This is a genomic window from Pseudoduganella plicata, from assembly GCF_004421005.1.
GTDB classification, from domain to species: Bacteria; Pseudomonadota; Gammaproteobacteria; order Burkholderiales; family Burkholderiaceae_D; genus Rugamonas; species Rugamonas plicata.
On sequence record NZ_CP038026.1, the window covers coordinates 5346700 to 5577385 of the forward strand.

The following is a 230686-nucleotide window of genomic DNA, read 5'->3' on the forward strand; positions in this document are numbered from 1 at the left end:
CGACGGCGGCGGGGATCGCCAGCAGCAAGGTCAGGCGCAGGCCCCAGTCGAGCAGGGCCGAGTATTCCTGGCGGTCGTCGTCGAGGTTGGCTTTGGACAAGCTCGGCAGCAGGATCGTGCCCAGCGCCACGCCCAGCAGGGCGGTGGGAAACTCCATCAGGCGGTCGGCATAGGTCAGCCACGAGATGCTGCCCTGTTCCAGGCGCGACGCAATGCTGGTGTTGATCATCAGGCTGATCTGTGAGGCGGAGACGGCAAATACGGCCGGACCCATCTTCCTCAGCACGCGGCGCACGCCCGGGTCGGACATGCCCGCGAGCGGGTTGATCGACAGGCGCGGCAGCATGCCGATCTTGACCAGCGCGGGTATCTGCAGCCCGACCTGCAGCAGGCCGCCGACAAACACGGCAATGGCCTGGGCATACACGGGCTGTTTCAGGTGCGGCGCCAGGAACACGGCACCGGCGATCAGCGAAAGGTTCAGCAGGACGGGCGTGAATGCGGGGATCTTGAACTGGCGCCACGTATTCAGGATGCCGCCGGCCATCGCCACGAACGACATGCAGGCGATGTACGGGAACATCAGCCGCGTCATCCATACGGCCGCGTCAAAGGCGTCGCCTTGCTGCTTCAGGCCGCCGGCGATCAGCAGCACGAAGACGGGCGCGCCGACGATGCCGATGGCGCTGACGATCAGCGTCGCCCAGACGAGGCAATTGGCGACGTGGTCGGACAGCGTGCGGCTTGCCTCGTGCCCGTGCTGATTCTTGTATTCGGCCAGGATGGGCACGAAGGCCTGCGAAAACGCGCCTTCGGCAAACAGGCGGCGCAGCAGGTTGGGGATGCGGAAGGCCACGTTGAAGGCGTCGGTGTAGGCGCCGGCACCGAAAGCCCGTGCAAACAGGGTTTCGCGCAGCAGCCCCGTGACGCGCGACAGCATGGTCATGCTGGAGACGGCGGCGAGGGTTCGGAGTAGATTCATGGTGCGCGATTATAGCCGCGCTGCCGCCACGAAATGCTTAGGATGCTGTGAAACCGGCAACTTTCGCTTTTTTTGAATTGCCCTGTCATCAAAAGCTGGATATAATTTAAGGCTGTACAGAATTCAGTAACGCAGACAGAGCGAGAGCCGCAAGATACCGTTCAGGTGGATCGCGGGTTTCACGGTTGACCGACTCTGCGTTGGCCTGCATGGTCAGACAGCTGAACGCACCGGTTTGGCAAACGCTATTGTTTGCAAACGAACTTTGACAACGATTTAGGAAATTCCATGGCAAATACCGCACAAGCGCGCAAACGCGCTCGTCAAGCAGTCAAGCAAAACGCACACAACTCGGCACAGCGTTCGACGCTGCGCACCGCCATCAAGGCTGTCCGCAAGGCGATCCAGGCCGGCGACAAAGCCGCTGCGACCCAGATCTTCCAGTCGTCCGTGTCGACCATCGACTCGATCGCCGACAAAAAGATCATCCACAAGAACAAGGCCGCTCGCCACAAGAGCCGTCTGGCAGCTGCCCTGAAGGCACTGTCCGCCTAAGTTCGCGTGCGGCGGCAATAGCCGCCATATCGGTGCTGAGAAAAACCCGCCTGGCTTGCCATTGCGGGTTTTTCGCTTTGCCGGTGCCGGTGCCGGTGCCGGTGCCGGTGGTGCCGTTGCCGGGCAGGGTATTAGCCGACGGTGACCTCCGGCTTCTATTTCCCCGGCAGATTGCCGATCTTCATCCCCGCCTTGATGTGCCGCTGCCGGAACCAGCCCTGGTTCATCTCCAGCGCATAGCGCACGGGCACGCCTTTCGTCGAGCAGTGGCTGTCCAGCGTGTGCGGCTGCATGTCGGCGATATTGACGATCCTGCCGTCGCCATCGATAAATGCCACCGACAGCGGCAACGGCGTATTCTTCATCCACATGCACTGCGTTGCCGGCGCGTCGAACACGAACACCATGCCGGCGTTGGCCGGCAGCTTCTCGCGAAACATCAGCCCCTGGGCCCGCTGGGCATCCGTGCGCGCGACTTCCGCCTTGACCAGGTGCATGCCGGCCGTCAGCGTCGTGGTGGCAAACTGCACGTCCTGCGCCGCCGCTGCCGTCGCAAGGGTCAGGCCAGCCAGGGTCAGCAGTAATCTCATCGACATCCTCAACTGAACAGGAAGCGCCGATTAAGCCACGCGCCCCAGCCAGGGTCAAGCGTGCGCGCACAGCCACCTCGTGACAACATCGGGGTCAGGCACAAAAACTATCACCGGACACAACCGCCGCGCGCTCTCGCAAGATGACGAGCTCGTGACAACTTCCGTGCCTGACCCCGATGTTGTCACGAACTGGGCCGTCGGCTGGCCGTGGAAGGGCTGGTGTCGCTGGCGAAGCTGGGGCATAATGTCGGCGTCTTATGTCTTATAGAAGACTTCGGCAGCCTGGTCGACGCGCCCGGCGGGCCTGTCCCCGGTGACCTGTTCACCGCGGGGTGGGGCGGAGTAGAATGAGCTTCGGTGTTGGTTGCGCCACAAGCGCAAGCCGGCGGTTATTTATCGAGTCTGACAAGTCGCGGAAGCGTTTCGCGCAAACTGAGGAAAAAGTGCATGAGCAGTGAACCGACCATCATCTACACCCTGACCGACGAGGCGCCGCTGCTGGCGACCCACGCCTTCCTGCCCGTGGTCAGCACCTTCACCAGGCCGGCCGGCATCCGCATCGAGCAGAGCGACATCTCCGTTGCCGCCCGTATCCTGGCCACGTTCCCGGAAAACCTGACGCCGGAGCAGCGCGTGCCGGACGCCCTGGCCGAACTGGGCAAGAAAACCCTGGAAGCCGACGCCAATATCATCAAGCTGCCCAACATCAGCGCCTCCGTCAGCCAGCTGCAGAACGCCATCAAGGAATTGCAGGAAAAGGGCTACAACATCCCCGACTACCCGTCCGATCCGAAAACGGACGAAGAAAAAGCCATCAAGGCACGCTACGGCAAGTGCATCGGCTCGGCCGTGAACCCGGTCCTGCGCGAAGGTAACTCCGACCGCCGTGCGCCGCGCGCCGTGAAGGAATATGCGCGCAAGAACCCGCACTCGATGCAGCCATGGTCGCAGGCATCGCGCACCCACGTGTCGCACATGACGGGCGGCGACTTCTACCACGGCGAAAAGTCGATGACGCTCGATCGCGCGCGCGACGTCAAGATGGAACTGGTCACCAAGAGCGGCGAAACCATCGTGCTCAAGCCGAAGGTCGCACTGCAGGACGGCGAGATCATCGATTCGATGTTCATGAGCCGCAAGGCCCTGCTGGCCTTCTACGAAGCACAGATCGAAGACGCGCACCAGACCGGCATGCTGTTCTCGCTGCACGTCAAGGCGACGATGATGAAGGTGTCGCACCCGATCGTGTTCGGCCACTGCGTGCGCATGTTCTACAAGGAAGCGTTCGAGAAGCACGGCGCGCTGTTCGACAGCCTGGGTATCAACGTCAACAACGGCATGGCCGACCTGTACAACAAGATCGCCACCCTGCCGGCGTCGCAGCGAGAAGAAGTCATCCGTGACCTGCACGCCTGCCAGGAACACCGTCCCGAGCTGGCCATGGTCGACTCGGCCAAGGGCATCACCAACTTCCATTCGCCGAACGACGTCATCGTCGATGCGTCGATGCCGGCGATGATCCGCGCCGGCGGCAAGATGTACGGCGCCGACGGCCGCCTGAAGGAAGTGAAGGCCGTGATCCCGGAAAGCACGTTCGCCCGCATCTACCAGGAAATCATCAACTTCTGCAAATGGCATGGTGCCTTCGACCCACGCACGATGGGTACGGTACCGAACGTGGGCCTGATGGCTCAGCAGGCCGAAGAGTACGGCTCGCACGACAAGACGTTCGAAGTGCCGGCAGACGGCGTGGCCAACATCACCGACCTCGCGACCGGCGAAGTCCTGATGAGCCAGAACGTGGAGCAGGGCGACATCTGGCGCATGTGCCAGGTGAAGGACGCGCCGATCCGCGACTGGGTCAAGCTGGCCGTGACGCGCGCGCGCAACTCGGGCATGCCGGCCGTGTTCTGGCTGGACCCGTACCGTCCGCACGAGAACGAACTGATCAAGAAGGTCACGACCTACCTGAAGGACCACGACACCAACGGCCTGGACATCAAGATCATGTCGCAGGTACGCGCCATGCGCTTTACGCTGGAACGCGTCGCCCGCGGCCTGGACACCATCTCGGTCACCGGCAACATCCTGCGCGACTACCTGACCGACCTGTTCCCGATCATGGAACTGGGCACCAGCGCCAAGATGCTGTCGATTGTCCCGCTGATGGCCGGTGGCGGCATGTACGAAACCGGCGCCGGCGGTTCGGCACCGAAGCACGTGCAGCAGCTGGTCGAGGAAAATCACCTGCGCTGGGATTCGCTGGGCGAGTTCCTGGCGCTGGCCGTCAGCCTGGAAGACCTGGGCCTGAAGACGGGCAACGCCAAGGCCAAGGTGCTGGCCAAGACGCTGGACGCGGCAACGGGCCGTCTGCTGGACAACCGCAAGTCGCCATCGCCGAAAACGGGCGAGCTCGACAACCGCGGCAGCCAGTTCTACCTGTCGATGTACTGGGCGCAGGAACTGGCCGCGCAGACCGAGGATGCCGACCTGGCAGCCACGTTCGCACCGCTGGCGAAAACGCTGGCCGACAACGAGTCGAAGATCGTGGCCGAATTGCTGGAAGTGCAGGGCAAGCCGGTCGACATCGGCGGCTACTACAAGGCCGACGACGCGAAGGTGAAAGCCGTCATGCGCCCTAGCGCCACGTTCAACGCGGCGCTGGACACCATCGCTTGAAGTTGAGCGCGTAAAGAAAAACCCGCCGGACCGTGAGGTCGGCGGGTTTTTTACGTCCCCGGTGCGAAACCGGAAAAACCGGTGACAAAAACCGGTGACAGGCTCCGGTTTTCAGGAAAATCGGAGCCTGTCACCGGTTTTGCTTTGTGCTTACAGCGTCACTTCGACGAATTCCCCCGGCATCAAGGGATGCGTGGCCAGCGAGAACGGCCCGATACTGCTGCGCACCAGCCGCAACGTGGGCAGGCCGACGGCGGCCGTCATGCGCCGCACTTGCCGGTTCTTGCCTTCTTCCAGCGTGATGGCGATCCAGCTGGTCGGTTTGTCAGCCCGCGCGCGGATGGGCGGGTTGCGTGGCCACAGCCATTCCGGTTCGGCGATGCGCACGGCGCGGCACGGTTTGGTCACGAAGTCGCCCAGGTCGAGCGGCGCCTGCAACCGCGCCAGCGCCGCGGCGTCCACCACGCCATCCACTTGCACCAGGTAGGTCTTGGCTTCCTTGTGGTCGGGATGGGCGATCTTGTGCTGCAGTTTGCCGTCGTCGGTCAGCAGCATCAGCCCTTCGCTGTCGGCATCGAGCCGGCCGGCGGGATAGATGTTGGGGATGGCGAGATAATCGGCCAGCGATTCCCGGCCTTCCTGCGGCGAGAACTGGCACAGCACCTGGAACGGCTTGTTGAATAAAATCAGAGGCATGGAACGGAAAGGGGAAATTGAGACGGGCGAAGGCCGTGGCAGCTGACAAAATACTGGTGCATAATGCAAGACATACCTGCTCAGCTCTCATCGGCGCCGCACCCGTATTGTAGTGCACAACCGCCGCGGAGCCGGCAATGCACCGACCCATGGAGATCACGATGTACCAACATATCAAAGTACCCGCCGACGGCCAGAAGATCGCCGTCAATGCCGATTTTTCGCTGAACGTGCCCGACCAGCCGATCATCCCGTTCATCGAGGGCGACGGCACGGGCATCGACATCACGCCCGTCATGATCAAGGTGGTCGACGCGGCCGTGGCCAAGGCCTACGGCGGCCAGAAGAAGATCAGCTGGATGGAGATCTACGCGGGTGAAAAATCGACCAGCGTGTACGGTCCGGACGTGTGGCTGCCGGAAGAAACGCTGCAGGTACTGAAGGACTACGTCGTCTCCATCAAGGGCCCCCTGACGACGCCGGTGGGCGGCGGCATCCGCTCGCTCAACGTCGCGCTGCGCCAGGAGCTGGACCTGTACGTCTGCCTGCGTCCCGTGCGCTACTTCACCGGCGTGCCGTCGCCCGTGCGCGAGCCGGAGAAGACGGACATGGTGATCTTCCGCGAAAACTCGGAGGACATCTACGCCGGCATCGAATACCAGGAGGGTTCCGAAGGCGTCAGGAAGCTGATCAAGTTCCTGACCGAGGAAATGGGCGTCAAGAAGATCCGCTTCCCGGAAACCTCCGGCATCGGCATCAAGCCCGTCTCGCGCGAGGGCACGGAGCGCCTGGTGCGCAAGGCGATCCAGTACGCCATCGACAACGACAAGCCGTCCGTGACGATCGTCCACAAGGGCAATATCATGAAGTACACGGAAGGCGGCTTCCGCGACTGGGCCTACGCGCTGGCGCAGAAGGAATTCGGCGCGGAGCTGATCGACGGCGGCCCATGGTGCAAGCTGAAAAACCCGAAGACGGGCCGCGACATCATGATCAAGGATTCGATTGCCGACGCCTTCCTGCAGCAGATCCTGCTGCGCCCGGCGGAGTACAGCGTGATCGCCACGCTGAACCTGAACGGCGACTACATTTCGGACGCACTGGCGGCGCAGGTCGGCGGCATCGGCATCGCGCCGGGCGCCAACATGTCCGACTCCGTGGCGATGTTCGAGGCGACCCACGGCACCGCGCCGAAGTACGCCGGCAAGGACTACGTCAACCCGGGGTCGCTGATCCTGTCGGCCGAGATGATGCTGCGCCACATGGGCTGGACCGAAGCGGCGGACCTGATCATCGCGGCGATGGGCAAGGCCATCGTGTCGAAGAAGGTGACGTACGACTTCGCCCGCCTGATGGAAGGCGCGACGCAGGTCTCGTGCTCGGGCTTCGGCGACGTGATGATCGAACAGATGTAAGCCGGGCGGCGATCCGGTCCCGCAGCCCTGCCTCATCCTCGAGCAGGGCTTTTTCTTGTCTGGCAAAGTCAGGCATATAAAAAGGAGCTGCCTTGAAAACCATCGGACTGATCGGCGGAATGAGCTGGGAATCGACGGTGCCTTACTACCGTCAGATCAACGAGACCGTGCGCGAGCTGCTGGGCGGACTGCATTCGGCGAGAGTGGTGCTCGTCAGCGTGGACTTTCATGAGGTGGAGGCGCTGCAGCGTTCGGGCGACTGGGAAGCGTCCGGCCGCATGATGGCCGAGGCGGCGCAGCAGGTCGCCGCGGCCGGAGCGGACTTCATCGTGCTGTGCACGAACACGATGCACAAGGTGGCCGGCGCAATCGAGGCGGCCGTGGACATCCCGCTGCTGCACATCGCCGACCCCACGGCCACGGCGATCCGCGCCGCGGGCTGCCGCAAGGTCGGCCTGCTGGGCACGCGCTTCACGATGGAGCAGACGTTCTACCGTGACCGCCTGCGCGAGCACGGACTGGAGGTGCTGATACCGGAGGAAGCCGACCGCGCCATCGTCCATCGCATCATCTACGAGGAACTGTGCCTGGGCCGCATCGAGCCGGCCTCGCGTACGGAATACCGCCGCATCATGGATGGGCTTGTGGCGCAGGGTGCTGAGGCCATCATCCTGGGCTGCACGGAAATCACGCTGCTCGTGAACGGCTACGACGCCACGGTACCGCTGTTCGACACGACAGCCATCCACGCCCGCCACGCCGCCGTGCAGGCGCTGGCGTAAGCCGCCTCAGGCGGCGGCCAGCAATCGCTCCATGAATGCCCGTTTCGGCGCGCTGCGGCCGCTCGACCAGAAGTCGTCGGTCGCATGCTGCACGGCGCCGTCGCGCAGGATGCGCGCGCGCCACGGCCGGCGCAGCAGCACGCAATGGACGTACGTGGCGAACGACTCGGCAAAGTCGTCGTAGGCATTCGTGCTGGCGTACAGCGTGGGAAAACTGGACTGCTGCAGCGATTCATAGACCGGCAGCATGTCCACGCCGTCGAGCTGCGGCTCGCCGTAGTAGCGCACGCGGTCGCGGCCCGCGAAATCCTCTTCGCGGCGCGGCAGGATGCGATTGTCGCCATCGATGTCCCAGGCCAGCGGCAGGAAGTCGTAGTCGTTGGCCACGCGCACGCCGTCCGGCATGCGCCACCAGTCCGGCAGGAAGCCGCTCCCCGCGCTGAGCACGTGGCCGAACTCGTGCAGCAGCAGGAACTGGATGGCGCCGGCACGGGTATCGTCGGCCGGTTCGGCGATACGCACTTCCAGGGTCAAAGAACCGGTCGGCAGGAACGGACTGCTTTCCTTCCACGTCGCCCACGCGTTGGCGCACCGCGTCAGCAACGCATCGATATCCAGGGCCACCACGGCGCCCAGCGTGTTGCCATGCCGGTCCGCGACGACGTCGGTAATGGCCGACGATCCCAGGCCATGGGCCAGGTGCACGCCGAGCAGCGCGTCCGGCAGCAGCGCGGCCACGGCGGCGGGCATGCCGGCCACGGCCAGGCGAATGTCGTCCAGCAGGTCGGTCGGCGCGCGGGCGGCCGTCGTCACCGCGGGGTTGCCGGTGGCGGCGTTGACCATCGCCACATAGCCGACGAGTTCGTCGACAAGCACGGCTGGGGCGGTGCCGATGCGTTCCAGAACGGGTGTGGCAAGCATGTCGCGCCAAAGGCCAGGGTATTGCGTCACTATCACGATTGCTCCGCCAACGGGGTGTCGAAGTCCGCGCCGTCGCGGCGCAGCGGCGGGCGGGTCATGCACCCGTTACGGCTTGCCGTAGAAAAACTTTATGCTCATCAATACGAAGCCGCGGTAAAGCGCTTGACATCCGCCGCCAACGAATTTAACTTAGACGTTAAATAACGAAGGAGTTAAGTATGGCCCCAGACCCGCTCAGCCAGACCTTCGCGGCGCTGGCGGACCCGACCCGGCGCGCGATCCTTGCCCGCCTGGCCCAGGGGGAGGCGTCAGTGAACGAGCTGGCGGCTCCCTTCGACATCAGCCTTCCCGCCATCTCCCGTCACCTCAAGGTGCTGGAAGCGGCCGGGCTGATTTCCCGGGGGCGCGCTGCCCAGTGGCGCCCTTGCCGGCTCGAAGCAGCCCCGCTGCAGGGACTCGATGGCTGGCTGGACAGCTACCGCCGCCTGTGGGAAGGCAGCTTCGACAAGATGGACGCTTATCTGAAACTGATTCAGCAAGGAGACGGCAATGGAAGCAACGGCAACAGCAAGGCAGACGACCCGACCTGAAGCACTGCGCGACGACGAACTGCTGATCGTCCGCACGTTCGACGCGCCGCGCGCCCTCGTGTTCCACATCTGGCGTCAGCCGGAACACGTCAGGCAATGGCTGGCACCGATGGATTTTCAGTGTGTCAGCCTGGCGTGGGATTTCCGCCCCGGCGGCGCCTGGCGCGCCTGCATCAAGTCGCCCGACAGCGAGCACTGGATGGGCGGCCGGTTCATCGAGATCGAGGCGGAACGGCACATCGTCTTCACGTTCAGGTGGGATCCGGACGGCAGCCCCGACACGGACAGCCCGGAAAACCGTATCACGGTCACGTTCGAGGAGGAGGACGGCCGTACCGTGCAGCGTTTCCATCAGGCGCCGTTCACCACGGTGGCACGGCGCGACAGTCACACCAAGGGCTGGACCAGCGTGGTCGAACGGACCGGCGTCTATGTGGAACGGCTGGCACGGGAGGCATCATGACGACCGTGACGGCGTTGAACAACGTCCCCGGCTTCGCACGCGGGCTGGTGCGCGACCTGCGCGTACGCTGGGCGCTGGAGGAGGCGGGGCAGTCATATGAGCAGCGGCTGTTGGCGCACGGCGAACTGGCCGGCGCGGGCCATCGTGCCCTGCAGCCGTTCTGCCAGGTGCCGACGTACGAAGAGGATGGCCTGGCGCTGTTCGAGTCGGGCGCCATCGTGCTGCACATCGGCGCGGCCAGCCCGGCGCTGTTGCCGGACGACCCTGCCGAACGGGCGCGCGCCACGACATGGGTCTTCGCGGCATTGAATACCGTGGAGCCGCCGATTGCGCAGCTGGCGGAACTGGACTTCTTCCATGCGGGTGAGGCATGGGTCGCCGAGGCCCGCCCCGGCGTCATGGCGGCCGTACGGCGCCGGCTCGACCAGCTGGCGGCGTGTCTGGGGCAGGACGATTATCTGGAAGGACGCTTCACCGCGGGCGACCTGTTGATGGCCACAGTGCTGCGCAACCTGCGCCAGACGGATCTCATCGAAGAGAGGCCGGTGCTGCACGCCTATCTGCGCCGCTGCGAGGGGCGCCCGGCCTTCGCGCGCGCGCTGGCTGCACAGATGGGGGGCTTCGACGACGCGCATTGAGCCGACCGGCAGGCACAAAAAACCCGCCTGGCGGGTTTTTTTCGCGTCCGACGGACGAAAAAAAACCCCGCGCTGCGGGGTTCTCTCACGTCCGGGGGAGCAGATCAGCTCGACTGGATGTTGGAAGCTTGCTTGCCTTTAGGGCCTTGCGTGACTTCGAACTGGACTTTCTGACCTTCTTTCAGGGTCTTGAAGCCGTTCATGTTGATTGCGGAGAAGTGTGCGAACAAATCCTCGCCGCCATCATCAGGAGTGATGAAGCCAAAACCTTTGGAGTCATTGAACCACTTAACGGTACCTGTTGCCATAAAAAGAACTTTCAAATATTAACGAATCACACGAGCCATAAAAGCAAGAAGCTTCCTGCCCCCTCCTCGACAACTCACTTCTTACCAACATGTACATTTCTGCACGAGTCGATATGGCATTGTTGGCGGAACAATTTTTAATGTCAAGCGCTTTGTACCCGCAGTAGTAAGTTTTTTGCAACATGAAATATGGGCCGGAAGGCGCGCTCGTCTCTTGATTTCACGAAAGGCAGCGCCATCTGCGCCAAGTCGGGAAAGCGCGTAAGATTGAGAACAAACGGAAAGGCACGCCTAAACGGGCGTTGCATCGGTCACGAAAGCATTAGAATATAAGCGTATGGCAACCAAGCATGACACTGAGACCGTCCTGGAGCGACAAACGCTGAAGCCGCCACCGATGTACCAGGTGGCGTTGTTGAACGACGACTACACACCGATGGAGTTCGTGGTCGCCATCATCCAGGAATATTTCAACAAGGATCGTGAAACGGCGACACAAATTATGCTGAGTGTGCATCGCTACGGCAAAGGCGTCTGTGGCGTGTTCTCAAAAGATATCGCATCGACAAAAGTGGAGTTCGTTTTAACGCATGCGCGCAAGGCAGGCCACCCCCTGCAGTGCGTGATGGAGGAAGTATGATCGCGCAGGAATTGGAAGTAAGTTTGCACATGGCGTTTGTCGAAGCTCGGCAGGCACGGCATGAATTCATCACGGTTGAGCATTTGCTGCTGGCGCTGCTGGACAATCCTTCGGCGGCGGAAGTGTTGCGTGCCTGCGCGGTCAACATTGAAGACTTGCGCAAGACACTCACCAACTTCATCGGCGACAACACTCCGACGGTCCCGGGCACGGGCGAAGTGGACACGCAGCCCACGCTGGGCTTCCAGCGTGTGATCCAGCGCGCCATCATGCACGTGCAGTCGGCATCGAACGGCAAGAAGGAAGTGACGGGCGCGAACGTGCTGGTCGCCATCTTCGGCGAGAAGGACTCGCACGCCGTCTATTATCTGCACCAGCAGGGCGTGACGCGCCTGGACGTGGTGAACTTCATCTCGCACGGCGTTCGCAAGGACCAGTCGGGCGACACGGCAAAGGCGTCGGAAGGCGTCGAGGAAGGCACGCAGGCCGAAGGCCAGGCGAAGGAAAGCCCGCTCGACCAGTTCACGCAGAACCTGAACAAGTCGGCCGCGGAAGGCAAGATCGATCCGCTGATCGGCCGCGAGGACGAAGTGGATCGCGTCATCCAGATCCTGTGCCGCCGCCGCAAGAACAACCCGCTGCTGGTGGGCGAAGCCGGCGTTGGCAAGACCGCCATCGCCGAAGGCCTGGCCTACCGCATCACGCAGGGCGACGTGCCCGAAGTGCTGTCGAATGCGGTCGTGTATTCGCTGGACATGGGCGCGCTGCTGGCGGGCACCAAGTACCGCGGCGACTTCGAACAGCGCCTGAAGGCCGTCCTGAAGCAGCTGAAGGACAATCCGAACGGCATCCTGTTCATCGATGAGATCCACACCATTATCGGTGCCGGGTCCGCATCGGGCGGCACGCTGGACGCGTCGAACCTGCTCAAGCCGGCGCTGTCGAACGGCCAGCTCAAGTGCATCGGCGCGACCACGTTCACGGAATTCCGCGGCGTGTTCGAGAAGGACCATGCGCTGTCCCGCCGGTTCCAGAAGGTGGACGTCAACGAGCCGACCGTCGAGCAGACGGTGCAGATCCTGCGCGGCCTGAAGTCGCGCTTCGAAGAGCACCACGGCGTGAAATATTCGTCGACGGCGCTGACGACCGCTGCCGAGCTGGCGGCCCGCTTCATCAACGACCGCCACCTGCCGGACAAGGCCATCGACGTCATCGACGAAGCGGGTGCGGCGCAACGCATCCTGCCGAAGTCGAAGCAGAAGAAGACCATCGGCAAGACGGAGATCGAAGAGATCATCTCGAAGATCGCCCGCATCCCGCCGCAGACCGTCAACCAGGACGACCGCAGCAAGCTGCAGACGATCGACCGCGACCTGCGCAACGTCGTGTTCGGCCAGGATCCGGCCATCGATGCGCTGGCCTCGGCCATCAAGATGTCGCGTGCCGGCCTCGGCAAGCAGGACAAGCCGATTGGCTCGTTCCTGTTCTCCGGTCCGACGGGCGTGGGCAAGACGGAAGTGGCGAAGCAGCTGGCCTTCATCCTCGGCATCGAACTGATCCGGTTCGACATGTCCGAGTACATGGAGCGTCATGCCGTGTCGCGCCTGATCGGTGCGCCGCCCGGATATGTCGGTTTCGACCAGGGCGGCCTGCTGACGGAAGCGATCACGAAAAAGCCGCACGCCGTGCTGCTGCTGGACGAGATCGAGAAGGCCCATCCGGACATCTTCAACATCCTGCTGCAGGTGATGGACCATGGCACCTTGACGGATAACAACGGTCGCAAGGCCGACTTCCGCAACGTGATCATCATCATGACGACCAATGCGGGTGCGGAAGCGCTGCAGAAGGCGCCGATCGGTTTCACGAACACGAAGGAAACCGGCGACGAAATGGCCGACCTGAAGCGCATGTTCACGCCGGAGTTCCGCAACCGGATCGACGCGATCATCAGCTTCCGCGCGCTGGACGAGGAAATCATCCTGCGCGTGGTGGACAAGTTCCTGATGCAGCTGGAAGAGCAGCTGCACGAGAAGAAGGTGGAAGCGATCTTCACGGAGAACCTGCGCCGGTTCCTGTCGAAGAAAGGCTTCGATCCGCTGATGGGGGCAAGGCCGATGTCGCGCCTGATCCAGGACATGATCCGCAAGGCGCTGGCCGACGAACTGCTGTTCGGCCGCCTCGTCGCCGGCGGCAAGGTCACCGTGGACCTGGACGAGAAGGACCAGATCAAGCTGGACTTCCCGGAACCGGACGCGGCACCGCTGCCACCGCCGGAGACCGTCGAAGTGGAGTGATCCACTGTGCGACCATGAAGAACCCGCTCTCGAGCGGGTTTTTTTTCGCCGTTGCGGACGGACTGTCGAGTCCTGAAGCAGACCATCCGGACAAGCCCGCAGAGAACCTCACAGGGCGCGCTACCGCCGCAACAGCAGCAACAGTATCCCCAGCAGCGCCCCGATGCAGATCGGCACCAGCGCACCGGTCGCGCGGCGCGGCGGACCGGCCTGCGCCTGCTGCGGCAGGCGCGCCAGCAGCTCGATGTCGTCCGGATGGACGTAGGTCTCCCCCACGGTGCGATAGGTCTGGAGCTCGTCATCGCGCACGCGCGCCCCAAGTTCGCGCGCCAGATCGAGCATCAGTGCCAGCAGCGTCGGTCCCGGGTTGCTGGCCCACAGCTCCCCGGCCTGCAGGAACATGACTTCCGTATCGTCCGGCGTGGTCGGATCGACGAGGCGGGCATCGGCGCGAGCGTCCGGCGCCAGCACGTACGGGCTGCCGATGCGTTGCAGGGCGCGGACGATCTCGTCCGGCTCGATGGGCTGCGGCATGCCGCCATCCGCGCGCAGGAGGGTGACGTGTCTGCCCATGCGTCAGCGGGTTGCCGGCGGTTCGGCGCGCAGCCTCATCGCCGGCGACGGCCCAGCAGCACGCCGAAACCGCCGGCCAGCAGCGACCAGGTGGCCGGCTCCGGCACCGGCGGCAGGGGGGCGCCGTCGAGCGCAATGGCGTCGAACGCGAGGCCCGAGTCGGCCGACGCGTCGTACCAGTTCATCACGCCGAATTCCAGATAATAACTGCCGCTCGTGGCAATGGCATAGCTGGCGCCGATCCAGTCCGTCACGCCGCACGGCCACATAGCAGGTGCCGGAATCCGCGCCCAGCGGGCTCCAGAAGGGCGGCGGCCCGGACACGGTGGACGATGACGGTGTCAGCCAGGCGGCAGGAGGCGGCATGCCGAATCCCGGGACGGCCCCCCCGCCCGGCGAGGTGCGGGCCGTAACGAGCAGGGCGGCCTGGTTGCCGTCCGCATGTATCAGGCGCACCCATGCGTAATCGGTGAAGTCGCCCGCGTCCGTTGTCACGTAGTTGAACTGGAACGTCAGCGCCTGGCCGGCCGCCGCCGTGAACAGGTGGGAGCGCAGCAGGCTGCCGCCACCGGAGTCGGCCGGCGAGTTCACCCCGGGCAGCAGGACGCCGGGCGCGCCGCCATAGGTGGAAATCCAGCCGTAGTGCGTGCCGCCGTTCGGGGCCAGTTGCACGTCGCCGTCGGCCTCCGACACGCCGCATGCGCCGGTGCATTGCCACGACGCGGGGAGACCATTGTCGAAAATCTGTGCCGAGGCACCCTGGGCCAGCAGAGCCAGCATGCCGCCCGCCAGCAGGCGGCTGACTGAATGAAAGTTCATGGCGTTCCTTCAAAGAGTTTGAGCAGGAACAGGACACATGCATATTTCATGCCTCATGTTTTACGCCAGTCGTCGCCCGGAGCCGCCCGATCCCGCGATGAACGTTGTAAAAATTTCCGACAGTGGGGGGGCGTCCACACCAATACTATTTTCCCGCCGAGAACTGTGCCAGAATCATGTTCCACCGTCCCATCACTGCCCGCCGATGCCCTCGCTCCGTCGTATCTCCCGTCTCCTGTTGTCCGCCGGACTGCTGGCTGTCGCCGTCCACGCTGCGGCCGCGCAACCCTACCTGAGGTACCCCGCCATCCGCGGCGATGCCGTCGTCTTCACGGCCGAAGGCGACCTGTGGCGCGTGCCCGCCGCCGGCGGTGCCGCCCAGCGCCTGACGACGCATGCTGCCGCTGAAACCCATGCCGCCATTTCGCCGGACGGCCGCTGGGTGGCTTTCGCCGCCAGTTACGAAGGGGCGCAGGAAGCTTACGTGATGCCGCTTGCGGGCGGCCTGCCGCGCCGGCTGACGTTCGAGAACGGCAGCGTCACGGTGCTGGGCTGGACGGCTCAGGGCGAAGTGCTGGTCAGCACACAGAATTCCGTCGGGCCGGGGGCGCACCGCATCGTGGCCGCCGTCATGCCGGGCACGCTGGCGCGCCGTGTGTTCCCGGTCGCCGATGCCAATGACGCGGTGCTGGACGATACGGGCAAGACGCTGTACTTCACCCGTTACGGCCTCGTGCTGACCAACGACAACGTGCGCCGCTACCGCGGCGGCGCGCATGCGCAGCTGTGGCGCTTCGAGCTGGACGGCAAGGCGGAAGCGCGTCCCGTGTTCCCGGGCGACGCCGCCAACAACAAGCGCCCCATGTGGTGGCAGGGCCGGTTGTATTTCGTCAGCGACCGCGGCGGTACGGACAACCTTTGGACGGCCGCGCCCGACGGCAGCGACGTGCGCCAGCTCACCACGTACAAGGACTGGGACGTGCGCAACGCTACGCTGGGCGACGGCCGCGTCGCCTACCAGCTGGGCGCGGACCTGCACGTGTACGACCTGGCAAAACGCAGCGCGCAGCAGCTCAACATCAGCCTCGTCTCCGACTTCGACCAGCAGCGCACCCGCCTGATCCGCTCGCCGCTGGAGACGCTGACGAACGTGCAGCTTTCGGGCAAGGAAGAACGCATCGTGCTGACGGCGCGTGGAAGGGTCAGCATCGCCGGCACGGGCAGCCAGCGCCGCGTCGAGATCGCCGTGCCGGAAGGCGCCCGCGCCCGCGACGCCATTTTTTCCGCCGACGAGAAGTGGGTGTACGCGATCGTCGACACCACGGGCGAGAACGAGATCTGGCGCTTCGCCAGCGATGGCTCGGGCCACGGCGAGCAGCTCACCAAGGACGGCAACAACCACCGCTGGGCACTGTATCCGTCACCGGACGGGCGCTGGCTGGGCCACACGGACAAGAAGGGCCGCTTCTGGCTGCTCGACCTGAAGACGCGCGAGAACACGCTGATCGACGACGCCGGCAAGGCCGGCATCGACCAGCACGACAACGTGGTCTGGTCGCCGGACAGCCGCAACATCGCGTTCGTGCGCAGCGCCAGCAGCGAGCAGCGCGACCAGATCGGCATGGTCAATGTCGCGACAAAGGAGCTGCTGTTCGTCACGTCGGACCGCTACACGTCGGGCGATCCCGCTTTTTCGCCGGATGGGCGCTGGCTGTACTTCCTGTCGGCGCGCCACTTCAAGCTGAGCAACGGCTCGCCGTGGGGCGACCGCAATATGGGTCCGGTATTCGACAAGCGCACGGGCATCTTCGCGCTGGCGCTGCAGCCCGGGAACCGCTTCCCGTTCAAGCCGGACGACGAATTGAGCAAGGCGGCCGTCAAGCCGCCCGAAAGCCCGGAGGAGACGGCGGCGGAGAAGGCGGTCGAGAAGGCGGTGGACAAGCTGGCGGCCGACAAGGCCAAGGATGGCAGGCAGGCCAAGGAAACCAAACCCGTGCCGCCGCCAAAGCCGGCGTTGCCGGGTGTCGTCTACGCCGGGCTGGCGCAGCGGCTGTTCGAAGTGCCGCTCGCGCCCGGCAACTACCGCAAGCTGGCGGTGGACGACAAGCGCCTGTACTTCATCGATGCCGATGGCGCAGACAACCGCCCGGCACTGCGTACGCTGGCCATCGCCCGCACGGAGCCCAAGCCCGAGACGTTCGCCGCCAACGTGCGCGACTTCGACCTGTCGGCCGACCGCAAGCACCTGTACTACAGGACGGGCAACGGCAATCCGGGCGACATGCTGATCGTGGAAGCGGGCGCCAAGGCGCCGGCCGATACCAGCAAGGCCAGAGTGAAGGTGGACGACTGGAGCATCGTGTCGAACCCGCGCCAGGAATGGAAGCAGATGTTCAACGATGCCTGGCGCATGCACCGCGACTTCCTGTACGACGTCAAGATGCGCGGCGTGAGCTGGGTCGGCGTGCGCGACAAATACCTGCCGCTGGTCGAGCGCGTGACGGACCGCGCGGAACTGAACGACATCCTCGGCATGATGGTGGCCGAAGTGGGCGCGCTGCACTCGCAGGTGGCGCCGGGCGACATCCGCAAGAGCGCGCCGGAAGGCACGCCCGCCGGCCTGGGTGGCGTGCTGGCGCGGACCAGTACCGGGTATCGCGTCGACCGCGTCTACCGCAGCGAGAGCGAGCTGCCGGGCGAACGCTCGCCGCTGGCGCAGGCCGACGTGGACGTGCGCGAGGGCGACGTGATCACGGCCGTCAACGGCAAGTCGGTCCTGGAAGCGCGCGACATCTCCGACCTGCTGCTGAACCAGGCCGACCGCCAGGTGCTGCTGAACGTGCAGCCGGCGAAAGGCGCCGCACGCGCCGTCATTGCGCTGCCCGTGACGATGGCACGGCAGGCCGCGCTGCAGTACAGCGACTGGGAGCAGGGCCGGGCCGAACGCGTCGCGCAGGCATCGGACGGCCGCGTCGGCTACCTGCACCTGCGCGCGATGGGCAGCGACGACATCGCCGCCTTTGCCCGCGACTTCTACGCCAACGTCAACCGCGACGGCCTGATCATCGACGTGCGGCGCAACCGCGGCGGCAATATCGACAGCTGGATCATCGAGAAGCTGCTGCGCAAGGCGTGGGCATTCTGGACGACGCCGGTCGGCCAGACGTCGCCGAACATGCAGAACACGTTCCGCGGCCACCTGGTCGTGCTGGTCGACGAGCTGACGTACTCGGATGGGGAGACATTCGCCGCCGGCGTCAAGGCGCTGGGACTGGGTCCGCTGGTGGGCAAGCGTACGGCGGGCGCCGGCGTCTGGCTGAGCGACCGTAACCGCCTGGCCGACAACGGCATGGTGCGGGTGGCGGAGATGGGCCAGTTCGACACCGACAAGGGCGTCTGGCTGATCGAGGGCGTGGGCGTCGTGCCGGACGTGGAAGTGGACAACCTGCCCAACGCCACGTTCAAGGGCGAAGACCGCCAGCTGGAAACGGCGCTGGAGATGCTGAAGAAGAAAATCGCCGAGTCGCCGGTGCGCCGGTATCAGGCGCAGCCCATCCCGGCGCTGAATTATTGACAGACCGGCGGCAAATGGCAGGCCCGGTCATGCACCGGCGTCACGCGCCGGTTTCCTCCTTGCGCAGCCGGCGCCACAGCGTCGTGCGGCTGATGCCCAGGTAGGCTGCCGCCGCGTCGCGCTGGCCGTCAAAACGGCGCAGTACGGCGGCGACGCTCTCCCGGTCCGGCGCGGTGGCTGCGGATGCAACGTCCGCCTGCGCCAGCTCCGGTGCCACCTCCAGCACGAACGCGGCTGTCAGCGCCTGCAGCGGCTCGGCGGCCAGGAACAGCGCCAGACGCTCGGCCAGGTTGCGCAGCTCGCGCACGTTGCCCGGCCACGGGTAGCGTCGCAGCAGTGCGCCGCAGGCTGCCAGTTCCGCGGAGAGGTTGGGCGACGACCGGGCGCCCAGCGCCGCCAGCGCATTGCGCAGCGACCATTCGGCCAGCGGCACGACGTCGTCCGGGCGCTGGCGCAGCGGCGGCAGGGCCAGGCGCAGCACGGCCAGTCGGTAAAACAGGTCGGCGCGGAAGCGGCCTTCGCGCACGCGCGTTTCCAGGTCGCAGTGCGTGGCGCTGACGATGCGCACGTCCACCGGCACCGGCCGGGTGCCGCCCACGCGCATCACTTCGCGCTCCTCCAGCACGCGCAGCAGCCGCGTTTGCAGCGCCAGCGGCATCTCGCCGATCTCGTCGAGGAACAGCGTACCGTGGTTGGCCGCTTCGAACAGGCCCGCGTGGCCGCCACGGCGCGCACCCGTGAACGCGCCTTCCTCATGCCCGAACAGTTCCGATTCCAGCAGCGATTCGGCAATCGCCCCGCAATTGACGGCGACGAACGGCGCCCTGGCCCGGCTGCCGCGCGGGCTTTCCCGATGAATGGCCTGCGCCACCAGTTCCTTGCCGCTGCCCGTCTCGCCCTGGATCAGCACCGTCGCCGGCGAGCGGGCATACAGCACGACGGCCTGGCGCACCTTCTCCATCGCGGCGGACTGGCCGCGCAGGTCGGCCACGCCATGGCGGGCGCGCCGCGTGTCCGTGGTGGCGGGCCCGCGCCCGCGGTGGCGCTGCGCCTCCAGCTGGCCCAGGCGCGCGATCTCCAGCGCATCGTCGAACGCCTGCCGGATCGACGCGGCCGAATAAACGAACACGCCCGTCAACCCCGCCTGCTCGGCCAGGTCCGTTACCAGCCCCGCGCCGACGACGGCGCGCACGCCCGCCGCTTTCAGATCGGCGATGCGGGCACGCGCATCCTGCTCGGTGGCGTAAGTCTGCTGCAGAACGTCGATGCCGAACGTGTCGGCGAACTGCGCCAGGTCCGCCACCGGCGAGCCGTAGGTGACGACGGCAATCGCACCGCCGCCGGCGGCCCGGCGGGCCCGCGCCAGCGCACCCATCATGTCGTAGCCGGATGCCTTGGCCACGACGACAGGCACGGACAGGCGGCTCTTCAGGTATGCCGCGTTCGAGCCGGCCGAAATGACGGCGTCGCAGCGCTCCGTCACCAGGCGCTCGCGGATGTGGCGCACAGCGTCGTCGAACCCGAGGTTGATCGGCTCGATGGTCGCCAGCGCGTCGTATTCCAGCGTGATGTCGCGGAACAGCTCAGCCAGACGCGAGACGGAGACCGTCCAGATGACGGGCTTGTCCGGATCGGGCAGGAGAGAGGGATGGGCCATGTTTCACATTATATTGCAGTGCTGTTTCAATGTTTCACAATGAAACGTCTACAGAGTGAACGAAACGTTGCAAGTGCTTGATTTCGCACGCTTGGCGCCGGTGGCACGCCCCTTGCAATAGAAAAAGCATCATTTGCCGTAGCCACCATTGAAAGGTCATCATGAGTCAACTCTCCGCCGGCGCTGCGTTTCGTCAGGCCGTCCGTGAAGAAGCGCCGCTGCAAGTCGTGGGCGCCATCAATGCCAACCACGCCCTGCTGGCCCAGCGTGCGGGCTTTCGCGCCATCTACCTGTCCGGCGGCGGTGTCGCGGCCGGGTCGCTCGGCCTGCCCGATCTCGGCATCTCGGGTCTCGAGGACGTGCTGATCGACGTGCGCCGCATCACCGACGTCTGCGATCTGCCGCTGCTGGTCGATGTCGACACGGGCTTCGGCGCCTCCGCCTTCAACGTGGCGCGTACCGTCAAGTCGCTGATCAAGGCCGGCGCCGGCGCCATGCACATCGAGGACCAGGTGGGCGCCAAGCGCTGCGGCCACCGGCCCGGCAAGGAGATCGTCAGCAAGGCAGAGATGGTCGACCGCATCAAGGCCGCCGTCGACGCCCGCACGGACGAGAACTTCGTCATCATGGCGCGCACGGACGCGCTGGCGGTGGAAGGGATGGACGCCGCGCTGGAGCGCGCCATCGCCTGCGTCGAAGCCGGGGCCGACATGATCTTCCCGGAAGCGATGACGGAGCTGTCGATGTACAAGCGCTTCGTGGACGCCGTCAAGGTGCCGGTGCTGGCCAACATCACGGAATTCGGCTCGACGCCGCTGTTCACCGTGGAAGAACTGAAGACGGCGGACGTGGGCCTCGTGCTGTACCCGCTGTCCGCCTTCCGCGCGATGAACAAGGCGGCCGAAAACGTCTACGGCGCAATCCGTCGCGACGGCTCCCAGAAGGCCGTGCTGGACACCATGCAGACGCGCGAGGAACTGTACGACCGCATCAACTACCACGCCTTTGAACAGAAGCTCGACGCGCTGTTCCAGGCCGCAAAAAAATAAGGAGACCATCGAGATGACCGAAGCCACCACCTTCAAGCCCAAGAAATCCGTCGCCCTGTCCGGCGTCGCCGCGGGGAACACCGCGCTGTGCAGCGTCGGCAAGACGGGCAACGACCTGCACTATCGCGGCTACGACATCCTGGACGTGGCCGACAGCTGCGAGTTCGAGGAAATCGCCTACCTGCTGGTGCACGGCAAGCTGCCCAACAGCGGCGAACTGCGCGGCTACAAGGCCAAACTGCGTTCGCTGCGCGGCCTGCCGCAGGCCGTGAAAACGGCGCTGGAAGCGCTGCCGGCCGGCGCCCACCCGATGGACGTGATGCGCACGGGCGTCTCCACGCTGGGCTGCACGCTGCCGGAAAAGGACGACCACAATATCGCCGGCGCGCGCGACATCGCCGACCGCCTGATGGCGTCGTTCGGCTCGATGCTGCTGTACTGGTACCACTACAGCCATAACGGCAAGCGCATCGAGGTCGAGACGGACGACGACAGTATCGGCGGCCACTTCCTGCACCTGCTGCACGGCCACCCGCCCCGCGATAGCTGGGTCAAGGCGATGCACACGTCGCTGATCCTGTACGCGGAACACGAGTTCAACGCGTCCACCTTCACGGCCCGCGTCATCGCCGGCACGGGCTCGGACATGCACTCGGCCATCACGGGCGCCATCGGCGCGCTGCGCGGACCGAAGCACGGCGGCGCCAACGAGGTGGCGCTGGAAATCCAGAAGCGCTACGAAAACGCCGACGAGGCGGAAAGCGACATCCGCGCCCGCGTGGCGAACAAGGAAGTCGTCATCGGCTTCGGCCACCCCGTCTACACGATCTCCGACCCGCGCAACAAGGTGATCAAGGAAGTGGCGCGCAAGCTGTCCCAGGAAGGCGGCTCGATGAAGATGTTCGATATCGCCGAGCGCCTGGAAACGGTCATGTGGGACATCAAGAAGATGTTCCCGAACCTGGACTGGTTCTCCGCCGTGTCGTACCACATGATGGGCGTGCCGACGGCCATGTTCACGCCGCTGTTCGTCATCTCGCGCACGTCCGGCTGGGCCGCGCACGTCATCGAACAGCGCATCGACAACAAGATCATCCGCCCAAGCGCGAACTATGTCGGTCCCGAGGATCTGCAGTTCGTGCCGCTTGCGGACCGGAAGTAAGAGGCATTGGCATGACTATCGCAATGAACAGCGCGTACCGCACGCCGCTGGCCGGTACCAGTCTCGATTACTTCGATGCGCGCGCCGCCGTCGAGGCGATCGAAGCGGGCGCTTACGACAAGCTGCCCTACACGTCGCGCGTGCTGGCGGAGAACCTGTGCCGCCGCTGCGACGCGACCCAGCTGACGGCTTCGCTGCAGCAGATCGTCGGCCGCAAGCGCGACCTGGATTTCCCGTGGTTCCCGGCCCGCGTCGTCTGCCATGACATCCTGGGCCAGACCGCTCTCGTCGACCTGGCCGGCCTGCGCGACGCCATCGCGGAGCAGGGTGGCGATCCGGCCCTCGTCAATCCGGTGGTGCCGACGCAGCTGGTCGTCGACCATTCGCTGGCCGTCGAATGCGGCGGGTTCGATCCGCAGGCGTTCGAGAAGAACCGCGCCATCGAGGACCGCCGCAACGAGGACCGCTTCCACTTCATCGACTGGACCAAGAAGGCGTTCCGCAACGTGGACGTGATCCCGCCGGGGAACGGCATCCTGCACCAGATCAACCTGGAGCGGATGTCGCCGGTGATCCAGGTGGAGAATGGCGTGGCCTACCCGGACACGCTGGTCGGCACCGACTCCCATACGCCGATGGTCGATGCGCTGGGCGTCATCGCCGTCGGCGTGGGCGGGCTGGAGGCGGAAACGGTGATGCTGGGCCGCGCCTCCTGGATGCGCCTGCCCGACATCGTCGGCGTGCAGCTGACGGGCCGTCCGCAGCCGGGCATCACGGCCACCGACATCGTGCTGGCGCTGACGGAATTCCTGCGCAAGCAGAAGGTGGTATCGGCCTACCTGGAGTTCTTCGGCGAAGGCGCCACGGCGCTGACGCTGGGCGACCGCGCCACGATCTCGAACATGGCGCCGGAATTCGGCGCCACGGCGGCGATGTTCTACATCGACGAACAGACGACGAAGTACCTGCGCCTGACGGGCCGCGACGAGGAACTGGTCGCGCTGGTCGAGCTGTACGCGAAGAAGACGGGCCTGTGGGCCGACGCCCTCAAGGATGCCGAGTACGAACGCACCCTGAGCTTCGATCTGTCGAGTGTCGTGCGCAATATCGCGGGGCCTTCGAATCCGCACAAGCGCGTGCCGACGTCGGAGCTGGCCGCGCGCGGCATTTCCGGCATCGTCGAGAACGAGCCGGGGCGCATGCCGGACGGCGCCGTCATCATTGCCGCGATCACCAGCTGCACCAACACGAACAACCCGCGCAACATGATCGCGGCGGGCCTGCTGGCCCGTAACGCCAATCGCCACGGGCTGCTGCGGAAACCCTGGGTGAAAAGCTCGCTGGCGCCCGGCTCGAAGGCCGTGACGCTGTACCTGGAAGAAGCCGGGCTGCTGCCGGAACTGGAAGCGCTGGGCTTTGGTGTCGTCGCGTATGCCTGCACGTCGTGCAACGGCATGTCCGGCGCGCTCGATCCCGCCATCCAGCAGGAGATCGTCGAGCGCAACCTGTACGCGACGGCCGTCCTGTCGGGCAACCGCAATTTCGACGGCCGCATCCACCCGTATGCGCAGCAGGCGTTCCTCGCTTCGCCGCCGCTGGTGGTGGCGTATGCGATCGCCGGCACGATCCGTTTCGATATCGAGAAGGACGTGCTGGGCACGACGGCCGACGGCCAGCCGATCCGCCTGGAAGACCTGTGGCCGGGCGACGAGGAGATCGACGCCATCGTCGCGTCCAGCGTCAAGCCGGATCACTTCCGCAAGGTGTACATCCCGATGTTCGCGCGCACCGAGGATGCCGGGGAGGCCGTCAGCCCGCTGTACGACTGGCGAGCGCAAAGCACGTATATCCGCCGCCCGCCGTACTGGGAGGGCGCGCTGGCCGGCGAACGCACGTTGCGCGGCATGCGCCCGCTTGCTCTGCTGGGCGACAACATCACGACGGATCACCTGTCGCCGTCGAACGCCATCATGCTGGACTCCGCGGCCGGCGAGTACCTGGCGAAGATGGGCCTGCCGGAGGAAGACTTCAACTCGTACGCGACCCACCGGGGCGATCACCTGACGGCGCAGCGGGCCACGTTCGCCAACCCGACCTTGAAGAACGAGATGGTCGTCGTCGATGGCCAGCTCAAGGCCGGCTCGCTGGCGCGCATCGAACCCGAGGGCAGGGTGGTGCGCATGTGGGAAGCGATCGAGACGTATATGGAACGCAAGCAGCCGCTGATCATCATCGCCGGCGCCGACTATGGCCAGGGCTCGTCGCGCGACTGGGCTGCGAAAGGCGTACGGCTGGCCGGTGTCGAAGCCATCGTCGCTGAGGGTTTTGAACGGATTCACCGCACCAATCTGGTGGGCATGGGCGTGCTGCCGCTGGAGTTCGTGGGCGGCATCAACCGCGTCACTTTGGGACTGGACGGCACGGAGACGTATGACGTCGTGGGCGAACGGCAGCCGCGTGCGACGCTGACATTGACGATCCATCGCGCCAGCGGCGAAAGCCTGACGGTGCCGGTGCTGTGCCGGCTCGACACGGCCGAAGAACTGGCGATCTACGAGGCGGGCGGCGTGCTGCAGCGCTTCGCGCAGGACTTCCTGGCCGCGACCGTCGTCACCACCAGCGAGGCGGCATGATGGCGCATCCTGCTCAAGTGAAGATCCCGGCCACGTACATGCGCGGCGGCACCAGCAAGGGCGTCTTCTTCCGGCTGCAGGATCTGCCGGAAGCGGCGCAGGTGCCGGGCGCCGCGCGCGACGCGCTGCTGCTGCGCGTGATCGGCAGCCCGGACCCGTACGGCAAGCAGATCGACGGCATGGGCGGCGCCACGTCCAGCACCAGCAAGGCCGTCATCATTGCGCCATCCGCGCGGCCCGGACATGACGTCGACTACCTGTTCGGCCAGGTCTCGATCGACAAGCCGTTCGTCGACTGGAGCGGCAACTGCGGCAACCTGTCCGCAGCTGTCGGTTCGTTCGCCATCGCCAGCGGCCTGGTGGAGGCGAGCCGCGTGCCGCGCGACGGCATCTGCGTCGTGCGCATCTGGCAGGCCAATATCGGCAAGACCATCGTCGCGCACGTGCCGATGACGGACGGCGCCGTGCAGGAAACGGGCGCCTTCGAACTCGACGGCGTGACGTTCCCGGCCGCCGAGGTGCAGCTGGAGTTCATGGATCCCGCCGCCGAAGAGGGCGACGGCGGCGCCATGTTCCCGACCGGGAGCCTGGTGGACGAACTGGACGTGCCCGGCGTCGGCACCCTGCGCGCGACGATGATCAATGCGGGCATCCCCACCATTTTTGTCGAAGCCGGGGCGCTCGGCTACACCGGCACGGAGCTCCAGGAGGCGATCAACGGCGATGCCCAGGCGCTGGCGCGCTTCGAGACGATCCGCCTCCACGGGGCCGTGCGCATGGGCCTTGCCGGCTCCGTCGACGAGGCGGCGAAGCGGCAGCACACGCCGAAGGTGGCGTTCGTGGCGCCGGCGCGCGACTACACGTCGTCCAGCGGCAAGGCCGTGGCGGCGGGCGACATCGACCTGCTGGTGCGGGCCCTGTCGATGGGCAAGCTGCACCACGCGATGATGGGCACAGCGGCCGTGGCCATCGGCACGGCAGCGGCGGTGCCCGGCACGCTGGTGAACGCGGCGGCGGGCGGCGGCTCGCGCACGGCAGTGCGGTTTGGCCATCCGTCCGGCACCTTGCGGGTGGGCGCCGAAGCGACGCTGGTGGACGGCCAGTGGCAGGTCACCAAAGCCATGATGAGCCGCAGCGCGCGTGTGCTGATGGAAGGGTGGGTGCGCGTGCCGGGCGACACGTTCTGACCGGGCTTTCCCGGTTTCCGATCATGCAGCGGGACGGTATGGCCGTCCCGTTGTTGTATCCGGACCCCGGACGGCCCCTCGCTTGCGGCGGAAGGTGGCTATTGCAGGGCGGGTCGTTTATGATCCCAGAACTTCGTTGCCGCATGGCATCATGTAACTTCGATAACTCATGACCACTGCCCTGTCCCACCACGATGCCGTCGCCACGGCCCTGCAGCTGCTCGGCATCCCGGCGTATGCCTGCAACGGCGACGGCACGGTGGTTGCGGCGAACGACGAGCTGGCACTGCTGCTGGGCCGCGACCTGCGCGGCCAGGGACCGGCGACGCTGTTCGCCCGGCACGTGCTGGCCGGCAGCGTGGTGACAATGACAGCGGCACTGGCCGGCACGGCGCGGGCAACGTGGGAAAGCTGCGTCACCGCAAGCGATGGCCGCGACGTTGCGGTACAGGTGACGGTCAAGCCGTATCCGCCGGGCTGCGGACAGCGCGGCGGCACGGTCGTGCTGCACGATATCGGCGCCGTCGAGCACGACCGGCGCGCGCTGCGCAAGGCGCTGCTGGAGCAGCAGGCCATTCTGGAGAACGCGGCGGTCGGCATCATCTACAGCCGGCACGATGAAATCCGCGAGTGCAATCTGCGCGCGGCCGAACTGTTCGGCTACGACCGCGCCGACCTGCAGGGCGCGCCCAGCGTGATCCTCTACCCGGACCCGGACGAATTCCGCCGGCGCCGCGCGCGCTGGCTGCCCGTGCTGCGCGAAGGCCGCTCGGTGACGCTGGACGTGCAGATGCGGCGGCGTGACGGCAGCCTGTTCTGGACGCGCTGCTACGGCCGCCTGATCGATCCGGTGCAGGCTGCCGAAGGCATGGTGTGGATCGTTGAGGATATCAGCGACCAGCGCGCCGCCAGCGAGGCCACGCGCCAGCTGCTGCTGGAGCAGAAGGCGATCCTCGACAACGCCTCCGTCGGCATCCTGTTTACCAAACAGCAGCACATGGTGAGCTGCAATCCGCGCATGGCCGAGATGTTCGGCTACGCGGCGGACGAAATGGTGGGGCTGCCTGCGAGCGCCGTGTTCCCGTCGCCGGAAATGTACGACCGGTTCGGCCGCGAGGCAGGACCGGCGTTGCTGGCGGGGCAGCCGTTCGAGCAGAAGGAGTTTCCGTTCCTGCGCAAGGACGGCACCCTGTTCTGGTGCCGCGTGCGCGCCAAGGCCGTGGACCATGGGCAGAACAACGCCGGCACGATCTGGATCCTGGAGGACGTGACGCAGTCGCGCGAGCTGCAGATGGACGTGGAGGCGCTGATGACGAATGCGTCGATCAGCATCCTGTTCACCCGCAACGGCGTCATCACGCGCTGCAACCGCGGCTTCATGGAAATGTTCCGCTATCAGGGCCAGGAGTGCGTGGGCCTGCCAGCGGCCCGGCTGCATCCGACGGCCGAAGGGTACGAGGCGCTCGGCGCGCTGGCGATACCGCTGCTGCGGCAGGCCAGGCCGATCCAGACCGAGGTCGAAATGCGTCGCAGCGACGACACGACGTTCTGGGCGCAGGTGATCGGCTATGTCGTCAACCCGGCCGACGCCACGCAAGGCACGATCTGGATCGTCGAGGACCGCACCGAACAGAAGGCGGCCGAGGAGTCGCTGCGCAATGCGCTGCTGGAAAACCAGGCCATCCTGGACAGCGCCGTGCTGGGCATCGCCGTCGTCGAGGGTGGATGCAACCTGCGCTGCAACCGCAAGATGGAAGAGCTGTTCGGGTACGACGGCAGTGAACTGAGCGGGGTAGCGGTCCGCCAGCTGTATCCGGACACCGAAGCGTGGCAGGCCGCACGGCGCGAGACGGCGGCGGACTTTCAGGCCGGGCGGGTCAGCTCGGCCGAGCACCAGCTGGTGCGGCGCGACGGCAGCCGCTTCTGGGCGCGCCTGTCCGGCCGGCCGTTCGACTGGGCGCAGCCCCAGGCCCGTTCCGTCTGGATGATCGACGACGTGACGGCGCGCCGCGAAACCGCCGAGGCGGTGCGGCGCGCACGCGACGAGCTGGAAGTGCGCGTGCTGGAACGCACGGCCGAACTGGCCGGCGCCAATGCCAGGCTGCAGGCGGAAATCGTCGAGCGGCGCCAGGCTGAAGCACGGGTGCACCATATGGCCTATCACGACAGCCTGACGGGACTGCCCAACCGCGCGCTGCTGTCGGACCGGCTGGACCGCGCGTTGCTGGCGGCCAAGCGCACGGGCCGCAGCCTGGCGGTGATCTTCCTGGACCTGGACCGCTTCAAGACCATCAACGATACGCTGGGCCACCTTGCCGGCGACGAGTTGCTCAAGCAGGTCGCCGCGCGGCTGTGCGGCGCCGTGCGCGCCAGCGACACGGTGGCGCGCCTGGGCGGCGACGAATTCGTCGTGCTGCTGCCTGGCCTGCGCGCGCACGACGAGGCGGCGCAGGTGGCCGACAAGATCATCGACGCGCTGGCGCTGCCGTTCCCGCTGGAAGGGCGCGTGCTGCACGTGACGCCGTCGATGGGCATCTGCGTCTACCCGGACGATGGCATGGACGTGGAGACGCTGATGCGCCATGCCGATGCGGCGATGTACCACGCGAAAGCGGCAGGCCGCAACAACTACCAGTTCTTCACGCAGAACATGGGCCAAACGGGCGAGCACCTCGAGCTGGAAAGCGCCTTGCGCAGCGCGCTGGCACTGCGCCAGTTCGAACTGCACTTCCAGCCCATCGTCCACCTGGCCACGCGCCGTGTGCAGTCGCTGGAAGTGCTGCTGCGCTGGCGTCGTCCCGTCACGGGGCTCGTGATGCCGGATCAGTTCATTCCCCTCATCGAGGAGAACGGCCTGATCGTGCCGATCGGCGAGTGGGCGATCCGGCGCGCGTGCGAGCAGAACATGGAGTGGCAGCGCCAGGGACTGCGTCCCGTGCCGCTGGCCGTCAACCTGTCGGCGCGGCAGTTCATGCACAAGGGGCTGGTACCGTCGATCCGCCGCATCCTCGACGAGACGGGCATCGACCCGGCGCTGCTGGAGTTCGAGATCACGGAAACGGCGCTGATGCAGCATGGCGAACAGACGCTGGAGATTCTCGGCCAGATCAACGCGATGGGCATACGCCTGTCGATCGACGACTTCGGCACCGGTTATTCCAGCCTGGCTTACCTGAAGCGCTTCCCCGTCAGGAAGATCAAGATCGACCGCGCCTTCGTCAAGGACCTCGAGCACAGCGCCGAGGACCGCGCCATCGTGTCGGCCATCGTCGCGCTGTCGGACAGCCTGCAGTTGTCCGTCGTGGCCGAGGGGATCGAGACGGAAGGGCACTGCTACCTGCTGCAACGGCAGGGCTGCCAGTTCGGCCAGGGCTATCTGTTCTCGCGGCCGCTGCCCGCGGCGGATGCCGCCGGCATGCTCGATCGTGAAATTCAGTCGAGCGTGGCGATGACGGGCGTGTGATCCGAAGGCTGCGGCCACTTGCGCGGCGCCCGGTCGATCGTGCATGCCGTGCAGCGCGCCACCAGCGGCCCTGAGAGCAGGATATGGTCGATGCGCAGTCCCTGGTTCTTCTGGAAGCGCAGCATGCGGTAGTCCCACCAGCTGTACGCTTTTTCAGGCTGCTCGAACAGGCGGAACGAATCGGTCAGTCCCACGTCGAGCAGCGCCTGGAAGGCCTCGCGCTCGCGCGGCGACACGTGCACTTCGCCCACCCAGGCCGCCGGATCGTGCACGTCGCGGTCTTCGGGCGCCACGTTGTAGTCGCCCAGCACGGCCAGCGCGGGATTGCGCGCCAGCTCTTCGGCCAGCCACTCGCGCAGCGCCGCCATCCAGGATAGTTTGTAGACGTACTTGTCGGAATCGACCGCCTGGCCGTTCGGCACGTAAGCGCACACGACCCGGATGCCATCGATGGTCGCGGCCAGGATGCGCTGCTGCTCGTCCGGATACTTCGGATTGTTGCGGACGATGTCCGTCATCGGCAGGCGCGACAGGATAGCGACGCCGTTGTATGTCTTCTGGCCGGAGAATGCCACCTGCCAGCCGGCCGCCTCGATGGCGGCGGCAGGGAACTTATCGTCCGTCATCTTCGTTTCCTGGATACAGACCACGTCCACGGGATTTTCCTCCAGCCAGCGCAGCAGATGCGGCAGGCGGACGTTGAGCGAGTTGACATTCCAGGTAACGAGTTTCATGGCGATATCTTAGAGTCGGTGAGGGCACGCATATTACAGGATCTGACAGGTGTCGCGAGTTGCCGAGAACGAATACAATGTGCGACAATGAATTGCACAAAAACATTGATTTTAAAACACGTGCAATCACTCTCAGACGCAATCTCTGTTGCAAAATGCGACATCCCCGAAAATAATTGCCGATAATGTCTCGGAGTTATCAAAATAGTACCAAGATTCGATTAACGTTCGACCGAAAGCGCCATATACTAACGCTGTTCGGCATCGAACGATTTCCGGCCGCCTCTATTCAAACAACTGTCGAGCAAAAATAATGCCGCAAAGATATGTTGTCTTGCGTAAATAAGTGGTACGATAAGGAAATAGTCGGATTAACGTGCAAAGCATTTGTAAAGGAAGAAAATGCGATCTGCATTCGAAGCATGGGCACAGCGGGACGGGCACATTGTGCGCCGCCGCGAAGATAAACCAGAAGAGTATCTGGTGTATGAAACGCAGCGCCGCTGGCTGATCTGGCAGGCGGCGCTGGAACACGGCAAGACTCCGGCCGCCCGCAAGGCAGCCGCGAAGGAGGCCGGTGAGAAAGCCGCCAGCGCCCGCAACGGCGTGCAGCGCGCACCCGCGATGGGCGCCGATGAGGCGGCGGTGCGTACCCAGGTGTTGAACGAAGTCATCGACGCGTTCTCCGGCCTGAACGGAACCACGGCCATGGAAGACATCATGAACGTGATCCAAGGACTGAAGCAGAAGCAGAAGTCCGACAGCGGCGACTGATCCGCCGCATGCTTTTCCGGCCCGAGCCCACTGCCGGCATTGCCTCGCGCATAGGCAGGTGGGTGGTGCTCGCCCGATCCGTAGTACCCGGTGCAGGACCCCGGCGCTTGGCGCGCAGCCCACGGCTGCCCGCGACAGTTGCCGCGACGGTTGCTGCCGAGGCAGGCGGGTTGCGGGCAGGCCGGTCGTGGTTTCGCAGCTGCGGTCGCGCTGACGGCCGCCGCCTGGCCCGCCTTGCGACCGCTGTGTTCGGCACGGTGGCGCTGGCAGGCTGCGCCACGATGACGGAAACGTCGGAACAATACGTGATGGTGATGACCGTGCTCGACCACCAGCAGGTGGCCGGGATCGGCTGCGTGCTGTCGAACGACGCGGGCCGCTGGTTCGTCACCTCGCCCGGCAGGGTCCAGATCCGCAAGAGCACGCAGCCCTTGACGGTCGACTGCCGCAAGGACGATATCTGGGCCTATGACCAGATCGGGCCGAAACAGAACGCATCCCGCTGGGGCAATATCCTGCTCACGGCCGGCGCGGGACAGCTGATCGACCGGCAGACGGGGGCGGGGTTCGATTACCCGCAGACGTTGACGGTGGTCCTGCGGCGGGGACAGCAGCCTGGGCAGCGCAACACGCCCGAGGCGCCAACCACTCCGCCAGCGCCTACCGGTGGCGGGGTCATTTACTGACACGCCATAGAAGGGGCGCATGGAATTCTTTTTTTGGGGACTGGCCGCTGTCGCGCTGGTCATGGCCCCGTTGTGGCTGTCGTTACGTGCGAGCATGCGAGTGGCCCGTCTGGCTCACCAGAACGCGCAATTGCAGCGTGCAATCAATGAGCTGCGCGAGCAGATCACCGAGCTGGCCAGGCGGCCTGCGGTACCGCCCGGCGCGGAGGCGCCCGCTGCCAGACCCGAGCCCGCCGTCGCCAAGCCGTCGTATGCGCCATCGGCTGCAGCCTCTGCTGCCGCCGTTCCGACTGCTGCTGCCTCTCCTGTCATAACGCCAACCGCGCCTGTGGAGCCATTGCGCGAGCGTCTGGCCGCCGCGGCGAAGCCTGCGGTTACCGCTGCCGTCAAGGTCGAGCCGCCGCCCGCACCGCCGCAAGTCACGCCTCCGGCATCTGCCGAAGGGTCCGAAGGCGCTGCCGCGCCGGCGAAACCTGTCGGCGCCGACAAGGTGGTCCCGCCAGAGCCGTGGGAACTCGCTGCCGCCCGCACGCCGTCCGCACCGTACCCGCCGCGCAAGCCCATCGCGGCACCTGCCTGGGTCGATGCCGCCCGGCGCTGGCTGTTCACGGGCAACCTCGTCGCCAAGCTGGGTCTCGTCATCTTGCTGATCGGTGTGAGCTTCCTGCTCAAGTATGTCGCCACCCGCATTGTCGTGCCGATCGAACTGCGCATCGCCGCGGTGGCGCTGGCCGACGTCTTCCTGCTGCGCTGGGGCTGGCGCATCCGTACCACGCGGCGCTCCATCGGCCTGCCGGTGCAGGGCGCCGCCATCGGCATCCTGGAGCTGCTCACCTTCGGCAGCTTCCACCTGTACGACCTGATTCCGGGCGGCGCGGCTTTTGCAATACTGTTCGCGCTGACGGTGTTTACGTGCCTGCTGGCCGTCATGCAGAATGCCGTCTGGCTGGCGCTGTTCGGCATCCTGACGGGGTTCGCGGCGCCGATCGCGACGTCGACAGGCGGCGGCAGCCATATCGGCCTGTTCTCGTACTACGCGCTGCTCAACGCCGGCATCTTCGCCATCGCCATGAAGCGCACCTGGCGCTCGCTCAACCTGGCCGGTTTCGTCCTCACCTTCGGCATCGGCTTCCTCTGGGCCGTGCGCTCGTACACGCCAGCCGATTACCTGTCCGTGCAGCTGTTCCTGCTGCTGTTCGTGCTGTTCTATACCGGTATCTCGCTGGCGTTCGCCTCGCAGGCCGGCAAGCAGCCGTATGTCGACGCAACCCTGGTGCTGGGCACTCCCGTCGTTGGCGCCGGGCTGCAGTTCGCGCTGGTGCGCGACATCCCCTTCGGTATCGCCTTCGCGGCGCTGGGGGCAGGCCTGTACTACACGGCGCTGGCCGTGTATCTGTGGCGCCGCCGCGGCGAACATTTCCGCCAGCTCGTCACTTCATTCCTGACCATGGGCGTCCTGTTCGGCACCATCGCGATACCGATGGCGCTGGACGGCCGCGCCACGTCCGCAGCGTGGGCGGCCGAAGGCGCGGCGATCGTCTGGGCCGGGCTGCAGATGAAGCGTCGCTCGACGTGGATGTTCGGACTGGCGTTGCAGGCCGGCGCATGGCTTGCGTTCCTCGTCAGTACATTGCGCCTGACGCCGGAACAGGCAGTGGGCGCGTGGGTGTGGCTGGGATTCCTGATCCTCGCGGCCAGCGCCGGCGCAATGGCCTGGCAATTCCAGCGCCACCACGACAACCCGACGGCGCAGGCCAGCCAGCAGATTGGCGCGGGACTGTGGTGGCTGACGGCGGCGACGCTGCTGGTGGGCGCCTGGTCCGAAATCGGCCTGCGCAGCGACGGCACGCTGCGCTGCGCGCTGCTGGCCTTCTCCGCGCTGCTGGTCTGCGCCGCCGTCGTGAGGGTCGGTCCGCGTCTGCGGCTCGCGGGCACGCGCGGCGTGGGCGTCCTGATTCAGCTGCTGGCCGCCTTTGCCGTGCTGGCGCAACTGCTCGAGATCTGGCGCTTGCAGCCCGATATCGGCGGCTGGGCCGACCAGCCCATCGTCGCCATCCTGTTGATCGCCTTCAGTGCGCTGTTCAGTTCCTGGCGCCTGCGCGGTGACGACGTTGCCGGGCGCCGATGGTCCACCTTGATGCTGGGCTGGGGCGCGGTATGGTGGTTCGGCGGCGTGCTCACCATTGCTGCCGCTGCGCTGGCCGACATCTCCGGCGTTGGCGCCTACGCATGGCTGCCATGGCGCTGGCCGGCGTATGCCTGCTGTGTCGCCGGCTCGTCGCTGCTGGCGCATTGGGCCGCGCAGCGCCTGGCATGGCCGCAGCTGCGCTGGCTGTCGGCCGCATGCTGGCTGTGGCTGGGCATGACGATGGCCGATGCGCTGGTGGTGCTGTATGGCGGTGGCACGCTCGGTCCGGTGGCATGGGGCGTCCTCGCCATCCTGCTGGCCGTGGGCGAGTTCCTGCTGTCGGGCTGGCGCCGCAATGGCTGGAAGCTGCACGGCGCGGCGCTGCAGGGCGTGCACCTGCTGCGCACTGCCGGACCGTGGCTGGCGATCTGGCCGGCCGGCTATGGGCTGGTGGTACGCTGGCTGGCCGGTCCCGAACAATACCGCGACCTGCTGGCCGCCGCAGGCTGGGAGGCTGCCGGCCTGTGGGGCCTGTGCCTGCCATTGTGGCTGCAGATGGGCGCGATCGCCTGGCTGCTGCGTGCCGTGGGGACCGGACGCTGGCCCGTCGCGCCGCTTGGCGCGTGGTATGGCCGCGTGGTGCTGCCGGTGGGGACGGCCTGGTGCCTGCTCAACGTCTTCCTGTGGAACCTGACGCAGGACGGGACGATGGCGCCATTGCCGTACGTGCCCGTGCTCAACCCTGTCGACCTGTCGACCGCCTTCGTTGCGGCGCTGGTGGCGGCGCAGGTGCGCGCCGCCGGACTGGCGGGGCAGTGGCAAGTACGCATGCGCTGGATTGGCGGCGCGGCCGCTTTCGGCTGGCTGAACCTGATGCTGCTGCGCACCGCGTCGCACGTGCTGGCGCTGCCATACGAGGCGCAGGCGTTGTTCGCCTCGCGCATCGTCGAGGCGATGCTGTCGCTGGTCTGGGCCACGTCCGCGCTCATCCTGATGCGCTTTGCCGTGCGCCGGGTGCATCGCCCTTCCTGGCTGGCTGGCGCGGCCATCCTGGCACTGGTGGTTGCCAAGCTGTTCCTGGTGGACCTGGACGGCAGCGGCAGCATGGAGCGCATTGTCTCGTTCCTCGGCGTCGGCCTGCTGATGCTGGCCATCGGTTACCTGGCGCCGTTCCCGACGGAGAAGCCGGCACCCGACACTACGCAAGACGGAGAAGCAGCATGATGAAATACCTCGTTCCGGCAGGGCTGGCGCTGGCGGCCGGTGCGCCGCTGTGGGCGCACGCCGACAGCGCGGCCGATTACGCCTACCGCCAGGCGCTGTCCACCAGCGGCCGCGAGGCCGTGGTGCAGTACCGGCTGCCGGCCAGCGTCTACCTGCATTCCCGTTCCGCACAGCTGGACGACCTGCGCGTGTTCGACAGCCGCGGCACCGTGCTGCCGTTCGCGCTGCGCGCACCGGCCGAAGAGTCGCAGGCCAGCCGGCAGACGGTGCCGGTGCGCGTGTTCCCGGTGTTCGGCGAACCGGCCGCGGGCGGCGCCACCGCCATCGACATCCGCCGCACGGCCGACGGCGCGCTCGTCTCGGTCGGCACACACGCAGCGCCACGCCAGGATGCTGCGCTGTCGGCACTGGTGCTGGACATGCGCGCGGACCCGGCGGCGCAGGGCACGTTCGACATGCTGCGCTTCACGCTGCCCGCCGGCACGCCGCGCTACGACGCGCTGGTCAGCGTGGAAACGAGCGACGACCTGAAGACATGGCGCGAAATAGCGCAGAGCCACGTCAGCTGGATGGTCAGCGGCGACGGCGCGGCACTGGCCGCCGACCGCGTCGAATTCGAACCGCGCGCATTCCGCTATGCCCGTATCCGCTGGCTGGAAGGCCGGCCGCTCCAGTTCGCCGGCGTCACAGCCGAAGCGGTGCGCTATACAGGACAGGTCGCGCCGCTGGAAACGCTCGTGCTGCCGGCGCGCCCGGGCAGGAATCCCGGCGAGTGGATGTACCTATCGTCCGTCGCGATTCCCGTCCAGCGTATCGGTCTGCAGATCGGCGAGCGCAACGTCAGCCTGCCTGTGGAGCTGGGGCGTTATACGGAGCTGCCGGCAGTGAAAGGCCGCCGGGGCACGACGTGGCAATTCAGCCCGTCGCTGCAGGCGACCTTCTACCGCATCGAACAGGGCGGACGCGAGCGCCGCTCGGGCGACCTGTCCATCGAGCCGACGCATCAGCCGCACTGGGTGATCCGCCCGCTGGCGCCCACGGACAGCAAGCCGGAACTGAGGCTGGGCTGGGCCCCGGCCACGCTGGTCTTCCTGGCCAATGGCCACGGCCCCTACACGCTGGCTTACGGCCGCGACAAGGCGCAGGCGGCCAGCCGCGATATCGCCCAGGTCGCGCCCGGCCTGTCGCCCGCGGAAGTGAGCAAGGCCGAGCTGGTGACGGCCGGGCCGGAGCAGGCCACGCCGGCAGCCGCGGGCGCACAAGCAAGCAGCGCGGAGGAGGCGGCCGCATCGTCGCGCTACCGCAAGGCCGCGCTGTGGGCGGCACTGCTGGCCGGGCTGGGCGTGCTGGGGGCGATGGCCTGGCAGCTGTACAGGCAGATGAAAACGTCGTCGCAATAGAAAGCGGTCGCAAAAAAAGCCGTCCGGCGCAAACCGGACGGCTTTTTTGTTTGTGACCGGCCGACGCTTACGTGCGGTTGATCAGGAAGCTGGTCAGCATCGGCACCGGACGGCCGGTGGCGCCCTTGTTGCCGCCCGATCTCCAGGCCGTGCCGGCGATGTCCACGTGGACCCATGGATACTTGCGGGTGAAGTTTTCCAGGAACGCGGCCGCCGTGCACGACGCGCCGCCCGGGGTGCCGATGTTGGCCAGGTCGGCAAAGTTCGATTTCAGCTGCTCGTTGTACTGCTCGCCGATCGGCAGGCGCCATACGGTGTCGCCCGACTGCTTGCCGGCGCTCGTGATCTCGTCGGCCAGCGCGTTGTGCTGGTCGTCGTCACGCGTGAAGATGCCACTGTTGTGGTGGCCCAGGGCGACGACGCAGGCGCCCGTCAGCGTGGCGACGTCGACGACGACGGCCGGGTTGAAGCGCTCGGCGTAGGTCAGCGCGTCGCACAGGATCAGGCGGCCCTCGGCATCCGTGTTCAGGATTTCGATGGTCAGGCCGTTCATCGACGTGACGATGTCGCCCGGCTTGGTGGCGCGGCCGGACGGCATGTTCTCGCAGGCGGCCACGATGCCGATGACGTTCAGCTTCAGGCCCAGTTCGCCGATGGCGCGGAAGGTGCCCAGCACGGAGCCGGCGCCGCACATGTCGTACTTCATTTCGTCCATGCCGGGGCCCGGCTTGATCGAGATGCCGCCCGTGTCGAACGTGATGCCCTTGCCGACCAGGACGACCGGCGCATCCTTCGGCTTGCCGCCCATGTGCTTGATGACGATGAACTTCGGCGGCTGCTCGCTGCCGTTCGTGACGGACAGGAAGCTGCCCATCTTCAGCGCTTCGAGCTGCTTGCGCTCCAGCACCTCGACGTTGAACTTGTAATCCTTGCCCAGCTTCTTCGCCGTTTCGGCCAGGTAGGTCGGCGTGCAGATGTTCGGCGACAGGTTGCCCAGATCCTTCGTCAGCTGCATGCCGTTGGCAATCGCGATGGCCTGTGCCAGGGCGAGCTTCGTGCCTGCGTTGTTCGGCACGGCCAGGGCCAGCTTGCGCACGCCCGTCGGCACCGGGTCCTTCTTCGACTTCTGCGCGTCGCTGCGGTAGACGCTGTCACGGGCGACCTGCACCACCGTGCGGATGGCCCAGTTGACGTCGCGCTCTTTCACTTCCGTCATCGGTAGTGCGATAATGGCATCCGTCGCGCCGAGGGTGGCGAATACCTTGACCGCAGCCTGCACGGCGCCCGTGAAGCTTTTTTCCGTTACGCCTTCAACGCTGCCCAGGCCCACCAGCAGGACACGCTCCGCCGCGACGCCGGTTACGCCGCGCAGCATCAGCGTCGAACCGGGCTTGCCCGAGATGTCGCCGGTCTTCAGCGCGGCCGTGATTTCGCCGCTGGCGTCCAGGGACTGGGCCGCTTGCGAGAGCTTCTTGTTTTCGAAAACAGCCACTGCGACACAGCCGGTCTTGGCCGACGTGATGGTGTTCTTTGTGTCGAATGCTTTTATGCTAAAGTCCATTTGGTTCTCCGTAGGTATGCCTTGGGGGCTGGCGTGGAGCGCGTCTCTTGAACGCGGCCCGCGCGGTATTCGTTGTAACTTCTGTTGTAACTTCTGCTGCAACTTCAATTCACTGCTAACCGAATTATAAACTTCGAATGATTTTTCAACGTGCCCTCAGGCGCGAGCTGGCCAGCTCCGCAGGGGCTACCTTCACGGTGCTGTTTACCATCATCGTCACGTGGACCCTGATTTCCATCCTGGGCAAGGCCGCGGGCGGCAAGGTGGCATCCTCCGACGTGCTCGCGCTGATCGGTTTCGCGGCCCTGAATTATCTGCCAACCGTGCTGATACTCACCAGTTTTATTTCCGTGCTGATGGCCGTCACGCGCAGCTACCGCGACTCCGAAATGGTGGTGTGGTTCGCCTCCGGCCAGAGCCTGACGAAATGGATCTGGCCCGTGCTCAGTTTCGGCTTGCCCATCATCGTGCTGACGGGCGTGCTGGCGTTCTACGCCACGCCGTGGTCGAAGCAGATGAGCGCCGAATACGTGGAGCGCTTCGCCAAGCGCGAGGACCTGCAGAAGGTCTCGCCCGGCCAGTTCAAGGAGTCGTCGTCGACCAACCGCATCTTCTTCGTCGAGGGTAACGCGGGCCAGACGGCCTCCGTGCAGAACGTGTTCGTCAACCAGGTCGACGAGCGCGGCACGTCCGTCGTGGTGGCCAAGGAAGGCGTCATCGAGACGGCGCCGAACGGCTACCGCTACCTGGTGCTGAAGAACGGGCGCCGCTACCAGGGCACGCCCGGCCAGGCGGACTTCCAGACCATGGAATTCGACAGCTACAGCATGCGCGTGGCGCAACAGGTGCAGGACCTCGATCCGAAGCGGGAGGTGAACGCCATCCCCACGCTGGAGCTGATGGCGCTGCCCACCAACAGCGCGCGCGGCGAGCTGCTGTGGCGCATCTCGCTGCCCATCACGTGCCTGATCCTGATGCTGCTGGCGATCCCGATGGGCTTCGTCAATCCGCGCGCGGGCAGTTCGACGAACCTGATCATCGCGTTGCTGATCTTCTTCACCTATAACAACACCGTCAAGATGCTGGAAGCGAGTGTCCGCAAGGGCAAGTTCAGCTTCGACATGGCCTGGTGGCCGCTGCACCTGCTTGCGGCCATCACGGTGCTGGCCATGTTCGCATGGCGCCTGCACGTGAACCACCGCTGGCATCCGCGCGCGCTGCTGGCCGGCCTGCGCCGCAAGGGGGGCGCACGATGAGTGTCCTGCAGCGTTATTTTGCCGTCTCGATCTTCCAGGCTGTGGCCTTCGTGCTGCTGGCGTTCCTGGGTCTCCTGGGGTTCATGGACCTGACGAGCGAGCTGCCCGGCGTGGGCAAGAACGGTTATGAGATCACGGATGCGTTCCTGTACGTGATCGTCATGGTGCCGCAGCACGTGTACGAGGTCATGCCCGTGGCAGCGCTGATCGGCACGATCTACACGATGGCGCAGTTCGCGTCCACGTCCGAGTTCACCATCATGCGTGCGGCCGGCATGTCCACCCGCACGGCGGGCTGGATGCTGTTCAAGATCGGCATCGTGCTGGTCATCGTCACCTTCGTCTTCGGCGAACTGATCGCGCCGCGCACGGCGCTGATCGCGGAGCGCCTGCATCTGACGGGGCGCGGCACGACGGTGTCGGCCGAGTTCCGCTCGGGGTTGTGGACCAAGGACATCGTCAAGAGCGAGGGACTGCGCGGCACGGTGCTGGGCTCGCGCTTCTTCAATGTGCGCGAAGTGCGGCCGGATGGCACGCTGGTCGGCGTCAAGCTCTATGAATTCGACAACAGCTTCCGCCTGCGCACGCTGACGGTGGCGAAGACGGGCACGTACCAGGGCGAGAACATCTGGCGGCTATACGACGTCATGGAAAACCACTTCAGCAATCCGGCGCTGCTCAAAGGCGAGGCGACCGCCCAGAACAACTTCGCGCAGGAGACGGGTGTCGTCGCCACGCAGCGCTACCCGACCAAGGACCTGGTTTCCGAGATCACGCCGAAGATCCTGTCGGTGTCCGCGTCGGACCCGGAGCGGATGTCGGCCAACGAGCTGGCCGTCTACACGCGCCACCTGCAGGAGAACCGCCAGCAGACGGAACGCTTCAAGATCGCGTTCTGGAAGAAGCTGGTCGACCCGCTGGCGATTTTCGTGCTGATGGCGCTGGCGCTGCCGTTCGCCTACCTGCATACGCGCAGCGGCGGCGTCAGCCTGAAGATCTTCATCGGCATCATGATCGGCGTGGGATTCCTGCTGATTAATACGCTGTTCTCGCATCTGGGTTTGCTGTCGTCGCTGCCCGCGTTCGTGACCGCCATCATGCCAAGCGTGATCTTCCTGCTGCTTGCGTTGGGGACGCTGTACTGGGTCGAACGACATTAGGGACCATATGAGCACAAGAGCACTGATTCTGTTTGCCCACGGCGCCCGCGCCGCCAGCTGGGCCGCGCCGTTCGAGCGGCTGCGCGACCTGGTGGCCGCGCGCACGCCGGACGTCGACGTGTCGCTGGCCTTCCTGGAGCTGATGGAGCCGCGGCTGCCGGAACGGGCTGCCGCGCTGGTGGCGCAAGGCGTGACGCAGCTGACGATCGTGCCCGTGTTCCTGGGGCAGGGCGGCCACGTCCTGCGCGACCTGCCGCTGATGGTCGACGAGTTGCGCGCCGCCCATCCGGGGCTGTCGATCCATGTGGCCGAGGCAGCGGGCGAAAATCCCGCGGTGCTGCAGGCGATCGGCGACTATTGCGTCGGGGCCCTGACGGGCGCCGCGTGATGGCGCCGCATTTGCGGCCCGATCTGCCTCCCTTCGCTGCCGCGCAGACCGTCGTCCTGAAAGGCGATATCGCCGCCAATGTGGCACGCCACGTCGTGCTGGCCGCCATCGCAGCCCGGCATGGCGCCCGCATGATCGTGTTCCCCGAACTTTCCCTGACCGGCTATGAACCCGAGCTGGCGCGCGAGCTGGCGCTGGCGCCGGACGATGTCCGGCTCGATCCACTGCGCGACGCCGCCCGCTGCGAAGGGATCTTCATCGTCGCCGGCGCGCCGTTGCGTCATGGCGATGGGTTGCCCCTGATTGCCGCGCTGACCTTCCTGCCGGACGGCGGCACGCAGGTCTACACCAAGCAGCACCTGCATGGCGGCGAGGAAGCGGCATTCGCGTGCGGGCGGGGCGGCGCTGCGCTGACGGTCGAAGGAGCGCACGTGGCGCTGGCGGTTTGTGCCGAGATCGGCCACGCCAGCCATGCGGCGGCGGCCGCGCAGGCTGGCGCGCAGCTGTATGCGGCCAGCGTGCTGGTATCGGAAGCCGGTTACACCGCCGATGCGGCGCTGTTGCAGGCGCATGCGGCAACGCATGCGCTGCCGGTGCTGGTGGCCAACTACGGTGGTCCGAGCGGCGGCTGGCAGTGTGCGGGACGCAGCGCCTTGTGGGACGAGGCCGGAACGCTCGTCGCGGCCGCGCCGGGTGGTGGTGAATGCCTGCTGCTGGCGCGGCGGAGCCGCGGCGAATGGGACGCGACGGTACTGGGGACTGACGCCGCCATCGGAACCTCCCGGACCTGACAGGGGGAGGCCGTTCCCGACGTGCAGCGTCGGGCTGCGACCGCCGGCGCAAGTCCGCAGGCGCAGTCCCCAGAAATTACTGCCCGGCCTGCTCCCCACGCGCATGCGCCACCATCGCGGCAATCGTTGCACCCGGTGTATCGAACTCGCGCTGCACGGCGTCGCGCAGTGCGGGCGATTGCAGCTCGTCCAGCGCCGCCGTCATGACCTGCTGGGCGGCGTCTTCCTCGTCCTGGCGTGCCAGCACCAGAGCGACCATCCGTACTTCCTTCGCATAGTTCAGCACCGTCGCCAGCAGCGCCGGCGCGGAAGACGTGCTGCCGCTTTTTGCCAGTTGTTCCGTATAGGCGTTCAGGTGTGCCGCCAGCGTCTGCACGCGGGCCAGCGGCTCCGGCAGGTAGCGCCGCGCCAGGGCGAAATCCTCGGCCGCGACAAGCGCCGGCAGCGCCAGGTCGGCGCACTGCTGCGCCAGCGCCGGCATCTGGATATCCATCTGCACGAACAGTTCATGCGTGGCGCGTTCCTCGCCCAGCGCACCGTTGATGGCGCCGATGTCGCGGAACAGTTCGCGCGACTCCGCGCCGTTCAGCAGCCGCGCCGTGTCACGGTCGCGCAGGCCCTGCAGCGCACGCCGTGCCAGCGGGAACTGCTCGGCCAGGTAGATCCAGTCGCGCAGTGCGAACGACAGCCGCACGCCCGCCATGCCGGGCTCCACCGCCAGTGCGTTCTCGTGGAACCACAGGTGGTCGCGCAGCGCGTCTTCGTACCTGTTTTCCAGCCTTGCCTTGCGGGCCCGTTCCAGTATGTCGTGTGCTTGTCCCATGATCCCTCGATTGATGCGTCGTGCAAAGGGCGTATTCTACAAGCCGCTCCGCCACCGGACCAGCCTCGTCGAATTCAAATTGTAGCGTTGAGGCAAGCTGGCGCCCCTCCCGCGCGGGTCGCCCTAGACTGTTGTCTTATGAATAAAGACCTGGAACCCGGGACGGCGGGCGTGGCCGACCCGGCGACACCTGCTGTGATCGCCGACTCCGCGGCCGGCATTGCCGTGCCCGTCACGCGCGAAGAGGCGCAAGTAACGACCCGTGTCGTCGATACGGGCCGCGGCGTACGCGTGAGCAAAACTGTCACGGAGCAGCCCGAGGAGATCCGGGAAGTGCTGTGGCACGAAACGGTGGACGTCCAGCGTGTCCCCGTCGACCGGGTGGTGGCGGAAGCGCCGCCATCCCGTTACGAGGGCGACGTTCTTGTCGTTCCGGTACTTGAAGAAATCCTGGTGGTGGAAAAGCGCTACCGGATCCGGGAAGAGCTCCATATCACCAGAGTACGCAAGCAGCACGAGCACAGGGAGACCGTCCCGTTGCGGGTCGAAGACGTACGCGTTGAAGCGTTCGACGACGGCGCCGCGGGCGGTCGTCATCCATCACACGAAGAGGAGCAACGATCATGAGCCATACCTTAGCAGCCGTATTCGACAACCGTGCGGACGCGGATAACGCGCGGAACGCACTGATCAGCGCCGGCATCGATGCGGACTCGGTGCAGGTCGCCGCGCAGGCATCGTCCACGATGAGCACCTCCGCCGCCACGGGCACCAGCGCAAGCACATCCCACGACGGATCCATCGGCGACAGCATCAAACACTTCTTCAGCAACCTGTTCGGCGACGACGACGAACGCGTCGTCTACGGCGAGGCCATCAACCGCGGCAATGTCGTGCTGACGGTGCAGACCGCCACGCAGGACGAGGTGGAACGCGCCGCCGATATCGTGGAAGGCTTCGGTCCGACCGATATCGACGAGTACAAGACGCAGTGGCAGGCCAGCGGCTGGACGGGTGCGGAATCGATGCGCGGCACGAGCCAGATGGGCGCTTCCCAGGGCGCCAGCCTGCAGAGCGACACCCTGCAGAGCTCCGGCCTGCAGAACGACCGCCTGCAAAGCGATGGCGGTGCGCTGCTGCAAGGCGGCTCGCAACAGGGCCTGTCGGACACGGGCTCGATGCAACGCGCCGAGGCCGAGTCCCAGGTGATCCCGGTAATGCAGGAAGAGCTGAAAGTGGGCAAGCGCATGGTCCAGCGGGGCGGCGTGCGCATCTACCAGCGCCTGGTCGAAACGCCGGTGCAGGAAAGCGTCAGCCTGCGCGAGGAGCACGTCAACGTGGAACGCCGTCCGGTGGATCGCCAGATCGATCCATCGCAGGTGGGCGCTTTCCAGGAGACGTCTTTCGAGCTGCGCGAAAACGCCGAGGAAGCCGTCGTGCAGAAGACCGCCCGCGTCGTGGAGGAAGTCGTCGTCGGCAAGGAAGTGTCGCAGCGCACCGACCAGATCGCCGACACGCTGCGCAGCACGGAGGTGGACGTGCAACAGCTGGGTGGCATGGGCGACAACGGCGTGGATGACGACTACTATCGCGGCCACTGGAGCACGAACTTCGCCAGCATGGGCGGCACGTTCGACGAGTACGCACCGGCCTATCGCTACGGCGCCTCGATGCGCGGCTCGGACTCCTACCGCGGCCGTTCGTGGGAGGATTCGGAAACGACGTTGCGCAGCAACTGGGAGAGCCATAACCCCACGTCCGCATGGGACAAGTTCAAGGACGCCGTGCGTCACGGCTGGGAACGCATGACCTCCTGAGCGTAAGGGAGGCGGTCGGACGGGTGCCCTCAGGGCGCCTGTCCCGGGGGTTCAACCCCGTTCAGATCCGCTTCTTCTGCCTGATCCAGAACGGCAGCAGCCACCACGTCACCACGACGATCGTCCCCATCACGCCGGCGGCAATCAGCCCGACGTTGTGACCGAACACCTCCGAAATCACCAGGTTGGTCCCCAGCACCAGTGCGATGCCGAGCGCGAACGCGCCCGCGACGATCTGCCGCGTGGCAAAGCACTTGAAACGCTCGCGGTTCTTCAACGGCCGCATGATGCGGTGCTGTACGGCCGGGGCGCTCAGCAGGATCAGGCTGGACAGGGCAAAGAAGAAGGTGGCCAGGAATACGTATTTTTCCGACTGGACGATCTGGCGGAAGCCGCCATTGAACGGCAGCACAATGAGAAAGGCGGACAGCATCTGCGCGCCGGGCAGCAGGATGCGCATCTCGCTGAGCATATCGGAAAAGTCGCCGTCGTCCGGCATGTCGGGACGATCGGTGACCTCCTGCTGTGATTCAGGATCGGCTTTCATGGGCGCTCTTTCGTATCTTCCGACGGGGTTCAAGCCCCTGCCGCTATTGGTATAGCCCGATTATACGAGGAGCGCTGCCGGGCAGCATGTGCGGATGAGCACAGCTGGCCGGTGCAGGCTTTACAGTGGCTGGTTGGGCCGGACCGCCATCGCTTCGCCCAGCATCACGAGGACGGGCCCATGGCGGGCGTCCAGACCGTGCGCCAGCGTGGCCAGCGTGATCCGGCTGATGTGCTGGTCGGGGCGGCTGACGTTTTCGATGACGACCACGGGCGTCTCGGGCCGGCGGCCCGCGTCGAGGAGGCGCTGCGCGGTGGCGATGGCTTCGCGCCCGCCCATGTACTGCACCAGCGTGTCGGTGGAGGGAATTGCCGGCTCGTCCGGGTGGGCCGGCGCCGTGCTGGAGGTGAAGAAGGCCACGCTGCGGGCGACGCCGCGCTTGGTCAGGGGCTGCCGGGTGGCGGCTGCCGCGGCGACGGCCGTCGTAATGCCGGGCACGATTTCGACGTCGATGCCGTGTGCTTCCAGCGCCGACAGTTCCTCGTCGGCGCGGCCGAACAGCATCGGGTCGCCGCCTTTCAACCGAACTACGCGCCCGTACTGCCGCGCGCATTCGATCAGCTGGGCATTGATGGCATTCTGGTCGGCCGAGCGCTGGCCGGCCCGCTTGCCGACGGAGATCAGGACAGCCTGGTGGCACAGGTCCAGCATTTCTTCCGTCACGAGAGCGTCGTAGAGCACCACGTCCGCTTCGCCCAGGATGCGGGCGCCGCGCAGGGTGATCAGGTCGCGGGCGCCGGGACCGGCACCCACAAGATAGACTTTTCCGACTGCTGCCATCGACTCTCCGGGCTGGGTTATGCGTCGGCCAGCCGGATCATCCCCGCGGCCACCGTCTGGTGCGTGACTTCATCGATCAGGATGAAGGCGCCGGTGGCGCGGATGTCGGTATAGGCATCCGCTGCCAGCGGCTGCTGCACGGTCAGCGCGATCCGCGCCACGTCGTTCAGCTTCAACGCATCCGCATCGTGCCGTTGCTGCGTATTGATGTCAAGGATCGAGTCGATTTTGGCGATCTTTGCCGCCGTCTGCTTCGTACCGTGCTTGATCCAGTATTTGCGGCGCAGGTCCAGCGGTTCCTCGGACAGCCAGCAGACATCGGCCGTGACCTGTTTCAGCAGCGTGGCCGGCTGGGCGGCGGACGACAGGACATCGCCGCGCGAAACGTCCACGTATTCGTTCAGCACGATGGTGACCGACTGGCCGGCGCTGGCCGTCGCCAGGCTGCCGTCGAACGTGACGATGTCCTTGACGGTGGCCTTGTGGCCCGAAGGCTGCACGACCAGTTCGTCGCCGACGGACACGCTGCCCGATTCGATGCGGCCCATGTAGCCGCGGAAGTCGTTGGCTTCGTGGCCGTTGTGACGGGCCACCAGCTGCACCGGGAAGCGCAGCGGCGCGCTGTGCGCCTCGTCGTAGACGGACAGCGATTCGAGCAGCTCGATCAGGGTCGGGCCTTCGTACCAGTCCAGGTTCGTGCCGCGCTCGACGACGTTGTCGCCGGACAGGGCCGACAGCGGAATGGCGGTGATGTCCTTCAGCCCCAGCGTCTGCGCGAATGCCTGATAGGCCTTGACGATGCGTTCGTACACGGTGCGGTCGTAGTTCACCAGGTCCATCTTGTTGACGGCAACCACGACGTGCTCGATCTGCAGCAGGTGCGCGATGGTCGAGTGCCGCTTGGTCTGGATCAGCAAGTCCACGCTGCCGTCGTCGTGCAGCTTCACCTTCGACACGTCGATCAGGATGATGACCGCATCGGCCGTCGAAGCCCCCGTCACCATGTTGCGGGTGTACTGCTCGTGGCCCGGCGTGTCGGCGATGATGAACTTGCGCTTCGGCGTGGCGAAGTAGCGGTAGGCCACGTCGATGGTGATGCCCTGTTCGCGTTCCGCTTCCAGGCCGTCCGTCAGCAGCGACAGGTCGATCGTGTCGCCCACGGTGCGTTTGTGCTTGGCGCGCGAGACAGCCGCCAGCTGGTCGGCGAAGATGCCCTTGCTGTCGAACAGCAGGCGGCCGATCAGGGTGCTCTTGCCGTCGTCGACGGAGCCTGCGGTGATGAAGCGCAGCAGGGAGCGCTGCGACAGGTTTTCGTTCATGGCGTTCATCAGAAGTATCCCGCTTTCTTGCGTTTTTCCATCGAGGCTTCGGAGGTCTGGTCGTCCATCCGCGTGGCGCCCCGTTCAGTGATCTGCGTGACGGCCGTCTCTGCGATGATCGCCGCCACGTCCGCCGCGTCGGACGACACGGGGCACGTGCACGAGATGTCGCCAACGGTGCGGAAGCGCACCACCTGCGTCTCCACCGCTTCGCCTTCGCGCGGCGGCGTCAGGTCCGTCAGGGGCACCAGCAGGCCGTTGCGCGCAATGACTTGGCGTTCGTGCGCGAAGTAAATCGACGGCAGCGCCAGTTGTTCGCGGGCGATGTACTGCCACACGTCCAGCTCCGTCCAGTTCGAGATCGGGAACACGCGCATGTTCTCGCCCGGGTGGACGCGGGTGTTATACAGGTCCCACAGTTCGGGGCGCTGCGCCTTCGGATCCCACTGGCCGAATTCGTCGCGGAACGAGAAGATGCGCTCCTTGGCGCGGGCCTTTTCCTCGTCGCGGCGGGCGCCGCCGATGCAGGCGTCGAAGCCGTGTTCGGCGATCGTCTCCAGCAGCGTCACGGCCTGGGCGGCATTGCGCGAATCCGTTTGCGGATTACGCAGGCGCACGGTGCCTTTCCTGATCGACTCTTCGACCAAACCGACGATCAGGCGCTCACCCAGTTCAGCCACGCGGCGGTCGCGGAACTCGATGACTTCGGCGAAGTTGTGGCCCGTATCGATGTGCACCAGCGGAAACGGGAATTTGCCGGGGCGGAAAGCCTTCTCGGCCAGGCGCAGCAGGACGACCGAGTCCTTCCCGCCCGAGAACAGCAGGGCAGGGTTGCTGCATTCGGCCGCGACTTCGCGCAGGATGTGGATGGCTTCCGATTCCAGTGCGTCCAGGTGGCGCGCGTTGAGTTCGCCCAGGATGCCGTCGGCGGTAATGTCAGGTGCGTTCATAGTGTCTTTCTTCGATGTGATCCGCTTATCCGGCACGCTAAGCGGCCACGGATTTGATGCGTATGAGTTTGCCGTCAACGACGTGCAGCCCGCATTCCTTCGACTCGGGATTCTCCCACCACCAGCGGCCGGCGCGCACGTCCTCGCCAGGCTCGATCGCGCGGGTGCAGGGCTCGCAGCCGATCGACGGGAAGCCTTGCGCATGCAGCGCGTTGACCGGCACGTCGTGGATGCGCAGGTAATCCCACACATCCTGTTCCGACCAGTCGGCCAGCGGATTGAACTTGTCCATCAGGTGGGCCGGGTCGTCCTCGTGCACCGCGAGGCTGGAACGGGTGGCCGCTTGCGCGCGGCGCTGGCCCGTGATCCAGGCCTTGTTGCCAGCCAGGGCGCGCCCCAGCGGTTCGACCTTGCGGATGCGGCAGCATTCGCGGCGCATCTCCACGCTGTCGTAGAAGGCGTTCAGGCCATGCTGCGTTACGTAGCCATCCACCGCTTCCTGCTGCGGGCGGAACAGCGCGATGTCGTAGCCATAGCGTTCCTTGACCTTGTCCAGCATGGCCAGCGTTTCCTTGTGCAGCCGGCCCGTCTCCAGCGAGAAGATGCCGATACCCAGGCGGTTCTTCAGGATCAGGTCCGTCAGTACCATGTCCTCGGCCGCCAGGCTGGAGGCAAAGACGGCCGGCGAGTATTCGGCCGCGATGCGTTCGAGCGTTTGCAGCGTGTCGGCGACCAGCGTATCCAGGTTGCTCATGGCGTTGTCCTCAGATGCCCGCGCCAACGTCTTTGTGTTCGGCGGGCGTGTTACGGGCGGCACGGCGGAACAGCGGACGGTGCTCGTCGACGGATGCCTGGTACGTTTCCGAAAACACGGTCAGGCCTTTCAGCGCATCCTCGATGCTGCGGTCCGGGCGCGTGGCATAGGCATCGAAGCCGCAGCGCTTCATCTGGAACAGCTGGTCGCGCAGCACGTCGCCGATGGCGCGCAGTTCGCCCGTGTAGCCGAGGCGCATGCGCAGGTTGTAGGCCAGCGAGTAGCCGCGGCCATCCGTGAACTTCGGGAAGTCGATGGCGATGACGCCAAACCTGTCCAGCTCGCCCTTCAGTTCTTCGGGGCGCTCGTCCGGCGCGAGCCAGACGCCGATGTCGGCACGGGCCGCCAGCGTACCTTTTTGCGCCTGCCAGGTTTTCAGGGGCACGATGACCTTGCCAGGCGGGACGTCGACCGTCGCGGCGTCGACGCCTTCGGCGAGGCGCAGCAGGGTCCAGTCGTCGGCCACGATCTCGCGGCCCTTGATGATGCGTTGATCAGGCATATTCGTCTTCTCCTACCAGGCGGCCGGCAGTGGCGATCGGCGTGGCATAAACATGTTCCTTGAATGGGGCGATGCCGAGGCGCTGCGCCGTGTCGATGAAGCGTTCGTGTTCCAGGCGTTCGCGCACATACACCTGCAGCAGGCGGCCGATCACTTCCGGCATCTGCTGCGCCGAGAACGACGGGCCGATGATCTTGCCGATGGCGGAGTGGTTGCCCTGCGCGCCGCCGATCGACACCTGATACCATTCGCTGCCGTCCTTGTCGACGCCCAGGATCCCGATATGGCCCACGTGGTGGTGGCCGCAGGCGTTGATGCAGCCGCTCATGTTCAGTTCGATCTCCCCGATATCGTGCAGGAAGTCGAGGTGGTCGAAGCGCTCCGCGATGGCGGCGGCGATCGGAATCGATTTTGCGTTGGCCAGCGAGCAGAAGTCGCCGCCCGGGCAGCAGATCATGTCGGTCAGCAGGCCGATGTTCGGCGTGGCCAGGCCGTGTGCCTTGGCTTCCTGCCACAGCTTGAACAGCTGGCGCTGTTCCACGTCCGCCAGCACGATGTTCTGTTCGTGCGTGACGCGCAGTTCGCCGAAGCTGTAGCGGTCGGCCAGGTCGGCCATGAAGTCCATCTGTTCGGCCGTGGCGTCGCCCGGCGGCACGCCGGTTTTCTTCAGCGACAGCACGACGGCCGCGTAGCCGGGCACCTTGTGCGGCTTGACATTGCGCTTCAGCCAGTTGGCGAAGGCCTTGTTGTCGGCGTGTTCCGCCAGCGGATCGATGGCCGGCAGCGTCGCATACGAATGCGGCTGGAAGTAGGCGATGATGCGCTCCATCTCTTCCAGGGTCAGCGTCTCGGCATTGCCTTTCAGGTCGGCCCATTCCTCTTCGACCTGGCGCGCGAATTCCTCGATGCCGATGGCTTTCACGAGGATCTTGATGCGCGCCTTGTACTTGTTGTCGCGGCGGCCGTACTGGTTATACACGCGCATGATCGCTTCCGTGTACGTCAGCAGATGTTCGCGCGGCAGGAACTCGCGGATCACGCTGCCCAGGATCGGCGTGCGGCCCATGCCGCCGCCGACCATGACCTTGAAGCCGATCTCGCCGGCCTCGTTGCGCACCGCCGTCAGGCCGATGTCGTGCACGGCGATCGCTGCGCGGTCCTCCAGGGCGCCGTTGATCGCGACCTTGAACTTGCGGGGCAGGGCGATGAACTCCGGGTGGAAGGTCGACCACTGACGCAGCACTTCGGCATATGGACGGGGATCGACGATTTCGTCGGCCGCCACGCCGGCGAATTCGTCGGCGGTGACGTTACGGATGCAGTTGCCCGACGTCTGGATCGCATGCATCTCGACAGAGGCCAGTTCGGCGAGGATGTCCGGCGTCTGTTCCAGCTCGATCCAGTTGAACTGGATGTTCTGGCGCGTCGTGAAGTGGCCGTAGCCACGGTCGTACCTGCGCGCGATGTGCGCGAACATGCGCATCTGTTTCGAGGCCAGCAGGCCATAGGGCACGGCGATGCGCAGCATGTAGGCATGGCGCTGCATGTACAGGCCGTTCTGCAGGCGTAGCGGCAGGAATTCCTCTTCCGTCAGCTCACCACCGAGGCGGCGCTGTACCTGGTCGCGGTACTGCGCGATGCGTTCGCGCACGATGAGATGGTCATATTGGTCGTATTGGTACATGTCGATCCTGTTGATGGCTCGCAGGGCATGAAAGCTTCCCCAAAGTACGCCCATGGTAATAAACTCACGCTTTATTCCAAACGACTTAGTCTTTATTTGCTTATATGCGTATGGAGCATAAGCTTGCGCGTAAAATAACGGCTTACCAGCCGGGACGCCAATGAACCTTCACCAACTCCGCTTCGTACGGGAAGCCGTACGCCAGAACTACAACCTGACCGATGCCGCCAAGGCGCTGTTCACGTCGCAACCGGGCGTGTCCAAGGCGATCATCGAGCTGGAGGAAGAGCTGGGTGTGGATATCTTTACCCGCCATGGCAAGCGCATCCGTGGCCTGACGGAGCCGGGCCGCCTTGTGCTGGAGTCCGTCGAGCTGATCATGCAGGAGATCGACAGCCTGAAACGCATCGGCAAGGAATACGCCGCCCAGGACAGCGGCAGCTTCACGATCGCCACCACGCACACCCAGGCCCGCTATACGCTGCCGAAGGTCGTCCAGGCGTTCATGGTGAAGTTCCCGAAGGTTCGGTTGTCTTTATTGCAAGGCAATCCGCGCCAGATCGCGGAAATGGTGCAGCGCGACCAGGCCGACCTGGCGATCGCCACGGAATCGATCGCCGGCGTCGACAACCTCGTCACGCTGCCGTGCTACCAGTGGGAGCACGTCGTGGTCGTCACGCCGGATCATCCGCTGCTCAAGTCGAAGTCGGTAACGCTGGAAGAGATCGCCGCGTTCCCCGTCATCACCTATGACAGCGCCTTTGCCGGGCGCAGCAAGATCGACCATGCATTCTCTCTGCGCGGCCTGAAGCCGGATGTGCTGCTGGAAGCCATCGACGCGGACGTCATCAAGACGTACGTGGAGCTGGGCATGGGCATCGGCATCATTGCCGGCATGGCGTTCGACGCGGAGCGCGACCGCAATCTGCGGGCAATCTCCGTGGGCCACCTGTTCGGCATGAATGTGTCGCGCGTGGCCGTCAAGCAGGGCGCATATCTGCGCTCCTATATATATACCTTTATCGAATTATTGGCCCCGACACTGAACCGCAAGCTGATCGAGCAGGCGATGCGGGGCGAACACGAGAACTACGAGCTGTAATGATCAACCAAGACCTGAATACTTACTACACCAACACCGCGGCCGAACTGGAAAACGCCTACAACGAGCCGGAGCGCCAGGACGACCTGGAAGCGATTGCCGAGCGCGTTGCCGACCTGCTGGACGGCCACACCGTGCTGGAGCTGGCGTGCGGCACGGGGTACTGGACGCGGCGCATCGCCGCATCGGCCGACTCGGTGCACGCCATCGACATCAACGAGACGCTGCTGGCGCTGGCCCGCGAGGAAACCCCGGACAACGCGACGTACGCTCAGGGCGATGCGTTCGACCTGCCGGCAGCCGTCGGCCAGTACACGGCCGTGTTTGCCGCTGGCTGGTGGTCGCACGTGCGCCGCGAGCAGGCGGAAAAATACCTGGCGCACCTGCGCGCGCAGCTGGGCAAGGACGTGCTGCTGGTCCTGGTGGACAACTGCTATGTGGAAGGCAGCACCACGGTGACGGCGCGCACGGACCTGGAAGGGAACACGTTCCAGCTGCGCCAGGTGGGCAGCGAGCGCTTCGAAGTCATGGAGAATTTCCCGACTGACAGCTACCTGCGCAAGAAATTCGCCGGCGCCGTGCGCGAGATCCGCGTGCGTCGCAACGACCACTATTGGCTGCTGACCGGACGCCTGAAGTAAGCATATCGAAGCACTACGGTTCGTTGTGTCGCAGCAACAAATTGTCGATGTCATATTGTTGAAGCATTTGGAAGGCAACATACGCCGCGGTAGATCCACGGCGTCCGGCACGCGGATTTGACGTGTTGTCGGTGCCTCAACCTGAAACTTCAATAAGAGAACATCAAGTGAAAAAACTTACTCTGGCCGCAATTCTCGCCGGCAGCTTCGCAGCAGTTACCGCCCACGCTCAATCGAATGTCACGATCTACGGTATCGTCGATGCCGGTATCGTCCGCGAAACGGGCGGCGCTGGTGGCGACGTGACGAAGGTGACCAGTGGCATCGGCAGCCAGTCGCGCATCGGTTTCCGCGGTGTCGAGGACCTTGGCGGCGACCTGTCGGCCATCTTCACGCTGGAGTCGGGCTACAAGATCGATGACGGCACCCTGGACAGCACCAACACGCTGTTCAACCGCCAGGCGTTCGTCGGCCTGAAAAGCAAGACGCTGGGTACGCTGACGGTCGGCCGCCAGTACAACCCGCTGTACAACGCCATGAGCCAGGTGGCCGACCCGTTCGGCGCCGGCTACGCCGGCAGCATCAAGAACCTGTTCCCGGCCGGCGGCGTCAACACCCGCGTCAGCAACGCCATCGTCTACCAGACGCCGAGCTTCTCCGGCTTCACCGTGGACGGCCTGTACGCGCTGGGCGAGCAGGCGGGCGACAACACGGCCGGCCGCCTGTTCTCCGTGGGCCTGGCCTACACGGGCAACGGCCTGAACGTGCGCCTGGTGCACAGCAACCGCAACAACGACACGGCCGCTACCGGCACCGCCGCCGCCGTGAACCGTGACGACGGCAAGAACACGCTGCTGGCCGCCAACTACGACTTCAAGGTCGTCAAACTGTTCGCCGCCTACGAGTGGGACAAGGGTCCGAACAGCGCCCCGATCCCGGTCGCCAACGCCTACGGCCTGAAAGTGGCGCCGACCGCCTCGACGGACAGCAACGACGCGCTGATCGGCCTGACGGCACCGCTGGGCAACGGCACGGTCATGGCTTCGTACATGAACAAGAACGACAAGACCCGCTTCAACCAGGATGCGCACCAGTGGGCAGTCGGCTACTCGTACGCACTGTCGAAGCGCACCAGCGCTTACACGGCCTACGCCAAGATCAAGAACAAGAACGGTGCCGGCTACACGGTGGGCAACAACAACGAGGTGGGCAGCGGCGACGCGGCCTTCAACCTGGGCCTGCGTCACACGTTCTAAGCAACGCTCTCCGAAAGAGACCAAGCCGCCGGCGCCGAGCCGGCGGCTTTTTTGTTTTCAATGCGGCAGATATATCTTCAGGACGGCAGGCAGCAGTTGCGCGACGAAGACGGCGCTGACGACCCACATGATGATCGATGCTTTCGTCTCAGCGATATCCGCCCTGGTGGCGTGCGTGGCCTTGATCACGGCCAGGTCGGCCTTGATCGTGGCGACATCCTCCTCGAGCTTTTCCACGCGCTTCTGCATGACTTCATCATAGGGCGGCCCTCCGCCTCCCGCAAGTCTTCTTTGTCGGCGTTCGGCGGGGTTCGGCAACGGATCGACACTCATGGTTCACTCCGGCAAGGGGAGGTGGATGGCAATGCGCGTGCCCCGCGCATTGCCCGTGATGGTAATGTCGCCGCGGATGGCCCAGACGCGCTCGCGCATTCCCAGCAGCCCGAACGACTGCGGTTTCTCCATGTCCGACCGGGCAATGCCGCGGCCATCGTCCTCGATCGTCACGTGCAGCAGGCCACTGCCGCGGCGCAGCGCGATGCGCACCTTGCGCGCGTTGGCGTGCCGGGCGATATTGGTGAGCGATTCCTGCACGATGCGGAAGATGGCCGTGCTGTAGCGGTCGTTCAGTACCAGTTCGCATTCGCGCGCGTCGAGCACGCAGGCGACGCCGTGGTGCTGTTCGAAATCGTGGCGCAGCGACTGCAGCGCGAAGTACAGCCCGCCTTCGTCCAGCGCGCGCGGGCGCAGGTTGCCGGCGATGCGGCGCAGCGAGGTGATGGCCGACATCAGCCGTTCGTCCATTCCCGTTAGCAGCTCACGCGTGGCTTCGTTCGCCACGGGCTGTTGCCGCAGCAGGGTCATGTCGACGCGCAGCGTGGCCAGCAGCTGGCCCAGGTCGTCATGCAGCTCGCGCGCGATATGGGTGCGTTCTTCCTCTCGGATGTTTTCCAGCGCATAGTCGGTGGCACGGCGGCCCGCCAGGCGGGCCCGTGCGTCCGCTTCGCGCTCTTCGGCTGGCGTGCGCCGGCACGGCGTCAGGCGCACGGCCAGCCGGAGCGCCAGCAGCACAGCCGCTCCCAGCAGAAGTGACGATGGTCGCATGGGGTCTCCCTCGGCCGCCTTGGAACGGCCACATCCGACGACCCTAATACAGGCGCACGGCCACGGGCTTGATATGGCTCAGCAGGCGAAGTGCCGCGGCCTTACATCGACGTGCTTACATTTGCTTGAACAGGTGCAGGAAGCTGCGGCTGACTTCCAGCTTGTCGGAACGGCCCTTCACCATGACGAGGTGGCGGCCGCGAATGTCGCGCGTGACCCCTTCGATCGCATTGACGTTCACGAGCGTGGCGCGGTGGATCTGCCAGAACAGCGACGGATCGAGTTCTTCGGCCAGGTCGCGCACGGGCTTGCGGATCAGTGCCTCGAATTTTTCCGTCTGCACGCAGGTGTACTTCTCGTCGGAACGGAAGAACAGGATTTCCTCGACGGGGATCATGCGCAGGTCCTGGCCGATACTGGCCTGGATCCACTGCAGGTACTTCGGCTTGGGCGTGGCGATCTTCTCGGCCAGCTGCGACAGCATGGCCGTCACGCTGGCATTGACGTCGCCCGTTGGCCGCGCCAGCCGGTCGCGCAGGCGCTCGGCCGTGATCTTCAGCCGCTCCTGTTCGGGCGGTTTCAGCACGTAGTCCACGGCGCCCCGTTCAAAAGCCTCGACCGCATAGGCATCGTACGCGGTGACGAACACGACGTGGCTCTTGTTGCCGATCAGCGCAGCCGCTTCCATGCCGGTCTTGCCTGGCATGCGGATGTCCAGGAACGTGAAGTCGGGCTTGAGCTCGTCGACGAGGGTGACGGCTTCATCGCCATTCTTGGCCTCGCCAACGATGTCCAGCTCGGGCCACACCTGGCCCAGGCGCATGCGCAGCTGGTCGCGCATCAAACGTTCGTCGTCGGCTAGTATCGCTGTCGGCATGGTCGTCGCTTCGAAAGGGCAATGGATGCCAATTATTCAATGAATTGCGCCCCGGTGCAATCTCTTCATTTGGGCGCCTGTGGCGACAGCTGATAAGGCACTTCAATCGTTGCGATGACGCCGCTGGGCTGGTTCGGTTCGATGTGCAGATGCCCCTGCTCGCCATGCAGCAGCTTCAGCCGTTCGCGGATGGTCATCAGACCGAGGCCTGTGCCGTCGCTGGGCTTGGCACCAAAGCCGAGGCCGTTGTCGGCAACGATGACGCGCAGCTTGCTGTGCGCGACCTCGGCGCGCACCGTCAGCGTGCCGCCTTCCGGCTTGCCTTCGAGGCCGTGCTTGATGGCGTTCTCCACCATCGACTGCAGCATCATCGGCGGGAAGGCCGCGCTGCGCAGGCCGTCGGGAATGTTGAAGTCGATCGTCAGACGTTCCTCCATCCGCATCTTCAGCAGGGCGAGATAGGCGACGACCATGTCCGCCTCGCGGCCCAGGTTGGTGATCAGCGTGTTGTCGCGCATCTGGGGCAGTACCGCGCGCAGGTATTTGATCAGGCTGCGCTGCATGGCCGAGGCACGCGGCGGGTCCGTCTCGATCAGGTGTTCGACCGAGGCAAGCGTGTTGAACAGGAAGTGCGGCTCGACCTGCGCCTGCATCATCTGCATCTTCGCTTCGGACAGCTGGCGCTGCATGGATTCGCGCTCGGCTGCCGCGTTGGCGTACTGTGTCTGTGCCTCGGCCTTCTTCTTGCCGCCCATCAGCGCCTTCATGCCGAACAGTGTCAGCACGAGCAGCGAGACGAAACTCTTGAACCATGTCGACGCCTGCTCGTGATAGCGGGATACCTTTTCCTCGGCGGCGTTGTCGACCGCTTTCTCCAGCGCGTTCGACAGCTCTTCGCCGATTTGCGGCGGCAGCTCGATGTGGACCTCTTCGCCGGGCAGCGTGGTCACGGGGGATGCGGCTTTGGCCGGTTTGGCCGGGGCGGCCGGCGCGGCCGGTGCCGCGGGTACGGCTTCCGGCGCATCGGGCGCGGACGGGGCCGCCGGGGCGTCCGGAACGTCCCCCGGCTCGGGTATTTCCGGTGTCTCCGGTGTTTCCGGGGTTTCGTGCGTCTCGTCGGGCGCCGGCGTCGTCTCCTTGCGCAGCTTGCCGCCGCGCGGATTGAAACGGATGCCGCTGTCGTCGATGACGATATTCGGTTCGTCGGAACTGGCCCTGGCGCGCTTATGCGAGCGCATTTCCAGATCCTCATCCATATTTGGCGAGAAGAGTTCCTCCTGCAGGATGGAGGCGGCAATCAGCGACAGCGCGGCAAACAGAAAGAACTTCCACCAGGAAAGCTGCGTCACCCAGGTGGCTGTACGGTCGAACGCCCTGTGGAGCCACGCCAGTACGGTTTTGAACGTCTCTTGTGTTTGTGGCGTCGGGAACATCTCTGGCTTTCGATCTTAGTTAGTCAGCAAGTGTAGATAACCTTACGTAAAAATGTCCACCGCGGCGAGGGGCATGCGACAGGGCGGCAAAAGACGGGAGTGGGCGGGCAATTGTGGCGATGGCCCGTTGTCGCAAAAAAGCACTTGCGGGTAGGGGAGAGTCTTGCTATAGTCCTGTCCCTGCTGTTGCGCTGCTTACAAAGAGAGAACAGTAGAGTTGGCTCCGCAGTCTGGGGCTGAGAAAAAAGAGTTTGACGAGCTGCACGAAACACCGCATAATCTCATCTCTCTGCTGCTGACAAACACAACGATTTGTCGGGTTCCGAAAGGATCGCAGCAAGCGCCTCCGGGCAGAATTCTTTAACAATCAACAGTCGATAAGTGTGGGCGTTTGATGTGAGTGTGCCCGGGACTTCGGTCCCGATACTCAAAATATAGCATCAAGCGCTCGCAAGTAATTTAACGTGACCTCGCAAGAGGAACGGCAGATTCTTGAGAGTGAATTTCTCCTAGCGGGAGGAATTCAAGACTACGTCCATTTATGGATGTTAAACAGAGATTAAACTGAAGAGTTTGATCCTGGCTCAGATTGAACGCTGGCGGCATGCTTTACACATGCAAGTCGAACGGTAACAGGGAGCTTGCTCCGCTGACGAGTGGCGAACGGGTGAGTAATATATCGGAACGTACCCAAGAGTGGGGGATAACGTAGCGAAAGTTACGCTAATACCGCATACGATCTAAGGATGAAAGCAGGGGACCGCAAGGCCTTGTGCTCCTGGAGCGGCCGATATCTGATTAGCTAGTTGGTAGGGTAAAGGCCTACCAAGGCATCGATCAGTAGCTGGTCTGAGAGGACGACCAGCCACACTGGAACTGAGACACGGTCCAGACTCCTACGGGAGGCAGCAGTGGGGAATTTTGGACAATGGGCGCAAGCCTGATCCAGCAATGCCGCGTGAGTGAAGAAGGCCTTCGGGTTGTAAAGCTCTTTTGTCAGGGAAGAAACGGGTGCGGCTAATATCTGCATCTAATGACGGTACCTGAAGAATAAGCACCGGCTAACTACGTGCCAGCAGCCGCGGTAATACGTAGGGTGCAAGCGTTAATCGGAATTACTGGGCGTAAAGCGTGCGCAGGCGGTTTTGTAAGTCTGTTGTGAAATCCCCGGGCTTAACCTGGGAATGGCAATGGAGACTGCAAGGCTAGAGTTTGGCAGAGGGGGGTAGAATTCCACGTGTAGCAGTGAAATGCGTAGAGATGTGGAGGAACACCGATGGCGAAGGCAGCCCCCTGGGTCAAGACTGACGCTCATGCACGAAAGCGTGGGGAGCAAACAGGATTAGATACCCTGGTAGTCCACGCCCTAAACGATGTCTACTAGTTGTCGGGTCTTAATTGACTTGGTAACGCAGCTAACGCGTGAAGTAGACCGCCTGGGGAGTACGGTCGCAAGATTAAAACTCAAAGGAATTGACGGGGACCCGCACAAGCGGTGGATGATGTGGATTAATTCGATGCAACGCGAAAAACCTTACCTACCCTTGACATGTACGGAAGCCACGAGAGATCGAGGTGTGCTCGAAAGAGAACCGTAACACAGGTGCTGCATGGCTGTCGTCAGCTCGTGTCGTGAGATGTTGGGTTAAGTCCCGCAACGAGCGCAACCCTTGTCATTAGTTGCTACGAAAGAGCACTCTAATGAGACTGCCGGTGACAAACCGGAGGAAGGTGGGGATGACGTCAAGTCCTCATGGCCCTTATGGGTAGGGCTTCACACGTCATACAATGGTACATACAGAGGGCCGCCAACCCGCGAGGGGGAGCTAATCCCAGAAAGTGTATCGTAGTCCGGATTGTAGTCTGCAACTCGACTGCATGAAGTTGGAATCGCTAGTAATCGCGGATCAGCATGTCGCGGTGAATACGTTCCCGGGTCTTGTACACACCGCCCGTCACACCATGGGAGCGGGTTTTACCAGAAGTAGGTAGCTTAACCGCAAGGAGGGCGCTTACCACGGTAGGATTCGTGACTGGGGTGAAGTCGTAACAAGGTAGCCGTATCGGAAGGTGCGGCTGGATCACCTCCTTTCTAGAGTTGGCACGGATCAGCAATGATCGTGCATCAAACGCTCACACTTATCGACTGTTGGATGAAGAAGAAACAGTAGCACCGCTGTGGTAACAATGCGGGTCTGTAGCTCAGCTGGTTAGAGCACCGTGTTGATAACGCGGGGGTCGTTGGTTCGAGCCCAACCAGACCCACCACGTATCGCGCAAGAAAATCCCTGGGGATTAGCTCAGCTGGGAGAGCACCTGCTTTGCAAGCAGGGGGTCGTCGGTTCGATCCCGTCATCCTCCACCAAAAGCTTAAACGTAAGCGTGACTTGTTCGCTTTTACGTTTAGTCTTTTAGAGACTACTGCTGTTTCGTTCTTTAACAATCTGGAAGAAGTAAAGTTTTATTGAATGCATGAGACATCATGCGTTCAGGGTAGTAATAAAGCTCATCAAAAACACAGTAGTAAATGCTTGAACCGATAGCCGTCAAGGTTATAGGGACAAGTGAATAAGTGCACATGGTGGATGCCTTGGCGATTACAGGCGATGAAGGACGTAGTAGTCTGCGATAAGCTACGGGGAGCTGACAAACGAGCTTTGATCCGTAGATTTCCGAATGGGGAAACCCACCCTTTTAGGGTATCACTCACTGAATACATAGGTGTGTGAGGCGAACGCGGCGAACTGAAACATCTAAGTAGCTGCAGGAAAATAAATCAACCGAGATTCCCAAAGTAGTGGCGAGCGAAATGGGAAGAGCCTGCATGATTTAGCATGACGCATAATGGAACGAATTGGAAACTTCGGCCATAGAGGGTGATAGCCCCTTACATGAAATGCGATGTGTGGAACTAAGTATGCGACAAGTAGGGCGGGACACGAGAAATCCTGTCTGAAGATGGGGGGACCATCCTCCAAGGCTAAATACTCGTAATCGACCGATAGTGAACCAGTACCGTGAGGGAAAGGCGAAAAGAACCCCGGGAGGGGAGTGAAATAGATCCTGAAACCGTGTGCATACAAACAGTCGGAGCGGACTTGTTCCGTGACGGCGTACCTTTTGTATAATGGGTCAGCGACTTACATTCAGTAGCGAGGTTAACCGAATAGGGGAGCCGCAGAGAAATCGAGTCCGAACAGGGCGCTAGTTGCTGGGTGTAGACCCGAAACCAAGTGATCTACCCATGGCCAGGTTGAAGGTGCGGTAACACGCACTGGAGGACCGAACCCACTAATGTTGAAAAATTAGGGGATGAGCTGTGGGTAGGGGTGAAAGGCTAAACAAACTTGGAAATAGCTGGTTCTCTCCGAAAACTATTTAGGTAGTGCCTCAAGTATCACCATCGGGGGTAGAGCACTGTTATGGCTAGGGGGTCATCGCGACTTACCAAACCATTGCAAACTCCGAATACCGATGAGTGCGAGCTTGGGAGACAGACATCGGGTGCTAACGTCCGGTGTCAAGAGGGAAACAACCCAGACCGCCAGCTAAGGTCCCAAAGATTGGCTAAGTGGAAAACGAAGTGGGAAGGCTAAAACAGTCAGGATGTTGGCTTAGAAGCAGCCATCATTTAAAGAAAGCGTAATAGCTCACTGATCGAGTCGTCCTGCGCGGAAGATGTAACGGGGCTAAGCCAGTCACCGAAGCTGCGGATATCCGTAAGGATATGGTAGGAGAGCGTTCTGTAAGCCTGCGAAGGTGTCTTGTAAAGGATGCTGGAGGTATCAGAAGTGCGAATGCTGACATGAGTAGCGATAATGCGGGTGAAAAGCCCGCACGCCGTAAGCCCAAGGTTTCCTGTTCAACGTTCATCGGAGCAGGGTGAGTCGGCCCCTAAGGCGAGGCAGAGATGCGTAGCTGATGGGAAGCAGGTTAATATTCCTGCACCGTCGTATGATGCGATGGGGGGACGGATCGCGGAAGGTTGTCTGACTGTTGGAATAGTCAGTTTCTGGTTCATAGGAGGTACTTAGGCAAATCCGGGTACGTAATCCAAGGGACTGGGACGAGGAACTTAGGTTCTGAAGCAATCGGAAGTGGTTCCAAGAAAAGCCTCTAAGCTTCAGTCATACGAGACCGTACCGCAAACCGACACAGGTGGGCGAGATGAGTATTCTAAGGCGCTTGAGAGAACTCGGGAGAAGGAACTCGGCAAATTGGTACCGTAACTTCGGGAAAAGGTACGCCCCGGTAGCTTGGTCACTTTACTGTGATAGGGCGAAAGGGTTGCAATAAACTGGTGGCTGCGACTGTTTAATAAAAACACAGCACTCTGCAAACACGAAAGTGGACGTATAGGGTGTGACGCCTGCCCGGTGCTGGAAGATTAAATGATGGGGTGCAAGCTCTTGATTGAAGTCCCAGTAAACGGCGGCCGTAACTATAACGGTCCTAAGGTAGCGAAATTCCTTGTCGGGTAAGTTCCGACCTGCACGAATGGCGTAACGATGGCCACACTGTCTCCTCCCGAGACTCAGCGAAGTTGAAGTGTTTGTGATGATGCAATCTACCCGCGGCTAGACGGAAAGACCCCATGAACCTTTACTGTAGCTTTGCATTGGACTTTGAACCAATCTGTGTAGGATAGGTGGGAGGCTTTGAAGCGGGGACGCCAGTTCTCGTGGAGCCAACCTTGAAATACCACCCTGGTTTGTTTGAGGTTCTAACCTTGGTCCGTGATCCGGATCGGGGACAGTGCATGGTAGGCAGTTTGACTGGGGCGGTCTCCTCCTAAAGTGTAACGGAGGAGTTCGAAGGTACGCTAGGTACGGTCGGACATCGTGCTAATAGTGCAATGGCATAAGCGTGCTTAACTGCGAGACCGACAAGTCGAGCAGGTACGAAAGTAGGACATAGTGATCCGGTGGTTCTGTATGGAAGGGCCATCGCTCAACGGATAAAAGGTACTCTGGGGATAACAGGCTGATTCCTCCCAAGAGTTCATATCGACGGGGGAGTTTGGCACCTCGATGTCGGCTCATCACATCCTGGGGCTGTAGCCGGTCCCAAGGGTATGGCTGTTCGCCATTTAAAGTGGTACGTGAGCTGGGTTTAAAACGTCGTGAGACAGTTTGGTCCCTATCTGCCGTGGGCGTTGGAAATTTGAAGGGGGCTGCTCCTAGTACGAGAGGACCGGAGTGGACGAACCTCTGGTGTACCGGTTGTCACGCCAGTGGCATTGCCGGGTAGCTAAGTTCGGAAGAGATAACCGCTGAAAGCATCTAAGCGGGAAACTTGCCTTAAGATGAGATTTCCCAGAGCCTTGAGCTCTTTGAAGGGTCGTTCGAGACCAGGACGTTGATAGGTCAGGTGTGGAAGTGCAGTAATGCATTAAGCTAACTGATACTAATTGCCCGTACGGCTTGTCCCTATAACCTTGACGGTTGTGGCAAGCATTTACCCTGTGTGAGCTTTAACGAGTATTACCCCAACTTTACTTCTTCCAGATTCAAGAACACAGCTGCTCTGTCGAGAGCTGTGTTCTGTACAAGTCATGCCTGATGACCATAGCAAGTCGGTCCCACCCCTTCCCATCCCGAACAGGACCGTGAAACGACTTTGCGCCGATGATAGTGCTGCAACCAGTGTGAAAGTAGGTTATCGTCAGGCTGTTATATAGAGAAACCCCCGTCCAGTGATCTGGCGGGGGTTTTTCGCATTGGGGGGAATATTCCCATCACGCCGCCGACTTGGCGCACCGTCCCGAACCGTCGCTCCGCCGGGCACTGCCCGACGTCGCACTTTGCGCCGATTGCTCCGCCCGCCACTGGCGGACGTCGCTGCTGCAACCAGTGTGAAAGTAGGTTATCGTCAGGCTGTTATACCGGGAAAAGCCCACCAGTGATCTGGTGGGCTTTTTTCATTTCCGCTCCATATTCCCATCACGCCGCCGACTTGGCGCACCGTTGGAGCCATGCCCACGGTACGCTGGCGTTGACGCCATAACCCAACGCCATCAGCAACATACCTGACAGACATCGTTGTCCGCGCGTTGACTACGCGACGATACAGCCCTTCCGGCACAACTGTTCCACTTTTGAACAGCCAAGTAAGCCAGAACACCTTGTTCGCCATGGCACGTGCTTTGCTGCTGACGGTACAACCGAACTCAGCCCGCACCCATGCCAGCCTCCCGCTCTCCGTTTGCCGCGAAGCGTGCCATCCCGCGCAGCGCATTCCCGTTGTCGCCCCGCCAGGCAATTGCTGCAGCCCTGCTGGCGGCGCCATGGAACGCCTGGGCCGAGCCCGCCGCCGCAGGCATACCCAGTGTCGAAATTGTCGGACTGGCGCCCACCTACGGCCTCGGCATCGACCGTCAGTTGCTGCCATACCCCGTGCAAGTGGCCAGCGACGAGGCGCTGCGCAAGGCAGGTGGCGAGAATCTTGCGGAGTTCATGGCGCGCAATCTGACCGGCGTCAACGTCAACGAAGTATCCGGCAGCCCGTTCCAGCACGACATTACTTTCCGCGGTTTCCGTGCTTCGCCAGTGGTCGGCAGCGCTCAAGGCATTTCCGTCTACCTGGACGGCGTGCGCGTCAACGAGGCGTTTGGGGACGTCGTCCACTGGGACATGCTGCCCGAGGCGGCCATCGGCAGCCTGCTGCTTGTTTCCGGCGCCAGTCCGCTGTACGGGCTGAACACGCTTGGTGGTGCATTGGCACTGACGACGAAATCCGGCCTGACCCATCCCGGCGGCGAAGCGGAGTTTTCGCTGACGGATCAGGGCCGCCGTCGCGCCGACCTGGCGTACGGCTTCAACAATGCAGACGGCTGGCATGCCTTTGCAGGCGCGACCTGGTTCGACGATCACGGCTGGCGCGACCATTCCGAGGGCCACCTGGCAAACCTGCTGATCAAGCTTGGCCGCACTCGCGGCAGCACGGACTGGAGCGCCACGCTGCTGACAGGCCGCAGCCGTCTGCTCGGCAATGGCCTGCTGCCCGACGCACTCTATGGAGACAACCGCCGCGCCGTGTACACGTTCCCCGACACCACGCGCAACCGCCTGGCGCAGGGTTCGTTCAACGTCACCCACCGCTTCAGCGCCGACAGTGAACTGACGGCCGTCGTCTACGTCCGCAACAGCCGACGCGACACCGTCAACGGCGACGTCAGCGAGGACTACGACGAGTACACGGAAGACTGCGAGGACGGCTTCGACGACGCCGGCAATCCGCTCGATCCGGACGGATGTGGCGTTACGCGCGACGAGGGTGCGGCGCTGCACCCCGGCGTGCTGAACACAACGAGCACCCGCCAGCGCGGCAACGGCGTCAGCGCCGCATACAGCACCCGCCGCGGCGCCACCCGGATCGACGCTGGCGGCACGTTCGACCGCAGCACGTCGCGCTATGCCCAGTTCGAGCAGCAGGCGTTCATCACTCCATCGCGCGAAGTCATCGGCGACCCGGACGAAGAGCGCGAACCGTCGGCTTCGGTGACGGGCAGCGCGCGCGCCGTCGGCCTGTACGTGGCGGCCAACTGGACAGCGAAGGCGGGTACGCAGCTCACCGCCAGCGCCCGGTGGAACCGGGCCCGTGTCGACAACACGCTGACCAACGAGCGAGGCGAGCAGCCCGCCGAGAGTTTTACTTATACCCGCCTGAACCCGTCCCTGGGTTTCGTCCACCAGCTGACACCGGGCACGGCGGTGTTTGCCAACGTCGGGCAAGGCAACCGCGTGCCGACCGTCATCGAGCTGGGCTGCGCGGACCCGGAAAACCCGTGCCGCCTGCCTGTGGGCCTGCAGGCCGATCCTTACCTGAAGCAGGTGATCGCGCGCACGGTCGAGGCGGGCATGCGCAGCAAATGGCAGCGTGGCGGCTACTCCGTGTCGCTGCACCGCACTGTCAACCGGGACGACATCCTGTTCCTCAGCGCACCATCCCGTCAGGGCTACTTCGCCAACTTCGAGCGGACCCGGCACCAGGGCCTCGACCTGTCGCTGGCGCACGGCATCGGCAACGTCGACATGCGCTTCGCCTACAGCTACCTGCAGGCCACGTACGACGCCGATGGCGAGCTGTTCACCGGCGCGCGCCATGTCGCCATCCGGCGCGGCATGCGGCTCGCGGGCCTGCCACGCCACAGCGGCAAGCTCGCGCTGGACTGGAATGCCAACGCGCAGTGGACGCTGGGCGCTGAGGTCCACGGCGTAAGCAGCCTGGTCACACAGGGCAACGAGGACGGCCTGATCGAAGACGCCGAGCCCGACGGGCGGGCACAAAGGGCCGACTGGCGCGTGCGCGGCCATGTGCTGCTTGGCATGCGCGCCACCTACCGGCCGTCGCCGGGGTGGGAGCTGTTCGCCCGCATCGCCAATGTGCTCGACCGCCGCTACGAGACGTATGGCGCCGTAGCACCTGACCTGTTCCCGCACGGCCGACTGGTCAAGCCGCACGAGGACCCCCTTGACGCCGGCCACACCCGTTTCGTTGCGCCCGGTGCACCGCGCACGGTGATCGCGGGCATCCGCCGCACGTTCTGAAGCCGGCGGGCACGCCGCTTGCAACATCAAGGCTGCGAGCGCCTCGCGCGGCAGCCGGCAGCGACACCTGTCCCGGGATCGGAGCAGGGTGTCACGCTTCCGGAGCGCGCCGGGCGCCGCTCCCACCACACTTCTGAAAGAGGACGACATGGATCTCGCGGATATCGGCAAGCTGGGCGTCGCCAATCCCTTCAGGCAGCGCTACGACAATTACATCGGCGGTACTTTCGTGGCGCCGGTCAAGGGCGAATACTTCGCCAACGTCACGCCCATCACGGGCCAGCCGTTCTGCGAGGTCGCCCGTTCCACGGCGGAGGACGTGGAACGGGCACTCGATGCGGCGCACGCGGCCAGGGAAGCCTGGGGCCGCACGACGCAGGCGGAGCGGGCCAATATCCTGAACCGAATCGCCGACCGCATGGAGCAAAACCTGGCGACCCTTGCGACGGCCGAGACGATCGACAACGGCAAGCCCATCCGCGAATCGACGGCGGCCGACATCCCGCTGGCGATCGATCACTTCCGCTATTTCGCCGGCTGCATCCGCGCCCAGGAAGGTTCCGTGGCGCAGATCGACCACGACACCTACGCGTACCACCTGCACGAACCGCTGGGCGTTGTCGGCCAGATCATCCCGTGGAATTTCCCCATCCTGATGGCCACATGGAAGCTGGCGCCCGCGCTGGCCGCCGGCAACTGCGTCGTGCTCAAACCGGCCGAGCAGACACCGGCATCGATCATGGTGCTGGCCGAACTGATCGGCGACCTGCTGCCGCCGGGCGTCCTGAATATCGTCAACGGCTACGGGCTGGAAGCGGGCAAGCCACTCGCCTCCAGCAAGCGCATCGCCAAGATCGCCTTCACGGGCGAGACGGGCACGGGGCGCCTGATCATGCAGTACGCTGCGCAGAACCTGATTCCCGTCTCGCTGGAACTGGGCGGCAAGTCGCCCAACATCTTCTTTGCCGACGTGATGGATGCGGACGACGAATTCCTCGATAAATGCCTGGAAGGCTTCGCCATGTTCGCGCTGAACCAGGGGGAAGTCTGCACGTGCCCGTCGCGCGTGCTGGTGCAGGAATCGATCTACGAGCGCTTCATCGACAAGGCGCTGGCCCGCGTCGCGTCGATCAAACAGGGCAACCCGCTCGACCCGGCCACGATGCTGGGCGCCCAGGCCTCGCAGGAGCAGCTGGACAAGATCCTCTCGTACCTGGACATCGGCCGGCAGGAGGGCGCCGAGGTGCTGGCCGGCGGGGCGCGCCAGCCGATGCCGGGCGACCTGCAGGGCGGCTTCTTCGTGCAGCCCACCGTCTTCAAGGGCGACAACCGCATGCGCATCTTCCAGGAGGAGATCTTCGGTCCCGTCGTCTCCGTCACCACGTTCAAGGACGAAGCCGGCGCGCTGGCCATCGCCAACGACACCCTGTACGGCCTGGGCGCCGGGCTGTGGACGCGCGACGGTGCCCGCGCCTTCCGCGTCGGCCGTGCCATCCAGGCGGGACGCGTCTGGACCAACTGCTATCACCTGTATCCGGCCCACGCGGCGTTCGGCGGCTACAAGCAGTCCGGCATCGGCCGCGAGAACCACAAGATGATGCTGGAGCACTACCAGCAGACGAAGAACCTGCTGGTCAGCTACAGCCCGAAAGCGCTGGGCTTCTTCTGACACAACGCGACTGGAGAAACCATGAAAACCAAAGCAGCCATCGCCTGGAAAGCGGGCGAGCCACTGACCGTTGCCGAAGTCGACCTGGAAGGCCCGCGCGCGGGCGAGGTGCTGGTCGAGATCAAGGCCACGGGCATCTGCCATACCGACTACTACACGCTGTCCGGCGCCGACCCGGAAGGCATCTTCCCCGCCATCCTCGGGCACGAAGGGGCCGGCATCGTGCTGGAGACAGGGCCTGGCGTCACGTCGGTGCGGCGCGACGACCATGTCATCCCGCTGTACACGCCCGAATGCCGGCAATGCAAGTTCTGCCTGTCGCGCAAGACCAACCTGTGCCAGGCAATCCGCTCGACCCAGGGCCGCGGCCTGATGCCGGACGGGACGTCGCGTTTCTCGCTGGAAGGGCAGCCGCTGTTCCACTACATGGGCACGTCGACGTTCTCCAACTACATCGTCGTGCCGGAAATCGCGCTGGCGAAGATCCGCCCGGATGCCCCGTTCGACAAGGCCTGCTACATCGGCTGCGGCGTGACGACCGGCGTGGGCGCCGTCGTCTTCTCGGCCGGGGTGGAGGCGGGCGCCAACGTCGTCGTGTTCGGCCTGGGCGGGATCGGCCTGAACGTCATCCAGGGGGCGAAGATGGTCGGTGCGGACAAGATCGTCGGCATCGACATCAACGGCGCGCGCGAGGAGATGGCACGCCGCTTTGGCATGACGCACTTCATCAACCCGAACGACGTGGAGAACGTCGTCGACGCGATCGTGGGGCTGACCGACGGCGGCGCCGACTACAGCTTCGAATGCGTCGGCAACACGACCCTGATGCGCCAGGCGCTGGAGTGCTGCCACAAGGGCTGGGGCCAGTCATTCATCATCGGCGTGGCCGCGGCGGGGCAGGAGATCAGCACCCGGCCGTTCCAGCTTGTCACGGGCCGGCAATGGCGCGGCTCCGCGTTCGGCGGCGCGCGCGGGCGTACGGACGTGCCGAAGATCGTCGACTGGTACATGGACGGCAAGATCAATATCGACGACCTGATCACGCATACCCTGCCTCTCGAACGCATCAACGAAGGCTTCGATCTGATGAAGAGCGGGGAATCGATCCGCTCCGTCGTGCTGTATTGATCCACCACCACCCAGGGAGACAACCATGAGTACCGTGCATATTCACCCGGCCGTCGACGACGGCATACCCCCCGGCGACCCCGGCTTCCAGGGCGGGACGCTGACGTGCAGGTGCGCCAGCAATCCCGTGACTGTCCAGATCACCGGGCAGGTATCGTACAACCACGTTTGCGGCTGCACCAAGTGCTGGAAACCGGCCGGTTCGCTGTTCTCGCAGGTGGCCGTTGTCGGCAGCGATCACGTCAAGGTGGCCGCCAACGGCGACAAGCTGCAGGTGGTCGATCCCGCCACCACCATCGGCCGCCACGCCTGCAGGGAGTGCGGCGTGCACATGTATGGCCGCATCGAGAACAGGGAGCATCCGTTCTACGGCTTAGACTTCGTTCATACGGAGCTGTCGCGCGAGCCGGGCTGGGCGCCGCCGGAATTCGCCGCGTTCGTCTCGTCGATCATCGAATCGGGGGCGCGGCCGGAAAACATGGGCGCCGTGCGCGCGCGCCTGAACGAGCTGGGCCTGCCGCCCTACGACGCGCTGTCGCCGCCGCTGATGGATGCGATCTCGACCCACGTGGCGAAGTCGCGCGGCCTGCTGCAGGATGCTTGAGGTGCCGATGTCGCCGTTCAGATGTCTGCTGTTGTGCGCGCTCTGCCTGCCCCTGACAGCCAGCGCGCACGATTACCCCACCAGCGGCCGGGTCGAGTACGTGCTGGAGTGCATGCAGAAGCACGACGGCAAGTACGAGTACCTGTACAAGTGCGCCTGCGTCATCGACCGGATCGCTGCGGCGCTGACGTATGACGAGTACGTCGAAATGTCAACGGCGCTGCGCAACCGGACGATGGCGGGCGAGCGGGGCGCGCTGTTCCGCGATCCGCCCAGCGTCAGGCAGGCGGCCGGCAAGTACAAGGCGATCGAGGCAGACGCGAGCAAGGCGTGCCACGTTGCGCCGCGCTGACGGTTGTGCCGCATGAGGGACAGCGCGTGCCGCCACTGTCACGTAACAGGAACAGAAAGCGCGGCGGGCGGCGGCCGTGAGCAGGCCGTACCGCACTGGCACGCTCCGTGCTGACTCACTGGAGCATCCCGCCGGGCCAGCGAGGTCCGCGTATAAAAACCATAGGAGACCCGAAACATGTCACTCACCTTGAGATTGATGCGCTGCTGGCCATGCCTGCTGCTGGCCGCGGCGCCGGCGCTGGCGGCCGATTCCGACGTCGAGAAGCTGACGAAGGACCCGAAGAACTGGGCGATGCAGTCCGGCGACCTGGCCAATCACCGCTACAGCGAACTGAAGCAGATCACCAACAAGAACGCCAGGAACCTGCAGGTGGCGTGGACCTTCTCGACCGGCGTGCTGCGCGGGCACGAAGGCGGCCCGCTCGTTATCGGCGACACGCTGTACATCCACAGCCCGTTCCCCAACAAGGTGTTCGCGCTGTCGCTGGAAGACCAGAGCATCCGCTGGAAGTACGAGCCGAAGCAGGATCCCACGGTCATCCCCGTGATGTGCTGCGACACGGTCAACCGGGGCGTCGCCTATGCCAACGGCAAGATCTTCCTGCAGCAGGCGGACACGACCCTCGTCGCGCTGGACGCGAAAACGGGTGCCGAACTGTGGAAGGTCAAGGTAGGCGACCCGAAGCTGGGCGAAACGACGACCAACACGCCGCACGTGTTCAAGGACAAGGTCCTGACGGGCATCAGCGGCGGCGAGTTCGGCGTGCGCGGCCGCATCACGGCGCATGACATGAACACGGGCAAGGTGCTGTGGAAGGCCTACAGCACGGGGCCGGACAACGAACTGATGGTGGACCCGCAGACGACCATGACATGGACCAACGGCAAGATGGCGCCGATCGGTGCGGACTCGTCGCTCAAGACCTGGAAGGGCGACCAGTGGAAGCTGGGCGGCGGCACCACCTGGGGCTGGTACAGCTACGATCCGGCCACCAACCTCGTCTATTACGGCACCGGCAACCCCAGCACGTGGAACCCGCGCCAGCGTCCCGGCGACAACAAGTGGTCGATGACGATCTTCGCGCGCGACCTCGATACGGGCAAGGCGAAGTGGGTCTACCAGATGACGCCGCACGACGAGTGGGACTATGACGGCGTCAACGAAATGATCCTGGCCGACATCAAGGTCAAGGGGACGCCACGCAAGGCGCTGGTGCACTTCGACCGCAACGGTTTCGGTTACACCCTCGACCGCGTGACCGGCGAGCTGCTGGTGGCCGAGAAATTCGATCCGAAGGTCAACTGGGCCACGCACGTCGACATGAAGACGGGCCGGCCGCAAGTGGTGGACAAGTACAGCACCGACAAGAACGGACCGGACTTCAATTCGAAAGGCATCTGCCCGTCCGCGTTGGGCACGAAGGACCAGCAGCCAGCCAGCTACAACCGCAAGACGGGGCTGTTCTACGTGCCGACCAATCACGTCTGCATGGACTACGAGCCGTTCCAGGTGGAGTACACGGCCGGCCAGCCGTACGTGGGTTCCACGTTGTCGATGTACGCCGCGCCGGACAGCCATGGCGGCCTGGGCAACTTCATTGCCTGGGACGCGGGCACCGGCAAGATCGTCTGGTCCAAACCGGAGAAATTCTCCGTCTGGAGCGGGGCTCTGTCCACGGCCGGCGACGTCGTGTTCTACGGCACCCTGGAAGGCTACCTGAAGGCGGTGGACCTGAACGGCAAGGAGCTGTGGAAGTTCAAGACGCCTTCGGGGATCGTCGGCAACGTCCACACGTGGGAATACAAGGGCAAGCAGTATATCGGCGTGCTGTCGGGCATCGGCGGCTGGGCCGGCATCGGCCTCGCGGCCGGGCTGACGAAGGGCACGGAAGGCCTCGGCGCCGTGGGCGGCTACAAGGACCTGGCCAAGTACACCGAGCTGGGCGGCGTGCTGACGGTGTTCGCGCTGCCCGACCGCTGATTCGTCAACCCGGAAGCGGCCATGGCCGCTTCCAACTTCCCGGACCCGAACCATGAACCGATACATCAAATTGCTGTGCATCGCGGTGTGCTGTCTTGCCGGGCTGCCGGCGCTGGCCGATACGCCGCCGTACCAGGTCGCCGATGGCAACAAGGTCGATCCGCATACGCTGACGGGCTGGCGCACGTGGCGCGCCATGGCATGCGAGCGCTGCCACGGTGCGGCGCAGGAAGGCATGGTGGGCCCGTCGCTGGTGGAAAGCCTGAAGGTGCTCACCAAAGACCAGTTCAAGAACGTCGTACTGCATGGCCGCATCGACAAGGGCATGCCCAATTTCGATGGCAGCAAGATGGTGACGGAAAACATCGACTTCCTGTACGCCTACCTGAAAGGACGCTCGGACGGGGCAATCGAGCCCGGCCGGCTGCAGGAGATCGGCAAGGAGGGCGGTCAATGAAGCTGCGCCCTCTGCTGGTCGGCGCGGTGTGCCTGCTGGCGTCCGGGGCGGCGGCGGCGGACGGGCCGGGGCAGGACGGCGTGCTGCGCGTCTGCCAGGACCCGAACAACCTGCCGCTGTCGAGCCACGCGCTGGCAGGGTTCGAGAACCGCATCGCCGCGCTGCTGGCCGATGAACTGCACTGGAAGCTCGAACACACGTGGTACCCGCAGCGCATGGGCTTTATCCGCAATACGCTGCGCGCGAAGGTCGAACACACGGAGCGCTACAAGTGCGACCTCGTCACGGGTGTGCCGAAAGGATTCGACATGGCGGCCACCACGCGGCCCTACTACCGTTCCACCTACGCGATGGCTTATGTGAAGGGCAAGGGCCTGGACGGCGTGCAGGGACTGGACGGCCTGCTGGCCCTTGACGCGGGGTCGCGGCGCAAACTGCGCTTCGGCGCGTTCGCCGGTTCGCCCGTTACCGACTGGCTGCTGCGGCACGGGTTGATGGAACAGGTCGAGTGGTACCGGAGCCAGACGGGCGACGCGGAGCAGTACCCCGGCGAGATGATCGAAAAGGACCTGGCCAGCGGCAAGATCGACGTGGCGTTCGCCTGGGGGCCGATCGCCGGCTACTTTGCCCGAAATGCGCAGGGCGCGCCCATCGTGGCCGTGCCGCTCGCCTCGACGCCGGGATTGAAGTTCGATTTCGAGATCGCGATGGCCGTGCGCCACGGCGACGAGGCGTTCCGCCGGCGCATCGACGCACTGCTCGAAGCGAACGGCGCGAAGATCGACGCCATCCTGCGCCGGTACGGCGTGCCGCTGCTGCCACTGCAACCATGACGGGCCTTGTGGAAGTCAGGCTGCGCGCCGCCGGCGCCATCGCCGCACTGGCGGCGGCGGGCGCGTGCGCCCAGCCGGTCTCGCCGGCCGAGGTGCTGCTGTTCGAGACGGACCATTTGGCGGAACTGCGTGCGCCTGCCACGCTGGTGTACGACTTTCGCGGCCACGGTGACGCGCCATTCACGGACACCGTCCGGCTCGATCTGGCACAGCGGGGCGGCGGCACGCGCGCGACCGTGCGCTTCCTGTCCGGCGAGCGCCGGTACGAACTGCCGCAGCTGGACGACGCTCGCGGCAATCCCGTGCTGCTGGGGTTCCTCGAACGCGACATCGCGCAGATGGGGCGGCTGACAGGCGGCTCGGCGACGTACTTCCGCAAGCGCATCCGCATGGCGCTGGCGGCCGGGGCACAGGTCGTTGCCCAGCCCATCGCATGGCACGGAAAGCAGGTGCCGGCGCGGCTGGTACGCATCCAGCCGTACCGGGACGACCCGCTGCATGCACGGTTGGAAAGATACGCCGGCAAGACCTACCGCTTCGTCCTCAGCGACAGCGTGCCAGGCGGGGTCTACCAGCTGGGCACGGCGCTGGCCGATGGCGCTCCGGACGACGAGACGCTGACGCTTGTCGATGCGCTGGCGCAGCCACGGTGAACGCAGCCGTCAAACCAATGAGAGCGGAGGCCGGCCATGGCGTCGTTGAAGGTATTTGCATTCGATTACGCCACGGCCGGCGGCCCGCTTCCCCGTCCGTTGCCGCATGCGCTGGCGTGCCAGCACGCCGTACTGCTCGATGCGCTGCTGGCCGATCTGGCCGCGCTGCCGCAGGTCACGCTGTCCACGATGGCCGATGACGGTGCCAGCGCTTCGGCCCGGATGCCCTTCCGCCAGCGCTTTGCCGCCGGCGTGCAGGCGGCCGACGCCGTATGGCCACTGGCGACGGAATCTGCCCGCCTGCTGGAAGGCCTGTCGCGCGAGATCCTGGACGGCAAGCGCATCCTGCTGGGCAGCGCCCCCGGTGCCGTGCGGGTGGCGGCCAGCAAGCTGAAGGTCGCGCGTGCGCTGGCCGATGGCGGCGTGCCCGTCGTGCCCACGTTCCGGCCCCACGGCGCGTTGCCGGACCTGATTGGTGCCTGGGTCGTCAAGCCGGACGACGGCGCCGGCTGCCTCGACACGCGCCTGTTCGGCGACCGTGCCGCGGCCCTGGCGTGGATACGGGCCAGCGGCGCGCAGGGCTGCGTGCTGCAGCCTTTCGTGCCGGGCCGCCTGGGCAGCCTGTCGCTGGTGTGCTGCGACGGCACGGCGCGTGTGCTGGCGTGCAACCTGGAACGCGTGGCGATGCGCGACAACCATTTTCATTTCCTGGGAAGTACCGTCAACGGGCTCGATGACCATGACGGCGAGCTGGCGCGGCTGGGCCAGGCCGTGGCGGCGGCGCTGCCCACGCTGTGGGGGTACGTCGGGGTGGACTTCATCCTGGCCGACGGCGGGCCGGTGGTGCTGGACGTCAATCCGCGCCTGACGGTCGCCTATGCCGGCCTGCACGCGTCGATCGGCTGCAATCCGGCCGGGCTCGTCATCGATCTGCTGCGCGGGCCTGCCGCGATGCCGGCGGCGCCGGGACAACGGCGGGTCGTGAGCGTCGACGTCGCCAGCGCCGATATCGGCAACTTCGGGCTGGAAGCTTAGCGGATCGCCACGCCCCACGGCAGCTTGCCGACAGGGATGTCGAGCAGCCGCTTGCGGCTGGCCGTGTCGATGACGGAAACGCTGTGCGAACGGCCGTTGGCGACGTAGAGTTTGCGGCCGTCCGGCGTCAGCGCCATGTTCCACGGCCGCTGGCCGACGGGGATGGTGGCGACGACCTCGTTGCTGGCCGTGTCGATGACCGACACGCTGGCGTCGCCCCCGTTGGACACGTAGACCTGGCTGCCGTCCGGATGCACGGCCACGCCGTTGGCGCGCAGCCCCGCGCGGATGCGGGCCACGATGGCGAATTTGCGGGTATCGATGACGAACACCTCGTTGGCGTTCTCGGCGGCGACGTAGGCGCGGCTGCTGTCCGGCAGGAAACCGATGCCGCGCGGCCGGGCGCCCACGCTGACCTGGGCCAGCTGTTTGCGGCTGGCGAAATCGATGATGTCGACCGCGTCGCCTTCTTCCGCGCTGACGAACAGCAGGCGCCCATCCGGGCTGAACACGGCATGCTCGGGATTCTTCCCGCGCACGGGAATGGCGAACGCCAGCGTGTTGCTGGCCGTATCCGTGACGGCGATCTCGTTGTGACCCTCGATGGCCGCGACGACCCAGCGCCCGTCCGGCGACATCGACACCCCTTCCGGCGAATCGCCCAGCGCGACGACGGCGCCCGGCTTGCGCGCGTCCAGGTCGACCAGCTGCAGCCGGTTGTTGGGCTGGTCGCTGACGTACAGCCAGCGCTTGCCGACCGCCAGCCCGCGCGGCTTGGTGCCGCCGGGCAGGTCGGCCACCACCTTGTCGGTGGCCGTGTCGATGACGGAAATCGTGCCGGAGCCTTCGTTCGGCACATAGGCAAGCGGGGCGGCCAGCGCGCAGCAGGGCAGTGCGGCCAGCAGGAACAGTTTCGCCGGATGGATCATGTCAGTGGACGGTCGATTTGTCGGGATGGTCGATATTGAGGCGTTGCAGCTTGCGGTACAGCGTGTTGCGGCTGATATTGAGCTGGCGCGCGACACCGCTCATATTCCACTGCAGCCGCTGCAGTTCGCGCAGCAGCGCGTCGCGCTCCGCGCTTTCCAGCGGGTTGAGCGGCGTGCCCGGTCCTTCCGCCGCGTCGGTGAGCGGGCCGGTAACCGTGCGGCCGGCGCGGTATTGCGGCGGCAGGTCGCGCAGTGTCAGGCGGTCCGCTTCGCGCAGCGCCACCATCGTGCGCAGCAAATGGCGCAGCTCGCGTACGTTGCCGGGCCAGCGCTGGTGTTCAAGCGCTGCCAGCAAGGGCTCGTCCAGCACGACGGGGGCGCCTTCGTCACTTTCCTGGGCGGCGAGGTGGCGGATCAGCGCGCGGCGGTCGGCGCGTTCGCGCAGCGGCGGCATTGTCAGGGTGACACCCTGCAGGCGGTAATACAGGTCCTCGCGGAACTGGCCGGCCTCGATTTTCTGCAGCAGGTCGCAGTGGGTGGCGCTGATGAGCCGGATGTCCAGCCGGACGGGCGTCTCGCCGCCCAGCGGCACCACCTCGCGCTCCTCCAGTACCCGCAGCAGCCGGGCCTGCAGCGACACGGGCATGTCGCCGATCTCGTCGAGGAACAGGGTGCCGCCATTGGCCTGCAGCAGCTTGCCCCGTTGCCCGTCCTTGCTGGCGCCCGTGAAGGCGCCGGAGCGGTAGCCGAACAGTTCGCTTTCAATCAGCGTCTCGGGAATCGACGCGCAATTGATGGCCACAAACGGCCGGGCCGCGCGGCTGCCGCCGGCGTGAACAGCGCGCGCGAACATTTCCTTGCCCGTGCCCGTCTCACCCAGCAGCACGAACGACACATTGCGTTCCATGACGCGGCGGGCGGTCGTGACATTGGCTGCCATTGCCGGGTCGCCGAAGTGCAGCGCGGCGAGCGCGTCCGGCGCATCCGGCAGCACGCTTTCCGCGCAGCGCACCGGCCGCCTTGGCGCCGCCGCGGCGACGGGCTGGAAGACGACGGCAAAGAAGCGCGCACTGCTGCGCACCTCGAAAATGGGCACCGGGTGGTAGGCCCGCCGGACAGTGCTGTCCACCAGGCCGGGGAAGGTGATGTTGAACAGCTGGGAAATATCGCGCCCGACGATCTCGGCCGGCGTCGTATAGCCGAGCTGAAGCAGGGCGCCGCGGGTGGCGGCCAGCACCGTGCCGGCCGCCGTCAGTGCAATGGCCCCTTCGTTCAGGGTGCCGACGAACTCCGGACGGTTGTGGAAGCGCAGGATGAAGTCGTGCCTGAAGCGGTGCAGGAAGACGCGGTTCTCGATCATCTGCACGGACATGCTGACGAGGGCCAGCGTGTGCTGCTGGGCCAGCCGCGATTCGCCGGAGGCGTCCAGCACGCCGACCAGCTCGCCCTCATGGTCGAAGATGGGGGCGGCCGCGCAGCTGAGGCCGATATTGCGGGACAGGAAGTGCTCGTCCTGGTGCACGGAGATGGGCCGGCGTTCCACCAGGCAGGTGCCCATGCCGTTGGTGCCCTGCACGCGCTCGCTCCAGATGGCGCCTTGCATCAGGCCGCTTCGGGACGCTGCATGGGTGAAGGCGGGGTCGCCGAAGTAATTGAGCAGCACGCCTTCGCGGTCCGTCAGCATGATGGCATAGCCGGACCCGGCCAGCTGCTGGTACAGGTTCGCCATTTCGACCTTGGCCACTTCCTGCACCTCGGCCAGCCGTTCCTGTCGCTCGCGCAGCTCGACGGGAGCAACCACTTGCGGTTCGACGCAGGCGCCCGGATCGAGCTGGTATTCGTTGAGGCAGCGGATCCACGAGCGCGTAATCCGGCTGCCCGTGGCGGGGTGGCCGGCGCCGGCCCGGTCAAGGACGACCGAACGGACGCGGCGGACGTGCTCCACGGCGCAATTCGACATGCTGTCTCCTCTGTCCGCAACTGGCGCACCGCTTCGTCGAAGCCTGCGGGCACCGCCGCTTTCTGGACTGTTGTATGGGTATGAGAATACACCTTTCGGCGCGCCATGGTGCGGCCGGGTAGCGTTTTTTTGGTGCGGCGGCCGCTGTCCGGCCGCCGCTACAACGTGGGCCTGCTCCTACGGGGCCGCGGCCTCGGCGCCGATACGCCGGCGCCCTCGGGACGCGCAACATGGTCGGCAGCGGCCGCTGCTGCAGGCCATAAAAAACGGAGGAAGACACCATGGATACGCAACAAAAAGGCAGGGAGGCCAAGCGCTCGGGCAACAGCACGGAACCCACCGTCGCGGGCGCCAGCATGCAGTCGAAGGCGCCCGGCGCGCAGCAGGCCGGCAGCGCCAATGTACAGTCGGCTACGGCCGAGGAAGGGGGCGGTACGTTGCGCGACCGCGGCAATCTGCAGGCGGGCTCGGGCGGCGACGACGGCGGCAGTGCGCGTGGGGGCGCCGGAGCGCAGAAGTCCGGCTTCAGCGCCCGCCAGCAGGGCGAACGCAACGCGGTCCGGGCCGAGCAAGAGCGCAAGGGGGGGCGCAGCAGTCCGGCTACGGGGGCCTGGAGCAGAAGCGACGGGCCGGTTCGGCGGAGTCTCCGGCCGGACCGCAGTTCTCGCGTCAGGCGGGCGGGGCGGTCAACGTCCAGCAGACCGACCGGGCCCGTTCCGATCCGGGCAGCAAGCAGCCGCGCTACGACGACAGCATCGAAGGCAAGCAGGCGCGCTACGACTCCGCCCGTAATCGCGGCGGCGACTGATCCGCTGTAGGCTGATCCGATACCTGGTGCAGGCACCCGCGGGGCCTCCGGGCCCGGCGGGGTGCCGGTCCTCGCATACCGCACGGCACCTCCGGCATTTGCCTGTTGGCCGCCAGCCGTCCAGCCCCCGCTGTACAATGCCACTTCGACAAGAAGGGAGCGGCATGAACGAACAGCTGGCCAGGGACGTGGTACTGGTGAAAGCCATCGAAACCACAGACCAGAAACGCGAAATCCTTACCGACGACGACCGGCGCTACGCGAACCGCACGGCGCGCGAGCTGGCGCAGTGGCAGGCTTCGGAAACGAAGTCGGCGGCCACTTCCGAACACTTCCTGCAGCAGCGTGCCGAACAGGTCATCAAGAAGCTGTGCCAGCGCCACACGGCGTTTGCCGCGTTCGCCCGGCGCCGCACCGGACTGCACGGTGTCGCGTGGCTGTTGCCATTGCTGGCACTGGCGCTGGGCGCGGGCCTGGACCGCATTACCGATCCGCACCGCGTCGACCTGCTGTCGGCCCCATTGCTTGCGATCGTGGCCTGGAACCTGCTGGTCTATCTCGTCATGCTGATCTGGCTGTGCCTCCCGAAGGCGGGCATGACGCGGCTGCGGGCCGCCTGGGTGCGGCGCCTGTCCGTTGGCCCGGCCGCCTTGCCGCGCAAGATGCCGCATGCGCTGTCGGCCGCGCTGTACGCGTTCATGGCCGAGTGGTCGCAATTGAGCGCGCGGCTGAACGCGGCGCGGCTGGCGCGCACCATCCACCTGTCGGCAGCGCTGTTTGCCGCGGGCGCGCTGGCGTCGCTGTACGCGCGCGGCGTGATGTCGCAGTACGGCGCGGGTTGGGAAAGCACGTTCCTCGATGCCACGCAGGTGCACCAGCTGCTGGCGATCCTGTTCTGGCCCGCGCAGGCCGTGTTCCCCCTGCAGGGATTTACTCTCGCCGAGGTCCAGGCACTGCACTTCGCGGCGGGGCAGGGGTCCACGACTGCTGCGGCCGGCGCCCGCTGGGTGCATCTGTATGCCGCGACGCTGCTGCTGATCGTCGTGCTGCCCCGCCTGGGACTGGCGCTGCTGGCGGCGATGCAGGCTGGCTGGCTGGCGCGGCGTTTCCCGCTCGACCTGGCACAACCGTATTTCCGCCAGCTGACGGATGCCGCCGGTGGCGAGCCGGGACTGCTGCGCGTACTGCCGTACAGCTTCACCCTGGACGAGGCCCGCAGCAAGGGGCTGGAAGCCGTCGCCGTCAGCCTGCTGGGCGAACGGGCGCGCGTGCGGCTGGCGCCATCGGTCGGTTATGGCGAGGATGCCGTGGCACTGGCCGATGACAAACCGGACGCCACGTTGACCGCGGTCCTGTTCAGCCTGGCTGCCACGCCGGAGAAGGAAAACCATGGCGCCTTCCTCGCGTCCGCCGTACGCGCTGCCAAGGCCCCCATCGCCGTGCTGATCGACGACTCGGCATTCCGGGCGCGCACCACGGAACCGCAGCGCGTGCGCGAGCGGGTGGAGCTGTGGCGCGAGTTCTGCATCTTCCATGGTGTCGAGCCCACCGTCGTCGACCTGCTCGCACCGGCACCGGCACAGGAGGGCGTATGAAGGATACGGCGACCATCGAGCTGGCCCTGATTTCCCATACCAACAACGGCAAGACGACCCTGGCGCGCACCTTGCTGGGCGCCGACGTGGGCGAAGTGCGCGACGCCGCGCATGTCACGGCGCTGGCCGAATCGCATCCGCTGCTGGACACGCCGCAGGGCGACCGTCTGCTGCTGTGGGATACCCCTGGCTTCGGCGACTCGGTGCGGCTGATGAAGCGCTTGTCGATGGCGGGCAATCCCATCGGCTGGTTCCTGCGCGAGGTGTTCGACCGCTACCGCGACCGGCCGTTCTGGCTCAGCCAGCAGGCGCTGCGGGCAGCGCGCGATGCGGCCGATGTCGTGCTGTACCTCGTCAATTCGGCGGAGCGGCCCGAGGATGCGGGGTATCTGCCGTCCGAGATGAAGATCCTGGCGTGGCTGGACAAGCCCGTCCTCGTGCTGCTCAACCAGATGGGACCGCCGCGGCCGGCCCACGAGGAGCAGGCCGAGCAGCAACGCTGGCGCGCGCATCTGCGCCAGTTCCCCAATGTGCGCGACGTGCTGCCGATGGATGCCTTTGCCCGCTGCTGGGTGCACGAGGCCGTTTTCTACGACAGCATCGCGCCGTTGCTGCCGGCCGACCGGCAAGACGCCTACGCCCGCTTGCGCGCCCAGTGGGACGCCAACAACCGGAAGCGCTTCCATCAGGCGATGACGGTCACTGCGCAACAGCTGCTGGACGCAACCCGCGACCGCCAATTGGTCGAGACGGTGGACAAGGGCGCCCTGGCGGCGGCATTGAAGCTGGTCGGCGTCGGCAAGGGCGACGAGCGCAAGCGCCAGGAACGGGCGATGAACACGCTGGTGGCACGGCTGAACCTGTCGATCAGCCAGACCACCGTCAGCCTGCTGGCGCTGCACGGGCTGGACGCCAGCGAGGCGCCGAAGATCAATGCGCGCGTCAGCAACCATTTCACGGTCAGGGCGCCTGTCGAGAAGGCGCAGGCGGCGCTGCTGGGGGCGATCGTGTCCGGTGCCGCGACGGGCCTGTCGGCCGACCTGGCCGCCGGCGGCCTGACACTGGGCACGGGCGCACTGCTGGGCGGCGTCATCGGCGCCCTGACGTTTGCCGGCGCCGCCTGGGGCTTCAACGCGGGCACGGACCGCCAGCACCCGGCCATCAGCCTGTCGGACGAATTCCTGCGCACGATGCTCGTGTCGAGCGTGCTGCGCTACCTGGCCGTGGCCCACTTCGGCCGCGGGCGCGGCAACTTCGTCGAAAGCGAGGCACCGCCGTTCTGGCAGCAGGAAGTGGAGCAGGCCGTGGCACTGCACGAGGACGAAGTCAGGCAGCTGTGGCCGGAACTGCGCGAACCGGACGAAGCAGACCTCGGCATCGCAAGCCGCCTGCTGACGAAGATCACATCGCACGTGCTGGGCCGCCTCTACCCGAGCGCCACCCTGCCAACGGCCGAGCCCGTGACAACACCGGGGTCAGGCACGAAAACTGTCACGGACTGAGCAGTTGCACCCCTGCGTGTGGTAACGGCCGGGGTCGTGACAACAGTTGTGCCTGACCCCGATGTTTGTCAGGGGGCAGCGGTGTTTAGCGCAGCTGAATTGGCTTGCGGTACGGCGCCATTGGCGGTTTCGGGAACTGGACGCCGGCGTAGGCTTTGCGGAAGCATTCGGCCTTGGCGTTGGAGACGTCGGTGACGGAGTCGGTGACCTTGCCGTCCGCGTCCAGCGTCAGCACGATGGTGACGGGGTATTTCGACTTGTCGTGGCAGTTGCCGCGCTCGTCGAGTTTTTTGTCGTTGTTGAACTTGATCGACACGTCTTCGTACTTCGTTGCCTTGTCGTTCGGGAACTGGGCGTTAAACTTTGCCATCTCGCCCGTGAATGCCGGGTTGGCCGGCGGCGGCGCTTCATTCTGTTGCGACGAACCCTGCTGGGGCGCCGTCTGGCAGCCGGCGAGGATGGCGAGTGCGGCGATGGCGCCCAGTTTGAACATGTTGGTACGCATTGAGATTCTCCTTATTGTTGTCGAGATGAAGTTTTCTCAGTGTACATAAATTGTCAAAACGACAGCGCACGCGATGTGCTGGCAAGAAACGGGCTGGAAAAAACGCCGGGGCCAGGCACCTCTGAAAGGTGGCTGGCCCCGGCAGCGTTCCGGCCCCATGCGTCCGGTCTTGATTTCCTCAAGCAGCCTCGGCTTCTTCCTTCGCCGGCAGCGCGATGCGGTTGTCCGTACTGAACTGATAGTCGCGGAAGACATGTTCGGCCGTCAGGATCTGGTAGTCGCCGTTGGCCAGCTTGTGCGTCGTGTCCTTCAGGCGGTACGTGTAGTGGCCGCACGTCCAGCAGTTGAAGTTGCGCATGTGCGTGCACAGGCACGTCTTGTCCATCACCTTGACGCCCTTGTCGCTGCCGCCGTTGGCGGTCACTTCGCGGTTGTACGAATTGATGTAGGCGCAGTTGCCGGTGGCGTCCAGCAGATAGCCGTACGACTCGCACCCCGGGCGCGTATTGGTGCCGATGGCGGGAGTGCTCTTCAGCATGCGCATCGGGTAGCCCGTCGGCGAGATGCCGTTGACGACGATGTCGTCTTCCGTTGCCTTGACGTATTCCTGCTTGACCTTGTCCGGCAGGCCGCATTCCTTGGTGATCGTGAAGCGGGTGGCCACCTGCACGCCGGCCGCGCCCATCTCCAGGAACGACACGGCATCGCTGCCGGTAAACACGCCGCCCGCCGCGATGACGGGAATGTCCAGGTTTTCCCCTTTCAGGTAGGCCAGCACTTCGCCCGTGATCGTGTGCAGGTCGTAGTTCTGCCAGTCGTCCATGCCGAAGCCCAGGTGGCCGCCGGCCAGCGGACCCTCGACGATGACGTAGTCCGGCAGCCGGTCCAGCTTCTGGTTCTTGCGCAGGAAGATCTGCAGCGCCCGCACGGACGAGACGATGATGCCCAGCTTGGCCTCGCGAAAGCGCGGATGGTCCGCCATCAGGCCGAACGAATTGAAGTGCAGGCCGGCCGACAGCGTGATGCCGTCGATGCCCGCATCCAGCGCCGCGTTCAGGCGCACGCGCAAGGTTTCGCGCGGGCCGTTCATCGTCAGCTTTTCCATGCAGTTCACGAAGATCAGGCCGGGGCCCTTTTTCGCTTCCATCGTGCGGCCGATGTGCAGGCGTTGCGCCTCGGCCAGGCGGCCCAGGTCGAACTGCACCACGGCCTTGTCCATATTGTTGATGTTGAACTTGTAAAGCTTCGTCTTGTCCTTGACGAAGGTGGTGTCGAAGCGGCGGTCGGACACGTCTTCCACCATCGCGTCCGAGATATGGCCGATGCCGCCCAGCCGCGCCGCTTCCAGCGCCAATTCGGACGTGGAAATGTCCACGCCCATGCCGCCGATCATGATCGGCACGTATTCCTTGTCGCCGAACCGCAGGCGGAAATCATCAACTCGTTTCATTGCTATCCTTAGACTACCCGTGCCCCGAAAGGGCGACCGAATCAAGCCATCTCACTCTGACGCAAAAGAACCTTGGCGCAACCTTAGCGGATCAAAGCTTCACCAACGTTACACCGACACCGAAAAACATCAATCGCGGAAGTTGTTGAACTCCAGCGGCGTGTCCGTCACGTCCTTGCGCAGCAGCGCCATCGCGGCCTGCAGGTCGTCGCGCTTGGCGCCCGTCACCCGGACGGACTCGCCCTGGATGCTGGCCTGCACCTTCATCTTGCTTTCCTTGATCATCTTGGTGATCTTCTTGGCCGTTTCCGTTTCCAGGCCGTTCTTGACCTTGATGACCTGCTTGACCTTGTCGCCGCCGATCTTCTCGATCTTGCCTTCGTCCAGGAAGCGCACGTCGACCTTGCGCTTGGCCAGCTTGTTCGTCAGCACGTCTTTTACCTGGCTCAGCTGGAACTCGGAATCGGCAAACGCCGTCAGTTCGTGCTCCTTCTGTTCCACGCGTGCATCGCTGCCCTTGAAGTCGAAACGGGTGGTGATTTCCTTGTTGGACTGGTCGACGGCGTTGCGCACTTCGATCATGTCTGCTTCGGAAACTACGTCAAACGATGGCATATTCTTTTTCCTCTCTGCTTTTTCCGTGATTGCCCGGGCAACCGTCGCCCGCGCAAAGATGCGACATTTTAACGGACAACGGGCCAAACGCTCGGTCGTTTTTGTCGCTTACCCTCTATAATCGAGCAAATTTCTCTTCCAGCCATGCACTCCGATCCAGCCCTTCAGCACGACATTTCCTTACGTCCCTTCAACACCTTCGGCATCGACGCCCGCGCCCGGCTGTATCTGCGCGTGGCGTCGGATGCCGAGCTGCAAGCTGCTTTGGCTGACCCGGAGTTGGCCCGCCGCCCTCGTCTGGTGCTGGGCGGCGGCAGCAATGTGCTGCTGACGGGCGACTTTCCCGGCCTCGTGCTGCACATTGCCAGCACGGGCAAGGAGGTACTGCCGGGCGACACGACCCACGTGCACGTGCGCGCGGCGGCAGGCGAGAACTGGCACGCCTTCGTCCAGTGGACCTTGGCGCAGGGCCTGGGCGGCCTGGAAAACCTGGCGCTGATTCCCGGCACGGTGGGCGCTGCTCCTATCCAGAACATCGGTGCCTACGGCCTGGAGACGAAAGACGTGTTCCACAGCCTGACGGCCTTCGATCCCGGTACGGGCACGACGATGACGATGGACCGCGCGGCGTGCCGCTTCGGTTATCGCGACAGCATCTTCAAGCAGGAAGCGGGACGGCACCTGATCATCACCAGCGTGACGTTCGCACTGCCGCGCGTCTGGCAGCCCAATCTGCGCTACGCCGAGCTCGCCAACGCCGTGGCGGAGCAGGGGTTCGACGCGCCGACGGCACGCCAGATCGCCGATACCGTCATCGCCGTGCGCCGGCGCAAGCTGCCCGATCCGGAGGTGATCGGCAACGCGGGCAGCTTCTTCAAGAATCCGGTCGTCAGCGCCGGGCAGTGCGCCAGCCTGCTGGAACGTTTTCCCACGCTGGTACATCACCGCCAGCCGGATGGCTCGGAAAAGCTGGCGGCGGGTTGGCTGATCGACCAGTGCGGCTGGAAAGGGAGGAGCCTGGGTGCGGCCGGCGTCTACCCAAGGCAGGCGCTGGTGTTGGTCAACAACGGCGGCGCGACAGGAGCGGACGTGCAGCGGCTGGCGCGCGCCATCCAGGACGACGTCGAGGCGCGCTATGGCGTACGGCTGGAGCCCGAGCCCGTGTTCGTCTGACCGGCTGAGTCGTCCGCGCTGACGGCCCGGTTGCGCCCGCCACTTTTGGCGGCATACAGCGCGCGGTCGGCGCTGGCGAGCATGTCGCCCTCGGCCATGTCGGGCGCCGGCACGAACGTGGCGATGCCGATCGACATCGTAACGACCTTGTGCGTCGACTGCGGGTTCTCGATGCGCAGGTCCTCGAGCTGGCGCAGGCAGTCCTCCGCCACCTTGCGGGCGCCGGCCGCGTCCGTGTCCGGCAGCACGATGGCGAACTCCTCGCCGCCGTAGCGGGCGGCCAGGTCGGTGGTGCGCTTCAGGCACGATGTCAGCACTGCCGCTGCCTTCTTCAGGCACAGGTCGCCCGCCATATGGCCGAAGGTATCGTTGTACATCTTGAAGCAGTCGACATCGCACATCAGCAGCGACAGCGGGCGGCGCTGGCGCTGGCCGCGCTGCCATTCGCGCTGGATGGTCTCGTCGAACAGGCGCCGGTTGGCGATGCCCGTCAGGCTGTCCAGTGCGGCCAGCTTATGCAGCTCGATATTCGCGTCCGCCAGGTTTTTCTGGCTCTCGCGCAGGAAGCGGAATGCCTCATCGCGCTGCAGCCGGCTGATGTACGCACCCGAATGGTAGCGCACGCGCGCCAGCAGTTCCAGCCGGTCGGGCAGCTTGACGAGGTAGTCGTTCGCGCCAACGGCAAAGCCCAGGGCCTTGAGCTTCGGTTCCTCCTTGGCCGACAGCACGATGATGGGCACGTGCCGCAGCTTGTCCATGCCGCGGTAGGTGCGGATCAGGTCGAAGCCGTCGACGTTGGGCATCACCAGATCCTGCAGGATGACGGTCGGATGCAGCCGCAACGCGCAGTCGAGTGCCTGGCTGGGGGCGGTAACGAAATGAAATTCGATGTCGGGTTCGTCGGCCAGCATGCGCCGTACCGCTTCGACAACCAGTAACTGGTCGTCCACCAGCAATACGCGCACCTTGAAGGTGGTCAGGGGCAGTTCCAGGTCCGCAGCGGCGGAGATTTCCTGCGACATCGGCGCTCTCTAGTCTGACCGCTCGGCTGCATGGCAGGGCCGGGGCGGTCCGTTGATCGGTATTGCTCATCGGCCTCCCAGCGCACTGCGCAGGAACGGGCCGATCTTCGGTAATGGCAGCGTCAGCTGCGCCGCGTCGAGTTCGGCGGCCGCGCGCGGCATGCCGTACACAGCGCTGGTGGCCTGGTCCTGCGCCACCGTCGTCTTGCCCGCCTGTCGCAATGCCAGCAGTCCTTCGCCGCCGTCGCGGCCCATGCCCGTCAGCAGGATGCCGATGGCGTCCTGCCGCCAGTGCTGGGCGACGCAGCGGAAGAATACATCCACCGAGGGGCGGTAGGCATACTCCCTCGGCACCGCATCGTACCCCAACTGCAATTTTTCATCCAGCTTCAGATGGTCGTTGCTCTTTGCAACCATCACTGTGCCACCCAGCAGCTTGTCGCCATGCTCGATGGCGCGCACCGGCATCACCAGCTGGTCGGCCAGCCATTTGACGAAGTGGTCGGCGAAATTCTCGTCGATGTGCTGCACGACGACGACGGCGCAGTCCGGCGGGGCACGCCAGCCAGCCAGGATCGTGGCCACGGCGACCGGACCGCCGGTGGAGGCGCCGATGGCGACAAGCGATTGCACGCCCGGACCTTTGTGCTCGGGCGCGGCCGCGGTGGCGCGCGGCAGCATGGCCTGGCTGCCGCCACTGTGGCGGATCAGCTTTTCCATCGTGCGCAGCTTGGCCAGCAGCTGGCCGCCGCCCTCCGCCTGGCCGGCCAGCATCGGCGTGGCCGTCACGTCCAGCGCACCCGCGCCCAGCGCGCGGAACACCTGGTTCACGCTGTCCTGCGGCCGGCCGGTGACGATCAGGATGGCGCATGGCGACTCGTCCATGATGCGCCGGGTTGCTTCCACGCCGTCCAGTTCCGGCATGTTCAGGTCCATCAGCACGAGATCCGGCCGGTTTTCGGCACACATGCGCACCGCTTCCAGGCCCGTGCGGGCAATCCACAGCACCTGGTGGTGAGGCGTGGCCGCGATGACGCGGCGCAGCGCCTCGGCCGCCATCGGCACGTCGTTGGCGATGCCGATCCTCATCGCCCCCCCTTCGCGACCGGCGTGGCGTACCCGGTCATCGGTGTGGGTCTCCGATCAGGTCGCGTACGGCGTCGAGCAGCGTCTCGTCATGGAAACTGCCCTTGGTCAGGTAGTAATCGGCGCCCGCGGCAAGGCCGCGCGCCCGGTCTTCAGGGCGGTCCTTGTACGACACGATCATGACCGGCAGCTTGTGCAAGTGGATGTCCTTCTTGATCAGATTAACCAGTTCGATGCCGTCCATGCGCGGCATGTCCACGTCCGTGATGACGAGGTCATAGTCCCCCGAGCGCACGACGTTCCAGCCGTCCATGCCGTCCACGGCGATGTCCACTTCGAAGCCGCGCCCGGCCAGCAGCTTGCGCTCCATTTCGCGCACCGTCAGCGAGTCGTCGACGACGAGGATGCGTTTCATTCTACGCTGCGTGGCCGGATCGGCGCGCGCGAGTTGATGCAGGCCGCCTTCGGCCAGCAGCTTCTCGATGGACAGCAGCAGGTCCGGCACGTCCAGCAGCAGTACGGGCTTGCCGTCGTTCAGCAGCGCCGCGGCGGAGATGTCGCGCAGCTTGCCGAAGACCGGTTCGATGCTCTGCACGGCCAGGCTTTGTTCGCCGCGGATGACGTCGACCACCAGGCCATAGCGGCGCGCGCCGCTGCCGATCACGATCACCGGCAGCAGTTCGTGGTGCTCCATGTCGCCCAGCTCCAGCACCTGCGCCGACGATACCAGGCCCAGATGCTCGCCATCGAGGTCGAAGAACTGCTTGTTTTCCAGCGTATGGATGGCCGACTGCGGCACCTGCGCTACCCGCTCCACCTTGACGATGGGGATGGCGTACGCCTCGCCGCGCACGTCCACCACGAGCGCGCGCACGATCGATTGCGTCAGCGGCAGCGTGATGAAGGTGTGGAAGCCCAGCCCGGGCCGCGACTCGATGCGCACCGTGCCGTTCTGCTGGCGGATCGTGTCCTGCACGATATCCAGTCCCACGCCGCGCCCGGAGATCTCCGTGATGTCTTCCTTCAGGCTGAACGCGGGCAGGAACAGGAATTCCATCAGTTCCGGGATCGACATCGCGTCGGCCATCGCCCCCGTCGCCATGCGGCGTGCCACAACGGCCGCGCGGATGCGCTCCGGATCGACGCCGCGGCCATCGTCGACGATGTCGATATTGAGCATGCCGCCGCGGTGGCGGGCTTCCATCACGATGGTGCCGCAGACGTCCTTGCCGGCCGCGGCGCGCTCGTACGGCATTTCCAGCCCGTGATCGACGGCGTTGCGCAGCATGTGATTCAGCGGATTTTCGATGCGCGCGAGGATATCCCGATCGACCAGCGTGTCTTCGCCGCGGATCTCCAGCCGCACATCCTTGCCCAGGGCACGGGCCAGGTCGCGCACCATGCGCGGGAAGTGCTGCACGCCATCGCGGAACGGGCGCATGCGGATCGCCAGCACTTCGTCCACCAGTTGCTGCGAGACGTTCAGCAGGCGCCGCTCGTAGTTCTCCATGTCGGCGATCTGCGCCAGCGTGGTCTGTTTCAGCGGCTGGCTGCGCTGCAGCACCAGCGCCGCCTTCTCCTGCAGGGCCGCGTCGCCGTTCTGGGCGATGGCGTCGCGCAGGTCGTCCAGGGCCGTCAGCAGTTCCGACTGGCTGCGCTTGAAGCGTTGCATCGTATCGATCAATGGCCGCATCTGGTGCGCGCCGATGCGGCTTTCGCTGGCCAGCGACAGCAGCCGGTCGCCCAGCGGCGCGGCCTTGGCATGGGCCGGCCGCGCTGGCGCCATTGCCGCATCCGGTGGCGGCACGTCCCGCAAGGCCGCTTCAGGGAAGGGCGCTTCAGGCAGGGCCGCTTCCGGCAGGGCCGCTTCTGGTCCGGGCGCCGCTGGCGGCATTGACGACATTGCCGGTGCCGGCGCCGGTTCCAGCGGTTCGGGCAGAAACGCGATACCGGCGATCGCGTTCATCGTGCCGGTGATCGCGCCCTGGCTGGCGGCCAGCCAGGCCGGCACGTCGCTTTCTTTCAGGTGGGAGCACTGCACGATCAGGTCGACGCCGGCCAGCAGCACGTCGACCCGGTTGGGCGTGAGACGCAGCTTGCCGTGCTGGGCTGCGATAAAAGCGTCCTCCATGCCGTGCGCCAGCTGCACGATCACGTCCAGTCCCACGATGGCGGCAGCGCCCTTGATGGAATGGGCCGCGCGCATCATCGGCTCGATGGCACTGCCGCGGTTGTTGGCTTCGTTGCCGCGTTCCAGTGCCAGCAATCCGTCCGTCAGCGCCTGCGTCTGGCTCTCCGCTTCCATGCGGAACAGCTCCAGCATGGAAAAACCGCTCAGGTCTTCCGGCTCGCTCATCGCAACGTCCTTGCCAGTTGATGACCGACCAGCCCCACGTCCAGGCAGCCGATGCGCAGGTCGCCTTCCGGCAGCACGCCGGTCAGGAAGCGCAGCAGCCCTTTGTTGATCGTGGCGGCCGGCGCCTGCACGCGGCCGGACGCATAGCGCACGATGCCATGCAGGTCCGCCACCGGCAGCGCGTACGCCTGCTCTTCCCACTGCACCAGCAGCAGGCGTGCGAATGTGTGTCGATCTTCGCGGCTCGTGCCGCCGTCCTCGGCGATGCCCAGCACTTCCTGCAGCGCCACGCATGGGTACAGGCGACCGCCGATGTTGACGATGCCGCGCAGGCCGCGCGCGTTCCGGTGTGGCACCTTGTGCGGGACGGTGTGCGGCGCGATGCGCACGAACATGGCCGTCGGCAGCGCCAGCCATTCGCGGCCGATGCGGAACACGACGGCCGACGCGTCGAGCCTTTCCTTTTCCACCTGCGGCGCGCGGAAGTGCTCGGCCCAGCCGTGCAGGTACACATCGTCCACGGCACGCGCCAGGTGCTGCCGGGCCGCCCCGGCATACTCGCCGCAGTTGCGGCAATGGGCATGCTGCGGCAGCAGGTCGCAGCTGCGGTCGCCGGCGACGCCGATGCGGCTCCAGCAGCCGGCGCCGTGTTCGCCGGCAGGCGAAAGCGGGGTTGCGCCGGAATTGTCGATAGGGGTCATGGGTTGGCCTTGCTGGTGTTCTGGCGCCGCCACACGCGGCCCGCCCGGGCCTTCAGCGCGGCCGCGCCGGCGGCGTCGCCGCGCTGGCCAGCCAGCAGGGCGAGGTGGCACAGCGCGTCATAATGGTCGGGGCGCAGGTAGATGCAGCGGCGCAGGTGCTGCTGCGCTTCGTCAGGCTGGTCGCTTTCGCACAACAGCCCGAGCAGAAACCAGGCGTCCGCATTGTCCGGCTGCTGCGCCAGCACGGCACGGCATGCGGCCAGTGCTTCGGCGAGGCGGCCCTGGTCGGCCAGCTGGCGTGCCAGTGGCAGGTCGGCGGCTGGCGCCAGGGCCGTCATCGGCGCTTCAGCCGAGGTTGCAAGGGCGGCAGGCACCGGCCGGGCGCGAACGGGACGCGGCGGCGCAGGCGCGGGCGCGTGCGCCGGCGGTGGCGCGGCCCGGCGTACGGGTGGAGGCGAAGCCGCGCCTTCGGACCGGGGCAGCGGCAGGTTGGCCCACGGCGGTGTCCCGGCATCGGTCCGCGCCGCAGTCTTGCGCAGCGCGAAGGCCTGACGATAGGGCAGGGGCGTAAAGCCATTGCGCGTGAACGATGGGACCTCGGCGTATCCCGCCAGCAGCACGCCGTCGTCCGTCAGCAGCGCGGCCAGCCGGGCGATGGCGGCCGCAGTCGTTTCATCGTCGAAGTAAATCAGCAGGTTGCGGCAGAAGATCACGTCGTAGCTGCGCTGCGGTGCGATGTCGCTGCTCAAGAGATTACCCTGGCGGAAGCGCACGCGCCGGCGCAGGCCGGGGTCGATCGCGTACAGGTCGCCGCCAGCCGGCGTGAAGTGACGGTCGCGAAACGACAGGTCCTTGCCGCGAAAGGCGTTGCGTCCGAATACGCCCGACTCGGCGCGGGCAATGCAGGCCCATGACAGGTCGACGGCATCGATGGCGAACGCACTCGGAGGCACGCCGGCGTCGCACAGCGCCATCGCCAGCGAATACGGCTCCTCGCCGGCGGCGCAGGGAATCGACAGCATCCGCACGAGGCGCGCGCCACCTGCCAGGCGCACGCGGGCGAATTCCACTGCGACGGCGAAGGCCTGCGCATCGCGGAACAGCCAGGATTCCGGTACGACCACCAGTTCGGTCAGCGCGGACAGTTCGGCCGGGGTCAGGTGCTCCACGTAGGCGTCGCGGTTCATGCCGGTGGCCGCCATGCGCTGGCGCACGGCGCGATCGACCGTGGTGCGCGACAGGTTCAGGCCCGTAGCCTGGCGCAGGATCGCCAGCGCGTTCACGTCGCACCATCGGGAGGGAAAAGCGCCGCGCGCAGGTCGGCCGGCAGCAGGTGTTCCGGCTGTACCAGCTGGACGAAGCCCTGGGCGTCGCGCGCCATCGGACCGAGGAATGGCGCGGCGCGTACGCCGCTGGCATGGAGCGACGCCTCGCTCACGTCCTGCACGCCGATGACGCGCTCGGCCAGCAGGCCCAGGGCATGCACGGCGCCGTCCGGACCCGGATAATCGACCAGCAGGATGCGCGTGTCCACCTGGCGCGCTGCCGCCGGCGCGCCGCTGCTGCGGGCCAGGTCGATAACGGGCACGCTGGCGCCGTGCAGGTTCATCAGGCCCGCCACGGCGTCCGGCGCCAGCGGCACGCCGGTCAACGCCATCAGGGGCAGTACCTGCCGGATCGTCGCCAGCGGCAGGCCATAGCGGTCGGCGCCGATGTGGAACACGAGCAGCTTCATGACGGGCTTCCAGGCGCGGCCGTCTAGACGTTCACCGCGAACGTGGCGACGGAGGTCTGCAGGTCGCTCGCTGCGTACTGCAGCTGGTGCACGGCCTCGCTGGTGGCTTTCAGCGATTCGACCGTCTGCTGGGTGGCGTCGTTCAGCTGCATCATGGTTTCCGTGATCTGCTGGGCCCCCACGGCCTGCGACTGCATCCCCTGCAGCACCAGGTCGAACTGCGGCGCCAGCTTTTGCACCTGGTCCATGACGCTCGAGAGCTGGTCCGTCACGCCGCGCACTTCGCCGACACTGCGGCGGATCTCCTCGGAGAATTTGTCCATGCCCATCACGCTGGCCGAAACGGCCGACTGCATCTCCTTGAGCATCTGCTCGATGTCCCACGTGGAAACGGAAGTCTGGTCGGCCAGCCGGCGGATCTCGGTGGCGACGACGGAGAAGCCCCGGCCCGCCTCGCCGGCCTTTTCCGCCTCGATGGCCGCGTTCAGCGACAGGATGTTGGTCTGGTCCGCCACCTTCGTGATCGTCGTCAGCACGCTGTTGATATTCGACGCCTTTTCCGACAGCGCGGCCAGCTTGGCGTTGATGGAATCCGTGGCGGAGACCATGTTCTGCATCGTCTGGTCCATGCGGCGCAGGTTGTTCTGCGCTTCGGCCGTGGCGGACGTCGTGTAATCCGCCACCTCGGTGGCGCTTTCCATCGTTTTCAGCAGCTGGCTGGTGTTGGAGGCGATCTCCTTGGTTGTGCTGAGCACCTCGACGCTGGTCTGCGCCTGCTCGACGCCCGTCGCTTCCTGCTCCTTGGCCGATGCGGCGATCTCGGTGGCCGACGTCGTCACCTGGATGCCGGCCTTCTGCACGTTGTTGAGCAGCAGGCGCAGGTTGTCGAACATGCGCGCCAGGCCCTGGCCCAGCTGGCCGATCGCGTCGTTGCCGGTGATCGTCACCTTGCCCGTCAGGTCGCCGGATGCGGCCTTCGACACCACCTCCAGCAGCGCGTCCACCTTGGCGCGCAGTTCGTTCGTGCTGGCGCGCTCGCGTTCCTGGTTGTCCTGCACGGCCTGCGCCATGCGGTTGAATTGCTCGGAGACGTCGCCCAGTTCGTCGCGCGAGACGATGTCCGCGCGGGCACTCTGGTCGCCGGCGGCGATGCGGCCGACGACGGTCGTCAGGTTCGTCAGCGGCGTCATGATAGCGCGCGTCAGGACGAAGACGATGATCATCGACAGTGCGATGCAGACGGCGCCACCGGCTGCCAGCAGCGTGGTCATGTTGCGCTGCTGGGTGGCTGCTGCCTCGGAGCGCCGCGCCAGCAGCGCGTTCTCGTCGGCACGCGCTTCGTCGAGCACCTTGTTCAGGGCCACGATGAGCGGGCTGCCCTGGGCCAGTTGCGGCATCTGGCCGATCGCATCGGCGGCGCCCGGCGTCTTGCCCAGTTCCTGGCGCCGTGTGACCTGCGGCTCCAGCGTCGTGCGGATCCAGTGCTGGACTATGCCGTCGAGCTTCTGGATACGCTCAGCCTGGGTCGGATTGTCGGCGACCATTTTCTTCAGCGCGCTGATGCTCGCCGGCAGTGCCCCGAGCTGGTCGCGTACTCTTGCCAGGCGCGCCGGGTCGCCGGTCAGGTAGTACCCGCGCGTCTCCGATTGCAGTCCCATCAGGTCCAGGCCGACGCGGTCGATTGCATGCAGTGCCTGCATTGTGTGGCGGTCCCAGTTGTTCGCCTCGGACAGGCGCGCAAAATTGTTGTAGGCCAGGATCAGCAGCAGCAGGATGATCGCCAGGATGGCGGCGAAACCCGCGTACAGCTTGTTTTTGATGCTCAGGTCTTTGATCATTTTGTCTTCCGCATCAGGACGAGTTTGTGTCGGTTGCAATGTAACATTTTTTGCGGTGTCGACGACGCCTGGGACGCGCCTGCGCCCGCGGGCAGGGGATTGCAAATTTTACAATTCCCGATAAAAAAAGGCTGCCGAGCGGCAGCCTTGCGCTGGGAGCGGCGCGATTACGCGCCGCGCTTCAGCCGGGCGTTGGCGGCGATGCGCATGCGCAGCGCGTTCAGCTTGATGAAGCCGGCCGCGTCGGCCTGGTTGTAGGCGCCGCCGTCTTCGTCGAACGTGGCGATGGTCTGGTCGAACAGCGAATCGGTCTTCGAATCGCGCGCGACGACAATCACATTGCCCTTGTACAGCTTGACGCGCACCCAGCCGTTCACGGTGGCCTGCGTGTGGTCGATCAGCGTCTGCAGCGCCAGGCGCTCCGGTGCCCACCAGTAGCCGTTATAGATCAGCGAAGCGTAGCGCGGCATCAGGTCGTCCTTCAGGTGTGCCACTTCGCGGTCCAGCGTGATCGATTCGATGGCGCGGTGGGCCTTGAGCATGATCGTGCCGCCCGGCGTTTCATAGCAGCCGCGCGACTTCATGCCGACGTAGCGGTTTTCCACCAGGTCCAGGCGGCCGATGCCGTGCTTGCCGCCCAGGCGGTTCAGCTCCGTCAGCACTTCGGCCGCGCTCATGCGCTTGCCGTTCAGCGCGACGATGTCGCCCCGCTCGTACTCGATGTCCAGGTACTCGGCCTCGTCGGGTGCCGCCTCCGGCGACACGGTCCAGCGCCACATCGATTCTTCCGCTTCCGCGCTGGGGTTTTCCAGGTGGCGGCCTTCGAACGAGATGTGCAGCAGGTTGGCGTCCATCGAGTATGGCGCGCCGCCGTTCTTGTGCTTCATGTCGACGGCGATGCCGGCGTCTTCCGCGTACTTCAGCAGCTTCTCGCGCGACAGCAGGTCCCATTCGCGCCACGGAGCGATAACCTTCACGCCCGGTTTCAGCGCATAGGCGCCCAGCTCGAAACGCACCTGGTCGTTGCCCTTGCCGGTGGCGCCGTGCGAGATCGCATCGGCGTTCGTTTCGTTGGCGATCTCGATCAGGCGCTTGGCGATCAGCGGACGGGCGATCGAGGTGCCCAGCAGGTATTCGCCTTCGTAGACGGTATTGGCGCGGAACATCGGGAACACGAAGTCGCGCACGAATTCCTCGCGCACGTCGTCGATGTAGATGTTCTCCGGCTTGATGCCGAACTTGAGCGCCTTGGCGCGCGCCGGTTCCAGCTCCTCGCCCTGGCCCAGGTCGGCCGTGAACGTGACGATCTCGCAGTGATAGTTATCCTGCAGCCATTTCAGGATGACGGAGGTATCCAGGCCGCCCGAGTAGGCCAGCACCACTTTTTTAATGTCGCTCATTTGCTATTCCAATCTACGCTTAAATTTGTACGGACAGGTGTGCGGGACCCGCATCGTTTCCGCGCCGGCGCATTCTGATGGAGTGCGACGGCCGCGGAAAGCCGGCGCCGCACCCGATCGGCGCAGCGCCGGCGTGGCACGGCATCAGCCGTCGATGCGGCCCAGCAGCAGGTATTCGATCAGGGCCTTCTGGATGTGCAGGCGGTTTTCCGCCTCGTCCCAGACGACCGATTGCGGCCCGTCGATGACGTCGGCCGCCACTTCCTCGCCGCGGTGGGCGGGCAGGCAATGCATGAACAGCGCATCGGGCGCGGCGCGCGCCATCTTGGCGCTGTCGACGATCCAGCCGTCGAATGCCTTCAGCCGCGCCGCATTCTCTTCCTCGTAGCCCATGCTGGTCCAGACGTCCGTGTTCACCAGGTGTGCGCCTGCGCAGGCGTCCGACGGGTTGTCGAACTGCGTGTAGCGGTTGGTGGAGACGAGCGACATGTCCATGTCGTAGCCCTTGGGCGTGGACACATTGACGTGGAAGCCGAACACCTCGGCCGCCTGCAGCCACGAGTACAGCATGTTGTTGGCGTCGCCGATCCAGGCCACCGTCCTGCCGGCGATGGGACCGCGGTGCTCGTAGTACGTGAAGATGTCCGCGAAGACCTGGCACGGGTGGTGTTCGTTCGTCAGGCCGTTGATGACGGGTACGCGCGAGTGGGCGGCAAAGCGTTCGATGATGTCCTGGCCGAAGGTTCGCACCATGATGATGTCGCACATGCGCGACATTACCTGGCCCGCGTCCTCGACCGGCTCGCCGCGGCCCAGCTGCGAGTCGCGCGTGTTCAGGTAGATGGCGGCGCCGCCCAGCTGGTGCATGCCGGCTTCGAACGACAGGCGCGTGCGGGTCGAGTTCTTCTCGAACACCATGACCAGCGTGCGGTCAATCAAAGGGTGATAGATCTCGTAATTCTTGAACTTGCGCTTGATGACGTGCGCGCGCTCGATCACGTATTCGTATTCCTCCAGCGTGAAATCGGAAAACTGGAGGTAGTGCTTGATCTTGTTTTGGGTAGACATAGTCACAACTTATTACCAGGGATGGGTGCCGGGGGCGCCCCGGGGGCCCAGCTTAGCGAATCAATTATATGATGTTTTCAATAGATGGTGGCCGGGCTGGCGGGGTCCTGGCTGGGCGCGACGAGGGGTAGCTCCAGCGTGAATGTCGTCCCCGCCGGGCTGCTGGTCACGCCGATCTGGCCACCCAGCAGCGACGTGACGATGTTGTAGCTGATCGATAACCCCAGTCCGCTGCCGCCCTGGCCCAGCTTTGTCGTGAAGAACGGATCGAAGATGCGCGACAGGTGTTCCTGGGCGATGCCGCCGCCGTCGTCGGCAAAGACGACCGTCACCCGCCCGTCCACGGGCGGGCGCGCGGTCAGCTTGATATGGCCGTTGGCGCGGCCGTCGAACGCATGCAGCAGCGCGTTGTTGATCAGGTTCGTGACGACCTGGCCGAACGGGCCGGGGTAGCTGTCCATGACGATCCCGTCCGGCACCTCGCAGGCGATGCGGTGGCCCGATGCGCGGATGCGGTTCATCATCGTCGCCACGATTTCGTGCGTGACCTGCTGCAGGTTGAACATGCGGCGCTGCTCCGTGGTGCGGTCCACGGCCACCTGCTTGAAGCTGGCCACCAGGTCGGCCGCGCTGCGCAGGCCGCGCATCACCAGTTCGGATGCCTTGCGCGCATCGTTGATAAACGCTGTCAGCTCGGAGCGCCGCAGGCCGGGTCCGTTCATGGTCTTCTCCAGTTCCTCCGTCTTCTGCTCCAGCGTGCTGGCGATCAAGAGGCTGTTGCCGATCGGCGTATTCAGTTCATGCGCGACACCGGCCATCAGCGCGCCCAGCGCCGCCAGCTTTTCCTGCGATACCAGCTGCGACTGCGCCTCCTGCAGCTGGCGGTAAGCCTGCGCGTTGTCCAGCGCGATGGCGCCGTACGCGCACAGCGTGCGGAAGATCAGCCGTTCGCGCTCGCCGTAGGAGTGCGCCTGTGGCGACTGTACGCTCATGACCCCCAGCACCCGCTCGCCCAGCAGCAGCGGCACGTACAGCGCGCTGGCTGTCGAATCGGGCAGGGGGCCGCGCACCGGCAGGACAGTCGCGTCCTCGATGTAGACCTCGCCGCGTTCGCGCACGCAGCGCGCGCACCACGCGGTCGTGTCGTCCAGGTCGATGCGCCTGTGTACCATCGGCGCGCCGCCTTCGCGTACGAAGGCCGGCACCAGGGCGCGCCCGCCGTCGAGCAGGTAGACGGCGAACACGTGCGGCGCCAGCAGCGCCTGCACGTAGCGGTCCAGCACTTCGTAGACGGCGCCGGCGTCCAGATGGATCGTGATTTCCTGGCCGATGGCGGACAGGTGCTCCAGCGTCGCGCTGGTTTGCTGCAGCAGTTCGGCGCGGCGCGCCTCCGACATTGCCAGCTCGCGATGGTGCATCCCTTCCGCGCGCGCCTGCTCCGTTTGCTGGTGCACCTGCATGGCGATGGCCCGGCCCGTCGCTTCCTGGCTGTGGGTCTTTTCATGCGCCACGCTGGCTGCGCGCGCCATCTCGTAGGCGTTGCGGTAGTCCTCCAGCCGCGCATACTCGGCCGCCAGCGCGTCGAACAGGTCGCCCGGCACTGTATAACCCTGGATCGTCGATGCCGTGTGCAGCGCGCGATGCAGGTAATGCAGCGTCGCGTTCGCCTCCGTCATGCCATCCGGCGTCGGCAGCGCGTGGCGGTCGCCGGCGCGGCTGTGGATCAGGGCCAGCACGCGCAGCCCGGCGATATGGTTGTATGCGTTGTGGTGGCCGTGGGCCAGCTCCACGGCCTGCTGCGCCAGCACGAGGGCCTCGGCGGGCCGGTCCAGGAAGCACAGCGCATGGGCCTGGCCTCGCCGCGCCACCATGCGGAAGTCGGCCTGTTCCAGCACGTCGGCGCGCACGGCCAGGCGCTCGAATGCATCCAGCGCGGCCGCATAGTCGCGCCGCGCCAGGCACAGGTCGCCCTTGTACTGCAGCGCGATGGCATACAGGCGGCTGGCGGCGTAGGGCTGCAGGATTTCCAGCGCTTCGTGCAGCAGCTCGTCGGCTCCGTCCAGCCGGCCCAGGCGGCGCACCGTGTCGGCCGTGTGCAGCAGCGCCGCGCCGATGCTGCGCGGCCAGCCCGTGGGCCGCGCCAGGTCGAGCGCGCGCTGCATCCACTCCAGCGCGGAATGATGATCGTTCAGGTTGGAGAACTTTTCGCCGATATTGGTGGCCGCGATGATGGCCGCACGGATCTGGCCCGTCTCCAGCGCCGCTTCGTAGGTGCGCAGGTAGAAGCCCGCGGCCCCGCCGAAATCGCTGCTCTGGCTGGCTGCCATGCCGAGGAAGTCGTTGATCCAGCAGTCGAGGGCGGGGGGCGCGTCGTCGGCCAGGTCGAAGCGGTCGCCCCACCGTTCGCGCGCGCTGCCGATATCGCGCAGCACGGCCCAGCGAGCGCTGGCCGCATCGGCGATGGCTTCCCGTTCGCTGTCGCCGCCATCGCGCGCGGCCTGGGCGCAGCGGGCCAGTTCGGCGTCGCGGTACAGGTGGTCGCCGTTGTCCACGGCGATCCAGGCGCGCAGCCAGTGCGTGTCCGCGCAGCCGGCATGGTCGCCCAGCCCGCGCAGCAGGCACAGCGCCTCGTCGGCCAGACGTTGTGCCGTTTCCAGCTCGCCCATCAGCCAGGCCACTTCGGCGCGCAGCAGGCGCAGGCGCCCGAGGGCGGGACGCAGGAAGTCTTCGGCCGCGACCGGCGGCAGCAGCGCTTCCGCCTCGTCGGCCAGCGCCACGGCGCGCAGGCTGTCGCGCTGGCGCAGGTGCCAGGCCAGCGGCAGCAGCACCGGCAGCCGAGCGGGACCCCGCAGCGGCAGCAGGGCCAGCTCCCAGTGTGCTACGTCGGTCTCAAGCGCGAACATCTGCATGGCAGGCCCCGGAACGGTGGTCAGGCTAGTAAAGGGTTTGCGCGGATTCGTGCAGCAGCTGGCCGTACAGCTCATGCCGCAGCGGCGCGATCTTGCCGGCGGCGAGGGCGTCCAGGATGGCGCATTGCGGTTCGACGAGATGGCGGCAATTGTAGTATTTGCAGCCGCCCAGGTAAGGCTGGAAATCGCGGAAGGCCCGTTCCAGCATGCCTTCGGACAGGTGGTACAGGCCGAACTCCTGGAAGCCGGGAGAATCGATGACGCTGGCGCCGCCGTCCAGATGATACAGGCGCGTAAACGTCGTCGTGTGCTTGCCGGTATCGAGCTTGGCGGAGATCTCGCGGGTGGCGATGTCCGCATCCGGCACCAGCAGGTTGATCAGCGTCGACTTGCCCATGCCGGACTGGCCGATCAGGATCGTCGACTGTCCCTGCAGCAGCGGCGCCAGCGTGGCGATCGCATGCTCCGGGGCGGCGGCGGCCGAGACTTCGTGCACCGGATAGTCCATCGCCTCGTACACTTTCAGGCGCGTGCGCGCCGCTTCCAGGCCGTCCTGCACGTCCACCTTGTTCAGGATCAGCCGCACGGTGATGCCGGCCGCCTCCGCTGCCACGGTGGCGCGCGATACGAGGTCGTCAGAGAAGCTGGGTTCGGTGGCCACGACGATGAACAGCTGCGTGACGTTCGCCGCCAGCAGCTTCGACTTGTACTGGTCCGAGCGGTACAGCAGTGTCCTGCGCTCCTGGATTTTATCGATCACCGCCTGGTCGGGCGAGGTGGCCGTCACGTCGACGATGTCGCCCACGGCCACATTGGTCTTCTTGCCGCGCGTGACGCACTGCACGTGGCTGCCCTCGACGTCGGCCAGGTAATGGCGGCCGTGTGCGGCGATGACGATGCCGCTCTTCTGTGTTGCCTTCATTGGACCGCCATGTTCAGGTGCCGGATGCGGATCGAGGCCGGCGGGTGGGAATCGTAGAACGCCGAGTGCAGCGGATCGGGCGTCAGGGTCGAGGCATTGTCCTCGTACAGCTTGACGAGCGCGGCGACGAGATGCGCCTTGTCCGCATGGCGCGCGGCAAAGGCATCGGCCTCGAACTCATGCTTGCGCGAGCCGAGCGAGGCCAGCGGCGAGAACAGGAACGTGAACACGGGCAGCACCAGCATGAACAGGATCAGCGCCAGCGCGTCGTTGCTCTGGCCGGGGACGATCAGCGGGGACACGCCCAGGCCCGTGTAGAACCAGACCTGGTTCTTCAGCCAGCCGAGCAAAGCGAGGAACGCCAGCGACAGGGCGAACATCATCGCGATGCGCTTGACGATGTGTTTGAGCTTGAAGTGGCCCAGCTCGTGCGCCAGCACCGCTTCGATTTCCTGCGGCGCCAGGCGCGCCAGCAGCGTATCGAAGAACACGATGCGCTTGTTGGCGCCGAAGCCGGAGAAGTAGGCGTTGCCGTGGGCGCTGCGCTTCGAGCCGTCCATGACGAACAGGCCTTTCGACGCAAAGCCCACCCGCCCCATCAGGCCCTCGATGCGCGCCTTCAGCGACTCGTCCTGGAGCGGCGTGAACTTGTTGAACAGCGGCGCGATCACGGTGGGGTAGAGCACCATCACCAGCAGCTGGAAGCCGCTCCACACCAGCCATGTGTAGAGCCACCACAGCGCGCCTGCGCTCTCCATCAGCTTGAGCACGACCCACAGCAGCGGCAGGCCCAGTGCGGCGCCCAGCAGCACGCCCTTGACCATGTCGGCAAAGAACAGGCCCGGCGACATCTTGTTGAAGCCGAAGCGCGCCTCCAGGCGGAACTGGCGGTAGTAATCGAACGGCACGTCGATGGCGCCGGAGATCAGCGCGAAGGCGACGATCAGGCCGAGCTGATACGCCATGCCGCCACCGGTAGCGCCGAACACCTGTGTCGAGAGCCACTGCAGGCCGCCCAGCAGCGTGAAGCCCACCAGCACGGCCGCGTTGACGAACATCGTGACGATGCCGAACTTGGTGCGGGCCACGGTGTAGTCGGCCGCCTTGCGGTGTGCTTCCAGCGAGATCTTTTCGCTGAACTCCGCCGGCACGGCGTCGCATTGGGCCAGCACGTGGCGGATCTGGCGCGACGCGAGCCAGAAGCGCACCGCCAGCATGGCGACAAGGAAGCCGGCAAACAAAATCGAAAACGCGTGTGAATACATTCTATGCCTGTGAGAAAATGGCGCTCTGTTTAGGCCAAGAGATAATTATGTCACAAGAGAACGAAACTACCGCGCCGCAGCAAGCCGCTCAGCGTCCGAATGAAATGAACCTGGTCTGGGTCGATATGGAAATGACGGGCCTGGAGCCCGACACCGACCGCATCATCGAGGTGGCCATCGTCGTCACCGACATGCACCTGAACGTGCTGGCCGAAGGTCCCGTGATGGTCATCCACCAGTCCGATGCGACCCTCGATGCGATGGATTCCTGGAACAAGGGGACGCACGGGCGCTCGGGCCTGATCGACAAGGTCAAGGCATCCACGGTGACGGAAGAGCAGGCCGAGGCGGAACTGATCGCCTTCATGAAGCAGTGGGTCCCCGCCGGCAAGTCGCCGATGTGCGGCAACACGATCGGCCAGGACCGCCGTTTCATGGTGCGCTACATGCCGAAGCTGGAAGCGTTCTTCCACTACCGTAATGTCGACGTGTCGACGCTGAAGGAACTGTGCCGCCGCTGGAATCCGGCCGTCGTTTCCGGGTTCAAGAAGGCGCAGAAGCATACGGCATTGGCCGACATCCTCGAATCGATCGAAGAGCTGAAGTATTACCGCGAGCACTTCATCAAGCTGTAAGCGCGCGACGACGGCAAGCAGCGGGTATGCGGACTTTGCGGCTGCGCATGCCGTCGCAGGTGTTGACAGTCGGGTTCGATCGGGATTGCCTCGGAGCAGGTGAGCCAATCGAATCAATGACTTGGCCGCATGGCACGGGTGTTGCAGAGTTGGCTGCGCAGTACAACCTGTTCTTCACCCAACCCGGAGGCTTGCAATGAAACTCTTCAGCAAATTGGCCGCCGCCGCGGTGTGCGCGCTTGCCGCGTCCACCGCCAGCGCGGACTTCCTCGACAGCCACATCTCGTTCCACAACGACGTCATCTACCACAGCTTTATCCTCGAGCAATCGGGGGGCCTGACGGCGTGGACCGATTCGTACGGACTCGATCCCGCCGACCCTGCCAACTTCGATCCGATCGTGTCGCTGTGGCGCGAAGGCGTGCTGGTGGCGTCCAATGATGACAACGACTCCATCCGTCCGGGCGAGCAGGGCATCTACGACGCCGGCTTCATCGCCTACGGCCTGACACCGGGCTCGTACCTGTTTACCATCAGCGCCTATGACAACTTCGCGCTGGGCACCACGCTGGGCGCGGGCTTCCTGCGCGACGGCGAGACGCCAATTGTGCTGGCCAACTGGTGCGAGCCGGCCGGCGTCTGCAATCCGGGCGAATTTGTCCGGCTGAACTGGGCGGTGACGCCCGTGCCTGAACCCACCACGTGGGCGATGCTGGCGGCCGGGCTGGCGCTGGCCGGCGCGGCGGCACGGCGCCGACGCGGCTGAACTCAGCCTGCTGGCCCTGCCGGACACGTGCCGAGGGGCCGGCAGTGGGAAGCGGTCCCCGGACAGTCGCCAAATCTTACAGCGGTGTCGGCCTGGCTGATAGTGCCGTAGGAATTCTCCCAACTTTTCAAGTACTTGGACCAGCTGCCTGGACGTGGCACGGTTGTTGCAAAAGTGACTGCGCAGTCATTCACCACCTCAACAACGGGAGCGCTTATGAAACACCTCTGCAAGTCCGCCATTGCCATCCTGTGCGCCAGCGCCGCGTGCCTGGCGCATGCGGATTCCTTCGAGGCCCAGATCGCCTATCACAACGATGTCGTCTACCACACGATCACACTGATGCAATCGGCCAACCTGCTGGCCTGGACAGATTCCTACCAGGACGGCACGAACTTCGATCCCATCGTCGCCATCTGGCGCGATGACGTGCGCCTGGCGGAAAACGACGACGCACCCTGGGTCGGCCCAGGGCAGACCAAATACGATTCCGGCTTCGGCCTGTTCGGGCTGGAAGCGGGCACGTACGTGTTCACCATCACGGCGTTCGATAACTTCTCCAACGGCGGATTATTGAGCGCCGGCTTCGCGTTCGACAGCCAGGACCCCATCCCGCTGAGCGAGTGGTGCGAGCCGTCGAACCACTGCGGGATGGGACCCGCGGTCAGGCTGAACTGGACGGTGACACCGGTGCCGGAACCGACGACGTACTCGATGCTGGCGGCCGGGCTGGTGCTGGCCGGCGTGGCGGCGCGGCGCCGGCGCGGCTGAGGTGGGGAGGCGCCTGCCCCGGGCACAGGCAGGCGCCTTTTCAGGCGATTGGTGTTTCCGAGCGCGGCTTACTGTTCCGCGCCGCAGCACTTCTTGAATTTCTTGCCGCTGCCGCAAGGGCAGTCGTCGTTGCGGCCGACCTTCGGCTCGTCGCGCTTGACGGTGCCGACGGGCGCCTTGCTGCGCGGTACCCAGAACTTGTGGATTGCCGGCAGGTTGGCCTCGATCTCCAGCGCCAGCTTGTGCGCCTTGACCGGGTCTTCCACTTCCGGCAGCTCTTCTTCCTTGATCTCGTCGGCGCCCAGCAGGTAGATCGGGCGCATCAGGTCGCCAATCTCCGAATCGAAGATCTCGTCCCACGAGCCAGGGCGCAGTTCCATCCCTTCCCAGAAGCCCCAGCACCACGCTTCCGCGTCGATCAGCGTCTGGCCCTCGTGTTCGTGCTCGACGAACAGCGGCTCGAATTCCTTCGGCGCCACTTCGAACGTCACCAGCACTTCGTTCATGAAGCGCATGATCAGGTTGACGATGCGCTCTTCTTCCTTGCCGTTCTTGAATTTCGGCGCCTGCTTGCCATCTTCGCCCCACACGCGCGGCAGCCATTCGGACGGCATGACGGTTTCCGGCCCGATGGCGATGGCCGTCAGGTAGCCGTGCAGGTGGTCCATCGTCATCGAGTCTTCCGGGCTGCGGTCGCCCAGCAGGAATTGATCCAGTTCGTCGAAATCTTTTTCGGAGAGGGGCTGGTCGAGTTGCATGATGTGCTCTGTTCTGTTCAAAGTAATCCGACAGTATACGCCCTGCGCCTTACAATGGCGACATGACGCAGCCAGACGACACTACCCTACATCCATTCGCCGCCCTGGACCCGGACCGGGTGCTGGACGCACTTGCCAGCGTGGGCCTGCACGGCGACGGCCGCCTGCTGGCGCTGAACAGCTACGAAAACCGCGTGTATCAGGTGGGCATCGAGGACGGCAAGCCCGTGGTCGCGAAATTCTATCGTCCGGGGCGGTGGAGCGATGCCGCCATCCTGGAAGAACACGCATTCATGGCGGAACTGCAGGACAAGGAAATTCCCGTGGTGCCGGCGCAGATCCTGGACGGCCGCACGCTGCACGAGTTCGAGGGCTATCGCTTCGCCGTGTTCGAACGCCATGGCGGCCGGGCGCCGGAACTGGATCGTCGCGACGTGCTGGAGTGGACCGGCCGCTTCATCGGCCGCATCCATGCCGTCGGCACCGCGCGGCCCTTTGCCGAACGCCCTGCGCTGGACGTACAGACGTTCGGCGTCGAATCGCGCGACTACCTGCTGGCACAGGGCTTCATTCCCCCGGAACTGGTGGACGCGTATCGCACTATCGCCGACCAGGCACTCGACGGCGTGCGTCGCTGCCATGACCGGGCCGGCGACGTGACGCTGTTGCGCCTGCACGGCGACTGCCACGGCGGCAACGTGCTGTGGACCGACGCGGGCCCGCACTTTGTCGACTTCGACGATGCACGCATGGGACCGGCGGTGCAGGACCTGTGGATGATGCTGTCGGGCGAGCGGGGCGACATGGTGCGCCAGCTGTCCGACATCCTGGCCGGCTACGAGGACTTCTGCGAGTTCGATGCGCGCCAGTTGCATCTGGTGGAAGCGCTGCGCACGCTGCGGCTGATGCATTACGCCGCCTGGCTGGCGCGGCGCTGGGACGATCCCGCGTTCCCGGCCGCCTTCCCGTGGTTTAACACCCAACGTTATTGGCAGGACCGCATCCTCGAATTGCGCGAACAGGTGGCGCTGATGGACGAGCCCCCGCTGTGGGCCGCCTGATGCCGGGCTGACAATGCCGCGGCGCCGCCCAATCCGTGAATTGGGCGGGAAAACCCGTTCTGCTCGCCCGCTTGGCGTCTGCGGACGAGCCTGATAATGGGAACTCGGAAATCCATTCACGAGAACCCCATGCACGCACAACTGGCACCATCGCTCCAAGCTGACTACTCCGCTGCTCTGCCGGAAGACGAGGCATTCGAGGTCGTCGCGGCCATGGACGACGACGGCAAGCCGAACCGTGCCGCCATGGAAATGCGTGCCATCCAGCAGGCCATCGCCCGCGTGGAAGCGGAGGCGAAGGCCGCGTGCGCCGCCGAGAACCGCGCTCACGCCGAAGCGCGTGCCCGTTCGCTGGCGGAAGACCGGGCCGCGATGGACACGGCCGCGGCTGCCGTCGCACTGCAGAACGCACAAGCTGCCGAGGACTCGATTGCCGCCAACCGCGAGCGCCTGGAAAGCCTGCGCGCCGCGGCCCAGGCCAGCGTGGCACGGCTGGAAGCGGTAAAACAGGAAACGGCGGAACTGCGCGCCCGCGTGGAAGCGGACAACCAGATCCGCCAAGCCGCCGAGGCACGCGCCCGCGCCGAAGAGGAAAGCCGCCGCCGCGCCGCCGAGCAAATGGAAGCGGAAGCGCAACTGGCCGAGCAGGCGTCGCGCGCCGCCGACGAGCTGAAAAAGCACACCGAAGCGGCGCGCATGCAGGCGGCCGAGCGGGTCGCCGCCGTGCAGGCCGCGAAGGAAGAGGTCGTCGGCATCGCCAGCGCCGATGCGCGCATGGCAACGCTGGCGCGCGAGCGCGAGCGTCAGGCCTACGGCGCGCGCCGGACGGCGCAGCAGCTTGTCGAAGTGGAGGCCGAAGCGCTGGAAGCGACGCGCCAGCGCGAGCGCGCCGACCAGGTCGCGCTGGAATCGGCCTTCAACCGCGCCGCCGCCGAAGTGCGCGCCGCCGAGGAAGCCCGTGCGCTGGCTCACCTGGAGCAGGAACGTGAAGCGATTGCGCTGGCGAAGGCCGAGTCCGACCGCAGCGCGGCCATGTCGCTGCACATGCGCCTGCAGACCGAAAAAGAGATCCGCGATGCCGCCCAGCACCGCGAGCGCCTGGAAACGATGGCCGCCAACAACGCGCAGGCCCGCCGCGATGCCGATGCCCGCATCATGGCCGCAACGGAAGCACGGCTCGATGCCGACCGCGAACTGTACGTCGTCGCCCAGGGCCGCCTGCAGGCCGAGCAGCAGGCCGAGCTGGAAACCCGCGCCCGCGTCGAAGCGGAAGCCGTGGCGACGGAACAGGCCCGCCTGCGCCGTGCCGCCGAGCAGGCCGCCGCCGAGGCCGCCCGCCTGGATGCGGAAGAACACCAGCGCGCCACCGTCATCGCCGGCGAACAGGCAGCGCAGCAGCGCGCCGCCGCAGAAGCGGTGCAGGCCCGCAACGATGCCGAAATGCGCGAATTGACCCTGTTGACGGAACACGCCGCCGAGCAGGAAGCCGCCAACGCCGTCGCGCAGGAAAAAGCCGGCCAGGCGGCTCGCCTGCTGGCCGCGGAACAGGCCCGCGCCGCTGCCGAACGCTCCGCCGTGGAAGCGCTGAAGACGCGCCTGGCGGAAGAGGAGCGTGCCGCTGCCGCTGCCGAAGCGCGCGCCGCCGCCGAGCGCGAACAGGCCGCAGCGTTTGCCCGCAATGCCGCCGCCGAGGCACTGCGCCAGAACGCCGCGCAGGAAGAAGCGGCCGCCCTGCGCGCGCTGGCCGAACAGAACGAAGTGGAAGCGCAGCAGAAAAGCCTGGCCGCCCAGGCCGCCACGGCCCAGGCGCGCCTGGCGGTCGAACTGTCGGAAGTGCACAAGGAACGCGCCCGCGTCGAGCAGGAAAAGGCCGCCGCAGCGGCGGCCCTGCTGCAGGCCGAGCGCGAGTACGTACAGAAAGAACAGCATGCCAAGGCGGTGCTGGAAACCCGCCTGGCGCAGGAGCAGGCCGCAGCGGCGGCCGAAGAGCGCGCCGCCCGCGCCATCGAGAACCGCCTGGCGGCGCAGGCCGCCGCCGTGCGTGCCGTGGAAGAACGTGCTGCGGCCGAAGAACAGGAAGCCGAAGCGGCACGCCTGCAGGCGCAAGCGGAACAGGAAGCCGCCCGTGCCGCGCAGGACAAGGCCGCCCGGCAAGAGGCGCTGATGGCCACCGCGCAAGCCCATGCGGCGCTGCAGCGCAAGGCCGCCGACGCCGCCCATCTGCTGCTGGTGGCCAAGCGCAAGCAGCTGGACGCCGCGGCTTGAGAGTCGCAGGGGTCTGTCCCCGCGACGTGATGGCTTGAGCGCTTGCAGGGGTCTGTCCCCGCCAAGTGATGGCCTGAGCGCTCGCCAGCGGCGGGCTCAGGGGACCGACGCCGGTTTTTGCAGTACGTCTCGGGCGAATCCGGGACTGTCCCGGAAAGCGCCGACTAACCGGAGCCTGTCACCGGTTTTTACTGCAGCACGACCTTCTCGACGTAATACTCCGACTCCCCAAAGCACTGCGTCGGCACACCCTTGTGCTGGGCGTACGACAGCGTCACGCGCTTGCCCATGGCGGACGACAGCTGCGCCGCGATGGCGTCGTCGCGCACGCTGAACTCGAACTTCTCGGGAATCGCGCCCGGCATCGACGTCAGGAGTATTTCGCCTTCCCACGTCTTGCAGATCCAGCCCCGCTTCGAGAACTTCTGCAGGAAGCCGGCCCGTTCGCCTTCGGAATACGAAAAGTTGAGCGAAACCATCGCCCAGGCCCACAGGATGAGGACGGCCGCCACGATCAGGCCGATGAGGATAAGAACGATGCGCGAGGAGCGTGTCATGGTATGCCCGAGTTAAAAAGCGTGATCTTACTTCATCATTATTGCGCCGTGCGCATCTCTTTGCGGTACTTCAGCGACGACCACAGCGAGACAACGATAAACCCCACCCCGGACAGCCCCGTGAACCACTCCGGGATGTGGTATTTCACGCTGGCGAACATGATGACGGCCAGGATGCCGATGGCCCAGTGGGCCCCGTGCTCCAGGTAGACGAACTCGTCCAGCGTGCCCTTGTGCACCAGGTACACCGTTACCGAACGCACGTACATGGCGCCGATGGCCAGGCCCAGCATGATGATGACGACGTCGCTGGTGATGGCGAACGCGCCGATCACGCCGTCAAAGCTGAACGACGCGTCCAGCACTTCCAGGTAGAGGAAGCCGCCGATGCTGCCGCGCTGCACGATCTTGCCCAGGTCGGCGTCGTGCTCCTCCTCTTCCAGCAGGCTCGACAGCCAGCCGACGGCAAGGTAGATGGCGATGCCCACCATGCCCGCGTACAGCACGGGAAACTGCTTTTCGGCCGGCACCAGTTCCACGGCAACGAACACGGCCACCAGTGCCAGCAGCACGGCCAGCCCTTCGGTGCCGATGCGGCCGGCCTTTTCCTCGATCCAGCCGATCCAGTGCATGTCCTTTTCTTCGTCGAAGAGGAAGTTCAGGAACACCAGCAGCAGGAAGGCGCCGCCGAACGCGGCCACTTCGGCATGCACGTCCATCAGGTGGCGCGAATATTCCTGCGGCGTCGTGGTGGCCATCGTCCACACCTGGAACATGTCCAGGCCCGTCGCCACGGCCACGATGGCCAGCGGGAAGACCAGCCGCATGCCGAACACGGCCACCAGGATGCCGACCGTCAGGAACAGCTTCTGCCAGAACGGGTTCCAGTTCTTCAGCACGGACGCGTTGACGACGGCGTTGTCGAACGACAGCGAGACTTCCATGATGCCCAGCACGCCCGTGATCCACAGCGCCGTCAGCGCGCCGGCCACGCCGCCCTGGGTATAGCCCCACCAGCCCGCCAGTACCATCAATGCGACGGTGACGATGATCGAGATTCTGAAGTGCTTCATCCGATGCTTCCCCTTATATATATGTAATCGTCAGGCAGGCGATTCTACTTGACCTGCTTTTGCGGGGGAGCCGGCTTCTGCGATAATGGAGAATTGCTCATCTGGACACACCATGGACATCGCGCATCTGGACCTCGCCTACCTCGTCACGCCATTGATCACCTGGATCACCGTCGGCCCGATCAAATTCCTGATCAACAGCATCAAGGCGCGGCAATGGGCGTTCAACCTCGTCGGCAACGGCGGCTTCCCTTCCAACCACAGCGCCGTCGTGTCGAGCATGGCGACATTGATCGCACTGCGCGAAGGCATCGGCCATCCGGCGTTCGGCGTGGCCGTCACGCTGTGCTTCATCGTCATCATCGACGCCAACAGCCTGCGCCAGCACGTGGGCCGGCAGGCGGCTGCCATCAACCGGCTGGCAGGCGACAAGAGCCTGCGCGAACGGATGGGGCACACCGTTGTCGAGATCATCGGCGGGCTGTGCACCGGCGTCATCATCGGCCACGTCGTTCACGCCATCTTCTCCCGCTGAGTACCCGGGCAGGGCTCGTTCTTCGCCGGCGAGGCAGGGAACGCGCCCGCTGCCTGCCGTCCCTTCTTCCCTCCCATCCGTTTCATCCGCGTTTTTCCGCACTCCAGCCACAAAATCGGGCGTTTCGGCGCACCGCGAATTGACCTGCGCCCGGCGCTCGGGGATACTCTTCGGCTGTTATCCTGATAACAAAAATGCCGGGCTGCCACGCATGGCCGAGCAGCCCGCTCCCATAATAAATAAGCAGTACGTCCGTAAGCAGTACGTCTGAAGCGGTCCAAAACTTCCGGAGATAGTCCATGTTGCGAAATACCCTGTTAGCCATCGCCATCGCCACGGCGCTCGTCGCCTGCGGCAAGCCGGATGGGGCAAGTCCGGCCGGCGCGTCCGACGCCAGCGCCTCCACCAAGGGCAAGGGCGACGACAAGAAGCTCCCGCGACTGCTGATCGCTCCGGAAGACCTGCTGACGGTGCAGAGCAACGCACTGGCGTCCGGTCCCGTCATCACGGGCTCGATCCAGCCCGAACGCAAGGCCGACCTGCGCGCCGAAGTGGGCGCCGTCGTGCTGCAGGTGCTGAAGGAAAACGGCGAGGTCGTGCGCAAGGGCGATCTGCTGGTGCGCCTCGACGAGACGTCGATCCGCGACAGCCTGACTTCCGCCGAGGAAGCCGTGCGCTCCGCCCGCCAGGTACTGGACCAGGCCGAACGCATGCTGGAGCGCAACAAGACGCTGCGCACGTCCGGCATGACGTCGATGCAGGCGCTGGAGGATGCGGAAGTGCGGCGCAACACGGCGCAAAGCGAAGTGGTGGCCGCCAAAGCCCGCCTGGCCCAGGCCCGCCAGCAGCTCGAGCGCACCAACGTGCGGGCGCCGTTCGACGGCATCGTTTCCGAACGCAAGGTGTCGAATGGCGACACGGCGCAAGTGGGCAAGGAGCTGATCAAGGTGATCGATCCGACGTCGATGCGTTTCGAAGGCCTGGTTTCGGCCGACAAGATTGGTGTGGTCAAGGTGGGCCAGCCGGTGCTGTTCCGCGTCAACGGTTATCCCGGCCAGAACTTCCAGGGGCGCATCAAGCGCGTCGATCCGGCCGCGAACCCCGTCACGCGCCAGGTCGAGGTTCTGGTCGAGTTTGCCGACAAGCTGCAGCCGCGCGTGGCGGGCCTGTATGCGGAAGGGCGCGTCGAGGCGGAAACGTCGAACGCGCTGATGATCCCGCAGACGGCAATGGTGAACGCCGGCGACACCAATTATGCGTGGAAGATCAAGGACAACAAGCTGGCCAAGGTCAACCTGGGCATCGGCACGCGCGACGAGCGCAGCGGCCTGTGGCAGGTCACCAGCGGCCTCTCGGCGGGCGACCTGGTGCTGCGCGCACCCGGCCCGACGGTCCACGACGGCCAGCCCGTACAGCTGACGGCGCCGAAGAACGTGGCGTCGGCCGCCCAGCCGTCCGCGGCCGCCAAGGGGAACTGATATGTTCCTTTCCGATTTCAGCGTCAAGAAACCCATCGCCACGATCGTGCTGATCGTGGCGATGATGTGCCTTGGCCTCATGGCCCTGAAAAAGCTGCGCGTCAACCAGAACCCGGACGTCGAGGTGCCGTTCATTGTCGTCTCGATCCCGTATCCGGGTGCATCGCCGGAAACCGTCGAGCGCGAGGTCATCAACCGCATCGAAAAGTCGCTGCAGAGCATTACCGGCGTGACCGAGACCAACAGCACGGCGTCCGAAGGCTCCGCGTCGATCTTCCTGAAGTTCACGTTCAACAAGGACCTGATCGAAGCGTCCGACGAGATCCGCAACGCGATCGCGTCGGTGCGCTACAAGCTGCCCGTCGAGATGCGCGAGCCCGTGCTGCAGCGCATCGACACGGCGGCGCAGCCCGTCATGCAGCTGTCGCTGTCGTCCAGGGCGCAAAGCCACGCGGCCATCTCGCGGCTGGCCGAGGACGTGCTGGCCGACCGCTTCCGCGGCATCGACGGCGTGGCGGCCGTCAATGTCGATGGCGCGCTGCGGCGCGAGCTGTCGGTACTGCTGAAGGCCGAGAAGCTGCGCGAGTACAACGTCTCCGTCAGCGACGTGACGAACGCGCTGCGCATGCAGAACACCAATGCCCCGGTGGGCAAGCTGCGCGGCAATATGGACGAGAAGAGCATCCGCCTCGTCGGCCGCATCGAGCGTCCCGAGGACTTCCAGCAGGTCGTCGTCAAGCGCAACGGCGACGAACTGGTGCGCCTGGCACAGGTAGCCACGATCGAGGACGGCTTTGCCGAGATCAACGGCCTGTCGATGCGCTCGAACCAGCCGAACGTGGGCATTTCGATCATCCGCTCGCGCGACGCCTCGACGGTGGCGCTGTCGAAAAAAGTGCACGAGGAAGTCAAGGAAATCCGCAAGACGCTGCCGGCCGGCACGGAACTGGAAATCACGGAGGATGGCGGCGAGGACGCCCAGAGCAGCCTGAACAACGTCATCGAGGCGCTGGTGCTGGGCGGCGGGCTGACGATCTTCGTGGTCTACGTGTTCCTGAACTCGTGGCGTTCCACGCTGATCACGGCGCTGTCGCTGCCCACGTCGGTCATTGCCGCGTTCATCGGCGTCTGGTTGTGCGGTTTCACCTTGAACTTCATGACGCTGCTGGGCCTGTCGCTGGCCATCGGCGTGCTGATCGACGACGCCATCGTCGTGCGGGAAAACATCGTCCGGCACATGCAGATGGGGGCGGATCGCCGCACGGCCGCGCTGAACGGCACGGCCGAGATCGGCATGGCGGTGGCCGCCACGACGTTCTCCATCATGGCCGTGTTCATCCCCGTCGCATTCATGCCGGGCATCACAGGCGAATGGTTCCGGCCGTTCGCGCTGACGGTGACGTGTTCCGTGGCCGTGTCGCTGTTCATCTCGTTCACCCTGGACCCGATGCTGTCGGCCTTCTGGGGCGACCCGCCGGGCCACCACGACGCGCCGCGCAAGGGCGTCGAGAAATACCTGCAGCGATTCAACACATGGTTCGACCACCAGGCTGACCGCTACGGCAACGTGATTGCCTGGGCGCTGCACCACCGCCGCTGGATGGCCGTCATCGCCATCGCCAGCTTTGTCGGCGCCATCGCGCTGCAGGCCAAGTTCGGTGGTGCCAGCTTCGTGCCGTCGTCGGACTTCGGCACCATCGCCATCGACATCCGCACGCCGTCGTCGAGCAGCCTGGAGTATTCGCGGCTGAAGGTACAGAAGGCGGCCGAGATGGCGCACCAGCTGCCGGAGATCAAGGACACGAACGCTCACGTCAATCTGACGGGTGGCCGTGTCTACGTCGACATCGGCAAGAAGCATGAACGCGAGCGGGGCGCGCTGGAAGTGGCGCAGGACCTGCGCGGCAAGCTGGCCCAGCTGGTCGGCGCCGAGTACACGGTGCTGGACGACCTGGCCAACGGCGACCGCAAGCCCGTGCAGATCGAGTTCACGGGCCAGGACACGCGCAAGCTGATGGACCTGACCAACCGCTTCATGGAAGAATTGAAAAAGGTGCCGGGCGCCGTCGACGTCAGCCTGTCCGAGCAGGATCCGAAGGACGAGCTGCAGATCGAACTGAACCGTGGTCTCGCCAACTCGATGGGCATCGCCGCCGGCGACGCCGCCGCCGCGCTGCGCGTCGCATTTGCCGGTATCGAGGTGGGCGACTGGGTCGACCCGACGGGCGAGTCGCGCGACGTCGCCGTGCGCCTGGCGCCGGAAGACCGCACCAGTGCGGAAAACATCGAGCGCCTGCCGATCGCCGTCACCGGCACGAACCAGATGGTGCCGCTGGACCAGATCGCCACGATCACGATGGGCAAGGGCCCTGCCAAGATCCGCCACAAGGACGGCAACCGGGTGATTTCCGTCAGCGCCAACGTGCAGGGCCGTTCGCCCGGCGAAGTGACGGCGGACGCGATGAAGCTGGCCAGGGAAATGGACTTCCCGCCGGGCTACGGGCTGGCGCTGGGCGGCTCGGGCAAGGACATGCAGGAAGTGTTCACGGAGATGGGCATCGCGCTGGTCGCCGGTATCGGCCTGATGTACCTGATCCTCGTGATGCAGTTCGGCTCGTTCACGGCGCCGGGGGCGGTGATGCTGTCGTTGCCGCTGTCGCTGATCGGCGTCGTCGTTGCGCTGCTGCTGACCAACAGCACGATCAACCTGATGAGCCTGATCGGCGTCATCATGCTGATGGGCCTGGTAGCGAAGAACGCGATCCTGCTGCTGGACGCGGCCCGCAAACGGGAAGCCGAGGGCTTCGGCCGCGAGGATGCACTGATGTATGCCGGCCGCATGCGCCTGCGTCCCATCCTGATGACGACGTTCGCGCTGATCGCGGGCATGCTGCCGGTCGCCATCGGCCACGGCGAAGGCGGCGAGTTCTACCGCCCGCTGGCGATTGCCATCATCGGCGGCACGATCACGTCGACGTTGCTGACGTTGCTGATGGTGCCGACGTTCTACGACAGCATCGAAATCACGCGCGACCGCATGTTCGCCAAGTTCGGCCGCCGCAGCGCGCGCTGGAACGTGGGCGTGGCCACCTTGCTGACGGCGGTGGAAGTGATCCTGGCGCTGACGCTGGTGCGGCTGGTCTACCGGCTGCTGAAAGCGGGCGTGCTGAAGCTGACGGGGCGCGGCAAACCGCCGGCGCCGCCGCTGGCGAAGGCGGCTTGAGAACTTGCTTCCTAGCATCTGGTGCCAAATATAGTTCAGTAAAGGCCGCCGTTGGCGGCCTTTTTCATGCCGAAGGAGCGCTATAGGTAGCGAATTGACAGCGTTGTTGACATGTGACATGTTGCTATGCACAAATAGCACACTCGTATCAAAACTTCCGGAGCTGTAGTATGCTTCGCCCCTCGTGGCCCATCGTTGCCGGGGCTGCGTAATGGAATGACAACCAAGACAAACTACGACAGTAAATAACTATAGATAGTGAGACCCAAGTGACCCCAAAATACCTGACCCTGATCATTGCTGCGGCGCTGTCCGCCGTGTCCGTTTCCGCGACCGCTTCCGGCTACCGCTTCGGTTCCCAGAGCGTGTCGTCGCAAGGTACTGCCGAAGCGAACGGCGCCGAAGCTGGCGACGCTTCGACGATCTTCGCCAACCCGGCCGGCATGGCCCGGCTGGAGGGCCGCCAGATCATGGGCGGCGTGACCGCCGTCGTGCCGCACTCGACGTTCAATGATGAAGGTTCGACCCGCTTCACCCGTACCAGCACCGGCGGCCTGAAGTCGCAGGACGACTACGTGCCGGGCGCCGTGGCCGCGCCATCGCTGTACTACACCCAGAAGGTCAACGATCAGTGGACTGCCGGCTTCGGCATGTTCGTTCCTTACGGCACGAACCTGAGCTATGACTGGAACTGGGCCGGCCGCTACGCGCTGACCAACATCAAGCTGACCTCGGTCAACCTGAACCCGTCGATCGCCTTCAAGCCGAACGAGCACCACGCCTTCGGTTTCGGCCTGAACGGCGAGTTCATGAAAGCTTCGCTGGGCCAGGGCGTTGACGTGCCAGGTTCGGTCGCCGCATCGCAGGCCGCCGGCACCGGCGCCGCGCTGCTGCGCCAGATCGTCGCCGCCGGCGGCAACCCTGCCGTGCTGGCGAACGTGCGCGACGGCCATGCAACCGTGGAAGGCAAGGATTGGGGCTTCGGCTTCAACCTGGGCTATATGTACATGCCAACGGAGAACACCCGCTTCGGTATCGCCTACCGTTCGTCGATCAAGCATGAGCTGAAGGGCAGCGCGGGCTGGGACTTCTCCGGCGTGACGACCGATGCGAAAGTCAACGCGATCCTGCAGGCCGCTTCGCATCACGTCAATTCGGCCGCGCTGGTCGAACTGCGTACGCCGGAGACGCTGTCGTTGAACGGCTTCCACCAGTTCAACGATCGTTGGGCCGGCATGTTCGACGTCACCTGGACGAAGAACTCCCGCATGCAGAACATCGACATCCAGTTCCCTGGTACGGAGTCGGGCGACGAGGTGATCCGCCAGCAGTGGAAGAATACCGTGCGCGTGGCGCTGGGCGCGAACTACAAGGTCAATGACAACGTCACGCTGCGCGGCGGTATCGCGCACGACGACGCGCCGATCCGCAGCGACGAGCTGCGCCACGCCGCGCTGCCGGACGCCGACCGCGTCCAGCTGTCCTTCGGTGCGAACTGGAAAGTCACGCCGAACTCGTCGATCGACCTGGCCTACAGCTACCTGGACTTCAGCGACGCCCGCGCCAACTACACGAACCAGTGCCGTCCAGGTCTGCTGACCTGCACGGGCAATGGCGAAACCACCCGCGGCACGTGGTCGACCCACATGAGCCTGGTTGGGCTGTCGTACAACTACAAGTTTTAACTGACGTATCGGGTCGGATCCATCGGATCCGGCCCCGGCCGTCGGCAGGACCGACGACATGAAAAAAGCCGGCGCCCCGTAAGGAGCGCCGGCTTTTTGTATTGCAGGCAGCAATGACCGGCGCTGGCGCCGGTCACCGTGCCTTCCGTGCCTTAACGGCCCGTGGTACCGCCCGCCGGCGTCGAAGCGCCGTCGGCCGTGCCCGCGGTGCCCGTGCCGGACGCGGTGCCAGTGCCCGACGTGGTGCCGGCAGCGCCGCTCGTTGCGCCGGTGCCGGTTGCACCCATATCGCCCGTTGCGCCCGTCGTGCCGCCGGCCGTGCCGGCTGCGCCGCCCGTGGCGCCCGCGTCGGTGGCACCCGTGCCGCCGGTGGTGCCGGCAGCGCCGGTACCGGACGTGCCCGCTGCGCCCGTCGCGCCCGTGTCAGGGGTAGTGCCCGTTGCGCCGGACGTGCCGTCGCTGGTGACTGCAGGCGAGCCCGTGTCGGTCGGAGCCTGGTCGGCATTGCGGTCCTTGCAGGCGCCCAGCAGTGCGGCGGACAGAGCTGCGGTGACGATCATCGCGGTGGTTTTGCTCAAGGTTTTCATGTCGACTCCTTTTTCCAAGTGGTGGGATGGACGATGCTTCTATCGCCGGCACCGCGGAATGCGATGCCGATCGACTCTTCATAGCCGCCCCGGCTGCACGGCCCGGAGCCGTGACAAAGGGAACGGCTAACAATGCTGGCGGCGGCGCCTTGACGACACCTGCCTCCACTCATCTTTCTACTGCGCGGCACATCGCTTCCACTGCCGCTGTGGCAAACAACCCGATACTATGTACTGCGCGAGGACTTATCCGTTCGCTTCCGCACATCCAGCGGATTTTTTCGAGAGGAGCCCCCTTTGCAGCGCACGCTAGCCTGGGGCGAGGGTGCGAAGCAGCCCCGGCACTTCTGCCGAGATCTCGCGCGCCAGGTAGCCCAGCACGCCGTACTTGATCGACAGCTGTTCGCCTGCGGACGCGTGCAGTGCCACGCCCCAGGCCGCCGCCTGCGCGAGCGTGGCGCCGCGCGCGGCCAGCCCGGCGATGATGCCGGCCAGCGCGTCGCCGGAGCCGGAAATGGCCAGGCCGATATTGCCGCCTTCGTGCCGCCAGCGTTGCCCGTCGGGGGCCGCGATAACGGTGGTGGCCCCCTTCAGTGCGACGACGGCGTTCCAGCGGCGGGCCGCCTCTGTCGCGGCGGCCAGCGGATCGGCCGCCAGTGCTTCCTTGTCCTCGCCGGTCAGGTGCGACAGTTCGCCCGCATGGGGCGTCAGCAGCACCGGCTCGGCAAAGCGGAAGTGCGCCATGTCCTTCGGCTCTTCCAGCAGGTGCGGTTCGCCGGCCATGCGCACGGCGCCCATTGCCGCCGCGTCCAGGATCAGGGCCGTGCCGGCAAAGCGGGGCAGCAGCGCATGCACCAGTTCGGCCGTCGCGCCTTCGTCCTGCATGCCCGGCCCGACCAGCATCGCGCCGATCTTGCCGGCCAGCTCGCCCAGCTTGCGCGCGGCCTCGAGCGTGAAGCCGCCGTTGGCCGTTTCGGCCAGGCCGATGACCCTCGCTTCAGGGATGGCCATGGCGACCAGCGGGGCAACGCTGGCGGCCGTGGCGATCGTCAGCTTGCCGGCGCCGGCGCGCAGCGCGGCCGTCGCGGCCAGCATCACGGCACCCGGCATTTCGCGGGCGCCGCCGACGATCAGTACATGACCGCGCACTTCCTTGTCGCCATCGAACGACGGTTGGGGCAGGGGCCAGTCGCGCAGCGTGCGCGCCGTGATATCGGTCGTGCCGGCTGCTTCGGTCGCATTGCTCATAGGGTTCCTCAGGCTTTGGGGGCCGCCGGCTGGTCCTTGCCGGCGGTGACGGGTACGCCCGTCTCGGTCAGTGGCGCAACGAAGTTCGCCATCTGCAGCACGAGCTTGCCGTTCTTGCCCGCGTTCGGGTCGAAGGCATAAGCGGTCACGCCGCAGTTGGGTACGTCGCCGGCGCGGTCGATGTCGAGGATGCCGCGCTCGTCCAGCCGTTCCAGCAGGTAACGCAGGCAGTTGACGATGACCTGGTGGCCGACGATCAGCACCCGCTCGCCACGGTATTCGCGGGTAATGGTGTCGAGCACGCTGCGCAGGCGCAGGATCACGTCGCACCAGCTTTCGCCGCCCGGCGGGCGGAAATAGAACTTGCCGACGTGGCGGCGCTGTTCGTGCAATTCGGGGTATTTATCGGCAATGCCGAGCGGCGTCAGGCGGTCGACGATGCCGAACTCCTTTTCGCGCAGGCGCTCGTCGGCGACGACCGTCAGCAGGTCGTCGCGGCCGAGCTTGTCCACGACGGCCATGGCCGTCTCGCGGGCACGCAGGTAGGGCGAGTGCAGTACGACATTCGGGCGCGCCTCCGGTGGCATCGCGCAGAACCAGTCGGCCAAGGCCTCGGCCTGGCGTTCGCCCAGGGCGGACAGTGGCACGTCCACGTCGCGCTCGGCAATATCGATGAGAAACTGGGACGCGGCTTCGGCCGCTTCACGCGCCACGTTGCCGGCACTCTGGCCGTGACGCACGACCCAGATCTGTTGGGGCCATTTCTGTTCCATCGCTGTCCGTCTCTGTGATTCGGTGCTCGAATACTAGACGATTCGGCAAAACCGTGGCGCCCGGGCGGAACCGTGTCCGCTTATGCCAGAGCCTCAGGCGGCTTTTTCTTCCGCATCGGCATCCGGCTCGGCGTCGCCATTGAACACGGCAACGTCCGTCTCGCCCAGCACGCGGCTGGTGACGGTACCGGCCGTGATGGAGCCGGACACGTTCAGTGCCGTGCGGCCCATGTCGATCAGCGGCTCGATGGAGATCAGGAGGCCGGCCAGCGCGACGGGCAGGTTCATCGACGACAGCACGATCAGCGCGGCAAACGTGGCGCCGCCGCCCACGCCGGCCACGCCGACGGACCCGATCATGATGATCGCCAGCAGCGGGGCCAGGAAGCTGGCCGTGAACGGGTCGATGCCGACGGTGGGCGCGATCATCACGGCCAGCATGGCGGGATAGATGCCGGCGCAGCCGTTCTGGCCGATGGTGGCGCCGAACGACGCGGCGAAATTGGCGATGCCCTCGGGCGTGCCGAGGCGCTGCGTCTGCGTCTGCACGTTCATCGGAATGGCGCCGGCGCTGCTGCGCGACGTGAAGGCGAACGTCAGCACCGGCAGGATCTTGCGGGCAAAGCGCAACGGGTTCAGACCCGTGCCGGCCACAATGGCCAGGTGCACGCCGAACATCAGCAGCAGCGCGCTGTACGACGCGACCACGAAGCTGAGCAGGTTGACGATGTCGGCATAGCTGGAAGTGGCCACCACCTCGGCCATCAGCGCGAACACGCCGTACGGCGTCAGGCGCAGTACCAGCGTGACGATGCGCATCACGATGGCGTGGGCCACCTTGACGAAATGGTCGAACGAGGTGAACAGCTCGGGCTTCTTGTCGGCAATGCCGTGGGCGGCAATCCCGATGAAGACCGAGAAGATGACGACGGCAATCGTCGACGTCTTGCGCGCGCCCGTCATGTCCTGGAACGGGTTGGCGGGCAGGAACGACAGGATCATGTTCGGCAGCGACAGCGCCTGCGCGTCGGCAAGCTTGCCCTGCAGGTAGACGCCGCGCGCCACCTCGGCCTCGGTGGCCGTCAGTCCCACAGCCGTCAGTCCGAACAGCTTGGCCATCAGGATGCCGATGGCGGCCGCCACGAGCGTCGTCAGCATCAGTGTGCCGATCGTCAGCGCGCTGATCTTGCCCAGCGAACTGGCGTTGCGCAGCTTCAGGATGGCGCCGACGATCGATACCATGATCAGCGGCATGACGATCATCTGCAGCAGCTTGACGTAGCCGCTGCCGACGATGTCCAGGTAGTCGCCGGTCGTCCTGACGACATCGCTGCCGGCGCCATACATGGCTTGCAGTGCGGCGCCCAGCACGACACCGAGGCCCAGCGCCGTGAAGACGCGCACCGTGAAGGTGGCGTGCTGGCGCTGCTGGCGGTAGAGGAAGCCCAGCAGGACGAGGGCGGCGGCAAGGTTCAGGACGACGGAAAGGGTGGCGGTCATGGCTGGAGGGAAGTTGTTTGCCCGACAGATTTTATCGGAATTGCCAGGACTGTACCGGAAGCCGTGCGACTTGCTGAGCAGAACTCTGCGAATATTCACGCATATCGATATGCGCCGGCGTCCCGTCGGCCCGTAGTCAGTCTATTAAACCGAAGGATTGCATGAAAGCGTTGCTCAAGTTGTTTGGTGTTGGCTACATCGCCATTTCGCTGCTGTTCTGGGTCTGCGGCATCGCCCTGCTGGGCATGGCCGGCATGGAGATCTGGGGAGCGCTGACGCCGGCCGTCAAGGAGGGGGAGCAGCCACGTTTCGTGGCCATCCTCGAGTGCATCGGTCTCCTCACGATCGCCGTGGCCGCGTTCGAGCTGGGCCAGACCGTGCTGGAGGAAGAAGTGCAGCGCGAGGCCAGCATCAGCACGCCCACGCGGGTGCGCCGCTTCCTGTCGCGTTTTCTCATCGTCGTTATCGTCTCGCTGTCGATCGAGTGCCTCGTCTCGGCATTCCAGTCGTTGCATGGTCATCCGGAGTTGCTGCCGCATGCCGGCGTGATCGGTGCCTGCGCGGCAGTCTTGCTGCTGGCATGGGGTGGGTTCGTACGCCTGAATATCGAGGCCGAGCGCCTTGAGCCGCTGGCCATGGAAAACGCCCAGGCTGAAGATGAGAAGATTGCCACATAGATTTCCCTGTGGCAATATCGGCTTCACATATCCGGCGCCAGGTCACGATGTTCCGTGATGCGCTGTAGCGTCAAGGCAACACTTGCGCCGCCCGTCTCCCATAGCTGCACGCTGAAATCGCCCAACTTTCAGCGTGCAACTGCTATTTCCTCATGGTAAATTGTTGTACGGAAATAGATTTGGGGCAAGACATGACGGTCAAGATCAAGGGTGCATATGTGTTCGGCGGCATGCTGGACGACGAACAAGTGGGCACCGAAGGCGGCGATATCTTTCTCGGCGGCTTCGGTGTGAACGGCGACGACGGCAACGATCGCGTTCTGGCTGGCGGCGGCGACGATGTGATTTTCGGCTCCGACGGCGCCGACACGCTGGACGGCGGCACCGGCATCGACCTGGTCGATTATTCCGGCGCGCCGGGGGCGGTCACCGCCAACCTGGCGACCGGCCGGGCAACCGATGGCGCAACGGTCGAGGCACTGGTCGACACGCTGATCGGCATCGAAAACCTGAGCGGTTCCCTATACGGCGACTTGCTGACGGGCGACGCCGGCTTCAACATCATCGCCGGCAACGGCGGCAACGACACCATCGACGGCGGTGCCGGTTTCGATACGGCGACCTATATGGGCGCGGCCGGGTCCGTCACCGTCAACCTGGCGCCGGGCACGGCTTCCGGGGCGGACGGTGCCGATACCCTGCGCAATATCGAAGGCGTGCAGGGCTCCGCGTTCGGCGACGTGCTGACGGGCGACGCCAACGCCAACCTGCTGGACGGCCAGGCCGGTAACGACACGCTGCGCGGCGGCGCCGGCAATGACACGCTGTCCGGTGGCAGCGGCGACGACACGGCCGTATTCAGCGGCAAGCTGTCCGACTACACGATCGCCACGGCTGCCGACGGCCGCGTGACCGTCACGGACCTGCGCGCCGGCCAGGACGGCACCGACCTGCTGCACGGCATCAGCCATCTGCAGTTCTCCGACCAGATCCTGAACCTGACGCTGGTGGACCGGGCGGTCGCCTCGACGGGCACCGCTACCCCCGGCGCCACGGTTGCCAGCCTGCTGGACGGCTCTTACGTCGTGACCTATACGGCAACGGACGGCGGCGGCGATGGCATCTGGTTCCGCAAATTCAGCGCGGCCGGCGTCGCTGCCGACAGCGCGGCGACCGTCATCAATACGGCCACGGCCGGCGACCAGCGTGCCCCCGCAGTGACGGGCCTGTACGATGGCGGCTGGGCTGCGGTCTACCAGAGCCAGGGTGCATCCGGATGGGACATCGTGCTGCAGCGCTTCAACGCCGATGGCAGCCGAAACGGCACCGAGCAGGTCCTTGGCAGCACGAGCGACCAGATCCAGCCGACGCTCGCGTCGACGCCGGACCAGGGCTTCGTGGTGGCCTGGCAGACCAGATCTGCCGATGGCACGTTCGATGTCCAGGCACAGAAATTCGATTTCGACGGTGCGCCAATGGGTGCGCCGTTCGTCGTCAACACGGGCACGGCGGGCGACCAGACGGGCGTGGCCGTGGCCGAACAGGACAACGGCTACCTGCTGGCATGGCAGTCCGACAACGGCACCAGCCACGGTGTCGTCGTCAGGCAGTTCCGTTGGGATGGCGAAGCGGCGGGCGGCGAAGTGCGGCTGGCCACGACGGGCAGCGTCGCCGGCGTCGCGGCCGGTACGCTGTACGGCCAGGGCGGCGAAAAAGTGGCCGGCAACGTGGTGAGCTGGATCCAGGGCGACGGCAACGCGGCAACCGCCGACGATGCGGTGATGGTGCAGCGCTTCGGCGCGGACGGCGCAGCCGTCGGCGGCCCGATTACCGTGGCGGCAGCCGCTAACGGACAGAACCAGAAGGTGACGGGCCTTGCCGACGGCAGTTTCCTTGTCACGTGGGATAACCTGGGCAGCGACGGCACGTCCGCCATCATGGCCCGCCATTACACGGTTTCCGGGACGCCTGCCGGTGCCGCGTTCCAGGTCAGCCAGAGCGCAGTGCAGGGCCGCGCCACCCTGGCCGGCGTGGCCGAGACAGCCGGCGGCCATGTCACGGTCGACTGGACCGTGAAGGCGACGGACGGGACGAACAAGGTGTACCAGCAGGTGATCGGCTATGACGGCGGCGCGGAATACGCAGCGCCCGCCAGTTCGGGCCAGGCGCCCGCGGTGCCGACGTTTGCCATCGCACCGGCCACGTCGGGCACCTCGCCGACCGGCGGCAAGGGCGGCACGGGCAGCGACGGCATGGACGTGGTCGTCAGCGGCAAGGCCGATGCCGGCGCGCTGATCACGCTGTACGAGGATGGGGTGGCCGTGGACACGGTGGCGGCCGACGGCAACGGCCTGTGGTCCACCAATGTGGCAGGCGTCGATGCGGGCAAGCATGCATTCACGGCAACGGCAATGGACGCGCTGGGCCAGACCAGCGCGGCCAGCCAGGCGGTGTATTTCACCGTGGCCGAGGCGGCACCGGCTCCAGCGCCTTCGCCGGCACCTGCACCTGCGCCGGCACCTGCGCCGGCACCTGCACCCGCACCCGCACCCACACCGGCCGGCCCCAGCAGTGGCGGTGTCGACACGCGGCCGGAAAAGCCTGCCGTAGCGGGCACGAAGGGCAACGACCACGTCAAGCTGTCGACCAAGGAGGCGACATCGTTCGACGGCGGCGACGGCCAGGATACGGCAGTCGTCGAGACCAGCCGCGCCGCATTCACGCTGAAGAAAGTCGGCGACAAGTGGGAAGCGAAGGACGTCGCCAGCGGTACCGTGAACGAGCTGGAGAACGTGGAACGGGTGGCGTTCGACGACGTGACCGTGGCGCTCGATACGGATGGCGTGCCGGGGCAGGCGTTCCGGCTGTACCAGGCCGCCTTCGACCGCAAGCCGGACCATGGCGGCCTGGGCTTCTGGATCGGCGCCATGGACAAGGGCGCCAGCATGTTTACCGTCGCGCACGAGTTCATCAAGTCGCCGGAGTTCGCCACGCTGGTCGGCAGCGAAGAACCGACGGACGAGGCGTTCGTGGGGGCGCTGTATAAAAACGTACTGCACCGCGATCCGGACGGCGAAGGCTACAAGTGGTGGGTGGAAAAGCTGCACGGCGGCGCGGCCCGCGAGGATGTGCTGATCGGTTTCTCCGAATCGGCCGAGAACGTGGAGACCGTTAGCGGCTCGATCGAGGATGGTATCGAATACACGCCGTACCCGGCGAGCGAGCCGGCCGCCATGACCGTGGCCGGCGGGGCCCCGGCGTCCATGGGTTCCGGCAACGGCGGCGGGGCCGCGCGGCCCGAAAAGCATCCCGCAGCGGGTACGAAGGGGAACGACCACGTCAAGCTGTCGGCCAAGGAGCCGACATTGTTGGACGGCGGCGACGGCCAGGATACGGCAGTCGTCGAAACCAGCCGCGCCGCCTGGGCGCTGAAGAAAGTCGGCGACAAGTGGGAGGCCAGGGACGTTGCCAGCGGCACCGTCAGCGAACTGGAGAACGTGGAACGGATCGAGTTTGACGATGTGACGGTGGCGCTCGATACGGATGGCCCGCCGGGGCAGGCGTTTCGTCTGTACAAGGCCGCATTCGATCGCAAGCCGGACCATGGCGGCCTGGGCTTCTGGATTGGCGCCATGGACAAGGGCGCCAGCATGTTTACCGTCGCACACGAGTTCATCAAGTCGCCGGAATTCGCCACGCTGGTCGGGAGCGACGCGCCGACGGACGAGGCGTTCGTGGGGGCGCTGTACAAGAACGTGCTGCACCGCGATCCGGACGGCGAAGGCTACAAATGGTGGGTGGAAAAGCTGCACGGCGGCGCAGCGCGCGAGGACGTGCTGATCGGTTTCTCCGAATCGGCCGAGAACGTGGAAACGGTCAGCGGCTCTATTGAGGAGGGTATCGAATACACGCCGTACCCGGCCAGCGAGCCAGTGGCACCGACCGAGCCAGTGGCGCCGAGCGAGCCAGTGACGCCGAGCGAGCCAGTGACGCCGAGCGAACCGGTGGACGCGACCGTGGCCGGCGGGGCCCCGGCATCAATGGGTTCCGACAACGGCGGCGGCGCCGCGCGGCCCGAAAAGCACCTCGTGGCGGGCACGAAGGGGAACGACCACGTCAAGCTGTCGGCCAAGGAGCCGACATCGGTGGACGGCGGCGACGGCCAGGATACGGCAGTCGTCGAGACCAGCCGCGCCGCATTCACGCTGAAGAAAGTCGGCGACAAGTGGGAGGCCAGGGACGTCGCCAGCGGTACCGTGAACGAGCTGGAGAACGTGGAACGGGTGGCGTTCGACGATGTGACCGTGGCGCTCGATACGGATGGCCCGCCGGGGCAGGCGTTTCGACTGTACAAGGCCGCATTCGACCGCACACCGGACCATGGCGGCCTGGGCTTCTGGATCGGCGCCATGGACAAGGGCGCCAGCATGTTTACCGTCGCGCACGAGTTCATCGAGTCGCCGGAGTTCGCCACGCTGGTGGGCAGCGAGGCGCCGTCGGACGAGGTGTTCGTGGGGGCGCTGTACAAGAACGTGCTGCACCGGGATGCGGACGGCGAAGGCTACAAATGGTGGGTCGAAAAGCTGCACGGCGGCGCGGCCCGCGAGGATGTGCTGATCGGCTTCGCCGAATCGGCCGAGAACCAGGCGACCGTCGTCGGTTCGATCGAAAGCGGTATCGAGTACATCCCGTACGCCTGATCGTACCCAGCGCAGGAAAAAGCCGGACCGCAGCTGCGGCCCGGCTTTTTTTTCGTCGGACGAATCCGGGACGGTTCCGGATTGCTCCGAGGTCGGTCAGCGTGCTGCCAGGGTGAACGCCCGGACGCAGCGCAGCGGGCGGCCGGCGAGCAGGCCGTTGAAGAGTCCCAGCAGCAGGCTGGCCGACATGGCGAACGTGGCGCTGTGCTGCAGCGCCGGCTGCATGGCGCTGGCGGCGGCCAGCGCGTAGCGGGTTGAAAAGACGGCCAGCATCATGGCCAGCGGCAGCCAGCTGCCGCGCTGCGTGACGGTGCCGGCGGTGTGATCCAGGCCAGTGACGCTGCCGGCCGCCACATGCCACGCCACCATGGCGCCGGCGGCGGCCCCCGCTCCCCAGGCGGCAAACGGCACGCCCGCCAGGCCGAAGCGGCGGTCGATTTCCTGCAGTGCCAGTGCCGTCATCACCAGCGGAACGATCGCGACGGCGCGCAGGGTCATGGTGCGCTCACGGCTGGCCGCAACGCCCCGATGGACCAGGAAAGCCAGGATGGCCCAGACGTAGAGTGGCGTGTGGCTGATGATCTGTTGCAGCATGAGGAGGTTCCTTTCGTGGGGTGGATAACGCCATCTTTGCCGCCACGCCCGCCGGTCGCCAGCGCGGTGCGACGAAACGGTCCGGTGGCGGCGCGAAACGGGTGGCGGCGGCGCGGACGCGGCGCGCCACCCTCTTCACAATGGATGAGCCGCGCCTCGGGCTTCGGACAGCAGACCAGCAAAAAGTCGGCAATTCCCCTATAGTGGCGGGATTGAAGAAGCATCATTAAAGGATCGATATGCCTACCCTGAACATCAACGGAACCGACACCGCGCTGGACGTGCCGGACGATATGCCCCTGCTGTGGGCGCTGCGCGACGTGGCCGGCCTGACCGGCACCAAATTCGGCTGCGGCGTGGCGCTGTGCGGTGCCTGCACCGTGCACCTGGACGGCCAGGCCACCCGCGCCTGCGTCACGCCCGTCTCGGCGGCGGCGGGCAAGAAGATCGTCACCATCGAGGCCGTCGGCCAGGATCCCGTGGGCGCCAAGGTGCAGGCGGCGTGGAAGCAGATCGACGTCGTCCAGTGCGGCTACTGTCAATCCGGCCAGGTGATGGCCGCGACGGCGCTGCTGCACGCAACGCCGAAGCCGACCGATGCCGACATCGACAACGCCATGTCCGGCAATATCTGCCGATGCGGTACCTACGGGCGCATCCGCGCCGCCATCAAGATCGCGGCTGCGAAATAAGGGGAACGGCATGGGAACCATGAAGGATCTGGAAATCGCCTCGGGCGCACGGCGCCGTTTCCTGCGCGTGGGCGCCGCACTGGGCGGCGGGCTGCTGGTGGGCTTCGTACTGCCGGGCTGCGAGCGCAAGGAGTCGGACCGCAAGGAGGCGCCGCCGGAGAAGGCCGTTGGCCAGGCGGCCACCGCCGCCTCCGAAGCGCCCGGACTGGCGCCAAACGCATTCATCCGCATCGACCGCAAGGGCGTCGTCACGCTGATCATGCACAAGGTCGAAATGGGGCAGGGCACGTACACGTCGATGCCGATGCTGATCGCCGAGGAGCTGGGTGTCGACCTGGCCAAGGTCAAGCTGGAACACGCCCCGGCCGACAACAACCTGTACAGCGATCCGCTGCTGGGCGGCCAGGTCACGGGCGGGTCCACGTCCGTGCGCGGTGCCTGGAAGCCGCTGCGCGAAGCCGGCGCGGCAGCGCGCATGGTGCTGGTTCAGGCGGCGGCGCAGCAGTGGAACGTGGCGGCCGACCAGCTGGCGGTCGCCAACGGCGTCGTCACGCATGGTGCCACCAACCGCTCGCTGCATTACGGCGAGCTGGTGGACGCGGCGGCAAAACTGCCGGCGCCGAAGACGGTGGCGCTGAAGGACCCGTCCACCTATAAACTGATCGGCAAGAAGCACGCCCGCCTCGACTCGGCGGGCAAGGTGGACGGCACGGCGCAATTCGGCATCGATGCGAAGCTGCCGAACATGCTGATCGCCACGGTGGCGGCATCGCCCGTCGTCGGTGGCAAGCTCAGGGCCTATGACGACAAGGCTGCCCTGGCCGTCAAGGGTGTGCGCGAGGTACTGAAGCTCGACAACGCCATCGCCATCGTGGCCGACCATATGTGGGCCGCGAAACAGGGGCTGGCGGCGGCTGCGCCGAAGTGGGACGACGGCGAGCACGGCAACCTGTCGACGGCATCCATCGTCACCGAAATGATGAACGCCTCGCGCCAGAAAGGCGCCGTCGCGGCGGACAAGGGCGACGCGCTGAAGGCGCTGGGCCAGGCCGGCGGGCGCAAGCTCGAAGCCGTGTACGAGATGCCGTTCCTCGCGCATGCGACGATGGAGCCGATGAACTGCCTGGTCGACCTGCGCGCGGACGGCTGCGACCTGTACTGCGGCACCCAGGTGCCTAGCCTGGCGCAGGGCGCCGCGGCCAAGCTGACCGGCCTGCCGCTGGAGAAGGTCAGGGTGCACAACTTCTACCTGGGCGGTGGCTTCGGGCGCCGTCTCGAGGTCGATTACGTGACGCAGGCCGTGGCGCTGGCGCGCACGCTGGCCAGGCCGGTACCCGTCAAATTCGTCTGGACGCGCGAGGAGGACATCCAGCACGACATGTACCGCCCGTACTACATGGACCGGCTGGCGGCAAAGCTGGACGACAAGGGCATGCCGCTGGCATGGTTCCACCGTGTCACGGGGTCTTCCGTGATGGCGCGCTTCGCGCCGCCGGCCGTGAAGAACGGTGTCGATCCGGATGCGGTGGAAGGGGCGGCCGACCTGCAGTATTCGATCCCGGGCCTGCACGTGGAATACATGCGCCACGAGCCGCCGCTGCCAACAGCTTTCTGGCGTGGCGTCGGGCCGACGCACAATGTGTTCGTCGTCGAAAGCTTCATGGACGAACTGGCGCATGCGGCGAAGCAGGACCCGGTCGCATATCGCCGCGCGCTGCTGGACAAGTCGCCGCGCCTGCTGGCCGTGCTGAACCTGGCCGCCGAAAAGGCCGGCTGGACGACGCCGATGAAACCGGTGGCCGGCCGCAAGGTGGGCAAGGGCGTGTCGGCGCAGTTCGCCTTCGGCAGCTACATGGCGCAGATCGCGGAAGTGTCGGTCGGCCCGGACGGCGACGTGCGCGTGCACCGCGTCGTCTGCGCGCTCGACTGCGGCCAGGCCATCAATCCCGATGGCATCGTGGCGCAGATGGAAGGCGGCATCGTGTTCGGCCTGACGGCCGCGCTGTGGGGCGAGATCACGCTCGACAAGGGCCGCGTGGTGCAATCGAACTTCGGCGACTACCGGATGATGCGGATGAACGAGACGCCGACGATCGAGGTCCACATCGTCAACAGCCACGACGAGCCGGGCGGCATCGGCGAGCCCGGTACGTCAGGCGCGGCACCGGCATTGGCCAATGCGATCTTCGCCGCCACGGGGCAGCGGCTGCGCAAGCTGCCAGTTTCCGCCACGCTGAAGAAAGCATAGTCCGGGAACCGCTGGGGACCGTTACCTGCGCGAGGTGCCGGTCCCCGACGTGGCGGTCGAGGCAGCGACCGGCGGCAGGTTGCCGGCATTTCAGGTGTTGGCGATCAGCGCGAGCAGCGCATCCGGCCGCACCGGCTTGACAAGATATTCGTCGAATCCCGCCGCCAGCGCGCGCGCCCGGTCCTCGGCCTGGCCATAGCCGGACAGCGCGACGGCAAACAGCGGCGCGCCCGTTTCGTCCGCGCGCAGGCGCCGGATCACCTCCAGGCCGTCCAGTCCCGGCAGGCCGATATCGCAGATCAGCACGTCGAACCCTCCGCCTTGCGCCAGCGCCAGGCCGGACGGGCCGTCGTAGGCCGCCGTGACGTCGTGGCTGTCCAGCATCAGGAAGCTGCGCAGCGTGTCGCAGACGTCCACGTTGTCCTCGATCAGCAGCACCCTGCGGGTGCCGTGCGCCGGCTCCTGGGCGGCAGGCTCGGGCGCCTGTGCCGCGGCGGCCGCGCTGGCCGGCAGTTCAAGCGTGAAGCGGCTGCCCAGGCCCACGCCATCGCTGTGCGCGTGCACGGTGCCGCCATGCATCTGCACCAGATTGCGCACGACGTTCAGGCCTACGCCCAGCCCCCTTCGGAACGGGCCAGCGAACGGGGACCCTGTGTGAACAGGTCGAAGATGTGCGGCAGCACGTCCGGGCCGATGCCCGTGCCGTTGTCGCTGATGGTCAGCCGCATGCCGCCGGCGCAGCGCTCCGTGCGCAGCGCGATCGTGCCGCCGTCCTGCGTGTACTTGGACGCGTTGCCGAGCAGGTTCGACAGCACCTGCGTCAGGCGCACCTTGTCGCCGTCGAGCAGCATGGCGGGATCGTGGACGGCCACTTCCAGATGCTGGCGTCGCTCGGCGATGCGCGGCTGCACCGTCTCCAGCGCCCGCTCGATCACTTCGGACAAGGCCAGCGGCGCGATTGCCAGCGTGATCTTGCCGCTGCTGATGCGCGCGGCGTCCAGCAGGTCGTCCAGCAGACGGGCCATGTGCTCGACCTGACGGCTGATGACACCGTGCAGGGTCGCCAGTTCCGGCGCCGCCTTGGGCATGCGATCCAGCATCGCGGCCGCCATGCTGATCGGCGCCAGCGGATTGCGCAGCTCGTGCGCCAGCATCGCCAGGAATTCGTTCTGGCGCCGGTTGGCCGCCTCGGCCTCGTCCTGCAGGCTTTGGGCATTGACGGTCGCCATGACGAGGTGCGCATTGGCCTCGCGCAGCCGGGCGTTCTCGGAGCGGGCCTGGAGCAGGGCGGCACGCAGCTGCGCTTCGCGCAGCGACGCGTCTCCGGTCTCGACGATTTCCCGCTCCGCCATGGCCGCCTAGCTTTCGTCGGCCTGCGCGGACGGATGGCCCGACAGCATGCCGTCGAAATGCACCCGTGTCTGGTCGATCTCCAGGCCCGCGTTGGTGATCCGGAACGTGCGCAGCGCATGACTGTGCGACACGCCGCGCATCTTGACGACGGCGATCACCTTGCGCAGCTCGCCTTCCATTTCCACGTAACGCATGGCGATGATGCCGTCGGTCAGGAACGACACCTCCGCTTCGGAAAAACGCAGCTCCGTGAAGCGGTCTTCCATGCCCAGCGTGACCAGCACCGTCACGCCAAGTTTCGCCAGGTGCGACAGGATGCGGAACACGGACAGCCGGAACTCGCGCCGGAATTCCGGCGCCAGGTACAGCAGCACTTCCGACAGCGAATCGAGCACCACGCGCCTGGCACCCGTGGCGGCGATGGCGTCAAGCAGGTCTTCCAGCAGTTCGTCGACGGACAGATCGAGCGAACGGCTTTCGACCACGGTCACGTGGCCGGCCTGGACCATCTCGGCCAGCTCGGCGTTGCGCAGGCGCGACGTGCCCTTCTCGAAATAGGCGGCGACGCCTTTTTCGCCCTGGCGCACGCCCTCGGCCAGGAACTGCGTTCCCAGGATCGTCTTGCCGGAGCCGGACGGGCCGGCCACCAGCACGGAATGGCCTTCCGGGATGCCGCCATGCAGCAGGATGTCCAGCGACGGCACGCCCGACGGGATGCGCCGCTTGTCGCGGTCGACCTTGACGCCCTCGTGGCGGTCGTCGGCCAGCGGCGGCAGCTGGCGCGGGAAGATGCGCACGCCATCGTTACCCATGCGGAAGGTGTGGTGGCCGGCCATATGCGCCTGGCCCCGCATCTTGACGATACGGATCTTGCGCACGATGGAATTGTCCTGCTGCGACTGCGACAGCGCAAAGACGCCGTCGGCCACCGTCATGATGGGATTGGCCTCGGCGTCGACGTTGACGTATTCGCCGATCAGGAAGCTGGTGGCCTGCCAGCTCGTCATGCGCGTGCCCAGTTCTTGGATGAAGTGCTGCAGGTCAGCCACGCCTTCGCTGCCGGAGCGGGCCGTCTGCGCCACGGAGCGGAACGAATCGACAAACACGAGGCTGGGGGTAAATGCTTCCACTTCCAGCATGATGCGCTCGAGCACGCGGGAGAAGTCGCCTGCGCGCAGGTCATCGGACAGGTTGACGTAGCGGACGGCGCTGCCAACCTTGTCGAGGTCGAAGAACTCGTACTGCTGCTGGTAGCGCAGCATCTTCATCGGCGGTTCGCCCAGCACGGTAAAGAACAGCGCGCGCCGTTCCGTACTGGCCAGCGTGAACATGATCTGGTGTGCCAGGGTCGTCTTGCCGCTGCCGGGAGCACCGGCGATCAGGTTGAAGGAATATTCGCCCAGACCGCCCCCGAGGAGGGTGTCCAGCCCCGGCACGCCCGTTTCCAGCATTCCCAAGCTTACTTTGTCGGTCATTTACTTCTGCTCCCCTGCATTCTTTTGTATCAGCCCGCCACCCCAGGCAGCGTCCAGTAGCCGTGTTGTCAGTGCTTCGCCGATGAGTTCGGAAAGCAGGCTGGTCAATGTCAGCAACAACGCTTCATTGACCTCGGCGGCGACTGCCGGTTCGGCCTGGCGCAAGTCCTCGTCCAGGATCTGAAACAGTTTTTCGAGCGACGTGGACGACGGACCCGTGCTCAGCCAGCCGTATTGCGCCGCCTGCAGGCGGGCCGTGCGGCCGTACAAGGCACCGAAGCCGTTGTCGCCAATGAGGGGGCTCAGGTGGGTCGCCAGTGCACGCCACGGCCGCAGATTGTGCTCGGCGATCCCGGTCGCTGTCGAGCCGGCGGGCTGCGCCAGCATCGTGTGGATCAGTTGCCGGCGCTTTTGGTCTTTATTATCCATGCATGCTGATCGGTGTAGTTTTGGTTGTTACCGCGGCTATCACGCCGCTATCGGCGCTGGATTATATTGCGCCGCCGCTCTCGTGGAAGGCACAGCTCGCTCCAGCCCCGATCCCATCCGTCATCGTGGCATTGTTGAGGCAACATGGCAATCGAAACAGTGTTGCTGTGCTGTCGGCCGTGCTCGACGAAGGCAGACCAGTGACACGCAATCGGCATGCGATCTCCGGCCGACGGCCACGTGGGCACCCGCACGCACGGCCTGCAAGAAAAGGCAGAGCATGCTATCCTGCCCGGCTTCGTTTTTACCGGCCCCGTCACACGGCCTTCCGTCATGCATTCCCCAACCCAGTCCGACCCCTCCCTCCCCACCATCGTCGCGCCGCGCGGCGCCGGCCTTGCCGAGCTGGCGCTGGCCGTCGGCGGCCTTGCCATCGGCACCGGCGAGTTCGCCTCGATGAGCATCCTGCCGCTGGTCGCGAACGACCTCGGCACCACCCTGCCGGCGATGGGCCACATGATCAGCGCCTACGCACTGGGTGTCGTCATCGGCGCGCCCCTGATCACGATCTTCCTGGCCCGCATGCCGCGCCGCCTGATGCTGATCTGCCTGATGGCGATGTTCGCCGTCGGCAATTTCCTGGGGGCGCTGGCCCCTACGCCAGGTCTGCTGATTGCCGCCCGGTTCGTTGCCGGGATTCCGCACGGCGCCTATTTCGGCGTGGCCGCCCTGGTGGCCGCCGCGCTGGTAACGCCGGACAAGCGGGCGCAAGCCGTCTCACGCGTCATGCTGGGGCTGACGGTGGCCAATATTGTCGGCGTGCCGCTGGCCACATGGCTGGGACAGGTGCTGGGCTGGCGTTCGGCGTTCGTCATCGTCGGCGTGCTGGGCCTGCTGACGGCCGCACTGGTGGCCTTTCTGCTGCCGCCGATCCCGGCCGGCAACGCCAGCCCGCGCGGCGAGCTGGGCGTGTTCCGCCGCCTGCAGGTGTGGCTGACGCTGGCGATGGTGGCGATCGGCTTCGGCGGCCTGTTCGCACTGTATACCTATGTCACGCCGACGCTGCAGCAGATTACGCACGCGTCGCCGCTGGCGATCTCCGTACTGCTGGGCCTGATGGGTGTCGGCATGACGGTGGGGAACCTGGCCGGCGGCTGGCTGGCCGACCGTTCCAACACGGCCACGATCTGCGGCGTGCTGATCTGGAACGCGCTGGCGCTGGCGTGCTTCAGCTGGACCAGCTCGAACCTGTGGCTGGCGGGCCTGAACCTGTTCCTGATCGGCACCGGCATCGCCGTCGTGCCGGCCGTGCAGACGCGCTTGATGGACGTGGCCGGCGACGCCCAGACGGTGGCTGCCGCGCTGAATCACTCGGCGTTCAATATTGCCAACGCCCTGGGCGCATGGGTAGGCGGCATGGCGATCGCGGGCGGCCTGGGACTGACGTCGACCGGTCCGGTCGGCGCCGTGCTGGCGCTGGGCGGTATCGTCGTGCTGGGCATCTCGCTGGCGGTCGACCGGCGCGCCGCCGCTGCGCCACGGCTGGCCAGCGCCTGCAAATAATATGACGGCCACGGACGTGATGCCGTTAAGTTAATCCGGATTTCAGGCGGGCCTTCTCAGCCGCTACCACACTCCCAGACACCGCAACGCAACGCCATTTCGGTTACGGACGGAGCTTCCGTCCAGGCCGGGTGTCCAACCTTTCGGATCGGCGCCTGTGGACAGTGCGACGGCGCACGGCAGGGCACGTAATACCCGGATAGCGTGCTACCCGCCCCGAAAACCAACGTGGCGTTACCATCCATGCCGGCATACGGCGGCAGGGCACGCGCGTCGGACGGGAGATAGGTATGGAGCGAGCGCGAGGCATCGCGTCATGCAGCACGCCGATAAGCCGGCTGCTTTGCCACCCGTACAACGGACCGGCCCGCCGACACGCTATACTCGGGCCGTTTTTTTGACGCCCCGAAGCCATGACGATTGCCAGCAACGACGACGATGACGACCTGAGCCAGGAGCTCGGACTGGAAGCGCGAGGCATTGCCCTCGTCAAGATGGAGGGCCGCGTGTTCCTGCGCTTCGACGGCGAGATCGAGGAAGCGGGTCTTGTGGTGCCATACGGCCTGGTCCCGGCGCAGGGTGTACTGGCCAAGCCGTCGAAGTGGCGCAAGCTGGAGCGCGATGCCCGCGCTGCGCTGATCGGCGAGCGCGCCAACGAACGCGCGCGGCGCGAGCTGGACGAGGCCGTCCGCGCCTTCGTGCGCGAAATGGCGGACGAGTGCGAGGAATTCGGTCTGAAGGCAATGGATTTCCTGCATACGCTGGCCGATCTGCAGACTTCGGAGCCGTACGGCATCGTGTTCGACCGCATCCGCCAGCGGCTGGGCCATGCGGTCGAACGCCAGCGCGAGGAGCGTCACGCGGAACGTACCCGGCAGAGCATCAACCTGGCCGAATATCCGGCATCGTTCGAGGTGGCGCGGCGGCTGCCGCGGCGCTTCATTGCATTGCTGGGACCGACCAATTCCGGCAAGACGCACAAGGCGATGGAAGCGCTGGCCAAGGCAGGCAGCGGCGTCTACCTGGCGCCGCTGCGCCTGCTGGCGCTGGAAAACTACGAACGATTGCTGGAGGTGACGCAGCACGGCAAGCCGCTGGCCGTCAGCCTCGTCACGGGCGAGGAGCGCCGCCTGGCCGAGGGTGCCACGCACGTAGCCAGCACGGTGGAAATGCTGGACACGCGCACGCCGGTGGACGTGGCCGTTATCGACGAGATCCAGATGCTGGCCGACCGCGACCGCGGCGCCGCGTGGACGGCGGCCGTGTGCGGCGCGCCGGCCCGCACCGTCTACCTGGTGGGCGCGCCGGAAGCGCGCCGCGCCATCGAGGCGCTGGCCGAGCGCCTGGAATGCCCGCTGGAGGTGCACGTGCTGAAACGCAAGGGACCGCTGGCCATGGAGCCGGCGCCCGTGCGCAAGGTCAAGAACCTGCGCCCCGGGGACGCGCTCATCGCGTTCTCGCGGCGCGACGTGCTGATGTGGCGCGACATGGTGGCCGAGATGGGCCACTCCGTGTCGACCGTCTACGGCAACCTGTCGCCGGAAGTACGGCGTGCACAGGCGCAGCGCTTCCGCGACGGCAGCGCCGAGATCGTCGTCGGCACGGACGCCATCGCGATGGGGCTGAACATGCCGATCCAGCGCATCGTCATGACGAGCTCGGTCAAGTTCAACGGCTACGAGGAAGAGGAAATCCCGGCCGCGCTGGCGCGCCAGATCGCCGGGCGCGCCGGCCGCTACGGCATCCATGAGGAAGGGCTCGTCGCCGGTTACGATGCCGAAACCCACGAGGTGATGCGCTCGCTGCTGAAGGAAAAGCCCACGCCACTGAACACGAGCGGCTTTTCCGTCGCGCCGACGCTGGAGCATCTGCACCGGATCGCGGCCGTGACGGGCGAGACGTCGCTGGCGAAGCTCCTGAAACGCTTCATCCACAATATCGACGTGCCCGACGGGTTTTTCTATCCGCGCATCACGGAAGACCAGAAGGACCGCGCCGAGTGGCTCGATACGCTGCCGCTGACGGTGGCCGAGAAGTTCACGATGTCGCTCGTGCCTGTGGCCACCAAGGTGATGTCGCTGCAGACGGCGTGGGAGCACTGGGCCGTGTCGCTGTCGAAAAAGAAGATCACGCGGCTCAAGGCGGACGATCACACGCTGCACTACATGACGCTGCAGGAAGTGGAAGACACGTGCCGCATGTATTCGGCATACGCCTGGCTGGGCTACCGGCTGCCGGAATACTTCCCGGACGTGGAGCTGGCGCAGGAGCTGTCGCGCGAGGCGTCGACGCGGGTCGATTCGATGCTGCAGGACCAGAACGCGGCGGCACGGCGGCGCCCGGCGCGGCACCGGCGCTGACCCAGCGGGGCGCCCGGCCGCCATCCCGGCGGTATTCTGTGATAACGTTTTCAAAAAAAGCGATATCCGGGGACGCCTTGACCCATTCTTCCCGCCTCGACCTGGTGGACGCGCTGCGCGGGTTCGCCATCGCGTCGATCATGCTGCTGCACAATATCGAACATATCACGGGCGCTTCCGCCTGCCTGCTGATCGGGATTGCGCTGGCACTGCTGCGGGGAGGCCCGAGTGCCTGGTGGCTGCGGCATTGCCGGCCGGGGCCACTGGAAGCGCTATGGCACCGGGCCACGTGGATCGGCGCGCCGAATCAAGCCTCGTCAAACCATAGCACGCGCCCGTGACCGGCCTCGTTCAGACGGGCGACCAGGGCGTCGACCCCCGTCTGCGGCAACGTGAACGATGCCCGCACCGCGTCGCCATGCGCCACGTCGCTCAGGATGGCACCGGCCGCCTCCAGTTCGCGCCGCAGCAGGCCCTCCAGTGCATACGGCACGGCGCAGTGCAGCGTGCGCGACTTGACGATGGCAATGCGTTCGGCACCCAGCAGCGCCCGGGCCACGCTGTCGGTATAGGCTCGCACGAGGCCGCCGGCGCCCAGCTTGACGCCGCCGAAGTAGCGGACCACGGTCGCCAGCACGCCTTCCAGGTCCTGGTGGCGCAGCACGTCCAGCATCGGCCGGCCTGCGGTGCCGCTGGGCTCGCCATCGTCGACAGCCGCCGACTGTCCGCCAGCCAGCAGGGCCCAGCAGACGTGCGCAGCGCCCTGGTGCTGCGCCTTCAATCCCGCCACGACGGCCTGGGCGGCAGCGCGGTCCGTCATCGGCTGCACGCAGCAAATGAAGCGGCTTTTCTTGATCGACAGTTCGAAGGTCGCGGGCGTGGCTATGGTGTACGGCATCGGGGCGGCGTGGTGGCGGCATAAGCAGCCTTGAAAACGGCGAAAGGGCGATTGTACCGCCCGCCGCCGCGTCAGAAGGTCGTCTGCTCGTCCTGCTCCGCCGCGGAGACCGGCCGGCGCGGTTCGCCGGAGCGGCGTCGCGTGGGGTCGTACAGCACGCGCATGATCGTGGCCGTGCTCACCGAATGCATGCGCAGGAACTCTTCCGCGTAGTGGCGGTCATGGCGTTTCAGCAGGACGAGCGCTTCGTCGATGATGGTGGCCAGTTCCAGGTTGCTGCGCGGGCATGGCTCCGTCACGCGGGCCGCCGGATTGCGTGCCGAAAGGGTGGGGATCGATCGTCGCAGCCGGTCCTCGCGCAGTGCCGGATGCGCTGCATCGGCCGCTCGGCGGGGACCGTCCCTGGACAACACGCGCAGCGCCACGTGGCGTGGCACTTCGCGCATCCGCATATGCCGCCACGCCTTGACGCAGCCCCACAGGATGTCGATATCCAGTGCGGCGGCGACGGCAAGCGCGGTCTGCTGGTCATGGCGCTGATCGTCGGTCATCCGGGTCTCGCAAGAGTCGTTGATGAATCCCGCTGAAGTCTGCTGCTGAAGTTCGCTGCTGCTCGTGACTCACTGCGCTGTCATGTGGTGTGACCTTAGCACGTTACAAGGGCGGCCGGCATAGAATTTGGCAATCAAAGCACGCGTGCGGACAGCCGGGATCGCGTGGATAAAAAAACGGCCCCGCAAGCGGAGCCGTCCGTGAGCGTGCCGCCGTCAGAGCGCGCGCCGCCGCAGTGCTGCCAGACCAAGCAGGCCCGCGCCCATCATCAGGTAAGTGGCCGGCTCAGGCACTGCCTGCAGCGGCGTCGAGTCGATCCGCACGTCGATTGCGGCGTCGCGCGAGTCGACGAACAGCGCGTCGCCGAACGTCAGCGGCGTGCTGCCGACGCCGATCACGTCGAAGCGGATATGCGCCAGCGTGCCGCTGCCGCTGACACCGGCAGCCGGTCCCAGCAGGAGGTTATACACGTACGACACGGCACCCGTCGCGTTGTCGATATTCCCGAGGCCCGGCGACGTATTGCCGCCGCCGGCAAGGAAGTCGCCTTCCGTGACCGCCGTTGCGCGCAGCACCGTCGGGTCGAACGCCAGCGAGAACTGGTAGCCGTACAGGTCGTCGACATCGTCGATCAGAATGGAGAGGTCGACGGTCGAACCCACGACGGCGGGATTGGGGGAGGCGCTGACGGACAGCACGGCCGCGGCCGATGCTGCGGCCGACATGCCGGCCGATGCGGCGCCCAATACCAGTGCGATCAACAGGCGTTTATTCCAGGCTTGCCAACTCTTCACAATTTTCTCCTAGCAGATGGTGGTGATCCGCCGGCCCGTGCCGGCGAACGTGCAGCGGCAATCAGTTGCAGGCGGTACCCGCGGGCAGGCCCTGCGACACGGTGGTGAGGTCGCGCAGGTCGATCACGCCGTCCCCGTTGACGTCGGCGCGCGCCTCGTAACCCGGCTGGCCGGTGCGTTTGCCGATGGCGGCCTTGACGATAGCCAGGTCGGCGCAGGCGACCGTGCCATCGCCGTTCACGTCGCCCGCCAGTGTGATGCGCAGGTTGGCGTTGGACACGTCGAAGAAGACGTTGCCGATCGCTTCCACCTTGATACGCCCCGTGGCCGTGGCGACGGCGGGCAGCGTGACCGCCTTGCTGCCCGTGTTCGGCGTGCTGGCCGCCAGCACGTGCGGGTACGTCTTGCCGCCATCGGTCGACAGCGTGATGCGTACGCTGGCCGTATTCACCGGCGCCGCGTTCGTGTTCGCCACGCTCCACGTCACCGTCTGGGTCGAGCCGCCTGCCACCGTCGCCGCGCCGTTGTGCGAGGTGACGCGGAACGGGCCGGCGTTCGGCGCCAGCGTCAGCTTCGTATTGGCGCTGGCAACGCCGCCCTGGCCGTCGCGCGCCGTCAGGCGGAAGTTCAGCGACGCCGGGTTGGCGTTCTCGCCCGGAACGCCGCGGTAGGCCGCCGTCGGCAGGAGCTCGGAGTAGCAGTCGATGTCCGCGGCAGTCGGCGTGGCGGCCGGTGTCGGGCATGCGCCGGTCTCGGCATTGGTATTGTTGGCCAGGATCTGCGCGATGTCGGGGAACACGCGCGTCGGGTCGGCTGTCGTGTGGTTCTCGCCAGGCGAGTTGTACTGGATCGTGCCGGTGCTGGTGACGACCGCCCGTTCGCCGAACTGGCGGAACAGCGGACCGCTGACCCTGGCGTTACCGAGCAGATCCACACCGTCGTCGCCGCCGCGGTCGTTCTGTTCCCACATGTAGGTGAGGGCATCGCCATCGCCGTCGGTGGCGCTGCCCGTCAGCGCGAACGGCGTGCGCACGGGAATCGTGTAGCCCTGGGGCGCCGTGACGACGGGCGCCACGTTGCCGGTGGCAGTGATCTTGCCGCGGCGGTTCGTCGGCCCGCCGGCCACGATCTCGCCCACGAAGCCGCTGCAGCCGGCCGAACAGTTGACCACTTCCAGCGGCGTCACATTGGTGCCGGCCATCTGGCCGCCGAACGTCGCGGTGAAGCCGGCGTTGGTCACCGACGCGATCGTCACGACGCCGCCTGCCGGCCAGCCTTCGATGGCCTGGAGAGCCGTCTTGATGCGGGCGCCGGTCAGGCCGTTGCCGCGCACGATGGGTGCCGTCAGTTTGCCGTTCCAGCGCAGCTGGAATTGCTGGCTGGCGTTGGCAAACCCGCGCAGCACGACCTGCTGCACTTCGTTCAGGTCCTCTTCCGGCCCGGACGTGTAGGCGACGATCTCGTCGAAGCTGCGTTGCGACCAGTAGGGGTCGCTGTGCGGCTGCAGGTTGTCCGGGCCGCAGATGCCCGCATAGGCCATGATCGACGAGCCGCTGCCGGGCTCGACCGACGTTTCGGGATTGCGGTTGCCGCCCGTGCAGCTGCCGTTGGCACCGTCGAAGGTGTGGTTGCCCGAAAACTGGTGGCCCATTTCGTGCGCCACGTAATCGACTGCGAAATAGTCGCCCACCGGCGTCGGCACACCCGTGCAGCCCTGCGCCTTGTAATTGCCGCCGACGACGCCCAGGCTGGCGACGCCGCCGCCGTTCAGGCCCAGCGCAATGTGGCCGATGTCGAAATTGCTGGCGCCGGCCAGCAGGCCCGTGACGATGCGGTTGCGGCCCAGCAGGCCGCCGCCGCAGCCGCTGGCCTGGCTAGGGGTGTAGCAGGCCGCTTCGCCGCACGGGCCGTTGGTGCCCGTCATCTGCGCCGTCGTATTGAGGTTCAGCGCGTCCGTGCCGTCGATCAGCACGAGGCGGATCGACGTTTCGTCTTCATAGATCTGCGTGACGCGATTGATCAGCGTGACCTTGGCTGCGGTGACGTTGGCCGAGCCGAAATAATTGGCATACGACGGGTCCGTCACCAGCGCCAGACGGTAGGTGCGCAGCTGCGTGCCCGTGCTGACATTGGCCGCGTCGTCCGCCACCACATGGTAGGCGACGTTGCCCGTGCGCGTGCCGTCGCTGGCGCTCACTTCATAGGCGCCCGTCGCGCCTTTCTGGTCGGCGCGCAGCGTGGCCTTGACGACGCCATCGGCGTCGGCCGTGGCGACGACCGTTTGCAGCGGCGCAGTCTCGCCCTCGGCGCGCACGGTCACGTTGACGGTGGCGCCCGGCGCGAAGCCGGCGCCGCGCACCTCCAGTGTGTCGCCGGCGCGATAGAAGCTGCGAGACAGGCTCAGCCGCGCCTCGGCTCCGCCGTTGCCCATATCCCGCTCGAACAGCGGACCGTGCTGGTTGGGCAGGTCGGCACGGTGGTAGCTGGCGTACAGGCTGTCGTCGAGGTGATAGTACGGGTCGACGTACCAGTTGCCGGACGTGGAGCGCACCGAGGCGTGCAGGCCCAGCGGCGTGATGTCCATGCGCAGCGTCGCGCCCGGATCGTCCAGGCCACGGCCTTTGTAGGTCTTGATGTCGGGGTGTTTCGCGGCGAGCCCCGCTTCCATGATGGGCGACTCGACGATTACGAAGCGCTGGTAGCCGCCGTCCGGATGCGGCAGCGAAATGGTCTGCTGGCCGACGACGGCGCCGTCGGCGCGCTCCATCGGCGTGCCGGCGGTAAGCGACTTCATGCCGCCCTTGTCGAGAATGGATGCATGAAATTTACGAGGCTTGACGGACAGCTGCCGGCCGCCACCGGTCGTCACGCCATCCGGCGGTACCGCCACGCTTTGCCAATACGGCGCTGCAGCCTGCGTGGCGACCGGTGCCCCGGCCTGGGCGGCCTGGGCGGGTGCGAGTGCGGCTGTCCAGCCGAGGGCGATACACAGGGCCAGCGTGGTACGTGCGCCGGGACCGCGCGCGCGGCGCGGGCAGTTCAGCCCATCCTGGCCGGATGGGGTTGAAAACTTCAATTTCATGCGGTGTCCTTTCGCGTTTCGGTTCGCTACACTGGGATGGTGGTGCGCCTGCTTTCCTCGTCGCTGTCTGCGCAGCTTGCACATTCGTCATGCAAATATTGCAATGATGCACAGACAAGTATTCCCGAATAGTTCAGTCATCACAATGTCATTCGGCGCGATGTTGTAAAGAGCACGAAGATAGCCGCATGGGTACTTTGACGGGTACACCGGCGTGGTGTATGCGGACAGGCCGCTGGGGAATTAAGTGCCGGCAAATAATATTGCTCGCCTATAGCGGTGCGGTTGCGAAGGATGCGGGGTGTTACGATGGCGGTCGTTTTTATACCGGAGAGAATCATGACCGTATTTGCCATGCCCGTATTCGATGCCACCGTCATTTACGAAGGCAAGGAGCTGTTCAAGGGGAAGGGCGCCGCTGGCCTCTGGGCCGAGAAGCTGGCCGCCGAAATCGGCGGCCCTGTGACCGTCGAGAAGATCGGTACGGGCTGGGCCTTGTGCGGCCGCAGCGACGATGTGGACTGCAAGTGGGGCATCCACGGCCAGCGCCTGAAACGGCTGGACTAGCATTTCCCGGCGTGCACGTCGCTGCCGTGGCTGCAGGGCTTCGGCGATGCGAGCCCGTTCCTGACGCTGCAGGCGAAGGGGGGCGCGTGAACGCCGGATGCTCATGGCATGCTGAGTCGTGTGGCGTGGGGACTGTCCCCTCGGGGCGCCAGCCTGTTCAGACGCCCGCTGTCGGTATTTCAATAAATTGTGTTTATACTATCGAAATTCAGACCTCGGCTGACAGCGCTGCACCTCCCCAACACTGCCCGCAATGACAATGCCCGACGCCTCCAGCAACTGGACCGATTTGACGCAAGCGCTGCGCAGCATGCAGCGCAACTACGAACGGGTCGGCGCCCAGACCCGGCTTGACATCGAGCGCCGCGTGCAGCGCTGGTCCAACCGTGCCGGCGACGCGCTGATGGACGTCGCCCAGGCGGGCGCGAACGCCAGCGGCGTGCCGTCGATGATGGCTGTGGGCATGGCACTGGAAGGCTCGGAGGCGCAGTTCCGCAAGCTGCTCAAGACGCAGCTCGAAGGCATCGACGTCTCGATGGTGGTCGACCTGCTGTTCGGCATTGCGAAAGAGATCGCCCTGTACCTGGGCGGTGGCGCGGTGCTGGGCGCTGCCGCGGGGGGGCGTCATCGGGGCGTTTGCCGGCGGCGTCGGTGCGATTCCCGGCGCGGCCATCGGCGCGCAGGCCGGCGCGGCAGTCGGTGGCGAAATCCTCGCCTGGATGGGCCTGGGCATGCTGGTCATGGACGTCAGCAAGACCGTTCCCGACATGTGCCGGGAATTCGGCCACGGTTTTGCCACGGCCTGGTCGGCCGGGCTGTTGCCGGGGAACGCGCACGGGGCGCGCAAGGCGCTGATGGAGGACGCGACCCAGTCATTCGCGCACGGCGAATTCCTGCTCGTCAAGGCGGTGCTGACGGCGCTGGTGCTGTACCTGTCGCGCGGCCAGGCGAAAACGCTGATCCAGAATCTGTCGAAAAGCAAGCTGGGCCCGAGGTTCGGCGAATGGGTGCGACAGAACGAAGGCGCGCTGCGCCGTCACCCGAACCTGCAGCCGAAGACGGCCAGCGCGCAAGGCGCCGTCGAAGGCGGCGCCGCCAAGCCCGCCGCCCGGCCGGCACCCGACAAAACGCCGGAACCGTCCCGTCCGGCCACGCAAGGCGAAGCCAGGCGCCCAGCGCCCTGCGAGCTGGTGGGCCACCCCGTCAATCCGAACACGGGCAGCAAGATCCTCATGGGCGAGCTCGACCTGGACTTCGCGCTGCCGGCGCCGCTGCCGCTTGTCTGGCAACGTACCTACAGCTCGGCCCTGCGGCAGACGGGCTGGCTGGGCCAAGGCTGGGCCTTGCCCATCAGCGACACGCTGCGGATCGGCGCGGACGAAGTCGTCATCGAGGATGCGTTCGAGCGCGCCGTCACGTTCTCGCTGCCGCGCGTTAGCGAAGCCATCTATTCGCCGTCCGAGCAGATCGCGCTGGAGCGCACGGGCGACACCACGTTCGAGCTGATCGACAACAACGGCTTGCGCACGCAGTTTGCCGTGCTGCACGGCGGCGACACGGCGCGCCTGGTTGGCTGGCGCGATCGCAACAACAACCATATCCGCATCGACTACGACGCCCGGCAATTGCCGGTCCGCATCGAGGACAGTGCCGGCCACAGTCTGGCGCTGGAATTCGGCAACGTGCACGGCGGCGTTCGTCTGCTGGGCGTGGCGCTGCTGTCGGAAGGCGCTGCCGAAACGCTGGTGCGCTACGAATACGACGCCATCGGCGACCTGCGCCGCGTGCGCAACCGCGTTGGTGACGTTGTGCGTCAGTTTGCCTACAGCCACCACATCATGGTGGAACACGGCCAGCCCGACGGTCTCATTTCGCGCTATGAATACGACGTCGAAAGTCCCGATGGCAAGGTGCTGCGCAACTGGACGAACCTCGGCCAGGTGTGGACGTTCGAGTATCTGCCGAAGGAGACGGTCGTCACCGACGGGCTCGGCCGGATACAACGTTACCGCTTCGATGCCAAGGGCCGCCTGATCGAACACATCGACGCCAGCGGTGGCGTCACCACGCACCAGCTCGACGCCAACGGCAACCTGCTGGCGCTGACGGACCCGGCCGGCCGCCAGGTGCGCTACCGCTACGACGAGCGCAGCCGCATCATTCGCATCGAGCGGGGCGGCAATGGGACGGGCATCGTCTACGACGCCCGCTTCGACAAGCCGGCCTTTATCACGGACGCGCTCGGCGCGAGGACAACCCTGCGCTACGACGCGCTGGGCAATCTCACCAGCGTGACGAACCCGCTGGGCCAGCGCACCGCGTACCAGTACGACGACCGCGGCCTGCCGGTCCAGGTGACGGACGCGCGCGGCGGTGTCAAGAAGCTCGACTACAACCGCGCCGGCCAGCTGATCGCCTACACGGACTGCTCGGGCAGCACGAGCACCTTCAGCTACGACCCGCAAGGCCGCCTCGTCCGCGCCGTCGATGCCAACGGCAACGCCAGCACGTACGCCTACGACGCACTCGGCCGTCTGGCATCGGTCACGCACGCGGACGGCGCCACCGAACGCTACGAATACGACAGCCTCGGCCGCCTGATCGCCCACGTCGACCCGGCCGGTCACCGCACCGCCTACGAACTCGACCGCGACGGCAAGCCTTTACGGCGCATCGACGCGCGCGGCGGTGTACTGGAATACCGCTACGACGAAGCCCGCCGCATCGCCGAGCTGATCAACGAAAACGGCGACGCCCACCGCTTTGTCTACGACGCGCTGGATCGCCTGGCCGAAGAGACGACGTTCGATGCGCGCCTGACGCGCTACACCTACGACGGCAGCGGCCTGCTCGCCGGCAAGGAAGAGCTAGGCTGCGCCCCGCGCGACGAGACGACGCCGATTGCGACGACGTACGTGCGCGACCCGCTGGGCCAGCTGACGGAGAAGGTGATCTCGCGTGTGACAGGCATCGCGCAAGCCCAGCAACTGCGGCTGCGCTTCGCTTACGACGCGCTGGGCCGGCTGACGCAGGCCATCAACGCCGACGCCACCGTCAGCCTGGGCTATGACGCGCTGGGGCAGCTGATCACGGAGGCGACGGAAGCGTCCGGCACGACATCGCTGCTGCGCCACGCTTACGACGAGCTGGGCAACCGGGTGCAGACGACGTTGCCGGATGGCCGCGTGCTCAACTCGCTCTTCTACGGCTCGGGCCACCTGCACCAGATCAACCTGGACGGAGACCTTGTCACCGACATCGAACGTGACATGACGCACCGGATGATCTCGCGCACGCAGGGCGCACTGGTCAGCCAGTTCCAGTACGACCAAGTCGGCCGGCTGCTGTCGCAAACGGCGGGCCAAGGCGCCGAGACCATCATCGCGCGCAAGTACGAATACGACGCGATCGGCAACCTGATCTCCATCGACGACCGTCGCAACGGTGTCACGCACTACAGCTACGACCCGATCGGCCGCATCCTGTCGGCAGTGCAACCCGACCTGACCGAACGCTTCGCCTTCGACCCGGCGCACAACCTGCTCGACACCACAGTCGGCTCAGGCGGACGTGTGGAAGGCAACCGCGTCCGCGTCTACGAGGACAAGCGCTACGACTACGATGCGCATGGCAACGTCAGCGAAAAGCTGGTCGGCAAGCATACCCGGATGCGCTTCGAGTGGAATCCCGCGCATCAGCTGGTGAAAAGCATCGTTGCGCGCAATTCTTCCGACACTGCGCAGACGACCCGCTATGTCTACGATCCGTTTGGCCGTCGTATCGCCAAGCGCGATGCGTTCGGCACTACTCGCTTCGTCTGGGACGGCAACCGACTGCTGTGTGAGCAGCGCGCAAGTCATTGCCGGACCTACGTTTACGGCGAAGACGCATTTGTGCCGCTGGCACGAATCGATTCCGTCAACAGTAGCGATGGCACTTCGCTGGCGGAAGTTCGGCATCTGCACACGGACCACCTCGGCACGCCGCGCGAGCTGACGGACTCGGATGGACGGGTGGTTTGGGCTGCGCAGTATCGGGCTTGGGGTAACGTACTTCGGGTCGTGGATGAAGAAGTGGCAACGACGCCCGCGGCAGGGGATGCACAGCTTCTCGACGATGCGCAGCCGATTCGCTTCCAGGGACAATACTTCGACAACGAAACCGGATTGCATTACAACCGATTCCGCTATTACGATCCGGATATTGGGCGCTTTATTTCCATAGATCCGCTTGGTTTAGCAGGCGCGGCGAATACGTTCGGCTACGCAATCAATCCGGTGCAATGGGTTGATCCCTTAGGGCTAAGTCCTTGCAGGCCCTCTCTTGGGCTATCCTATGATAAGAGCACGCGAACGTGGACAACCCCAGCAGGACTTGCTTACGGCGTAGGATCTGTTCATGGAAACCGCATTCGACATATATTGGATCACGCCGCACCGAATCTAAGCAAAACTAACCATAGCGTTTTTAACGTAGACCGTCGGGAAGTCTTAGGCCTGGTTGATGAAGCTTGGCGTACAAGGACGAACCCTCTGCCGAATGATCCGGGCGCTTATGTGATACCTATGGGCAGGGCAATAGGTACCGCCGGTGAGTCAAGCATAAAAATTATCGTGCGCCCGGGAACGAATAAAGTAATTACTGCTTACCCTATTTTTTAGAGAGTACCCAATGCTTTGTCCTCGATGCAATCAAGGTGACGTAATACACGCGAGAGTTAAAAAAACCGGCCAACATCTATTTGTTTGCGAGGAATGCGAGGCCACATGGTTTTCGCGCGAAGCCATTGGTTTGCATGGATTTATCGATTTTGGAAGCTACATGGAAACGATTGGATCGGCACCTTTATGGAGCGAAATAACCATCGAGGACTCATAAAGCGTCTAACATCTGACCGAGCTGCGCGAACGAAAAAAAATTCATGAAAACGATAGGGAATTTGGCCCGTGAAGGCGATCTTATTGTTGCAGATACTGAGGTACTCTGATTTTTTCGGACACTCTTGTTTGGTAAAGTTCACCAACAAGAGCCTTTATGAAGACATTGAAGAAGACGTACGCCCTGTAGTGGTCTAATGTCCCCGGACACCTCGATAGGTGGATAATTCACCTTCGAAGCAGTTTACATGACTAGGCAGCGCCGCAATTTCGATCCAAGCTTCAAGCTCGAGGTCGTTCGAATGATCACAGAACACGGCCTGAGCATCTCGCATGTCAGCCAGACGATGGACATCGGCGTGAGTTCGATCCGTCGGTGGATGGAGCAATACGATGCCGAGCAAAATGGCCAGCCAGGTATTGGCAAGCCGTTGACGGCTGAGCAGCAAGGTATTCGTCAGCTGGAGCAGGAAAACCGTCAGCTTCGTAGTGATGTGGACGTTTTAAAAAAGGCATCGGCCTTCTTTGCCCGCGAGCTCAAGTGAGCTATCGGCTCGTCGGCGAGCTGCAAACGAAGGCCGTACCTGTCGCACAAACCTGCCGTCTATTGGGCGTGAGCCGTGCCGGATTTTATGAAGCCAAGCGCCGTGCTGCCAAGCCTGCTTTTTGCAAAGCGAGCGTGCATCTGCGCGCCGCATTCATGAGCAGTGGCCAAAGTTACGGCAGCCGTCGCCTAGTCACTGCACTGGCAAATAGCGGCCTCCACGTCGGGCGTTACAAGGTGCGCCGCCTGATGCAACAGGCCAGCTTGAAGCCAGTCTGGAAGCGCAAATTCGTCTACACGACCGACAGCAAGCATGCCTTGCCGGTTGCGCCGAACGTGCTTGCCCGTCAGTTCAGCCCGGCGGCGCCAAACCTAGCTTATGCCTCGGATATCACGTACATCCGCACCGGCGCTGGCTGGCTGTACCTGGCTGTCGTGCTCGACCTTTTCTCGCGCAGAGTCGTGGGTTGGGCGATGGCGCCGAGCATGCCAGCCACCCTGGTCTGCAATGCCTTGCGTATGGCGATCCAGGCGCGCCGGCCAACTGCAGGACTGATTGTCCATTCCGACCGCGGCAGCCAGTATGCGAGCGAACAGTACCAGGCCCTGCTCGCCGAACATGGCTTCGTCTGCAGCATGAGCCGCAAAGGCAATTGTGGGATAACGCCGTTGCCGAACGCTTCTTCCTGAACCTCAAGATGGAGCGTGTCTGGCAGCGAAATTACGCGAACCACGAGGAAGCCAAACTTGACGTGGCCGATTACATCGCCAGCTTCTACAACTGCCAGCGCTTGCATTCTGTATTGGGCAATCTGCCGCCCAGCGTCTATGAACGCACAATGGCAGAGAAAGCACCTATCGTCGTGTCCGAAATTACTTGACCACTACAGAAAGCAGGCCTGGGCGAAACGGTGGCGAGGTGTTCTATCCGCCCGGAACCAATCCTGCCGCAGGCGAACACATCCGTATAATGCCTCCTGGCTCCTCGCCGGTCCCAGGGTACGAGAATGGGTATTGGCGATGGGTTAACGGCAATAAACAGCCCATGAATTCAGCTACCGGCAAGCCCGGAAGGGGCCAAGGGGACACGCATGTCCCGCTACCCCCGGACTCGCTACCCCCTCCTCGTCGTTAACGAGGCCTTGCTGGATTGTCAAATATAAAATACGGTCTTCAATGTACACCTTGCCCGACAACTTTAACTATGAACTGCTCTCAGGATGCTACCTTGAGATGATAAGTTTTGGAGCTAGCATCACAAAACTTGATTTTGCGCGACCCCAATTGAGTCCTGGTGAACCGACGTATAGGGTAGCGTTCGGCATTGAAGGGCCTCTGCGGTACCGCATTCACAATAAAATTGGCTCGAGAGAGTTTTCCGATGCGTCATCATGTTCACCGCTTATCGAATTACTCTTGCATGACGTCACTGAGGTTGCGAAGACCGGAGCAGCTTCGCTCGCGATTAAATTCGGAGATATTGGCATGGTGGAGGTCGATGGAGAGTTCGACTCAGAATTTGAATCGTACTCGATCTACCTTGCTTCCGGCGAGGTCGTCGTCGTTTGATTCCTATACTGGCGCAGCTTGGCGCGTTTTCTCAGGGCTAAGATCGCCGCCATGAATTAATCAGCGTTTCTAGGGGCGGAGCGGTTTTGTGCATGTCGCAAACTATTTTCTTTGCGCTGCGACCAGAGAGCGACCGGAAACAAAAAAGCCCACGAACCGAAATTCGCGGGCTTTTCTGGGAATTCTTGGTAGGCCGTGCGGGATTCGAACCTGCGACCAACGGATTAAAAGTCCGCTGCTCTACCAGCTGAGCTAACGACCCAAGGTAAAACTGTTCACTACTTGCAAGTGGTAGGCCGTGCGGGATTCGAACCTGCGACCAACGGATTAAAAGTCCGCTGCTCTACCAGCTGAGCTAACGACCCCTTGCAGTACAACCATCATCACAACAACTGCGACAACATCTTTCGAGTGGTAGGCCGTGCGGGATTCGAACCTGCGACCAACGGATTAAAAGTCCGCTGCTCTACCAGCTGAGCTAACGACCCTCCGAAAGAAGCGGGATTATAGGATGCCCCGGCGGCTGTGTCAAATGCTGCTGAGCAAAAAATCCTTGGCTGGGCCCGCGGGTGCGAACGCAGGCCAAGCAGGCCGCCTGCTTTTGCAGGTTGGTCGGGATGCAGGCTAAAGGTCGGGGTCAGTCCCCATGGGACAGACCCCAGGCACTCGCCGGTCGACGCGCCAGCCAGGGGACCGGGTCGGATCTCGTGCGAAAGCAGACCCGGGTCGTCACTTCGCGCCCAGCCGCTCCTTGGCCGTGCGCGCAGCGGTCGTGTTCGGATAATTCTTGATCAGCTCCTGCAGCGTCTTCTTGGCGTTGTTGACGGCCTTCAGCTCGGTCTGGCAGCTGGCGATGTTCAGCATGGCGTCCGGTGCCTTCGGGCTGTCCGGGTAGCTCTTCACGACGGTCTGCTGGGCGGTGATGGCGTTCTTGCAGTCGCGCTGCGCGTAGTAGGCGTTGCCGAGCCAGTATTGGGCGTTCGGCGCGTACGCGGAGCCCGGGTAGCGGCGCACGAAGTTCTGCAGCGACGTGGCGGCGGCTTCGTAATTGCCTTCCTTGAACTGCTGCATGGCGGCATCGTAGGCGTTCTGTTCGGACTGGTCGACGGAGGCCGTCTTGCCGTCGATTTCCACTTCGCGCGGCTCCAGCTTGCGCAGGCGCGCGTCCAGGTCGGCATAGAAATCCTTCTGGCGCTTCGTCGAGATGGTGATCTCGTTTTCCAGCACTTCCAGCTGGCCGCGCAGACGGGCAATTTCCTGCATCGTCTGTTCGTGCTGGTTCAGCATGTCCAGCGTGACGCTCTTGTCCGCCTTGCCGTCCATGCGGGCGTTGACGTCCTTGGTCAGCGCTTCGACCTTGGCACGCAGATCCAGGATGGCGCGGCGCGCTTCGTCGTCGTCGAAGACGCCGGCCGTTGCGTGCAGGGACAGGCCGGCAAATGCCAGTGCGAGGGCCGTCTTGGCGAATTTCATCATGTTTCTTTACGCTTTCAAATAAAAAACGGGACAGCACGCAGTATATCGCGTGCTGTCCCGCCTGGATGTGCAGCAGGAATTACTTGTAGACGATGTCGGCACGGCGGTTTTGCGCCCATGCTTCTTCGTTGTGGCCTTCGGCCTTTGGCTTTTCCTTGCCCAGCGAAACAGCTTCGATCTGGCCTTCCGGTACGCCCAGGGCCGTCATGGCTTTACGGACGGCTTCGGCGCGCTTCTGGCCCAGTGCCAGGTTGTATTCCGCGCCGCCGCGTTCGTCGGTGTTACCCTGGATCAGGATCTGACGGTTCGAGTTCTTCGTCAGGTACGACGAGTGGTTTTCCACGACTGGCTTGCCGTCTTCACGCACAACGTAGCTGTCGAAATCGAAGTACACGCTGCGATTGGCCAGCACGCCTTTCGGATCGTCCAGCGGGTCGATCGACTTGGTTTCCACCGGTGCCACGGCGCGGGTCTGGTCCTGCTGGGCTGGCGTTTCCGCCGGCTTGCTTTCCACTACCGGTGCCGGTTCGGTCACTTTGACGGGCGACGAGCAAGCAGCGAGCAGGGCTGCGCTGGTGATGATGAAGGCGAGACTTTTTACGTTACGCATGTTATTTCTCCTGGTCGTTGTGAAAGGTTTTTTTTTTGCTGCTTTACTTCATGAAAGGACCCCAGGTGGGCTCCTTGATTGCTCCCGCCTGGATCGTCAGGCGTTGCTTGACCCGGCCGTCCACGGACACCACCGCCAGTGCCTTGCGCCCGCCCGATTCGGTCGAGTACAGGATGTACTTGCCGTTCGGCGCGAAGCTCGGTGCCTGATCATTGGTGTTGTCAGACAGACGTTGCTCCTGACCGCTGGCAAGGTCCATCACATAGAGCTGGAAGCTGCCAGAGCGGCGGGAAATATACGCCAGCGATTTTCCATCGGAGGAAATGCGCGGGCTGATGTTGTACGAGCCGGTGAACGTCACGCGCTGGGCATCGCCGCCGTTGACACTCATGCGGTAGATCTGCGGTCCGCCGCTGCGGTCGCTCGTGAAGTAGATCGACTTGCCGTCCGCGGAAAACTGCGGTTCGGTGTCGATGCCGGTACTGTTCGACACCCGGCGCAGGCCGCCCCCGCTGGCGTTGGCGATATAGATCTGCGTATTGCCCGTCTTGGACAGCGCGACAGCGATCTTGCTGCCATCCGGCGACCAGGCGGGCGCGGAGTTGCTGCCTTTTTCATTGGCGATCACGGTACGGGCGCGCGTGATCAGGTTCTGCACGTAGATCACGGGCTTCTTTTGCTCGAACGACACGTAGGCCACCTTGGTGCCATCGGGCGACCACGATGGCGAAATGATCGGCTCGTTCGACGACAGCGCCAGCTGCACGTTCTCGCCGTCCGCATCGGCCACTTCCAGGCGGTACGAACGGCCCTGCTGCGTGACGTAGGCGATGCGGGTGGCGAAGATGCCGCGCACGCCCGTCAGCTTTTCATAGACGTCGTCGGCGATCTTGTGGGCCGACAGGCGGGTGAACTGCGCCGGCGCCTGCTGGTCCAGCTGCGACAGCTTGCTGTTCTGCACCGTCGACATCAGGCGGTAGCGCACGGCGAACGTGCCGTCCGCCGCTTTCTGCACGGTGCCGACCACGACGGCGTCCGCGCCTTTCGATTTCCAGGCCGACAGGTCGACATTGTTGACGTCGCTGATCGTGCCCGCATCGATGACCTTGAAGGCGCCGCTGCGTTCCAGGTCGGTCTTGATGACTTTCGAGATCTGCGTGGGGGAGATGGACTCGTCGGCAAACGTCGCCACGGCAACGGGAATCTGGTTGCTGCCGACGCCGGAAATTTCCACGCGCAGTTGCGCCTGGGCGGACAGGGCCGCCAGCATGCCGGCGGTCAGGAAAACGGTATTGAGTTTGTTCATAGTTCGCATCAAGGCAGATCCTTCAATTTAAATGCGGCGGTGATGTCCCGTTCCACCGTACCGTCTTGCTTTTTCGGAAGAGGCGACGATTTGGCAATCGCGTTCTCCACGGCGGTATCGTAGGCGGGTATCCCGCTGCTCTTGATCTTTCGGACCGAAATAATTTCCCCAGTTGGCAATTGCGTGATCTGGAACTCCGCACTCGGGTTGCCCGGAACGTCCTGGCTGCCCGCGTAGCTGATATTGCTCTTGATCTTCGCAGCGATCTTGGCCTTGTAGCCGCTGTCGGAACGCGGCGCCGTCGACTTCTCGGCCGTGCCCGTGCCGCCCGCAGCCGAACCCATGATGCGGCGCATTTCTTCCGCGCGCTGCTTCTCGAGCTTGGCGGCCGATTCGGCGGCGGCCTTTTTCTTCGCCAGTTCCTTTTTCTTCTCGTCGTCTTTTTTCTTCTCGGCCGCTTCTTTGTCCTCGGCCAGCTTCTGCTTTTCTTCTTCTTCGCGCTTTTTCTTCTCGGCGAGCTTCCTGTCCTCGAGCTTTTTCTGCTCGAGTTTTTCCTTGCGCTCTTCCTCCAGCTTGCGCTGCTTCGCTTCCTGTTCCGCAGCCAGCTTTTCTTCCAGCTTCTTCTTCTCGCGTTCCTTCCTCAAGGCGATCTCCGGATCCACCTTCGGCGGGGCGACCTTTTCCGGCGGCGCCACGGGCGTCGGTGGCGGCGGCGGTGGCGGCGTGCGTACCGGTTCCGGTTCCGGCTCTGGTTCCGGCTCCGGCTCCGGGGCTTTCGGCGCGGCCTGCTGCGTCGTCAGGTCCCATACTTCCGCTTCCACGGCCACCGGCTCCGAATTCTGCCAGTTGATGCCGCCCCACAGGAACACGAACAGCAGCACGTGCATGCCGATGGCCAGCGCGAACGAGCGCCAGCCGCTGTCGGGCCTGGGCACCCGGTAGGGGCCGCGGGGTGGTTCCGCCGGTGTTGCAGTGTTCGTCATGCCGTTACTTGGTCGCCAGTCCGACGCGCGCGATGCCCATCTTCTTCGCTTCCGAAATCAGCTGGATCACGTCGTCGTACTTGCTTTCCTTATCGCCCGCGATCAGGACAGGGTAATCCGGATTGTCGTCATGCAGCGCGCGCAGCTTTCGAACCAGCGCGTCGCGGTTCGGCGCCGTTTCCGGCGCATCCGCATTCTTGCCCGCCACGCCGATCGACAGCGCACCGTTGGGCTTGATCGTCACCTGGATATACGCGTCGGGCGGGCGCACGGATTTCTCCGCGTGCGGCAGGTCGATCGAGCTGGGGTTGTTCGAGCTGGGCATGACCATGAAGATGATCAGGAGGCACAGCATCACGTCGATATACGGCACGACGTTGATTTCGGACTTGAGCTTGCGTCCGCGCCCGCCCCGCATGCCGCCGCTGTTGAAGGAGGAAGCCATCGTGTCCTCGCCTTCTTAGCGCGACTGCCGCTGCAGGATGTTGGAGAACTCCTCGACGAAGCTCTCGAAGCGGATCGCCAGACGGTCGACGTCGTGCGAAAAACGGTTGTAGGCGACGACGGCGGGGATGGCAGCGAACAGGCCGATGGCGGTGGCGATCAGCGCTTCGGCAATGCCGGGGGCGACGGCCGACAGCGTTGCCTGCTGCACGTTGGCCAGGCCGCGGAACGCGTTCATGATGCCCCAGACGGTACCAAGCAGACCGATGTAAGGTGACACGGAACCGACGGAAGCCAGGAACGCCAGGTGGGATTCCAGCGCATCCATCTCGCGCTGGAACGCGGCGCGCATCGCGCGGCGGGCGCCATCGAGGATCGCGCCCATGTCCAGCGTCTCGCGGGCGGCGCTCGCAGCCTGTTTGCCCTTGATGAATTCGCCCATGCCCGCTTCGAAGATGCGCGCCAGCGCGCCGTTGCTGGCGCGGTTGCTGCTGGCGTTCTGGTACAGCGCGTGCAGGTTGCCGCCGGCCCAGAAGGTTTTTTCAAAATCGATCGTCAGGCGCCGGGCGGCGCGCACGTCGAACATTTTCTTGAAGATGTAGGTCCAGCTGACGAGGGACACGCCAAGCAGCAGCGCCATGATCAGCTGCACGATCAGGTGTGCGTTGGAGATGAGGGCGATGAAGGAAAGGTCCTGGGTGGCGTTCATTGTTTCTCGGTCTGGTTGTTCGGTCTGTTTATATGTGTCGTCGAAGGCGCCGGCTTACGCGGCGTCGGGCTGCATGGAGCGCATGCGCGCCAGCACGGCATCGGGCAGCCCGCGCGGGCGCAATGCCGAGCTGACGCAGCCGACCCGCACATGTGCCGTGTTCAGCAGCGTACCGCCGCACCACGCTTCCTGGCGGAATACCACGGAGGCGCGGCCCAGCTTTTCGATTGTCAACGTTAAGTTTAGTACATCGTCCAGCTTTGCCGGCGCATGATAGTCCGCGCTCACGCTCTTGACGACGAACATGGCGTCGTGTTCTTCCAGCAAGACCTGCTGACCGACACCAATCGCACGCAGCCATTCCGTACGGGCGCGCTCGAAGAATTTCAGGTAATTCGCGTAGTAGACGATGCCGCCCGCGTCCGTATCCTCGTAGTAGACACGGACCTCCCAGGTAAACTGTGCAGACATGGATGAATTGTTAGTGTTATTGGGCAACATCATACGTCATTTCTGTTGAAAACGTTGCCGGAAGTTTGCTCGATTGAAATGCGGTCGTTTTTACAAGGCGGCCATTAAAGCAAATCCTGGCGGCGCCTCCGACCGATGTAACAATCCTTTACGTTTGACCTCAGCCGCGCTTGATGGCGAACGGCGAAAAGCCCTGGCACGTCGGCATCAGCTCGATCACGTTGACGTTGACGTGCGGCGGCAGCGTGGCGATCCAGTAGGCCGTGGCGGCGATGTCCTCGGCCGTCAACGGCGTCGTGCCTTCGTAGACCTTTGCTGCGGCCGCATCGTCGCCCTTGAAGCGCACGTTCGAGAATTCCGTGCCGCCGCACAGGCCCGGCGCGATATTGGTCGCGCGCACCCCGGTGCCGACGAGGTCGGCCCGCAGGTTCAGCGTGAACTGGTCGACGAATGCCTTGGTGGCGCCGTAGACGTTGCCGCCCGGGTAAGGGTAGGCGCCGGCGACGGAGCCAAGATTGATGACGAGGCCGCTGTTGCGCTCGACCATGCCGGGCAGCACGGCACGCGTCATCGTCACGAGACCGCTGCAGTTGGTGGCGATCATCGTTTCCCAATCTTCCAGGGACGCTTCGTGCGCCGGCTTGACGCCCAGTGCCAGGCCGGCGTTATTGATCAGCACGTCAATATCGCGCCAGCCCGCGGGCAGGGCGTCCAGCGCGGCGTGGATGGCGGCCTTGTTCGTCACGTCCAGCGGCACCGTGCGCACGTTCGGGCCCAGCTCGGAAGCAAGCGCGTCGAGGCGGTCCTCCCGGCGGCCGGCGATCAGCACCTTGTGGCCGTTGGTGGCGAACGTACGCGCCATCGCGGCGCCGAAGCCGGCGGTGGCGCCGGTGATAAAGACGATCATGCTTTGCATCCTGTCTGTTAGCGGTCGTGAACCTGACGATTGTAGCCGAAACGGCAGTATTGTCACCAATTCTCACGCGTTGCCCGACTGCTATCGCCTGCCGTGGTGTTGTATGCGTGAAAATGTTGTCGGAAGTCCGATTCTTGCTCTCGCGGACCAGTTCACATACAATCGCCACTCCATTTATGTCTCACGTAACTGGCGAAAAGCGGACACCGCCATCGGGCAGCCCGCGAAAGGTGGATCTCCACCGGGGAACGTGAGATTCCAACACAGCCGTTCGCCTGGGCAGCCACGATGGAATCGCGCGGATGAGTGCGCGCCCGGGCTGCCTACGACATTCCGGCGACCTCATTCGATCCTATCTGCCAGTCCTAATCGGAGTAATTCATGTTCGCAAAAGATCACACCCTCGCCGCCATCGACCCGGAACTGTTCGGCGCCATCCAGAATGAGAACCGTCGCCAGCACGATCACATCGAGCTGATCGCTTCGGAAAACTACACGTCGCCCGCCGTCATGGAGGCACAGGGCTCCCAGCTGACCAACAAATATGCGGAAGGCTATCCGGGCAAGCGCTACTACGGCGGCTGCGAATACGTCGACGTCGTCGAACAGCTGGCCATCGACCGCGTCAAGCAGCTGTTTGGCGCCGAAGCGGCAAACGTGCAGCCGAACTCGGGTTCCCAGGCCAACCAGGGCGTGTTCTTTGCCGTGCTCAAACCGGGCGACACGATCATGGGCATGTCGCTGGCCGAAGGCGGCCATCTGACGCACGGCATGGCGCTGAACATGTCCGGCAAATGGTTCAACGTGGTGTCGTACGGCCTGACGGCTGAGGAAGACATCGACTACGACGCCATGGAGAAGCTGGCCCACGAACACAAGCCGAAGCTGATCGTGGCCGGCGCCTCGGCGTTCTCGAAGAAGATCGACTGGGCGCGTTTCGCCAAGGTTGCCAAGGACATCGGCGCCTACTTCATGGTCGACATGGCCCACTATGCCGGCCTGATCGCCGCCGGCCTGTACCCGAATCCCGTGCCGCACGCCGACTTCGTCACGTCCACCACGCACAAGTCGCTGCGCGGTCCGCGCGGCGGCATCATCCTGATGAAGGCCGAGCACGAGAAGATCATCAACTCGGCGATCTTCCCCGGCATCCAGGGCGGCCCGCTGATGCACGTGATTGCCGGCAAGGCCGTCGCGTTCAAGGAAGCGCAAGGCGCCGAGTTCAAGGCTTACCAGGCACAAGTCATCAAGAATGCCGACGTGCTGGCCAAGACCCTCATCAAGCGCGGCCTGCGCATCGTTTCCGGCGGCACCGAGTCGCACGTGTTCCTCGTCGACCTGCGCGCCAAGAACCTGACTGGCAAGGAAGCCGAAGCCATCCTGGGCAGCGCGCACATCACGACCAACAAGAACGGCATTCCGAACGATCCGCAGAAGCCGTTCGTGACGTCCGGCATCCGCCTGGGCAGCCCGGCCATGACGACGCGCGGCTTCAAGGAGCTTGAGTCCGAAGAAGTGGGCAACCTGATCGCCGACGTACTGGACAACCCGCACGACGCCGCGACGATCGAAAGAGTCAAGGCCGCCGTCAAGGTCCTGGCCGACAAGTTCCCCGTCTACGCGGCCTGATAACGGCGACAGCTTTACGCCTGAAACAGTCGTTGTTACACTCTGAGCGCCGGACCCGAAGTCCGGCGCTTTTTTATCCCTGAATGCCTCCCCATGAAATGTCCGTTCTGCCAGCACGATGATATCCACGTCCTCGATACCCGCGTATCGGAGGAGGGGGACGCCATCAAGCGCCGGCGGCGTTGCGGCAAGTGCGACAAGCGCTTCACGACGTACGAACGGATCGAACTTTCGATGCCGTTCGTGGTCAAGAAAAATGGCAGCCGGACCGAGTTCTCGGAAGCGAAGTTGCGCGACAGCCTGATGCTGGCCCTGCGCAAGCGTGCCGTCGCGGCCGCGTCCGTCGACACGGCCGTGCAGTCGATTTCGGAAAAGCTGCTGACCAGCGGCAAGCGCGAAGTGGACTCGAACCATATCGGCGAGCTCGTCATGCAGGAACTGAAGCGCCTCGACAAGGTGGCGTATATCCGTTTTGCGTCCGTCTACAAGAATTTCGAGGACCTGGCCGAGTTCCAGGACGCCATCGAAGAGGCAGGGCAGGAGCGCAAGCCGAAGGGGGAGTGACGGGCTCCCGGCTGCGGCGTTCATCCGCGGCCGCGAAATAGGGAGACCAGCGCCCGGCACAGGGCGAGCGCCGTGTGGTCGCGCCCGGGGTACTGTTTGCGGCGGTCTGCACCACTCAGGCACCTTGTCCCCTTGCGGCGGGCGCACCCCGCGCTGCGACGCCCGTTCGGTTATGCCTGAATTTCTCCTGCTCAGCCCGCAATTTTGCAACCCGGCAGCACAACTTCTTGCCAGAAATTCTTCAGTTCCCCCCATATCCTTGAGGTAGCGCAACCGACGACCGGCCCGACCGCCTAACTTGTAAGGGCGAAGTCGAGGAGATCCCATGCGTGCTGCCGCGGGCTTTACGTTGATCGAAGTGCTTGTTGCCGTGCTGGTGCTGGCCGTTGGCCTGATCGGCGGGACGGCCATGCAGCTGCATGCGATGCGCACCCGGCACGAATCGGCCCTGCTGTCGGCGTCCGTGCAGGCCGCCACCGCTATGGCCGACCGGATCCGCGCCAATGCCGGCCAGGTTGGCAGCGTCTATCTGGCGATCGATTACGACGCCCACCGCGAACCCACGCCGCCCGCCCCGGCCAGCCTGTGCATGGCGGCCCCATGCGACAGCGCGGCGCTGGCCGAGCTCGACGCGTATGAACTGAAGCGCCTGGTGCGCACCACCTTGCCGGCGGGGCGCGTGCGCGTGTGCCGCGATGCGGGCATCTGGCAGGCGGGCCGGCTGCGCTGGCCGTGCTCGGGCGGGGCCACGGCGCCGGTGGTCGTCAAGATCGGCTGGCGCGGCAAGAATCCCGACGGCACGCCGCAGGCGGACGCGGAAGACGGCTTCGTGCCAGGCGTGGCGGTGGCCGTGGCGGGGGTTGCGCCATGACCGGCCGCCAGCACCGCTGCGCCGGCGCCGGCCTCGTCGAGATGCTGGTCGCGCTGACGATCGGCATGCTCGTCACGCTGGCATCGGCGGCGATGCTCGTCACGGCGAATGGCGACTACCTGCACCACGGCGCCACGGTAAGGCTGAACGACGGCGGCCGTTACGCCCTCGAACTGATCGGGCAGGCGCTGCGCCAGGCGGGCTATGCGGACGCGGCCGCACCCGGTGGCGCCGCGCCGGCGGCGGAGGAGGGCGCCGGCATCGAGGGTCTCGACGCACGCAGCGTCACCCGTACCGGGCCGGGCATCGCGGACGCGCGGGCATCGTCCGTCAACGGCAGCGACGTGCTGGCGGTGCGTTTCGGCGGCGCCGGCGCGGGTTCCGGGGACGGTTCCATCGTCGATTGCGCCGGCTTCGCCGTCGGCGCGTCGGCGCAGGGCTGGAGCATCTTCTTTGTCGCGCGGGGCGACGATGGCGAAGCGGAGCTGCGTTGCAAGTACCGCACCGACAGCGGCGGGTGGAGCGCCGATGCCGTGGTGCGCGGCGTCGACAGCCTGCAGGTGCTGTATGGCGTAGATACCGATACGCCGGTGGACGGTGTCGCCAACCGCTACCTGAACGCCACGGCCGTGCGTGCGCTGGACGATGCGCTGGCCGTGGCGGGTGCCTCGGCGGCCGAGCGCGAACGGGAGCGGCGGCGTCGGTCTTACTGGCATCGGGTCGTCGCCGTCCGGCTGGCGCTGCTGCTGCACGGCGAAAGCGGCACGCGCAGCGGCGGCGCGCCGATGGCGTTCGATCTGTTCGGGGCCGCCTATACGGCGGCGGCAAGGGGCGGCGATGCCGGTACGCGGATCGACGAGGCGGCGCTGCCGGCGTCGCTGAGGGCACGGTCACGCCGGCTGTTCGAGGCGGCCGTGTTGCTGCGCAACCGCGCGGGGTCGTGATGGACGTACCGCGTCGTTGGACCGGGCCGCGCTGGCGGCGCTGGGGCCGGCAACGAGGCGTGACCCTCGTCGTCGGCCTGCTGATGCTGGCCGCCGTGTTGCTGCTGGCGGCGTCCGCCACCGATATGGCGTTGATGGGTGAAAAATCGGCGCGCGCCGAGCGGGACCGGCATATCGCGCTGCAATCTGCGGAGGATGCGTTGATGGATGCGGAACTCGATATCGAAGGCGTGGCCGCGGTGCCGGCGGAACGCCGCGCCCTGTTTGGCGCGGCGGACGCTTTCAGCCCTGGCCCGGGCGCCGCCTGTGGCGTGGGACTGGCGCTGGGACTTTGCGCACGCAGCGCACCGGGCGAGCCGCCGCCGTGGCAGGCCGTCGATCCGGGCGGCGGGACAGGCGTGCCGCTGGGGACATTTACCGGTGTCGAGGCGGAGACGGGCGAGGGATTCCTGCCGTTGCGGCGGCCGCGCTATATCGTCGAGCGGCTGCCGTATCGGCCGCCCGGTGCGGAGGTGGGTGCGGACGATGGCTACCTGTACCGCGTCACCGCCATCGGTTTCGGCAGCCGCGAAGGCACGCAGGTCGTGCTGCAGGCAACCTACCGCCGGCACGATGACTGAGGCGACGATGGACGCATCGCACCAGCGGCGTCGCCGGCGGCGTCGACTCTGCGGCCTGGTACTGGCGGTCCAGTGCATGGGTGGTTGCGTCGCGGACGCGGCCGCGCAAGCGTCCGACGAGCAGGTTGCCGTCGGCTGCGCCGCCCGCTATCGCACGGTGCGCGGACCCGCAGTGACCGTGCCGGCAGCGCGCCTGGCTCCTGTCGGCGCGGAAGAGGCCACTGTGTTTCGCGCCGCTTATGTGCTGGCGCGCGGCAGCGGCACGCTGACACGAACGCCGCTGGTGCGCAACGCGGCCGGCGCGCTGCGTCAGATGCCGCCGCTGTGGGATGCGGGTATGCTGTTGGCCGACAGGCCGGCCGCGGCACGCAATATCTACACGTTCGATGGCGATCCTGCTGCGCGCCGGGCCACGATACCGTTCCTGTGGGATGCCCTGTCGCCGGGGCGCCAGGCGGAACTCGACCGGCCGCCCGTGCCGGTGGATGGCGAGGATGGTCCGGACGGCCTTGGCTCCGCGCGGCTGGAGTACCTGCGCGGCGACCGCACGCTGGAGGGCCACGGCTTGCGCGTGCGCAGCGGCGTACTGGGTGACGCCGTGCACAGCACGCCGGTGTTCGTCGGCGCCGGCGCGAACGCGCCCGCGCGCGGCAGTGCCGACCCCGCCTATGCGGCATTCCACCAGCGCACGTTACGCCGCGCGCCGGCCGTCTACCTCGGCGCCAACGACGGCATGCTGCATGCGTTCGACGCGCGCAGCGGCGCGGAACTGTTCGCCTATGTGCCCGACATGCTGTTCGGCGCCTTGAAGGAATTGACGTCGCCGGCGTACACCCACCGCGCTTACGTGGACGGGCCGCTGGCCGTTGGCGAAGCGAACCTCGGCGGCGCCTGGCGCACGGTGCTGGTGGGATCGCCTGGCGCGGGCGCCCGTGGCCTGTTTGCCCTTGACGTGACGGATCCGTCCTACTTCGAGGGCGGACTTGGCGTACTGTGGGAATTCACGCCGCGCGACGATGCCGCCATCGGCAACGTCATGACGCCGGCCCAGGTGGCGCGCCTGCAAGTACGCTCGCGCAACGGTGTGCGCCAGTACCGCCATTTCGCGGCGACCGGTAACGGCGAGGGCGCCGGACGCGCCGCCCTGTTGCTGCTGGCGCTGGACAAGCCGCCCGGGCAGCGCTGGCGCCTCGACACCAGCTACTACCGCCTCGACATACCACCGGGCGAAGCGGGGCTGCCCGCCGGCCTGTCCGCGCCGGCCCTGGTGACGGACGATGACGAGACGCTGCGTCACGTCTACGCGGGCGACCTGCAAGGTAATCTGTGGCGCTTCGACTTCACGCGCACGCCGCCGTGGCGCGCCAGCCCGGGACTGCGGCCCGTGTTTGTTGCCCGCGACACGAACGGTGTGCGCCAGCCCATCGCCCAGCAACCGAAAGTGGTGCATGCCGCCGGTGGCGGCTATCTGGTGCTGTTCGGTACCGGGATGCTGCGCTCGCGCGCCGACCGCGACCCGGCAGGGTTCACGCCGCAGTCGTTCTACGCCATTCATGACGATCCCGCCCACCCGGCCACGGCGGCCACACGCGCCGACCTGCTGCAGCGCCGGCTCGATGCCACGGACGGCGGCATGGGGGTCACGGTCAGCGGGACGCAGCAGGCCATCGGCGGCGGAACGCGGCCGAAAGGGTGGTACATCGATTTCGGCGTCGGCACGGGCGCCGGCGAACGCAATATTGCCGGCGCGACGATCGTTGACGGCAAGGTGGCGTTCAGTACCGTCGTGCCCGGCCGTACCGCCTGCACGGAAAGCTACGGCCGGACGTACCTGCTCGATGCCTTGTCCGGCCTGGCGCCCGACAGCGCCGGGGTCGCGGTCAGCGGCGCCACGACGGGCGCGGTGGTGATGGATTTCGTCGACGGTCCGCCGGCGGCGCTGCCGGCCGCGCGCGTGCGCGGTCACGGCGGAAGGGGCAACGGCACGCGGATCGAGGTGACGCGATCGGCCGAGGTCGTCGCGCTCGGCACGTCTGGCGGCGTACCGCGCGTTACTTCGACCCAGGCGACGCTGCCGGCCGGGCGCCTGAGCTGGCGCGAGGTCGTCAACTGGCGCCAGTTGCATCGTGCCGCGGCCCGGCGCGGCGATGCGGATCCGTCCGGCGGCGCTCCGGCAGCGACAGGGAGGGAAAGCCAATGAAGAGCCGAATCGGCCGGCGCGCGGCGGCCGGGTTCACCTTGACGGAACTGCTGGTCACGGTCGGCATCGCCGGCATCCTGGCGGCCTTCGCGTATCCGGGCTTCCAGGATCACCTGGTGCGCACGCGGCGCACGGAAGCGCAGGCGGCGTTGCAGCGGCTGATGCAGCAGGAGGAGCGCTATTTCACGCTGCACAACAGGTACTTCGCCTTTGCGTCCGATGCCGCCGGCGCCGGCGCACCGGCATTTCGCTGGTGGTCCGGCACCAGCCCGGCGCGCAGCGGTTATGAGATCGAAGCCAGGGCCTGCGACGACCAGCCCATCGAACAGTGCGTGCAACTGGTGGCCACGCCGGGCACGCCGCGCGTCGACGTTACTTTCAGGGATCCCCAATGCGAACGACTCATACTGACCAGTACCGGCGAGCGCCGCGCCACTGGCCGCGGCCAGCGCTGCTGGCGCTGAACACCGCCTTTACACTGGTCGAGGCGCTCGTCGCGCTGGCGGTGGCCGGCGTGCTGCTGGGCGCCGCCGTGCCCGACCTGCGCGGGTTCGCGCAGCGTCAGCAGTTGCGCGCTGCCGCCGCCGACCTGCTGGCCGCACTGCACCTGGCGCGTGCCCAGGCGCTGGGGCGGGGCGATATCGTCGTGGTGGCCCCGATCGATCCGGCTGGCGTCGCGTGGCAGCACGGCTGGGCCGTGTTTGCCGACCGCGATGGGGACGGCCGCCCCGGTACCGGCGACGAGGTGCTGTTCCGGCATGGACCCGTGGCCGATGGCATGCGCATCTGGTCGCGGCTGTCGGCCGCTGCACCGCCCTGGTATGTCGCCTATAATAGTGCCGGCCGTTCGTGCCGGGCGGGAAACGGCAATGCCGCCAATTTCGGCACGCTGTCGCTGCGCGCCGGCGACCAGGCACGCAACATCAAGATCAACATGCTGGGCCGTGCGCGCCTGTGCGACCCGCTGAGGGAGTCCGGCTGTGCCGCCGCGAGCGAATGACGGGCGGCGGCATGGAGACAAACCGAACCACGGAGCTGGGCGAACAAGCGAGCGATGAACATACACAATGACCTGGACGGCATGCGCCTGGCCTTGCAATGGGCGGAAAAAGGCCTGTACACGACGTCGCCCAATCCGCACATCGGCTGCGTCATCGTCAGGGACGGTGTCGTCATCGGCGCCGGCGTCACGCAGCCCGCAGGGCAGGACCACGCCGAGATCCAGGCGCTGAAGGATGCCGCGCAGCGCGGCCACGACGTGCGCGGCGCCACCGCATACGTCACGCTGGAACCTTGCGCGCATTACGGCCGCACGCCGCCATGTTGCGACGCGCTGGTGCGCGCGGGGCTGGGCCGCGTCGTCTGCGCGATGGAGGACCCGAACCCGCTGGTGGCGGGGCAGGGCTTGGCGCGGCTGGCGGCAGCGGGCATCGAGGTGTCGTCGGGCCTGCTGGCCGACGAAGCGTATGAGCTGAACATCGGTTTCTTCTCGCGCATGCGCCGCCAGCTGCCGTGGGTGCGCCTGAAAACGGCCGCCAGCCTGGACGGCATGACGGCGCTGCACAACGGCAGCAGCCAGTGGATCACGGGGGCCGAGGCGCGCGCCGACGGGCACGCATGGCGCGCGCGCGCCTGCGCCATCCTGACCGGCATCGGCACCGTCAAGGCAGACGATCCGCAACTGAACGTGCGCGCGGTGCAGACACTGCGCCAGCCGCGTCGCATCGTCATCGACAGCCGGCTGGAAATCGATCCGGGCGCGAAGGTGCTGGCTGGCGGCGGTACGCTTGTCGTCGCGGCTGTCAGCGACCATGAACGCGAGGCGGTGCTGCGCGACCGTGGCGCGGAAATCATCACGCTGGCCAATGCGCACGGCAAGGTGGATCTGCCGGAACTGATGCGCGAGCTGGGCCGGCGCCAGATCAACGAGCTGCACGTGGAGGCGGGCACGAAGCTGAATGGCTCGCTGGTGCGCGAAGGCTGCGTGGACGAGCTGCTGGTCTATCTGGCACCAACCCTGCTGGGCGATGCGCAAGGTATGTTCGCGCTGCCGGCCCTGACGGACCTTGCGCAAAAACGCGCGCTGCGCTTCCACGAAGTTTGCAACGTCGGCGGCGACCTGCGCATCCTGGCCCGCTTCATGGATCGGCCATGAACCTGGAGCGGCCGCGCGCGGATCGGCCTGCCAACTGACACGTACAACCGGCGGTCACGCATCGCCATGATTTGGATTGAAGGGACTCAAGCATGTTTACTGGAATCGTCGCCGCTGTCGGCAAAATCAAGACCATCACCCCCCTGCCGGGTGGTCATGACGCGGGCGTGCGCCTCGATATCGATGCGGGCCCGCTGCCGCTGGCGGACGTGGCGCTGGGCGACTCGATCGCCATCAACGGCGCCTGCATGACGGTGGTTGAAAAGACCGGCGGCACGTTCACCGTCGACGTCTCGCGCGAAAGCCTGAACTGCACCGTGGGCCTGGACACGCCGGCGGAAGTGAACCTGGAAAAGGCGCTGACCCTCAATGAGCGCCTGGGCGGCCACCTGGTCTCCGGCCACGTGGATGGCCTGGGCGTCGTACGCAAGTTCGAGCCCGTCGGCGAGTCGTATGAACTGGTGGTCGAAGCGCCGCGCGAGCTGGGCAAGTACCTGGCGTTCAAGGGTTCCATCGTCGTCAACGGCGTCTCGCTGACCGTCAACCGCGTCGAGGACGTGCCCGAGGGCTGCCGCTTCTCGATCAACCTGATCCCGCACACGATCCAGGTCACAACCCTGAAACACCTGGCGGTGGGCGGCAAGGTCAACCTGGAAGTGGATCTGATCGCCCGGTATGTCGAACGCATGCTCTCGGCCTCCGGCAGCGCGGGCGCCACGAAGATCGCTTGATGCCCCCGCCCTCGGGAAGTACCGGCTGCGGCGGTACTTCCCCGGCATGTCGAACGCCGGCCTCGCGCTGGCGTTCCTGCATCTGGTGCGGCCGGCGACCTACCGCGCCGCCGGCCAGGGAGCGCAGAACATAGTCATGGCTACGCTGAACTGGTGTTTGCGCAACACTTTGAAAAAAGACCGGGTGAACATAAGGCAAGTAACGACTTTCCCCGAAGGGAAGGATGCTAGAGTTTCCGTATGGAAATTACCGATTTTCAAATTGCATCTCACCCCGACCACCGCCTACGATCATGAAACTCAGCTTTCGCGCCAAACTCTATCTGCCGCTGATCCTCAGCTGGCTATGCCTGTCCGGCATGACCCTTTTCCATATTTATGAGAGCAAGGCGCTGCGCTTCGAAGAGCGTCAGCATGCGCTGAAATTCGCCACCGACGTCGGCATGTCCACCGTGAAGGAATATGCGGCGCTGGCCGCGTCCGGCGCGATGCCGCTGGAGCAGGCGCAAAAGCAGGCACTGCAGCGACTCAAGGCCATGCGCTATGGCAAGGACGGCTACTACACCGTGGTCGACTCGCGTCCGACGATGCTGATGCACCCGATCAAAGCCGAATTGAGCGGCAAGGACATGAGCGACTTCCACGATGTCAAGGGCACCTACCTGTACCGTGACGCGGCACGTATTGCACAGGGCAGCGGAGAAGGATGGATCGAATACGTCTGGCCGAAGCCAGGCAATGCCGACCAGAAGCAGGTCTTTGCCAAGGGGGCCTATGTGCTGACCTACAAGCCGTGGGACTGGACCTTCATTACGGGGCTGTACCTGGACGACCTGCAGGACGCCTTTGTTGCCGACCTGCGGCGCGCCGCGCTCGTGCTGGCAGCCATCGGTGCCGCGCTGAGCCTGATCGTTGTGGCCGTGATCCGCAGCGTGGCCCGTTCCATGGACCAGGCCGTCAGGGCCGCGGACGCGGTGGCGCAGGGCGACCTGACGCACCCTATCCACGTCGAGGGCGATGACGAGATCGCACGACTGCTGGGAGCGCTGGCGGCCATGCAGCGCAGCCTGGCCGACCTGGTCAGGGAAGTGCGCCAGGGCACGCATACGATCACGGCGGCGTCGTCGCAGATCGCCGCAGGCAACCAGGATCTGTCGTCGCGCACGGAGCAGCAGGCCGGTTCGATCGAGGAAACGGCGGCATCGCTGGAAGAGCTGGCGTCCAATGTGCGCCAGAACGGCGAGCATGCCGGCAAGGCCAACACGCTGGCGCGCTCCGCCTCGGAGGTGGCCACGCACGGCGGCGCCGTCGTGGCGCAGGTGGTGGAAACAATGGCGACCATTAACAATTCGGCGCGCAAGATCGTCGACATCATCGGCGTCATCGACGGGATCGCCTTCCAGACCAATATCCTGGCGCTGAATGCCGCCGTCGAGGCGGCCCGCGCCGGCGAGCAGGGCAGGGGCTTCGCGGTCGTTGCCGCCGAAGTGCGCAGCCTGGCCCAACGCTCGGCCGCAGCCGCCAAGGACGTCAAGGCGCTGATCGGCGACTCGGTCGCGTCGGTCGAAGCGGGAAGCGTGCTGGTCAATCAGGCCGGCAGCACGATGAGCGAGATCGTCGACAGCGTCCGGCGCGTCACCGGGATCATCGCGGAAATTGCCGATGCCGGCCAGGGGCAGCAGCACGGCATCAACCAGATCAACGACGCCGTCGCCGACATGGACACGGCCATGCAGCAGAACGCCGCGCTGGTGGAAGAAGCCGCGGCGACGTCCGCTTCGCTGCACGAGCAGGCATCGAACCTGGCGCGTGTCGTCAGCGTGTTCCGCCTCGATGCGGACGAAATGGGCACGCGTGCCACCGCGTCCGGGCAGCCGGCGCGCAAGGCCGCTGCAACGAAAGTGGCCGCGCGCCTGCGTGCCTGACTTGCTGCGGCGTCTGTCCTGTCGGACCACATCGGGTGTGCACGCCAACGCGCCGGCGCGCCCCGGTCCGGCCACTGCGCCTGCCGCTGCCGGGTCGCGTCGATAAAGGCGTCCGGTTCGCCCAGGCTCAGACAGACGCGGGCCACGGGATGCAGGCGCGCGAGGGGATCCGGCAGGCGTGTCGCGGCCAGTGCCAGCACCACGTTTAGCGCGCCGCATTGGCGTAGCCGCGCCCCGCCGCGGCGCACGACGGTGCCACGTCATCGCAGCGCCAGGATGGACGACGTGGCCGCACCCGCCAGCCAGGCCGTTGCAGCCCGGAGGCGGGTCGCTTGCCCGGCCGGTCGTGTATCTCCTACACTGCAATCTCTCCGCTCAGCCATTCGACCGCCCATGACCATCGCCGACCTACGAGAGGTACTACTGTTCCTGCTGCTGGCCGGCCTGGCGGTGCCGCTGATGCAGCGCCTGCGCGTGAACCAGATGCTGGGGTTCCTGCTGGTCGGTCTCGTGTTCGGTCCGCACGGCCTGGGCAGCTGGGGCGCGGACCTGCCTTGGCTGGCCGATGTCACGTTTCATGACGTCGAGAGCGTCAAGCACGTCGCCGAACTGGGCATCCTGTTCCTGATGTTCATGATCGGGCTGGAGCTGTCGCCGGCGCGCATCTGGGCCTTGCGGCGCAGCGTGTTCGGCAGCGGCATCCTGCAGGTCGTGCTGACAGCCGCGGTGGTCGGCGGCTTTGCGCTGGCGTTCGGCAATCCGCCCGGCGCCGCGCTGACGATCGGGCTGACTCTGGCGATGTCGTCCACGGCCGTCGTCATGCAACTGCTCAGCCGCGGCCAGGGCCTGGCGTCGCCGCTGGGCCAGTCGTGCTTCAGCATCCTGATGCTGCAGGACCTGGCTGTCGTGCCGATCCTGATCCTGGTCGACGGGCTGGCGGGCAGCGGCACGGGCGGCGGGGCGCTGTGGCTCGTGTTGTTGCTGGCGCTGGCGAAAGCGGGCGTGACGATTGCCGCCGTCTACCTGGTCGGGCGGCGCGTGGCGCGGCCCATGTTCGCCGCGTTTGCCGTGCACCGCCAGCCGGAGATTTTTGTCGCGTTGATCCTGCTGCTCACCCTGGGGATTGCCGCCGCGACGGCCGCGGCAGGGTTGTCGATGGCGCTGGGCGCGCTGCTGGCGGGGCTGCTGCTGGCCGATACGGAATTCCAGTACGAAGTCGAGATGATCGTCGAACCGTTCCGCGGTTTGCTGATGGGACTGTTCTTCATGTCGGTCGGCATGGAGCTGGACCTGCGCACCGTGGCCGACTACCCGTTCTGGCTGCCCGCGTCCGTCGTCGGGCTGCTGCTGATCAAGGCCGCCGTTATCGCGGCGCTGTTGTGGCGTCTGGGCGCGGGGCAGGCCGTGCACGCGGGGCTGCTGATGGGGCAGGGCGGCGAGTTTGCGTTTATCGTACTGGGCGTTGCGGCCGGCGCGGGGCTGCTGGTGCCGGCGACGGGGCAGTTCCTGCTCGTTGTCGTCAGTCTCAGCATGCTGGCCGCACCGGCCAGCGCCGCGCTGGGCCAGCGTTTCGCGCAGTGGTGGGAGGCCACGCGCGGCAGCTTCGCGCCCGCACAGGGGGACGCCGCGGAACGGCCCCGCGCCGGGCATATCGTCATTGGCGGCTATGGCCGGGTCGGGCGCCTGGTGGCGGACGTGCTGACGCGCCAGGGTATCGGGCACGTGGCCATCGAGCGCGATCACCAGCTGGTGGCGGCCGGCCGCGAGGCCTCGCGCGATGTCTATACGGGCGACGCGTCGATGCCGCACCTGCTGGCACGCCTCGGCACCGGCCAGTGCGCAGCCGTCGTACTGACGATGGACGATCCGAAATCGGCGCTGGAAGCGGTGCTGGCGCTGCGGCGGCATTATCCGGCGCTGCCCGTGTTCGCGCGGGCGCGCGACGAGAAACATGCGCGGCTGCTGAAAGCGGCCGGGGCCAACGAGGTGATTTCGGAGACGGTGGAGTCGGGACTGCAGCTGGCCCGGTTTGCGCTCAGCTCGGCCGGGATGCCGGAGGGGGCGGCCGGGTTTCATATCCAGGTGGAGCGGGCAGAGCGGATTGCTACGGCGACGTCGGCGGACCGGCAGGACTGAAACCCGGGACAGACCCCTGTTTTCGAGAAGTTTTTCCTCAAAACAGGGGACTGTCCCGGGTTTTTGCCTGCGTGTTACTGCACCAGCTTCGCGTCCAGCGTGATCTTCGTGTTCAGCAGCTTCGACACCGGGCAACCTGCTTTCGCCTTGCCGGCCAGCTCCTGGAACTTCGCGTCGTCCGCGCCGGGGATCTTTGCTTCCAGCGTCAGGTGCACGGCCGTGATGGCGAAGCCGTCGTCGAGCTTGTCCAGCGTGACTTCCGCTGTCGTGTTCATCTGCTCCGCCGTCAGGCCTGCTTCGCCGAGGATGAGCGACAGTGCCATCGTGAAGCAGCCGGCGTGGGCCGCGCCGATCAGCTCTTCGGGATTGGTGCCCGGCTTGCCTTCGAAGCGGCTGGCGAAGCCGTAGGGGTATTCCTTGAGTGCACCGCTGTGGCTGCTGATGGCGCCTTTGCCATCCTTGATGCCGCCGGACCAGACGGCCGAACCGTGGGTTTTCATGGAGGAGCTCCTTTACGTGGTTGAGTGGTTCACAACGCGACCATGGTAAGGCCAGTCGGGCGAAACCCACGTCCCCCTTGGGAGAGAGGCTAGCCAAGCAGCATGCCGGCCAGCACGCCGAGCGTATCGACGAGGAAAAACAGGAGCAGGAAGCCGGCCATGCGCAGCAGCGCGCGACCACGGCCGTGGGGCGGGGCGCGACGCAGCAGATACCCGGGCACGGCAAGCGGCGCCAGCAGGATGACGAACACGTTCCAGGTGCGCGTGCGGTGGATGCCGCGCACGTCCGTGTCGCGGCAATACCAGACGAACGTCGCGTAGTTCAGCACTGCCGCCGCGAAGACGGTCCACCACAGCGGTTCCTCCGTCTCGTGGAGGTCATAGACACCGTCGACGACGCCGGTCACGGCCGTCAGCGCGAACAGGAACCACACGACGTGGCGCGGATCGCGTACGCCGCGGTACGCCTGGGCCGGCGTCTCGCTCAACCGAACTGGGCAGCGGGCACGCCCGGCACGTCCACCCGTACCGAGAACAACGCACCGGCCTGCGGATCGGCCGCGCGGCATGCGTCGTCATAGCCTTGCCACGCGCTGGTGATGTACAGCGTCTTCAGGTCCGGTCCGCCAAACGCGACGGACGACGGCTGCGCCACCGGCATCGCGATGGTCGTGAGCAGCTCGCCGGCGGGGCTGTAGCGGCAGACGCGGGCGCCGCCCCATTGGGCGATCCAGACGCAGTCCTCGCTGTCCACCGTCATGCCGTCCGGCGATCCTTCGCCCGCACCGAACTGGCGCCACAGGCGCGGGTTGTCCAGGCCGCCGTCGGCGTTGACGTCGTAGGCGTAGGTCCGGTCCAGGAAGCTGTCGTTGTGGTACATCGTGCGGCCGTCCAGGCTGAACGTGGGGCCGTTGCAGATGTGGTATTCCGTCAGCGCCGTGCGCAGGCCGCCGTCCGGATCGAGGCGGAACAGTTTGCCGTGCGGACGGCTGACGTCCGCCGCGTTCATCGTGCCGGCCCAGATGCGTCCGGCCGCGTCAACCTTGGCATCGTTGAAGCGCAGGTCGCCATGCTCGAGCGGGCGATGCAGATATTCGATGCGCAACTCCGGCACCAGCCACAGCCGGACGATTCCGTCGCGCAGGCCGGCCATGAAACCATCGCCGTCCTTGCGCGGGAGCAGCCAGCACACATACGTCGGCAGCTGCCACGTGTGGCGGCCGCCATCCGCGTCGACGGCATGCAGCGCATTGCCGACCAGGTTGACGAAATACAGGCGCTGCTCGGCGGCGTGCCATAACGGGCCTTCGCCCAGTTCGGCGGCCAGCGGCCAGATGCAGTCGGGAATCAACCCGGTCGATGCGGCGGAATTCGATGCGGTCACAGTGTCTTCGAGGCAAGTTAATGGAGGCCATACCTTACCTGAAATCCCGGCTCAGGTGTAGCGCCGTTACGCCGTCTGCCCGGCCCGCTCGCCAGCGTCGCGTTCGGCCTGTCGGAACGCCATGCGCACGACCTGCAGCAATTCGTCGTCGTCCCACGGTTTGCTGAGGAACTTGCTGATGGCACCCCGGTTGACCGCTTCCGTCACGCTGGCCAGGTCGGCGTAGCCGGACAGGATCATGCGCACCGTGTGCGGATACAGTTCGCGGGCACGGGCCAGGAACTCGGTGCCGTTCATGCCGGCCATGCGCTGGTCGGACAGGATCACGTGCACGTCGTGCGTTGCCAGCAGCTCCAGCGCTTCTTCGGCACTGCCGGCGGCCAGCACCTGGTAGCCCTCACGCCGGAACATCCGTTGCAGCGAGCGCAGCACGCCGGGCTCGTCGTCCACCAGCAGCAACGTACGGGCGGGCCGGGGCGGCATGTCCGGCGATGCGAGGCAGCGCCGTTCCCGCAGGAGCGTGGCCAGTTCGTTGGGTGGCAGGGGGCGGCTGAACAGGTAGCCCTGGATCTTGTCGCAGCCCATATTGCGCAGGAAAGCCAGTTGGCCCAGCGTTTCCACGCCTTCCGCGACGACGACAAGGTTCAGCCCGTGCGCCAGCGCCGTGGTGGCGCGGGCGATGGCGGCGCTGCGCGGGTCGCTCGTGATATTGCGCACAAAGGTCTGGTCGATCTTCAGCTTGTCCAGCCGGAAGCGCGACAGGTAGCCCAGCGACGAATAGCCTGTGCCGAAGTCGTCCAGTGATACGGACACGCCCAGCGCCGACAGCTCGTTCAGCTGCGCCTGCACCTGCTCGGCGTCGTGCATCATGACGGACTCCGTCAGCTCCACTTCCAGGTAGCGCGGCGCCAGACCCGTCCGGGCCAGTGCGGCCCGCACGACGGCCGGCACCGTGCCCGCGGCAAACTGGCGCGCCGACACGTTGACGGCAACCGTCATCGGCGGCAGCCCAGCCTGCTGCCACGCCTTGTTCTGCCGGCATGCCTCCTCGATGACCCAGTTGCCGATTGGCAGGATCAGGCCGCTGTCCTCGGCCAGTGGAATGAAGTCGCCCGGCGGTACCATGCCCAGCTGGGCGCTGTTCCAGCGCAGCAGCGCCTCCATGCCGCTGACCTTGCCGTCCACCAGCGCTACCTGCGGCTGATAGTACAGTTGCAGCTCGCTGCGCTCGATGGCATGGCGCAGGTGCACCTCCAGCGACATCCAGCGCAACGCATGGGCGTTCATCTCGCCCGTATAGAAATGGAAGCTGTTGCGGCCGCTCTCCTTGACGTGCGACAGCGCCACGTCCGCGCCGATCAGCAGCGCGCTGGCCGTGGTGCCGTCGCGCGGGTACATGCTGATACCCACGCTGGCCGTCACGTACAGGTCCTGGCCGGCCAGCTGCACGGGCTGGGCGACCTGGTCCATCAGCTTGCGCGTCGTGACGATGACGTCGTCCACCTCGGGCGCCGTGGTCAGCAGTAAAGCGAATTCGTCGGCACCAAGGTGCGCCAGCGTGTCGCCCGGCGTGACGACGGTGCTGACGCGCCGCGCCAGTTCCTGCAGCAGCGCGTCGCCCACCTCGTGGCCGAGGGCATCGTTGATGCGCTGCAGCCGGTCGATGTCGAACAGCAGCAGGGCGACCTGGCGGCCGCTGTGGGCGGCTGCGTCCAGCGCCAGCTGCAGCCGGTCATTGAGCAGGTTGCGGTTGGGCAGCTGGGTCAGCGGATGGTGGTTGCTGAGGAAGTCGAGCTGCGTATGCGCTTCCTTGAGCGCGCTGATATCGCTGGAAACGGACACGTAGGCACAGACCTGCTCGCGCTGGTCGCGCACCGCATTGATGCTGATGCGCTCCGGGTACACCTCGCCGTTCTTGCGCCGGTTCCAGATCTCGCCGCGCCACTGGCCCTGCGTTTCCAGGCTCTGCCAGATAGCCCGGTAGAACGCGGCATCGTGGCGGCCGGAGCGCAGCACGCGCGGATTCTGGCCCAGCACTTCGCCTTCCTGGTAGCCCGTAATCTGTTCGTAGGCCCGGTTGACGGCAATGATATTGGCCTGGGCATCGGTCATCGTGATGCTTTCCTGCGTGCTGTCGAATACCTGGGCGGCCAGGCGCAGCCGTTCTTCCAGCGCGCGCCGGGCGGTCGTGTCGCGCAGGATCGTCGTGAAGATGGGGACACCGTCCACATTGGCCGCAGACAGTGCCATGTCAGCCGTGAACTCCTCGCCGTTCTTGCGCTTCACGTACAGCTCGACGATCCGGCCGCTGTAGGAGCGTTCCCGGCTCTGGCGGTAGCGGGCCACCCGCTCGCGGTGTTCGGGCAGCGATCGCTCCGCCAGCAGCAACGTGATGGGGCGCCCCAGCATTTCCGCTTCCGTGTAGCCGAACATCGTTTCCGCCGCCCGGTTGAACTGCACGACGCGTTCCTCGTCGTCCGAGCCGATGATGGCGTCCGGCGCCGACTGCGTCATCGCCCGGTAGCGGGCTTCGCTGGCGCGCAGGGCGGTGTCGGCCGTGCGCCGCGCCGACACCTCCATTTGCAGCTGTGCCGCGTGGCGCTGGATGACCTCGTACAGATTCATGTTTTCGTACGCGACGGCCAGCTGGGCCGCCAGCATGCGGACGAACTGCTCGTCCGTTTCGTCGAAGCACGGCTCGTGGCGGCGGCCTGCCACGTAGAGCCACCCGTACAGGTGGTACTGGTCGCGTACGGCCAGGCCCATCAGGTTGCCCACTTGCGGGTGGCCGGCGGGCAGGGCCGGCATGTCGCCGCTCGTGCGGCAACTGCGCACGATGCCGCCGCCCTTCATCAGCTGGCCCGGAAAGGCGCTGCGGTCCAGCAGCCATGGTGTCAGCAGTGCCGGGTCGATGCCGCGCGTTTCGATATGCTGGACGGATCCTTCGTTGGTATCGAGCAGGCACAGCGCGACGATATCGGCCTGCAGGATGCGCGCCGCGGCCGCGCAGAACAACATCGCCATGGTGGCCGCGTCGCGTTGCCCGTTCAGGCGCAGGCTCAGTTCGTGCAGGGACGCCATGCGCTCGACGGTGCCCGGCGCCTGGGATGGGGTTACCGCCGCCCGCGCCGCGGGCGCCACGGCCTGGACCACTTCGTCCGGGACCGTCAGGGGCTGGCGCGCATCGCCCAGCTCCAGGGTGACGGCATCCAGGATCGATTGCGGGTCGGCCGGCTTGGGCAGCACGCTGCGCACGCCGCAGCTGGCAGCCATGGCGCGCAGCTCCGGCATCGAATAGGTGGCGGAAAAGAAAATAACGGGCGTGCGCTCGATGTCCGGCGTGGCGCGCAGGCGCTGGACGAATTCGTACCCGTCCATCGTGGGCATGAGGATATCGGTGATGACGAGATCGGGGCGGTGCCGGATGCACAGGTCGAGAGCCTGCGCGCCGTCCACCGCTTCAAGCAGCTCGTGCGGCGTGAAGCCGAGCAAGGTCAGCAGGTATTCGCGGTTGGTGGGTCGGTCGTCGACGATCAGAATGGTGGCCATGTCCGGGGGATTCCTTTTTGCATTGATGCTACTCCCCGGCCGGGCCGCAGGCGCACGAGTTGCCATAAAACCGGTGACAGCCCCCCCGTTTTATGGCAACCGTCGGTGCGAACGGCCCAACGGCGCGGGAATGTCGGGTGGAGTGGCGCCAAATCCATTAAAATAGCGGGTTAGGAAACACGCAAAGGATTAATTATGTCTATCTCCAGCACCGAAGAAATCGTCGCCGAGCTGCGCGCCGGCCGCATGGTGATCCTGGTCGACGAGGAAGACCGCGAGAACGAGGGCGACCTGGTGCTGGCTGCCGATTTCGTCACGCCCGAAGCCATCAACTTCATGATCCGCCACGCTCGCGGCCTCGTCTGCCTGACCCTGGCGGAGGAGATCGTGGACCGGCTCGAACTGCCGCTGATGGCCACCCGCAACGGCACTTCGTTCGGCACCAACTTCACGGTGTCGATCGAAGCGGCCGAAGGCGTGACGACCGGCATCTCGGCGGCGGACCGTGCCCGCACGATCCAGGTGGCCGTGGCGAAAAATGCAAAACCGGACGATCTGGTGCAGCCTGGCCACATCTTCCCGCTGCGCGCCGTCAAGGGCGGCGTGCTGATGCGCGCGGGCCATACGGAAGCGGGCTGCGACCTGACGGCGATGGCCGGGCTGACCCCGGCATCCGTGATCTGCGAGATCGTCAAGGACGACGGCACGATGGCGCGCCTGCCCGACCTGCTGGAGTTCGGCAAGGAACACAACCTGAAGATCGGCACGATTGCCGACCTGATCCACTACCGCAGCCAGAAGGAATGCATGGTCGAGCGCGTGGCCGAGCGTACCGTGCAGACGGCCTACGGCGAACTCCGCATGATCGCCTGGCGCGACACGCCGAGCGGCTCGGCCCACCTGGCGCTGGTGCATGGCGAAGTGGACCCGGTGCGCGAGTCGCTGGTGCGCGTGCACCAGCCCGTGTCCATCCTGGATCTGCTCGAAACCGGCTCCACGACCCATTCGTGGAACGTGGCGGCCTCGCTGAAAGCCATCAAGGCCGCCGACCATGGCGTCATGGTGCTGCTCAACTGCGGCGAGACGGCGGATCAGCTGTTTGGCCAGCTCGAGGCGCTGAACAAGCCGGAAACGAAGCCCCAAGGCCGCGCCGCCAGCATGGACCTGCGCAGCTACGGTATCGGCGCGCAGATTCTGCGTGCGCTGGGCGTGCGCCGCATGAAACTGCTGGCCAGCCCGCGCAAGATGCCGTCGATGACGGGCTTCGACCTGGAAGTGACGGGCTATCTGGCCAAACCGGAAGCGTGATCTGAAGCGCATCTGAAGCGTATAAGCCCCGCACCGTACCGCAGTCCGGGGTATCCTTCCATTTTCGATACACACACTATATATAAGAGGCGAGTCATGACCGTAGGAAGCTACGAAACCAATCTGAACGGCGAAGGCCTGCGCATCGGCATCGTCCAGGCACGGTTCAACGAAGACGTCTGCCATGGCCTGCTGTCGGCCTGCCTGGCCGAGCTGAAGCATCTGGGCGTGGCGGACGAGGACGTGCTGCATGTGACGGTACCGGGCGCGCTGGAAATTCCGCTGGTGCTGCAGAAGATGGCCGAATCCGGCCAGTTCGACGCACTGGTGGCGCTGGGCGCCGTCATCCGTGGCGAAACATACCATTTCGAGCTGGTCTCGAACGAATCGGGCGCCGGCATCACGCGCGTCGGCCTCGATTACAGCATCCCCATCGCCAATGCCGTGCTGACGACGGAAAACGACGAGCAGGCGGAAGTGCGGATGGCAACCAAGGGCGCCGATGCGGCCCGCGTCGCGGTCGAGATGGCGAATCTGGCGATCGCGCTGGAAGAGCTGCATCAGGACAGCGGCGAAGAAGAGTAAGCAGCAAGGCCGTGCCCTCCGGCGTTAACGCGCCTTCCGCGCGGCCGCAATTTAGGAAACGAATATGAACGAAAAATCCTTGCACGCCAACCCCAGCAAGAACCGCACGCCGCGTCACCGCGCGCGCGAGTTCGCGCTGCAGGGCCTGTACCAGTGGCTGCTGAACAACGAGGACGCGAAAACCGTCGTCAACAACATCCGTGCCGCGCACGGCTTCGACAAGGCCGACGGCGAATACTTCGCCGCGCTGCTGTACGGCGCCATCGAGCAGTCCGTCGAGCTGCGCGCGGCGTTCGCCCCGCTGGTCGACCGCGGCATCGGCGAACTGTCGCCGATCGAGCATGGCGTGCTGCTGCTGGGGGCCTATGAGTTGAAGAACCAGCTGGACATTCCTTACCGTGTCGTCATCAACGAGGCGGTGGAGCTGACGAAGTCGTTTGGCGGGATCGATGGCCACAAGTACGTCAACGGCGTGCTGGACAAGCTGGCGCCACGGCTGCGTGCCGATGAGGTCGCGGCCGACAAGAAGCGCTGATCGGCCTTTCCGACATGATGAAGCCACCCTTGCGGTGGCTTTTTTTAGGTTCATCGCACTTTACCGGGGAACGCGTCCTTGATTTTCAGGAAGAAGTACGCGGAGTCGCGGAACCCATAGGCCATACGCTTGATCACTTTGATGCGGTTGTTGACGCCTTCGAGGGTAGATGAACTCATCGGGTAGATGGCTGAAGCGAGGATGCCCCGTCGGTATTTAGCCAGGCGTTTGGCAAATTGGATCAAGGGGGCGATCTGGCTGTCCAGGGCAAGCCTCAGCCAGGATTTCCAGCGGCGGGCACCTTCCCTGACTGTTGGCGCGTACCAGATTTCCTTCAGCTCGGTCTTCAGCAGATAGACCGTTGACAATGGCTTATTGGCAGCAAGCAGTTCTTCGAGCTTGATCGCCTGTTCACTTTTGAGGTTGTCACGGTTACGCAGCAAAAGCCAGCGACTGCGTTTGATGACCTGTCGGGCCTTAGGCTCTGCCCGCAGCGTATTGGCCTGATCGACCCGGACTCGATCAACGACTTCCCGGCCAAAGCGCGTCACAACATGAAACAAGTCGTAGACCACCTCGGCATTCGGGCATTGCGCCCGCACCTCGAGATCCATAGCGCTATTCATATCCATCGCGACGGCTTCAACCCGCTGGCAGCCTTCGGGCCCTAGCTTCTCGAAGAACGGCCGTATTGCTTCCCGGCTGTTGCCTTCCCCGACCCATAGCACTTTCATGCGTTCGGCATCGAGTGCGACGGTGGCATAGCGATGGCCCTTGTGCAAGGCGAATTCGTCCATGACCAGGCGCCGAACATCGTTCGCCGAGAAGTCGCCATGCAAGCGCTGCAGCCGCTGATGATCAATGTCCTTGATGGTATGCCAGTGCAGTCCCGTCAGCCGAGCCACATGCGCTATGGGCAGTAGCTGCGCCAAGGCCTCAACCCACACGCGAACACGATGTGTGATGCGTGCGCGCCGGTCAAGCCACGAGATATGCTCAGTGACGCGGGCATTGCAGTGATGGCAGTCCAGCCGCCGGATCGGCAAATCAAGCCATACCCGTCTGTCCAGGCAGTCGCGGTCGCGCACCTTGCGTCTGCGCCGCTCATGGACCAGCGAGCAGGGCCGCCGACATGCCCCGCACTGGGGCTCGCTTGCAGGGCACGTATCGAGAATGATCAGCAGGGCCCCGTCCTCAAGGTCTTCGACGGAACGAACAATATGGCCTTCCCAAAACGGGAGAGACGACATAGCATTGAGCATGGCGGTGGTTTGAAAGATTGACTTGTTTGGCGACTATCAATCTACCAACTTCAAACCTCCGCCGCCACCTCCTGCTTAGATCGTCAAGCCCGTCTTTCCCCGTATTCCGCGTAGAACCTTTTTTTATATCCCGCCCTGTACGTTTTGCTTTCTTGTTCGGGCTTGTGGCAATGGTCGCCGAGGGCCGGATCAGACCCGGCCCTCATCAACGGTCAACGCGACCCTGGCGGGAAAAACGGCGACAGGCTCCTGTTTTAAAAACGGTGACAGGCTGCTGTTTTTGTCGTGATGCCTTGCGTGGACGAAAAAAAGCCACCTCGCGGTGGCTTTTGTGGGGCTGCTTCGGCTTACAGGCCAGCCAGCTCCGGCTCCACCGGCGCTTCCGGCTTCGGCGGTTCCGGTTCCGCCACGGGCTTGGCGCTGGCCGTAACGGTCACTGGCGCGGCCGGCGCGGCCGGTCGCGTGAAGGTCGGCACTTTCTTGCCGGCCGAGACCTGTTTCAGGCGGTTGTATTCGGCCAGCACGCGGCTGCCGTAGCCGTCGTCCGTTTCGAAGGCGCCGGCGCCAACGTAGCTTTTCAGGCCTGCTTCGACGGAACCGCCGCGCGTCACGTAATCCTTCAGGATCAGCGAGCCGACACGGATGTTCGCCACCGGGTTCAGGGCCGCCTGGACGCCGCCCAGTTCCTGGAACTTGTCGTGGTGCACCTTGGACATGACCTGCATCAGGCCCTGCGCGCCGACCGGGCTTTCCGCGAACGGGTTGAAGCGCGACTCGATCGCCATGACGGCCAGGATCAGCAGCGGATCGATCTTGATTTCGCGGGCCGTGATATAGGCCGTGGAGACCAGCATATTGGCCGCGTCGCCGGCCACGCGGTAGCGCTTGGACAGCCAGTCGGTAACCCATTGCTGCTGCTTGCGGGTGCCCAGCAGGGCTTTTTCGTCGGCGGCGGACAGTGCCTTGTTGTCGGCAACGGTCTGGACGGCCGGCGCTTCCATCAGTTCGTGCAGCGGCGGGGCGCTGACGACGGCGGGAGGCATCGTGGCAACAGGTTCCTGCACGAACGATTGCGACAGGGCACGTGCCAGGTCCGGACGCGCATACAGCACTGCGAGCGTGACGATGGCGGTGACACCGAAGATGGTCAACGCGTGCTGCGCGGTGGTGAAGACACTACGTAAGGTGATACGTTGCGCGCCGAGGCGCGCTGCCGGCCCGATGGCCAGCAGGCGGGCGGCCGGAGCCAGCCCAGTAAAGCGATTTATCATTTGAACTCCCTGCAATGTCCGTAAAAAGCATGCCCCAGCCGCGTGCGAGATCGTCACGCGGCGTCGTTGCTGTGCAATTGCCGTGCATCAGAAATTGTTATCGCTCGCCGCTGCCGGGGAAGCTCGCGGTGAACGCCATCATTGCTTGCCAGAGCTGATTCAGTCGTGTGAAACAGTCGCAATACAACTTTTTTCGGGGGAGGCCAACAGGCCAAGGGCAGACGCCCTGCGAAAACACTCCTTAAAATGTCATGTGGAGCCCCGACTCCGTGAATGAATGAGCGACAATTTAGTTGGCATTTTGGCCATGTCCTCTTCAAGTAAGCGAATTGTAGAAGCCAGTTTATATCACGTCAATACTAACACATCGATTCTTTATAACTTCTGAATCTAAAGAGTGCGGGCAGGTTTGATCAAAAACCAATAGAATCAACCACTTGTCCGGATAACCTCAAGCCGGCCGTCCATAGCGAAAAAAACGTAAAAATTGTATGAAATATTCTGATTTAAGGGATTTCATTGCCCAGTTGCAAGAAATAGGCGAATTAAAGCCGATTTCCATGACAGTTTCACCACATTTGGAGATGACGGAGGTCAGTGACCGGGTGTTGCGGGCCGGCGGACCGGCTCTGCTGTTCCAGAAACCGACGGGTTACGACATCCCGGTGCTGGCCAACCTGTTCGGTACGACGCGCCGCGTGGCGCTGGGGATGGGCGCCGAAGACGTCAGCGAACTGCGCCGTATCGGCCACGTGCTGGCGCGGCTGAAAGAGCCCGAGCCGCCCAAGGGCTTCAAGGACATCATGGACATGGGCTCGCTGGTGAAGGCGGTCTGGGACATGGCGCCGAAGGAGCAGCGCAGCGCGCCGTGCCAGGAGATAGTCTGGGAAGGCAACGACGTCGACCTGGGCCGCCTGCCGATCCAGCACTGCTGGCCGGGCGACGTGGCGCCGCTGATCACGTGGGGCCTTGTCATTACGAAAGGGCCGAACAAGAAGCGCCAGAACCTTGGTATCTACCGCCAGCAGGTGCTGGGACACAATAAAGTCATCATGCGCTGGCTGGCGCACCGGGGCGGGGCGCTCGATTTCCGCGAACACTGCATCAAGAATCCCGGGCAGCCCTATCCGATCGCCGTGGCGCTGGGCGCGGACCCGGCCACGATCCTGGGCGCAGTGACGCCGGTGCCGGACAGCCTGTCGGAATACCAGTTTGCCGGTCTGCTGCGCGGCAGCCGCACCGAGCTGGTCAAGGCCATCGGCAGCGAACTGCGCGTGCCCGCTTCGGCCGAGATCGTGCTGGAAGGGCATATCTATCCGGACGAGAACCACCCGTCCGGCTACGAACACGCGCTGGAAGGGCCCTACGGCGACCATACCGGTTATTACAACGAGCAGGACTCGTTCCCCGTGTTCACGATCGACCGCATCACGATGCGGCGCGACCCCATCTATCACTCCACGTACACGGGCAAGCCGCCGGACGAGCCTGCCGTGCTGGGCCTGGCACTCAACGAGGTGTTCGTGCCGCTGCTGCAAAAGCAGTTCAGTGAGATCACCGATTTTTACCTGCCGCCGGAAGGGTGCAGCTACCGGATGGCCGTCGTGCAGATCCGCAAACAATATGCCGGTCATGCGAAGCGCGTGATGTTCGGCGTGTGGAGCTTCCTGCGCCAGTTCATGTATACGAAGTTCATCGTTGTCGTCGACGAGGACGTCAATATCCGCGACTGGAAGGAAGTCATCTGGGCCATCACGACGCGGGTCGACCCGACGCGCGATACGACCCTGGTCGACCACACGCCGATCGACTACCTGGACTTTGCCTCGCCCGTCAGCGGCCTGGGCAGCAAGATGGGCATCGACGCCACCAATAAATGGCCGGGCGAAACGAGCCGCGAGTGGGGCACGACGATCCAGATGACGCCGGAGGTGAAGGCGAAAGTGGACACCATCTGGCAACAGCTGGGCCTGTAGTACACGATGTGTACCACGAGTCCGGCGGAACGGTTATAATGATGTCTGGCGGGCCCCTGCGCATTGCGGCATGGCTAACCTGGTCAGGTCGGGAACGAAGCAGCCACAGCTGTTCACCGCAAGTGCCGCAGATCAGGCTCGCCTCCTCATCTCTCAGAAAAGCTGCTTCGGCAGCTTTTTTGTTTTGCGCTACCTTTGTCGACGGCGAGGGCCAGGCCCGCCGGCTCTGACCGCAGTTCTCATCATTACGGTAACGCTCGCGGACGGCCGAGGTCAGACCCCGGTTCTCATCGGGGGACGCCAGGGAGCGCGACTGGCCGGAGCGCGCGCCATCATTCGCTGTCCAGCTCGGCCTCGCGGGGCCGGGCCGTCAGCGTGATCTGTGGGTTTTCTCTTGCCAGTGCCGCATCGGGCTTCAGGCGGATCTGGTGCTTCGTGTCCGTGGCGTACTGCTTCGCACCGGCCTTCGCTGCGATCGTCACCTGGGCCGGCTGGTCGAATCTCAGGATGACGGAGCGGATCGTCGGGGCGAACATCCTGAGCGCGCCCGCCATCTTGCCGATTGCCGCGTTCGCCTGCGGGATGCTGCCCATCAGTGCGTCGTACGGCCACTGCGTGCCAGGCGGGACGATGGCATTCATTGCCGGGGAGATGGCCACTTTCGACGTTTTCGGCTGGTTCGTCATGATCTTCGCGTCCTCGGCCAGCCACTGAGGGTTTGGCGTGAGCCGCAGGTTGCCGCCCGCGTCGATCGGCAACGGGGTGCGCCCGCCCGCATGCACGACCGTCAGCGCCACGTCGCGCGTGCTGACCTCCTTGCTGGACGGTTGCAGATGGATAGACATATCCAGCTTGTCGCGCTCGGCGGGCGGCAGGGCGTGGAACTTGTCGACACGGCTCACCTCCAGCAGCTTTTTATAAGGCAGCCATTCGCGTTCCTCGGCGAAGGCGGAGGCATGGAGCGCGGTCAGCACCAGCGGCAGCAGCGGCAACAGTTTCTTCATCTTGTCCATCCTTATCAAAAAGAAACCATCAGTCTAGCGCAGTGCCGGCCCGGGCAAACCTGTTGTTGACCTCACGTCGCCCCGTCTGCGGTAAAATCCTGTCATGTCCTATCAAGTCCTCGCCCGCAAATACCGTCCCCGGAACTTTGAAACGCTCGTCGGCCAGGAGCACGTCGTCCGTGCCCTGACGCATGCGCTCGGTACCGGCCGGTTGCACCACGCCTATCTGTTTACCGGCACGCGCGGGGTGGGCAAGACCACGCTCTCGCGCATCCTGGCCAAATCGCTCAACTGCACGGGACCCGACGGCAACGGCGGCATCACCGCCACGCCGTGCGGCGTCTGCGAAGCGTGCACCGCCATCGATGGCGGCCGTTTCGTCGACTATATAGAGATGGACGCCGCATCCAACCGCGGCGTCGACGAAATGGCGCAACTGCTGGAGCAGGCGGTGTACGCGCCGTCGAACGCGCGCTTCAAGGTCTATATGATCGACGAGGTGCACATGCTGACGAACCACGCGTTCAACGCGATGCTCAAGACGCTGGAAGAGCCGCCGGAACACGTCAAGTTCATCCTCGCGACGACGGACCCCCAGAAGATTCCCGTCACCGTGCTGTCGCGCTGCCTGCAGTTCAACCTGAAGCAGATGCCGCCGGGGCATATCGTGGGACACCTGGAAAATATCCTGGGCCAGGAAAACGTCACGTACGAACAGCCCGCGCTGCGCCTGCTGGCGCAAGGCGCGCACGGCTCGATGCGCGACGCACTGTCGCTGACCGACCAGGCCATTGCCTACGCGGCCGGTGCCGTCACGCTGGAAGCGGTGCAGGGCATGCTGGGCGCACTGGACCAGTCCTACCTGATCCGCCTGCTCGATGCACTCGCCAACACGGATGGCGCCGACCTGCTGGCCGTCGCCGATGAAATGGCCAGCCGCTCGCTGTCGTACAACGGCGCGCTGCAGGACCTGGGGACCTTGCTGCACCGTATCGCGCTGGCGCAGACGGTCCCTGCCGCCGTGCCGGAAGACCTGCCGGAATATGCCGATATCGTCCGTCTGGCCGGCCTGTTCGATGCCGAGGAGGTGCAGCTGTATTACCAGATCGCCGTGCATGGCCGCAACGAACTGGGACTGGCGCCGGACGAATATGCCGGCTTCTCCATGACCCTGTTGCGCATGCTGGCCTTTCGCCCCGGCGTCGGTGGCGCCGAAAGCCAGCATGTTGCGCCGGTAGCGGCGCGTCCTGCCGGCCCGAATCCGGCCCGGGCGGCCGCTGCTGCGGCAGGGGGGCAGGCCACAGCAACGCTGTCGATGCCGGCCCGTCCCGCATCGACGGCGGCCGCCGCCAGCCCCGTCACCGCTGCGCCGCCGGTACAACAGGCGCCACTGCAACAGGCACCTCAGCCGCAGCCAAGGCCGGTCCAGCCGCCCGCCGCCGCGCCGGCATCCCGTCCGACGTCCAGCGCCGCCTCAGGCCCGGTCAGCCCGGCCCGCGCTGCGATCAATGCCGCGCTGGAGGCGGCGCGCGCCGCCACCGCCGCGCGCACGGGCGCCCGTCCGCCGATGCGCGTGGCCCCGGCCGAGGAAGTGGAACAGGTGGCAGCACCTGCCGCGCCGACCCCGCCGCAAGTGGGCGGCAGTGCACCGCAGGGTGCGCAGGCCCGGGCGCCGGGCCGTCCCGCCCCATGGGAAGACGACCCCGCCGCCCTGACGATGGGCGAGGCCGCCGTGCTGGAAGCGCCGCCGGCCGTGCAGCACACGCAAACGCAACCGCGCCAGGCTGCGCCGCGCGCGCCGGCACAGCAGGCAGCGGAAGAAGACGACCTGCCGCCCTGGGTAACCGAATTCTCCGAGAACAGCGCCATGCCGGCCGAGCGCGCCGGTGAGGCCGCAGCGGCACCGCAGGCGGCGCCCGTGCGCCAGGCGCAGCCCGCGCAGGCGCCGTATGCTTACGTGATCACCCCGGTGCCCGAACTGGACTGGGACGGCAACTGGCCGCTGCTGGCCGCCCACCTGCCGCTGCGCGGCGTGGCGCAGCAACTGGCCACGCAGGCCGAACTGATCGACTGCACCATCGACGGCAATGCGGCGCTGTTCCGCCTGCGCTGCCCGATCGACACGTGGCGCACGCCGCCCAATGTGGAAAAACTGACGGCGGCGCTGGCCGAACGTTTCGACCGCCCCGTGCGCGTCGAGACGGAGCTGGGCCCCGTCTGGTACACGACGACGGCCGAACAGCAGGTCCACCGCGAGGCCTGCCAGCGCAAGGCGGAGGAGACTGTACACGGCGATCCGTTCGTGCAAAGCATGGTGCGCGAGTTCGGCGCGTTCGTCGTGCCCGGCTCCATCGTGGCACCCGTATCGTCAGCACACTGAGCGGCCCGGTAAAATAACGACTTTATCCATACGGAGAACCACATCATGATGAAGAACCAGCTGGCTGGCCTGATGAAGCAGGCCCAGGCAATGCAGGACAATATGAAGAAGGCGCAGGAATCGCTGGCGTCCATCGAAGTCGAAGGCCAGTCCGGCGCCGGCCTCGTCAAGGTCGTCATGACCTGCAAGAACGACGTCAAGCGCGTCTCGATCGACCCGTCGCTGCTGGCCGACGACAAGGACATGCTGGAAGACCTGGTCGCGGCTGCCTTCAACGACGCCGTGCGCAAGGCCGAAGCCACCGCCGCCGAGAAAATGAGCGGCCTGACGTCCGGCATGAACCTGCCGGCCGGCTTCAAGATGCCGTTCTGAGCATCGCCATGTTCGTCATCACGCTCACGTACAGCAAGCCCACCGAGGAAATCGATGCGCTGCTGGCGGCGCACCGGGAGTTCCTGCGCGAGCAGTATGACAATGGCGTGTTCCTGATGTCGGGCCGCATGGTGCCGCGCACCGGCGGCATCATCATCGCCCAGGCGGACAGCCGGGCCGACATCGAGGCGATCGTCGAGCTCGATCCGTTCCACCGGGCCGGCGCCGCCACCTACGCGATCACGGAGTTCGTGCCGACCATGACGGCCGACATCCTCGCCGCCTTCCGCCAGCACTGACATGGCGAAGTCGCTGGAGTTCCTGACCGAGGCGCTGAGGCGCCTGCCCGGTGTCGGTCCGAAGTCGGCCCAGCGCATGGCGTTCCACCTGCTGCAGCATGACCGCGATGGCGCTGCAATGCTGTCGCGCGCCCTGTACCAGGCGGTGGAAGCGGTGCATCACTGCGCCTTGTGCAATACCTTCACCGAGCTGGAAGTGTGCGAGATGTGTGCGGACGAAGCGCGCGACCGGCGCATGCTGTGCGTCGTCGAGACGCCGGCGGACCAGATGATGATCGAGCAGACCCTGACCTACAAGGGCCTGTACTTCGTGCTGATGGGCCGCCTGTCGCCGCTGGACGGCATCGGCCCGAAGGACATTCACCTGGAAACGCTGCTGGCACGCGCGGCCGACGGCATCGTGGCCGAAGTGGTGCTGGCAACGAATTTCACGAACGAAGGGGAAGCCACGGCGCACTACATCAGCGAAATGCTGAAGGCGCGCGGGCTGCAGGTTAGCCGCCTGGCGCGCGGCGTGCCGGTCGGTGGCGAGCTGGAATACGTGGATGCGGGGACGATTGCCCGTGCCATGCTGGACCGGCGCAGTACCTGACTACGCCTGGGGCACCAGCCTGGCGGCTTGCGGGCCCGGATAGACCCGGCTGATCGTGCCGCTGGCGATGGTCTTGCCTTCCCACAGCGTGATGGGCGTGCCGACATGCAGCCGCTCGTCGGCATAATCGCGGCGCAGGAATTTCACGGGAACCTCGTACAGCTTGCCAGGTTGTAGTACCAGCCCGTCCAGCAGCAGGCGGCAATCGTATCCTTCGCCGTCGATGATCATCGGGCAGCCGAAGGTACGCCCGCCGGCGGGCTGCAAGCGGCCGCCTTCTTCCGACGAGAGAAACCGCAGCGTAATCAAGGCATCGGGTTGCATCTTATTCTCCTTAGCCGACATTCGATCTGACCACCCAGGGCAGCAGTCCCACCAGGCTTTTACTGCACCACCACCCTGACGCCACGGTCGACGAACAGCATTGGCGTAAAGTCTACTCCACTTTCCACCGCAACGATTGCGTAAGGTGGATCGCCGAACGCCGCCACCGCCTGCCTCGCGTACCAGACCGCTTCTGCCTCGCTCAACGTGAAATACTTGACGTCGATGCCGTTCGGATTACGCAAGCGGTGAAACAGCCGGATATCTGCCAGCTCATCGGGCCGGACAGCGCGGAACAGTCTCACCGTACCACCGTGAGGATCGCGGGCAGCGGTCCGGCCAGCATTTGCGCGATTGCGTCCTGCGACTGGGGCCGGCCCAGGAGGTAGCCCTGCGCCATGTCGCAGCCGTACTGTTCCAGCAAGGTCAACTGCTGTTCCGTCTCGACGCCCTCGGCCACCACCGCCATTTTCAGGCCATGGGCCATCGCGATGATGGCACGGGTGATCGCCGCGTTTTCCGAGTCCTGCGGCAGGCCGCTGATGAAGCTCTTGTCGATCTTCAGCGCGCGCACGTCGAAGCGCTTCAGGTAATTCATCGACGAGTAGCCGGTGCCGAAGTCGTCGATCGACAGGTAGATGCCGATCGCGCGCAGCGCTTCCAGCGTGGCCAGCGTGGCCAGCGCGTCGTCCATCAGGGTGCCTTCGGTAAGCTCCAGCTCCAGCAGGCGCGGGTCCAGCTGCGTGTCGTTCAGTACCGACAGCACCGTCTGCGCCAGGTTCTCGTCCTTGAACTGGCGCGCCGACAGGTTCACCGCCACGCGCACGGCGCGGCGGCACTGCTGGTGCCACGCGCGCGCCTGCAGGCACGCCGTGCGCAGCACCCATTCGCCGATCGGCACGATCAGGCCGGTCTCTTCGGCCAGCGGGATGAAATCGTTGGGCGCAATGATGCCGTACTCCGGGTGGCGCCAGCGCACCAGCGCCTCGACACCCACCACCTGGGCGCTGCGCACGTCGATCTGCGGCTGGTACTGCAGATACAGCTCGTTGTTCTGCAGCGCGCGGCGCAGGCCCACTTCCAGCTTCACGTAGCTCATGATCTGCGTCGTCAGCGCGGAGCTGTACAGCTTGGCGTTGTTCTTGCCGCAGTTCTTGGCATGGTACATGGCCGTGTCGGCGAACTTCAGCAGCGACGTGCCGTCCTCGCCATCCTCGGGGTACAGCGAGATGCCGATGCTGGCGGTGACGAAAATCTCGTGCCCGTCCAGATGGAACGGCCGCCGCATCGTGTCCTTGACGCGGTGCGCCACATTGAGCGCATCCTGTACGTTGTCCAGGTCGGGAATGAGGATCGTGAATTCGTCCCCGCCCAGGCGCGCCAGGTTACCGCCGCCCGGTTGCGGCATGTCGCCCTGCGCCACCACGTCGCCCGGGCGGATGGTTTCATGCAGCCGTTCGGATACGACCTTCAGCAGCAGGTCGCCCACGTCGTGGCCCAGCGTATCGTTGATGCGCTTGAACGAATCGAGATCCATGAACAGGATGGCGAACTTGCGCCCGCCCAGGCGCGAACGGGTCAGTTCGTGCTCCAGCGTCTCCAGGAACGCCTGCCGGTTCGGGATGCCCGTCAGGCTGTCGCAGTAGGCCAGGCGGCGGATCTGCTCTTCCGTGCGTTTGCGTTCGCTGATGTCTCGCACCAGCCCCAGCACTTCGCCGGCGCCCGTGCTGACGAGGCGCGCCTCGAAGTGCTGCACGGCGTCGTCGCCCTCCAGCTCGTAGTCGACGGAGCGGATCATTCCCGTACGCAGCACGGTGTCGAGCTGCTCCAGCAGGCGGGTGGCGATGGCGTCCGGCAGTACGTCGCGCACGTGCCGGCCCACGCAGGGCTGCTGCGCGGGCGCCACGGCCTGATCGCCACACTGGCCGCCACGCCGTTCTCCATTGTAGCCCTGCTCGTAGTCGAGGTAGTAGCCGTCGGGGCTGAGGCGGAAAAACGTGTCCGGGATGGCCGCCAGCACGGCGCGGTTGTGCGCGTCGGCGATGCGCAGCCGGGCGATTGCGTCGCTGGCGCGCAGCACGTACAGCACCCGGTGGCCCAGGATCGGCCAGTTGATGGGTTTCGAGACGAAGTCGGTGGCGCCGCACTCGTAAGCCTGCGTCACCGCTTCCAGGTCATCGCCGCCCGTCACCATGATGATGGGCACCGTCGTATTGCGCCCGCGTTCGCAGGCGCGGATGGCGCGGCAGACGGCAAAACCGTCCATCGACGGCATTTCGACATCGAGCAGGACCAGGTCCGGCGTCGTCCGCTCGAAGCAGGCCACGGCCGCCGCGCCGTCCGCCGCCTCGATGCCGTCGAGGCCGACCTGCGCCAGCATCTCCAGCATCAGCAGACGCATGACGGGGTCGTCGTCGGCCACCAGCACCGTGCCGCGGGAAGTGGGCGGCTCCGCCCGCACTGCTGCCCGAACTACGCTCATTTAAGTCTCCTTGACGAGTAAAGCGCCCAGCGATTGCCGCGCCGCGTTGAATTCACGTTCCATGCCGGCCAGGAGCACGACGGCGCCCTCAGTGGTGTCGTTACGACCCAGTTGTTCCATGTCCCTGCACAAACCTGCCAGCGTGTCGGCGCCCACGTTGGCACTGGCCGATTTCAGGCTGTGCGCGGCGCGGCGCATGCCGGCCGTGTTGGCATCCGCGATCGCCGCATGCAGCGTCTGCAGGTGGCCTGGCGTGTCGGTGGCAAACGCCTCGATCACGCGCCGCACCAGCGCTTCGCCCTTGTCGGCGCTGAGCGCCCGGATCGCATCCAGCGCACGGCGGTTGATTGCGCCGGCGCTGCCCGTCGCCACCTGTTCGTCGATGCCGACCACCGCCGGCGCCGGCGCATAGGCCTCCTCGCGCTGCCGGGCGGCGGGGCTGGGCGGTCTCGCCGTATCGGCGTGGTGGACGGTGGCGGCGCGGGGCAGGGCGATCCAGCGCGCCAGCGTGTCGGCCAGGGTGCGCTGCGTGAAGGGTTTGGACAGGTAGTCGTCCATCCCCGCGGCCAGGCAGGTCTCGCGGTCGCCCTGCAAGGCATTGGCCGTGATGGCGATGACCGGCAGCTGGCGCGCGCGGCCTTGCTGCTGCTCGTGGCGGCGGATTTCGGCGGTGGCCGCCATGCCGTCCATCACGGGCATCATGCAGTCCATCAGCACGAGATCGAACTGGCCTGCGCGCACGGCCGCCACCGCTTCCTCGCCATTGCAGGCGCGCGTGACATCCAGGCCGAGGCTCTCCAGCATCGCGCACGCCACCTCCACGTTGACCGGGTTGTCCTCGGCCAGCAGCACACGGTTGCGCCGGCGCGGATTGGCGCGCTGCCGATCGTGCGCCGGTGGCGCCTGGGGGGACGCGGGGCGGATGCCTTCGCTGGCGCGTAACGGCGTGACGATGCAGTCGTACAGATCGCACTCGCGCGCCGGCTTGATCAGCTGGAACGCGACACCGGCCTCGCGCCGCTGCACCGTGTCGGCCGCATTGCGCTGCGTCGACAGCAGCAGCAGCCGCACGCCGGCCAGTGCCGGATCGGCCTTGATGTCGGCCGCCAGGGTCAGCCCGCTGACGCCGGCCAGGTCCATGTCCAGCAGCGCCACGTCGTACGGCTGGCCGCTGGCGATGCCGGCCTTCAAGAGGCGCAGGCAATCCCCGGCACCGGCCGCGCTGTCCGACTTCAGGTGCCAGCGCGACAGCAGCGCTTCCAGCGCCGCGCGGCTGTCCTCGTGGCGGTCGACGATCAGCGCGCGCAGACCCCTGGTGGTCTTCTGGTTGAACGACGCTTCGTCCGCATCGACGCGGCGCTTGTCGAACTGCACGGTAAACCAGAACACGGCGCCGCTGTCGCTCGAGCCGGAAGCCAGCGCGTTCTCGACGCCGATGGCGCCACCCATCAGCTCCACCAGCTGCTTCGAGATGGCCAGGCCCAGGCCTGTGCCGCCATGCTTGCGCGTGGTGGTGCCGTCGGCCTGCGAGAACGAATCGAAGATGCGCCCGCGCGCTTCGCGCGAGACGCCCACGCCGGTGTCCTGTACCTCGACCTTCAGGCGCACCGATTGCGCGTCCTCGGCGGTGACGTGGACGCGCACCGTGATGCGCCCCTTGTCGGTAAACTTGATGGCATTGCCCAGCAGGTTGACGATGACCTGGCGCAGGCGGTTCGGATCGCCGCAGATGGCGACGGGGATGTCTGGCGCAATGGCGAACTCCAGCGCCAGCCCCTTGGCCTCCGCCTGCGGCGAGAACACGTTGTCGATATCGTCCAGCAGCTCGCGGAAATTGAAATGGATGTATTCGACCGTCAGCTTGCCCGCCTCGACTTTCGAAAAGTCGAGGATGTCGTTGATGATGACGAGCAGGTGCTCGCCGGAACGCTTGACCATGTCCGTATAACGGCGCTGCTGGTCCGTCATCGGCGTTTTCAGCAGCAGTTCCGTCATGCCCAGCACGCCGTTCATCGGCGTGCGGATCTCGTGGCTCATGTTGGCCAGGAAGGCGCTCTTGGCCTGGCTGGCCGCTTCGGCCGCGTTCTTGGCCTTTTCCAGCTGCTCGGTACGCACGCCCACCTGGCGCTCGAGCTGGTCGCGGTACTGCGCCAGCCTTGTGTCGCGGTGCTCGATCTGGGCCAGCATGTCGTTGAAGCTGTCGACCAGCGTGCCCAGTTCGTCGCTGCGTTCATGCTGCACCTGCGCGTAGGTCTGGCTGGTGGTGACGCGCCGCGCGGCAGCGATCAGTTCAGCGATCGGCTGGGCGATGCTGCCCCTGAAGCGGCCCGCCAGCACCAGCGCGACGACAAACGAGATGCCCGTCGCCACCGTCGTGATGCCCAGGCTTTTCAGGATGCCGAGCCACATCTGGCCCAGGCTCGCCTCGATCATGACGGTACCGATCACGTGGCCGGCGGCACGTACTGGCCTGTACAGGCGCATGGACCGGTGCCACGGTACGAGTGCGCCGGCCGCCGCCGGCGCATTGGCCAGCTCCTGCATCCGCTGCGGCGACAGGGACGGCGGCGGCTTTCCTAAGTGGGCGGGGAAGCTGGCGAACAGTTCGCCGTTGCGGTCGAACAGCGCCGCCTGCGTGACGTTGTCCTGCACCGCCAGCGCGGCCAGCGCGCCTTCGGCGGTGACGCGGTCGGCAAACAGCAGCGGCGCCACGCTGTTGACGCCGATGACGTCCGCCAGCGACGTCAGCTGCCTGGCCTGGTTGTCCGTATGGCTGAACAGCGACGTCAGCGCGAACGCGGCAAACACCAGCAGCAGGGCGCTGCCGGTCGAGAGAACCGAGATGAGCGTCAGCTTCTGGCTGAGACCCGAGCGTTCGAAGTTGAGCATAGCCGGCGCCGGTTGGTGAACCCGTTTTTTCCGATAATGATTCCATCCGGAAAAATATAAATGTTCGGATTTCCGACGCTTTGATCTGGCTCTACTTTTCGGGGGACTGATATCCGCTTTCGGCTGGTTGCAAAAGCGATGTCTGTCTCCCAAAAACGGCGCTGTGCCCCGGTCAGAAGGAACTTCCTGACTCGACATTTGTCATACCTCCGTAGATAACGACGGAGGGAAAAATGGACGCGCAGGAATTCATCGCCGGCAAAGCGCTGTTCGCTCCCTGGCTTACCAGGCTGTCCGGTGGCCAGGTCGAAGAGATGAAAGCAGAGTTGGCGCAATGCACGTCGCTGGCCGACTGTATCGCCATCATTGAAGAGCGCGGCGCAAAAACACGCGCCTGCCCTTACTGCGACGGGACAACGTTGTACCGCCATGGCGTCTACTACGGGCTGCAGCGCTATCGGTGCCGGCAGTGCCGCCGGTCGTTCAACGCACTTACCAATACACCGCTCGCCTTCATCCGCCTGCGCGAAAAATGGCTGCCGTTCCTGCGGTGCATGCTCGATTCGATGACGGTACGGGCGGCAGCCGATGCCATCGGGATTCATCGCAACACCAGTTTCCGCTGGCGGCACCGCTTTCTCGCGATGGCCAAGGATGACCGGCCGAAGCCCCTGGGCGGGATGGTCGAGGTCGACGAAACCTATCTGCTGGAGTCCCAGAAGGGCTCGCGGCACCTGACCCGGCCGGCACGGCGGCGTGGCGGCAAGGCCAGCCGACGCGGCATCAACAGCGAGCATGACTGTATCGTGATTGCCCAGGCCCGAAGTGGTCCGACGTGTGACTTCGTGACTGGACGGGGTCCAGTGACCGCGGCCCAGCTGCACGGCTGCTTGCCGCCGGTACTGGCAGCCAGTGCGATCCTCGTTACCGACAGCGCGGCCGCATACAGGGCATTTGCACGTGACGCCAAGGTTGAGCACAGGACGGTGAATCTGCGCCGTGGCATTCGCGTGGCGGATCTCATCCACGTGCAGCACGTGAACAACTATCACAGCCGCTTCAAGAACTGGCTGTTGCGCTTCCACGGTGTGGCCAGTCGCTACCTGCCACACTACCTGGGCTGGCTACATGAGCTGGGCTGCCGACGTATTTCTGCGCCGCAGCAGTTCCTGAGAGCAGCCCTATTGCCTGCGGGAACCTGATGCCGAAGGCACAGTTCACGGTGACCGGGTGACAGCGCCAAAAAAACAGCCCGGGCGCTCGCGCGGCCAGGCCGTTCCTCGGTCAAGGGCCGCTCAGCAGCAGCCGCCCCGCTTGCCGGCGCCGCCGTAGCGGGCCTCCTGCCGTTCGCGGAAGAATTCCTCGTACGTCATGATCGGCTTGTCGGGGTGGTTGGCCTCGCAATGCGCGACGTACGTGTCGTACTCCGGCAGGCCGCACATCAGCCGCATGCTCTGCCCCAGGTAGCGGCCCGCCTTGACGATTTCGTCGAACATCGCGTTCTCCTTACTGGGCCGGCATCAGCTGTGCCGGCGTTTCCTTGTGGGTGGGGCGCGCCGCGGCGCGCGCCTGCATGGCGGTGCGCACGCCGAACACCAGCACGGACAGCACGACGACGATAAAGAAGCCGGCCAGCGACGCGTTGACGTAGTCGTTGAAGATCACCTGCTGCATCTGGTCGAGCGACTTGGCCGGGGCCAGCACTTCGCCCTTGGCCAGCGCCGCCGAGTACTTGTCGGCGTGCGCCAGGAAGCCGATCTTCGGATTGGCGTCGAACATCTTCTGCCAGCCGGCCGTCAGGGTGCACAGCAGCAGCCAGATCGTTGGCACGATGGTGACCCACGCGTACTTGGCCCGCTTCATCTTGAACAGCACGACGGTCGCCAGGATCAGCGCGATACCGGCCAGCATCTGGTTGGCGATGCCGAACAGCGGCCACAGGGTATTGATGCCGCCCAGCGGATCGACGACGCCCTGGTACAGGAAGTAACCCCACGCCGCCACGCACAGCCCCGTGGCCAGCAGGCTGGCGAACACGTTTTCCGTCTGTTTCAGCGCCGGCACGAAGGCGCCCAGCAGATCCTGCAGCATGAAGCGGCCGGCGCGGGTGCCCGCGTCGACGGCGGTCAGGATGAACAGCGCCTCGAACAGGATGGCGAAGTGGTACCAGAACGCCATCATGGCCTGGCCGCCGATCACGCTCGACAGGATGTGCGCCATGCCGACGGCCAGCGTCGGTGCGCCGCCGGCGCGCGAGATGATGGTGTGCTCGCCCACGTCCTTGGCCGTCTGCGTCAGCATTTCCGGCGTCACGTAGAAGCCCCACTGCGAGATCGCATGGGCCGCCGATTCGGCCGTCGTGCCGATCAGCGCGGCCGGGGAGTTCATCGCGAAGTAGACACCCGGCTCGATGGTGGACGCGGCCACCAGCGCCATGATGGCGACAAAGGACTCCATCAGCATCGCGCCGTAGCCGATGAAGCGGGCATGCGTTTCGTTCTCGATCATCTTCGGCGTGGTGCCCGACGAGATCAGCGCGTGGAAGCCCGAGACGGCGCCGCAGGCAATGGTGATGAACAGGAACGGGAACAGGTTGCCCGTCCAGACGGGACCCGTGCCGTCGATGAATTTCGTCACCGACGGCATTTTCAGCATCGGCGCGACGATGACGATGCCGACGGCCAGCGCCACGATGGTACCGATCTTGAGGAACGTGGACAGGTAGTCGCGCGGCGCCAGCAGCAGCCAGACGGGCAGCACGGAGGCGACGAAGCCGTAGCCGATCAGCATCCACGTCAGTTCCGTGCCCGTGAAGTTGAACATGGCGCCCCACACGGCGTGCTCCTGCACGTACTGGCCGCCGAAGATGGCCAGCATCAGCAGCACGAAACCGATGATCGACACTTCGCCGATGCGGCCCACGCGGAGATAGCGCGAGTACAGGCCCATGAAGATGGCGATGGGGATCGTCGCCATGACGGTAAACGTGCCCCACGGCGAACCGGTCAGGGCCTTCACCACGATCAGCGCCAGCACGGCCAGGATGATCACCATGATCATGAAGGTGCCGAACAGCGCGATGGTGCCGGGGATGGGGCCCAGTTCGGACTTGATCAGGTCACCCAGCGAGCGGCCGTCGCGGCGCATCGACAGGAACAGCACGAAGAAGTCCTGCACGGCGCCGGCAAACACGACGCCGGCCAGGATCCACAGCATGCCGGGCAGGTAGCCCATCTGCGCGGCCAGCACCGGGCCGACCAGCGGGCCGGCACCGGCGATCGCGGCGAAGTGGTGCCCGAACAGCACGTTCTTGTTGGTGGGGACGTAATCGAGGCCGTCGTTGTGGCGGATCGCCGGTGTCATGCGCCGCGGGTCGAGCTGCATGACGTCGCGCGCAATGTACAGGCTGTAGAAGCGGTAGGCGATCAGGTAGACGCAGACGGCCGCGATGACGATCCAGATGGCGCTGATCGGTTCTCCGCGCTTCAGGGCGATGACACCGAGCGCCCCGGCGCCGGCCAGCGACAGTGCCGCCCAGCCCAGTTTCTTCGTTAAATTCATGTTTCCTCCAATGGTGGTGCTGCCAGCCGCCGGCGATGCCATCGGTCTGCGCGCAACTTATCGGCAGTATTCACGACATGTATAACTGTCACAAGCGCAGCACTACGCAGTCGATCTCGGTAGTATTACGTAGAACCCGCGGGATGCGCGCAACGTACAATCGCGGCATGAAACTGCGCCAGAAAGTCATCTTCCTCGCCATCACGCCGCTCATTCTCGCGCTGTGCGCCATCGCGCTGGCCGTGCGCCACCAGTCCAACCTGCTGGCGCAGCAGCAGAAGGCCGCCATCGAGCAGGCGTACCTGGCCAGCAAGGAAGCGGAGCTGAAGCATTACGTCACGCTGGCGCTGCATTCGGTGGCGCACCTGTCCGGGTCGGGCCGCAACGATCTCGCCACCATGGACGAGGCCAAGCGCATCCTGTCCACGCTGTCCTTCGGCGACGACGGCTATTTCTTTGTCTACGACATGCACGGCAGGAGCCTGATGCACCCGCGCCAGCCGGAGCTCGTGGGCCGCAACCTGTACGACATGAGGGATGGCGCGGGCAATCCGACCATCCGGCGGCTGCTGGCGCGCGCCCGCGCGGGCGGCGGGCTGGAGCGTTATACGTGGGTCAAGCCGTCCACGCACAAGGAGGTGGCCAAGCTGGGGTACGTCATCCCGGTGACGCAGTGGGGCTGGATGCTGGGCACGGGCATTTACCTGGACGACGTCGAGCGGGCGCTGGCGCGGATCGACGCCCAGCAGCGCGGCAATATCCATAACACGATGCTGTGGATCGCCGGGATCGCGATCCTGTCGGCGCTGGCCGTCGGCGTCTCGGGCCTGGCGCTGAACGTCAGCGAATCGCGCGTGGCGGACGCCAAGCTGAAGGCGCTGGCGCAGCGCGTCGTCGAATCGCAGGAAGAGGAGCGGGCACGCCTGTCGCGCGACCTGCACGATGGCATCAGCCAGTGGCTGGTGTCCATCAAGCTGCAGATCGAGGCGGGCATCGTGCGCTTGTCCGGCGCCGCGCCGCAAACGGAAAAGGCGGTCACGATGTTCGAGCACACGGCCGAACAGCTCAACAAGGTGCTGGGCGAAGTGCGCCGCATCTCGCACAACCTGCGCCCGGCGGTGCTGGACGATATCGGCCTCGCCGCCGCGCTGGCGCACCTGGCCGGCGAATTCCAGCAGAACAGCGGCATGCCCGTGCAGTTCACGGCGAGGGGCAGCACGGACCGGCTGCCCGATGTCGCCAACACGGTGCTGTTCCGCATCGCCCAGGAAGCGCTGACCAATATCGAGCGGCACGCCCACGCCAGCCGCATCGCGGTGGCGCTGACGGGCGAGGACGGCAGCGTCACGCTGGCCATCAGCGACGACGGCGTCGGCTTCGACACGGCCGACATCGCGCAGCACCCGCAGCGCGGCATCGGACTGCGCAACATGATGGAGCGGATGGAGTCGATCGGCGGGCGCTTCGAGCTGATGTCCGGGGCCGATGGCACCGTCGTGCGCGCCCACGTGGAAAACGGAAAATAAATGATCAGGATATTGCTGGTGGACGACCACCCGCTCGTGCGCGACGGCCTGCGTGCCAGGCTCGAAGCAGTGCCCACGTTCGACGTGGTGGGCGAGGCGGGCAGCGCGCAGGAGGCGCTCGATGTTGCGCACTTGCTGAGGCCAGACCTCGTGCTGATGGACATAAACATGCGCGGCACCAACGGCATCGAAGCGACGGCCGCGTTCCGCGCCCAGTGCCCGGCCATTGCTGTGTTGATCCTGTCCATGCACGACAAGCAGGAATACGTGGCGCAGGCCATGGCCGCCGGCGCGCGCGGCTATGTGCTGAAGGATGCACCGGGCAAGGACATCGTGGTGGCCATCGAGACGGTGATGTCGGGCGGGATTTACTACAGCGCCGCGCTGGCGAACCAGCTGGGCCGGCCGCAGACGGGCCAGGACGAAGCGCTGACGACGCGCGAAAAGCAAGTGCTGCGCCATATCGCCAACGGCGAATCGAACAAGCAGATCGCACGCGAACTGGACCTGTCGGTGCGCACCGTCGAAACGCACCGGCTGAACATCAAACGCAAGCTGGGCATCGAGGGGCAGGCCGAACTGATCAAGTACGCCGTCCAGCACGCGCGCGAGCTGTAAAGACTGCAAACTGGGCACAGTGTCAACTGTCGATGAGTTAACCGTTGCGTGTGGTGGACAGATGTTGGCCGGCACAGTTGTTGCTCATCCGTGTGCTCATGTACACAAGGCAATTTCTGCTATATTCCAGAACCGCGATATTTTCCTTTCTGAAAGTTCCAGGCAGGGGGCGGCGCTACAGAAATCCAGTTTCCGTCCGCTAATAGCATACCCAGGTGCAGAAAAGCCTTACCGCCTTATCGAGATAGCAATGTGTGCTGACCAAAGTTCGTTCCCGCTGGCAGGACTGGAAGCCGTGGCAAATGCCCAGCACCAGTGGGTGGCGCTCGCCATGACGCCGGCGTCGGGCGCCGGCTCGTGGCAGACGCTGCTGACATTGCTGTCCTATCCCGATGTGGGCGCCGCGCTGGCGCCGCTCGACACCATCGTCACGCTGGACGAACCGCTGCGCCTGCAGGACGAACACATGGCCGCGCTGCCAGCCGGCCGCGTGGTGCTGCGCATCCCTCGGCCGTGCTGGCCGATGCGGCGGTCCGCAAGCACTGTGCGAAGCTGGTGGAGCAGGGCTATCGCATCATTTCCGACGGCGAACCCGGTGTGCACGGCACCGAAGCGGGCGTGCGCGGCGTGACGAGCGACAGCGCCGTCGCGCTGCCGTCCGCGCTGGCGCTGATGAGCCTTCCCGGCCCGCACTGGGCGCGCAACGTGCCCGGCGCCGCGCGGCTGGCCGTCTGCCGCGCCGCCGGGATGCACTGGTTCAGCGGGCCGTACGAACGCGAGACGTCACCGCAGACGGGCGACGGCACGTCGCGCAAGCGCCTGCTGGCGCTCCTTGGCCTGCTGGCGCGCGACGCCGATTCGCCCGAACTGGAAACGATCCTGAAGCAGGACCCGGCGCTGTCGTACCACCTGCTCAAACTCGTCAACTCGGCCGCCTTCGCGCTGTCCGCTCCCGTGCACAACTTCGGCCAGGCCATCAACATGCTGGGCCGGCGCCAGTTGCAGCGCTGGCTGCAGCTGCTCCTGTACGCGCGCCAGCAGGACGACAGCACGGCCCACCTGCTGCTGCCGCTGGCCGCGCTGCGCGCCGCGCAGATGGAGGTGCTGTGCCGCCAGCAGGGCGGCGACCGCGACCGGCAGGACATGGCGTTTGTCGTCGGCGTGTTTGCACTGCTCGACGTGCTGCTGGGGATGCCGATGCCGGAAATCGTCGGCGCCCTGCACCTGGACGCCGACGTGGCCGCCGCGCTGGTAGACCGTGCCGGTCCGTTCGGGCAGCTGCTGGCGCTGGTGGAGCAGCCGATTCCCGATGCGGCGCGGCTGGCCGCATTGGGCCTCACGCCTGAAGGCTTCTGGCAAAGCCAGTTGCAGGGTTATCACTGGGCCATCCAGGTCAGCAGGAATCTCTGATGCCGCATTCCGTCACCGAATTCCTGACCAGCAGCGCGGCCGTATGCGACGCAGTGCTGCGCCTGCGCGGGCCCGCGTTGACGGCCGAACTGGGACGCATCGCCGCCGCCATCACGGGCAGCTCGTGGGGGCGCTACGTGCCGGAAGGCGTTACACCCGGCAGCGCGGCGCCCCGCGGCGCGCTGGTGCAGGAACTGGCGTACGAACAGCATCGCTTCGGCCGTTTCGAGGTGGCGGGGCGCGACGACTACGACGACGTGGAGCGCCGCCACCTGGCCAGCCTGGCAGACCTGGCCGCCGGCGTGCTGCAGGTGCATGAACGGGCGCAGCGCACCACCCATGCCTACGTGCAGGTCGAGGCGCAGCTGCAGCACCAGGCGCAGATCCTCGACCACCTGCACGAATCGGTCATCACGATGGACCAGAGTGGCTTCATCACCAGCTGGAACCGGGGCGCCGAGCGCCTGTTCGGCTACACGTCGGTGGAAGCCGTGGGCCGCAACATCCTGTTCCTGTACGACGACGAGGACCCGTCGTTCCACGATCCGTTCCTGGAAGGGGGCGGGCGCCTGATGGAAGTGCGGCGCAAGAAGAAATCCGGTGAAGTGTTCTGGGCCAGCCTGTCGCTGTCGCCGCTGTGCGACATCGACAACCGCTCGATGGGCCTGATCGCCTATCTCACCGACATCACGGAGCGCAAGGAAGCGGAAGAGCGCATCCACCACCTGGCCTATTACGACGCGCTGACCGGCCTGCCGAACCGCACGTTGCTCACAAAACTGGTCGACCAGGCAGTGGCCGTGGCCCAGCGCGGCGGCATGCAGGGCTGCGTGCTGTTCATCGACCTGAATCGCTTCAAGCTGATCAACGATGCCCTCGGCCGCCAGGCGGGCGACCAGCTGCTGCGCGAAGTGGCGGGGCGCTTCCGCCAGGCGCTGCGCGAGCAGGACGTGGTGGCGCGCCTGGGCGGCGACGAATTCGCCGTCGGCCTGTTCGAGATCGGCCAGGACCTGGAAGCGTCGATGGTGGCGCAGAAGCTGATGGCAGCACTCTCCGAGCCTTTCATCATCGACGGCAACGACCTGCGCGTGGGCGCGGCCATCGGCATCAGCGTCTACCCGCAGGACGGCACGGACGCCGAAACGCTGCTGCGCCAGGCCGACATCGCGATGTACCGCGCCAAGCAGGGCATGGAAGCGGACGGCGTGGCGTTCTACAGCCAGGACATGAACCAGGGCATGCACGAGCGGATGAAGATCGAATCCGGCCTGCGCCAGGCGCTGGGCAACGGCGAGCTGCTGCTGCACTACCAGCCGAAGTTCTCGATCCACGACGGCACCATCGTCGGTGCCGAAGCGCTGGTACGCTGGCAGCACCCCGAGCGCGGCATGGTCCCGCCGGCGGAATTCATCCCGCTGGCCGAAGCGACGGGCCTTGTCGTGCAGGTGGGCGAATGGGTGCTGGAGCAGGCGTGCGCCCAGGCGCAGGAATGGAAACGCGCCGGCATGCAACCGATCCGCCTGGCCGTCAACGTCTCCGCCCGCGAGTTCACGCAGGCGCTGCCCGGACGCGTGCAGGAAACGCTGCGCCGCTACGGCCTGGAGCCGGACTGGCTCGAACTGGAAATCACCGAGAGTACGCTGATGCACAACATCGACCGCGTCATCGGCATCATGGACCGCATCACGGCACTGGGCGTCGCGCTGTCGCTGGACGACTTCGGCACGGGCTATTCCAGCCTGTCCTACCTGAAGCGCTTCCCGATCGACACGCTGAAAATCGACCGCTCCTTTACGATGGGCCTCCCGACCGACGCCAATGACTGCGCCATCGCCAGCACCATCATCAGCATCGCCCAGCAACTGAAGCACCGCGTGATCGCCGAGGGCGTCGAGACCGCCGAGCAGGTGGCTTTCCTGCGCAGTGCCGGGTGCAATGAGGTGCAGGGGTATTTGTATTCGCGGCCGTTGCCGGCGGCGGAGTTCGAGGTGGCGTTGCGGGAGCGGTGGATGGTTGGGGTGTTGGCGGCATAGGCGGTACACGGACGACGGGGGCAGACCTGCCGGGACTAGGCGTCCCCGTCTGACTCCAGCCCTCCGCTGCGCAGCCGTCGGCGCCTTCGATGAAGCCCCGGTGTCTGGCTCTGGCATCAAGCCGGCACCGCCTTAGCGAGCAACGGATTTTGCGTCCGGTGTAGCAGCTGCTCCCGCTTCCTCTGCCAGTCTGGATACCGGCGTCAAAGCCGCCGTGCCCGACCCTAGCTTCCTCAAGCACCGGCTCTACTCAGCATACCCCTGGCAGTCAACCATGATTTCTGTATAATGCGGGGCACCTTGCCTGGCGCTTCGCGCCCGCAGCAGGGAACCGAAGGAAGCGTGGCCGAGTGGTTGAAGGCAGCAGTCTTGAAAACTGCCGACGGTGTGAGCCGTTCGTGAGTTCGAATCTCACCGCTTCCGCCAGTCTGTTGTAAGCGACGGATATCACTTACGAAAGATGTCGCCGGTTTCATTCTCGTCGTCGGGCAGTTGGATTCGATTCGAGGTTACCGCCTGGTAATGCTCAGACCGTTCTCCAGATTGCTGAACTTCTGCCAGATTTTCTAGTGCGCTCGATTTCCAGCAATATTTCCTCAGTGTCTTTTAGGGCGAATCCATCGGTATCTTGCGTGATTTTTGGCTTGGCGACCCAACTCCATCTCTGGGTAAATGTTGTAGCCACGCCGATGGAGTTCGCAAAGCACACCGTCTGCGATCAGATCACGCCTCCAGGAAGTGGGCGCCAGCCCACGATCGTCGGTGAGGCTACCGATATGTTTTCGGCATTCGCTCGGCCTTGTGAGGCAAACCAAAGAAGCGTGTGCACTGCTGCGCTAGTTGCGAGTCCATCAATCATTTGTGATAGCCATTTTTCCCCACACCAGCCAACGCTTCGAGCTTCTCGAAGAACCTGGTACGCGCTTCGTCCGTGAAGTTTTTCGCTACGTCGGCCGCTCTGGACTGTGCTGTAGGCAAGTCACCCTGTACTGCGGCGAGATATGCACTCTGTACCACTAGCGTCTTATTTGACAGGTGAGCGCCGTCCTTAGCTAAGTCCTCTAGCCGGCGCAGCGCGTCCTCCATGGCAGGCACATTACGGAAGCTCAAGGCGATGTCGAACTTCGCAAGCGTTGGATAAATGATGCGCGGGAATGCGGCAATAGCATCGTCGATCAAGTCAAGAGCATGGATGTCATGCTCACAGCGCGCAGCAATGAGAGCCCGTCCAATCATCGCCATTTGGCGTGCACGTTCGCTGCCTACAGCATCCAGCTCACCACAAAGCGTCCTTAGCTGCACGAGATGTTGTTCTGGGTTGCTACCCAGCACCAGGGCACGGAAGTATGCCTGGATATGGAATTGATTGGTCCGGTTCTCATCATAGTTTTTTCGTGCTTGTCCTCTGGCTTCGTCGTTCTGCTCCATTTGGAGCAGAACTTCAACCAGCTCTCGTTTAGCCCGAACGCCTACGAAGGCTCCTGAGAGTACCCGAGTGAATCTCTCTATGGCCTCACGCTGGCGACCGACTAGGCGGAAGTAGTAACCTAAAATGAAGTCGTGCTCATCACCGTGAATACGGTGGGCCTCTTGCAGAACACGAGGGTCCCTCAAACGGGCAAGTACGAGACAAAGGTAGTAGCGCACGTCTTGTACAAGTTGCGGCTCAAGGTTTCGCTCTTTGGCTAGTAGGACGTCGGCTAGCTGAACGGCGCGGCGCAGACCGCCGCGGTCGTAATAAAGCTCCTTAATGGCCCGGAGTATGTGCGACGGAATTATGAATCTGGGCTCCAAGCTTTGACCACTTGCCAGCGTGTTCTTAACCAAAAATGCGATCCGCGACGAGTCATATTCGTCCCAGTTGCCTTGACGAATGTCAGCTTCAATTGCCGAGTTCACTACTTTTCGAAGTTCCGGCGCCAGGCTGAGGTTATTGCGCTTTACAAAATCGCGAACGGAATCGACTAGCCTGACGAACTCACCCTCCGCGCCAATAAGCTCACACACGTGCTCTGAAACTAGGGTGCCGATTATTGGGACGAGCTGATCGTTATTAAATATTTGGCAAAGAAACTCAACACTGAAAACTTCAGACTGTGCAAGAAGCCGGATCACATTAAGCACGACCTCGTTTTCCTGAAAGGGACGCAACAACATTGCTGCTTTCTCCCCATTGAACTCCACGATTTCATTGGATCGATCCAGTGCACCTTTAACGCCGAATTGTGTGACTAAGTCCACGGCGAAGAACACTTCGTCGGGAAACCCGTGAAGGAGGTCTGAAAATGTCTCGAAATCTTCATTGCTGAGCACTAGACCTTCAATCTCGAGCAGGCGGGCAAAAAGCCGACGGCGTTCCGAAGGGTCCAGCTCACCCAGCGAGCACGAAAAGACCGCTGGCGAATGCTTGCGTGCAGCACTAGGATGAAGGGCCCAGCGCGAGGCAACAAAGATCAAGGGCCTACCCGCCAGATCGGGGCTGTTGACAATGGCTGCGAACCAAGGGGCCAAAGTCCGTTCAAAGGTGACGAGGCAGCCTTCATCGATGACGATTATTCGTTCTTTAAACGCTGCTAGATCCTTGAGTAGGCCTGCAGAGATTGCCACTTTCTCTTCGAGTGTCCGCTCTGTCAGGTCCATCGCGGTATAGGTCTGGTCCGTCGCCCCGAGGTCCAAGAGACGAAGAATAAAGTCTTCGATGCTCGAATGCCGGTCGAGAGGTAAGACAGGAAAATCCTTGTCTGCCCCTACAAGATTTAGTTTCCGCAAGGCATTTAAGATAAGCGTACGGCGGCCAATAGAAGAAGGACCACCGACCACTGAGAGCACGGGCTTCGCTTGGCTGTAATCATCGAAGCGACGTTCGAAAGCTTCAATTTGAGTGTTGCGGCCGACAAAGACGTTCTGGCGTTCTTTCAGTTTTGGGTGTTTTGCCCAGCTTGCCTGCCGCAACTTCTGTCGGATGCGCCGTGCTGCGATACCCGGCCGGGTGACCAACCTTAGGTTGTAATTCTCCTTAAGCCATCTTGGTATGCGTGGGTCATCGTGTGACACGTTACGATCGATCACGATGGGATAGATAGACTTCAGAGAACCGTTGGTTAGCCGAATCAATGCACCGTCCACTTCCTGCTGAACCCAGGGAGAGTCAAGCGATTTGCTGGAGATGAAGAGGCAGAACACGCTACTTTCGTCCAGGCCACGAACAATTTCACTTAGAGTTTTTTCACCCGCTTCGAACGTGATTTCATCATAAACGAAGTCTTCCGCAGCAAGGCGCGCAGCCACGAGGCTAACGTAGCTTGCTTTGTCTGCGCTTGAGTGGGATAGAAATGCTTTCATGAATGATTCCTTGTGGTTGCAGAGCTTCAGTTCCGAAGTCGTTGTTTCTAAGGATAACATGTTGCTAGGTTGGAAAATGCCCAGAATCACACATGAAGATGAAAGCAAAGCATTTAGCCCACACAGGGAGCAAATATTTCAACCTATTGTAAACCTCCTGTTGAGCTACTGATGTAAAATTGCTCGGCGGTAGCACCCTCATGCATCTATGCAGGTTGCGCTGCACGTTACCATGCGGCCTAATGGCGCAAAGGCGAGCAATCGCGTGAGCGTTAGCGGCGGTGTCAGCGGCTTGGACGACTCGCAAGAGCCTCTCAGCCAAGACTCTGCCGACGGTGGCAGTGGTACTTCGTCTTCTACTCCCGATTTAGTTGGGAAGGCGAATATGAAACGTGCGGGGCAGCCAAGGAGCAAAGACGCGGGCGCGCCGCGAGCGTCGAGACGTGAAAACGTTCCTTCTGCCCCGTCGTTGTGGAAGCGATGGCTTTTAATCGCCTCAACTGCGTGCTTTTTGTTCAATTGCTGTTGTGAACTCGGGGATATGATAATTCAAATGAGTATGATTCGCATTTCGGCGGCTGGTGGTTGGGTGAACGGTGTACCTCATGCATCTATGCAGGTTGCGCTGCACGTTACCATGCGGCAAAATGGCGCAAAGGCGAGCAATCGCGTGAGCGTTAGCGGCGGTGTCAGCGGCTTGGACGACTCGCAAGAGCCTCTCAGCCAAGACTCTGCCGACGGTGGCTTTTTCCGCTGGCTCGGGGGGCTTCAACGCCAGCGGCACACCTGAAATGACCTCTACTGCATACGATCAGGTGCTGTCCCATGCGAAACTGAGCAGTGTATGGAAGCATCTCTACAAGAAGACCAAACCTCTTTCTCGAAACACCACAGGTATCGACGGCCAGTCGATCAACGACTTTCACTTGGATGCCAAAGGCAATTTGGTTCGCCTGGCTAAAGATATCCGGGAGAAGAAGTTCTCGTTTTCGTCGCTAAAGCCGTACTTAGTGCCAAAGCCAAGTGGCAAGAAACGCTTGATCTGCGTTCCTACGGTACGTGATCGAATCGTTCAAGGTGCACTGGTCGACTACCTTGCTGACAAATATGCGGAACGCCTCGCGAATAACATCAGCTTCGGATTTATCAAGGGCCGTAGTGTCCACATGGCTGCTCGAATCGCTTGCACAGCGCGCAACCAGCGGCCATGGGTCTATAAGACTGACATTACCTCGTTCTTCGATTCGATCCCGCGCGCGGACCTACGTGAGGCCATTAAAAAAATCATCAAGGAACGGTCGTTGCACGGTCTGCTATTTTCGGCATTGGACTGCGAAGTTGACTCACCGAGTAGGGCCGTTGCCAGCGATATTTCGAGGCTCGGTATCAAATGCGGACTGGGTGTCCGCCAAGGGATGCCGTTATCGCCGTTATTTTCGAACTTGCTTCTAGTAGATTTTGACCAAAAAATCGAACTGTCGGGAGCTCATGCTGTTCGCTATGCGGATGATCTGATTTTCCTTTGCAAGGATCAGGACGAATGCAATCAGGTCGCAGCCTTTTGTAAAGGCGAGTTCAATAAAATCGGCTTGGACGTACCGGCGGTTGCCCCCGGCTCAAAATCGATCATTTATCCGCCTGATCGTCCAGCGGAGTTCCTTGGACTCGAGCTGGCACCGGTTGCAGGTCGTTATGAACTGCGATTGGCGGATGCTCAGTTGCTAAAGTTGAAGCAGGAGCTGCTAGGCTTTAGCAACATAAAGCAGCTGCTCAGCAGGAACATCACATTGCGTACGCTCGGGCAGTCAATCGCCGCTAAGAGGGACGGGTATCTTGGAGCCTATGATTTGTGCGCAAACATTGAAGAGGTTGAGTTGGAGCTGAAAAAGGCCGAGCACAAAGCGTTGCGTGCAGTCTATGGGGCAGGCCTGGGCATTAGGCTTGCGGTAATCGGCGCGGATGCGCGGGCATTTCTAGGATTACCTAGAAAGTGTTGAGCGTTGTCGGGGCTCTCATGTCCGTCAATTCAGACTATCAAAGTGGCTTAAGCTAGGCCTTTCCAGACCTTACTTGCGTATCGTCGAGGGCCCCGGGTCATCGTCAGTCGAGTGGATGCGCATTAATATTTGGGCGGAAGCGCTGAGAGCGCCTGTGCGCTCTCAGCTTAGGAATCAAAGGGCGCAGCCTGCATTGGAGCCCTACCGGAATCGTCTGACAGCGCCGCGCCGAGGGCGCGGGGCCATTGTCCAACAGTACGCCCCGTTGGCCGGCCAGATCACCTCAACCCAATGCCCAAAACCAAACAACCGCAGCCGAGAAATAGCAACTCCGAGCACAAGCCGCAAACCCATGCGCCCCAGCCTCGACAAGATCGATATGCCCGCCATTACCGCCCTGGATCTTGAAGAACGACACCACACCCTTGCGGCCTGCAATACCTTCTTGCGCGTCCGGATTCCGGAAGACTTCGGGCGCGCCCCATCGGCGCTTGAGGATGCGGGAGAGCGCGGCCTGCCGGTGCTCGATGTGACGCCCCTTTGCCGGCCCCGCTTTGACCAGCATGGTGGCGCCGGGTAATGCCACGTCCGCGCGCAAGAGCGCATAGCTCATGCGTATTGCGCAGGTGTCCCGGTAGGCTTTGTGATCGATGATGTCTTCCCAGCCGAGAGTCTCATACAACTCGGCGCGCGACTCAGTGCGCGGAAAATGCTGCCACAACCTCTGGAACGGTGGTTTCATTGTTTGCCTCTTGAAGGTTTGCATGGGTAATGAGCAGCGAGAGCGGCCAGCACCAGTTGTGCGGCATTTCCCTTGAGTTTCTCCGGACCGAGTAGCGCGATGTCGTCGGTCACCTCGTAGTTCAGTTCGTGGGGGATGTCCTTGCGCCCCGGGCACCATATCGTTCCCGCCCCGGCATCCATTACACCGTCCAGATATCCCATCGCGCGCTCGCGCTGGACTGCATTGTGCCCAGTGCGCGGATCTGCCTTCATGTCGTGAATCAACCGCTGGCCGGTCATATGCGGCCCATTTGCAGGCCGAGCCACAGCAGCGTTCTGGAAGACGAACAGCACCCCAAAACTCAACACTCCCGCACAGGCCCTGTAACGCTTCCAGCCGCGACTCTTCCGAAGCGAGCTGCCAGAACAACAGTTATTGACCATGTAACCTCCCGAATGTGGATAGAGCCGCGGAGCCTGACGTCCCGCTGTCATCGTAGCGCCATGCGGCACGAGCGAGATTGCGCAAATCGCCCCGATGCCGCCAAAGTAGTGCAGTCAATCGGCAACGCAAACCCATGCTGCTATAATCGGCATCTCCCAAGGACCCCAACGTGCGCCTCCTCCTCTGTCTCCTGCTAACGCTGTGCCTACCCCTGCAAAGCTTCGCGCTGCAGTGGGAGCCTGTGCTGGCCGGCAAAATGACGCTGGCGCACGAGGTCGAGCATGACAAGCGCGTCCAGCATCATCATCACGAAAAAGACGGGACGGTCCACTACGACCAGTCCGACGAATCGGCCAAGCACGTGCAGGACCATACCTGTACGCCGCAGCCGGCTGCCGTGCCGCTGCCGCCGCTGCCCGTGCTGCCGCCGCAGCTGATCTCCATCGTGCGTCCCGACGGTCCGGCGCCGATGCCGGATCCCTTCCTGGACTGTCCGCACCGACCGCCTTCCGCACCCCTCGGCTGAGCCGCCGGGGGAGCTTCGCACAACATCCAGCGCGGCGTGACCGCGCCCCGTGCGCATTCCTTTGGCGATGAGTTAACTCACCCAAGGAATTCCGATGCGTACATTACGCTTGCCTCTTTATTTCGCGGCTGCTGTCTGCATGCTGCCGCCCTTTTCAAACGCGCAGCATGCGCCGACGGAACCCGTTGCACAGGCGCAGAGTGCGCCCGCCGCGCCGACGTTGCGCGCGCTGGTTGAAGCCGCCTGGCAGCGCTCGCCACTGGCCCAGACGCTGATGGCGCGCCGCCATGAAACCGCCGCCTCGCGCGACCTTGCCGCCTCGTGGCTGGCCGCCGCACCCACCCTTGGCCTATCCGAGCGCTCGGATCGCTGGACCGACCGGCGTAACGCCCGGGAGACGGAACTGTCGCTGTCCGCACCCATCGTGCTGCCTGGCCAGCACGGCGCGCGCCGTCAGCTTGCGGAACGGGCCGACCAGGAGCTGGATGCCCAGCTGTTGCATGCACGGCTCGCCATTGCCGGCGAGGTGCGTGCCCGGCTGTGGGAAGCGGCTGCCGCCCGCGAGGTGCTGGCCGAGAAAAGCGACCACCTGCACCATGTGGAAGATCTGGCGGACGATGTCGACCGCCGCGTCAAGGCGGGCGACCTGGCCCGCAGCGACGCGCTGCTGGCGAAGCAGGAACTGCTGGCGGCCACCACCGATCTCGCCCTGGCGCGGGGTCGGGCCGGCGAGGCGCTGGCCCGTTTTCGCCTGTTGACGGGCGCCGCCGCGCTGCCCGACATGGAACCCGAACCGCTGCCGGCCGCGACGACCGCAACGGACCATGCACGCCTGCGGGCGGCGCAGGCCGCGGCGACGCGTGCGCGCGCGGCCGTCGAACTGGCATCGGCCAGCCGGCAGGCTGCGCCGACGGTGGCGCTGTCGATGCGGCGCGAGCGCGACGGCATCATGCCGGACGCCGACCGCAGCATCGGTATCGCGCTGCAGATTCCACTGTCCGGCAAGCTGCGCAACCGTCCGGCCGAAGCGCTGGCGGGCACGCAACTGGCGACAGCTTCCGCGGAGCTGGCGCAAACGGAGGCCATCGTCGACAGCGACCTGGCGCTCGCGCAGGACCAGTTGACCAATGCGCGTGCCGCGCTGGATGCCGCCACCGCCCGCGCCGCCGCGCTGCGCGAGCACACCGCGTTGTTCGAGCACGCGTTCCGGCAGGGCGAAAAGCCGCTGGCGGACCTGCTGCGTTCGCGCGCGCTGACCCATGAAGCCGAAGTGGCGGTGCGCCAGCAGCGCATCGCACTGGCACTTGCCCACTCCCAGATGAACCAGGCCTCCGGAATCCTCCCATGAAGACCCTTATTGTTTTACTGCTTGCGCTGGCTGTCGCCATGCCCGCGCACGCGTCGCCCGGCGCCCACGGGCCCAATGGCGAGCACCTCGACGGCCCTGCCGCGACCAACACGTCGGGCAGCGTGCCGCGTGTCGAGACATTTACCGAGCTGTTCGAGCTGGTTGGCCACCTGTCCGGCGGCGAGCTGTCCGTGCTGATCGACCGTTACGAGACCAACGAACCTGTCCTCGGCGGTACCCTGGAAGTGGAGTACAAGCACCTCAAGGCGCGCGCGAAGTTCCATGCCGATGTCGGCGACTACGCGATCGACGACGAGAAGCTCCTGCAGGCGCTGTCGGTACCCGGCAAGCATGCGCTGCTGTTTACGTTCACGGCCGGTGGCGAGAGCGACCTGCTGGAAGGCACGCTGGACGTGCCGGCTGCTGCCGCTAACGGGCATGGTCACGACCATGAGCGCCGCTGGTGGTGGCTCGGCGCCGTGCCAGTGCTCGCGATTCCGGCCACGCTGGTGCTGCGCGCACGTCGTCGCCGCGCGCAGGAGGTGCGGGCATGAGCTGGCATCGATTCCCCGCCGCGGTCGCCCTGGCGCTGCTCGGCATGCACAACGTCCACGCGTCTCCCGGCGCCCATGGCCCGAATGGCGAACACCTGGACGGGCAGGGGACAGCGTCCGTCAGCGGCCTGGCCCGCCTACCGGACGGCAGCGTCAACGTGCCCAAGCTGGCCCAGCGCCGCATGGCGATCCGCACCGTCAAGGTGGCGGAAGGCGAACACCCGCAAACGGTCGAACTGAACGGCAAGGTCGCCATCGACCCGAACGCGGGCGGCCGCGTGCAGGCGCCGTTTGCCGGCCGCATCGTGCCCGGTCCGCAAGGCTTGCCGACGGCGGGGCAGGCCGTCCGCAAGGGGCAGGTGCTGGCAAAGCTGGCGCCAGTAGCCAGCGCGGTGGAGCGCGGCAACCAGGAAGCCACGCTGGCCGACCTGCGTGCCATGCGCGCGCTGGCCGAGCGCCGGGTGGCCCGGCTCGAATCGCTGGAAGGCACGGTGCCGGCAAAGGAGATCGACGCCGCGCGCGCCGAGCTGGCCAGCCTGGCCGGCCGGCAGAAGGCGGTGGCGGGCACGGTGCGCGGCACTGAGGCCATCGTGTCGCCGGCGGATGGCGTCGTCGCCAGCGCCCAGGTGCTGGCCGGCCAGATCGTCGAGGCGCGCGACGTGCTGTTCGAGGTGATCGACCCGGCGCGCGCGCTGGTCGAGGCGAGCACGCCCGACGTCACGCTCGCCTCGCGCATCGCCGCGGCCTCGCTGCCGGCGGCCCCTGATGCGCAGCTGGTGCTGGTCGGCGGGGGACGCAGCCTGCGCGACGGCGCCTTGCCGATCACCTTCCGCGCCACCGGCCCGGCCTTGCCGCTGGCGGTGGGCCAGCCGGTATCGGTGCTGGCGAAGCTGAAGACGACCGTCAAGGGCATCGTCCTGCCGGCCGCCGCCCTGGTGCGCAATCCGGCCAACGAGCCGGTGGTGTGGATCAAGTCCGGGACGATGCGCTTCATTGCGCAGCCGGTGGAGGCGTGTCCGCTCGATGCCCACACGATCGTTGTCACGCGTGGCCTGTCCGCGGAGAACCGCGTGGTGGTGTCCGGCGCGGCGTTGATCAACCAGATCCGGTAACGCCATGTTCAATGCAATCGTTCGTTTCAGCCTGCACAACCGGCTGCTCGTGCTGGCAGCCGCCGTTCTGCTGATGGTGTATGGCGGCTTCACGGCACAGCGTACGCCGATCGACGTGTTCCCCGACCTGAACAAGCCGGTCGTCACCGTGCTGACGGAGGCCGGCGGCATGGCGCCCGAGGAAGTCGAGCAGCTGGTGTCGTTCCCGCTGGAGACAAGCCTGAACGGCATGCCCGGCGTGACGCGCGTGCGCTCCGTTTCCGGCGTCGGCCTGTCGATCGTCTATGCGGAATTCGACTGGAACACCGACGTGTACCGCAACCGCCAGCTCGTCGCCGAGCGGCTGTCGCTGGTGCGCGAACAACTGCCTGCCGGCGTCAATCCGGCCATGGGGCCGGTGTCGTCGATCATGGGCGAGATCATGCTGATCGCGCTGCCCATCGACCTGACAAAAACCGATCCGATGAAGGCGCGCGAGTATGCCGACTTCGTGCTGCGTCCGCGCCTGCTGTCGATCCCCGGCGTCGCGCAGGTGATCCCGATCGGTGGCGACGTGCGCCAGTTGCGCATCGAGCCCGACACCACGCGCATGGCGCAGTACGGCATCACGCTGGGGCAGCTGACCGGCGCGCTGCAAGGCTTCGCGTCGAACACCAGCGGCGGTTTCATCGACCTGAACAGCCGCGAATACCTGATCCGCAACCTGGGGCGCACCACGCGTCTTGAAGATGCCCGCGGGCTGCCGGTGGCATACCGCAACGGCACGCCGGTGCTGCTGGAGCAGGTGGCGCAGGTGCGCTATGCCCCCGCATTCAAGCGTGGCGATGCGGGCATGAACGGGCTGCCGGCGGTGATCGTCAGCGTGCAGAAGCAGCCGACCGGCGACACGGTGCGGCTCACCCGCCAGATCGAGACGGCGCTGGCCGAGCTGCGCCAGGGCCTGCCCGCCGGGCTCTCGGCGCCCGAAGTGCTGTTCCGGCAGGCCGACTTCATTGAAACGTCGATCGGCAACGTGGTCGAGGCGCTGCGCGACGGCGCCATCCTGGTCGCAGTCGTGCTGTTCGCGTTCCTGCTCAGCGCACGCACCACGGTGATCTCGCTGGTGGCGATTCCGCTGTCGCTGGCCGTCACCGCGCTGGCCTTCCACCTGCTGGGGCAATCGATCAACGTGATGACCCTGGGCGGCCTTGCCATTGCCATTGGCGAGCTGGTGGACGATGCCGTGGTCGACGTCGAGAACATCCTGCGCCGCTTGCGCCAGCGGCCGGAGGGTACCTCCGTGCTGGAGACGATCTGGCATGCCTCGGTCGAAGTCCGGTCCGGCATCGTCTACGCGACGGTCATCGTGGTGCTGGTGTTCGTGCCGCTGTTCGCCTTGCCCGGTATCGAGGGGCGGCTGTTCGCGCCGCTGGGCATCGCCTACATCACGTCGATCCTGGCATCGATGCTGGTGTCGATGACGGTCACGCCCGTACTCTCGATGGTGCTGCTGCCGCGCATGAAGCGCCTGCACCATGGCGACAGTGCAGTGGTGCGCTGGCTCAAGCGGCATGACGAAATGCTGCTGCACTGGTCCCTGCCGCGCGCGCGTGGCGTGCTGGCCGTTGCCATCGTTGCCGTGGTGGTTGCGGCGGCGTCGGTACCGTTCTTCCCACGGGCGTTCCTGCCCGCGTTCAACGAGGGCTCGCTGGTGATGGGCATGACGTTCACGCCCGGCACGTCGCTGGCCGAAGCGAACCGGATGGGCGCGCTGGCCGAGACGCTGGTCAGGCAGGTACCGGAAGTGATCAAAGTGGGCCGCCGCACCGGCCGCGCGGAACTGGACGAACATGCCGAAGGCGTGCACTCGTCCGAGATCGACGTGGACCTGAAGCCGTCGGAGCGCTCGCGCGAGGAGGTGATGGCGGCGATCCGCTCGCAGCTGTCCGTCATCCCGGCCTCGGTGGCGATCGGCCAGCCGATCTCGCACCGGCTCGATCACCTGCTCTCGGGCGTGCGCGCGCAGATCGCGCTGAAAATCTATGGCGACGACATCGACACGCTGCGCGGCCTGGCCGAAGCGCTGCGCACGCGGCTGGATGGCGTGCCGGGGCTGGTCGACTTGTCGGTGGAGCGCCTGGTGCTGATCCCGCAGATCACGGTCCGTGTCGACTACCGCAAGGCGGCGCAGTCCGGCCTGTCGGCAGGGCAGGTGCTGGCGTCGATCGAGGCCCTGTCCGAGGGTACCAAGGTGACGCAGGTGATCGACGGCGCGCGCCGCTACGACCTGGTGGTGCGGCTGGCCGATGCGCAGCGCACGCCGCAGGACCTGGAGCGCCTGATGCTGGACACGCCGGCAGGGCGGCTGCCGCTGTCGTCCATCGCCACCGTCGAGGAAAGCGACGGGCCGAACCAGATCGGTCGCGAGAACGGGCGACGCCGCATCGTCGTGTATGCAAACACGGATGGCTCCAGCATGTCGCGCATCGTGGACGACGTGCGCGGTGCGGTCGCTGCCACGTCGCTGCCGGGCGGCTATTTCATCAGCATCGAAGGCCAGTTCCAGGCGCAGGAGGCGGCGCAGCGGCTGATCGTCGGACTGTCGCTGGCGTCGCTGGGGCTGATCTTCCTGGTGCTGTACACGCGCTATCGTTCCGCCATCCTGGCGGCCGTGATCATGGCCAACATCCCGTTTGCGCTGGTCGGCAGCGTGGCGGCGATGTGGCTGGCCGGGGTGTCGCTGTCGGTTGCGTCGATGGTCGGGTTTATCACGCTGGCGGGTATCGCCACGCGCAACGGCATCCTGAAGATCAGCCACTACATCAACCTGTGCAAGTTCGAGGGCGAGACCTTTGGCTGGCCGATGATCGTGCGCGGTTCGCTGGAACGGCTCACGCCCGTATTGATGACGGCACTGGTCGCGGCCTTCGCACTGGTGCCGCTGTTGCTGGCGGCGGACGCGCCGGGCAAGGAAATCCTGCACCCGGTCGCGGTGGTGATCTTCGGCGGCCTGGTCAGCTCGACCCTGCTCGATTCGCTGCTGACGCCATTGATCTTCTGGCTGGTGGGGCGCAAGCCGTTGACGGACATACTGGCGCGCACTGGCGAGGAAAGTTATTGATTCGGATTGATCGGTTCAAGCGCGGCGCCACAAGTCCGCCGCATCACTTAACGCAATGGAGCACCCAATGAAAAAAATCGCAGCAATGATGGCCTTCGGCCTGGCAATGGCCATCGGCGCACCCGCAACCGCCCACGAGAGCCCGGCCAGGCACGGCGGCATTGTCAGGAGCGCGGGCGACCTGTCGTTCGAACTGGTCAACAAGGAAGGCAAGGTAACGATCCATGTCGATGACCATGGCAAGCCCATGACGACGGCGGGCGCCAGCGGGACGCTGACGGTCCTGAAGGGCACGCGCAAGTCCGAAACGACGCTGGCCGCTGGCGCCGGCAATACGCTGGTCGCCAAGGATGACGTGAAGCTCGAAGCGGGCAACAAGGTCATGGCGCGGGTGACGCTGCCGAACAGGCAGGCTGTCAGCGTTCGTTTCGCCATCAGGTAAGCGGCCGTGCCGGCGGGCGTGCGCCCGCCGGCCAAGCTGGAGATGCATCATGCGACAAGGCGTTGTGTACGCACTGCTGGCCGCCGTCACGTTCGGCGCAAGCACCCCGATATCCAAGCTGCTGCTGGGCAGCATGTCGCCATGGACGCTGGCGGCCGTGCTGTACCTGGGCAGCGGCCTGGGCCTGGCCGCGTGGCTGGTGCTGCGCCGCCTGGCCAGGCCCGCCAGCGGGCAGGCCAGCCTGACGCGTGCCGATGCGCCGTGGCTGGCCGGCGCGGTGGCGTTTTGCGGCGTTGCCGGTCCGGTGCTGCTGATGACTGGACTGGTGCATACGCCGGCATCCACGGCTTCGCTGCTGCTCAACGTCGAAGGGGTCCTTACGGCACTGCTGGCATGGTTCGCGTTCCGCGAGAGCTTCGATCGTCGCATCTTTGCCGGCATGGTGCTCATCGTTGCAGGGGGCGTGCTGCTCGCGTGGCAGCCAACGCGCTGGCGTCGTCCTGGGGCGTGCCGGCGATTGTCGCGGCGTGCCTGTGCTGGGCGATCGACAACAACCTGACGCGCAAGATCTCGGCCAGCGACGCCGTGCAGATCGCCGCCGTGAAAGGCCTCGTCGCCGGCGCCGTCAATCTCGCCATCGCACTGGCGACGGGCCAGCAACTGCCGGCGGCGTGGCCGGCTGTCGGCGCAGCCTTGGTCGGCTTCTGCGGCTATGGCCTGAGCCTGGTGCTGTTCGTGCTGGCGCTGCGTCACCTCGGCACCGCGCGCACGGGCGCCTATTTTTTGGCCGCGCCGTTTGTCGGCGCGGCACTGTCCTCGCTGCTGTTGCGGGAAACGCCCGCTGGCTCGTTCTGGCTCGCCAGCGCACTGATGGCCGCCGGCATCTGGCTGCACCTGACCGAGCATCACGAGCACAAGCACACGCACGAACCGCTCGAGCACAGCCACGAGCACGTGCACGACGAGCACCACCGCCATGAGCACGCGGACGATTGGAACGGGCATGCGCCCCATGCACATTCGCATCGGCACGAACCGATCACGCACGCCCATGCGCATACGCCCGATATCCATCATCGGCATCCGCATTGAACCCGGACAGCCGCGCCGGCGGCCGTCAGCTCCACGCCACCAGCGAGAAGTCCTGGCGCGCCGGCGTCGTATGTGACAGCGGCAGCACATTGCGGTCGGAGGCGTAGACCGTGACCGAGTCGGGCGATGTGATCGCGAGACCCTTGCCCCAGCGGAAGCTGCTGTTCATGAAGGTCTCGGCAACTGACCACAGCAACAGAATCACCGCGTTGCCCCAGCGGTGTCTGATTGTTGAGCATGTAGCTCAGCGCGTCGGTCAACGATTGGCTCACTCCCGGTACGGTCATGGCACGCTGGGCCAGCTTGCTCAGCGGGATTCCGGCGGCCAGGTCGATGCTGTACAAACACATCTCGTTATGCGCGCCGTCGTCATCGGCATTCAGCGTGAACAGGAAGATCCGGCCGTCGGTCTGCGTGACCAGCGCCAGGCCCGCGCCCGATTCGGCAAATTGGTATGTGTGATAAACCGGCGCAAAATCGATCTGCCCCGGCAGCAGCGTGCTGCTGGCCGAACGGTACAGGGTCAGGCTGTTGCCGTTGACGCCGGCGACCAGATAGCGCCCGTCTGGCCCTACTTCCCGCGTCATGCCGACGCCGTTGATTCCCCCGTCGACGGCAAAACTGCTCAGGACAACCATCCGCTGCTTGTCCTGCGTGTTTTGCAGATCGCAGATCTGGATGAGGGACGAGGAGCTGTCTTCGGCCTCCTGAATGCCCATGGCCATGAAACTGCCACAAGCCTGCGCGGAGCACGGGTGGCACCACCCTTCGGGTTGCGTTTCAAAGGTCGCATCGACAGTGCCTTGGGCACCGGCGTCCGGTTTGTCCGCGATGAGGTATTTGCCGAATGCCCCGTCGCCAGCGAGATTCGTGTGGGTGAAAATGAGCTTCCCGGCGAATGATGCGATACCCTTGAAGTGAGAGCGAATCAGTCCGTCAGTGCTGGTGGGGTCGACAGGGCACGCATAGTAACTGAGCGTGCCGGTATCGGAAACGGCATGAAATGCCCTGAGCACATCATGCATTTCTGGATTCGATGGGACGTAAGCGTAAAGCCCGCACCGTCTAGACACCGAATAGCCCCAGTCGCGAAGATAGTCCCCACTAAATTTTGGTGGGGACTATCTTGGAGAGTGAAGTTGAACACGGCCGACGCCGGCGCAGCCCGAACTACCCGCTGGAGTTCAAGCGGAAGCTGGCGCAGCTGGCGTGCGAACCGGGATTGTCGGTGGCACAGTTGGCCCTGCAGCATGATTTGAATACGAACATGGTGTTCAAATGGCGGCGTCAGTCGCGCGCCGGCCTGTTCGATCAGCCAGGGCTGGTCGCGGTGACATTGGCTCCAACGATACCGCCGCAACTTGGCGTGAGCGATCAGCGCTGGGACGGCGTGATCGAAATCCGGCTGACCAAAGCCACGATGCGCATCCAAGGCCGGCCCGATCCTGCAACGCTGGCTGCGGTGCTGAAAGGGCTGCGCGGATGATCGGTCTGCCTGCAGGAACTCGCATTTGGCTTGCGGCTGGTGTCACCGATATGCGCTCGGGCTTCAACGGCCTGGCATCAAAAGTGCAGACAGCCCTGGAGGAAGATCTGTACAGCGGCCATGTGTTTGTTTTCCGGGACGCCGCGGTGATCTGATCAAGGTGCTGTGGTGGACTGCAAGAAGGCTGAACGCATGCCGCTGCCACCGCATCTGCCGCGTGAAGAACGGGTGCAGCGGCCGGGCAACGATGCATGTCCGGACTGCGGCGGGAACCTGAAATACCTCGGGGAAGATGTCTCGGAACAGCTGGAGTATGTACCGGCCAGCTTCCGCATGATCCGCCACGTGCGACCCAAGCTGGCATGCGCCTGCTGCGACACGATCATGCAAGCCCCGGCGGCCAGCCGCCCCATCGAACGCGGCATCGCCGGCCCCGGGCTGCTGGCCCATGTTCTGGTGGCGAAGTATGCCGATCACCTGCCGCTTTACCGCCAGAGCGTCATCTATGCCCGCGAAGGCGTGGAGCTCGAACGCAGTCTGCTGGCCAGCTGGGTCGGTGCCGCCGGCACGCTGCTGCGCCCACTGGTCGACGTGCTGCGCCGCCACGTCTTTGCTGGCACCAAGTTGCATGCAGATGATACGCCGCCGCCGGTGCTGGCACCGGGCAATGGAAAACACGCACGACACGCCTGTGGACCTATGTGCGTGACGACCGCGCCAGCGGTGATACCACGCCCCCAGCCGTGTGGTTTGCCTACTCGCCGGACCGCAAGGGCGAGCATCCACAGGCTCACCTGGCCAGCTTCCACGGCGTGCTGCAGGCCGATGCCTATGCCGGCTTCAATGCCGTCTACGAAACCGGCCGCGTCGTCGAGGCAGCTTGCTGGGCACACGCACGGCGCAAGTTTTATGACTTGCATGTGGCACGCCCGACACCGCTCACTACCGAGGCACTGCGCCGATCGGCGAGCTGTATGCCATCGAAGAATCCATCCGTGGCAAGCCTCCTGACGAACGTCGTGCTGCACGCCAACTGCAAGCGAAACCGCTGCTCGCCGAGCTGGAGCGCTGGCTGCACGCCACGCTCTCCACACTGTCGCGAAAATCCGATACGGCAGCGGCGATCCTTTATGCCCTCAAGCTGTGGCCGGCGCTGACTCGTTATGCCAACGACGGCCGCATCGAGATCGACAACTCGGCCGCCGAGCGGGCGCTGCGCGGCGTCGCGCTGGGCCGGCGCAACTATCTGTTTGCCGGCGCCGACGGCGGTGGCGAACGCGCTGCGGCCATGTATGGGCTGATCGGAACGGCCAGGCTGAACGGCATCGACCCCGAAGCCTGGTTGCGCCATGTGCTGACGCACATCGCCGATCATCCTGTGAACCGCGTCGACGACTTCCTGCCCTGGAACTGTGCCGCCAAGCTGGCCGGCTGAACTCCGCTTCCCAGCGGTGTGGCAAGCATCATCTCGCTTCCTGCTTATCGGCTCAAGACGGCGCACAGCCGCCGCTTGCGATGGGACGATAATTGCATCTCCTTGAAAGCGTGGCCTGAGGATTCGGACGGCTGTATCGCGTGTCGCCCGATGAATCCAGTGTGGCAGGCGACGATCTCGGTGATAAGTGTCTTGACGTTACAGCTGGCGTGCCTTTACAGCTGCACCGGAAATTTCAAATCGACTAGCAATATGCAATGAACAACGTGCAACGTTTGGATCAGCACTTTGCCGCGCCCCGTCAAAATGCTGCAAAATAACCAACTCTTATTCCAATGGTTGTTCATTCTAAGGGAGTTGAAATGCCTTCTATATTACGTATCGCGCTGATACTGATGCTGAGCTGGGTCGGACTCGTTCAAGCGCAAACCATGTCGGTTACCACGCGAACGTCCGGCGTCCTGTTCGACTCTTTCATGCCCGCTTTGTTTGCAGATGCCACACTGGCCGATGGCGCTGCCTACACGCTCAACGTCACCAGCACGTTCAGTGTCCCCGCCAGTCTTCCGCACGGTCCACTCGACACAGACATCGAGGGCGCGGCAATCGACGTAACGTTCGGGGTCGGAGGCAAAAGCTACCACTTCAGCGGAACCGGATTGCTGTCCCTGTTCTATCTGCCCGGCCAGAACTGGTCGCCAAGGGATTTCTTCAGTGGAGCGGCAGTACTGCCAATGCCTGGGCTGGAGAACTCGACACTGTCTTTCACGCATGGATTCAAGCTGCCCAGCATTTACTATCCGGCTGCCGGCGGGCTCGATCCGGTAACGCTGAATAATCCGTTTACAACCGAGCGGGAGATCACCATTTTCATGCGCGACAGCGATGGCCTGCTGACAGGTCGCATCAGTGGGGTGCCGACGTCGCTATATTATGAGATCACCGCTCCGGCCCCTGCCCAGGTCACAAGCCCGGTACCGGAACCGGCCGCATGGATGCTGCTGATGCTGGGTCTCGCGGTACTTGCTGCGCCGGCAATCCTGCGAAGCGGTCGGCTCCGCCTCGCGCGCCGTCCGATCCGGCGTGCGATAAGCAGCACAGCCACGGTGGTTTTATCGACCGTTTGCCTGGCCGCCGCCGCGGCGCCGGTAACGATCAACACCAGCAGCTCGGGGATTCTGTATAACTCGACCATGCCGCAGGTCTTCGGCGATACGCCCTTTGTCGATGGCAGCGCCTATGAATTGAGCTTCCAGACCACATTCGATGCGGTGCCGTTCGTCGGCGAGCAGTCCGAGCAAATCAACGCGGGAAGTGCCGAGATCGTGGCCACCTTTACTCACGCAGGCATCACCCATCAGCTTTCCGGAACCGGGAAAACGTCCATCTTCTTCGCACGGGATACCGGTTTCGACCACGATCGCACCTTCATCAGTATCGGTGCGTCGTTCAACTATGAGCCGATCGCCAACACCAGAATCATCTTTGTCCACAATTTCGAGCTGCCCTCGGCGTTTTATCCCGCTGAGCACGTGCTCGATACGGTCGACATCGACACCCGGCTGACAACCAAGCACGAGGCGGTGATCACGCTGCTCACGCTCGATCAGGGACGTCAGCTGGGCCGCATTTACGGCATTCCGACCTCGCTGCAATACACGATATCGCCTGTGCCGGAACCGGCGACGTGGTCGATGTTGCTGGTTGGTGCGGCGTTGACGGCGGCGGCGGTGCGCCGCCGGCGCGGCGCCGCCTTGCAAGGCTGACCCGATGTAAAGTCGCCAGGGCCGGCCCGAGCCGGCCTGCGTTTATCGTCCGTTTCCCCATCAAGCGATGCAGTCGGGCTGGCGACCGAACGTATGGGTTTTCCCGTATATGTCCCGGTACCCATACCGTCGCATCTCCCCGCATCTCCCCGTATAGCGGAGGCGAACGCCTCAATTCCCATTTCAAACGTGCCGACGACTGAGCGAGTGCAGGTGCGCGGGATTTGTTTTGCACCGCTATCCGAAAAGCCGGTGTGAGTATTGAAAAAAGACGGTTTGAAGATATCTGGCCGATGGCCTGTAAACCCCGCGTGGGAGCGCAAAGAGCCGTAGGCGACATCAATAAGTTCGCCGAAACAGGGCAGGTTCCTTTTATGTTCTATTGGTGGTGGAGCAGCATCCCGGCGGGCTCGCAGGACGGTAGCGCCTGCACCGGCAATCTCACCAAATGTCACATGTTAAAAATATATTATTCGCACTCGGCAATAATATTGGTGATGGCGAGTTGAATGCTTTACAAAGAATTTCCAATTGGATATTATTCCGGGCTGACTGGCATCAAGTCGCCGAATTGACTGCCGATGCACCAGATCATTTTTAACTGTCCATCAAAACCCCATCAGGGCGTGCGCCGTACAGGAAAGCCGCCGATCCAATGCACCGCGCCGGTCTTTACTCCCGCCCTGATCAGAAAACGAGCAAGCAAATCCGGGGCCTGATTGCATTGCTGGCGGCAACGACGCTCCAGCTCGCGAACGCCGCACCGGCAACGGAATGCACCAACCTGCCGGCGCAAGAAGCCAGCGACGCGGCATTTACCTGGACCACGGGACCGGAAGCACAAGCCGCACCGGCGGCCGCCGCCTATAAAATCGCCATCTGGGGAGACAGCCTGACGTCGGCGAGAAACTTCATCGATGCGGCGCTTAAAACAGGTGGCATCGGGAAAACCACGCCGTCCTTTATCCAGGCCGGCATCAAGGTGCCCGGCCTGAACCTGCCGTTGAAACACTCTTGCGCTACCGGCGGCTGGAAGACCGCCTACGCGTACAAGGAAAAGGGCGGCACGCCGGGATTTTCCGAAGGCATGCTCAGCATGGAGTCCTCCACGCCGGGCGACGTCATCCATATGGACTTCCGTTACCTGCAGCCGGACTCGCGCGTCACGCAGCTCGACATCCAGTACGACAAACCGGCGCCGGACAGCTCGCTGCTGCTCGGCGTGGCCGTGGACGGCGGCGCGGAGCAGCTGATTCCGCTCAGCCGCACGGATGCCGGCACATTGCGCATCATGCCGGAAGTGCCGATGGCGACGATCGCGATGCGGCTGGTGTCCGGCCAGATCAAGGTGCACGGTTTCCGTCCACGCTACCGGAATGCACCGAACGTGGTGCTCGACACGTTCAGCGTGCCGGGAGCCCAGCTGCGCGGCTGGAATTATGTCGACGCGCGGCTGACGCAGGCCGCCCCGGCCTACGACCTGATCCTGATCCAGTATGGCACCAACGAGGGCGCCAGCCCATCGTTCAATGCGGCGGCGTATGCCGACAGCCTGCGCGCCAGCCTCGCGCGGCTGCGGCGCTTCCAGCCGCATGCCCGCTGCATCCTGATCGGTCCGCCCGACCGCGGCGTCGTCGGCAGCGGGGCCGGTGGCCCGATGAAGTATGCGGAGATCCATCACCGCATCGCCCTGGCCCAGCAACGGGCGGCCGTGGCGTCGCGCTGCGGCTTCTGGGACTGGCAGGGCGAGACCGGCGGACCCGGCACGGCGGTGCGCTGGACGCGCACGAACCCGCCGCTGATGCAGCCCGACCTGACGCACATGACGGCCCGCGGCTATGAAGTAAGCGGCCGCCTGTTCGCCCGTTCCTTCCCCTTCAAAATCCCTCAACGCTGACCGACACACTTCAATGTCGCCTTCCAAAGCCCACACCGGCAATTCCCGCTTCACCGAACTCGATGGCCTGCGCGCCCTGGCGGTCGTCTCCGTCATCCTGTTCCATTGCGATATCACGGACCTGTTCAACGCCGGCTTTTTCGGCGTCGACATGTTCTTCACCATCTCCGGCTTCATCATCACGGCGATGCTGCTGAAGGAATACCGCAGCGAGGGCGATTTCCAGTTCCTGAACTTTTATTTCCGGCGCCTGAAGCGGCTGATGCCGCCTGTATTGGGCCTGATCGTCATCGCCTTCCTGGGCACGGCGGCGCTGTCGCGCGACGCGCTGGACAGATTCATCGCCGATACCCCGGCAGCCTTTGCCTACCTGTCGAACTGGTGGCAGATCTGGCAGCAGCAGGATTATTTCGATACGACGCCGCACGTGCTGCGCCACCTGTGGTCGCTGGCGATCGAGGAGCAGTTCTACCTGATCCTGCCGCCGCTGCTGTACCCGGTCGTCAAGCGCGACGGGCCCAAGGTGGCCGGCGCGCTGGCGCTGATTGGCACCATCGCCAGCACGGCGTGGATGTGGCACCTGTACGAACTGAACGCGGACGCGACGGACCAGAACCGCATCTACCTGGGCACCGACACCCACTCGATGGGGCTGTTCCTGGGCGCGGCGCTGGCGTGCTTCTGGAACCCGTGGGCGGCGGCGCAGAAGGGTACCGCGGCGCGGCTGTTCTGGCGCGGCGCGGCGCTGGCCGCGCTGGCACTGCTGGGCGTCATGGCCATGACGATGAACACGTCTGACCCCCGGCTGTACCGCGGCGCGTTCCTGATGGTGCCGTTCCTGACCTGCGTGGTGGCGTACGCCACGATGGGCGACCGTTCCTTTTTCGTCTCGGTGCTGCTGCGCACCCCCGTCATCCAATGGTTCGGACTGCGCTCGTATTCGCTCTATCTCGTGCACTGGCTGGTGTTCGTGTGGATGCGATTGCTCGGCTACACGGACTTTTCCCGGTGGCCGGTACTGGCGGCGGCGCTGGCCATCGTCCTGGTTGCTTCCGAGGCGATGTACCGCTGCGTCGAGGTGCCGGCGATCCGCTATGACATGAAAAAGGCGGGCGACGTGCCCAAGGTCGCATGCCTCGCCGTGTATGCCATCATCGCGGTCGGTTTCTCCGTGGCGATCGTCCGGACGGAGGTTGCGGCGCCGGTCACGATGACGGCTGCCGCGTCGCTGCCGCCGGTCGAACCGGCGGCCCATGCCGTCCCTGCCGCGCCGATGCCGCCGGCAGCGCCGGAAGCCGCTCCCGCGCCGGCCGACCCGGTCGCGCCGCCCGAAGAGCCCGTCATCCGCATCGCAGGCGGCGACCATCTGTACGCGCTGGGCGACTCCGTCCTGCTGGGGGCCAGGGAGCATCTGAAGGACAGCATCCCCGGCATCCAGGTGGATGCGGCAGTGGGACGCCAGGCCAGCCACGGTCTGAAGGCGATCCGCGAATGGCAGGGCAAGCTGAACAGTTCCTCGACCGTACTCGTTCACCTGGGCACCAACGGCTACATCAACGAAGGGCAGTTCCACGAACTGCTGACGGAACTGGCCATCTGCAAGTCGGTGATCCTGGTGAACGTGCACGCGGACCGCCGCTGGACGGGGCCGAATAACGAACTCATCCGGCGCATGACGGCGGCGTTCCCCAATACGCACCTGCTGGACTGGAGCCGCGTCTCGGACGGCCGGCCCGAATATTTCGTCAAGGACGGCATCCACCTGACCCGGCGCGGCATCCTGGCGCTGACTGCGCAGATTCAGCAGGCTACGGGTGGGGAAGCGCTGCCGGAATCGACACGGCTGGCGCACAAGTCCGGGCGCATGCAGGCCGATACGCCGGCGCCGGCGCACGGCCGGGCGAAGCATGCGCAAACGGCGGTGCAGGAGGCACCCGCCGCTGCGGCAGGCGAGCAGGGCGCCGAGCAGGGCACGCCGGGCGTCTAACGCCTGCTGTCGAGAGGAGCGATGGCGATGCGCAGCGTAGTACGGCTGGTCCAGGTCATCGGCGTGCTCGCGCTGGCAGGTTTGCTGTACGCATGGCGCCATCCTGACAGCCTCAACAGGTGGAGCGCGCGCAGCAATGCCGCCGGCGCGACGGCGCAGGAAGCGCAGGGCAAGCCGGCAACCGGCGATACCGCGGCCGTGGCGGCTGCCATGCCCGCGCCGCGCAGCGTTACCGGCGCCCAGGCCGCGGTTGCGCGCTGGATCGGCGTCCGGTATGGTGTCGCGCCGGACGCCATTGCGCCGCTCGTCGCCGAGGCCGATATCCTGGGCAGGAAGTACGGCCTCTCGCCCAATCTGCTGATCGCCGTGATGGCGATCGAGTCGAATTTTCACCCGTATATCGAAAGCCAGGCGGGGGCGCAGGGGCTGATGCAGGTCATGCCGCAGGTGCATTCCGGTCGATACGAGAAGTTTGGCGGCAAGTCCGCCTTTGTCGATCCGATGGTCAGCCTGCGCGTGGGGGCCGAGATCCTGCGCGACTGCGTCCGGCTGCGCGGCGGCTCGGAGGCGGAAGGCCTGCGTTTCTATTTCGGCGGCGGTCCGTCGAGCGCCACGTATATCGAGAAAGTCCGGGCCGAGCAGCAGCGCCTCAATGCCGTCGCGCGCGGGGCCCATGTCCCGACCACGGGCTGACATCAACCAAGGAAATTCATGCAACGACCCACCAAGCGTTTGGCCCTGATACTGGGCATGCTGGCAGCCAGTGCGCTGCACGTCGGCACCCTTGCCGCGGCACCATCCGTGAAGCTGCTGCAGGTTCAGGCCCGTCCCGACGTGGCCGACCTGGCCTGCGAACCGAAGGCGCCGGCGAAACGCAGCCCGACGGCTGCCAACCCGGATCCGCTGGAGGTGCCGAGCGACGAGACGGTGCGCGCCCTGGCGGAAGAGCCCGATGCGCCGACGCCCCCCGCCCAGCCGCCGTCCTCACCCGAAGCCGGCCGCATCCTCCCGGGTGCGGGAGCGCAGCGCATCGCGATCTGGGGCGACAGCCACCTTGCCGCCGGCTTTTTCACGGACGAACTGGCGCGCCAGCTGAAAGTCCCGGCCGACAACGTGGCCAACGTGCTGCTGCCGGCGACAATGGGGCGCGCCGGGGTGCGCCTGCCGATCCGGCGCGCCTGCGTGTCGTCGCACTGGAAATACGAGCTCGGCTATCTGGGCGGGGACGGCGCGCGCCTGCCCGGCCCGGGCCTGGTCAATATGGTCAGCCAGGGCGCAGGCGCCACATTGGCCTGGGACCTGCGCAACGAGCGGCGCGTGCCGCGGTACGAACGCGTGCGCATCCTGTACCAGCAGACGGGCACGCCGATCGTGGTTGGCATCAGCGTCGATGGCGCGGCGGAGACCGAAGTCACCCTCGACGGTGCGGCGGGACCGGCCGTGCTGGAACTGGCGGCCGACCAGCCGGTTTCCCGCGTCAACCTGCGCCTTGTCGATGGCGCCATGCGCTTCCATGGCCTCGACCTGCAATCGGCCCGTGGCGGCGGCAATGTCATGGATGTGTTCGGCTATCCGGGCGCGACCGTGGCGAGCTGGAAGGCGGCGCAGCTGGACTACCTGTCGTCATGGTTCGGCGGGCGCGACTACCAGCTGGTGCTGCTGGAGTTCGGCACCAACGAGGGTGCCGCCAGGCCGTTCGACATCCATGGCTACCGCCGCATGCTGGAAGAATCGGTGCGCAATATGCGCTCCGTTTTCCCCAATGCGGCGTGCGTGCTGATCGCCCCGGGAGACCGTGGCGTGCTGGTGCCGCAATCGGCCAACCGGGGCAGGGGGGCGAAGGCCAAGGGCAAAAAATCCCGGCCCGCGCCCCGCATCGACCTGTTCGTCTACTCGCGCATCCATGCCGCCATCGGCCAGGCGCAGCGGGAAGTGGCGGCGGCGGCGGGCTGCGGCGCCTGGAGCATGATGGAGGCGATGGGCGGCCCCGGCCAGGCCTACGCCTGGGCGCGCCAGAGGCCGCCCCTGATGGCGCGCGACCTGATTCATTTCACCGTGCCCGGCTACCAGCGTTTCGCGCAGAAGTTCGCGCGCGACATGGGGTGGAGCCAGGCCGAGGAAGGCCACTCGCAGCCGCGCTAGTCGCGTTACCCGCCGACGCGCTTCGGCTGGTGGCCCTGCCGCACGAGCGCTTCCATGATGAGGTCGCAGTGATCGCCCTGGACTTCGATCACGCCGTCCTTCACGGTGCCGCCTGAACCGCAAGCGCTGCGCAGCTGCTTGCCCAGCAGTGCCAGCGCCACGTCGTCCAGCGCCAGGCCCTTGACAAGCGTGACGGTCTTGCCGCCGCGGCCCTTGGTCTGGCGCGAGACGCGCACGACGCCGTCGCCCCCCGGCGCGGCATTCGCCTTGCACGCGCATTGCCGGATGGGGTGACGGCATGCGGGACACATGGTCCCGCCATCGGTGGAATACACCAGGCCGCCGCTTGAACTGCTTTTCATGCCGCACTCGAATATCTGCTGTGAAGAAGCGAGTTTACCAGTCCGGCGCTCCGGGCGGGAGTGCCTGGCTGCCGGCGAAAGCAATGACCCGTCGGGCCGGAGATTCGCTTCCTGCCGCCCTCGTCCGCATTCGGCGACAGGCAACCGGGGAAGGACATGCGCGACTATCGGACTGCAAGCGAGGCAGCCCGTCACCTACTGAGCGAACACGACAAAACGAAACGCGTTAGCATCGCAAGCTGAACATTCCGACAACTGTCAGCCGAGGTCCCATGTCGCTCCTGATCGTCCTTTTCGCGCTCGTCTTCCTGATGCTGGCCGCCTACCGTGGCTACAGCGTCATCCTGTTCGCCCCTGTTGCCGCGCTGGCGGCCGTGCTGCTGACGGAACCGGCCGCCGTGGCTCCCGTGTTTTCCGGCATCTTCATGGAGAAGATGGTCGGCTTCATCAAGCTGTACTTCCCCGTCTTCCTGCTGGGCGCCGTGTTCGGCAAGCTGGTCGAGCTGGCCGGCTTCTCCGAGGCCATCGTGGTGGCCGCGATCCGCTATATCGGCCGGTCGCGCGCCAACGCCGTCATCGTGGCCGTCTGCGCGCTGCTGACGTATGGCGGCGTGTCGCTGTTCGTGGTCGTGTTTGCCGTCTATCCGTTCGCGGCGGAGCTGTACCGGCAAAGCGGCATCCCCAAGCGGCTGATGCCGGGTGCGATCGCGCTGGGTGCGTTCTCGTTCACGATGGACACCTTGCCGGGCACGCCGCAGATCCAGAACATCATTCCGACCACGTTCTTCCAGACGACCAGCTGGGCCGCGCCATGGCTCAGCACGATCGGCGCCGTGATGACGGTCGTCGTCGGCCTGGCCTACCTGGAATGGCGCCGCCGCACCGTGATGGCGACGGGTGAGGGCTACGGCGACGACGTCGCCAAACCGCGCGGGACGGAAGGCGGCAAGCTGCCGCATCCGCTGCTGGCACTGGCGCCGCTGCTGCTGGTCGGCGTGGCGAACTTCGTGCTGACGGGGCTGATCCGCGACTGGTATGGCGACAGCTATCGCCTGACCTCAAGCTTGCTGCCGGGCCTGCAGGCGCCGGTCGAGACCCCGATCAAGACGCTGGTCGGCATCTGGGCCGTCGAAGGGGCGCTGCTGCTGGGCATCCTGCTGGTGTGCGCGACGGCGTTCGGCCGCATTCGGGCGTCCTTTGCGGACGGCACCAAGCTGGCCGTGGGCGGCGCGCTGCTGGCGGCGATGAACACTGCTTCCGAGTACGGCTTCGGCGGCGTGATTGCCGCATTGCCGGGCTTCGTGTCCGTCAGCGAGGCGCTGCGCGGCATCCCCGACCCGCTCGTCAACGCGGCCATTTCCGTGACGTCGCTGGCCGGTATCACCGGCTCCGCGTCGGGCGGCATGAGCATCGCGCTGGCGGCCATGGCCGACACATTCATCGCCGGCTGCCAGGCGGCCGGCATTCCGCTCGAAGTGCTGCACCGCGTGGTGGCCATGGCCAGCGGCGGCATGGACACGCTGCCGCACAACGGCGCCGTCATCACGCTGCTGGCGGTCACCGGGCTGACGCACCGGCAGTCCTACCGGGATATTTTCGGCATCACCATCATCAAGACGGCGGCGGTATTCTTTGTGATTGCCGTGTATTACCTGACGGGGATTGTCTGAGAGGGCGCTGTTCAACCGGCCCCGCCCCTGATATAGACGGCGCAGCAAGGATCGGCGGGCGGCCTGGTGATAATTATCTTTCGAATAAGCTGTTTGTTATTTTATAATCAGAGGGCCCGCCAAGTTGCAGTCCTTGGTAAGGCGCTCGAGCTGCCGGGACCTGGTTGCGAAACGCCACAGTAATCATCCCGTAATTCCACCCCTATCGTTACAGGAGCTAGCATGCATTTCTACCGCCCGCTTGTCACCGTCGCGCTGCTGGTCGCGCTACCTCATGCGTTTGCTGCGCCAGCGGACGTGACGCTAAGCCATCTCACAGTGGGCAACTACAGCGACCATGTCAACGCCTCGCTCAGCACGGTGAACGTGATTTCCGATAACGGCAGGGTTGCCGTGCTCGGCCTGGACTGGACGAGAGGCACGTTCCTCGAACAAACTGGTAACAGGGAGATCAGCCGCGCTCATGGCTTTACCGCGGACTTCACCCCTGCCGCTGGATATGCGGTGAGTTCGATCACGCTGAGCGGCTATCTCGAGATGGAACGGGTAAATCAGCCCTCCGTATTCGACGAGTCGGGAAATTGGATAGGCTATAGCCAGTACGTCATCGGTGACGGCTTCGCCGGCGGAGTGTCCTATGGTATGGCACCGGTCGAGGATACGCTGCTGAGCACCACGGTCGACATGTCCCAAGGCAATGATGATTACCTGGAAAAGTTCAGCAAACCCTTCTTTGTCGAGCTGGTGACGAACTCGGTGATCAATGGATATCCGCCGGTGTCAGGTCCGGCACCCTACGCAAGCATGATGTGGCGGGATGTCACCGTGCGCATCGAAATGGTGCCGGTTGCAGCGGTACCCGAGCCGGGCACCTGGATGATGCTCCTGGCAGGCCTTGCGGGTGTCGGCGTTGCCACCCGCCGTCGCCAGTCCTGACAAGCGCTTCCCGCCGGGAGACAGCATGCAACCGTCGTGCTGCACCCGGCGGTTTTGTTTGGCGCTGTCACCCATCATTAAGGGATTTCTCAGGATTTCTCAGCCATCCGCAGCGATGCCCGCGAGAAACCCGCAGGCGTGCTGATCCGATTGCCATCCCCGCTATACACTCAGTCCAGGTAGTTCGGTAAATAAGACAGCAGTTGTTGAGGGAAGTTCCCACGATGGTCAGGGACAGCGCCTTTTGTTTCCGATTGTGTCCAGCCCCGCCCCCGACACAAACCCCGCGAATAACC

The 230686-nt window shown here is 65.2% G+C and carries 183 protein-coding genes, 5 tRNA genes, 3 rRNA genes, 1 other RNA gene, 4 pseudogenes and 1 riboswitch (1 of these 197 cut by a window edge); of the genes and pseudogenes, 110 read left to right on the plus strand and 86 right to left on the minus strand.

What is annotated here, in order from left to right:
- Nucleotides 1–982, minus strand: the 5' portion of a protein-coding gene (gene murJ / locus E1742_RS23565) for a murein biosynthesis integral membrane protein MurJ (RefSeq protein WP_134387507.1). Its footprint begins 569 nt before the window's first position; the window shows 982 of its 1551 coding nt (coding positions 1–982); it begins with the start codon at nucleotides 980–982; the stop codon falls past the left edge of the window.
- A gap of 288 nt (nucleotides 983–1270) precedes the next feature.
- Here murJ and rpsT point away from each other — a divergent pair, with 288 nt between their 5' ends.
- A complete protein-coding gene (gene rpsT, locus E1742_RS23570; protein ID WP_131147094.1) occupies nucleotides 1271–1537 on the plus strand; it encodes a 30S ribosomal protein S20 in 267 nt (88 codons plus the stop codon).
- A gap of 155 nt (nucleotides 1538–1692) precedes the next feature.
- Here rpsT and E1742_RS23575 read toward each other — a convergent pair whose 3' ends face one another.
- Entirely contained in the window at nucleotides 1693–2133 is a 441-nt protein-coding gene (locus E1742_RS23575; RefSeq protein WP_134387508.1) for a DUF192 domain-containing protein, read from the minus strand.
- A 444-nt stretch (nucleotides 2134–2577) separates the two neighbouring features.
- Between E1742_RS23575 and E1742_RS23580 the strand changes: the two genes are divergently transcribed.
- The gene (locus E1742_RS23580; RefSeq protein WP_134387509.1) at nucleotides 2578–4809 is read left to right on the plus strand and encodes an NADP-dependent isocitrate dehydrogenase; all 2232 of its coding nucleotides are present in this window, start codon (nucleotides 2578–2580) and stop codon (nucleotides 4807–4809) included.
- A 150-nt stretch (nucleotides 4810–4959) separates the two neighbouring features.
- On the opposite strand, the gene E1742_RS23585 is transcribed toward E1742_RS23580, so the two are convergent.
- Complete coding sequence (locus E1742_RS23585) at nucleotides 4960–5505, minus strand: pseudouridine synthase (RefSeq protein ID WP_134387510.1); 546 nt, start codon at nucleotides 5503–5505, stop codon at nucleotides 4960–4962.
- A gap of 161 nt (nucleotides 5506–5666) precedes the next feature.
- On the opposite strand from E1742_RS23585, the gene icd reads away from it, so the two are divergent.
- Both icd and E1742_RS23595 read left to right on the plus strand, forming a co-directional pair.
- A complete protein-coding gene (icd, locus tag E1742_RS23590) occupies nucleotides 5667–6920 on the plus strand; it encodes an NADP-dependent isocitrate dehydrogenase (protein ID WP_134387511.1) in 1254 nt (417 codons plus the stop codon).
- A 92-nt stretch (nucleotides 6921–7012) separates the two neighbouring features.
- Nucleotides 7013–7702: an aspartate/glutamate racemase family protein gene (locus tag E1742_RS23595; RefSeq protein WP_134387512.1), complete on the plus strand. Its 690-nt coding sequence runs from the start codon at nucleotides 7013–7015 to the stop codon at nucleotides 7700–7702.
- Between the two features lie 6 nt (nucleotides 7703–7708).
- Here the strand turns inward: E1742_RS23595 and E1742_RS23600 are convergent, their stop codons facing one another.
- Nucleotides 7709–8623 carry a hypothetical protein gene (locus tag E1742_RS23600; protein WP_134387513.1) on the minus strand — a complete coding sequence of 305 codons (915 nt, stop codon included), beginning with the start codon at nucleotides 8621–8623 and terminating at the stop codon, nucleotides 7709–7711.
- Between the two features lie 218 nt (nucleotides 8624–8841).
- Between E1742_RS23600 and E1742_RS23605 the strand changes: the two genes are divergently transcribed.
- The 3 genes from E1742_RS23605 to E1742_RS23615 are packed head-to-tail and all read left to right on the plus strand — an operon-like array spanning nucleotide 8842 to nucleotide 10314.
- Nucleotides 8842–9213 (plus strand): ArsR/SmtB family transcription factor, encoded by a 372-nt coding sequence (locus E1742_RS23605; protein ID WP_134387514.1) that lies wholly within the window; start codon nucleotides 8842–8844, stop codon nucleotides 9211–9213.
- Nucleotides 9173–9676, plus strand: a complete 504-nt coding sequence (locus E1742_RS23610; RefSeq protein ID WP_134387515.1) for an SRPBCC family protein — start codon at nucleotides 9173–9175, stop codon at nucleotides 9674–9676. Before E1742_RS23605 ends, E1742_RS23610 begins: the two co-directional genes overlap by 41 nt.
- Entirely contained in the window at nucleotides 9673–10314 is a 642-nt protein-coding gene (locus E1742_RS23615; protein WP_134387516.1) for a glutathione S-transferase family protein, read from the plus strand. The genes E1742_RS23610 and E1742_RS23615 overlap by 4 nt, the downstream gene beginning before the upstream one ends.
- A 104-nt stretch (nucleotides 10315–10418) precedes the next feature.
- Here the strand turns inward: E1742_RS23615 and cspE are convergent, their stop codons facing one another.
- Nucleotides 10419–10622 (minus strand): transcription antiterminator/RNA stability regulator CspE, encoded by a 204-nt coding sequence (gene cspE / locus E1742_RS23620; protein ID WP_055937397.1) that lies wholly within the window; start codon nucleotides 10620–10622, stop codon nucleotides 10419–10421.
- Between the two features lie 337 nt (nucleotides 10623–10959).
- Here cspE and clpS point away from each other — a divergent pair, with 337 nt between their 5' ends.
- Both clpS and clpA read left to right on the plus strand, forming a co-directional pair.
- Nucleotides 10960–11262, plus strand: a complete 303-nt coding sequence (clpS, locus tag E1742_RS23625; protein ID WP_130185626.1) for an ATP-dependent Clp protease adapter ClpS — start codon at nucleotides 10960–10962, stop codon at nucleotides 11260–11262.
- The gene (clpA, locus tag E1742_RS23630) at nucleotides 11259–13559 is read left to right on the plus strand and encodes an ATP-dependent Clp protease ATP-binding subunit ClpA (protein ID WP_134387517.1); all 2301 of its coding nucleotides are present in this window, start codon (nucleotides 11259–11261) and stop codon (nucleotides 13557–13559) included. The genes clpS and clpA overlap by 4 nt, the downstream gene beginning before the upstream one ends.
- 120 nt (nucleotides 13560–13679) lie before the next feature.
- Here clpA and E1742_RS23635 read toward each other — a convergent pair whose 3' ends face one another.
- Together E1742_RS23635 and E1742_RS23640 are read right to left on the minus strand one after the other, a co-directional pair.
- On the minus strand, nucleotides 13680–14132 hold the full coding sequence (locus E1742_RS23635; protein WP_134387518.1) for a hypothetical protein: 453 nt from the start codon (nucleotides 14130–14132) through the stop codon (nucleotides 13680–13682).
- Nucleotides 14133–14135: 3 nt separating this feature from the next.
- Nucleotides 14136–14951 carry an NF038132 family protein gene (locus E1742_RS23640; RefSeq protein ID WP_206076705.1) on the minus strand — a complete coding sequence of 272 codons (816 nt, stop codon included), beginning with the start codon at nucleotides 14949–14951 and terminating at the stop codon, nucleotides 14136–14138.
- A gap of 205 nt (nucleotides 14952–15156) precedes the next feature.
- Between E1742_RS23640 and E1742_RS23645 the strand changes: the two genes are divergently transcribed.
- Nucleotides 15157–18525 carry a S41 family peptidase gene (locus E1742_RS23645; protein WP_134387519.1) on the plus strand — a complete coding sequence of 1123 codons (3369 nt, stop codon included), beginning with the start codon at nucleotides 15157–15159 and terminating at the stop codon, nucleotides 18523–18525.
- 40 nt (nucleotides 18526–18565) lie between these two features.
- Here E1742_RS23645 and prpR read toward each other — a convergent pair whose 3' ends face one another.
- A complete protein-coding gene (gene prpR / locus E1742_RS23650; protein ID WP_134387520.1) occupies nucleotides 18566–20182 on the minus strand; it encodes a propionate catabolism operon regulatory protein PrpR in 1617 nt (538 codons plus the stop codon).
- Between the two features lie 161 nt (nucleotides 20183–20343).
- Between prpR and prpB the strand changes: the two genes are divergently transcribed.
- The 5 genes from prpB (at nucleotide 20344) to E1742_RS23675 (ending at nucleotide 29676) form a co-directional block, all read left to right on the plus strand.
- A complete protein-coding gene (gene prpB / locus E1742_RS23655; RefSeq protein ID WP_134387521.1) occupies nucleotides 20344–21231 on the plus strand; it encodes a methylisocitrate lyase in 888 nt (295 codons plus the stop codon).
- A 13-nt stretch (nucleotides 21232–21244) separates the two neighbouring features.
- Nucleotides 21245–22393 (plus strand): bifunctional 2-methylcitrate synthase/citrate synthase, encoded by a 1149-nt coding sequence (gene prpC / locus E1742_RS23660; protein WP_134387522.1) that lies wholly within the window; start codon nucleotides 21245–21247, stop codon nucleotides 22391–22393.
- A gap of 23 nt (nucleotides 22394–22416) precedes the next feature.
- Nucleotides 22417–25026 (plus strand): Fe/S-dependent 2-methylisocitrate dehydratase AcnD, encoded by a 2610-nt coding sequence (gene acnD, locus E1742_RS23665; RefSeq protein WP_134388318.1) that lies wholly within the window; start codon nucleotides 22417–22419, stop codon nucleotides 25024–25026.
- Nucleotides 25026–26213, plus strand: coding sequence for a 2-methylaconitate cis-trans isomerase PrpF (gene prpF / locus E1742_RS23670; RefSeq protein ID WP_134388319.1), 1188 nt, complete (start codon nucleotides 25026–25028; stop codon nucleotides 26211–26213). The genes acnD and prpF overlap by 1 nt, the downstream gene beginning before the upstream one ends.
- 169 nt (nucleotides 26214–26382) lie before the next feature.
- A complete protein-coding gene (locus E1742_RS23675; RefSeq protein WP_134387523.1) occupies nucleotides 26383–29676 on the plus strand; it encodes a bifunctional diguanylate cyclase/phosphodiesterase in 3294 nt (1097 codons plus the stop codon).
- Here E1742_RS23675 and E1742_RS23680 read toward each other — a convergent pair.
- The gene (locus E1742_RS23680; protein WP_134387524.1) at nucleotides 29646–30410 is read right to left on the minus strand and encodes an exodeoxyribonuclease III; all 765 of its coding nucleotides are present in this window, start codon (nucleotides 30408–30410) and stop codon (nucleotides 29646–29648) included. The genes E1742_RS23675 and E1742_RS23680 overlap by 31 nt on opposite strands.
- Nucleotides 30411–30812: 402 nt before the next feature.
- Between E1742_RS23680 and E1742_RS23685 the strand changes: the two genes are divergently transcribed.
- The 4 genes from E1742_RS23685 (at nucleotide 30813) to E1742_RS23700 (ending at nucleotide 36622) form a co-directional block, all read left to right on the plus strand.
- The gene (locus tag E1742_RS23685; protein WP_134387525.1) at nucleotides 30813–31184 is read left to right on the plus strand and encodes a phiTE_015 family protein; all 372 of its coding nucleotides are present in this window, start codon (nucleotides 30813–30815) and stop codon (nucleotides 31182–31184) included.
- A 107-nt stretch (nucleotides 31185–31291) separates the two neighbouring features.
- Complete coding sequence (locus tag E1742_RS26465) at nucleotides 31292–31870, plus strand: hypothetical protein (protein WP_189568719.1); 579 nt, start codon at nucleotides 31292–31294, stop codon at nucleotides 31868–31870.
- 19 nt (nucleotides 31871–31889) lie between these two features.
- On the plus strand, nucleotides 31890–35222 hold the full coding sequence (locus E1742_RS23695; protein WP_229466276.1) for a DUF2339 domain-containing protein: 3333 nt from the start codon (nucleotides 31890–31892) through the stop codon (nucleotides 35220–35222).
- On the plus strand, nucleotides 35219–36622 hold the full coding sequence (locus E1742_RS23700) for a DUF3999 family protein (RefSeq protein ID WP_134387526.1): 1404 nt from the start codon (nucleotides 35219–35221) through the stop codon (nucleotides 36620–36622). Before E1742_RS23695 ends, E1742_RS23700 begins: the two co-directional genes overlap by 4 nt.
- A 67-nt stretch (nucleotides 36623–36689) precedes the next feature.
- Here the strand turns inward: E1742_RS23700 and E1742_RS23705 are convergent, their stop codons facing one another.
- A complete protein-coding gene (locus E1742_RS23705; protein WP_134387527.1) occupies nucleotides 36690–38183 on the minus strand; it encodes a leucyl aminopeptidase in 1494 nt (497 codons plus the stop codon).
- A gap of 137 nt (nucleotides 38184–38320) precedes the next feature.
- Between E1742_RS23705 and lptF the strand changes: the two genes are divergently transcribed.
- From lptF to E1742_RS23725, 4 genes are read left to right on the plus strand one after another with little or no spacing between them, the layout of a single operon-like run.
- Nucleotides 38321–39439 carry an LPS export ABC transporter permease LptF gene (lptF, locus tag E1742_RS23710; protein ID WP_134387528.1) on the plus strand — a complete coding sequence of 373 codons (1119 nt, stop codon included), beginning with the start codon at nucleotides 38321–38323 and terminating at the stop codon, nucleotides 39437–39439.
- Entirely contained in the window at nucleotides 39436–40599 is a 1164-nt protein-coding gene (gene lptG / locus E1742_RS23715; protein WP_134387529.1) for an LPS export ABC transporter permease LptG, read from the plus strand. The genes lptF and lptG overlap by 4 nt, the downstream gene beginning before the upstream one ends.
- Nucleotides 40600–40606: 7 nt before the next feature.
- Nucleotides 40607–40987, plus strand: a complete 381-nt coding sequence (locus tag E1742_RS23720) for a sirohydrochlorin chelatase (protein WP_134387530.1) — start codon at nucleotides 40607–40609, stop codon at nucleotides 40985–40987.
- A complete protein-coding gene (locus E1742_RS23725) occupies nucleotides 40987–41778 on the plus strand; it encodes a carbon-nitrogen hydrolase family protein (RefSeq protein WP_134387531.1) in 792 nt (263 codons plus the stop codon). The genes E1742_RS23720 and E1742_RS23725 overlap by 1 nt, the downstream gene beginning before the upstream one ends.
- Nucleotides 41779–41854: 76 nt before the next feature.
- On the opposite strand, the gene E1742_RS23730 is transcribed toward E1742_RS23725, so the two are convergent.
- Nucleotides 41855–42601, minus strand: coding sequence for a hypothetical protein (locus E1742_RS23730; protein ID WP_134387532.1), 747 nt, complete (start codon nucleotides 42599–42601; stop codon nucleotides 41855–41857).
- A 138-nt stretch (nucleotides 42602–42739) separates the two neighbouring features.
- Here E1742_RS23730 and E1742_RS23735 point away from each other — a divergent pair, with 138 nt between their 5' ends.
- On the plus strand, nucleotides 42740–43228 hold the full coding sequence (locus E1742_RS23735) for a YsnF/AvaK domain-containing protein (protein WP_134387533.1): 489 nt from the start codon (nucleotides 42740–42742) through the stop codon (nucleotides 43226–43228).
- Nucleotides 43225–44418: a YsnF/AvaK domain-containing protein gene (locus E1742_RS23740; protein WP_134387534.1), complete on the plus strand. Its 1194-nt coding sequence runs from the start codon at nucleotides 43225–43227 to the stop codon at nucleotides 44416–44418. Before E1742_RS23735 ends, E1742_RS23740 begins: the two co-directional genes overlap by 4 nt.
- Nucleotides 44419–44479: 61 nt before the next feature.
- Here E1742_RS23740 and E1742_RS23745 read toward each other — a convergent pair whose 3' ends face one another.
- From E1742_RS23745 to E1742_RS23775, 7 genes are all read right to left on the minus strand, one after another.
- Entirely contained in the window at nucleotides 44480–44965 is a 486-nt protein-coding gene (locus E1742_RS23745; RefSeq protein ID WP_134387535.1) for a DUF6328 family protein, read from the minus strand.
- Nucleotides 44966–45085: 120 nt separating this feature from the next.
- Nucleotides 45086–45805 carry a uroporphyrinogen-III C-methyltransferase gene (gene cobA / locus E1742_RS23750; RefSeq protein ID WP_134387536.1) on the minus strand — a complete coding sequence of 240 codons (720 nt, stop codon included), beginning with the start codon at nucleotides 45803–45805 and terminating at the stop codon, nucleotides 45086–45088.
- Between the two features lie 17 nt (nucleotides 45806–45822).
- The gene (locus E1742_RS23755) at nucleotides 45823–47133 is read right to left on the minus strand and encodes a sulfate adenylyltransferase subunit 1 (RefSeq protein ID WP_134387537.1); all 1311 of its coding nucleotides are present in this window, start codon (nucleotides 47131–47133) and stop codon (nucleotides 45823–45825) included.
- On the minus strand, nucleotides 47133–48074 hold the full coding sequence (gene cysD / locus E1742_RS23760; protein ID WP_134387538.1) for a sulfate adenylyltransferase subunit CysD: 942 nt from the start codon (nucleotides 48072–48074) through the stop codon (nucleotides 47133–47135). The genes E1742_RS23755 and cysD overlap by 1 nt, the downstream gene beginning before the upstream one ends.
- A 37-nt stretch (nucleotides 48075–48111) precedes the next feature.
- The gene (locus tag E1742_RS23765) at nucleotides 48112–48828 is read right to left on the minus strand and encodes a phosphoadenylyl-sulfate reductase (RefSeq protein ID WP_134387539.1); all 717 of its coding nucleotides are present in this window, start codon (nucleotides 48826–48828) and stop codon (nucleotides 48112–48114) included.
- Between the two features lie 10 nt (nucleotides 48829–48838).
- Entirely contained in the window at nucleotides 48839–49390 is a 552-nt protein-coding gene (locus E1742_RS23770) for a DUF934 domain-containing protein (protein ID WP_134387540.1), read from the minus strand.
- On the minus strand, nucleotides 49383–51074 hold the full coding sequence (locus tag E1742_RS23775) for a nitrite/sulfite reductase (RefSeq protein WP_134387541.1): 1692 nt from the start codon (nucleotides 51072–51074) through the stop codon (nucleotides 49383–49385). Before E1742_RS23775 ends, E1742_RS23770 begins: the two co-directional genes overlap by 8 nt.
- 160 nt (nucleotides 51075–51234) lie before the next feature.
- Here E1742_RS23775 and E1742_RS23780 point away from each other — a divergent pair, with 160 nt between their 5' ends.
- From E1742_RS23780 to E1742_RS23790, 3 genes are all read left to right on the plus strand, one after another.
- Nucleotides 51235–52176, plus strand: coding sequence for a CysB family HTH-type transcriptional regulator (locus E1742_RS23780; RefSeq protein WP_134387542.1), 942 nt, complete (start codon nucleotides 51235–51237; stop codon nucleotides 52174–52176).
- Nucleotides 52176–52817, plus strand: a complete 642-nt coding sequence (locus tag E1742_RS23785; protein ID WP_134387543.1) for a class I SAM-dependent methyltransferase — start codon at nucleotides 52176–52178, stop codon at nucleotides 52815–52817. The genes E1742_RS23780 and E1742_RS23785 overlap by 1 nt, the downstream gene beginning before the upstream one ends.
- A 167-nt stretch (nucleotides 52818–52984) precedes the next feature.
- The gene (locus E1742_RS23790; RefSeq protein WP_229466277.1) at nucleotides 52985–54073 is read left to right on the plus strand and encodes a porin; all 1089 of its coding nucleotides are present in this window, start codon (nucleotides 52985–52987) and stop codon (nucleotides 54071–54073) included.
- Between the two features lie 57 nt (nucleotides 54074–54130).
- Here E1742_RS23790 and E1742_RS23795 read toward each other — a convergent pair whose 3' ends face one another.
- The 4 genes from E1742_RS23795 to E1742_RS23810 all read right to left on the minus strand — a co-directional run bounded on the left by E1742_RS23795 (nucleotide 54131) and on the right by E1742_RS23810 (nucleotide 57487).
- Nucleotides 54131–54322, minus strand: a complete 192-nt coding sequence (locus E1742_RS23795; RefSeq protein WP_134387544.1) for a hypothetical protein — start codon at nucleotides 54320–54322, stop codon at nucleotides 54131–54133.
- Between the two features lie 87 nt (nucleotides 54323–54409).
- The gene (locus E1742_RS23800; RefSeq protein WP_134387545.1) at nucleotides 54410–55177 is read right to left on the minus strand and encodes a sensor histidine kinase; all 768 of its coding nucleotides are present in this window, start codon (nucleotides 55175–55177) and stop codon (nucleotides 54410–54412) included.
- A gap of 115 nt (nucleotides 55178–55292) precedes the next feature.
- Nucleotides 55293–56054 (minus strand): LytR/AlgR family response regulator transcription factor, encoded by a 762-nt coding sequence (locus tag E1742_RS23805; RefSeq protein ID WP_134387546.1) that lies wholly within the window; start codon nucleotides 56052–56054, stop codon nucleotides 55293–55295.
- Nucleotides 56055–56119: 65 nt separating this feature from the next.
- On the minus strand, nucleotides 56120–57487 hold the full coding sequence (locus E1742_RS23810) for a sensor histidine kinase (protein WP_134387547.1): 1368 nt from the start codon (nucleotides 57485–57487) through the stop codon (nucleotides 56120–56122).
- 561 nt (nucleotides 57488–58048) lie between these two features.
- On the opposite strand from E1742_RS23810, the gene E1742_RS23815 reads away from it, so the two are divergent.
- The 4 genes from E1742_RS23815 to rrf all read left to right on the plus strand — a co-directional run bounded on the left by E1742_RS23815 (nucleotide 58049) and on the right by rrf (nucleotide 63157).
- Nucleotides 58049–59579, plus strand: a 16S ribosomal RNA gene (locus tag E1742_RS23815).
- Nucleotides 59580–59678: 99 nt separating this feature from the next.
- Nucleotides 59679–59755, plus strand: a tRNA-Ile gene (locus E1742_RS23820).
- A gap of 290 nt (nucleotides 59756–60045) precedes the next feature.
- Nucleotides 60046–62918 (plus strand): 23S ribosomal RNA (locus tag E1742_RS23830).
- Between the two features lie 126 nt (nucleotides 62919–63044).
- Nucleotides 63045–63157, plus strand: a 5S ribosomal RNA gene (gene rrf / locus E1742_RS23835).
- The 16S, 23S and 5S rRNA genes sit together here with 1 tRNA gene alongside, the layout of an rRNA operon.
- A gap of 201 nt (nucleotides 63158–63358) precedes the next feature.
- On the opposite strand, the gene E1742_RS23840 is transcribed toward rrf, so the two are convergent.
- A complete protein-coding gene (locus E1742_RS23840; protein ID WP_134387548.1) occupies nucleotides 63359–63622 on the minus strand; it encodes a hypothetical protein in 264 nt (87 codons plus the stop codon).
- Between the two features lie 47 nt (nucleotides 63623–63669).
- On the opposite strand from E1742_RS23840, the gene E1742_RS23845 reads away from it, so the two are divergent.
- From E1742_RS23845 to E1742_RS23890, 10 genes are all read left to right on the plus strand, one after another.
- Entirely contained in the window at nucleotides 63670–66036 is a 2367-nt protein-coding gene (locus E1742_RS23845; protein ID WP_134387549.1) for a TonB-dependent receptor, read from the plus strand.
- Nucleotides 66037–66184: 148 nt separating this feature from the next.
- Entirely contained in the window at nucleotides 66185–67705 is a 1521-nt protein-coding gene (gene adh, locus E1742_RS23850; RefSeq protein ID WP_134387550.1) for an aldehyde dehydrogenase, read from the plus strand.
- Between the two features lie 21 nt (nucleotides 67706–67726).
- On the plus strand, nucleotides 67727–68833 hold the full coding sequence (locus tag E1742_RS23855) for an S-(hydroxymethyl)glutathione dehydrogenase/class III alcohol dehydrogenase (RefSeq protein ID WP_134387551.1): 1107 nt from the start codon (nucleotides 67727–67729) through the stop codon (nucleotides 68831–68833).
- 25 nt (nucleotides 68834–68858) lie between these two features.
- Complete coding sequence (gfa, locus tag E1742_RS23860) at nucleotides 68859–69437, plus strand: S-(hydroxymethyl)glutathione synthase (RefSeq protein ID WP_134387552.1); 579 nt, start codon at nucleotides 68859–68861, stop codon at nucleotides 69435–69437.
- A gap of 7 nt (nucleotides 69438–69444) precedes the next feature.
- Nucleotides 69445–69789, plus strand: a complete 345-nt coding sequence (locus E1742_RS23865) for a hypothetical protein (protein WP_229466278.1) — start codon at nucleotides 69445–69447, stop codon at nucleotides 69787–69789.
- 177 nt (nucleotides 69790–69966) lie between these two features.
- Nucleotides 69967–71772: a methanol/ethanol family PQQ-dependent dehydrogenase gene (locus tag E1742_RS23870; RefSeq protein WP_134387553.1), complete on the plus strand. Its 1806-nt coding sequence runs from the start codon at nucleotides 69967–69969 to the stop codon at nucleotides 71770–71772.
- Nucleotides 71773–71824: 52 nt separating this feature from the next.
- Nucleotides 71825–72229, plus strand: coding sequence for a c-type cytochrome (locus E1742_RS23875; RefSeq protein WP_134387554.1), 405 nt, complete (start codon nucleotides 71825–71827; stop codon nucleotides 72227–72229).
- A complete protein-coding gene (locus E1742_RS23880; RefSeq protein WP_134387555.1) occupies nucleotides 72226–73062 on the plus strand; it encodes a quinoprotein dehydrogenase-associated putative ABC transporter substrate-binding protein in 837 nt (278 codons plus the stop codon). Before E1742_RS23875 ends, E1742_RS23880 begins: the two co-directional genes overlap by 4 nt.
- Nucleotides 73059–73715, plus strand: a complete 657-nt coding sequence (locus E1742_RS23885) for a hypothetical protein (protein WP_134387556.1) — start codon at nucleotides 73059–73061, stop codon at nucleotides 73713–73715. The genes E1742_RS23880 and E1742_RS23885 overlap by 4 nt, the downstream gene beginning before the upstream one ends.
- Nucleotides 73716–73751: 36 nt before the next feature.
- Nucleotides 73752–74750, plus strand: a complete 999-nt coding sequence (locus E1742_RS23890; RefSeq protein ID WP_134387557.1) for an ATP-grasp domain-containing protein — start codon at nucleotides 73752–73754, stop codon at nucleotides 74748–74750.
- Here E1742_RS23890 and E1742_RS23895 read toward each other — a convergent pair.
- The gene (locus E1742_RS23895) at nucleotides 74747–75679 is read right to left on the minus strand and encodes a beta-propeller fold lactonase family protein (protein ID WP_134387558.1); all 933 of its coding nucleotides are present in this window, start codon (nucleotides 75677–75679) and stop codon (nucleotides 74747–74749) included. The genes E1742_RS23890 and E1742_RS23895 overlap by 4 nt on opposite strands.
- Nucleotide 75680: 1 nt before the next feature.
- Nucleotides 75681–77639: a sigma-54-dependent Fis family transcriptional regulator gene (locus tag E1742_RS23900; protein WP_134387559.1), complete on the minus strand. Its 1959-nt coding sequence runs from the start codon at nucleotides 77637–77639 to the stop codon at nucleotides 75681–75683.
- 972 nt (nucleotides 77640–78611) lie between these two features.
- Here E1742_RS23900 and E1742_RS23905 point away from each other — a divergent pair.
- Nucleotides 78612–80042: a DUF2868 domain-containing protein gene (locus E1742_RS23905; RefSeq protein WP_134387560.1), complete on the plus strand. Its 1431-nt coding sequence runs from the start codon at nucleotides 78612–78614 to the stop codon at nucleotides 80040–80042.
- Nucleotides 80039–81544 carry a DUF3482 domain-containing protein gene (locus E1742_RS23910; protein ID WP_134387561.1) on the plus strand — a complete coding sequence of 502 codons (1506 nt, stop codon included), beginning with the start codon at nucleotides 80039–80041 and terminating at the stop codon, nucleotides 81542–81544. The genes E1742_RS23905 and E1742_RS23910 overlap by 4 nt, the downstream gene beginning before the upstream one ends.
- Nucleotides 81545–81629: 85 nt before the next feature.
- Here the strand turns inward: E1742_RS23910 and E1742_RS23915 are convergent, their stop codons facing one another.
- The 3 genes from E1742_RS23915 to E1742_RS23925 form a co-directional block, all read right to left on the minus strand.
- Entirely contained in the window at nucleotides 81630–82049 is a 420-nt protein-coding gene (locus E1742_RS23915; protein WP_134387562.1) for a hypothetical protein, read from the minus strand.
- A gap of 178 nt (nucleotides 82050–82227) precedes the next feature.
- Entirely contained in the window at nucleotides 82228–83499 is a 1272-nt protein-coding gene (locus E1742_RS23920; RefSeq protein WP_134387563.1) for a nitronate monooxygenase, read from the minus strand.
- Nucleotides 83500–83628: 129 nt separating this feature from the next.
- The gene (locus E1742_RS23925; protein ID WP_134387564.1) at nucleotides 83629–84114 is read right to left on the minus strand and encodes a YajQ family cyclic di-GMP-binding protein; all 486 of its coding nucleotides are present in this window, start codon (nucleotides 84112–84114) and stop codon (nucleotides 83629–83631) included.
- Nucleotides 84115–84258: 144 nt separating this feature from the next.
- On the opposite strand from E1742_RS23925, the gene murB reads away from it, so the two are divergent.
- The gene (gene murB, locus E1742_RS23930; RefSeq protein ID WP_134387565.1) at nucleotides 84259–85287 is read left to right on the plus strand and encodes a UDP-N-acetylmuramate dehydrogenase; all 1029 of its coding nucleotides are present in this window, start codon (nucleotides 84259–84261) and stop codon (nucleotides 85285–85287) included.
- On the opposite strand, the gene E1742_RS23935 is transcribed toward murB, so the two are convergent.
- From E1742_RS23935 to E1742_RS23990, 12 genes are all read right to left on the minus strand, one after another.
- Nucleotides 85248–86309: a diguanylate cyclase gene (locus tag E1742_RS23935; RefSeq protein ID WP_134387566.1), complete on the minus strand. Its 1062-nt coding sequence runs from the start codon at nucleotides 86307–86309 to the stop codon at nucleotides 85248–85250. The two genes, murB and E1742_RS23935, sit on opposite strands and share 40 nt — an antisense overlap.
- 66 nt (nucleotides 86310–86375) lie before the next feature.
- Complete coding sequence (gene cheB, locus E1742_RS23940) at nucleotides 86376–87398, minus strand: chemotaxis-specific protein-glutamate methyltransferase CheB (protein ID WP_134387567.1); 1023 nt, start codon at nucleotides 87396–87398, stop codon at nucleotides 86376–86378.
- 34 nt (nucleotides 87399–87432) lie between these two features.
- The gene (locus tag E1742_RS23945; RefSeq protein ID WP_134387568.1) at nucleotides 87433–89751 is read right to left on the minus strand and encodes a hybrid sensor histidine kinase/response regulator; all 2319 of its coding nucleotides are present in this window, start codon (nucleotides 89749–89751) and stop codon (nucleotides 87433–87435) included.
- Entirely contained in the window at nucleotides 89748–90452 is a 705-nt protein-coding gene (locus tag E1742_RS23950; protein WP_134387569.1) for a chemotaxis protein CheW, read from the minus strand. Before E1742_RS23950 ends, E1742_RS23945 begins: the two co-directional genes overlap by 4 nt.
- On the minus strand, nucleotides 90449–91735 hold the full coding sequence (locus E1742_RS23955) for a CheR family methyltransferase (RefSeq protein WP_229466281.1): 1287 nt from the start codon (nucleotides 91733–91735) through the stop codon (nucleotides 90449–90451). Before E1742_RS23955 ends, E1742_RS23950 begins: the two co-directional genes overlap by 4 nt.
- Nucleotides 91732–92187 (minus strand): chemotaxis protein CheW, encoded by a 456-nt coding sequence (locus E1742_RS23960; RefSeq protein ID WP_134387570.1) that lies wholly within the window; start codon nucleotides 92185–92187, stop codon nucleotides 91732–91734. The genes E1742_RS23955 and E1742_RS23960 overlap by 4 nt, the downstream gene beginning before the upstream one ends.
- Before the next feature lie 23 nt (nucleotides 92188–92210).
- Nucleotides 92211–94025, minus strand: coding sequence for a methyl-accepting chemotaxis protein (locus E1742_RS23965; protein WP_134387571.1), 1815 nt, complete (start codon nucleotides 94023–94025; stop codon nucleotides 92211–92213).
- Nucleotides 94026–94192: 167 nt separating this feature from the next.
- On the minus strand, nucleotides 94193–95425 hold the full coding sequence (locus tag E1742_RS23970; protein WP_134387572.1) for an argininosuccinate synthase: 1233 nt from the start codon (nucleotides 95423–95425) through the stop codon (nucleotides 94193–94195).
- A 144-nt stretch (nucleotides 95426–95569) separates the two neighbouring features.
- Nucleotides 95570–96493 carry an ornithine carbamoyltransferase gene (argF, locus tag E1742_RS23975; protein WP_134387573.1) on the minus strand — a complete coding sequence of 308 codons (924 nt, stop codon included), beginning with the start codon at nucleotides 96491–96493 and terminating at the stop codon, nucleotides 95570–95572.
- 77 nt (nucleotides 96494–96570) lie between these two features.
- Nucleotides 96571–99402, minus strand: coding sequence for an ATP-binding protein (locus tag E1742_RS23980; protein ID WP_134387574.1), 2832 nt, complete (start codon nucleotides 99400–99402; stop codon nucleotides 96571–96573).
- A 25-nt stretch (nucleotides 99403–99427) separates the two neighbouring features.
- Nucleotides 99428–100324, minus strand: coding sequence for a ribosome small subunit-dependent GTPase A (rsgA, locus tag E1742_RS23985; protein ID WP_134387575.1), 897 nt, complete (start codon nucleotides 100322–100324; stop codon nucleotides 99428–99430).
- A complete protein-coding gene (locus E1742_RS23990; protein ID WP_134387576.1) occupies nucleotides 100321–101589 on the minus strand; it encodes a M48 family metallopeptidase in 1269 nt (422 codons plus the stop codon). The genes rsgA and E1742_RS23990 overlap by 4 nt, the downstream gene beginning before the upstream one ends.
- Nucleotides 101590–101636: 47 nt before the next feature.
- Between E1742_RS23990 and orn the strand changes: the two genes are divergently transcribed.
- From orn to E1742_RS24005, 3 genes are all read left to right on the plus strand, one after another.
- Nucleotides 101637–102224, plus strand: a complete 588-nt coding sequence (gene orn, locus E1742_RS23995; protein ID WP_229466282.1) for an oligoribonuclease — start codon at nucleotides 101637–101639, stop codon at nucleotides 102222–102224.
- Nucleotides 102225–102420: 196 nt separating this feature from the next.
- The gene (locus tag E1742_RS26470; protein WP_206076706.1) at nucleotides 102421–102990 is read left to right on the plus strand and encodes a DVUA0089 family protein; all 570 of its coding nucleotides are present in this window, start codon (nucleotides 102421–102423) and stop codon (nucleotides 102988–102990) included.
- Nucleotides 102991–103206: 216 nt separating this feature from the next.
- Nucleotides 103207–103761: a DVUA0089 family protein gene (locus E1742_RS24005; protein ID WP_134387577.1), complete on the plus strand. Its 555-nt coding sequence runs from the start codon at nucleotides 103207–103209 to the stop codon at nucleotides 103759–103761.
- 68 nt (nucleotides 103762–103829) lie between these two features.
- On the opposite strand, the gene E1742_RS24010 is transcribed toward E1742_RS24005, so the two are convergent.
- Nucleotides 103830–104519, minus strand: a complete 690-nt coding sequence (locus tag E1742_RS24010) for a UPF0149 family protein (protein ID WP_134387578.1) — start codon at nucleotides 104517–104519, stop codon at nucleotides 103830–103832.
- Between the two features lie 62 nt (nucleotides 104520–104581).
- Here E1742_RS24010 and E1742_RS24015 point away from each other — a divergent pair, with 62 nt between their 5' ends.
- Nucleotides 104582–105580, plus strand: a complete 999-nt coding sequence (locus E1742_RS24015; protein WP_134387579.1) for a serine/threonine protein kinase — start codon at nucleotides 104582–104584, stop codon at nucleotides 105578–105580.
- A 129-nt stretch (nucleotides 105581–105709) separates the two neighbouring features.
- Nucleotides 105710–107845 (plus strand): coiled-coil domain-containing protein, encoded by a 2136-nt coding sequence (locus E1742_RS24020; RefSeq protein WP_134387580.1) that lies wholly within the window; start codon nucleotides 105710–105712, stop codon nucleotides 107843–107845.
- Nucleotides 107846–108033: 188 nt separating this feature from the next.
- On the opposite strand, the gene E1742_RS24025 is transcribed toward E1742_RS24020, so the two are convergent.
- Nucleotides 108034–108402: a DUF8785 domain-containing protein gene (locus E1742_RS24025; RefSeq protein ID WP_134387581.1), complete on the minus strand. Its 369-nt coding sequence runs from the start codon at nucleotides 108400–108402 to the stop codon at nucleotides 108034–108036.
- A 38-nt stretch (nucleotides 108403–108440) separates the two neighbouring features.
- Nucleotides 108441–109475, minus strand: a complete 1035-nt coding sequence (locus E1742_RS24030; protein ID WP_134387582.1) for a DUF475 domain-containing protein — start codon at nucleotides 109473–109475, stop codon at nucleotides 108441–108443.
- A gap of 127 nt (nucleotides 109476–109602) precedes the next feature.
- Between E1742_RS24030 and E1742_RS24035 the strand changes: the two genes are divergently transcribed.
- From E1742_RS24035 to E1742_RS24050, 4 genes are all read left to right on the plus strand, one after another.
- A complete protein-coding gene (locus E1742_RS24035) occupies nucleotides 109603–110010 on the plus strand; it encodes a divergent PAP2 family protein (RefSeq protein ID WP_134388325.1) in 408 nt (135 codons plus the stop codon).
- 299 nt (nucleotides 110011–110309) lie between these two features.
- Nucleotides 110310–111488 carry an efflux RND transporter periplasmic adaptor subunit gene (locus tag E1742_RS24040; protein ID WP_134387583.1) on the plus strand — a complete coding sequence of 393 codons (1179 nt, stop codon included), beginning with the start codon at nucleotides 110310–110312 and terminating at the stop codon, nucleotides 111486–111488.
- A gap of 1 nt (nucleotide 111489) precedes the next feature.
- Nucleotides 111490–114711: an efflux RND transporter permease subunit gene (locus E1742_RS24045; RefSeq protein ID WP_134387584.1), complete on the plus strand. Its 3222-nt coding sequence runs from the start codon at nucleotides 111490–111492 to the stop codon at nucleotides 114709–114711.
- A gap of 269 nt (nucleotides 114712–114980) precedes the next feature.
- On the plus strand, nucleotides 114981–116396 hold the full coding sequence (locus tag E1742_RS24050; protein ID WP_134387585.1) for an OmpP1/FadL family transporter: 1416 nt from the start codon (nucleotides 114981–114983) through the stop codon (nucleotides 116394–116396).
- 152 nt (nucleotides 116397–116548) lie between these two features.
- Here the strand turns inward: E1742_RS24050 and E1742_RS26475 are convergent, their stop codons facing one another.
- The 4 genes from E1742_RS26475 to E1742_RS24070 form a co-directional block, all read right to left on the minus strand.
- Nucleotides 116549–116983, minus strand: coding sequence for a hypothetical protein (locus tag E1742_RS26475; RefSeq protein WP_189569335.1), 435 nt, complete (start codon nucleotides 116981–116983; stop codon nucleotides 116549–116551).
- A gap of 309 nt (nucleotides 116984–117292) precedes the next feature.
- Complete coding sequence (locus E1742_RS24060; RefSeq protein WP_134387586.1) at nucleotides 117293–118231, minus strand: NAD(P)H-hydrate dehydratase; 939 nt, start codon at nucleotides 118229–118231, stop codon at nucleotides 117293–117295.
- 8 nt (nucleotides 118232–118239) lie between these two features.
- Nucleotides 118240–119004 (minus strand): histidine phosphatase family protein, encoded by a 765-nt coding sequence (locus E1742_RS24065; RefSeq protein ID WP_134387587.1) that lies wholly within the window; start codon nucleotides 119002–119004, stop codon nucleotides 118240–118242.
- Nucleotides 119005–119097: 93 nt separating this feature from the next.
- On the minus strand, nucleotides 119098–120504 hold the full coding sequence (locus E1742_RS24070; protein WP_134387588.1) for an L-cystine transporter: 1407 nt from the start codon (nucleotides 120502–120504) through the stop codon (nucleotides 119098–119100).
- 161 nt (nucleotides 120505–120665) lie between these two features.
- On the opposite strand from E1742_RS24070, the gene E1742_RS24075 reads away from it, so the two are divergent.
- Nucleotides 120666–121181 carry a hypothetical protein gene (locus E1742_RS24075; RefSeq protein ID WP_134387589.1) on the plus strand — a complete coding sequence of 172 codons (516 nt, stop codon included), beginning with the start codon at nucleotides 120666–120668 and terminating at the stop codon, nucleotides 121179–121181.
- A 191-nt stretch (nucleotides 121182–121372) separates the two neighbouring features.
- A complete protein-coding gene (locus E1742_RS24080) occupies nucleotides 121373–125881 on the plus strand; it encodes a DUF4214 domain-containing protein (protein ID WP_134387590.1) in 4509 nt (1502 codons plus the stop codon).
- 96 nt (nucleotides 125882–125977) lie between these two features.
- On the opposite strand, the gene E1742_RS24085 is transcribed toward E1742_RS24080, so the two are convergent.
- The gene (locus E1742_RS24085; RefSeq protein WP_134387591.1) at nucleotides 125978–126475 is read right to left on the minus strand and encodes a DUF6622 family protein; all 498 of its coding nucleotides are present in this window, start codon (nucleotides 126473–126475) and stop codon (nucleotides 125978–125980) included.
- A gap of 239 nt (nucleotides 126476–126714) precedes the next feature.
- On the opposite strand from E1742_RS24085, the gene E1742_RS24090 reads away from it, so the two are divergent.
- Entirely contained in the window at nucleotides 126715–127167 is a 453-nt protein-coding gene (locus tag E1742_RS24090; RefSeq protein ID WP_134387592.1) for a (2Fe-2S)-binding protein, read from the plus strand.
- 10 nt (nucleotides 127168–127177) lie between these two features.
- Nucleotides 127178–129415 carry a xanthine dehydrogenase family protein molybdopterin-binding subunit gene (locus E1742_RS24095; RefSeq protein WP_206076707.1) on the plus strand — a complete coding sequence of 746 codons (2238 nt, stop codon included), beginning with the start codon at nucleotides 127178–127180 and terminating at the stop codon, nucleotides 129413–129415.
- Nucleotides 129416–129505: 90 nt separating this feature from the next.
- On the opposite strand, the gene E1742_RS26970 is transcribed toward E1742_RS24095, so the two are convergent.
- From E1742_RS26970 to E1742_RS24110, 4 genes are read right to left on the minus strand one after another with little or no spacing between them, the layout of a single operon-like run.
- Nucleotides 129506–130012, minus strand: a complete 507-nt coding sequence (locus tag E1742_RS26970; RefSeq protein ID WP_229466283.1) for an ATP-binding response regulator — start codon at nucleotides 130010–130012, stop codon at nucleotides 129506–129508.
- Nucleotides 130013–130023: 11 nt separating this feature from the next.
- A complete protein-coding gene (locus tag E1742_RS26975; RefSeq protein WP_229466284.1) occupies nucleotides 130024–130767 on the minus strand; it encodes a sensor histidine kinase in 744 nt (247 codons plus the stop codon).
- 6 nt (nucleotides 130768–130773) lie between these two features.
- Complete coding sequence (locus E1742_RS24105) at nucleotides 130774–132243, minus strand: ATPase domain-containing protein (protein ID WP_134387593.1); 1470 nt, start codon at nucleotides 132241–132243, stop codon at nucleotides 130774–130776.
- A complete protein-coding gene (locus tag E1742_RS24110) occupies nucleotides 132244–132672 on the minus strand; it encodes a hypothetical protein (RefSeq protein ID WP_134387594.1) in 429 nt (142 codons plus the stop codon).
- Nucleotides 132673–133005: 333 nt separating this feature from the next.
- Between E1742_RS24110 and E1742_RS24115 the strand changes: the two genes are divergently transcribed.
- From E1742_RS24115 to E1742_RS24125, 3 genes are all read left to right on the plus strand, one after another.
- Nucleotides 133006–134235, plus strand: a complete 1230-nt coding sequence (locus tag E1742_RS24115; RefSeq protein WP_134388327.1) for an MFS transporter — start codon at nucleotides 133006–133008, stop codon at nucleotides 134233–134235.
- Nucleotides 134236–134648: 413 nt separating this feature from the next.
- On the plus strand, nucleotides 134649–136595 hold the full coding sequence (locus E1742_RS24120) for a helicase-related protein (RefSeq protein ID WP_229466286.1): 1947 nt from the start codon (nucleotides 134649–134651) through the stop codon (nucleotides 136593–136595).
- 77 nt (nucleotides 136596–136672) lie between these two features.
- A complete protein-coding gene (locus tag E1742_RS24125; RefSeq protein ID WP_229466287.1) occupies nucleotides 136673–136936 on the plus strand; it encodes a DUF418 domain-containing protein in 264 nt (87 codons plus the stop codon).
- Here E1742_RS24125 and E1742_RS24130 read toward each other — a convergent pair.
- The 4 genes from E1742_RS24130 to E1742_RS24145 all read right to left on the minus strand — a co-directional run bounded on the left by E1742_RS24130 (nucleotide 136903) and on the right by E1742_RS24145 (nucleotide 141921).
- Complete coding sequence (locus tag E1742_RS24130; protein ID WP_134387595.1) at nucleotides 136903–137493, minus strand: IMPACT family protein; 591 nt, start codon at nucleotides 137491–137493, stop codon at nucleotides 136903–136905. The genes E1742_RS24125 and E1742_RS24130 overlap by 34 nt on opposite strands.
- Before the next feature lie 71 nt (nucleotides 137494–137564).
- Nucleotides 137565–138044 (minus strand): hypothetical protein, encoded by a 480-nt coding sequence (locus E1742_RS24135; protein ID WP_134387596.1) that lies wholly within the window; start codon nucleotides 138042–138044, stop codon nucleotides 137565–137567.
- 216 nt (nucleotides 138045–138260) lie between these two features.
- On the minus strand, nucleotides 138261–138839 hold the full coding sequence (locus E1742_RS24140) for a cohesin domain-containing protein (protein WP_229466288.1): 579 nt from the start codon (nucleotides 138837–138839) through the stop codon (nucleotides 138261–138263).
- 61 nt (nucleotides 138840–138900) lie between these two features.
- Complete coding sequence (locus tag E1742_RS24145; protein WP_134387597.1) at nucleotides 138901–141921, minus strand: M12 family metallo-peptidase; 3021 nt, start codon at nucleotides 141919–141921, stop codon at nucleotides 138901–138903.
- 339 nt (nucleotides 141922–142260) lie between these two features.
- On the opposite strand from E1742_RS24145, the gene E1742_RS24150 reads away from it, so the two are divergent.
- Nucleotides 142261–142488, plus strand: coding sequence for a hypothetical protein (locus E1742_RS24150; RefSeq protein ID WP_134387598.1), 228 nt, complete (start codon nucleotides 142261–142263; stop codon nucleotides 142486–142488).
- Nucleotides 142489–142809: 321 nt separating this feature from the next.
- Here the strand turns inward: E1742_RS24150 and E1742_RS26280 are convergent, their stop codons facing one another.
- Entirely contained in the window at nucleotides 142810–142953 is a 144-nt protein-coding gene (locus E1742_RS26280) for a hypothetical protein (RefSeq protein ID WP_166793545.1), read from the minus strand.
- Here E1742_RS26280 and E1742_RS27445 point away from each other — a divergent pair.
- The 3 genes and pseudogenes from E1742_RS27445 to E1742_RS24165 all read left to right on the plus strand — a co-directional run.
- Nucleotides 142952–143044 (plus strand): annotated as a pseudogene (locus E1742_RS27445) (hypothetical protein); the annotation flags it as partial. The gene E1742_RS26280 and the pseudogene E1742_RS27445 sit on opposite strands and share 2 nt — an antisense overlap.
- A gap of 34 nt (nucleotides 143045–143078) precedes the next feature.
- Nucleotides 143079–147149 (plus strand): DUF6861 domain-containing protein, encoded by a 4071-nt coding sequence (locus tag E1742_RS24155; protein WP_134387599.1) that lies wholly within the window; start codon nucleotides 143079–143081, stop codon nucleotides 147147–147149.
- Nucleotides 147150–147613: 464 nt separating this feature from the next.
- Nucleotides 147614–148790 (plus strand): annotated as a pseudogene (locus tag E1742_RS24165) (IS3 family transposase).
- Nucleotides 148791–149664: 874 nt separating this feature from the next.
- Here E1742_RS24165 and E1742_RS24170 read toward each other — a convergent pair.
- The 11 genes from E1742_RS24170 to E1742_RS24220 all read right to left on the minus strand — a co-directional run bounded on the left by E1742_RS24170 (nucleotide 149665) and on the right by E1742_RS24220 (nucleotide 156384).
- A tRNA-Lys gene (locus E1742_RS24170) sits at nucleotides 149665–149740 on the minus strand.
- A gap of 27 nt (nucleotides 149741–149767) precedes the next feature.
- Nucleotides 149768–149843: transfer RNA gene (locus tag E1742_RS24175), tRNA-Lys, on the minus strand.
- Nucleotides 149844–149890: 47 nt separating this feature from the next.
- Nucleotides 149891–149966, minus strand: a tRNA-Lys gene (locus E1742_RS24180).
- A gap of 241 nt (nucleotides 149967–150207) precedes the next feature.
- Nucleotides 150208–150954 carry a tol-pal system protein YbgF gene (ybgF, locus tag E1742_RS24185; protein ID WP_134387601.1) on the minus strand — a complete coding sequence of 249 codons (747 nt, stop codon included), beginning with the start codon at nucleotides 150952–150954 and terminating at the stop codon, nucleotides 150208–150210.
- Between the two features lie 79 nt (nucleotides 150955–151033).
- Nucleotides 151034–151564, minus strand: a complete 531-nt coding sequence (gene pal, locus E1742_RS24190) for a peptidoglycan-associated lipoprotein Pal (protein WP_134387602.1) — start codon at nucleotides 151562–151564, stop codon at nucleotides 151034–151036.
- A 43-nt stretch (nucleotides 151565–151607) separates the two neighbouring features.
- Nucleotides 151608–152879, minus strand: a complete 1272-nt coding sequence (gene tolB, locus E1742_RS24195; RefSeq protein ID WP_134387603.1) for a Tol-Pal system beta propeller repeat protein TolB — start codon at nucleotides 152877–152879, stop codon at nucleotides 151608–151610.
- Complete coding sequence (gene tolA, locus E1742_RS24200) at nucleotides 152879–153853, minus strand: cell envelope integrity protein TolA (RefSeq protein ID WP_134387604.1); 975 nt, start codon at nucleotides 153851–153853, stop codon at nucleotides 152879–152881. Before tolA ends, tolB begins: the two co-directional genes overlap by 1 nt.
- Nucleotides 153854–153857: 4 nt before the next feature.
- Nucleotides 153858–154298: an ExbD/TolR family protein gene (locus E1742_RS24205; RefSeq protein WP_229466289.1), complete on the minus strand. Its 441-nt coding sequence runs from the start codon at nucleotides 154296–154298 to the stop codon at nucleotides 153858–153860.
- 15 nt (nucleotides 154299–154313) lie between these two features.
- Nucleotides 154314–155006: a protein TolQ gene (gene tolQ, locus E1742_RS24210; protein WP_134387605.1), complete on the minus strand. Its 693-nt coding sequence runs from the start codon at nucleotides 155004–155006 to the stop codon at nucleotides 154314–154316.
- A gap of 54 nt (nucleotides 155007–155060) precedes the next feature.
- Entirely contained in the window at nucleotides 155061–155477 is a 417-nt protein-coding gene (gene ybgC, locus E1742_RS24215) for a tol-pal system-associated acyl-CoA thioesterase (RefSeq protein WP_134387606.1), read from the minus strand.
- A gap of 160 nt (nucleotides 155478–155637) precedes the next feature.
- Nucleotides 155638–156384 carry an SDR family NAD(P)-dependent oxidoreductase gene (locus tag E1742_RS24220; RefSeq protein WP_134387607.1) on the minus strand — a complete coding sequence of 249 codons (747 nt, stop codon included), beginning with the start codon at nucleotides 156382–156384 and terminating at the stop codon, nucleotides 155638–155640.
- 184 nt (nucleotides 156385–156568) lie between these two features.
- Nucleotides 156569–156681: riboswitch (ZMP/ZTP riboswitch) on the plus strand.
- 93 nt (nucleotides 156682–156774) lie between these two features.
- Between E1742_RS24220 and glyA the strand changes: the two genes are divergently transcribed.
- From glyA to E1742_RS24280, 12 genes are all read left to right on the plus strand, one after another.
- Nucleotides 156775–158022 (plus strand): serine hydroxymethyltransferase, encoded by a 1248-nt coding sequence (gene glyA, locus E1742_RS24225; protein ID WP_134387608.1) that lies wholly within the window; start codon nucleotides 156775–156777, stop codon nucleotides 158020–158022.
- A 93-nt stretch (nucleotides 158023–158115) separates the two neighbouring features.
- Entirely contained in the window at nucleotides 158116–158586 is a 471-nt protein-coding gene (gene nrdR / locus E1742_RS24230) for a transcriptional regulator NrdR (RefSeq protein WP_134387609.1), read from the plus strand.
- A 325-nt stretch (nucleotides 158587–158911) separates the two neighbouring features.
- Nucleotides 158912–159457: a type IV pilus modification protein PilV gene (gene pilV / locus E1742_RS24235; RefSeq protein ID WP_134387610.1), complete on the plus strand. Its 546-nt coding sequence runs from the start codon at nucleotides 158912–158914 to the stop codon at nucleotides 159455–159457.
- On the plus strand, nucleotides 159454–160401 hold the full coding sequence (locus E1742_RS24240) for a PilW family protein (protein WP_134387611.1): 948 nt from the start codon (nucleotides 159454–159456) through the stop codon (nucleotides 160399–160401). Before pilV ends, E1742_RS24240 begins: the two co-directional genes overlap by 4 nt.
- A 59-nt stretch (nucleotides 160402–160460) precedes the next feature.
- Nucleotides 160461–161021 carry a pilus assembly PilX family protein gene (locus E1742_RS24245; RefSeq protein ID WP_229466290.1) on the plus strand — a complete coding sequence of 187 codons (561 nt, stop codon included), beginning with the start codon at nucleotides 160461–160463 and terminating at the stop codon, nucleotides 161019–161021.
- A 76-nt stretch (nucleotides 161022–161097) separates the two neighbouring features.
- Nucleotides 161098–163221 (plus strand): pilus assembly protein, encoded by a 2124-nt coding sequence (locus tag E1742_RS24250; protein ID WP_166793547.1) that lies wholly within the window; start codon nucleotides 161098–161100, stop codon nucleotides 163219–163221.
- On the plus strand, nucleotides 163218–163685 hold the full coding sequence (locus E1742_RS24255; protein WP_134387614.1) for a type IV pilin protein: 468 nt from the start codon (nucleotides 163218–163220) through the stop codon (nucleotides 163683–163685). Before E1742_RS24250 ends, E1742_RS24255 begins: the two co-directional genes overlap by 4 nt.
- Nucleotides 163613–164221 (plus strand): GspH/FimT family pseudopilin, encoded by a 609-nt coding sequence (locus tag E1742_RS24260; protein WP_134387615.1) that lies wholly within the window; start codon nucleotides 163613–163615, stop codon nucleotides 164219–164221. The genes E1742_RS24255 and E1742_RS24260 overlap by 73 nt, the downstream gene beginning before the upstream one ends.
- A gap of 54 nt (nucleotides 164222–164275) precedes the next feature.
- Nucleotides 164276–165376, plus strand: coding sequence for a bifunctional diaminohydroxyphosphoribosylaminopyrimidine deaminase/5-amino-6-(5-phosphoribosylamino)uracil reductase RibD (gene ribD, locus E1742_RS24265; RefSeq protein WP_134387616.1), 1101 nt, complete (start codon nucleotides 164276–164278; stop codon nucleotides 165374–165376).
- A gap of 92 nt (nucleotides 165377–165468) precedes the next feature.
- A complete protein-coding gene (locus E1742_RS24270; protein ID WP_134387617.1) occupies nucleotides 165469–166107 on the plus strand; it encodes a riboflavin synthase in 639 nt (212 codons plus the stop codon).
- Between the two features lie 293 nt (nucleotides 166108–166400).
- Nucleotides 166401–168032, plus strand: coding sequence for a methyl-accepting chemotaxis protein (locus E1742_RS24275; RefSeq protein WP_189569358.1), 1632 nt, complete (start codon nucleotides 166401–166403; stop codon nucleotides 168030–168032).
- A 393-nt stretch (nucleotides 168033–168425) separates the two neighbouring features.
- The gene (locus E1742_RS24280) at nucleotides 168426–170168 is read left to right on the plus strand and encodes a cation:proton antiporter domain-containing protein (RefSeq protein WP_134387618.1); all 1743 of its coding nucleotides are present in this window, start codon (nucleotides 168426–168428) and stop codon (nucleotides 170166–170168) included.
- Between the two features lie 74 nt (nucleotides 170169–170242).
- Here the strand turns inward: E1742_RS24280 and E1742_RS24285 are convergent, their stop codons facing one another.
- The 4 genes from E1742_RS24285 to E1742_RS26480 all read right to left on the minus strand — a co-directional run bounded on the left by E1742_RS24285 (nucleotide 170243) and on the right by E1742_RS26480 (nucleotide 175601).
- Nucleotides 170243–170668, minus strand: a complete 426-nt coding sequence (locus E1742_RS24285) for an OsmC family protein (RefSeq protein WP_134387619.1) — start codon at nucleotides 170666–170668, stop codon at nucleotides 170243–170245.
- An 89-nt stretch (nucleotides 170669–170757) separates the two neighbouring features.
- Nucleotides 170758–171156, minus strand: a complete 399-nt coding sequence (locus E1742_RS24290) for a hypothetical protein (RefSeq protein ID WP_134387620.1) — start codon at nucleotides 171154–171156, stop codon at nucleotides 170758–170760.
- Complete coding sequence (locus E1742_RS24295) at nucleotides 171153–172052, minus strand: SMP-30/gluconolactonase/LRE family protein (protein ID WP_229466292.1); 900 nt, start codon at nucleotides 172050–172052, stop codon at nucleotides 171153–171155. The genes E1742_RS24290 and E1742_RS24295 overlap by 4 nt, the downstream gene beginning before the upstream one ends.
- A 66-nt stretch (nucleotides 172053–172118) precedes the next feature.
- Nucleotides 172119–175601, minus strand: coding sequence for an EAL domain-containing protein (locus E1742_RS26480; RefSeq protein ID WP_189569356.1), 3483 nt, complete (start codon nucleotides 175599–175601; stop codon nucleotides 172119–172121).
- A 195-nt stretch (nucleotides 175602–175796) separates the two neighbouring features.
- On the opposite strand from E1742_RS26480, the gene ribBA reads away from it, so the two are divergent.
- The 3 genes from ribBA (at nucleotide 175797) to nusB (ending at nucleotide 178029) form a co-directional block, all read left to right on the plus strand.
- Nucleotides 175797–176909, plus strand: a complete 1113-nt coding sequence (ribBA, locus tag E1742_RS24305) for a bifunctional 3,4-dihydroxy-2-butanone-4-phosphate synthase/GTP cyclohydrolase II (RefSeq protein ID WP_134387622.1) — start codon at nucleotides 175797–175799, stop codon at nucleotides 176907–176909.
- A 96-nt stretch (nucleotides 176910–177005) separates the two neighbouring features.
- The gene (gene ribH / locus E1742_RS24310; RefSeq protein WP_134387623.1) at nucleotides 177006–177494 is read left to right on the plus strand and encodes a 6,7-dimethyl-8-ribityllumazine synthase; all 489 of its coding nucleotides are present in this window, start codon (nucleotides 177006–177008) and stop codon (nucleotides 177492–177494) included.
- A gap of 64 nt (nucleotides 177495–177558) precedes the next feature.
- A complete protein-coding gene (nusB, locus tag E1742_RS24315; protein ID WP_134387624.1) occupies nucleotides 177559–178029 on the plus strand; it encodes a transcription antitermination factor NusB in 471 nt (156 codons plus the stop codon).
- 50 nt (nucleotides 178030–178079) lie between these two features.
- On the opposite strand, the gene E1742_RS24320 is transcribed toward nusB, so the two are convergent.
- Both E1742_RS24320 and E1742_RS24325 read right to left on the minus strand, forming a co-directional pair.
- Nucleotides 178080–179279, minus strand: coding sequence for an ISL3 family transposase (locus E1742_RS24320; RefSeq protein ID WP_371860240.1), 1200 nt, complete (start codon nucleotides 179277–179279; stop codon nucleotides 178080–178082).
- Between the two features lie 359 nt (nucleotides 179280–179638).
- Nucleotides 179639–180562 (minus strand): lytic transglycosylase domain-containing protein, encoded by a 924-nt coding sequence (locus E1742_RS24325; RefSeq protein WP_134387626.1) that lies wholly within the window; start codon nucleotides 180560–180562, stop codon nucleotides 179639–179641.
- A 491-nt stretch (nucleotides 180563–181053) separates the two neighbouring features.
- On the opposite strand from E1742_RS24325, the gene ubiD reads away from it, so the two are divergent.
- Entirely contained in the window at nucleotides 181054–182538 is a 1485-nt protein-coding gene (ubiD, locus tag E1742_RS24330) for a 4-hydroxy-3-polyprenylbenzoate decarboxylase (protein WP_134387627.1), read from the plus strand.
- Between the two features lie 47 nt (nucleotides 182539–182585).
- Nucleotides 182586–182684: signal recognition particle sRNA small type (gene ffs, locus E1742_RS24335), an RNA gene on the plus strand.
- Nucleotides 182685–182870: 186 nt separating this feature from the next.
- On the opposite strand, the gene E1742_RS24340 is transcribed toward ffs, so the two are convergent.
- Nucleotides 182871–183542 carry a hypothetical protein gene (locus E1742_RS24340; protein ID WP_134387628.1) on the minus strand — a complete coding sequence of 224 codons (672 nt, stop codon included), beginning with the start codon at nucleotides 183540–183542 and terminating at the stop codon, nucleotides 182871–182873.
- Between the two features lie 103 nt (nucleotides 183543–183645).
- Between E1742_RS24340 and E1742_RS24345 the strand changes: the two genes are divergently transcribed.
- From E1742_RS24345 to recR, 4 genes are read left to right on the plus strand one after another with little or no spacing between them, the layout of a single operon-like run.
- Nucleotides 183646–185922, plus strand: a complete 2277-nt coding sequence (locus tag E1742_RS24345) for a DNA polymerase III subunit gamma/tau (protein WP_134387629.1) — start codon at nucleotides 183646–183648, stop codon at nucleotides 185920–185922.
- A gap of 45 nt (nucleotides 185923–185967) precedes the next feature.
- Nucleotides 185968–186294 (plus strand): YbaB/EbfC family nucleoid-associated protein, encoded by a 327-nt coding sequence (locus E1742_RS24350; RefSeq protein ID WP_130185511.1) that lies wholly within the window; start codon nucleotides 185968–185970, stop codon nucleotides 186292–186294.
- 8 nt (nucleotides 186295–186302) lie between these two features.
- Nucleotides 186303–186593 carry a YciI family protein gene (locus E1742_RS24355; protein WP_134387630.1) on the plus strand — a complete coding sequence of 97 codons (291 nt, stop codon included), beginning with the start codon at nucleotides 186303–186305 and terminating at the stop codon, nucleotides 186591–186593.
- A gap of 1 nt (nucleotide 186594) precedes the next feature.
- A complete protein-coding gene (gene recR, locus E1742_RS24360; RefSeq protein ID WP_134387631.1) occupies nucleotides 186595–187185 on the plus strand; it encodes a recombination mediator RecR in 591 nt (196 codons plus the stop codon).
- Here the strand turns inward: recR and E1742_RS24365 are convergent, their stop codons facing one another.
- The 4 genes from E1742_RS24365 to E1742_RS24380 are packed head-to-tail and all read right to left on the minus strand — an operon-like array spanning nucleotide 187186 to nucleotide 192880.
- Complete coding sequence (locus E1742_RS24365; RefSeq protein ID WP_134387632.1) at nucleotides 187186–187509, minus strand: hypothetical protein; 324 nt, start codon at nucleotides 187507–187509, stop codon at nucleotides 187186–187188.
- A gap of 59 nt (nucleotides 187510–187568) precedes the next feature.
- Nucleotides 187569–187814: a hypothetical protein gene (locus tag E1742_RS24370; RefSeq protein WP_134387633.1), complete on the minus strand. Its 246-nt coding sequence runs from the start codon at nucleotides 187812–187814 to the stop codon at nucleotides 187569–187571.
- Nucleotides 187811–189991 (minus strand): putative bifunctional diguanylate cyclase/phosphodiesterase, encoded by a 2181-nt coding sequence (locus E1742_RS24375; protein WP_134387634.1) that lies wholly within the window; start codon nucleotides 189989–189991, stop codon nucleotides 187811–187813. Before E1742_RS24375 ends, E1742_RS24370 begins: the two co-directional genes overlap by 4 nt.
- A complete protein-coding gene (locus E1742_RS24380; protein ID WP_134387635.1) occupies nucleotides 189992–192880 on the minus strand; it encodes a response regulator in 2889 nt (962 codons plus the stop codon). It lies immediately after the preceding gene.
- Nucleotides 192881–193113: 233 nt separating this feature from the next.
- Here E1742_RS24380 and E1742_RS24385 point away from each other — a divergent pair, with 233 nt between their 5' ends.
- Nucleotides 193114–194082 carry an IS1595 family transposase gene (locus E1742_RS24385; RefSeq protein WP_134387636.1) on the plus strand — a complete coding sequence of 323 codons (969 nt, stop codon included), beginning with the start codon at nucleotides 193114–193116 and terminating at the stop codon, nucleotides 194080–194082.
- A 93-nt stretch (nucleotides 194083–194175) separates the two neighbouring features.
- On the opposite strand, the gene E1742_RS24390 is transcribed toward E1742_RS24385, so the two are convergent.
- Both E1742_RS24390 and E1742_RS24395 read right to left on the minus strand, forming a co-directional pair.
- On the minus strand, nucleotides 194176–194376 hold the full coding sequence (locus E1742_RS24390) for a YbdD/YjiX family protein (RefSeq protein ID WP_134387637.1): 201 nt from the start codon (nucleotides 194374–194376) through the stop codon (nucleotides 194176–194178).
- A gap of 10 nt (nucleotides 194377–194386) precedes the next feature.
- Nucleotides 194387–196441: a carbon starvation CstA family protein gene (locus E1742_RS24395; protein WP_134387638.1), complete on the minus strand. Its 2055-nt coding sequence runs from the start codon at nucleotides 196439–196441 to the stop codon at nucleotides 194387–194389.
- A gap of 167 nt (nucleotides 196442–196608) precedes the next feature.
- Here E1742_RS24395 and E1742_RS24400 point away from each other — a divergent pair, with 167 nt between their 5' ends.
- The 6 genes from E1742_RS24400 (at nucleotide 196609) to E1742_RS24420 (ending at nucleotide 202454) form a co-directional block, all read left to right on the plus strand.
- A complete protein-coding gene (locus tag E1742_RS24400) occupies nucleotides 196609–197967 on the plus strand; it encodes a cache domain-containing protein (RefSeq protein WP_134387639.1) in 1359 nt (452 codons plus the stop codon).
- A complete protein-coding gene (locus tag E1742_RS24405) occupies nucleotides 197968–198585 on the plus strand; it encodes a response regulator (RefSeq protein WP_134387640.1) in 618 nt (205 codons plus the stop codon).
- Between the two features lie 250 nt (nucleotides 198586–198835).
- The gene (locus E1742_RS26980; RefSeq protein WP_229466294.1) at nucleotides 198836–199216 is read left to right on the plus strand and encodes a hypothetical protein; all 381 of its coding nucleotides are present in this window, start codon (nucleotides 198836–198838) and stop codon (nucleotides 199214–199216) included.
- Nucleotides 199183–199995 carry an HDOD domain-containing protein gene (locus E1742_RS24410; RefSeq protein WP_229466297.1) on the plus strand — a complete coding sequence of 271 codons (813 nt, stop codon included), beginning with the start codon at nucleotides 199183–199185 and terminating at the stop codon, nucleotides 199993–199995. Before E1742_RS26980 ends, E1742_RS24410 begins: the two co-directional genes overlap by 34 nt.
- Complete coding sequence (locus E1742_RS24415; protein ID WP_166793548.1) at nucleotides 199995–202028, plus strand: putative bifunctional diguanylate cyclase/phosphodiesterase; 2034 nt, start codon at nucleotides 199995–199997, stop codon at nucleotides 202026–202028. The genes E1742_RS24410 and E1742_RS24415 overlap by 1 nt, the downstream gene beginning before the upstream one ends.
- Before the next feature lie 336 nt (nucleotides 202029–202364).
- Nucleotides 202365–202454: transfer RNA gene (locus E1742_RS24420), tRNA-Ser, on the plus strand.
- A gap of 429 nt (nucleotides 202455–202883) precedes the next feature.
- On the opposite strand, the gene E1742_RS24425 is transcribed toward E1742_RS24420, so the two are convergent.
- Complete coding sequence (locus E1742_RS24425; protein ID WP_134387642.1) at nucleotides 202884–205370, minus strand: toll/interleukin-1 receptor domain-containing protein; 2487 nt, start codon at nucleotides 205368–205370, stop codon at nucleotides 202884–202886.
- A gap of 740 nt (nucleotides 205371–206110) precedes the next feature.
- Here E1742_RS24425 and E1742_RS24430 point away from each other — a divergent pair.
- Nucleotides 206111–207367: a reverse transcriptase domain-containing protein gene (locus E1742_RS24430; protein ID WP_134387643.1), complete on the plus strand. Its 1257-nt coding sequence runs from the start codon at nucleotides 206111–206113 to the stop codon at nucleotides 207365–207367.
- Between the two features lie 283 nt (nucleotides 207368–207650).
- Here the strand turns inward: E1742_RS24430 and E1742_RS24435 are convergent, their stop codons facing one another.
- Together E1742_RS24435 and E1742_RS26305 are read right to left on the minus strand one after the other, a co-directional pair.
- Entirely contained in the window at nucleotides 207651–208109 is a 459-nt protein-coding gene (locus E1742_RS24435) for a T6SS effector amidase Tae4 family protein (RefSeq protein ID WP_166793549.1), read from the minus strand.
- The gene (locus E1742_RS26305; RefSeq protein ID WP_166793550.1) at nucleotides 208106–208534 is read right to left on the minus strand and encodes a Rap1a/Tai family immunity protein; all 429 of its coding nucleotides are present in this window, start codon (nucleotides 208532–208534) and stop codon (nucleotides 208106–208108) included. The genes E1742_RS24435 and E1742_RS26305 overlap by 4 nt, the downstream gene beginning before the upstream one ends.
- 170 nt (nucleotides 208535–208704) lie before the next feature.
- Between E1742_RS26305 and E1742_RS24440 the strand changes: the two genes are divergently transcribed.
- The 7 genes and pseudogenes from E1742_RS24440 to E1742_RS24470 all read left to right on the plus strand — a co-directional run bounded on the left by E1742_RS24440 (nucleotide 208705) and on the right by E1742_RS24470 (nucleotide 216709).
- Nucleotides 208705–209061 (plus strand): hypothetical protein, encoded by a 357-nt coding sequence (locus E1742_RS24440; RefSeq protein WP_134387645.1) that lies wholly within the window; start codon nucleotides 208705–208707, stop codon nucleotides 209059–209061.
- A gap of 94 nt (nucleotides 209062–209155) precedes the next feature.
- Nucleotides 209156–210409, plus strand: a complete 1254-nt coding sequence (locus tag E1742_RS24445; protein ID WP_229466299.1) for a TolC family protein — start codon at nucleotides 209156–209158, stop codon at nucleotides 210407–210409.
- The gene (locus E1742_RS24450) at nucleotides 210406–210963 is read left to right on the plus strand and encodes a hypothetical protein (RefSeq protein WP_134387646.1); all 558 of its coding nucleotides are present in this window, start codon (nucleotides 210406–210408) and stop codon (nucleotides 210961–210963) included. The genes E1742_RS24445 and E1742_RS24450 overlap by 4 nt, the downstream gene beginning before the upstream one ends.
- The gene (locus tag E1742_RS24455) at nucleotides 210960–212075 is read left to right on the plus strand and encodes an efflux RND transporter periplasmic adaptor subunit (protein ID WP_134387647.1); all 1116 of its coding nucleotides are present in this window, start codon (nucleotides 210960–210962) and stop codon (nucleotides 212073–212075) included. The genes E1742_RS24450 and E1742_RS24455 overlap by 4 nt, the downstream gene beginning before the upstream one ends.
- 4 nt (nucleotides 212076–212079) lie before the next feature.
- Complete coding sequence (locus tag E1742_RS24460; protein ID WP_134387648.1) at nucleotides 212080–215175, plus strand: efflux RND transporter permease subunit; 3096 nt, start codon at nucleotides 212080–212082, stop codon at nucleotides 215173–215175.
- A gap of 67 nt (nucleotides 215176–215242) precedes the next feature.
- Nucleotides 215243–215617, plus strand: coding sequence for a hypothetical protein (locus E1742_RS24465; RefSeq protein ID WP_134387649.1), 375 nt, complete (start codon nucleotides 215243–215245; stop codon nucleotides 215615–215617).
- 49 nt (nucleotides 215618–215666) lie between these two features.
- Nucleotides 215667–216709, plus strand: a pseudogene (locus E1742_RS24470) (DMT family transporter).
- Here the strand turns inward: E1742_RS24470 and E1742_RS24475 are convergent.
- Nucleotides 216691–217734 carry a hypothetical protein gene (locus E1742_RS24475; protein WP_134387650.1) on the minus strand — a complete coding sequence of 348 codons (1044 nt, stop codon included), beginning with the start codon at nucleotides 217732–217734 and terminating at the stop codon, nucleotides 216691–216693. The pseudogene E1742_RS24470 and the gene E1742_RS24475 overlap by 19 nt on opposite strands.
- 253 nt (nucleotides 217735–217987) lie before the next feature.
- Here E1742_RS24475 and tnpB point away from each other — a divergent pair, with 253 nt between their 5' ends.
- From tnpB to E1742_RS24515, 7 genes and pseudogenes are all read left to right on the plus strand, one after another.
- Nucleotides 217988–218350 (plus strand): IS66 family insertion sequence element accessory protein TnpB, encoded by a 363-nt coding sequence (gene tnpB, locus E1742_RS27505; protein ID WP_503826303.1) that lies wholly within the window; start codon nucleotides 217988–217990, stop codon nucleotides 218348–218350.
- A 34-nt stretch (nucleotides 218351–218384) separates the two neighbouring features.
- Nucleotides 218385–219630, plus strand: a pseudogene (gene tnpC / locus E1742_RS24490) (IS66 family transposase); the annotation flags it as partial.
- Nucleotides 219631–219992: 362 nt separating this feature from the next.
- Nucleotides 219993–221396 (plus strand): PEP-CTERM sorting domain-containing protein, encoded by a 1404-nt coding sequence (locus E1742_RS24495; protein WP_166793551.1) that lies wholly within the window; start codon nucleotides 219993–219995, stop codon nucleotides 221394–221396.
- Nucleotides 221397–222120: 724 nt separating this feature from the next.
- On the plus strand, nucleotides 222121–223293 hold the full coding sequence (locus tag E1742_RS24500) for a GDSL-type esterase/lipase family protein (protein WP_166793552.1): 1173 nt from the start codon (nucleotides 222121–222123) through the stop codon (nucleotides 223291–223293).
- A gap of 13 nt (nucleotides 223294–223306) precedes the next feature.
- Nucleotides 223307–225280 (plus strand): acyltransferase family protein, encoded by a 1974-nt coding sequence (locus tag E1742_RS24505; RefSeq protein ID WP_134387653.1) that lies wholly within the window; start codon nucleotides 223307–223309, stop codon nucleotides 225278–225280.
- Between the two features lie 27 nt (nucleotides 225281–225307).
- Nucleotides 225308–225973, plus strand: coding sequence for a transglycosylase SLT domain-containing protein (locus tag E1742_RS24510; protein ID WP_166793553.1), 666 nt, complete (start codon nucleotides 225308–225310; stop codon nucleotides 225971–225973).
- 18 nt (nucleotides 225974–225991) lie between these two features.
- The gene (locus E1742_RS24515; RefSeq protein WP_134387655.1) at nucleotides 225992–227422 is read left to right on the plus strand and encodes a GDSL-type esterase/lipase family protein; all 1431 of its coding nucleotides are present in this window, start codon (nucleotides 225992–225994) and stop codon (nucleotides 227420–227422) included.
- A 5-nt stretch (nucleotides 227423–227427) separates the two neighbouring features.
- Here the strand turns inward: E1742_RS24515 and E1742_RS24520 are convergent, their stop codons facing one another.
- Nucleotides 227428–227784, minus strand: a complete 357-nt coding sequence (locus E1742_RS24520) for a translation initiation factor Sui1 (RefSeq protein ID WP_134387656.1) — start codon at nucleotides 227782–227784, stop codon at nucleotides 227428–227430.
- Nucleotides 227785–228056: 272 nt separating this feature from the next.
- Here E1742_RS24520 and E1742_RS24525 point away from each other — a divergent pair, with 272 nt between their 5' ends.
- On the plus strand, nucleotides 228057–229454 hold the full coding sequence (locus E1742_RS24525) for a GntP family permease (protein WP_134387657.1): 1398 nt from the start codon (nucleotides 228057–228059) through the stop codon (nucleotides 229452–229454).
- A 222-nt stretch (nucleotides 229455–229676) separates the two neighbouring features.
- Nucleotides 229677–230390, plus strand: a complete 714-nt coding sequence (locus E1742_RS26485; protein ID WP_206076708.1) for a PEP-CTERM sorting domain-containing protein — start codon at nucleotides 229677–229679, stop codon at nucleotides 230388–230390.
- Nucleotides 230391–230686: the final 296 nt, after the last annotated feature.

What these genes read in the sequence shown, in the direction of transcription:
- E1742_RS24325 (WP_134387626.1), bottom strand. Translation starts at nt 180,562, where the DNA reads ATGATAAATCGCTTTACTGGGCTGGCTCCGGCCGCCCGCCTGCTGGCC.
- E1742_RS24020 (WP_134387580.1), top strand. Translation starts at nt 105,710, where the DNA reads ATGCACGCACAACTGGCACCATCGCTCCAAGCTGACTACTCCGCTGCT.
- E1742_RS26305 (WP_166793550.1), bottom strand. Translation starts at nt 208,534, where the DNA reads ATGGTCAATAACTGTTGTTCTGGCAGCTCGCTTCGGAAGAGTCGCGGC.
- E1742_RS23600 (WP_134387513.1), bottom strand. Translation starts at nt 8,623, where the DNA reads ATGCTTGCCACACCCGTTCTGGAACGCATCGGCACCGCCCCAGCCGTG.
- adh (WP_134387550.1), top strand. Translation starts at nt 66,185, where the DNA reads ATGGATCTCGCGGATATCGGCAAGCTGGGCGTCGCCAATCCCTTCAGG.
- E1742_RS23695 (WP_229466276.1), top strand. Translation starts at nt 31,890, where the DNA reads ATGGAATTCTTTTTTTGGGGACTGGCCGCTGTCGCGCTGGTCATGGCC.
- ybgF (WP_134387601.1), bottom strand. Translation starts at nt 150,954, where the DNA reads ATGATGAAATTCGCCAAGACGGCCCTCGCACTGGCATTTGCCGGCCTG.
- E1742_RS23735 (WP_134387533.1), top strand. Translation starts at nt 42,740, where the DNA reads ATGAATAAAGACCTGGAACCCGGGACGGCGGGCGTGGCCGACCCGGCG.
- E1742_RS23740 (WP_134387534.1), top strand. Translation starts at nt 43,225, where the DNA reads ATGAGCCATACCTTAGCAGCCGTATTCGACAACCGTGCGGACGCGGAT.
- E1742_RS24380 (WP_134387635.1), bottom strand. Translation starts at nt 192,880, where the DNA reads ATGCTCAACTTCGAACGCTCGGGTCTCAGCCAGAAGCTGACGCTCATC.
- E1742_RS23605 (WP_134387514.1), top strand. Translation starts at nt 8,842, where the DNA reads ATGGCCCCAGACCCGCTCAGCCAGACCTTCGCGGCGCTGGCGGACCCG.
- E1742_RS23885 (WP_134387556.1), top strand. Translation starts at nt 73,059, where the DNA reads ATGACGGGCCTTGTGGAAGTCAGGCTGCGCGCCGCCGGCGCCATCGCC.
- E1742_RS23730 (WP_134387532.1), bottom strand. Translation starts at nt 42,601, where the DNA reads ATGGGACAAGCACACGACATACTGGAACGGGCCCGCAAGGCAAGGCTG.
- E1742_RS23675 (WP_134387523.1), top strand. Translation starts at nt 26,383, where the DNA reads ATGACCACTGCCCTGTCCCACCACGATGCCGTCGCCACGGCCCTGCAG.
- tolQ (WP_134387605.1), bottom strand. Translation starts at nt 155,006, where the DNA reads ATGAACGCCACCCAGGACCTTTCCTTCATCGCCCTCATCTCCAACGCA.
- cspE (WP_055937397.1), bottom strand. Translation starts at nt 10,622, where the DNA reads ATGGCAACAGGTACCGTTAAGTGGTTCAATGACTCCAAAGGTTTTGGC.
- E1742_RS24350 (WP_130185511.1), top strand. Translation starts at nt 185,968, where the DNA reads ATGATGAAGAACCAGCTGGCTGGCCTGATGAAGCAGGCCCAGGCAATG.
- E1742_RS23705 (WP_134387527.1), bottom strand. Translation starts at nt 38,183, where the DNA reads ATGGACTTTAGCATAAAAGCATTCGACACAAAGAACACCATCACGTCG.
- E1742_RS24275 (WP_189569358.1), top strand. Translation starts at nt 166,401, where the DNA reads ATGAAACTCAGCTTTCGCGCCAAACTCTATCTGCCGCTGATCCTCAGC.
- E1742_RS24340 (WP_134387628.1), bottom strand. Translation starts at nt 183,542, where the DNA reads ATGAAGAAACTGTTGCCGCTGCTGCCGCTGGTGCTGACCGCGCTCCAT.
- E1742_RS23905 (WP_134387560.1), top strand. Translation starts at nt 78,612, where the DNA reads ATGAACGAACAGCTGGCCAGGGACGTGGTACTGGTGAAAGCCATCGAA.
- E1742_RS24005 (WP_134387577.1), top strand. Translation starts at nt 103,207, where the DNA reads ATGAAACACCTCTGCAAGTCCGCCATTGCCATCCTGTGCGCCAGCGCC.
- E1742_RS24450 (WP_134387646.1), top strand. Translation starts at nt 210,406, where the DNA reads ATGAAGACCCTTATTGTTTTACTGCTTGCGCTGGCTGTCGCCATGCCC.
- E1742_RS24095 (WP_206076707.1), top strand. Translation starts at nt 127,178, where the DNA reads ATGGGAACCATGAAGGATCTGGAAATCGCCTCGGGCGCACGGCGCCGT.
- E1742_RS23640 (WP_206076705.1), bottom strand. Translation starts at nt 14,951, where the DNA reads ATGAACTTTCATTCAGTCAGCCGCCTGCTGGCGGGCGGCATGCTGGCT.
- tolB (WP_134387603.1), bottom strand. Translation starts at nt 152,879, where the DNA reads ATGCGAACTATGAACAAACTCAATACCGTTTTCCTGACCGCCGGCATG.
- E1742_RS23580 (WP_134387509.1), top strand. Translation starts at nt 2,578, where the DNA reads ATGAGCAGTGAACCGACCATCATCTACACCCTGACCGACGAGGCGCCG.
- E1742_RS26975 (WP_229466284.1), bottom strand. Translation starts at nt 130,767, where the DNA reads ATGGCGGAGCGGGAAATCGTCGAGACCGGAGACGCGTCGCTGCGCGAA.
- E1742_RS23950 (WP_134387569.1), bottom strand. Translation starts at nt 90,452, where the DNA reads ATGACCCCTATCGACAATTCCGGCGCAACCCCGCTTTCGCCTGCCGGC.
- E1742_RS24250 (WP_166793547.1), top strand. Translation starts at nt 161,098, where the DNA reads ATGGGTGGTTGCGTCGCGGACGCGGCCGCGCAAGCGTCCGACGAGCAG.
- glyA (WP_134387608.1), top strand. Translation starts at nt 156,775, where the DNA reads ATGTTCGCAAAAGATCACACCCTCGCCGCCATCGACCCGGAACTGTTC.
- E1742_RS24115 (WP_134388327.1), top strand. Translation starts at nt 133,006, where the DNA reads ATGCATTCCCCAACCCAGTCCGACCCCTCCCTCCCCACCATCGTCGCG.
- clpA (WP_134387517.1), top strand. Translation starts at nt 11,259, where the DNA reads ATGATCGCGCAGGAATTGGAAGTAAGTTTGCACATGGCGTTTGTCGAA.
- E1742_RS23945 (WP_134387568.1), bottom strand. Translation starts at nt 89,751, where the DNA reads ATGAGCGAGCCGGAAGACCTGAGCGGTTTTTCCATGCTGGAGCTGTTC.
- E1742_RS23980 (WP_134387574.1), bottom strand. Translation starts at nt 99,402, where the DNA reads ATGCAGATGTTCGCGCTTGAGACCGACGTAGCACACTGGGAGCTGGCC.
- rsgA (WP_134387575.1), bottom strand. Translation starts at nt 100,324, where the DNA reads ATGAAGGCAACACAGAAGAGCGGCATCGTCATCGCCGCACACGGCCGC.
- pal (WP_134387602.1), bottom strand. Translation starts at nt 151,564, where the DNA reads ATGCGTAACGTAAAAAGTCTCGCCTTCATCATCACCAGCGCAGCCCTG.
- prpB (WP_134387521.1), top strand. Translation starts at nt 20,344, where the DNA reads ATGAGTCAACTCTCCGCCGGCGCTGCGTTTCGTCAGGCCGTCCGTGAA.
- E1742_RS24415 (WP_166793548.1), top strand. Translation starts at nt 199,995, where the DNA reads ATGCCGCATTCCGTCACCGAATTCCTGACCAGCAGCGCGGCCGTATGC.
- lptG (WP_134387529.1), top strand. Translation starts at nt 39,436, where the DNA reads ATGAGTGTCCTGCAGCGTTATTTTGCCGTCTCGATCTTCCAGGCTGTG.
- E1742_RS23725 (WP_134387531.1), top strand. Translation starts at nt 40,987, where the DNA reads ATGGCGCCGCATTTGCGGCCCGATCTGCCTCCCTTCGCTGCCGCGCAG.
- E1742_RS23610 (WP_134387515.1), top strand. Translation starts at nt 9,173, where the DNA reads ATGGAAGCAACGGCAACAGCAAGGCAGACGACCCGACCTGAAGCACTG.
- E1742_RS24395 (WP_134387638.1), bottom strand. Translation starts at nt 196,441, where the DNA reads ATGAATTTAACGAAGAAACTGGGCTGGGCGGCACTGTCGCTGGCCGGC.
- E1742_RS24525 (WP_134387657.1), top strand. Translation starts at nt 228,057, where the DNA reads ATGTCGCTCCTGATCGTCCTTTTCGCGCTCGTCTTCCTGATGCTGGCC.
- E1742_RS24205 (WP_229466289.1), bottom strand. Translation starts at nt 154,298, where the DNA reads ATGGCTTCCTCCTTCAACAGCGGCGGCATGCGGGGCGGGCGCGGACGC.
- E1742_RS23770 (WP_134387540.1), bottom strand. Translation starts at nt 49,390, where the DNA reads ATGCCTGATCAACGCATCATCAAGGGCCGCGAGATCGTGGCCGACGAC.
- E1742_RS23970 (WP_134387572.1), bottom strand. Translation starts at nt 95,425, where the DNA reads ATGAGCGACATTAAAAAAGTGGTGCTGGCCTACTCGGGCGGCCTGGAT.
- E1742_RS24390 (WP_134387637.1), bottom strand. Translation starts at nt 194,376, where the DNA reads ATGTTCGACGAAATCGTCAAGGCGGGCCGCTACCTGGGGCAGAGCATG.
- E1742_RS24495 (WP_166793551.1), top strand. Translation starts at nt 219,993, where the DNA reads ATGCCTTCTATATTACGTATCGCGCTGATACTGATGCTGAGCTGGGTC.
- prpF (WP_134388319.1), top strand. Translation starts at nt 25,026, where the DNA reads ATGGCGCATCCTGCTCAAGTGAAGATCCCGGCCACGTACATGCGCGGC.
- E1742_RS26470 (WP_206076706.1), top strand. Translation starts at nt 102,421, where the DNA reads ATGAAACTCTTCAGCAAATTGGCCGCCGCCGCGGTGTGCGCGCTTGCC.
- prpC (WP_134387522.1), top strand. Translation starts at nt 21,245, where the DNA reads ATGACCGAAGCCACCACCTTCAAGCCCAAGAAATCCGTCGCCCTGTCC.
- E1742_RS24285 (WP_134387619.1), bottom strand. Translation starts at nt 170,668, where the DNA reads ATGAAAACCCACGGTTCGGCCGTCTGGTCCGGCGGCATCAAGGATGGC.
- E1742_RS23915 (WP_134387562.1), bottom strand. Translation starts at nt 82,049, where the DNA reads ATGCGTACCAACATGTTCAAACTGGGCGCCATCGCCGCACTCGCCATC.
- E1742_RS23965 (WP_134387571.1), bottom strand. Translation starts at nt 94,025, where the DNA reads ATGATCAAAGACCTGAGCATCAAAAACAAGCTGTACGCGGGTTTCGCC.
- E1742_RS23840 (WP_134387548.1), bottom strand. Translation starts at nt 63,622, where the DNA reads ATGGCGAACAAGGTGTTCTGGCTTACTTGGCTGTTCAAAAGTGGAACA.
- E1742_RS24240 (WP_134387611.1), top strand. Translation starts at nt 159,454, where the DNA reads ATGACCGGCCGCCAGCACCGCTGCGCCGGCGCCGGCCTCGTCGAGATG.
- E1742_RS23910 (WP_134387561.1), top strand. Translation starts at nt 80,039, where the DNA reads ATGAAGGATACGGCGACCATCGAGCTGGCCCTGATTTCCCATACCAAC.
- E1742_RS23615 (WP_134387516.1), top strand. Translation starts at nt 9,673, where the DNA reads ATGACGACCGTGACGGCGTTGAACAACGTCCCCGGCTTCGCACGCGGG.
- recR (WP_134387631.1), top strand. Translation starts at nt 186,595, where the DNA reads ATGGCGAAGTCGCTGGAGTTCCTGACCGAGGCGCTGAGGCGCCTGCCC.
- E1742_RS23875 (WP_134387554.1), top strand. Translation starts at nt 71,825, where the DNA reads ATGAACCGATACATCAAATTGCTGTGCATCGCGGTGTGCTGTCTTGCC.
- E1742_RS24510 (WP_166793553.1), top strand. Translation starts at nt 225,308, where the DNA reads ATGCGCAGCGTAGTACGGCTGGTCCAGGTCATCGGCGTGCTCGCGCTG.
- E1742_RS23745 (WP_134387535.1), bottom strand. Translation starts at nt 44,965, where the DNA reads ATGAAAGCCGATCCTGAATCACAGCAGGAGGTCACCGATCGTCCCGAC.
- E1742_RS23685 (WP_134387525.1), top strand. Translation starts at nt 30,813, where the DNA reads ATGCGATCTGCATTCGAAGCATGGGCACAGCGGGACGGGCACATTGTG.
- E1742_RS26475 (WP_189569335.1), bottom strand. Translation starts at nt 116,983, where the DNA reads ATGAAAACCTTGAGCAAAACCACCGCGATGATCGTCACCGCAGCTCTG.
- E1742_RS24255 (WP_134387614.1), top strand. Translation starts at nt 163,218, where the DNA reads ATGAAGAGCCGAATCGGCCGGCGCGCGGCGGCCGGGTTCACCTTGACG.
- E1742_RS23900 (WP_134387559.1), bottom strand. Translation starts at nt 77,639, where the DNA reads ATGTCGAATTGCGCCGTGGAGCACGTCCGCCGCGTCCGTTCGGTCGTC.
- E1742_RS24355 (WP_134387630.1), top strand. Translation starts at nt 186,303, where the DNA reads ATGTTCGTCATCACGCTCACGTACAGCAAGCCCACCGAGGAAATCGAT.
- ubiD (WP_134387627.1), top strand. Translation starts at nt 181,054, where the DNA reads ATGAAATATTCTGATTTAAGGGATTTCATTGCCCAGTTGCAAGAAATA.
- E1742_RS23780 (WP_134387542.1), top strand. Translation starts at nt 51,235, where the DNA reads ATGAACCTTCACCAACTCCGCTTCGTACGGGAAGCCGTACGCCAGAAC.
- E1742_RS24025 (WP_134387581.1), bottom strand. Translation starts at nt 108,402, where the DNA reads ATGACACGCTCCTCGCGCATCGTTCTTATCCTCATCGGCCTGATCGTG.
- E1742_RS24280 (WP_134387618.1), top strand. Translation starts at nt 168,426, where the DNA reads ATGACCATCGCCGACCTACGAGAGGTACTACTGTTCCTGCTGCTGGCC.
- murB (WP_134387565.1), top strand. Translation starts at nt 84,259, where the DNA reads ATGCACTCCGATCCAGCCCTTCAGCACGACATTTCCTTACGTCCCTTC.
- E1742_RS23855 (WP_134387551.1), top strand. Translation starts at nt 67,727, where the DNA reads ATGAAAACCAAAGCAGCCATCGCCTGGAAAGCGGGCGAGCCACTGACC.
- cysD (WP_134387538.1), bottom strand. Translation starts at nt 48,074, where the DNA reads ATGAACGCACCTGACATTACCGCCGACGGCATCCTGGGCGAACTCAAC.
- E1742_RS24375 (WP_134387634.1), bottom strand. Translation starts at nt 189,991, where the DNA reads ATGAGCGTAGTTCGGGCAGCAGTGCGGGCGGAGCCGCCCACTTCCCGC.
- E1742_RS24320 (WP_371860240.1), bottom strand. Translation starts at nt 179,279, where the DNA reads ATGTCGTCTCTCCCGTTTTGGGAAGGCCATATTGTTCGTTCCGTCGAA.
- E1742_RS24105 (WP_134387593.1), bottom strand. Translation starts at nt 132,243, where the DNA reads ATGACCGACAAAGTAAGCTTGGGAATGCTGGAAACGGGCGTGCCGGGG.
- E1742_RS23960 (WP_134387570.1), bottom strand. Translation starts at nt 92,187, where the DNA reads ATGAAGCTGCTCGTGTTCCACATCGGCGCCGACCGCTATGGCCTGCCG.
- E1742_RS24385 (WP_134387636.1), top strand. Translation starts at nt 193,114, where the DNA reads ATGGACGCGCAGGAATTCATCGCCGGCAAAGCGCTGTTCGCTCCCTGG.
- E1742_RS24405 (WP_134387640.1), top strand. Translation starts at nt 197,968, where the DNA reads ATGATCAGGATATTGCTGGTGGACGACCACCCGCTCGTGCGCGACGGC.
- E1742_RS23755 (WP_134387537.1), bottom strand. Translation starts at nt 47,133, where the DNA reads ATGAACGCCATGAACGAAAACCTGTCGCAGCGCTCCCTGCTGCGCTTC.
- rpsT (WP_131147094.1), top strand. Translation starts at nt 1,271, where the DNA reads ATGGCAAATACCGCACAAGCGCGCAAACGCGCTCGTCAAGCAGTCAAG.
- E1742_RS23925 (WP_134387564.1), bottom strand. Translation starts at nt 84,114, where the DNA reads ATGCCATCGTTTGACGTAGTTTCCGAAGCAGACATGATCGAAGTGCGC.
- argF (WP_134387573.1), bottom strand. Translation starts at nt 96,493, where the DNA reads ATGTCTACCCAAAACAAGATCAAGCACTACCTCCAGTTTTCCGATTTC.
- tnpB (WP_503826303.1), top strand. Translation starts at nt 217,988, where the DNA reads ATGGCGGCGTCAGTCGCGCGCCGGCCTGTTCGATCAGCCAGGGCTGGT.
- E1742_RS23920 (WP_134387563.1), bottom strand. Translation starts at nt 83,499, where the DNA reads ATGAAACGAGTTGATGATTTCCGCCTGCGGTTCGGCGACAAGGAATAC.
- E1742_RS24455 (WP_134387647.1), top strand. Translation starts at nt 210,960, where the DNA reads ATGAGCTGGCATCGATTCCCCGCCGCGGTCGCCCTGGCGCTGCTCGGC.
- E1742_RS24075 (WP_134387589.1), top strand. Translation starts at nt 120,666, where the DNA reads ATGAAAGCGTTGCTCAAGTTGTTTGGTGTTGGCTACATCGCCATTTCG.
- E1742_RS26485 (WP_206076708.1), top strand. Translation starts at nt 229,677, where the DNA reads ATGCATTTCTACCGCCCGCTTGTCACCGTCGCGCTGCTGGTCGCGCTA.
- ribD (WP_134387616.1), top strand. Translation starts at nt 164,276, where the DNA reads ATGAACATACACAATGACCTGGACGGCATGCGCCTGGCCTTGCAATGG.
- E1742_RS23645 (WP_134387519.1), top strand. Translation starts at nt 15,157, where the DNA reads ATGCCCTCGCTCCGTCGTATCTCCCGTCTCCTGTTGTCCGCCGGACTG.
- E1742_RS24465 (WP_134387649.1), top strand. Translation starts at nt 215,243, where the DNA reads ATGAAAAAAATCGCAGCAATGATGGCCTTCGGCCTGGCAATGGCCATC.
- E1742_RS24425 (WP_134387642.1), bottom strand. Translation starts at nt 205,370, where the DNA reads ATGAAAGCATTTCTATCCCACTCAAGCGCAGACAAAGCAAGCTACGTT.
- E1742_RS23870 (WP_134387553.1), top strand. Translation starts at nt 69,967, where the DNA reads ATGTCACTCACCTTGAGATTGATGCGCTGCTGGCCATGCCTGCTGCTG.
- E1742_RS23585 (WP_134387510.1), bottom strand. Translation starts at nt 5,505, where the DNA reads ATGCCTCTGATTTTATTCAACAAGCCGTTCCAGGTGCTGTGCCAGTTC.
- E1742_RS24135 (WP_134387596.1), bottom strand. Translation starts at nt 138,044, where the DNA reads ATGACCGACGATCAGCGCCATGACCAGCAGACCGCGCTTGCCGTCGCC.
- E1742_RS24015 (WP_134387579.1), top strand. Translation starts at nt 104,582, where the DNA reads ATGACGCAGCCAGACGACACTACCCTACATCCATTCGCCGCCCTGGAC.
- orn (WP_229466282.1), top strand. Translation starts at nt 101,637, where the DNA reads ATGTCACAAGAGAACGAAACTACCGCGCCGCAGCAAGCCGCTCAGCGT.
- E1742_RS24145 (WP_134387597.1), bottom strand. Translation starts at nt 141,921, where the DNA reads ATGAAATTGAAGTTTTCAACCCCATCCGGCCAGGATGGGCTGAACTGC.
- E1742_RS24435 (WP_166793549.1), bottom strand. Translation starts at nt 208,109, where the DNA reads ATGAAACCACCGTTCCAGAGGTTGTGGCAGCATTTTCCGCGCACTGAG.
- E1742_RS23800 (WP_134387545.1), bottom strand. Translation starts at nt 55,177, where the DNA reads ATGCGACCATCGTCACTTCTGCTGGGAGCGGCTGTGCTGCTGGCGCTC.
- E1742_RS24150 (WP_134387598.1), top strand. Translation starts at nt 142,261, where the DNA reads ATGACCGTATTTGCCATGCCCGTATTCGATGCCACCGTCATTTACGAA.
- E1742_RS26280 (WP_166793545.1), bottom strand. Translation starts at nt 142,953, where the DNA reads ATGCCCACAGCCATCATCGACGGCACGCCGCTGGCGTTCGCGCCCGCC.
- E1742_RS23720 (WP_134387530.1), top strand. Translation starts at nt 40,607, where the DNA reads ATGAGCACAAGAGCACTGATTCTGTTTGCCCACGGCGCCCGCGCCGCC.
- E1742_RS23680 (WP_134387524.1), bottom strand. Translation starts at nt 30,410, where the DNA reads ATGAAACTCGTTACCTGGAATGTCAACTCGCTCAACGTCCGCCTGCCG.
- E1742_RS24045 (WP_134387584.1), top strand. Translation starts at nt 111,490, where the DNA reads ATGTTCCTTTCCGATTTCAGCGTCAAGAAACCCATCGCCACGATCGTG.
- E1742_RS23765 (WP_134387539.1), bottom strand. Translation starts at nt 48,828, where the DNA reads ATGAGCAACCTGGATACGCTGGTCGCCGACACGCTGCAAACGCTCGAA.
- E1742_RS23700 (WP_134387526.1), top strand. Translation starts at nt 35,219, where the DNA reads ATGATGAAATACCTCGTTCCGGCAGGGCTGGCGCTGGCGGCCGGTGCG.
- E1742_RS24520 (WP_134387656.1), bottom strand. Translation starts at nt 227,784, where the DNA reads ATGAAAAGCAGTTCAAGCGGCGGCCTGGTGTATTCCACCGATGGCGGG.
- lptF (WP_134387528.1), top strand. Translation starts at nt 38,321, where the DNA reads ATGATTTTTCAACGTGCCCTCAGGCGCGAGCTGGCCAGCTCCGCAGGG.
- E1742_RS24365 (WP_134387632.1), bottom strand. Translation starts at nt 187,509, where the DNA reads ATGCAACCCGATGCCTTGATTACGCTGCGGTTTCTCTCGTCGGAAGAA.
- gfa (WP_134387552.1), top strand. Translation starts at nt 68,859, where the DNA reads ATGAGTACCGTGCATATTCACCCGGCCGTCGACGACGGCATACCCCCC.
- E1742_RS24345 (WP_134387629.1), top strand. Translation starts at nt 183,646, where the DNA reads ATGTCCTATCAAGTCCTCGCCCGCAAATACCGTCCCCGGAACTTTGAA.
- E1742_RS24505 (WP_134387653.1), top strand. Translation starts at nt 223,307, where the DNA reads ATGTCGCCTTCCAAAGCCCACACCGGCAATTCCCGCTTCACCGAACTC.
- clpS (WP_130185626.1), top strand. Translation starts at nt 10,960, where the DNA reads ATGGCAACCAAGCATGACACTGAGACCGTCCTGGAGCGACAAACGCTG.
- E1742_RS23895 (WP_134387558.1), bottom strand. Translation starts at nt 75,679, where the DNA reads ATGATCCATCCGGCGAAACTGTTCCTGCTGGCCGCACTGCCCTGCTGC.
- E1742_RS23810 (WP_134387547.1), bottom strand. Translation starts at nt 57,487, where the DNA reads ATGTTCCCGACGCCACAAACACAAGAGACGTTCAAAACCGTACTGGCG.
- E1742_RS24010 (WP_134387578.1), bottom strand. Translation starts at nt 104,519, where the DNA reads ATGCAACTCGACCAGCCCCTCTCCGAAAAAGATTTCGACGAACTGGAT.
- icd (WP_134387511.1), top strand. Translation starts at nt 5,667, where the DNA reads ATGTACCAACATATCAAAGTACCCGCCGACGGCCAGAAGATCGCCGTC.
- E1742_RS24110 (WP_134387594.1), bottom strand. Translation starts at nt 132,672, where the DNA reads ATGGATAATAAAGACCAAAAGCGCCGGCAACTGATCCACACGATGCTG.
- pilV (WP_134387610.1), top strand. Translation starts at nt 158,912, where the DNA reads ATGCGTGCTGCCGCGGGCTTTACGTTGATCGAAGTGCTTGTTGCCGTG.
- E1742_RS23935 (WP_134387566.1), bottom strand. Translation starts at nt 86,309, where the DNA reads ATGTCGCAGGAAATCTCCGCCGCTGCGGACCTGGAACTGCCCCTGACC.
- E1742_RS24070 (WP_134387588.1), bottom strand. Translation starts at nt 120,504, where the DNA reads ATGACCGCCACCCTTTCCGTCGTCCTGAACCTTGCCGCCGCCCTCGTC.
- tolA (WP_134387604.1), bottom strand. Translation starts at nt 153,853, where the DNA reads ATGACGAACACTGCAACACCGGCGGAACCACCCCGCGGCCCCTACCGG.
- E1742_RS24030 (WP_134387582.1), bottom strand. Translation starts at nt 109,475, where the DNA reads ATGAAGCACTTCAGAATCTCGATCATCGTCACCGTCGCATTGATGGTA.
- E1742_RS24445 (WP_229466299.1), top strand. Translation starts at nt 209,156, where the DNA reads ATGCGTACATTACGCTTGCCTCTTTATTTCGCGGCTGCTGTCTGCATG.
- cheB (WP_134387567.1), bottom strand. Translation starts at nt 87,398, where the DNA reads ATGAGGATCGGCATCGCCAACGACGTGCCGATGGCGGCCGAGGCGCTG.
- E1742_RS24220 (WP_134387607.1), bottom strand. Translation starts at nt 156,384, where the DNA reads ATGATCGTCTTTATCACCGGCGCCACCGCCGGCTTCGGCGCCGCGATG.
- E1742_RS23990 (WP_134387576.1), bottom strand. Translation starts at nt 101,589, where the DNA reads ATGTATTCACACGCGTTTTCGATTTTGTTTGCCGGCTTCCTTGTCGCC.
- E1742_RS24085 (WP_134387591.1), bottom strand. Translation starts at nt 126,475, where the DNA reads ATGCTGCAACAGATCATCAGCCACACGCCACTCTACGTCTGGGCCATC.
- E1742_RS23785 (WP_134387543.1), top strand. Translation starts at nt 52,176, where the DNA reads ATGATCAACCAAGACCTGAATACTTACTACACCAACACCGCGGCCGAA.
- E1742_RS24060 (WP_134387586.1), bottom strand. Translation starts at nt 118,231, where the DNA reads ATGAGCAATGCGACCGAAGCAGCCGGCACGACCGATATCACGGCGCGC.
- E1742_RS23795 (WP_134387544.1), bottom strand. Translation starts at nt 54,322, where the DNA reads ATGCAGAAGCGCGTGGAAAAGCTCGAGGAGGATGTCGCCACGATCAAG.
- E1742_RS24460 (WP_134387648.1), top strand. Translation starts at nt 212,080, where the DNA reads ATGTTCAATGCAATCGTTCGTTTCAGCCTGCACAACCGGCTGCTCGTG.
- prpR (WP_134387520.1), bottom strand. Translation starts at nt 20,182, where the DNA reads ATGGCCCATCCCTCTCTCCTGCCCGATCCGGACAAGCCCGTCATCTGG.
- nusB (WP_134387624.1), top strand. Translation starts at nt 177,559, where the DNA reads ATGAACGAAAAATCCTTGCACGCCAACCCCAGCAAGAACCGCACGCCG.
- cobA (WP_134387536.1), bottom strand. Translation starts at nt 45,805, where the DNA reads ATGGCAGCAGTCGGAAAAGTCTATCTTGTGGGTGCCGGTCCCGGCGCC.
- E1742_RS26480 (WP_189569356.1), bottom strand. Translation starts at nt 175,601, where the DNA reads ATGGCCACCATTCTGATCGTCGACGACCGACCCACCAACCGCGAATAC.
- ribBA (WP_134387622.1), top strand. Translation starts at nt 175,797, where the DNA reads ATGTCTATCTCCAGCACCGAAGAAATCGTCGCCGAGCTGCGCGCCGGC.
- E1742_RS24400 (WP_134387639.1), top strand. Translation starts at nt 196,609, where the DNA reads ATGAAACTGCGCCAGAAAGTCATCTTCCTCGCCATCACGCCGCTCATT.
- E1742_RS23890 (WP_134387557.1), top strand. Translation starts at nt 73,752, where the DNA reads ATGGCGTCGTTGAAGGTATTTGCATTCGATTACGCCACGGCCGGCGGC.
- E1742_RS24515 (WP_134387655.1), top strand. Translation starts at nt 225,992, where the DNA reads ATGCAACGACCCACCAAGCGTTTGGCCCTGATACTGGGCATGCTGGCA.
- E1742_RS24065 (WP_134387587.1), bottom strand. Translation starts at nt 119,004, where the DNA reads ATGGAACAGAAATGGCCCCAACAGATCTGGGTCGTGCGTCACGGCCAG.
- E1742_RS23880 (WP_134387555.1), top strand. Translation starts at nt 72,226, where the DNA reads ATGAAGCTGCGCCCTCTGCTGGTCGGCGCGGTGTGCCTGCTGGCGTCC.
- E1742_RS24130 (WP_134387595.1), bottom strand. Translation starts at nt 137,493, where the DNA reads ATGCCGTACACCATAGCCACGCCCGCGACCTTCGAACTGTCGATCAAG.
- E1742_RS23865 (WP_229466278.1), top strand. Translation starts at nt 69,445, where the DNA reads ATGTCGCCGTTCAGATGTCTGCTGTTGTGCGCGCTCTGCCTGCCCCTG.
- E1742_RS24120 (WP_229466286.1), top strand. Translation starts at nt 134,649, where the DNA reads ATGACGATTGCCAGCAACGACGACGATGACGACCTGAGCCAGGAGCTC.
- acnD (WP_134388318.1), top strand. Translation starts at nt 22,417, where the DNA reads ATGAACAGCGCGTACCGCACGCCGCTGGCCGGTACCAGTCTCGATTAC.
- ybgC (WP_134387606.1), bottom strand. Translation starts at nt 155,477, where the DNA reads ATGTCTGCACAGTTTACCTGGGAGGTCCGTGTCTACTACGAGGATACG.
- E1742_RS23575 (WP_134387508.1), bottom strand. Translation starts at nt 2,133, where the DNA reads ATGTCGATGAGATTACTGCTGACCCTGGCTGGCCTGACCCTTGCGACG.
- E1742_RS24040 (WP_134387583.1), top strand. Translation starts at nt 110,310, where the DNA reads ATGTTGCGAAATACCCTGTTAGCCATCGCCATCGCCACGGCGCTCGTC.
- E1742_RS26980 (WP_229466294.1), top strand. Translation starts at nt 198,836, where the DNA reads ATGTGTGCTGACCAAAGTTCGTTCCCGCTGGCAGGACTGGAAGCCGTG.
- E1742_RS23845 (WP_134387549.1), top strand. Translation starts at nt 63,670, where the DNA reads ATGCCAGCCTCCCGCTCTCCGTTTGCCGCGAAGCGTGCCATCCCGCGC.
- E1742_RS24260 (WP_134387615.1), top strand. Translation starts at nt 163,613, where the DNA reads ATGCGAACGACTCATACTGACCAGTACCGGCGAGCGCCGCGCCACTGG.
- E1742_RS23775 (WP_134387541.1), bottom strand. Translation starts at nt 51,074, where the DNA reads ATGTACCAATACGACCAATATGACCATCTCATCGTGCGCGAACGCATC.
- E1742_RS24270 (WP_134387617.1), top strand. Translation starts at nt 165,469, where the DNA reads ATGTTTACTGGAATCGTCGCCGCTGTCGGCAAAATCAAGACCATCACC.
- E1742_RS23635 (WP_134387518.1), bottom strand. Translation starts at nt 14,132, where the DNA reads ATGGGCAGACACGTCACCCTCCTGCGCGCGGATGGCGGCATGCCGCAG.
- E1742_RS24090 (WP_134387592.1), top strand. Translation starts at nt 126,715, where the DNA reads ATGCCTACCCTGAACATCAACGGAACCGACACCGCGCTGGACGTGCCG.
- nrdR (WP_134387609.1), top strand. Translation starts at nt 158,116, where the DNA reads ATGAAATGTCCGTTCTGCCAGCACGATGATATCCACGTCCTCGATACC.
- E1742_RS24475 (WP_134387650.1), bottom strand. Translation starts at nt 217,734, where the DNA reads ATGCATGATGTGCTCAGGGCATTTCATGCCGTTTCCGATACCGGCACG.
- ribH (WP_134387623.1), top strand. Translation starts at nt 177,006, where the DNA reads ATGACCGTAGGAAGCTACGAAACCAATCTGAACGGCGAAGGCCTGCGC.
- E1742_RS23805 (WP_134387546.1), bottom strand. Translation starts at nt 56,054, where the DNA reads ATGCCGACAGCGATACTAGCCGACGACGAACGTTTGATGCGCGACCAG.
- E1742_RS24080 (WP_134387590.1), top strand. Translation starts at nt 121,373, where the DNA reads ATGACGGTCAAGATCAAGGGTGCATATGTGTTCGGCGGCATGCTGGAC.